Annotated in this window: 167 protein-coding genes, 1 pseudogene and 1 riboswitch (1 of these 169 cut by a window edge); of the genes and pseudogenes, 86 read left to right on the top strand and 82 right to left on the bottom strand. The window is 71.4% G+C overall.

Going from position 1 to position 195,780, the window contains the following annotated elements:
* Positions 1-8 precede the first annotated feature (8 nt).
* The 4 genes and pseudogenes from ASD18_RS21565 to ASD18_RS21070 form a co-directional block, all read left to right on the top strand.
* Positions 9-583: pseudogene (locus ASD18_RS21565) on the top strand (type IV secretory system conjugative DNA transfer family protein); the annotation flags it as partial.
* A gap of 6 nt (positions 584-589) precedes the next feature.
* Positions 590-1,033 carry a TraM recognition domain-containing protein gene (locus ASD18_RS12300; protein WP_056091191.1) on the top strand — a complete coding sequence of 148 codons (444 nt, stop codon included), beginning with the start codon at positions 590-592 and terminating at the stop codon, positions 1,031-1,033.
* Complete coding sequence (locus ASD18_RS12295) at positions 1,030-2,247, top strand: lytic transglycosylase domain-containing protein (RefSeq protein ID WP_056091189.1); 1,218 nt, start codon at positions 1,030-1,032, stop codon at positions 2,245-2,247. The genes ASD18_RS12300 and ASD18_RS12295 overlap by 4 nt, the downstream gene beginning before the upstream one ends.
* Positions 2,244-3,221 (top strand): ArdC-like ssDNA-binding domain-containing protein, encoded by a 978-nt coding sequence (locus ASD18_RS21070; protein WP_156387954.1) that lies wholly within the window; start codon positions 2,244-2,246, stop codon positions 3,219-3,221. The genes ASD18_RS12295 and ASD18_RS21070 overlap by 4 nt, the downstream gene beginning before the upstream one ends.
* Before the next feature lie 97 nt (positions 3,222-3,318).
* Here ASD18_RS21070 and ASD18_RS12285 read toward each other — a convergent pair whose 3' ends face one another.
* The 5 genes from ASD18_RS12285 to ASD18_RS21345 all read right to left on the bottom strand — a co-directional run bounded on the left by ASD18_RS12285 (position 3,319) and on the right by ASD18_RS21345 (position 5,637).
* Complete coding sequence (locus tag ASD18_RS12285) at positions 3,319-3,651, bottom strand: YnfA family protein (protein WP_056091183.1); 333 nt, start codon at positions 3,649-3,651, stop codon at positions 3,319-3,321.
* A 19-nt stretch (positions 3,652-3,670) separates the two neighbouring features.
* On the bottom strand, positions 3,671-4,009 hold the full coding sequence (locus ASD18_RS12280; protein ID WP_056091180.1) for a rhodanese-like domain-containing protein: 339 nt from the start codon (positions 4,007-4,009) through the stop codon (positions 3,671-3,673).
* A gap of 27 nt (positions 4,010-4,036) precedes the next feature.
* On the bottom strand, positions 4,037-4,342 hold the full coding sequence (locus tag ASD18_RS12275) for a hypothetical protein (protein WP_056091177.1): 306 nt from the start codon (positions 4,340-4,342) through the stop codon (positions 4,037-4,039).
* Positions 4,343-4,420: 78 nt separating this feature from the next.
* Complete coding sequence (locus ASD18_RS12270; protein WP_056091174.1) at positions 4,421-5,191, bottom strand: MerR family transcriptional regulator; 771 nt, start codon at positions 5,189-5,191, stop codon at positions 4,421-4,423.
* Between the two features lie 134 nt (positions 5,192-5,325).
* Positions 5,326-5,637: a hypothetical protein gene (locus tag ASD18_RS21345; RefSeq protein ID WP_200938544.1), complete on the bottom strand. Its 312-nt coding sequence runs from the start codon at positions 5,635-5,637 to the stop codon at positions 5,326-5,328.
* Between the two features lie 277 nt (positions 5,638-5,914).
* Between ASD18_RS21345 and ASD18_RS12260 the strand changes: the two genes are divergently transcribed.
* From ASD18_RS12260 to ASD18_RS12220, 9 genes are all read left to right on the top strand, one after another.
* Positions 5,915-6,214, top strand: coding sequence for a hypothetical protein (locus ASD18_RS12260; RefSeq protein ID WP_056091171.1), 300 nt, complete (start codon positions 5,915-5,917; stop codon positions 6,212-6,214).
* Between the two features lie 550 nt (positions 6,215-6,764).
* Complete coding sequence (locus ASD18_RS12255; RefSeq protein ID WP_369817272.1) at positions 6,765-7,058, top strand: ArsR/SmtB family transcription factor; 294 nt, start codon at positions 6,765-6,767, stop codon at positions 7,056-7,058.
* Complete coding sequence (locus ASD18_RS12250) at positions 7,055-7,705, top strand: cation transporter (protein ID WP_056091165.1); 651 nt, start codon at positions 7,055-7,057, stop codon at positions 7,703-7,705. The genes ASD18_RS12255 and ASD18_RS12250 overlap by 4 nt, the downstream gene beginning before the upstream one ends.
* Positions 7,695-8,384, top strand: a complete 690-nt coding sequence (locus ASD18_RS12245) for an isoprenylcysteine carboxylmethyltransferase family protein (protein ID WP_082573835.1) — start codon at positions 7,695-7,697, stop codon at positions 8,382-8,384. The genes ASD18_RS12250 and ASD18_RS12245 overlap by 11 nt, the downstream gene beginning before the upstream one ends.
* Positions 8,384-9,304: a cation diffusion facilitator family transporter gene (locus ASD18_RS12240; protein ID WP_056091162.1), complete on the top strand. Its 921-nt coding sequence runs from the start codon at positions 8,384-8,386 to the stop codon at positions 9,302-9,304. The genes ASD18_RS12245 and ASD18_RS12240 overlap by 1 nt, the downstream gene beginning before the upstream one ends.
* Positions 9,305-9,534: 230 nt before the next feature.
* On the top strand, positions 9,535-10,845 hold the full coding sequence (locus tag ASD18_RS12235) for a M23 family metallopeptidase (RefSeq protein WP_235522346.1): 1,311 nt from the start codon (positions 9,535-9,537) through the stop codon (positions 10,843-10,845).
* Between the two features lie 31 nt (positions 10,846-10,876).
* Positions 10,877-11,536 (top strand): TlpA disulfide reductase family protein, encoded by a 660-nt coding sequence (locus ASD18_RS12230; RefSeq protein ID WP_082573831.1) that lies wholly within the window; start codon positions 10,877-10,879, stop codon positions 11,534-11,536.
* Between the two features lie 47 nt (positions 11,537-11,583).
* Positions 11,584-12,225 carry a DUF3105 domain-containing protein gene (locus tag ASD18_RS12225; protein ID WP_056091159.1) on the top strand — a complete coding sequence of 214 codons (642 nt, stop codon included), beginning with the start codon at positions 11,584-11,586 and terminating at the stop codon, positions 12,223-12,225.
* Positions 12,222-12,908: a DUF305 domain-containing protein gene (locus ASD18_RS12220; protein ID WP_156387953.1), complete on the top strand. Its 687-nt coding sequence runs from the start codon at positions 12,222-12,224 to the stop codon at positions 12,906-12,908. Before ASD18_RS12225 ends, ASD18_RS12220 begins: the two co-directional genes overlap by 4 nt.
* A 55-nt stretch (positions 12,909-12,963) precedes the next feature.
* On the opposite strand, the gene ASD18_RS12215 is transcribed toward ASD18_RS12220, so the two are convergent.
* The 4 genes from ASD18_RS12215 to mobF form a co-directional block, all read right to left on the bottom strand.
* Complete coding sequence (locus ASD18_RS12215; RefSeq protein ID WP_235522386.1) at positions 12,964-13,605, bottom strand: copper resistance CopC family protein; 642 nt, start codon at positions 13,603-13,605, stop codon at positions 12,964-12,966.
* Positions 13,606-13,715: 110 nt separating this feature from the next.
* The gene (locus ASD18_RS12210; protein WP_056091153.1) at positions 13,716-15,278 is read right to left on the bottom strand and encodes a molybdopterin-dependent oxidoreductase; all 1,563 of its coding nucleotides are present in this window, start codon (positions 15,276-15,278) and stop codon (positions 13,716-13,718) included.
* 250 nt (positions 15,279-15,528) lie between these two features.
* Entirely contained in the window at positions 15,529-15,924 is a 396-nt protein-coding gene (locus ASD18_RS12205; RefSeq protein WP_056091151.1) for a hypothetical protein, read from the bottom strand.
* On the bottom strand, positions 15,921-19,478 hold the full coding sequence (gene mobF, locus ASD18_RS12200) for a MobF family relaxase (protein ID WP_082573826.1): 3,558 nt from the start codon (positions 19,476-19,478) through the stop codon (positions 15,921-15,923). The genes ASD18_RS12205 and mobF overlap by 4 nt, the downstream gene beginning before the upstream one ends.
* Positions 19,479-19,805: 327 nt before the next feature.
* Between mobF and ASD18_RS12195 the strand changes: the two genes are divergently transcribed.
* The 4 genes from ASD18_RS12195 to ASD18_RS12170 all read left to right on the top strand — a co-directional run bounded on the left by ASD18_RS12195 (position 19,806) and on the right by ASD18_RS12170 (position 28,442).
* Positions 19,806-20,201, top strand: a complete 396-nt coding sequence (locus ASD18_RS12195; protein WP_056091149.1) for a hypothetical protein — start codon at positions 19,806-19,808, stop codon at positions 20,199-20,201.
* Complete coding sequence (locus ASD18_RS12190; RefSeq protein WP_056091146.1) at positions 20,198-21,568, top strand: hypothetical protein; 1,371 nt, start codon at positions 20,198-20,200, stop codon at positions 21,566-21,568. Before ASD18_RS12195 ends, ASD18_RS12190 begins: the two co-directional genes overlap by 4 nt.
* Positions 21,569-21,820: 252 nt before the next feature.
* The gene (locus ASD18_RS20785) at positions 21,821-22,804 is read left to right on the top strand and encodes a DUF262 domain-containing protein (RefSeq protein ID WP_162251738.1); all 984 of its coding nucleotides are present in this window, start codon (positions 21,821-21,823) and stop codon (positions 22,802-22,804) included.
* Positions 22,805-23,888: 1,084 nt separating this feature from the next.
* On the top strand, positions 23,889-28,442 hold the full coding sequence (locus tag ASD18_RS12170) for a hypothetical protein (protein WP_082573822.1): 4,554 nt from the start codon (positions 23,889-23,891) through the stop codon (positions 28,440-28,442).
* 109 nt (positions 28,443-28,551) lie between these two features.
* On the opposite strand, the gene ASD18_RS12165 is transcribed toward ASD18_RS12170, so the two are convergent.
* Entirely contained in the window at positions 28,552-28,743 is a 192-nt protein-coding gene (locus ASD18_RS12165; protein WP_056091130.1) for a hypothetical protein, read from the bottom strand.
* A gap of 353 nt (positions 28,744-29,096) precedes the next feature.
* Between ASD18_RS12165 and ASD18_RS21065 the strand changes: the two genes are divergently transcribed.
* A complete protein-coding gene (locus ASD18_RS21065) occupies positions 29,097-29,237 on the top strand; it encodes a hypothetical protein (RefSeq protein ID WP_156387952.1) in 141 nt (46 codons plus the stop codon).
* 960 nt (positions 29,238-30,197) lie between these two features.
* On the opposite strand, the gene ASD18_RS12160 is transcribed toward ASD18_RS21065, so the two are convergent.
* The 12 genes from ASD18_RS12160 to ASD18_RS12105 all read right to left on the bottom strand — a co-directional run bounded on the left by ASD18_RS12160 (position 30,198) and on the right by ASD18_RS12105 (position 40,655).
* Positions 30,198-30,440: a hypothetical protein gene (locus ASD18_RS12160; protein WP_056091127.1), complete on the bottom strand. Its 243-nt coding sequence runs from the start codon at positions 30,438-30,440 to the stop codon at positions 30,198-30,200.
* Between the two features lie 61 nt (positions 30,441-30,501).
* Positions 30,502-31,341 carry a hypothetical protein gene (locus tag ASD18_RS12155; RefSeq protein WP_056091125.1) on the bottom strand — a complete coding sequence of 280 codons (840 nt, stop codon included), beginning with the start codon at positions 31,339-31,341 and terminating at the stop codon, positions 30,502-30,504.
* A 524-nt stretch (positions 31,342-31,865) separates the two neighbouring features.
* Entirely contained in the window at positions 31,866-32,162 is a 297-nt protein-coding gene (locus ASD18_RS12150) for a glutaredoxin family protein (protein WP_056091121.1), read from the bottom strand.
* Positions 32,163-32,382: 220 nt separating this feature from the next.
* The gene (locus ASD18_RS12145) at positions 32,383-33,723 is read right to left on the bottom strand and encodes a M23 family metallopeptidase (RefSeq protein ID WP_235522344.1); all 1,341 of its coding nucleotides are present in this window, start codon (positions 33,721-33,723) and stop codon (positions 32,383-32,385) included.
* A gap of 310 nt (positions 33,724-34,033) precedes the next feature.
* The gene (locus tag ASD18_RS12140; protein WP_200938542.1) at positions 34,034-34,738 is read right to left on the bottom strand and encodes a DUF3105 domain-containing protein; all 705 of its coding nucleotides are present in this window, start codon (positions 34,736-34,738) and stop codon (positions 34,034-34,036) included.
* A 283-nt stretch (positions 34,739-35,021) separates the two neighbouring features.
* Positions 35,022-35,486, bottom strand: a complete 465-nt coding sequence (locus ASD18_RS21185) for a M15 family metallopeptidase (RefSeq protein WP_162251737.1) — start codon at positions 35,484-35,486, stop codon at positions 35,022-35,024.
* A 621-nt stretch (positions 35,487-36,107) separates the two neighbouring features.
* Complete coding sequence (locus ASD18_RS21560; protein WP_235522343.1) at positions 36,108-36,440, bottom strand: hypothetical protein; 333 nt, start codon at positions 36,438-36,440, stop codon at positions 36,108-36,110.
* A 109-nt stretch (positions 36,441-36,549) separates the two neighbouring features.
* Positions 36,550-37,311, bottom strand: a complete 762-nt coding sequence (locus ASD18_RS12125; protein ID WP_056091106.1) for a C40 family peptidase — start codon at positions 37,309-37,311, stop codon at positions 36,550-36,552.
* 2 nt (positions 37,312-37,313) lie between these two features.
* Positions 37,314-37,491, bottom strand: a riboswitch (cyclic di-AMP (ydaO/yuaA leader).
* Positions 37,492-37,743: 252 nt separating this feature from the next.
* Positions 37,744-38,553 (bottom strand): F510_1955 family glycosylhydrolase, encoded by an 810-nt coding sequence (locus tag ASD18_RS12120; protein WP_235522342.1) that lies wholly within the window; start codon positions 38,551-38,553, stop codon positions 37,744-37,746.
* A 108-nt stretch (positions 38,554-38,661) separates the two neighbouring features.
* Positions 38,662-39,432 (bottom strand): cytochrome c biogenesis CcdA family protein, encoded by a 771-nt coding sequence (locus tag ASD18_RS12115; RefSeq protein ID WP_056091102.1) that lies wholly within the window; start codon positions 39,430-39,432, stop codon positions 38,662-38,664.
* Positions 39,433-39,683: 251 nt separating this feature from the next.
* On the bottom strand, positions 39,684-39,914 hold the full coding sequence (locus ASD18_RS12110; RefSeq protein ID WP_235522385.1) for an SHOCT domain-containing protein: 231 nt from the start codon (positions 39,912-39,914) through the stop codon (positions 39,684-39,686).
* Positions 39,915-40,067: 153 nt separating this feature from the next.
* On the bottom strand, positions 40,068-40,655 hold the full coding sequence (locus ASD18_RS12105; RefSeq protein WP_235522341.1) for a DUF305 domain-containing protein: 588 nt from the start codon (positions 40,653-40,655) through the stop codon (positions 40,068-40,070).
* Positions 40,656-40,817: 162 nt separating this feature from the next.
* On the opposite strand from ASD18_RS12105, the gene ASD18_RS12100 reads away from it, so the two are divergent.
* A complete protein-coding gene (locus ASD18_RS12100) occupies positions 40,818-41,537 on the top strand; it encodes a response regulator (protein WP_369817285.1) in 720 nt (239 codons plus the stop codon).
* A gap of 62 nt (positions 41,538-41,599) precedes the next feature.
* Positions 41,600-42,652: a cell wall metabolism sensor histidine kinase WalK gene (locus ASD18_RS12095; protein WP_235522340.1), complete on the top strand. Its 1,053-nt coding sequence runs from the start codon at positions 41,600-41,602 to the stop codon at positions 42,650-42,652.
* On the opposite strand, the gene ASD18_RS12090 is transcribed toward ASD18_RS12095, so the two are convergent.
* The gene (locus ASD18_RS12090; protein ID WP_056091089.1) at positions 42,630-45,065 is read right to left on the bottom strand and encodes a cation-translocating P-type ATPase; all 2,436 of its coding nucleotides are present in this window, start codon (positions 45,063-45,065) and stop codon (positions 42,630-42,632) included. The genes ASD18_RS12095 and ASD18_RS12090 overlap by 23 nt on opposite strands.
* 368 nt (positions 45,066-45,433) lie before the next feature.
* Entirely contained in the window at positions 45,434-46,813 is a 1,380-nt protein-coding gene (merA, locus tag ASD18_RS12085) for a mercury(II) reductase (RefSeq protein WP_056092176.1), read from the bottom strand.
* Between the two features lie 54 nt (positions 46,814-46,867).
* On the opposite strand from merA, the gene ASD18_RS12080 reads away from it, so the two are divergent.
* On the top strand, positions 46,868-47,266 hold the full coding sequence (locus tag ASD18_RS12080) for a heavy metal-responsive transcriptional regulator (protein ID WP_056091086.1): 399 nt from the start codon (positions 46,868-46,870) through the stop codon (positions 47,264-47,266).
* A 580-nt stretch (positions 47,267-47,846) separates the two neighbouring features.
* Here the strand turns inward: ASD18_RS12080 and ASD18_RS12075 are convergent.
* Genes ASD18_RS12075 through ASD18_RS12065 form a run of 3 tightly spaced genes read right to left on the bottom strand, consistent with a single transcriptional unit; the run spans position 47,847 to position 49,790 of the window.
* A complete protein-coding gene (locus ASD18_RS12075; protein WP_056091083.1) occupies positions 47,847-48,473 on the bottom strand; it encodes a peroxiredoxin in 627 nt (208 codons plus the stop codon).
* The gene (locus tag ASD18_RS12070; RefSeq protein ID WP_056091080.1) at positions 48,470-49,486 is read right to left on the bottom strand and encodes a cytochrome c biogenesis CcdA family protein; all 1,017 of its coding nucleotides are present in this window, start codon (positions 49,484-49,486) and stop codon (positions 48,470-48,472) included. The genes ASD18_RS12075 and ASD18_RS12070 overlap by 4 nt, the downstream gene beginning before the upstream one ends.
* 1 nt (position 49,487) lies before the next feature.
* On the bottom strand, positions 49,488-49,790 hold the full coding sequence (locus ASD18_RS12065) for a glutaredoxin (protein WP_056091077.1): 303 nt from the start codon (positions 49,788-49,790) through the stop codon (positions 49,488-49,490).
* A 145-nt stretch (positions 49,791-49,935) separates the two neighbouring features.
* On the opposite strand from ASD18_RS12065, the gene ASD18_RS12060 reads away from it, so the two are divergent.
* Together ASD18_RS12060 and ASD18_RS12055 are read left to right on the top strand one after the other, a co-directional pair.
* Complete coding sequence (locus tag ASD18_RS12060; protein ID WP_056091075.1) at positions 49,936-50,661, top strand: response regulator transcription factor; 726 nt, start codon at positions 49,936-49,938, stop codon at positions 50,659-50,661.
* A 41-nt stretch (positions 50,662-50,702) separates the two neighbouring features.
* On the top strand, positions 50,703-51,767 hold the full coding sequence (locus tag ASD18_RS12055; protein WP_235522339.1) for a cell wall metabolism sensor histidine kinase WalK: 1,065 nt from the start codon (positions 50,703-50,705) through the stop codon (positions 51,765-51,767).
* Positions 51,768-51,824: 57 nt separating this feature from the next.
* Here ASD18_RS12055 and ASD18_RS12050 read toward each other — a convergent pair whose 3' ends face one another.
* Both ASD18_RS12050 and ASD18_RS12045 read right to left on the bottom strand, forming a co-directional pair.
* The gene (locus ASD18_RS12050) at positions 51,825-52,067 is read right to left on the bottom strand and encodes a hypothetical protein (protein WP_156387950.1); all 243 of its coding nucleotides are present in this window, start codon (positions 52,065-52,067) and stop codon (positions 51,825-51,827) included.
* A gap of 20 nt (positions 52,068-52,087) precedes the next feature.
* Complete coding sequence (locus ASD18_RS12045) at positions 52,088-52,441, bottom strand: hypothetical protein (RefSeq protein ID WP_235522338.1); 354 nt, start codon at positions 52,439-52,441, stop codon at positions 52,088-52,090.
* Between the two features lie 222 nt (positions 52,442-52,663).
* On the opposite strand from ASD18_RS12045, the gene ASD18_RS12040 reads away from it, so the two are divergent.
* The 4 genes from ASD18_RS12040 to ASD18_RS12025 all read left to right on the top strand — a co-directional run bounded on the left by ASD18_RS12040 (position 52,664) and on the right by ASD18_RS12025 (position 56,712).
* Positions 52,664-53,452 (top strand): prolipoprotein diacylglyceryl transferase, encoded by a 789-nt coding sequence (locus ASD18_RS12040; RefSeq protein WP_235522337.1) that lies wholly within the window; start codon positions 52,664-52,666, stop codon positions 53,450-53,452.
* A 179-nt stretch (positions 53,453-53,631) separates the two neighbouring features.
* A complete protein-coding gene (locus tag ASD18_RS12035) occupies positions 53,632-53,898 on the top strand; it encodes a DUF2933 domain-containing protein (RefSeq protein ID WP_056091061.1) in 267 nt (88 codons plus the stop codon).
* A gap of 120 nt (positions 53,899-54,018) precedes the next feature.
* Positions 54,019-54,243: a heavy-metal-associated domain-containing protein gene (locus ASD18_RS12030; RefSeq protein ID WP_056091059.1), complete on the top strand. Its 225-nt coding sequence runs from the start codon at positions 54,019-54,021 to the stop codon at positions 54,241-54,243.
* Positions 54,244-54,414: 171 nt separating this feature from the next.
* Positions 54,415-56,712: a heavy metal translocating P-type ATPase gene (locus ASD18_RS12025; protein ID WP_369817271.1), complete on the top strand. Its 2,298-nt coding sequence runs from the start codon at positions 54,415-54,417 to the stop codon at positions 56,710-56,712.
* 99 nt (positions 56,713-56,811) lie between these two features.
* On the opposite strand, the gene ASD18_RS12020 is transcribed toward ASD18_RS12025, so the two are convergent.
* Complete coding sequence (locus ASD18_RS12020) at positions 56,812-57,228, bottom strand: hypothetical protein (protein ID WP_056091056.1); 417 nt, start codon at positions 57,226-57,228, stop codon at positions 56,812-56,814.
* Between the two features lie 274 nt (positions 57,229-57,502).
* On the opposite strand from ASD18_RS12020, the gene ASD18_RS12015 reads away from it, so the two are divergent.
* Both ASD18_RS12015 and ASD18_RS12010 read left to right on the top strand, forming a co-directional pair.
* Entirely contained in the window at positions 57,503-58,168 is a 666-nt protein-coding gene (locus tag ASD18_RS12015; RefSeq protein WP_235522336.1) for an ATP-binding cassette domain-containing protein, read from the top strand.
* On the top strand, positions 58,165-59,712 hold the full coding sequence (locus ASD18_RS12010; protein WP_056091050.1) for an ABC transporter permease: 1,548 nt from the start codon (positions 58,165-58,167) through the stop codon (positions 59,710-59,712). The genes ASD18_RS12015 and ASD18_RS12010 overlap by 4 nt, the downstream gene beginning before the upstream one ends.
* Here the strand turns inward: ASD18_RS12010 and ASD18_RS12005 are convergent.
* From ASD18_RS12005 to ASD18_RS11995, 3 genes are read right to left on the bottom strand one after another with little or no spacing between them, the layout of a single operon-like run.
* Positions 59,703-61,109, bottom strand: coding sequence for an FAD-dependent oxidoreductase (locus tag ASD18_RS12005; protein WP_056091046.1), 1,407 nt, complete (start codon positions 61,107-61,109; stop codon positions 59,703-59,705). The two genes, ASD18_RS12010 and ASD18_RS12005, sit on opposite strands and share 10 nt — an antisense overlap.
* 59 nt (positions 61,110-61,168) lie before the next feature.
* On the bottom strand, positions 61,169-62,593 hold the full coding sequence (locus tag ASD18_RS12000) for a 4Fe-4S binding protein (protein ID WP_082573818.1): 1,425 nt from the start codon (positions 62,591-62,593) through the stop codon (positions 61,169-61,171).
* Positions 62,594-62,613: 20 nt separating this feature from the next.
* Positions 62,614-63,105, bottom strand: coding sequence for a hypothetical protein (locus ASD18_RS11995; RefSeq protein ID WP_056091045.1), 492 nt, complete (start codon positions 63,103-63,105; stop codon positions 62,614-62,616).
* A 700-nt stretch (positions 63,106-63,805) separates the two neighbouring features.
* On the opposite strand from ASD18_RS11995, the gene ASD18_RS11990 reads away from it, so the two are divergent.
* Positions 63,806-64,108 (top strand): hypothetical protein, encoded by a 303-nt coding sequence (locus ASD18_RS11990; protein WP_056091042.1) that lies wholly within the window; start codon positions 63,806-63,808, stop codon positions 64,106-64,108.
* A 403-nt stretch (positions 64,109-64,511) separates the two neighbouring features.
* On the opposite strand, the gene ASD18_RS11985 is transcribed toward ASD18_RS11990, so the two are convergent.
* Positions 64,512-65,534: an aldo/keto reductase gene (locus ASD18_RS11985; protein ID WP_056091040.1), complete on the bottom strand. Its 1,023-nt coding sequence runs from the start codon at positions 65,532-65,534 to the stop codon at positions 64,512-64,514.
* 849 nt (positions 65,535-66,383) lie between these two features.
* Between ASD18_RS11985 and deoC the strand changes: the two genes are divergently transcribed.
* Positions 66,384-67,079, top strand: a complete 696-nt coding sequence (gene deoC / locus ASD18_RS11980) for a deoxyribose-phosphate aldolase (RefSeq protein WP_056091036.1) — start codon at positions 66,384-66,386, stop codon at positions 67,077-67,079.
* An 83-nt stretch (positions 67,080-67,162) separates the two neighbouring features.
* On the opposite strand, the gene arsA is transcribed toward deoC, so the two are convergent.
* Entirely contained in the window at positions 67,163-68,962 is a 1,800-nt protein-coding gene (gene arsA, locus ASD18_RS11975) for an arsenical pump-driving ATPase (RefSeq protein WP_304438219.1), read from the bottom strand.
* Complete coding sequence (arsD, locus tag ASD18_RS11970) at positions 68,956-69,336, bottom strand: arsenite efflux transporter metallochaperone ArsD (protein WP_056091033.1); 381 nt, start codon at positions 69,334-69,336, stop codon at positions 68,956-68,958. Before arsD ends, arsA begins: the two co-directional genes overlap by 7 nt.
* A gap of 549 nt (positions 69,337-69,885) precedes the next feature.
* Between arsD and kdpA the strand changes: the two genes are divergently transcribed.
* From kdpA to ASD18_RS11945, 5 genes are read left to right on the top strand one after another with little or no spacing between them, the layout of a single operon-like run.
* On the top strand, positions 69,886-71,550 hold the full coding sequence (gene kdpA / locus ASD18_RS11965; RefSeq protein ID WP_056091029.1) for a potassium-transporting ATPase subunit KdpA: 1,665 nt from the start codon (positions 69,886-69,888) through the stop codon (positions 71,548-71,550).
* Complete coding sequence (gene kdpB / locus ASD18_RS11960) at positions 71,547-73,643, top strand: potassium-transporting ATPase subunit KdpB (protein WP_056091025.1); 2,097 nt, start codon at positions 71,547-71,549, stop codon at positions 73,641-73,643. Before kdpA ends, kdpB begins: the two co-directional genes overlap by 4 nt.
* Entirely contained in the window at positions 73,643-74,287 is a 645-nt protein-coding gene (gene kdpC, locus ASD18_RS11955; protein ID WP_082573814.1) for a potassium-transporting ATPase subunit KdpC, read from the top strand. Before kdpB ends, kdpC begins: the two co-directional genes overlap by 1 nt.
* On the top strand, positions 74,284-76,815 hold the full coding sequence (locus ASD18_RS11950; protein WP_056091020.1) for a sensor histidine kinase KdpD: 2,532 nt from the start codon (positions 74,284-74,286) through the stop codon (positions 76,813-76,815). Before kdpC ends, ASD18_RS11950 begins: the two co-directional genes overlap by 4 nt.
* Complete coding sequence (locus tag ASD18_RS11945) at positions 76,815-77,501, top strand: response regulator (RefSeq protein WP_056091016.1); 687 nt, start codon at positions 76,815-76,817, stop codon at positions 77,499-77,501. The genes ASD18_RS11950 and ASD18_RS11945 overlap by 1 nt, the downstream gene beginning before the upstream one ends.
* A gap of 54 nt (positions 77,502-77,555) precedes the next feature.
* Here ASD18_RS11945 and ASD18_RS11940 read toward each other — a convergent pair whose 3' ends face one another.
* Entirely contained in the window at positions 77,556-80,276 is a 2,721-nt protein-coding gene (locus ASD18_RS11940) for a helix-turn-helix transcriptional regulator (RefSeq protein ID WP_056091012.1), read from the bottom strand.
* Between the two features lie 141 nt (positions 80,277-80,417).
* Here ASD18_RS11940 and ASD18_RS21770 point away from each other — a divergent pair, with 141 nt between their 5' ends.
* A complete protein-coding gene (locus ASD18_RS21770; protein ID WP_156387948.1) occupies positions 80,418-81,791 on the top strand; it encodes an alpha/beta fold hydrolase in 1,374 nt (457 codons plus the stop codon).
* A 38-nt stretch (positions 81,792-81,829) separates the two neighbouring features.
* Positions 81,830-82,225: a hypothetical protein gene (locus ASD18_RS11930; RefSeq protein WP_056091004.1), complete on the top strand. Its 396-nt coding sequence runs from the start codon at positions 81,830-81,832 to the stop codon at positions 82,223-82,225.
* 65 nt (positions 82,226-82,290) lie between these two features.
* Here ASD18_RS11930 and ASD18_RS11925 read toward each other — a convergent pair whose 3' ends face one another.
* The 3 genes from ASD18_RS11925 to ASD18_RS11915 all read right to left on the bottom strand — a co-directional run bounded on the left by ASD18_RS11925 (position 82,291) and on the right by ASD18_RS11915 (position 85,272).
* Positions 82,291-82,800 carry a metallophosphoesterase gene (locus ASD18_RS11925; RefSeq protein WP_056091001.1) on the bottom strand — a complete coding sequence of 170 codons (510 nt, stop codon included), beginning with the start codon at positions 82,798-82,800 and terminating at the stop codon, positions 82,291-82,293.
* 27 nt (positions 82,801-82,827) lie between these two features.
* Complete coding sequence (locus ASD18_RS11920; protein ID WP_156387947.1) at positions 82,828-84,192, bottom strand: M23 family metallopeptidase; 1,365 nt, start codon at positions 84,190-84,192, stop codon at positions 82,828-82,830.
* A 279-nt stretch (positions 84,193-84,471) separates the two neighbouring features.
* Positions 84,472-85,272 carry an isocitrate lyase/phosphoenolpyruvate mutase family protein gene (locus ASD18_RS11915; RefSeq protein WP_056090998.1) on the bottom strand — a complete coding sequence of 267 codons (801 nt, stop codon included), beginning with the start codon at positions 85,270-85,272 and terminating at the stop codon, positions 84,472-84,474.
* A gap of 180 nt (positions 85,273-85,452) precedes the next feature.
* On the opposite strand from ASD18_RS11915, the gene ASD18_RS11910 reads away from it, so the two are divergent.
* From ASD18_RS11910 to ASD18_RS11895, 4 genes are all read left to right on the top strand, one after another.
* Positions 85,453-85,959, top strand: a complete 507-nt coding sequence (locus ASD18_RS11910; protein ID WP_200938540.1) for a hypothetical protein — start codon at positions 85,453-85,455, stop codon at positions 85,957-85,959.
* Positions 85,959-86,816, top strand: coding sequence for an alpha/beta fold hydrolase (locus tag ASD18_RS11905; protein WP_082573812.1), 858 nt, complete (start codon positions 85,959-85,961; stop codon positions 86,814-86,816). Before ASD18_RS11910 ends, ASD18_RS11905 begins: the two co-directional genes overlap by 1 nt.
* Before the next feature lie 27 nt (positions 86,817-86,843).
* A complete protein-coding gene (locus tag ASD18_RS11900; RefSeq protein ID WP_056090989.1) occupies positions 86,844-87,710 on the top strand; it encodes an alpha/beta hydrolase in 867 nt (288 codons plus the stop codon).
* 191 nt (positions 87,711-87,901) lie between these two features.
* Positions 87,902-88,360 (top strand): DUF1579 family protein, encoded by a 459-nt coding sequence (locus tag ASD18_RS11895; protein WP_056090987.1) that lies wholly within the window; start codon positions 87,902-87,904, stop codon positions 88,358-88,360.
* Positions 88,361-88,410: 50 nt separating this feature from the next.
* Here ASD18_RS11895 and ASD18_RS11890 read toward each other — a convergent pair whose 3' ends face one another.
* From ASD18_RS11890 to ASD18_RS11870, 5 genes are all read right to left on the bottom strand, one after another.
* Complete coding sequence (locus ASD18_RS11890) at positions 88,411-89,175, bottom strand: ABC transporter permease (RefSeq protein ID WP_056090983.1); 765 nt, start codon at positions 89,173-89,175, stop codon at positions 88,411-88,413.
* Positions 89,172-89,945: an ABC transporter ATP-binding protein gene (locus ASD18_RS11885; protein ID WP_056090980.1), complete on the bottom strand. Its 774-nt coding sequence runs from the start codon at positions 89,943-89,945 to the stop codon at positions 89,172-89,174. The genes ASD18_RS11890 and ASD18_RS11885 overlap by 4 nt, the downstream gene beginning before the upstream one ends.
* Before the next feature lie 35 nt (positions 89,946-89,980).
* Complete coding sequence (locus ASD18_RS11880; RefSeq protein WP_056090976.1) at positions 89,981-90,832, bottom strand: DUF4097 family beta strand repeat-containing protein; 852 nt, start codon at positions 90,830-90,832, stop codon at positions 89,981-89,983.
* Between the two features lie 78 nt (positions 90,833-90,910).
* Positions 90,911-91,399 (bottom strand): toxin-antitoxin system HicB family antitoxin, encoded by a 489-nt coding sequence (locus ASD18_RS11875; RefSeq protein WP_056090973.1) that lies wholly within the window; start codon positions 91,397-91,399, stop codon positions 90,911-90,913.
* Between the two features lie 57 nt (positions 91,400-91,456).
* On the bottom strand, positions 91,457-92,404 hold the full coding sequence (locus tag ASD18_RS11870) for a carbon-nitrogen hydrolase family protein (RefSeq protein ID WP_056090970.1): 948 nt from the start codon (positions 92,402-92,404) through the stop codon (positions 91,457-91,459).
* Between the two features lie 126 nt (positions 92,405-92,530).
* On the opposite strand from ASD18_RS11870, the gene ASD18_RS11865 reads away from it, so the two are divergent.
* Together ASD18_RS11865 and ASD18_RS11860 are read left to right on the top strand one after the other, a co-directional pair.
* Positions 92,531-93,055 carry a hypothetical protein gene (locus ASD18_RS11865; RefSeq protein WP_056090967.1) on the top strand — a complete coding sequence of 175 codons (525 nt, stop codon included), beginning with the start codon at positions 92,531-92,533 and terminating at the stop codon, positions 93,053-93,055.
* Between the two features lie 54 nt (positions 93,056-93,109).
* Entirely contained in the window at positions 93,110-93,775 is a 666-nt protein-coding gene (locus ASD18_RS11860) for a GntR family transcriptional regulator (RefSeq protein ID WP_056090965.1), read from the top strand.
* Here ASD18_RS11860 and ASD18_RS11855 read toward each other — a convergent pair.
* The 4 genes from ASD18_RS11855 to ASD18_RS11840 all read right to left on the bottom strand — a co-directional run bounded on the left by ASD18_RS11855 (position 93,765) and on the right by ASD18_RS11840 (position 97,995).
* Positions 93,765-94,265, bottom strand: a complete 501-nt coding sequence (locus ASD18_RS11855) for a gluconokinase (RefSeq protein ID WP_235522335.1) — start codon at positions 94,263-94,265, stop codon at positions 93,765-93,767. The genes ASD18_RS11860 and ASD18_RS11855 overlap by 11 nt on opposite strands.
* Positions 94,262-95,488, bottom strand: a complete 1,227-nt coding sequence (manD, locus tag ASD18_RS11850; RefSeq protein ID WP_056090961.1) for a D-mannonate dehydratase ManD — start codon at positions 95,486-95,488, stop codon at positions 94,262-94,264. The genes ASD18_RS11855 and manD overlap by 4 nt, the downstream gene beginning before the upstream one ends.
* The gene (locus ASD18_RS11845; RefSeq protein WP_056090960.1) at positions 95,485-96,882 is read right to left on the bottom strand and encodes a mannitol dehydrogenase family protein; all 1,398 of its coding nucleotides are present in this window, start codon (positions 96,880-96,882) and stop codon (positions 95,485-95,487) included. The genes manD and ASD18_RS11845 overlap by 4 nt, the downstream gene beginning before the upstream one ends.
* A 102-nt stretch (positions 96,883-96,984) precedes the next feature.
* Positions 96,985-97,995, bottom strand: coding sequence for a LacI family DNA-binding transcriptional regulator (locus ASD18_RS11840; RefSeq protein ID WP_056090959.1), 1,011 nt, complete (start codon positions 97,993-97,995; stop codon positions 96,985-96,987).
* Positions 97,996-98,117: 122 nt separating this feature from the next.
* On the opposite strand from ASD18_RS11840, the gene uidA reads away from it, so the two are divergent.
* Genes uidA through uxaC form a run of 3 tightly spaced genes read left to right on the top strand, consistent with a single transcriptional unit; the run spans position 98,118 to position 102,780 of the window.
* Positions 98,118-99,896, top strand: a complete 1,779-nt coding sequence (gene uidA, locus ASD18_RS11835) for a beta-glucuronidase (protein WP_056090958.1) — start codon at positions 98,118-98,120, stop codon at positions 99,894-99,896.
* Between the two features lie 59 nt (positions 99,897-99,955).
* Entirely contained in the window at positions 99,956-101,353 is a 1,398-nt protein-coding gene (uidB, locus tag ASD18_RS11830) for a glucuronide transporter (RefSeq protein ID WP_056090957.1), read from the top strand.
* A gap of 2 nt (positions 101,354-101,355) precedes the next feature.
* Positions 101,356-102,780, top strand: coding sequence for a glucuronate isomerase (gene uxaC, locus ASD18_RS11825; RefSeq protein ID WP_056090955.1), 1,425 nt, complete (start codon positions 101,356-101,358; stop codon positions 102,778-102,780).
* On the opposite strand, the gene ASD18_RS11820 is transcribed toward uxaC, so the two are convergent.
* Genes ASD18_RS11820 through ASD18_RS11805 form a run of 4 tightly spaced genes read right to left on the bottom strand, consistent with a single transcriptional unit; the run spans position 102,777 to position 106,390 of the window.
* Positions 102,777-103,598: an alpha/beta hydrolase gene (locus ASD18_RS11820; protein WP_056090952.1), complete on the bottom strand. Its 822-nt coding sequence runs from the start codon at positions 103,596-103,598 to the stop codon at positions 102,777-102,779. The two genes, uxaC and ASD18_RS11820, sit on opposite strands and share 4 nt — an antisense overlap.
* A 20-nt stretch (positions 103,599-103,618) precedes the next feature.
* Positions 103,619-104,413, bottom strand: coding sequence for an oxidoreductase (locus ASD18_RS11815; RefSeq protein WP_056090950.1), 795 nt, complete (start codon positions 104,411-104,413; stop codon positions 103,619-103,621).
* An 11-nt stretch (positions 104,414-104,424) separates the two neighbouring features.
* On the bottom strand, positions 104,425-105,279 hold the full coding sequence (locus ASD18_RS11810; RefSeq protein ID WP_056090947.1) for a helix-turn-helix domain-containing protein: 855 nt from the start codon (positions 105,277-105,279) through the stop codon (positions 104,425-104,427).
* A 16-nt stretch (positions 105,280-105,295) separates the two neighbouring features.
* Complete coding sequence (locus ASD18_RS11805) at positions 105,296-106,390, bottom strand: NAD(P)/FAD-dependent oxidoreductase (RefSeq protein WP_056090945.1); 1,095 nt, start codon at positions 106,388-106,390, stop codon at positions 105,296-105,298.
* Between the two features lie 71 nt (positions 106,391-106,461).
* Here ASD18_RS11805 and ASD18_RS11800 point away from each other — a divergent pair, with 71 nt between their 5' ends.
* Positions 106,462-107,130, top strand: coding sequence for a TetR family transcriptional regulator (locus ASD18_RS11800; protein ID WP_056090943.1), 669 nt, complete (start codon positions 106,462-106,464; stop codon positions 107,128-107,130).
* Here ASD18_RS11800 and ASD18_RS11795 read toward each other — a convergent pair.
* Complete coding sequence (locus ASD18_RS11795) at positions 107,120-108,415, bottom strand: glycosyltransferase (RefSeq protein ID WP_056090941.1); 1,296 nt, start codon at positions 108,413-108,415, stop codon at positions 107,120-107,122. The two genes, ASD18_RS11800 and ASD18_RS11795, sit on opposite strands and share 11 nt — an antisense overlap.
* Positions 108,412-110,574, bottom strand: a complete 2,163-nt coding sequence (locus ASD18_RS11790; protein ID WP_056092157.1) for a glycosyltransferase — start codon at positions 110,572-110,574, stop codon at positions 108,412-108,414. The genes ASD18_RS11795 and ASD18_RS11790 overlap by 4 nt, the downstream gene beginning before the upstream one ends.
* A 255-nt stretch (positions 110,575-110,829) precedes the next feature.
* On the opposite strand from ASD18_RS11790, the gene ASD18_RS11785 reads away from it, so the two are divergent.
* Together ASD18_RS11785 and ASD18_RS11780 are read left to right on the top strand one after the other, a co-directional pair.
* The gene (locus ASD18_RS11785; protein WP_082573984.1) at positions 110,830-113,328 is read left to right on the top strand and encodes a sodium-translocating pyrophosphatase; all 2,499 of its coding nucleotides are present in this window, start codon (positions 110,830-110,832) and stop codon (positions 113,326-113,328) included.
* The gene (locus ASD18_RS11780; RefSeq protein ID WP_056090939.1) at positions 113,325-114,374 is read left to right on the top strand and encodes a hypothetical protein; all 1,050 of its coding nucleotides are present in this window, start codon (positions 113,325-113,327) and stop codon (positions 114,372-114,374) included. The genes ASD18_RS11785 and ASD18_RS11780 overlap by 4 nt, the downstream gene beginning before the upstream one ends.
* Positions 114,375-114,426: 52 nt before the next feature.
* Here ASD18_RS11780 and ASD18_RS11775 read toward each other — a convergent pair whose 3' ends face one another.
* Complete coding sequence (locus ASD18_RS11775; protein WP_056090936.1) at positions 114,427-115,200, bottom strand: hypothetical protein; 774 nt, start codon at positions 115,198-115,200, stop codon at positions 114,427-114,429.
* A 108-nt stretch (positions 115,201-115,308) separates the two neighbouring features.
* Between ASD18_RS11775 and ASD18_RS11770 the strand changes: the two genes are divergently transcribed.
* Positions 115,309-116,295, top strand: a complete 987-nt coding sequence (locus ASD18_RS11770) for a LacI family DNA-binding transcriptional regulator (protein ID WP_056090933.1) — start codon at positions 115,309-115,311, stop codon at positions 116,293-116,295.
* A gap of 54 nt (positions 116,296-116,349) precedes the next feature.
* On the opposite strand, the gene ASD18_RS11765 is transcribed toward ASD18_RS11770, so the two are convergent.
* The 5 genes from ASD18_RS11765 to ASD18_RS11745 all read right to left on the bottom strand — a co-directional run bounded on the left by ASD18_RS11765 (position 116,350) and on the right by ASD18_RS11745 (position 126,652).
* Positions 116,350-119,709 carry a glycosyl hydrolase gene (locus ASD18_RS11765; protein ID WP_056092153.1) on the bottom strand — a complete coding sequence of 1,120 codons (3,360 nt, stop codon included), beginning with the start codon at positions 119,707-119,709 and terminating at the stop codon, positions 116,350-116,352.
* Positions 119,710-120,141: 432 nt separating this feature from the next.
* Positions 120,142-122,226: a glycosyl hydrolase gene (locus ASD18_RS11760; protein ID WP_235522334.1), complete on the bottom strand. Its 2,085-nt coding sequence runs from the start codon at positions 122,224-122,226 to the stop codon at positions 120,142-120,144.
* 74 nt (positions 122,227-122,300) lie between these two features.
* Complete coding sequence (locus ASD18_RS11755; RefSeq protein ID WP_056090927.1) at positions 122,301-123,032, bottom strand: HlyD family efflux transporter periplasmic adaptor subunit; 732 nt, start codon at positions 123,030-123,032, stop codon at positions 122,301-122,303.
* Positions 123,029-124,729 carry a glycosyltransferase gene (locus ASD18_RS11750; protein ID WP_056090925.1) on the bottom strand — a complete coding sequence of 567 codons (1,701 nt, stop codon included), beginning with the start codon at positions 124,727-124,729 and terminating at the stop codon, positions 123,029-123,031. The genes ASD18_RS11755 and ASD18_RS11750 overlap by 4 nt, the downstream gene beginning before the upstream one ends.
* Before the next feature lie 282 nt (positions 124,730-125,011).
* On the bottom strand, positions 125,012-126,652 hold the full coding sequence (locus ASD18_RS11745; RefSeq protein WP_056092150.1) for an FAD-binding protein: 1,641 nt from the start codon (positions 126,650-126,652) through the stop codon (positions 125,012-125,014).
* A 54-nt stretch (positions 126,653-126,706) separates the two neighbouring features.
* On the opposite strand from ASD18_RS11745, the gene ASD18_RS11740 reads away from it, so the two are divergent.
* From ASD18_RS11740 to ASD18_RS11730, 3 genes are all read left to right on the top strand, one after another.
* On the top strand, positions 126,707-127,273 hold the full coding sequence (locus ASD18_RS11740; RefSeq protein WP_056090923.1) for a TetR/AcrR family transcriptional regulator: 567 nt from the start codon (positions 126,707-126,709) through the stop codon (positions 127,271-127,273).
* Between the two features lie 65 nt (positions 127,274-127,338).
* Complete coding sequence (locus tag ASD18_RS11735; protein ID WP_156387946.1) at positions 127,339-127,833, top strand: CD225/dispanin family protein; 495 nt, start codon at positions 127,339-127,341, stop codon at positions 127,831-127,833.
* A 69-nt stretch (positions 127,834-127,902) separates the two neighbouring features.
* Complete coding sequence (locus ASD18_RS11730; RefSeq protein ID WP_056090918.1) at positions 127,903-128,289, top strand: Rid family detoxifying hydrolase; 387 nt, start codon at positions 127,903-127,905, stop codon at positions 128,287-128,289.
* A gap of 3 nt (positions 128,290-128,292) precedes the next feature.
* On the opposite strand, the gene ASD18_RS11725 is transcribed toward ASD18_RS11730, so the two are convergent.
* From ASD18_RS11725 to ASD18_RS11715, 3 genes are read right to left on the bottom strand one after another with little or no spacing between them, the layout of a single operon-like run.
* Positions 128,293-129,723 (bottom strand): glycoside hydrolase family 130 protein, encoded by a 1,431-nt coding sequence (locus ASD18_RS11725; RefSeq protein ID WP_056090914.1) that lies wholly within the window; start codon positions 129,721-129,723, stop codon positions 128,293-128,295.
* Positions 129,720-130,721, bottom strand: a complete 1,002-nt coding sequence (locus ASD18_RS11720; protein WP_235522333.1) for a glycosyltransferase — start codon at positions 130,719-130,721, stop codon at positions 129,720-129,722. Before ASD18_RS11720 ends, ASD18_RS11725 begins: the two co-directional genes overlap by 4 nt.
* Before the next feature lie 14 nt (positions 130,722-130,735).
* Complete coding sequence (locus ASD18_RS11715) at positions 130,736-131,866, bottom strand: glycosyltransferase (protein ID WP_056090909.1); 1,131 nt, start codon at positions 131,864-131,866, stop codon at positions 130,736-130,738.
* 204 nt (positions 131,867-132,070) lie between these two features.
* Here ASD18_RS11715 and ASD18_RS11710 point away from each other — a divergent pair, with 204 nt between their 5' ends.
* Complete coding sequence (locus tag ASD18_RS11710; protein ID WP_082573808.1) at positions 132,071-133,066, top strand: glycosyltransferase family 4 protein; 996 nt, start codon at positions 132,071-132,073, stop codon at positions 133,064-133,066.
* 54 nt (positions 133,067-133,120) lie between these two features.
* The gene (locus ASD18_RS11705; protein ID WP_056090907.1) at positions 133,121-134,104 is read left to right on the top strand and encodes a magnesium transporter CorA family protein; all 984 of its coding nucleotides are present in this window, start codon (positions 133,121-133,123) and stop codon (positions 134,102-134,104) included.
* A gap of 4 nt (positions 134,105-134,108) precedes the next feature.
* Here the strand turns inward: ASD18_RS11705 and ASD18_RS21765 are convergent, their stop codons facing one another.
* From ASD18_RS21765 to ASD18_RS11685, 4 genes are read right to left on the bottom strand one after another with little or no spacing between them, the layout of a single operon-like run.
* Positions 134,109-136,601 carry a CHAT domain-containing protein gene (locus tag ASD18_RS21765; RefSeq protein ID WP_056090905.1) on the bottom strand — a complete coding sequence of 831 codons (2,493 nt, stop codon included), beginning with the start codon at positions 136,599-136,601 and terminating at the stop codon, positions 134,109-134,111.
* Positions 136,598-137,053: a hypothetical protein gene (locus ASD18_RS11695; RefSeq protein WP_056090903.1), complete on the bottom strand. Its 456-nt coding sequence runs from the start codon at positions 137,051-137,053 to the stop codon at positions 136,598-136,600. The genes ASD18_RS21765 and ASD18_RS11695 overlap by 4 nt, the downstream gene beginning before the upstream one ends.
* The gene (locus ASD18_RS11690; RefSeq protein WP_056090901.1) at positions 137,050-137,655 is read right to left on the bottom strand and encodes an RNA polymerase sigma factor; all 606 of its coding nucleotides are present in this window, start codon (positions 137,653-137,655) and stop codon (positions 137,050-137,052) included. Before ASD18_RS11690 ends, ASD18_RS11695 begins: the two co-directional genes overlap by 4 nt.
* Entirely contained in the window at positions 137,652-139,187 is a 1,536-nt protein-coding gene (locus ASD18_RS11685; RefSeq protein WP_056090899.1) for a S8 family serine peptidase, read from the bottom strand. The genes ASD18_RS11690 and ASD18_RS11685 overlap by 4 nt, the downstream gene beginning before the upstream one ends.
* 192 nt (positions 139,188-139,379) lie before the next feature.
* Here ASD18_RS11685 and ASD18_RS11680 point away from each other — a divergent pair, with 192 nt between their 5' ends.
* The gene (locus ASD18_RS11680) at positions 139,380-141,227 is read left to right on the top strand and encodes a bifunctional UDP-sugar hydrolase/5'-nucleotidase (RefSeq protein WP_056090897.1); all 1,848 of its coding nucleotides are present in this window, start codon (positions 139,380-139,382) and stop codon (positions 141,225-141,227) included.
* A 37-nt stretch (positions 141,228-141,264) separates the two neighbouring features.
* Here ASD18_RS11680 and ASD18_RS11675 read toward each other — a convergent pair whose 3' ends face one another.
* Complete coding sequence (locus ASD18_RS11675) at positions 141,265-141,807, bottom strand: TetR/AcrR family transcriptional regulator (protein WP_056090895.1); 543 nt, start codon at positions 141,805-141,807, stop codon at positions 141,265-141,267.
* Between the two features lie 54 nt (positions 141,808-141,861).
* On the opposite strand from ASD18_RS11675, the gene ASD18_RS11670 reads away from it, so the two are divergent.
* Positions 141,862-142,827 carry an alpha/beta fold hydrolase gene (locus ASD18_RS11670; protein ID WP_082573806.1) on the top strand — a complete coding sequence of 322 codons (966 nt, stop codon included), beginning with the start codon at positions 141,862-141,864 and terminating at the stop codon, positions 142,825-142,827.
* On the opposite strand, the gene ppdK is transcribed toward ASD18_RS11670, so the two are convergent.
* Positions 142,743-145,436: a pyruvate, phosphate dikinase gene (ppdK, locus tag ASD18_RS11665; protein WP_056090893.1), complete on the bottom strand. Its 2,694-nt coding sequence runs from the start codon at positions 145,434-145,436 to the stop codon at positions 142,743-142,745. The two genes, ASD18_RS11670 and ppdK, sit on opposite strands and share 85 nt — an antisense overlap.
* Before the next feature lie 128 nt (positions 145,437-145,564).
* Here ppdK and ASD18_RS11660 point away from each other — a divergent pair, with 128 nt between their 5' ends.
* Entirely contained in the window at positions 145,565-147,073 is a 1,509-nt protein-coding gene (locus tag ASD18_RS11660; protein WP_082573804.1) for a helix-turn-helix transcriptional regulator, read from the top strand.
* An 18-nt stretch (positions 147,074-147,091) separates the two neighbouring features.
* Entirely contained in the window at positions 147,092-147,787 is a 696-nt protein-coding gene (locus ASD18_RS11655) for a response regulator transcription factor (RefSeq protein ID WP_156387945.1), read from the top strand.
* Here ASD18_RS11655 and ASD18_RS11650 read toward each other — a convergent pair.
* Positions 147,747-148,277 (bottom strand): hypothetical protein, encoded by a 531-nt coding sequence (locus tag ASD18_RS11650; protein ID WP_056090880.1) that lies wholly within the window; start codon positions 148,275-148,277, stop codon positions 147,747-147,749. The two genes, ASD18_RS11655 and ASD18_RS11650, sit on opposite strands and share 41 nt — an antisense overlap.
* Before the next feature lie 117 nt (positions 148,278-148,394).
* On the opposite strand from ASD18_RS11650, the gene ASD18_RS11645 reads away from it, so the two are divergent.
* Together ASD18_RS11645 and ASD18_RS11640 are read left to right on the top strand one after the other, a co-directional pair.
* Positions 148,395-149,942, top strand: coding sequence for a GAF domain-containing sensor histidine kinase (locus tag ASD18_RS11645; protein ID WP_056090878.1), 1,548 nt, complete (start codon positions 148,395-148,397; stop codon positions 149,940-149,942).
* Positions 149,943-150,036: 94 nt separating this feature from the next.
* The gene (locus ASD18_RS11640; protein ID WP_056090874.1) at positions 150,037-151,092 is read left to right on the top strand and encodes a zinc-dependent alcohol dehydrogenase family protein; all 1,056 of its coding nucleotides are present in this window, start codon (positions 150,037-150,039) and stop codon (positions 151,090-151,092) included.
* Between the two features lie 63 nt (positions 151,093-151,155).
* On the opposite strand, the gene ASD18_RS11635 is transcribed toward ASD18_RS11640, so the two are convergent.
* Positions 151,156-152,028 carry a universal stress protein gene (locus ASD18_RS11635; protein WP_056090869.1) on the bottom strand — a complete coding sequence of 291 codons (873 nt, stop codon included), beginning with the start codon at positions 152,026-152,028 and terminating at the stop codon, positions 151,156-151,158.
* Positions 152,029-152,265: 237 nt separating this feature from the next.
* Here ASD18_RS11635 and ASD18_RS11630 point away from each other — a divergent pair, with 237 nt between their 5' ends.
* A complete protein-coding gene (locus ASD18_RS11630; protein ID WP_056090868.1) occupies positions 152,266-152,850 on the top strand; it encodes a hypothetical protein in 585 nt (194 codons plus the stop codon).
* Positions 152,851-152,927: 77 nt separating this feature from the next.
* Positions 152,928-153,755: an alpha/beta fold hydrolase gene (locus ASD18_RS11625; protein WP_056090865.1), complete on the top strand. Its 828-nt coding sequence runs from the start codon at positions 152,928-152,930 to the stop codon at positions 153,753-153,755.
* Here ASD18_RS11625 and ASD18_RS11620 read toward each other — a convergent pair.
* The 4 genes from ASD18_RS11620 to ASD18_RS11605 are packed head-to-tail and all read right to left on the bottom strand — an operon-like array spanning position 153,724 to position 159,230.
* Positions 153,724-154,434 (bottom strand): triacylglycerol lipase, encoded by a 711-nt coding sequence (locus ASD18_RS11620; RefSeq protein WP_056090863.1) that lies wholly within the window; start codon positions 154,432-154,434, stop codon positions 153,724-153,726. The two genes, ASD18_RS11625 and ASD18_RS11620, sit on opposite strands and share 32 nt — an antisense overlap.
* Positions 154,435-154,462: 28 nt before the next feature.
* Positions 154,463-156,958, bottom strand: a complete 2,496-nt coding sequence (gene hrpB / locus ASD18_RS11615; RefSeq protein ID WP_200938534.1) for an ATP-dependent helicase HrpB — start codon at positions 156,956-156,958, stop codon at positions 154,463-154,465.
* Positions 156,959-156,975: 17 nt separating this feature from the next.
* Positions 156,976-157,782 carry a YrhK family protein gene (locus ASD18_RS11610; RefSeq protein ID WP_082573802.1) on the bottom strand — a complete coding sequence of 269 codons (807 nt, stop codon included), beginning with the start codon at positions 157,780-157,782 and terminating at the stop codon, positions 156,976-156,978.
* 35 nt (positions 157,783-157,817) lie between these two features.
* Positions 157,818-159,230, bottom strand: coding sequence for a glutamate decarboxylase (locus ASD18_RS11605; RefSeq protein WP_056090861.1), 1,413 nt, complete (start codon positions 159,228-159,230; stop codon positions 157,818-157,820).
* 222 nt (positions 159,231-159,452) lie between these two features.
* On the opposite strand from ASD18_RS11605, the gene ASD18_RS11600 reads away from it, so the two are divergent.
* The 5 genes from ASD18_RS11600 (at position 159,453) to ASD18_RS11580 (ending at position 166,485) form a co-directional block, all read left to right on the top strand.
* Complete coding sequence (locus ASD18_RS11600; protein ID WP_056090858.1) at positions 159,453-160,904, top strand: SDR family oxidoreductase; 1,452 nt, start codon at positions 159,453-159,455, stop codon at positions 160,902-160,904.
* Positions 160,905-160,947: 43 nt separating this feature from the next.
* On the top strand, positions 160,948-161,739 hold the full coding sequence (locus tag ASD18_RS11595; protein ID WP_056090856.1) for a transglutaminase family protein: 792 nt from the start codon (positions 160,948-160,950) through the stop codon (positions 161,737-161,739).
* 22 nt (positions 161,740-161,761) lie between these two features.
* Positions 161,762-162,481 (top strand): potassium channel family protein, encoded by a 720-nt coding sequence (locus tag ASD18_RS11590; protein WP_056090853.1) that lies wholly within the window; start codon positions 161,762-161,764, stop codon positions 162,479-162,481.
* Position 162,482: 1 nt separating this feature from the next.
* A complete protein-coding gene (locus tag ASD18_RS11585; protein WP_235522331.1) occupies positions 162,483-163,835 on the top strand; it encodes a CoA transferase in 1,353 nt (450 codons plus the stop codon).
* A gap of 121 nt (positions 163,836-163,956) precedes the next feature.
* Positions 163,957-166,485 carry a hypothetical protein gene (locus ASD18_RS11580; RefSeq protein ID WP_056090850.1) on the top strand — a complete coding sequence of 843 codons (2,529 nt, stop codon included), beginning with the start codon at positions 163,957-163,959 and terminating at the stop codon, positions 166,483-166,485.
* Between the two features lie 10 nt (positions 166,486-166,495).
* Here the strand turns inward: ASD18_RS11580 and ASD18_RS11575 are convergent, their stop codons facing one another.
* Entirely contained in the window at positions 166,496-167,845 is a 1,350-nt protein-coding gene (locus ASD18_RS11575; RefSeq protein WP_056092133.1) for a DUF6421 family protein, read from the bottom strand.
* A 600-nt stretch (positions 167,846-168,445) separates the two neighbouring features.
* Between ASD18_RS11575 and ASD18_RS11570 the strand changes: the two genes are divergently transcribed.
* Complete coding sequence (locus ASD18_RS11570; RefSeq protein WP_369817270.1) at positions 168,446-169,534, top strand: glutamate--cysteine ligase; 1,089 nt, start codon at positions 168,446-168,448, stop codon at positions 169,532-169,534.
* On the opposite strand, the gene ASD18_RS11565 is transcribed toward ASD18_RS11570, so the two are convergent.
* Complete coding sequence (locus ASD18_RS11565; protein WP_056090847.1) at positions 169,531-170,760, bottom strand: NAD(P)/FAD-dependent oxidoreductase; 1,230 nt, start codon at positions 170,758-170,760, stop codon at positions 169,531-169,533. The two genes, ASD18_RS11570 and ASD18_RS11565, sit on opposite strands and share 4 nt — an antisense overlap.
* A gap of 147 nt (positions 170,761-170,907) precedes the next feature.
* Here ASD18_RS11565 and glgX point away from each other — a divergent pair, with 147 nt between their 5' ends.
* The 3 genes from glgX to treZ are packed head-to-tail and all read left to right on the top strand — an operon-like array spanning position 170,908 to position 177,463.
* Complete coding sequence (glgX, locus tag ASD18_RS11560; RefSeq protein ID WP_056090844.1) at positions 170,908-173,163, top strand: glycogen debranching protein GlgX; 2,256 nt, start codon at positions 170,908-170,910, stop codon at positions 173,161-173,163.
* Entirely contained in the window at positions 173,160-175,670 is a 2,511-nt protein-coding gene (gene treY, locus ASD18_RS11555) for a malto-oligosyltrehalose synthase (protein ID WP_056090841.1), read from the top strand. The genes glgX and treY overlap by 4 nt, the downstream gene beginning before the upstream one ends.
* Before the next feature lie 5 nt (positions 175,671-175,675).
* A complete protein-coding gene (treZ, locus tag ASD18_RS11550) occupies positions 175,676-177,463 on the top strand; it encodes a malto-oligosyltrehalose trehalohydrolase (protein WP_056092128.1) in 1,788 nt (595 codons plus the stop codon).
* Here treZ and zapE read toward each other — a convergent pair.
* The gene (gene zapE, locus ASD18_RS11545) at positions 177,460-178,494 is read right to left on the bottom strand and encodes a cell division protein ZapE (protein WP_056090836.1); all 1,035 of its coding nucleotides are present in this window, start codon (positions 178,492-178,494) and stop codon (positions 177,460-177,462) included. The two genes, treZ and zapE, sit on opposite strands and share 4 nt — an antisense overlap.
* Positions 178,495-178,846: 352 nt before the next feature.
* Between zapE and ASD18_RS11540 the strand changes: the two genes are divergently transcribed.
* Genes ASD18_RS11540 through ASD18_RS11510 form a run of 8 tightly spaced genes read left to right on the top strand, consistent with a single transcriptional unit; the run spans position 178,847 to position 186,164 of the window.
* Complete coding sequence (locus ASD18_RS11540; protein WP_056090832.1) at positions 178,847-180,505, top strand: nitrite/sulfite reductase; 1,659 nt, start codon at positions 178,847-178,849, stop codon at positions 180,503-180,505.
* Complete coding sequence (locus tag ASD18_RS21340) at positions 180,502-180,660, top strand: hypothetical protein (protein ID WP_200938533.1); 159 nt, start codon at positions 180,502-180,504, stop codon at positions 180,658-180,660. The genes ASD18_RS11540 and ASD18_RS21340 overlap by 4 nt, the downstream gene beginning before the upstream one ends.
* Positions 180,657-181,346, top strand: a complete 690-nt coding sequence (locus ASD18_RS11535; RefSeq protein WP_056090829.1) for a phosphoadenylyl-sulfate reductase — start codon at positions 180,657-180,659, stop codon at positions 181,344-181,346. Before ASD18_RS21340 ends, ASD18_RS11535 begins: the two co-directional genes overlap by 4 nt.
* Positions 181,343-182,245, top strand: a complete 903-nt coding sequence (gene cysD / locus ASD18_RS11530) for a sulfate adenylyltransferase subunit CysD (RefSeq protein WP_235522330.1) — start codon at positions 181,343-181,345, stop codon at positions 182,243-182,245. Before ASD18_RS11535 ends, cysD begins: the two co-directional genes overlap by 4 nt.
* Positions 182,245-183,684, top strand: coding sequence for a sulfate adenylyltransferase subunit 1 (locus ASD18_RS11525; RefSeq protein WP_082573794.1), 1,440 nt, complete (start codon positions 182,245-182,247; stop codon positions 183,682-183,684). The genes cysD and ASD18_RS11525 overlap by 1 nt, the downstream gene beginning before the upstream one ends.
* Positions 183,681-184,877 (top strand): uroporphyrinogen-III C-methyltransferase, encoded by a 1,197-nt coding sequence (gene cobA, locus ASD18_RS11520; protein ID WP_056090825.1) that lies wholly within the window; start codon positions 183,681-183,683, stop codon positions 184,875-184,877. Before ASD18_RS11525 ends, cobA begins: the two co-directional genes overlap by 4 nt.
* A gap of 10 nt (positions 184,878-184,887) precedes the next feature.
* Complete coding sequence (locus ASD18_RS11515) at positions 184,888-185,682, top strand: dihydrofolate reductase family protein (protein ID WP_235522329.1); 795 nt, start codon at positions 184,888-184,890, stop codon at positions 185,680-185,682.
* Positions 185,679-186,164, top strand: a complete 486-nt coding sequence (locus tag ASD18_RS11510) for a hypothetical protein (protein ID WP_056090821.1) — start codon at positions 185,679-185,681, stop codon at positions 186,162-186,164. Before ASD18_RS11515 ends, ASD18_RS11510 begins: the two co-directional genes overlap by 4 nt.
* Positions 186,165-186,218: 54 nt before the next feature.
* On the opposite strand, the gene ASD18_RS11505 is transcribed toward ASD18_RS11510, so the two are convergent.
* Together ASD18_RS11505 and gndA are read right to left on the bottom strand one after the other, a co-directional pair.
* Complete coding sequence (locus ASD18_RS11505) at positions 186,219-187,451, bottom strand: hypothetical protein (RefSeq protein ID WP_056092121.1); 1,233 nt, start codon at positions 187,449-187,451, stop codon at positions 186,219-186,221.
* Complete coding sequence (gene gndA, locus ASD18_RS11500; RefSeq protein WP_056090818.1) at positions 187,448-188,902, bottom strand: NADP-dependent phosphogluconate dehydrogenase; 1,455 nt, start codon at positions 188,900-188,902, stop codon at positions 187,448-187,450. The genes ASD18_RS11505 and gndA overlap by 4 nt, the downstream gene beginning before the upstream one ends.
* A 240-nt stretch (positions 188,903-189,142) precedes the next feature.
* On the opposite strand from gndA, the gene ASD18_RS11495 reads away from it, so the two are divergent.
* From ASD18_RS11495 to ASD18_RS11475, 5 genes are all read left to right on the top strand, one after another.
* Complete coding sequence (locus ASD18_RS11495) at positions 189,143-189,727, top strand: DUF3000 domain-containing protein (protein ID WP_056092118.1); 585 nt, start codon at positions 189,143-189,145, stop codon at positions 189,725-189,727.
* A 71-nt stretch (positions 189,728-189,798) separates the two neighbouring features.
* Positions 189,799-190,317, top strand: a complete 519-nt coding sequence (locus ASD18_RS21845) for a LuxR C-terminal-related transcriptional regulator (RefSeq protein ID WP_369817269.1) — start codon at positions 189,799-189,801, stop codon at positions 190,315-190,317.
* A gap of 92 nt (positions 190,318-190,409) precedes the next feature.
* Positions 190,410-191,705: a ribonuclease D gene (locus ASD18_RS11485; protein WP_082573790.1), complete on the top strand. Its 1,296-nt coding sequence runs from the start codon at positions 190,410-190,412 to the stop codon at positions 191,703-191,705.
* 121 nt (positions 191,706-191,826) lie between these two features.
* Positions 191,827-193,071, top strand: a complete 1,245-nt coding sequence (locus tag ASD18_RS11480; protein ID WP_056090814.1) for a thiolase family protein — start codon at positions 191,827-191,829, stop codon at positions 193,069-193,071.
* Entirely contained in the window at positions 193,068-195,188 is a 2,121-nt protein-coding gene (locus ASD18_RS11475; protein WP_056090811.1) for a 3-hydroxyacyl-CoA dehydrogenase NAD-binding domain-containing protein, read from the top strand. The genes ASD18_RS11480 and ASD18_RS11475 overlap by 4 nt, the downstream gene beginning before the upstream one ends.
* A 4-nt stretch (positions 195,189-195,192) precedes the next feature.
* On the opposite strand, the gene pflA is transcribed toward ASD18_RS11475, so the two are convergent.
* Positions 195,193-195,780, bottom strand: partial view of a pyruvate formate-lyase-activating protein gene (gene pflA / locus ASD18_RS11470; protein ID WP_056090808.1) — the 3' portion only. Its footprint extends 282 nt past the window's final position; the window shows 588 of its 870 coding nt (coding positions 283-870); the start codon falls outside the window, past its right edge — the gene reads right to left on this strand; its stop codon occupies positions 195,193-195,195.

The raw sequence follows: 195,780 nt of genomic DNA, 5'->3' as shown, positions 1-195,780 counted from the left end.
CCGCCGCCCTGGACAACCGCCGAGCCGTCGACCTGTACCGCTGGTCCCTGAACCCCGCCCTGGCCGAGGACGCCGTCACCATCCTGAACCGCAGCACCACCGCGGCCGATGGATGGGCCGACGCCCTGGACGCGTCGATCCACTCCGACCCCCGCACCCGCGACTCCATCTGGCTCGGCGTCCGCCAATCCCTGGCCGCCCTGGCCGACCCCGACGTCCTGGCCGCCGTCGAGCCCAAGGCCGGTCATTCCTTCGACCCCGCCGCGTTCCTGCGTGAGTCCGGMACSCTCTACCTGCTGGCCTCCGCCGTCGCCGCCGGGTCATGTGCGCCCCTGGTCGCAGCGTTCGTCGAAGACATCACCGAGACCGCCCGCGCCCTGGCCGCCCGCGCCCCCGGCGCYCGCCTCGACCCGCCCCTGCTGCTCGCCCTGGACGAGATCGCCAACCTCACCCCCCTGCCATCCCTGCCCTCCTTGATGGCCGAAGGTGGCGGCTCCGGGATCACCACGTTGGCCGTCCTGCAATCGTTGGCCCAAGCTCGCGCCCGCTGGGGCGAGCACGCCGCCGACGCCATCTGGGACGCNCCTTGATGGCCGAAGGTGGCGGCTCCGGGATCACCACGTTGGCCGTCCTGCAATCGTTGGCCCAAGCTCGCGCCCGCTGGGGCGAGCACGCCGCCGACGCCATCTGGGACGCAGCCACCGTCAAGATCGTGCTCGGCGGCCTGGCCAAGTACCGGGACCTGGACGACGTCGCCCGCCTCGTCGGCGAGGTCGACGAACTCACCGAAACCCACTCCCGGGGCCGCGCCGGGGACCGCTCTTCGTCCACCTCGGTGCGCACCGTCCCGGTCATGCCCGCCTCCGTACTGCGCACGCTGCCGTTCGGCACCGCAGTCCTGCTGTTACGCCAGACCAAACCCACCATCATCGACCTGGCCGCCTGGACCGCCCGACGCGACGCAGCAGCACTGCAGGCGGACCAGAAGTCCGTCGAGCACGCCACGGCGACCGGCACGGCGGTGCCGACATGATCAAGCTCGCGCTCGGAACTCTTGGGTTCCTGTCCGTGCCGGCCATCGCGATCGTCACCGCCGTCGCCGTCGGCGGCACAGCGAGCGCCTGCATCGCCACCTCCGCCCGCGGACCGCTCGCCGACGACGCCCCCATCCCCGCGATCGCCCGGACCTGGATCGCCGGGACGAAGGCGTCCTGCCCCGACCTGCCGGAGACGTGGATCGCCGCCGTCATGGCCCAAGAGTCCGGCTTTCGACCCGACGCGCACGCCGACGACTCCAACGGCGGCACCTGGGGACTGCTGCAGATGAACGCCTCCATCTGGCGGGCGCACTACGGCCACCCACCGAACACCGACCTCAATCACAACGGCGTCCCGGACATCGAGGACCCCGACATCCACGCCCGCGTCGGCGGCACGTACCTGTGCACCCGCCTGGCCGGCGTGCGACAGATCCGCACCGACCACCCCGACTGGGCCTCCTCGAGCATCCCGATCCTGGACGCCCTGGTCATCGCGCACAACGCCGGCGAATCCCGCCTGCGCACCTACCCGACCTTCCCGGCCATCACCGCCCAATTCATCGCCAATGTGAACGACCGCATGGCCGCGTGGGCTGCGGACGTTGTCTCGGGCGCGGTCCCGGAGGTCGCGAACCCAGCCGACCCCGTTGCAGCCCCACCTCGCGCGGGGTCGGCGGGCGGGTGCACACCTCAACTGGGTGGAGGCGAGGTCGTCGTCCCGGCCGACACCCCGGCCGACGTCGCGACGGCCGCGCGCAACGGGCTGGCCTACGTCGGGGTCACCTCCGGGTGGCGCCAGCTGTGCGACCGGCTCGCCTGCCGCGCCTACGGGTACGTCGGGTCCGGATACACCTCCGCCAAGGCCCACTGGACCGAGATGCTCACCACCGGGCACGCCCACCCCGGCGACGCCTGCCCACCCCTTGGCGCCTTCACGTTCTGGAACACTGGACGACCCTTCGGCCACGCCTCCCTCGTCGTGCAAGCAGACCCCGGCTGCGATCCGACCAAGATCCTGCTCACCGCCAACGAGGTCTTCGACTCCGCCACCGGCAACCACGGCGGGGTCTACCTGATCAGCCTCGGCCGCCTGTCCGCGATGTACCTGCACGGCAACGGATACCTCGGGTGGTCAGACCCGATCTGCAAGGGAGCCTTGCTGCCTGCCGGAACCACCCACCCGGCCCCCTCCGGGCGGGAGCCATGACAGGTCGCACATCGCCGTCCAGCGAGGAACGTCTCGCTGCTCTGCACGAGAAGCTGCTGGCCGCAGTCACCGACCTGGTTCAGTCCGACCGTTGGCGGCAGATGCTCACCACCGCAGCCCGATTCCCGACCTACTCCCCCTCCAACGTGCTGCTCATCGCCGCCCAACGACCCGACGCCACGCGAGTTGCAGGAATCCGCACCTGGAACGACCTGGGTCGCCGCGTGGTCAAGGGCGAGCGCGGCATTGCGATCCTCGCCCCTTGCACCTACCGGCCCACACGGACCGATCCTGAGGTGGCAAGCCGCAACGCAGAGCCAGGTCCGCCGCGCTCCGCAGACGAAGATCCGGTCTCCAGGCGCGAGCTTCGCGGATTCCGTGTCGTTCACGTCTTCGACGTGAACCAGACCGAGGGCCAAGCGCTTCCCGACGTCGAGCCGCAGCTATTGACCGGCGACGCACCGCTGCACCTCTGGGAGCATCTCGCCGCGGTCGTCGACGAGGACGGCTACGTCGTGGAGCGCGGCCCATGCCCACCGGGAGCCAACGGCTATACCGCCTTCCGATTGAGGACCGTGCGCATCCGTGACGACGTCGAGCCGGCGCAGGCGACGAAGACGCTCGCGCACGAGCTCGGGCACATCCGGGCGGACCACGAGCGCAGATTCCCCGACTACGCCGCCAGTGCGCAGTGTCGCGGTCGCGCCGAGGTGGAAGCCGAATCGGTCGCCTTCCTCGTGTCCACTAGCGCCGGGCTCGACACCGCGAGTTACTCGCTGCCGTACATCGCAGGCTGGAGTGAGGGGCAGCCTGGCCTGCTCCGGGAGTCAGCCACGCAGGTGCTGCTGACGGCACGCTCGATCGGTGCCCCCGACAATCGTGGAAACGAACAGGGGTCTCGAACAGCGGATCTGGCTCTCGGCGGCTCATGGGACCTCGCTCCGGCGCTGGCCCGCGGACTCGATCATTCGTAGCCCCCGCCACTTGTCGGGCGCCGCGGCGCGTGTGGGCCAGCCTGCGCGGTTCGCGAAGCCGCGAAAGTCTGCGGCCCGCTCCGCCTGCCCGACTTGCTCAGGTGCGCGGTGCGTACATGATGACGGCGACGCCGAGCAGGCAGACGGCCGCGCCGATGATGTCCCACCGGTCGGGTTGGAACTTGTCGACGGCCATGCCCCAGGCCAGCGAGCCCGCCACGAAGATCCCGCCGTACGCGGCCAGGATCCGGCCGAAGTTCGCGTCGGGCTGCAGCGTCGCGACAAACCCGTAGGCGCCCAGGGCGAGCACACCGGCGCCGATCCAGAGCACGCCGCGGTGCTCGCGCACGCCCTGCCAGATCAGCCACGCACCACCGATCTCGGCGAGGGCCGCGACGGCGAACAGGAGCAGGGAGCGCAGGAGGGTCATGGGAGCAGTCTCCCGCGAGTCAGCTCGCGGCCGCGGTGCGCTCCATCGGCAGGCCGGCCGCGTACCAGTCGGCCTTCCCATCGACGTAGACGCGCACGTCGGTGTAGCCGGCGCGGCTCAGGGCCGCTGCGGTGACCTTGGAGCGGCCGCACCCGGGACCGGAGCAGTAGACGACCACGGGGCGGTGCAGGTCGGGGGCGATGCGGGCTGCGTCCTGGGCGGTGACCTCCCCTGGAACGTTGATCGCCCCCGGCAGATGCTCCGCGGCGTAGTGCGCAGCGGGTAGCGCCTCGATGAGGGTGATGGTGTCCTCGCTCATCGCGCGCACCAGCTCCTCGCGGGTGATGACGGTCGTCATGATCGGCTCCTCGGCTGGTGTCGGCGGTCAGCAGCCGCCGCCGCACCCGCAGCCGGTGCTGCACGCGGTCGCCGCGGCGGCCCGACGTCGCCGGCGCATCCACAGCCCCGTCCCGACCAGCACGCCGACGAGCGCGACCACTCCGAGGGCGATGGCCTCCCCGCCGGCAAGGAACGCACCCACCCCCGCGGCAAGCCCGCCAGCGGCGATCAGAGGCAGCGAGCACGCCAGCGCACAGGCCGCGGCGATCCCGATTCCGGCCAGGACGCCCCTCTTCTTGTTGCTGGTCGTGGGCGTGGTGGTCGCGTGCTCGTGGGTGGTCGGGGTGCTCACAGGGTCTCCTCGTTGGGTTCGGGCAGAGCGGATCGCGGCCGGAACCGTGCGGGTGCCGGTCGAGTCGAGCGTGGGGATCTAGGCAGCGGTGCCGAACATCGCGGCGACGACGTCGGCGGCTTCCGCGGGTGCTTGGACCTCGAGGCGGACCTGGCCGGTGGTCATCGTCAACGTGAAGGTGAAGAAGGTGCAGCAGTCCTGCTCGGCGGCGGCAAGCCGGGCGACCTCCGCGACCAGCTCGGGCGAAGCCACGAACTGCAGGGCCACACCGTCGGTGATCGGCTCACGGCTCACTGCCCGGGCGACGAGCGCCTGCCAGTCGGAGATCCGGTCCGGCACCGAACCAGCGTCCAAGGAGCACGCGATCACGGGGACATCCGGCGCGGCGATGACCGGGCCGCGGGTCAGCGGGACGAAGGTCCGCCGGTCGGCCAGCGGCGCGGGCGCCGCGGTCGCGCACGGGCACCCATCCCCGCAGGCACCCGAGGTGGGTGCGTCAGACAGTCGGGCGGAGACGGTCTGCAGCTGGGCGGCCAGCGCGACGAGCTCCCCGATGCGGGTCTGGGTCTCCGCCAGGCGCACGGCGACCATCTCCACCACGTTGTGGGCGACGGTCGAGCAGTCCTCGACGTCGTACGCCTTCACCAGCTCTGCGACGTCAGTCAGCGGGATGCCGAGGTTCTTGGTCGCGGTGATGAACCGCAGCCGCGCCAGGTCGGCGTCGTTGTAGGACCGGTACCCGTTGCCCCCGCGGGCTGGCTGCTCGACCAGGCCGATGTCCTCGTAGTAGCGCAGCGTCGTGGCAGGGACCCCGACCAGGTCTGCGACTTCAGCGATGCGGTAGCTCATGCAGCGACCGTAAACCTTCGATTCGAGTCGAAGGTCAAGCCCTCTCCTGGATTCAGGGATCTTCGCCCGCATCGCGCTCAGCGTTGATCGACTCCCGGGTGCCGCGGCGGTCGGGGCTGTCGCAGCCGTGGTGGTCATTGCACGTGAAACGCCAAACTCCCTACGGGGCGCCGGAATCGCCGAGCTGGCAGGCGCCCGAATCGCAGGCGGTCAGTGCATCGCGGATGAGTCGGCGGGTTCGCGGCGGCGGTCAGCAGCACAGCGCACGCGATCCAGAGCCCGAGGATGTTGCGCAGCGACCGTCCCTGGGCCCGCATCGAGGCGCTGCTCACCAACGACTCGGGGAAGCTGGACACGAAGATCGCCGGCAGCAACGCCAGGCCCACAGTGCCCTCACCCAGCGAGATGCCCAGAGCCAGGTTTTCCGGCACACCGTCCAACGTCACCGCCGCGAGGAGCGCCAGCCCCCGCGCGTGGACGCGGGGGACGGTGCGTGCTCCTACGCAGCGGCGTTGACGTCGAGCTTCTCGCTGCCCTCCTCAAGCACACCGACCGGTGTCCCGGCACGCGCAACCGCGTCGAGCCGGGCACTGAGCACGGTGAAGACCACCGCACCGGCCGCGAGTCCGGCCGCCGCGCGCCAGATGCCGTCGCGCTCGATGTACGGAGCGGTCCTGCCCGGCAGTGGAGGGTCTTGACCGCCGCCGGTGAGACGATGGCCGGATGGACGTGCTGCTTCGCTACTTCGACGGATGCCCGAACTGGCGGCTGGCAGAGCAACGACTGCGGACGGCGCTGGACGGCACCGGACACGGGGACGTCGCGATCGTCCTCGAGCGTGTGGAGACATCGAGCGACGCAGGGCGTGTCGGCTTCACCGGGTCTCCGACGATCCTTCTCGACGGCGTCGACCCCTTCGGGCACCCGGGCGCGCCGGCCGGGCTCAGCTGCCGGCTCTATCCGACGGCGGACGGGCTGGCAGGGTCGCCCTCCGTGGACCAGTTGGTCGAGGCGCTGTCGTGACTGCACAGCCCGAGTCGCAGCTCGAGACGCTCGACGATCTGTGCTGGTGCTGCGGCGGCACCTTTGCACAGGACGCGCTGTCCCACCTTGGAGCACACCCGGAGGTCGCGGTCTGTGCGGGTTGCGCGAGGTACCTAGACCGGCGAGCGACCGAGGCGGCCGACCGCAGTCGACCGTCGATTCTTGGTCGCGGGCGCGCCGTGGTTCGGCGCGCCCGCGCGTTCGTGGTGGAGGGTGGTTGGCACGAGCGCCGTGTGATCGGACCGGTTCTCAGCTGGATCGACCGATTCCTGCCCTGACGCGCACGCAGGAGGGCTACCGAGCGTCTAGGGGCGCCCGGTAACCCCGAGCCGCATGTCGGCCGGCCACCACGCCGTCCTGTAGTACGTCCGCCAACCGCGTCGGAGCGGCATTCAAATACTTGGCCCTGGTGTAGCATCGTCACATGACGATATTGACGCGATCCGACGATGTTGCTTCAGGACCTGAACAGCGTGCGTTGGCGGCGGCTGCATGCTTGTTCCACGGGTTCAGCGACCCGTCTCGGTTGGTGATCCTGCAGCACCTCTCGCTCGGAGAGCACCGTGTCGTGGACCTGACCGAGCATCTCGGGTTGGCGCAGTCGACGGTCTCGAAGCACCTGGCGTGCTTGCGGGACTGCGGCCTGATCACCTCGCGGGCTGAGGGCCGGGCCTCGATGTTCCGGCTGACCCACCCTGAGGCGCTGATGGACCTCTTCGCCGCCGCGGAGCGGTTGCTCGAGCTGACCGGGGACGCGGTGACCCTGTGCCCGACGTTCGGCACGTCGGGCACCGCCACCCTGGCCGCGCAGGCTCCGGCATGAGCCAGGCCGGTCAGCTCGACACCGTCGAGGTCGAGCGGCTCACCCGTCGTGGGCTGAGGCTCGCTCAGTTCACCGTGGCGTACAACGTGGTCGAGGGCGTTGTGGCGGTCACGTTGGGTCTGATGGCGGGTCTGGTCTCGGTGGTCGGTTTCGGAATCGACTCGGGCATCGAGTCGATCGCGGCGGTCCTGGTCGGCATCCGGCTTGCCAGCCGCCTGCGGCACGGAGCGGCGGACGAACGTAAGGAGCGGCTCACTCTCAAGGCGGTCGCGGCGACGTTCTTCCTGCTGGCTGCCTATGTGACCTTCGAGGGTGTGCGCAGCCTGGTCAGCGGGGAGACGCCGGAGACGTCGACTCCGGTGATCGTGTTGCTGGTCGCCTCACTGGTGGTGATGCCGCTGCTGGCGGCGTTGAAGCGGCAGGTCGGTCTGCGCCTGGACGACAACCTGATCTTGGCTGATGCGGCCGAGACCCGGATCTGCGTCCTGCTGAGCATCTCGACCCTGGCCGGTGTGGTGCTGTTCCAGGTCACCGGCGCCGCGTGGCTCGACCCGGTCGCGGCGTTCATCATCGCCGCGTTCGCGATCCACGAAGGCAAGGAAGCCTGGGAGGGCGAGCTGGTCGAGGGGGACGACGATGACGACTGAGACCGCCGCCACCCTCGGCCTCGCCCTGTACCTGCTGGGTGTGGCGTCGACCTTCGGGCTGCGGACCTGGCTGCATCGGCGCCGCACCGGTCACAGCGGATACCGCGGAATCTCCGGAGCTCCTGGCTCGGCGCAGTGGTGGGGCGGCATCCTGTTCGTCGCCGCGCTGGTCCTGGCCGCAGCGGGCCCGGCCCTCGCTGTGGCAGGTCTGGTGACGGCACCGCCTGACGTGCCAGGCGCTCTTGGCTGGTTCGGGGCGATCGTCATGATCGTGGGGTTCCTCGCTGTGCTGGCCGCCCAGTCGGGGATGGGTACCTCCTGGCGGATCGGCGTGGACCAGAGCGAGGTCACCGGCTTGGTGACGACCGGGATGTTCGCCGTCGTGCGCAATCCCATCTTCACGGCCATGGCCACGACGCTGGTTGGTCTGACGCTCCTGGTTCCCACCGCGATCACGGCTTCGGCCTTGATCTGTCTCGTCCTGGCGGTCGAGCTGCAGGTCCGCGTCGTCGAGGAGCCGTACCTCGCCCGGACGCACGGCGCGGCCTACGCCACCTACGCCCGACGGGTCGGCCGCTTCCTTCCCGGCATGGGTCGGCTGCAACCCGACCGAGACGCCGCGGCCAACCCCATCACGCTTGCCACCAGTCAGACGCAACAGCCGGAGGACGAGCACTGATGGGTCACGACCACGACCACGCCCCCGCTGGCGCCGAGGACCACCGCAAGCGTCTAGCGATCGCCTTCGCCATCACGGCCTCGATCCTGGTCGCCGAGGCGATCGGCGCAATCCTCACAGGCAGCCTCGCGCTGCTCGTCGACACCGCGCACATGCTCACCGACGCCGGCGGACTGCTGCTCGCCCTGTTCGCCGCCACGCTGACCCTGCGCCCAGCCTCACCCCAGCGCACCTGGGGCTACCGGCGCGCGGAGGTCCTCGCCGCCCTCGCCCAGTCGGCCGTGCTCCTCGCGGTGGGCATCTACGTACTGGTCGAGGGCGTGCAGCGCCTGTTCGACCCGCCGGACATCCCCACCACCGAGCTGGTAATTTTCGGTGTCATCGGGCTGGTCGGCAACATCGCGTCCCTGCTCGTACTGTCCTCGAAGCGCTCAGCGAACTTCAACCTGCGAGCAGCGTTCCTCGAGGTGCTCAACGACGCGCTCGGCTCCGTCGCTGTGATCGTGGCGGCCATCGTGATCGCCACGACCGGCTGGCAGCAGGCCGACGCCGTGGCCGGTCTGCTCATCGGGGCGCTGATCGTGCCCCGGGCCCTCAAGCTGCTGCGCGAGACCATCACCGTGCTACTCGAGGCCACCCCACCGGGCCTGGACCTCGACAAGGTCCGCTCGCACCTGCTCGGGGTCGAGCACGTGCGGGAGGTCCACGACCTGCACGCCTCACTGATAGCGACCGGTCTGCCGATCCTCAGCGCGCACGTCGTCGTTGACGAGGGCTGCTTCAACGACGGTCACGCGGGACGGATCCTGGACCAGCTGCAGGAATGCGTCGCCACCCACTTCGACGTACCCGTGGAGCACTCCACGTTCCAGGTCGAACCGGCAGACCACCGCGACCACGAGCACCCGAGCCATGTCTGACCCGCGCGTGCCGCGGCCGAGCGGGCCATTCACAGGAACCGGCCGCGTGTCCAGAGCGATCCATCCAGCGCGCCATGCATAACCTGCCGCTGGCCGCGCCGTCTGCCCTGTCTCCAACCCCGGCCGCTTCGGATATGTCACTGCTGCGCCGCGTTGCTCCTCACGGCCCGAGCCCTGCACCCTCCGGCCGCACCCTCACTGGCCCCGGCCGGCGCCGGACCATCGCTGCGGTGTTCTCCGCCCTGGTCATCCTGGCCGGCTCCGGCGGGGCCAGCTACGCCGACCCGATCGATGATCGCCGGGCCGAGGCCGAGCGCCGCAGCAGCGCGGCGGATCGGCGCGCGGAGGAGCTGCGTGCCTCGATCGAGGGACTGAGCGTCGAGCTGAGCCAGGCCGTGCTCGACCTGCAGGCCACCCAGTCCCGGCTGCCCGCCGCGCAGGCCGAGCTCGACGATGCACGCGCGACTCTCGAGGCGGCGCAGCGGGAGGCGATCATCGTCGCGAACCGGTTGCAGGACGCGACCGAGCAGCGCAGCACCCTGACCGCAACCATCGCAGCAGACCGCGCCAACGCGGGTGAGCTGCAGGCCACCATGGGAGCCATGGCGCGAGAGGCCTACCGCGGCGGCCCCGGCATCTCGGCCCTGGACGTGGTGCTCGACGCGCAGGACGCCACCGAGTTCGTCGACAACGCGCGGCTCGTCGATGCCGCGCTGCGCAGCCAAGCCCGCGTCCTCGACGAGCTTCGTCGAGTCGAAGCCTCCAACCGAAACAGCGAAGCCCGGCTCAGCGCTGTGGCAGATCGCGTCGCTGAGCTGAAGCAGGAGGCGGAAGCCAAGGTCGCCGCCGCCGACGAGGCGCGTCGCGTCGCGCAGGCGCGCGAGGACGAGATCGTGCGGCTGATCTCTGACCAGACCGCACGACAGAACACGATCACGGCCCTGAAGGCCCAGGCGGAGGCCGAACAGGCTGAGATCGACGCCCAGCGTGCGGCGATCGAACGTGAGCTCGCCGCGATCATCGCCGAGCAACGCGCCGCCCGTGAGGCTGCGGAGGCAGCTGCACGCGCCGCCGCGGAGGCAGCTGGGCAGAAACCGCCACCGGTCCAGGTTCCGTCCGGGACGGTGGGCGGCGCGCTGTTCGGCAACCCCACGTCGATCAATCCGATGTACGTGACCTCGGAGTACGGGATGCGGTTGCACCCGATCCTGGGCTACGTGCGCCTGCACGCCGGGATCGACCCGCGCACCGGGTGCAACACCCCCCTGTACGCGCCACGCGACGCCACCGTGGTCTGGTCGCAGTGGCGCAACGGACTCGGCAACCAGGTCATGCTCGATTACGGCACCGCCGACGGAAACTCTTTGATGAGCAGCTCCAACCACCTGACCCGCTCGGTCGTCAGGGCCGGCCAGGGCGTGGCCAAGGGCCAGCTCATCGGCTACTCCGGCAACACCGGCTTGTCCGGTGCCTGCCACCTGCACTTCGAGGTCTACGTGAACGGATCGACCGTGAACCCGCGACCTCTGCTCGGCCGCTGAGCGGCACCCGCGACCCCGGAACAGGATCACGATGACCACCCATCCCGACCGCGCCCTAGCCGCGATCAGAGGACCTCGCGCCACCACCCGCACCGCCGCCGTGGCGGCCCTCTTCGTCGCCCTCGTGAGCGGATGCGCCGCCGAGACCACCAAGTACAGCGGCCAACCGGCCGACGTCACCGACCAGGGCTACGTGTCTGGCGACGGCACGACCCAGACGTGGCCGGTCAACGACCGCGGCGAGGCCGTGACCCTGACCGGCACGGACTACGAAGGTGGGGCCATCGACACGTCCGCCTGGCTCGGGGACGTCATCGTGCTGAACACCTGGTACGCGGCATGCCCCCCGTGCCGGAAGGAAGCCCCAGACCTGGTCGCCCTGGCGAACGACTACGCGGACAAGGGCGTGCGAGTCCTGGGGATCAACCGCACCGACGCCACGGGCACGGCCCAGGCGTTCCAACGTGAGTTCTCCGTGCCCTACCCCTCGATCGAAGACACCGATGGCGCCGCGATCGCCGAGCTGGCCGCCGTTGTTCCGGTCCAAGCCGTGCCGACGACCGTGGTGCTCGACCAGCAGGGCCGCGTCGCGGCACGCATCGTGGGCCTGGCAGAGGCCTCGACGCTGCGCACGATCGTCGACGACGTCCTTGCTGACCCCGAGGCCACACCGACGCCCACAAACTCCTAAGGCACAATGCACACCCACCCGATCCACCCCCGGACGCGAGGAGCGACGTGAGCAGTCGGAAGCAGGCCGAACAGGAACGCGCCGCGAAACTCGCCCTCGTGCGAGCCGAGCAGGCACGCAAGGAACGCCGCCGCAGCATGCTGATCGTCGGCACGGTCACGGTCGTGATCCTGGGCCTGATCGGCACGACCGCAGTCATGCTGGAACGGGAAAGTGCCCGCAAGGAGGCGCTCGAGGCCACGGCGAGTCAGCCGCTCGACGGGGTCGAAGAGTTCGCCGACCTTGGGCGCGACCACGTCGCCGAGCCCGTCGACTATGAGCAGTCCCCCCCGGTCGGCGGCAACCACGCGGGCGTCTGGACGAACTGCGGCGTCTACGAGGACGTTTTGGTCAACGAGGAGTCCGTGCACTCGCTCGAACACGGCGCGGTCTGGATCACGTACACCGATTCCACACCGCAGGACCAGGTCGAGGCCCTGAGGACGCTGGCGCAGCGCAACCCCTACATGCTGCTCAGCCCGTTCGACGGACAGACTGCCCCGATCGTTGCCAGCGCCTGGGGTGTGCAGCTGTCCCTCGACCATGCGGCAGACCCGCGACTCGAGCAGTTCCTCGCCAAGTACCAGCAGGGCGAGCAGACGCCCGAGCCCGGAGCGCCGTGCACCGGGGGCACCGGAACCCCCGCGTGACCGAGGTGGACGACGCCGGTCGGCGGGTCCGGCCGGGCCCGCTGGTCGCGATGTTCTTCCTCATCCTCGTCGCATCGGCCGGCCTCGCATTGTGGATCGGGCTGAGTCTTGGTGGCGTGGGCGTCGCGGCGCCGACGGAGGACTCCGTGGACGCCGGCTTCTCCCGGGACATGCAGGCCCACCATGGCCAGGCAGTTCAGATGTCCACGTCAGTTCTCGAGACGTCAGACGATCCCGATGTTCGGACGCTCGCGCGAGACATCATGCTCACCCAGCAGCAACAAGCCGGGCAGATGCACGGGTGGCTGAAGCAATGGGATCTGCCGCAGACCTCGTCAAGCCCGCCGATGGCCTGGACGTCCACCGACGGTGACGGGATGGACGGCATGGATCACGCCCCAACGCCGTCCGCGAGTGACGATGCCCAGATGCCAGGCATGGCCAGCGCGCAGGAACTAGCCCGCCTGAGCGCGGCAACCGGCACGGAAGCCGATCGGCTCTATCTGCAGATGATGATTCCGCACCACCAGGGCGGCGTTCAGATGGCGGCCGCTGCTGTCGCGACCGCAGCCGATGACGACGTCCGGCGTCTCGCACAAGCGATCGTCGACTCCCAGAGCGCGGAGCTGTCTGTGCTGCGCGCCATGCTCGCTGAGCGTGGAGGCCCGCTACCTAGTTCTTGAGCCGAGGACAGGTGGGGATCTCCTTGGACTCGGTGCCGACGGAAATCCCGAGGGATCAGTCCGCAGGAGGCGCCGGCGGGCTGCGCCGCCAAAGAAGTAGCGCGATGACGACCCCGACGAGCAACAGCCCTCCAGCAATCGCGAGCAGCAAGCCGGCGCTGATCGCACCGCCAGTGCCCTGCTCGTCCGACGCGGCCAAATCGCTGGATGTAGCCGGGACCGGCGAGGGCGGTGCAACGCTGGTCTCCGAGGTGCTCGGTGCCGGCTCCGCGACCGAGGGTGTCTCGGCGCCAGAGGCCGGTGTCGCCGCCGCCACGGCGGTGAACGTGAAGGTGCCTTCGATGGGGTGAGCGTCCTCGGAGGTCACTCGCCACTGCACGGTGTAGAGCCCGGCAGGAAGATCGCCGCTCAGCGGCTGCGTCACACTCACGTCGACCAGCTGGGCGGGCTCGGTGCTCACGACGGCACCGGCCGGATTGGTGATCACGAGCTCGGTACCGAGCGCCATCGCGGCAGCGTCAAAGGTCAACGTGACCTGACTTGGAACGACCGCAACCGTCGAGCCGTCGACCGGATCGGTCGATCGAAGGACGTTGTGCGCGTGCGCCGCCGAGGCGCCGAGCAGGCCAAGCAGACCGCAGAGGACAAAAGTGGCTGTGGCACGCGCACGTCGAGTGGCGAGGCAAGACCTTGGCATGGGGCCAAGGATCCCGTACGTCCACCGCCGATCCTTCATCGAGGAGCGTGATGATCGCCACCAGCCTCTTCGGGGTGATCAGAACGAATACCGCACCCGAACTGGACCTACTACTCCACCGTGACGGAGATGGAGTGCTGGCCGGTTGCTCCGTCGGGCACGGTGTCGACCCGTTCCGCCGTCTGGACCTCTCCGGTGGCGTCCGTCGCGCGGACCGTCAGCTGGTGCAGGCCCGGCGTCGCATCCCAGACGAAGGACCACTGCCGCCAGGTGTCGACGGAGGCCTCCGTCGCGAGTGTCGCCGTAGCCCAGTCACCGTCGTCCACCTGCACCTCGACGGCGGTGATGCCGCGCTGCTGGGCCCACGCGGTGGCCCCGATCGCGACCTGACCGGCGGGGACCCGGGCGAACGGGCCGGGAACTTCGATTCGCGACGCCGTCTTGATCGGTCCCTTCTCCGACCAGCCCCTGTCGGTCCAGTACGCGCGGGCGTCGGCGTACCGGGTCACCTCGAGGTCGACGACCCACTTGGTGGCGGAGACGAACCCGTACAGCCCGGGAACGACCATGCGGACCGGATAGCCGTGGACGGCGGGGAGGGGCTCGTCGTTCATCCCGATCGCCAGCAGAGCGTCGCGATCGTCGGTGAGGGCTGTGAGCGGGGTGGAGGCGGTGAAACCGTCGATGCTCGTGGACAGGACCATGTCGGCATCGGTGGTTGGCCGTGCCCGAGCCAAGAGCTCTCGGATCGGTAGCCCGAGCCACTTGGCATTGCCGGCCAGGTCGCCGCCGACGACGTTGGACACGCACGTGAGCGTCACCCACGACTCAACCAGGTCCGACTCGAGGAGGTCCTGGAAGGAGATCTCGACCTCCTCCTCGACGAGTCCGTGCACCCGCAGCCGCCACGAGTCGGCGTCGACCTGAGGGATCGCCAGTGCCGTGTCGATCCCGTAGAAGCCGTCGTTGGGCGTCACGAATGGCTCGGAGCCCTCGACGGCGGACTCAACACCCGCAGGCAGGGGCTTCGCCGTGCGGAACGGTGCCGGGAGTCGCAGCGCGCGGCGGGCCGCTTCAACGGTCTGCGTGGCGGCGCCGAGCAGCTGGGCACCCACGCCGGCTGCGGCGGCGACCGCCGCGGTGACCAGGGCCGCCGCGAGGAAGGAGCGCCGCCCGAGGCCGGACGCGGGAGCGTCACCCTGCGAGGAGGACGGCGCGCGTCCTCCGGGTATCCGGGAAAGGAGCATCCGCAGGACGAGCAGACCGACGGCGCCGCCGACGAGGCTCGGGACGACGGCAAAAGGGCTGGCGCTCGGTCGCACAGCCGCGGCCACCGCGCCCACCACCGCCAGGACAGCGACGACGCTGGCCCCGAGCGCCCATCTCCGGCGCGCAAGCACCCCGGCGACTGCGGCGACCACGGCGATCACCCCGGACATGCTGACCAGGAGGGCGAGCTTGTCGTTGGTGCCGAAGGTGGCGATCGCGAAGTCCTTCAGCGCTGGCGGCGTGGCGTCGATGAAGGCCCCGCCGACGGCGATGAGCGGTGCTGCCTGCGGCGAGACGACGACCGCGACGAGCTGCGCGACCGCGAGGGTGGTCGCAGCAGCCAGAATCCCCGACAGGGCAGCCAACAGCCCCGAGCCCACACAGGTTCGTCTCACCGCGCTCATCCGCGGCACCCGGGGGCGACGTGATGGCTGGTGGACCGGACGGTGAGCCCGTCAGATGCGACAGGGTCGAACTCGTGATCCGTGCCCAAGAGGACTCCGTTCCGGGCCGGCCGAGCAGGCGCCTCGTGTCGGATTGCTGCTGACACCGTGAGTTCGGAACGCAGGTTCGCCCGGATGGGTCCCGAGGGAGCGGTTCCTCGACCTCGCGCGGTGCGCGGGCGGCATACCCCTCGCCCAGCGACCGTGGCGCCTAGAGAGAACGGTGGGCGTCAGGTCTGCAGCCGGACCTGGAGACCCAGTCACTGATGCGTAGGCGGGCGACGGCGAAGCGTTCGTGCCAGTTCAGCGGCGCGTCAGGAACGGCGCTTATCGAGAACGCGCCCTGCCACGCGAGCTGTAAGGCGGATAGCTCCTCGATCAGTTCTGGATGCTGGGTCCAGCATCCCGGAACCACGCGGTGGTCCAGCCGGTAACGCTCGGCCAGCCAGGTCACCCAGACGTCGAGGTCTTCGAGCAGCAGTTCTTGCTCGGCCGCGGTGAACGCGGACCAGACGATCGGTGTGGGCGGACCTATCGGCGCCAGGAAGGTGCGCTGAGGGAAGAAGTCCTGCTGGGCTGTCGCGGCCTTTCTCCTGATGCGCGTCATCGGACCGACACTCCCCGGGTCGCGACGCTCTCAGGAGAGCCACTTGGCGCCTGGGCCGGCCTGCGCAGCTGCGGTCGTTGTTCGTCCAGATGCGCGACCGTGGCGGTGACCTCCGCGAGCCAGGCGGCTCGTGCACGATGGTCGCGCGGTTCGGGGCCGAGTCGCTCGAGCCAGGCCGGCTGCTCGTCGAGCACGGCGTCGGTTAGCGCGGCGGCCCGTTGGGCGATGAGGTGGTCGATGGTTGCGATCATCGCGAGGCCGTCGTGATCAAGCCCCACACTGCTGCTCGAGCCAAGAACTTCCCGGGGGTTCTCCGCGTGTGCGCGCAGCCATCCGTTCGCCTCGCTGGTCAGTGCCTCGACCGAGGCGTCAACGGTCGCTGCATTGACCAGTTCGGCAACGATGGCGGCCGGATCGGGGACGAGGGTGGCGACCTGATCGAGCCTCGTGAACAGCGTTCCTGCCTCGGGGGCCGTCTGCAGGTCGCGGATGGTCTCAGCGCGAAGCCCTGCTCGGTCCAGCTCCTGGGTCCACCGGTTGCGGGAGGCTTCGGCCAGCAGCGTCCGTCGGATGGGCTGCAGTCGGTGCATCGAGCCGGTGGCGTCCTGCTCGGCGGTGATCTGCGCCGTGGCGGACTGCTCGGCACTGGGCGAACCGATGATCGCGGCGAGCACGTCGTGGCCCGCGCTGCTGGTCGGGGCATCGGGCAGGTCGTCGCATTCAGGGTCAACGGCATCCAGTGCGACGTAGACGTAGTTGGCGTGGCGTCCGCGTGTCATCGCGACGTACAGGTTCTCGCGAGCCATGCCGGGATGGGCCAGCACGTGCGTGTGGTCGACGGTGATGCCCTGCGCTCGGTGGGTGGTGCTGGCGTACCCGAGCTCGACGTCCTGCGCGACGTAGTCGGCAGGGAGCAGCACGGATGCCGCCCCCACGCCGGTGGAGGATCGGGTCCGCGAGGCGGTCAGTGATCCGTCGGGGTTGGTGTGCGTGACGGTCCAGAGGTCCCCGTTGCGCACGTAGGAGTGGGGGCCGGCGCCCGCCGGGTGGAGGGTGCGCTCGTTGCGGCGGGTGACGATCCGGTCCCCCACGCCGATCCGTTCCCCGGATGCCGAGGCAACGCCGTCGCCCGTCACCAGCCCGTCGGCGACCCGGTCGCGGTGGGCTCGGGCGTTCAGCGCGGCGACGGTCCGGGCGTCGGGTGCGATCAGGATCGCGTCGACGCCGTCCTCGACGTCGGTTGCCCACGCCGTGTAGGCGTCCTCGAGCATCGCCTCGGCGGCTCCGGCGTGCACCCGGTCGTGCTCGACGTACTCCTCGACCACCCTGGGATCCCCATCGCGCAGGCCGAGACTGGCCGCGGCTTCCCACGGGTGGCTGAACCGCCACAAGGACGTGAGCCGTGCGGGGCGGGCGCGGTCGGCCAGCAACGCGAAGGCTCCACCGGCGTCGACCGCGGACAGTTGTCCGTGGTCCCCGACCAGCAGCACCTTCGCCCCGGTTGTCCCCGCTTGGGTGACGATGGTGTCCAAGGTGAGCGTCCCAGCCAGGGAGGCTTCGTCGACGATCACGAGCTGGCCCGCCCGCAGGGACCATCGGGCGGCCTCACGAACCTGCGCGACCAATGCCGTGTCGATCGTCCGCAACGCACGCACGTCCCCGTTACGCGCGGCACCATTTCGGGCACCGGTGAGCCGGGTGATCAGGGCGGTGCGCCGTTCGGCGCCCTGGCCGGTGGACTCGAAGGTCCACTTGGCAGTGTTCTCGCACGCGATCCCCAGCGCTCGGGCCAGCTCCGCGGCGGCCGATGACGAGGATGCTAGGCCGATGACCGCGCCGCGCCCGTAGGTGTGTTCCCACGCTCGGCGGACGCCGCGCAGCGTGGTGGTCTTGCCCGAGCCGGCCGGGCCTACCAGCACATCGAGGCGCCGCCCCGAGGTCGCCACCTGCCTCACGACGTCCACCTGATCCGGCGCGAGCCGAGTCTGGCCGTAGAAGGCGGCCACGACCAGCGCGGCCGTCGAGGTTGCGGGGCCGTCATCGGCTGTGGCCGCCGTGAGTAGGCGGGCTTCGGCGTCCAGGATTCGCCGGTCGGTGAACCGCTCCTCGTCCGGTCGGTCGAAGACCGATGTCCCGTCCGGACGCTGATACCGAGGGCCGGACACGAACAGGGGAGGTGCTGCGGTCGAGATTCCGTCGCGCAAAGCCGCGCTGGTCACGGTGTCGAGAAGCTGGAGTCGATCGGTGACGCTGGCCATGGCGAAGCCGCGAGTCACGCGGGCCGCCTCCGCGAGCACGTTCCACCGCGTCCACGTCGAGCGGCGCTCCATCACCCCGGCCAGAACCACCTGCGCCACCCGCTCGACGACCTCCGCCGGCACCGCCGCGGCATCCAGTGGAACGCTCCGCCCTCGCCCAAGGACGGCGTCCGTGAGCTGCGCCGGGGTCCGCCCGGACAATTTGGCCGCGCGCGTGCGCCACGTGGCCAGCAGTTCGCCGAGAGGGCGCACATGCTTGGTCGGTCGCGTGGCGCGGGTGACCTGTTGGCGAAGCCGGGTGATCTCGATCCTGTTCGGCGTGCGCCCGTGAGTGGCGGCGAATCGGGCGACCTCGTCCGTCATCGCCTCATCGATGCGGTTGGAGCGTGTCGAGAACTCCCCCATCAGCGCATCGGCAACACCCTCGACCTCGAGCCGTGGGCTGCGCCGCGCACCGCGCTGTCTCCAACCCCACCCCACAGGCAACCGCCGCGCCAGCTCGTCGGCCATCAGTGCGTCGTACACCTCCGAGATCGCGACCGTCGCGTGATGCAGCGCCCGCGAGTCCAGCGACCGCCAAGCCCCGTCCGGACCCTGCACCTTGTTCGCGACCACCAGGTGGGTGTGCAAGTTCGGGTCCCCCGCACGGGAGTCCCAATGATCGAACGCGACCGCGACCGCGCCGCGCGTCGGCTCCTGCCGACACCCCGCATGCCCGGTCCGCGTGTAGATCGCCCGGTCCTCCAGGAACTTCAGCGCCTGGTCGACCGCCGCGCGGTGCGCCGCCAGTACCGTGGACTGCGTGCGGTCGTCGGCGACCGCCCACAGCGTGGAGACCGACTTCGGTGGCGTGAAGGTCAGATCGAACCCAGCCACGGCCTTCGGTGCACCGCGCGCGAGCTCGACCCGGGTGATTGCGTCGATCGCTCTCCGCCGCGCCCCGGCATCCAGCCCTTCGGGCAGCGCCTTCACCTGTGCCCCGACCCTCTTGGCCACCGGGTCGCCGGTCACATAGGCGCGGCCTAGCGGCACGCCCGTCGCAGGGTCGCACCCCTGACCGAACAGCCGCGCCATGGGTTGCTCGCCCACCACCTCGCCACGCTCGATCCCGATGGCATCCGCTCCCCCAATGCCCTGCAGACCCGACCCGAGCCAGCGGCCGGCCGGGTTCCCGGACTGCATGTAGTAGGCCGTCAAGGACGTCGCACCGGAACGGTCGCAATCCCCGGACGCGGTGTGCCGCAACAGGTACTGGTAGCCGGCCCCGGCCGTCAGCCGGTGCAGCGTCATCACCATGACGGCGCACCGATCGACATCGCAGTCGTGATCTCCATGCCGTGTAGTGCGCCCGATCACGCGTAACCCCCGAGCCCGAGCGCATGTGATCGACCTTTGGTGCCAGAAGTGTCATGGCCCACTTCCTTCCTCGCGCCCTCTTGTCGAGCGCGCCGCTGGTTGACCTCGCGCCTTACGCAGCCGCTGGCGCACCTACTGGTGTGGTCCGGCGTCAGCCACACATCCGGTCGATCGATCACATCGGCTCCGGGCGCGGATCACGGTGGACGAATCGACAAGTGACGGGGGGCGACGGGGATGAGCGCACCATGGGAAGCGCCGGCGCGGGTGCTGATCGAGCACGCCGCTGCCGGTTGGGAAGGGCTCTGGTCACTGCTCTACGCGGCCAGCCACGCGACGCTTAAGCTCAGCCTCGGCGTCCCTCTGGCCACCGGGGTGGACTTGACGTTCGCGGCGATGGACATCCGCGAAGCGCGCGACGAACTCGAGTGGCGCGACGACGGACTTATCGAACGCGGCGCCGCCGTCGATCTGGGTGCGCTTCGGCCGACCGACGACGTCGACAAAGCTCGCCTTGTCATTGATCAGCTCCTCAAAGCAGCGCTGGACCGAGCCGGCCGCCTAGCAGTCGGAGCGGCCGAGGTCGAAGAGTTCGCGTGCCTGACCCGCGTCTCGAACAAGCTCTTCAACGCTCGGACCGCGATCCTCGGGCGCATTCCGTGACCACGTATGGCGAGCTCGTCACGAAGGCCGCGCAGTGCATCCACGAGGGCAGCGCTCGAACCCAGTACCAGCGCTTCGACACGATCGACGATGCGTACCAGGCCCTCATCGGCTTCCACGCGGTCCTCGACGCGGTCGAGCGCCACGTGCGTTCCCTTGCTGACTGGAACCGCATCGGGACGCTCTACGGCGTGCCGCCTGGACTCCGCACCGGCGACCCGGTCGAGTACGCCGCCGTCCAGATGGTCGACACAATCCCGTGGCTAGAGGATAAGGATCGCCGACTTCCCTACGTAGCGGCGACGAACGACCACCCATGGGCACGTGCCGCACAGCTCTTGCGAGCCGGTGCCGAACTCTTGTCTACCCACATCAGCACCGATGGCCTCCCCCGTACACCTGACGCAGCCACGGTGACCGACTTCGCCGCCCGCCGCATCGCGCTGGGTCGAATCGCCGACCTAGCGGACGCACTCCTAGCAGGCGAAATGAGCTTGGCGCTGCGCGCCGGACAAGCCGGCGTCACATGGTGGCGTTTGCGCCGCTGGCTCCCGGATTTAGGCGAAGCGAGAGCCTGGGCTGCGCGAGCGGTCTCAGCTTCGAACCAGCGGAGCGGCAGCGGTCCGCTGGACCGGATCGGGTTGGCTCACGCGCCGATCCGCGATGACGACCCTGTAGCCGAGTTGTCGGGGCTTGTGGGCAGGTTGCGGAACGAGGCCTGGTCGAACATGCGCCACCCTGACCGGTCTGTTGCAACCCTTCGAGACTTCGCCCTCATCGGCCTAGCAGCAAACGCAGCACACGCCAGACTCCATGCTCTCGACGGACACCCGATACCCGAGAACGTGGCGCGCTGGCAGACGCTGGTAGTCGATTTGCGTCACCTGCTCGCTCCCGGGCCGGGGAACCCCGTGGTCCACGCGGCGGTTCCGGCCGCACGCCTCCTTACCGGCCGCGTGTTGACGGTCGTTGAGGCACAAGGTCGTGACGCGGTCGCCGTTCGCTCGACTGGTGCGACACTGCGACAGGCCGCCGATGCCACTGCCGAGATCGCTGCCTGGAACGCGGAGACCTTTCGAGTACTGGCAGTGTCCGGTCAGCTTCACATACGCGGAGGCGAGCTCACGGGCGACCAGGTCACCGACAGCCCCGACCTCGTCCGCGCCAAACTACAAGGCGCTAGCGTGCCGCTTCCGGAAGCTATCCGCGACAAGGTTCTGGATGACTATCGCGCCCTGCGCCGCGAGAACGCGACCCAGACGAGTCTCACTGCGGGCCAGCTTCTGTCTTCCGCCCGGCAGGGCGGCACGCACCAGCTCAAGTCGCGCCGCATCTCAGGCTCGTCCCGTGGAGTCTTCGGTATGTAGACAGACCCGCGACCCCCGGAAGATCGCCACACGGGAACGGTGGCGCGGACGCGACGCCGCCGGATGACCCTCGTCGACGAGCCTGGATTGAGTCGACAGTGCTGGGCTTGGCGCATCTGCCGGCGCCGCGCTTTTCCATCGACGGACCGGATCCCCGCTAGCATCCATGGAGCATCGACAACGACAGCTAGACGGGAGCCCCTCGAGTTGGCTAACGCACGCGAAGAGGATCTTGTTGTCCAGGCTAGCGACATGGCGCTGTTCAACGTCGCCTCTCTCTATTCTGCTGGCTCGCTGGATCTGAGTCCCCGATATCAGCGTCGGAACCGTTGGGACCGCGAGCGACAGAGTCAACTAATTGAATCCTTCCTCCTGAATGTCCCGGTCCCTCCCGTATACCTGGCCGAGGAATCTCGAGGCGTTTATGCCGTGATCGACGGAAAGCAGCGGCTGACGGCCATAGTCCAGTTCATCAATGACGAATTTCCACTGGCAAAACTGCAACTGCGTCGCGACCTTGAAGGTCTGCGCTACCGCGATCTCGGGTCTGAAGACTCTTCCACGTTCGGGATGCGCCCTCTTCGTGCCGTCATAATCCTTCGGCAGACGCCCGATTGGGTGAAGCACGAAGTCTTCGTGAGGCTCAATCGCGGAGGTCAGCCGCTCAACGCCCAGGAAATTCGCAACGTTGCGTACGCCGGACCCCTCAACGATCGAATCATCGAGCTCGCGACCAACAACTTCCTGCATAGTCAACTTAAGATTACCTCCGAGAACTCTGCCGCATACGCCGACATGTCAGATGTCGAGACGGTTGTGCGGTTCTTCGCGCTCGCCCAATATTGGCGGAGTTTTGGAGGTTCTTTGCGAGACGCGCTGGACAGATTCATGCTGGAGAATCATGACGCGGGCCCCAGCAGAATTGCCGAATTAGCCGCGAGATTCACTCGCGCACTCGAATGGTGCGAACGTATTTGGGGTCCGCACGCATTCCAACGCCACGATGGAACCCAATGGCGTGACCAAATGATCGGCGGCGTCTACGACGCACAGATGGTGGCGGTAGACGCGTTGGGCGATTCCCAGCTCCAATCTCTCGATCCCGGAGAGACACGCGAGCGGACACGGCACCTCTTCCGTGACCTCGAGTTCGATACCGCGGTGCGCCTAAGCACAAACACGTCGGCCCGCGTGAGCTATCGAATCGAAAAGACCATTGCACTGCTAGAGAACTAAGATGTCTGCAGTCGATAGGCTCCTAGGGAGACTCGCCCGGCTCGACGAAGTCGTCGACTTCAACGCCGTCGGCAGAGCGCATGTACCACCCGTCGTTATCGATAATGCGCTTCGATCCGTCGCGGTCCAGGGCCTGTCTTCGTTCGAACAGTTTCTACGGGAGCGCGGCGCCGAATGGGCAGATCACCTAACGCGAGCGCGAATCCCGGCCTCGCGCCTGGCGGGAGGTACGGGCCCATACTCGGAACGGATCGTTCACACTCTTCCAAGACGCTTCCGCGATGCATCGGTTGCCATGCGCCCCGGTCTTGTGAACGACCTCGCCGAAACACTTACGTCGTTCTCGTCGGGCAGTCTAGTGGGGCACGATTTGTTCTTTGCGTGGGCGGGCAGCAACGTGCAGACCAGCGACGTTGAGGCAATTGTGCATCTCGTTGGGCTACCCAGAGGCTGGGGGGAACTAACCGGTGTCTGGAAGGTCGTTGATCCCAGATTCCCGGGCAATGTGTCGACAGAGTCTCTAATGAGAAACTTTGCAGATCTCCGGCATACGGCGGCACATTCGGCAGATGCGGTGATTGACGCCGTGGCAATCGGTTCCGTAACGCGAAATGTGAAGATGGTTGCCATGCTGCTGGACATCACCGTCTCGAGTGCCGTTGACGCTGTGTGCCGCGGTGCGGCGGTCTCGGACGGCATCGGTCGTACTTTGCAGGTGCGCCAAGTGAAGCGCGATGGGTCTCGGTGGCCGGAGTTCGGACCTGGTTCGTCGCGCGCGTACAGAAGGCATCCAGACCTCCGGACAGCAGTTGATCAGGCTGGCGCGCGCGCACACGCCAACGGCGAGGTCCTCATCGTCTTGGATCAGACGGAGATTCGGGACTGGCGGACCCCGCTCTAGAAGAGCGGTTGAGCGGTCCGTCCGCGACGGGCCGCGTGGATGGCTGGCTGAGGCGTTGTACCGCAGGCCCTCGGGTTCGCGGGCACCCCCGTCATCCGGGCGCTGCGCGCGACGCACGCACACTGCATGCGCAACCGATCGGCGGCATTGCACATGCGATAGGCACGGTGTCACACTCACCACATGACGTTGACCGCCCTAGAACTCAACATCGTCCGGATGCTGCGGCGATCTGCTCAACCGCTGAGCGGTCGACAGGTGGCCGACATCGCGGGCGTGGCGCCTAACACCGCCAACCGGACGCTGAAGATCCTGCAGGAAAGAGGTCTGGTTCTCTCGGCGAAGGAGGGGCGAGCGACGCGGTGGACCACTACTGCGGATGTCGCCGAGCTCCGGGAGCTCTCGGGGTCGCCGCAAGCCCGCGTCGCACTGGTTGTAACCGCGGTGGAACTAGAGCACACCGAAGTGCGCAACCGGCTTCTCAACACCGAGCGAGCTCGGACGGGGGGCATCTGGCTGGTGCGGGGAGAAGTGCCAGGGGATCACATCAACTGGACGGTCTTCCTGGCTCGTGCGGGGATGGGAAACGCGACGTCCGCGGCACTCGTCGGGCTCGCGGCACGCGAGCTGAATGCGAATGTCGTCGCGTTCGTCGGCACGGCCGCCGGTCTCAAACTCGCTGACCACCGCCATGGGGACGTCGTGGTGGCGAGCAGGATCCACAACCCTTACGCAGGCAAGCAGGTGCCGGCTGAGACCGGATCGCAGTTGCTCGGAAGAGCCAACTCCTACTCCGTGCCCGCACCGCTGCTAGCTGTGGTGAACGCCTGCATAGCCGAAAGCGCGTGGACGTCGTCCTCGCGCAGCCAGCACTACGATGCCAACCACGCGCATGGGTACGTCGCGCCAATCGTGTCAGTCGAGGCCGTCCAGGCGGATCCAGACGGGCCAGTCATGCGCGCGATCCATGAGCGGTATCAGGACGCGGCCGCACTCGATATGGAATCGTTTGGCCTCGCCGCCGGGTCCGACATTCACGACCTGCCGGTACTCGCCGTTCGCGGTCTGTCCGACTTCGTCGGTGACAAGTCCCAACCCGGGAACGACGACCTCCAGCCACTCGCGGCCGGGAACGCGGCGGCCATGCTGCGCGACATCCTGGTATTTGCTCACCCTGACGACTTCAGGCGCAGTGCTCTGCCGGCTGTGGCTCCCGACGACCCACCCGGCGCGAACGCGGACACTCCGGAGCTTCCGCTGCCGGGAGCCATCGAGATGTGGATGACTCGACTTGAACGCCGCTCCCCCGGCCGGGCGGCCGATGCGAAGAACGCGCTAGCCGAAATGCGACGTGCTGGCATCACGGCGGCGACGTGGCTGAGCCGTGCTCTCCACCGTCCGCCGGCATGGCTGCGCGAGGATGACACCGGAGACGGCTGGGCCTTGGTGGGATCTCTGGCGACGCTCGCTGGCTCGAAGATTGCTTGGCGTGCTTTCGAGCAGGCGGCAAACGCCGCCGGGCTCACCGGCGATGTTGACGCCAGCGCGTACTTCATGCTGGCCGCTCGGCTCGAGCGCATCGGGAAGGACCCCGATGATGACGACGAGAGCACCCCCGAATCCAAGGTCCTGGACGGTCTCGATCCCGAGGTAGTCGAGCGGTACGGCACGGTCATTGAGTTCTACCGTGCAGTCCTGGACCAGGACCTCGCCGAATCCAAGGCCCGCGCGGAACTTGCGCTCGCGACGCTAGGCCTGACCGACGAGTCCGGCACACTGCGCCAGCCTTCGGTCCCTTTCAAGATCGTCGCGATCGAGCCAGAGCTAAGGGACCTCATCGCTGCCACCGTGTTGCGGCAACTTGCGCAGATGATGCTTGCGCCGGGCGCGGCCGACCAGCTGGGTATCCGGTCCGGCCTTGCAGCGCGCACCTTGCGCGGAAACCCGGTTACGCGCGATCTGGCCGATGACGGGTTGCGGCTCGCTCAGTGGGCGATGAGCTTGCGGCCAGATGCCGAAGGGACGCGGCTAACGCTTGCTCAGACGATGCTAGGGGTACTGGTCTCGACGGCGGGGCGGACTTCAATTGAAGTTGATGATGCAGTCTCCCGGCGGGCAATGGAAGTGGAGGCCGATGCCCTGCGTGTGCGTGACGTGCTCGCCGACTGGGGCGGCTCGACCGGGAGAGCGCTCGCCGTCGCCGCCCGTGCGCGGGCGATTCAGGGCGACATTCTTGGCTCGTTGCGTCTCCTGTTGCCGACGCCCGATGGAGTCGCTTCGCAGCGCGAGGCTCGCGATCCGGAGGTCATGCGCCTGGCGGCCTACATTGCGCGGATCTCCGGAAGAGATGAGCTTGCCCTCGAGCTCGCAGCGAAGAACCCCGACCGCGTCGAGGGAGAACTAATGCGGGCAGCGGTTCTCGGGAGCCGCCCGCAGATGGCCGCCGAGGCAAAAGAGGCCCTCTTCTCGGCTCTGAAGCAGTCTCGTGGAGAGCATCACAGCGACTTCCAGGCGCTTATGGCCCTCTGTCGCCGGTTCAACTCACTCAGCGACACAGAGCAGGCTGAGGTGACGTCGCACATCGAGAGCCTCGGCCAACTCGACTCCGACCTTGCCGACGTGATGCGCGCCCGGGCTGCCCTCAGCCAGGGCGACCCGGAGAGCGCTTTGCGACTGGTCCGTGGTATCGATCGCAATGAGCTCGCCCTTGAGGTGCACGCCGATGCTCTTGTCGCCAGCGGCCGAGCCGAGGAAGCCGCCCGTCTCGTGTTCAACGAGGGCCTTTCCCGCGGAGACGTCCCACTTGCCACCGAGGCACTCGAGATCGCGACGGACAACGGCCTATCCGAGACCGCTCGCGAGATCGGACTCACTCTTCTGGGCCGTGACGACGTCAAACCAGTTCGCCTTAAGGTGCTCCGGGCCCTACAGAGCGTTGCTCGAAGCAAGAGCAACTGGCAGGAACTAGCGACCCGGACTAGGCAGGTCATCCAAGAGTGGTCCGATAAGCACCTCCCCGTTCCGGAGGTGGAGTACTGGCGCCTCGCCGAGGCGTCGTATTTTCTGGAAAGGTTCGACAAGGCACTGAGCGCGCTACTCGAAGCCCCGGCTCTGAGTTTCAATGAGCGAGGAAAAGCACTTCTCTTCCTTTCCGTTCTTAGCCGCGCCCTCGACGAGCAGCGCGCGCTCGGCGCAATGCGAACTCGCCCGCCTGGCCCTGACCTAGGCGACCCTAGACTGTACGCGATGTTCATGCGCGCGGCGGCCGATTGGGCAGACGACGAGCAGATCGCCGCGGCATCAATGTCGGTCGTGCTGATGGCGCCGGATAAGAACTTCACCGACTCGCAGATCGCTGATTTTCGTGCGTACGCGGAGGGTTATTTCGAGCGGCACGGTGAGAATGCGTCCATCACACAGATTCAGATCGAAGACGACAACCTCGAACCGCTGGTTGAGTTCCTGCGCAGCGGCGACGCTCAACAGCAGGCACTCGAAGAACTCGCAATCGAGGTTCGCGCTGGCAGATTCCCACTCGCCGTACTGACTGAGGCCGCCGGCCGGACATGCACGGAGAGCGTCATCCGACAGGACCTCGGCTACGTCATGGCTGTGGACGACGATGGAGGAGTCGGCGAGGCATCGGCGCGCGCCGCAATTGGTCGCAGGGTCGTCGTGGACACGACTGCGCTCGTCGTCGCCTCGTGGACCGGCCATCGATTCAGAAAGCTCGCCGCGCACTTCGACTCGGTCATGGTTCCGGCCCCTATGCGAGAAGACGTCGCGCGCGCTCGAACCAGCTTGGCCATGAAGTCGACGGCAACACTCGGATGGGACATCCGCCGGCAGCTACCCGTGGTGATCCACACCTCACTCGAGGAAGCGCAAGCGCATGCAGACGCGGTCGAACTGGTCTGGTCTGAAGTCAACGATCTCCGAGTCGCACCCGTCGCGGACGCTACGGAGCGCGACCGATGGCTCAGCCCCATCACCGTCGCGCAGGAACTTGGCCTGCCACTCTGGGCAGACGACAGCGTCATGCGACAGTTCGCGCGCTCGATGGGGGTCCCGGCTTTCGGGTCGCTGGACCTAGTCCGAGTACTCGAGGACGAAGCCGGCGTTGCTGCCGCCGTCGCTTCGCTGCGGCAGCATCGGGTAGTTGATCTGCCGATCGTCGAACCGTGGGACGTTCTGGCGAGCGAGGCAGAGTGGAAGGCCGAGAGTCCATTCGCAATCGCCATCTCGCGACCCGCCGCGTGGAGCAACATCCCGCAGGCCTTCACCGAGTTCAAGTCGATCATCCTGCACCGCCCCCAGGCCATGAGCCCTGAGACGATCGCGTTGTGGGCGTACCTCGCCGCGAACGGCTTGGCGATGGCAACGGTCCCCGCGGCGCGGCCGAGGGTCGTCTCAGCGCTGCTGGCCTGGGTGATCTTCTTCGCCGATCCATTCTTCACGGCCGCCCGCGAGGGAGCAGGCTCCGTGGACGATGCCGACCTTCCCAATGACGCAGGACGTGTTACGGAACTCGTCATCGCTGCTGCGGAAGACCTCCGTGAGCGGCACTACAAGGAGGCGGAATCGCTAGGACCTCTCGTCGACATCTTGTCCCAGGGTCTCCTCGATTCAATGGGACCGGAGGCAACGAGCCGAGTCGTTGCTGCTCTCGTGGACCTTCTTGGCGACGAGATCGGCGGGCGCGTGTTCGCGGCTTACATTCAGTCGGTCGGAAAGTAGGTCACGTTGCGGCCCGCACGTGGCGACCCTTCCCAGAACCCCTACCGCCTGGAGGGGAGCCTGGCTGGCAAGGCCAGCAGCGGCGGCGGCCCGAGTGCCTCGAGGTCCCCTAGAAGTCCACCGGCCAGCGGTCGTTCGCCGGGTCGGTCAGGCAGCCGATCCAGTCGGCGCCCTCGTGCGCGCGCAGCTCCGCACAGTGCTCCGCCAACTGGTCCTCGTCCCAGGCCATGATGCGGTCGTTCGCGACGTAGCTGGCGAGGAGGAGGGCGAGCACGGTGACGAGCACCCACGGAAGCTTCATGGCTCGGGAGCATGACATTTCTAGCCACCGCATGGGCTCGACTCACCCGATCGCGCGCTAGTGATTTGTCGTGCGCGGCGTGCGCCGGCCTAGGAGTGGCTGTCGGGGTGGCGCGTCGAGCGCTTGACGAGGCTCCGTTCGCCGAAGTCTGGACCGTTGGTCCGGAGGCCGACAGGCTCGCCTCATGGCCTTCTTCTCGCGGCGCTCGAAGGCTCCAGAGCCTTAGCCCACACCGATGCTCACGCCCGTGCGGATGGCCGGCCGCATGAGCCGGCTGGCCCAGGGCGTCGCGACGGGGCGGAAGGGAGATGAGGGCTGTGCTCCGGGGGGTCGCTAGCCGTGGTCTGTACCTGGTGGTGCCCGGCACAGTCGAGCGGATGCAGGGCGAGGTGGTCCTGAGGATCTCCGCCCCCTGGCCGACCGAGGTCGCCGGCTGGCTCGCCGCCGGGGCGCGGATCGTGGACGGGGTCGCCGCCACCCCGGGACTTCCCTGAACCCTCGACCGACTCGGCCTCTCGACGAGGAGGGCCGACGTTCGACACTGCTGAACCGAAGCGTGTCGGCGGCGCCAGCAGAGCGGTGGCACATGCCTTCAGCCCGTGGCAGATGCGGCGACTTGGCAAGATACGGCGACGGCGATCGGGACTATCGGGGCAACACTGGCGGCGGTGGGACTGGGCGCCACAGCAGAGCTCCGGACGAACCGCGACCGTAGTGAGCGGCGGACCACAAACGAGCAGCAGCAGGCCCAGCGTGTCGCCGCGTGGATGGAGTTTCGCAAGGGCACGACATTCGTGGTCATCCAGAACGCGAGTGAAGAGCCAATTTGGGACGTCAAGTTCAGCGTCGAGGACGGCGAACCTAGCGCCGACATTGAGTCCCTTCGCGTCGTCGCACCTGGCCGCGCAGAACATGGCCTAATGCAGAAACCTGCCCTCGATGATGCCCCGATACGGCTCTCTTTTCGGGACAACGCAGGTCGAGAGTGGGTTCGCGACGAGCAAGGAATCCTTAAGAGGTGGGGAATTCGGGGGCCGAAGCACTGACGACGCGCGGCGCCGAACTGCCGGCGGCTGACGGTGCACTGTGGCCATGCATCTTCATGCAGTCGACCGTGCCGTCCCAGTGTCGCCGTGGTACCTCGGGCCATGTAGCAACCCGTTTCCGTTCGTTCGTGTCCGCAGACGGTCGCGGACAGTCGCTCGTGCGTCTGGCCAGCGAAGATGGTCATCGGCGATCATCCGCGAACGGCGTTCTCCTGCCTGACACGAAAGTCGTCATGGCATGCAGGCCACTCGCAATCTCGTCGCAGCTGCAGGTCCGCCGCGCGGTGCCCACAGAGTCACGGCCCACTTTCGTCCTCAAGCCCTCCTCGAGCGCGCCGCTGCTCCTGCTCTCGTCGTCCGGAACCTCCTGTGCACGTTCTCGCGTGATCCGGCACACAATCGGCTGCTCTACGCCGCCAGCGACGCCACGCAGAGGCTGAGTCTCGGCGTTCCGCTTGCGATCGGTATCGACCTGACGTTCGAGGCGATGGATGCCGCGGAGCTCGCGGCGAGCTCGAGCGGCCCGACGGCGGACTCGTCGACCGTGGCACCGCGGTCGGCCTCGCCGAGCTTGGGCCAATCGACGGCAGCGAGGCCACACGCATAGTCGTCGATCGACTCCTTGAGGCGGCGCTCGAGCGAACCCGGCATCTCGCGGACGAGCCGACGGAGGTCGAGGAGTTCGCCGGGTTGCGATCGACGAGCGAAGACGCTATCGACGTCCTCGGAACCACGCGGCCAGGACTAGCCCACCCCCGAGGGCACCGGCGACCGCGATGACAAGCACCTCGCGCCCCGGATCCGGGAGTGTCTTCACTTGCCGCCCCGCAGCGACTTCCTTCACCTGCTCGGCATAACGGAGTTCGGCGAGTTCCAGGACCTCACCCTGGCCGACGGTGGCAGGCGGCCAATCTGCGAGGGCGGGCGCGGCCGTTGACGCTCCGAAGCTGACGAACGGCAGGGCGAGGTACGCCAAGCCGACTGCAAGCGCCACGACGCTCGCGCGCAACGCGTAGGCCTTGCTGCGCGCCGCCTCTGTGACGAGCTCCACGAGTACACGAGCGCGATCGACGATGTTGGCAGTGACGTCCTCACCCGGGGGTCCGACCGGGACCTGTGCGTTACCTTCCGGACGTTCGATCTTGGCCCAGGCCAGGTAGTAGGTGGAAAGGACAACTGCTAGACCAAGGAACAGTGGCGTAAGGAGCCCGCGCGCTGGCAACGGGTTGTCTGACACCGAGAACGCCAAGGCCAAGATGCCTGTGTAAAGCGTCGCAACGGCCGTGGCCGCAGTTTGCACAGTGCGGGCTCCGGCCTGACGTCGCTCGAGGATGCCCACGCCTACGGTGCTGTAGTCCTTGGCGAACTGCTGCAGGTTGTCGAGGTCAGCTTCGAAGCGGGCCTTCTGCTCTTGTGAGGCCGCTGCCAGTCGGTCGGCGTCCCGCGCTACACGCATCTCGGCTTTCGCCTTGACGACGGCCTCCTTCTCACCGGCCGTCGTGGCGTCCGGCCACCCGAGTTCGTCGGGGTTGAAGCCCCCCGGCGGAGTCAACGGCCCTCTCCTCGAGCACCTTCGGGTCCACGCTCATACGCATCCGTGGCATGCCCGGCATCCGACGCGTCCCCTGAGGCCCCGCCGTCGCCGGACGCGACGACGACATCTGCATCCAGGCTCGGAAGGACGGGCTCAGGAGGCGGAACTGTTCGCGGCTCTCCGTCCGGCAACTCCACGTACTCGCCGTCGGCGCGCTTCCTGACTCTCTGCGCGTCCGTCGTGTGATCCAAGCTGTGTACTAACCGGGTGCTCGAACTAGTGCCGTCGGGCGACCATACGCGCGCCCACTCGAACTGATCATCCGGGAAGTAGCTCCGCTCAACAATGCAGTACATCGCGCCCCCCGCGTCTACACAATCGAGAATCCCAAGATGCTCGCGTTGTTAGCGACGTGTCTAGGGGCGTGTGCGACCGATCGTCGGTGGCACGTGTGTCGGCGCGCTCGTCCTCTTCGCAGCGGCTGTGCTGGTCAGTGACGGCGATGCGGGACCGCGACGTCTGCGCCGGTCCGTGCCGAGCGCTCAGCCGGCGACGCTTGCGTCGCGAGTGGACAGCACCGTGAGGGTGCGTTCGAGCTTGCGGCGCGGCAGCGGGCCGGCGGAGAAGTAGACATCGTCGACGAGGACGAGTGGTGCGAGCGGTGGACGGTGCCGAGCGACGAGGTATCGCCCGACTTCGGACTGCGCGTCCAGGACATTGACTTCGATCGGGTGGTCCATGGCAAGTTCGGCCAGGACCGCGTTCGCCTGGTCACAGAGTTGGCACGCCGCCTTCTTGACGACTGTGATCCGCACCGGCGGACGAAGTAGAACGGACACGGGCGCTCCCTGGCGTCTGGCTGAGAGGTCAGTGTCACCCACGGTCCTCGAACGGCTGCGTTCCGTTCGATCAAGGTTCGATGAAACTCTTCACGGGTTGGCCGGCGATCGGGATGACCGGCGACATGCTCGCGCCAGCAGGTCTTCAGGGAAGGATCACCCGATTGCTTGGAAGGGCACCCGTCGGCAGGTTGTCGTTCTGTCCGACGGCGACTTCGAGCTAAAGGCCGAGAAGCGGTCGCGGGTTCACGGTCGAGCCGTTGACGTAGACCTCGAAGTGCAGGTGGCAGGCGCCGGACAACCCGGTGTTCCCGGAGTAGCCGACGAGCTGGCCCTTGGCGACGCTCTGTCCGGCTTTGACGACCGAGAGGGTGAGGTGGTTGGAGCTGCTCATCACCGCGTTCCCCTGGACGGTCCCGTAGTCGAGCATCACCTGGTTGCCGAAGCCGTTGCGCCACTGCGACCAGAGCACGGTCCCGGCGCGCGGCGCGTACAGAGCGGTGTTGCACCCGGTCCGCAGGTCAATGCCGGCGTGTAGGCGCACGTACCCAAGAATCGGGTGCAGCCGCATCCCGTACTCCGACGTGACGTACATCGGGTTGATCGCGGTCGGGTTGCCGAACAGAGCTCCAGAGACGGACCCCGACGGCGGTTGCACCGGCGTCGGCGGAGGTGGGAGTGGTGGCTCTCGGCCGGCCGCTTCTGCGGCGGCTCTCGCGGCAGCCTCGGCGGCGGCTCGTGCCGCGGCCTCGGCAGCCTCGCGGGCGGCCCGTTGCTCGGCGATGATCGCGACGAGGTCGCGCTCGATGGCCGCCTGCTGGGCGTCGATCTCCGCCTGCTCGGTCTCGGCCTGGGACTTGAGCGCCGCGATCACGTCCCGCTTGGCGCTCTGGTCCGCGATGAGCTGGGTGATCTCGTCCTCGTGCGCCTGCGCGACGCTCCGTGCCTCGTCGGCGGCGACAACCTTGGCCTCGGCCTGCTGCTTGAGCTCCGCCACGCGGTCGGTGACGGCACTCAGGCGGGCCTCGCTGTTGCGGTTGGTGGCGTCCACCTCGCGCAGCTCGTTCAGGATCCGCGACTGACTAGCCAGGGCCGCGTCGACGAGGCGGGCGTTGTCGAGGAAGTCGGTGGCGTTCTCGGCGTCGAGCATGACGTCCAGGGCGGAGAGACCGGGTCCGCCTCGGTAGGCCTCGCGCGCCATCGCACCCAGGGCGTCACGAAGCTCGGCCTCGTCGGCACGGTCAGCAGCGATGGTGGCCGTCAGGCTGCCTCGAAGGTCGGTCGCGTCCTGCAGTCGGCTGGCGACCATGGCTGCCTCACGCTGGGTGGCCTCCAGGGCGGCGCGGGCAGCTTCCAGTTCAGCCTGTGCCTCGGGAAGGCGTGCTTCGGTGGCCTGGAGGTCGAGGGCCGCCTGACTCAGCTCGCTGCTGAGTCCCTCGATGGACGCCTCCAGCTCCTCGGCGCGTCGCTCGGCGGCGGCACTGCGGCGCTCCGCTTCTGCGCGGCGGTCGTCGATGCCGTCGGCGTAGCTCGCCCCTCCGGTACCCATCAGGGCGATCACGGCGGCGAGGAGAACCGCACCCACCCGCCGCCTGAGGCGACGGGTGGATACGGCGGAAGGGGGCGGCGGCGTACCGCGAAAGCGCGTCGACATGTGCGGGGTGGCCGGGATCGGGAGCAGGGTGTCAGGCGCGGCCGCCCGCAGGCTACGTGCGCGACGTCGCGCCCCGAGGGCGTGACACGCGACAGCGACCTCTGGTTCACCCCGGTCGGCATCCGATCGCTCCCGATCAGGCGGGAGTTGGGTGCTCCTGATCTCGGTCCTGGCCTCTCGCACCTCGGGCGTGGCACGCGCCTCGCCCTTCGTGGCTCTACCCACCGACGCCCTCGCACGAGGCGCCGGGCTCGGGGGCTTGCTCTCCCTGGAGGTAGCGGGTGAGGAACGGCTCCAGTCGCGCGTCGTCGACAGAAGGGAGCTCCAGTCGGACGCCCCAGGCCGTGGCGACCAGCGGTGCCGCCAGTCCATCGTAGGGGCTGACCAGCAGGTAGGGGTTCTCGTCAGCCAGTACGCGCAGTCTCTCCGCTCCGGCGTCGCCGAGGCCTGGCCGGTAGGCGATCCACACCGCGCCGTGCTCGAGGGAGTGCACGGCGTTCTCGTCGCGGATGGGCTCGCTGTAGAACCCGCAAGTCTGCGGGAGCGGATCGTGGTCCCCGCCGACGGGGGGCAGCAGCGTGCCCTGCTCGGCCGGGTCCTCGAGTGCGGGCGTGGGCTCGGCGGTCGGCTGGGTGACGTCCGCGTACTGCACGTCTCCGTCGACGTGCGTGGCCGCCGACACCGGGAGTTCCTGCTCACCCTGGATGGGGGCGCTCGCCGCGGCCTCGACGGCATCATTGCGCCGCTGCTCGTTGGTGAGGATGACGACCGTGGGGATGATCAGTGCGAGCAGCGTTGCGGCCACGATCCCGACGATGAGCACCGTCCGACGGCGCTCGGCGCGCCTCTGGGCGGCTTGGAGCTGCAGCAGGCGTTCCTTGCGGGCTGCTCGGTCGTTCGAACGCTTGCCGTCTGGGCTCACGTGGGCTCCTAGGTGTTGTGCTTCGGGGCCCGCGCCACACGCGTTCGGGTCTCACCGAAACGGCACCCGCGGTCGGGCATGCCCACGATGGGCCATCGGCAAGGCGTTTTCGCTTGCCGAACGACGAAGATTTGCTGAAGACGCGCGTCCCGACGGAACCCCTGCTCGCGCAGGACTGCACGGAGTTGGCGTGCGGCATTCAGGGCGAGCCGAGCGCTCGGGATCCGGGCCGCGCCGGCAACCCGCGTCAAGGGCTCCGGCCGGCGGCGGACGCCTGCCACGCTCAGGAACCGTCGGCCAGTGCCTCGACACCAGGTACGAACTCCCAGTGCCAGGGCTCGTATGGGCCGTCTCCGCCCCGGTGCGCCCAGTCGGGGTTCGCCCACCCGTAGACGGGCCCGACGTCATGTAGCCACTTCCCCCGCTCCGCGGCGTACGCCTCCGGGCACAGGTCGACCGCGAGGCCCCACCCGTGGTTGCTCTGTCCGGCAGGTGCCGCCAGGCCACCCTTCTGGGAACGAAGAGCTGCCTGTTCCTCGATGGTGCGGTACCCGGACGACAGGCAGATCGGCTCCCCGAACCGGGCGGTGTAAGCGGAGTTCAGGTCGGTGATGGTCGCGACCGCGTCTGCACGGTCCCTGTACGGCTTCTGCCACAGGTCGCACAGGTCGGACTTGGCCAGGCGCCCGTTGCTCCCCCGGCCGCTGAAGATCCCGGAGCAGCCCGACAGCTCGGTGCGGTCGGCCATCCGCGACGCGGCGACGCCGCCTTCGCGAGGGTTCTCAGAGCTCAGCAAGGACGCCGGCGGAGTCAGAGCGTCTGGAGCGCTCAGCGCCTGCACGGTCGTGGGTCCCGTGACCACCGGAGCGGACGCTTGGGCAGGACCCGGATCCCCCCACGGTTGCAGTGCAACGAACACAGCCACCATCGTCGCGAGCAATCCGGCCCTCACCAGCGACGCAGGGTTTCGGTTCCGAGCGACCCGCGTGCGAACAGATCTACGGTCTTCGTGGCGCAGAGAGCGCCGCGTGGGGAGCGGCCCTTCCTTGAGCGACGAGCTCACGCGGCCGTCCGTCGGGCCGAAGCGGTGACGTCATCGATCTCCGGCCAGCGCTGCGTGGTCGTCATGGCCCGCCTGTCTCTTCACAGGGATCGGCCGTAGCGGCCGTGCGCGACGGTCGCGCCTCTTCGATCATCGGCGTGGATGACGAACTCCTGCCTGCGACGCCGTCAAGGTTCCATGAAGATGCCCCATCGGAGCCGCTTCTGGGGGTCGGCGAAGCGCTCCCGCGACGGCCTCCGCCTGACGTGTTTCTCGCGGCGCTGGGAAGCGGCCGAGGAGAATCACCAACTGATGCTGGCGGGACGACTAGGGCGACACCTGGCCCGCATGCTCCTTCGACCTGTCGATGACGAGCGGCTCGAGGCTGGCGGGCATGGGCGCGCGTCCAGGTCCGCCCTGGTCGAGCCAGTTCGCCAGCGCGCCGGTCAGCTCATCGCCAGCGACCCGCTCCAGCCACACAGGGCGGCCCGATCGGCGCCGCCCAGATCGCGCAGAACGGGCGACGATGACGTCGCCTCGATTGCACTCGTCGAGGCACTCGGCCAACGTCAGACGCGCGATGCCGAGCGAGTCGAGCTCGCGGAGGCGAGCGAGCTGGCCTCCTGCACGCTCGTCAGAGTCGCCCAGAGTCTCGCCCACGCACAGGGAGCACGCTGTCAGGCCGGGTTTGGACGGCCGAGGCGCAGTGCCACTTCCACTGGGAGGTACAGGCCGCAGTGAAGTGTCAGGATTGCCGGGCAACGGACCGTCAGCCCACTCGGATGAAGATCGGGCTGGACTGCCAGATCTCCCTGATCTGGATCGTCTTGCCGGGGCGGGGGGCGTCGACCTGGAGGCCGTCACCCGCGTAGATCGCGATGTGGCCCGGGGACCAGATCAGATCGCCGGGCTGCGCGTCGGCGCGCGAGACGACGGTGCCGACGTTGCGCTGCGCGGAGGAGGTGCGCGGCAGCGAGATGCCGACCTGCGCGAAGACGTAGGACGTGAAGCCGGAGCAGTCGAAGCCGTCGGGGGTCGAGCCGCCGTAGACGTAGGGCACCCCGACGTAGCGGGCGGCGATCTCGACGATCGCGTTGCCGTTGGCGCTCGCCGGCACGGCGACCGTGGGCTCGGCGGTCACCGTTGCGGCTGGTGCAGCCGTGCGCTCCCGGGATCGAGACGCCACCGCCACCGGCACGGACTCCGGCTCCGGCGCGGGGGCCGGCGCAACGGCGGTCACGGCAGGCGCCTCGAAGGTCCATTCGACGTTCGACGGGGCAACCACCTGCTGCTCGAGAACCGCGCGGGCGTCCTGCGTCAGTCGCGCGGTGTCCACCGAGCCGCTGAGCGCGCCGGCTTCCGAGGTGCGCGCCGCGAAGGCGGGGGTGCCGGACATCGACATGACGAGGCCGGAGGTGATGACGGCGGCCGCTGAGCGTCTCCCGGCTGTCGCCATGCCGTCGGCAGATGCCGCGGCGAGGTCGTCGAGAGCAGTCAGCGGGCGGCGAGCGGCGCGGTGGCGTGCGGGCATGGATGTCCTCTCGGACGCCTGCGAGGTGAGCTGTCGGGTTCGGGAGAGAGTCGCCCGGCCAGTGGTGCTGGCTTCACCCCAAGGACGCTGCTTGAGCGTCCACGATCTTGGTTCCCCCGTCCCTGCCATCGATGATCTGCGGAGCCTTCGGGCGGTGGCAGGGCTCGGCGCCCACCAGAAGACCGTGCCAGGGGTGTCCCGGCTCCGACGATCGTAGGCATCGATCCGGTCCGGTCTGGCCGTAACCTGCCCGACTTCATGAAACCTTCATCCGAAACGGACGAACGGACAGGCGCGAGCGTCACAGGTCATCGGGGGTGAATCTGGTTCCCGCTCGGCGGTTCTCTTCCGCCGGCGCCTGGCGACATGGCCCCATGGCGCTCACCCCTCTGGCGCGTTCGGGGCGACAGCGGTCAGCTCGGCTTGCGAGCGTCAGTCGGCGAATGTAAATCCGTTGTCGACGGATCGTAGGAGGGCGCCCTCGATGACGACGAGAATCTCGAGCTGGCCGTTGCGCTGGGCACGGGCGGCAAGAGCCTGGGGTGCTTGTTCGACGGTCCCGCGCTGGTCCCAGGTCGCTCCGGCGTCGGTGCTGAGGAAGACAATGCCGTCAGGTGCGACCCCGACCACCGTCTGGTCGTCGGAGAAGTACGCGAGCTGCAGTAGCGGCGCTTCCGGGACGACGTCCCATGTGTCGCCGCCGTCGGTGGAACGTGCGGGCCCGGACTGGCTTGTGACGAGCAGGGTCGTGCCGTCCGGCGAGGCCGCGAGGGCGAAGGTGGCAACGGGAGGTTCCAGTGTTGTCCAGGCCTGCCCGTCGGGCGTACTTAGCACTGCGGCTCCGTCGAAGCCGGCGACGCCAACCTCGGACGCGGTGAGGCTGTGAAAGTCGGTCTGACCTTCGCGCGAGAGGGTCGACCAGGTCTCGCCGGCGTCGGTGGACTCGATCAGCCCGACCGGGTTGGCCATGTCCACGCCGGCCCCGGGGTGGCCCGAGGAGTAGAAGTGGTCGGGGCCTGCGGCGGTGAAGCCCATCAGGTCGATCACGGGGCCAACCCGGGCGGGACCGGTGTCGTCATAGCGGAACAGGCCATCGTGGGTGGCCAGGTAGACCTTGTCGTCGGCGGGGTTGAACGCAATACCGTGCACATGGTCGCTGGGTAGACCCCGCCCTCTCGGGACTTGTGCCGTGCCCTCCGTCTGCTCGGTCGCGGGCACCGAGCAACTGGCCAGAACCAGCACGATGGCAGCCGTTGAGAGGGCGCGTCGGCGGGCTTGGTGAGTCGTCCAGGGGGTGGGCATGGCAGTGGTGTCCGTTTCGTTCGGCGGTGATACGGGCCGGGGTTCGGGTCAGATGACTGTGACGAAGCCCCCGATGAGTCCTTGGAGACTCTGGGTCCATGTGGTCCACAGCCCGGTCATCAATGCGAGGCCGATCAGGACCAGCATCGCCCCACCGATCCGCATGATCGCGACGCGGTGCTGGCGTAGGAAAGCCACCGTCGCCGTGGAGCGGTGCGCGCCCATGGCGATAAGGAGGAACGGGATACCGAGGCCCGCGGCGTAGGCCGCGGCCAGCATGGCTCCTCGTAGTGCGCTCGCCTCGTTGAGCGACAAGGACAGGACGGTCGCCAGTGTGGGTCCGATGCAGGGCGCCCACCCGAGGCCGAAGACGATGCCGAGGAGGGGGGCACCGAGCAGTCCTTGGCGGGGGACGAAGTGCATGCGCCTTTCACCTTGCAGGCCGGGGATCCATCCGAGGAAGGACAAGCCCATGAGCACGACCACGGCGCCCATCACGGGCATGATGACAGCGAGCCACGGGCGCACCGCGACGCCCAGGGAGCCGAGGGCGACCCCGAGCAGGACGAACACCACGGAGAAGCCCAGCACGAACAGCCCGACGCCGGTCAGCAGGACCGCCTTGGACCGTTGCCCTGTAGAGGCACCGCTCATCCCGGTGACGAAGGCGAAGTACCCGGGCAACAGCGGTACGACGCAGGGTGACGCGAAGGAGACTATTCCGGCGAGGATCGCGACGGGTACCGCCAGGAGCATTGGCCCGGAGAACGCGGTCTCCTGGAACGCGCTCACCAGGTCCTGCCAGAACCCAGTGCTCATGGAGTCTCCGCGAGGGCGGTGTCGATCGGCTCGCGCAGAGCGGTCGAGTTCGGCCGGCCCATGGTGCGTCCCTTCACCCGCCCCTGCCGGTCCAGCACCACAGTGGCAGGGACGGCAGCTCCTCGCCCCTCAAGGCGACGTCGGCGGTCTGAAACGCGATGGGCGCCCATCGCGCCCATCGCGAACGTCTTCGACTCGGCGGCACGAAGCGGCGGCTCGGCTGTGGTCTTCGCCGCCTCGGGTTCGCTCCGTCATTGATCCCGTGGCTGCCGCGTCCCCGGGCCATGCAGCGCGGCTCGCCGGCTGGTGAACTCGGCCTCGTCGATCTCACCGCGAGCGAACCGGTCCGCAAGCACGCTGTCGGGACTCGGGAGCGTTCGATCAGAGCCCCCCGGAACCTGCTGGGTGCCGGAGGCGCTGCGCACGATCCAGACGACGAGCGCCGCGACCAAGCCCCAGAAGACCAGCATCATCAGCGCCATCGTCACCCAACCACCAGCGCCCCATCCGCCGTGTCCCCACCACATCATGACGAACCACCTCTCGGTCGTGAGGCCAGGCGCGAGCACCGACCTCCTCGTTCCACGCTGCGCCGGCCCGACCTGTCCACGTAGGGGCGAACGTCCCGAGCTCCGTCAGAGACCGGCCAGCAGGTTCTGCATCTCCGTGATCTCCGCTGTCTGGGCGTCGATGATGGTGCCGGCGAGGGCCATCGCGTCGGGGTTCGAGCCCTCGGCCTTCTCCTGCTCGGACATCTCGATGGCGCCGCGGTGGTGCGCCACCATGCGCTCGAGGAATGCTCGGTCAAACTCGGCACCCTCGAGTGCGTCGAGCTCCTCCATGACCTCGGACTGGCTCATGCCATCCATGTCCATCCCGCCCATGTCCATGCCACCCATGTCCGTGTCGTGCCCGGTCTCTTCGCCCCAGCTGGTGAGCCAGCCGGTCATCAGGTCGATCTCGGGGCCCTGTGCGGCCTGGATCCGCTCGGCAAGAGCCTTCACCTCGGGGGTCGAGGCTCGTTCGACGGCGAGGCCAGCCATCTCGATGGCGCCCTGGTGGTGGACGATCATCAGCTGCGCAAACTGGGTGTCGGCGTCGTTGTGGGTCGCCGCCGCGCTCTGCGAGCTCTCTCCCGTGGTCGGGGCGTCGCCCGAGTCCGTGCTGCTGGAGCACGCCGCCAGGGTGATGGCTAGGGCGACGGCTGTGGCGGCGGCGGTCATTCGACGGCGCATCGGGTTCATCGGTCTGGTCTCCCTCGAGCGGTTGCGAAGCGTGTAGGCCATCTACCTTCGCTCGTGACACTGTCGCTAGCGTCGTCGTTGCATCAAGGTTTGATGAAGGTCGACGATCGAGGTGTGCGCTCCGTAACAATGGGCCTGGTGATCAGCCCAGCACCGAGCGTGGCACTACGTCGCGCCGTCGTCGTCGACGACGAAGAGCCGCTCGCCAACGTCATCGCCGGCTACCTGGAGCGCGACGGCTTTGAGGTGCAACAGGTGCACGACGGCGCCGAGGCTGTCCCACTGCTGCGCGAGATCGACCCGGACCTGGTCGTCCTCGACCTCGGTCTCCCGGGCCTGGACGGGGTGGAGGTGTGCCAGCAGCTGCGGACGTTCTCGGACTGCTACGTCATCATGCTGACCGCGCGCGCCAAGGAGGTCGACACGCTGCGAGGGCTCAGGGTCGGGGCGGACGACTACATGACCAAACCGTTCAGCCCCCGCGAGCTCGTGGCGCGAGCGAACACTCTCCTGCGACGGCCACGACGCGCTCCGGCGCCCGTCATCGAGGCGTCCCCAGTCATCGTGATCGGATCGCTCACGGTCGATCCGGAGAGCCGCGAGGTTCGCGTCGGCACTGAGCAGATCCTGTTGACGCGCACGGAGTTCGACGTGCTCGCGGCCCTCGCGCGCCGCCCGAAGACCGTGCTGAGCAGGAGGTCGCTGATCGACGAGGTCTGGGGCCCCGGGTGGGTGGGCGACGAGCACCTGGTCGACGTGCATGTGCTCCACGTCCGCAAGAAGCTGGGCGGCCAGGCGGAGCGACAACGGTTCATCCGCACGGTCCGCGGCGTTGGTTACCGCATCGGTGCGGGCACATGAATCGCGAGGTCCCGCGCCGGGCGGCCCGGTGGAGCCTGGCCACTCGCCTCCAGGTCGGAAGCGTGCTGGTCCTCACGGTCGGTGCGCTCACGGCGGCCACGGTCGTCGCCCTCGTCGGCCCTCCTCTGTTCCACGAGCACCTGATGCACGCCGACCTGCGGGACCAGGACGAAGCGATCCTGCACGCGGAGGAGGCGTTTCGATACGCCAGCGCGATCGCACTCGCCGTCGCCATCGCAGCGGCCGCTCTCGCATCGATCGCGGTCAGTCTGGTCTTCACGCGCCGGATCGGCCGGTCTCTGTCGTCGCTGTCGGACGCGGCGGCACGCGTCGGCTCTGGTCGGTACGACGCCCGAGTCGCACCACCGGAGATGGGGCCGGAGCTCGACGAGGTCGCCGTCTCGTTCAACCACATGGCCGAGCGGCTCCAGGACAGCGATCGACTGCGCGAGCGCCTGTTGGCTGATGTGGCGCACGAGGTACGCACCCCGGTCGCCACGATCACGGCCTACCTCGAGGCGGTGGAGGACGGCGTTCGCCCTCTCGATGCCACGACTATCGAGCTGCTTCGGGAGCAGGCCATGCGTCTGACTCGGATCTCCGAAGACCTGGCCGCGGTCACCCAGGCCGAGAGCGGTGACCTGCATCTCGAGCTCTGCGCCACCGCGCCGGTCGACCTGGTGAGCTCCGCCGTCGGCGCGGGCCGGGAGAGGGCCACCGAGAGCGCGGTCCACCTCGACGGGGACGTCCAGCAGAACCTGCCCGACCTGGAGGTCGACCCGCTGCGCATGGGTCAGGTCCTCGACAATCTTGTCAGCAACGCGATCCGTCACACGCCCGCGGGCGGGCGTGTGACGGTCGCGGCGGGGCGTACGTCGGACGGCGGGGTTCGCTTCACCGTGACCGATACCGGTGACGGGATCGCCGCCGAGCATCTCCCGCATGTCTTCGAGCGCTTCTACCGGGTCGACACGGCCCGCGATCGCGGGCACGGCGGTTCGGGCATCGGGCTGGCCATCTCCCTGGCCCTGACCCATGCCCACGGCGGCACGATCACCGCCGCGAGCCCCGGCCCCGGCAGGGGGAGCGCCTTCACCGTCCTGCTGCCTCGCTGAGGGCTTCCGTCACGATCGTGGGCGTGAGCTCGCGGGTTCCCGGTGCCGCGGGGAGCGGCAGCCGCTTGAGCAGGAGGGCGTTGACGGCCACGATCACCGAGGATCCGGACATCGTGAGAGCGGCGATCTCGGGGCTCAGCGACACGCCGAGCGACGGGTAGAGCACGCCTGCGGCGATGGGGAGCGCGAGGGCGTTGTAGCCGATCGCCCAGCCCAGGTTCTGCCGCATCTTGCGCAACGTGCCCCTCCCGATCCGCAGCGCGATCGCCACGTCGAGCGGGTCGGATCGCATCAGGACGACATCCGCCGTCTCGATCGCGACATCCGTGCCGGCGCCGATCGCGATGCCGAGGTCGGCCTTGGCCAGGGCGGGGGCGTCGTTGACGCCGTCACCCACCATGGCGACCGTGCGTCCATCGGCCTGCAGACGGGCGACCTGGTCGGCCTTGTCGCCCGGCAGCACCTCCGCCACGACGGTGTCGATGCCGAGCTGCCCGGCGATGCGGCGGGCGGTCGCCTCGTTGTCCCCGGTGAGCATGACGACCTCGAGACCGGCCTCGTGCAACGCGGCCACGGCAGCGGCCGCGGTCTCCCGGGCGGCATCGGCCAGTGCGACGACGCCGACCAGCCGGCCGTCGACCGCGACGAGCACGGCCGTCCTGCCCGACTGCGCCAGCTCGTCGCGCCGGGCGGACAGCTCCCCGAGCGCGACGCCCTCGGCGGACATCAGCCGCTGGTTGCCGACCAGGACTCGGTGACCGTCCACCGTGGCGCCGGCACCATGGCCAGGAACGTTGCGGAAGTCCACGGCGACGAGCACGGCAGCGCCGAGCGTGGTGGCGTGCGCGACGACGGCACGCGCCAGCGGGTGCTCGGACTCGCGTTCCACGGCGGCCGCCAGCGCGAGGACCTCCAGCTCGGGCAGGTGATCGACGACCACATCCGTCACCTCCGGCTCGCCCCTGGTGAGGGTGCCGGTCTTGTCCATCACCACGGTGTCGATGCGTGCGGACGTCTCCAGCGCCGTGGCGTTCTTGAACAGGACGCCGCGGCGGGCGCCGAGCCCGGTGCCGACCATGATGGCGGTCGGTGTGGCGAGACCCAGGGCGTCGGGGCAGGTGATCACGACGACGGTGATGGCGAACAGCATCGCGGTGGGCACGCTGGCCCCGGCGAGGGTCCAGGCGAGGAACGTGACGGTCCCCCCGACCAGCGCGACCAGCACGAGCCAGAACGCTGCGCGGTCGGCCAGCCGTTGGCCGGGCGCCTTGGAGTTCTGCGCCTCCTGCACCAGGGCGACGATCTGAGCCAGGGCGGTGTCCGAGCCGACCTTGGCGGCCCGCACCCGCAGCGTCCCGGTGGTGTTGATCGACGCACCGATGACCTGCGACCCGGGAGCCTTCGGCACCGGCAGGCTCTCTCCGGTGACCATCGACTCGTCGACCTCGGACTCCCCCGCCTCGACGACCGCGTCCACCGGGACCTTCGCGCCGGGCCGCACAAGAAGCAGGTCGCCGACGAGGACCTCACCCGTCGGGACCTCGACCTCGACCCCGTCCCGCAGGAGGACCGCCGTGTCGGGAGCGAGCTCGAGCAGCGTCCGGACGGCGTCGTTCGCGCCGCCCCGAGCCCGCATCTCGACCCAGTGCCCCAGCAGGACGAACGTTGTCAGGACCGTGGCGGCCTCGTAGAAGACCTCACCGCCGCCGGTCAGGGTGATCCACAGGCTGTAGAGCCACCCGGTGCCGACGCCGACCGCGACCAGGACCATCATGTCGAGCGTCCGCGCTCGCAGCGCCCGGTAGGCGCCGTCGAAGAAGATCCACGCCGAGTAGAAGATGACCGGCAGCGAGAGCAGCAGGCTGAACACGTCGTCGCGCAGGCCGAGCGGGGTGCCGGCCGAGAACCCGAGAAGCTCGCGACCGATCGGCGACCACAGCAGGATCGGGATCGACAGCAGCAGCGCGACCAGGAAGCGGTTGCGCATGTCGCGGACCATGTCCGCCATCGAGCCGCCACCGTGGTGACCGCCGTGGCCCATCGCGTCCTGAGCCGACATCGGCGCGGGCGCACCGTGGCCTCCGGGGTGCTCGTGCCCGGACCCGGCGTCGTGGGACGGCGTCGCGTGATCAGCGTTGGACGCGGGCGTCCTACTGGCCGGGTCGTCCATCGGCTCGCAGATGTGCTGCGGGACCGAGCGCCCCTCGCAGTGGTAGCCGCACTCGGTCACCCAGCCGACGAGCTGGGCCAGGGAGGTCTCGTCGGCGTCGTAGGTGACGTTCGCTGTCTGGGCCAGCGCGTTGGCCTCCACATTCAGGACGCCGGGGCGCCGGGCTAACGCGCGCTCAACGATCGGCTCGGAGGTCGCCCAGTGCAGGCCCCCCACTTCCAGGACTGTCGTCTCGACCTTCATGACCGCTCCCACATCTCTCGTCGGCTCGCCTGCTTTTGCATACCCCCATGGGGTATCTGCTACCAGTCATAACGCGGGCGCCTGCAGGAATCGTCCCAGCGGACCGTAAAGATCTGATGAAGTCGGCGTCGGTCAGGCGACAGGTTCGTGCTCACCGCCAACCTGTTCCGCAGACGGCGGCTCCGGTCACCCTGCCAACTCGTACCGGCCCAACCCTGACGGCTTGATCTGGCCACATCTGCCCGCGTCCAGCCACGGGCTCGCGAATGCCGTGAAGATCTAGGAGACGGCGCAGCACAGATTGGGACTGCGGCGAATCGCTCGGCGGGCGCCGTCACTCCGTGCTGGTCGGTACTTGCTACTCACGTTCACGCGCAGCAGCTCGTCGGCATGTCACTGCGGAACAGCCCGGCGCAGATCCGCACCGCCTCGCTCATCGTCAGGTACGGGGCCCAGGTATCGGCGAGGTCGTCGACGGTCAGGCCGTACTTGATCGCGTAGGTCGCGGCGAGCATGACATCGCCAGCGCCGTCGAGCGCGGCGTGGACCCCGAGGACTTTGCGGGTGGTGGCGTCGATGACGAGCTTCAGGGCGCCGCGGGTGTCGCGGTTGGCCAGTGCCCTGGGGATGTCCTTGGCGTCGAGGACGCGCACGTCGCAGACGTGCCCGGCGGTCAGTGCCTGCTGCTCTGTGAGTCCCGCGGACGCGAGCTGCGGGGTTGTGAACGTGACCGCGGGCAGGCCGAGGTGGTTCACGACGGTGGGCTGGCCGAGGGCTCCGGCGGCGGCCGCGTGCCCGGTCTGGGCAGCGACGTAGACGTACTGGGGGGCACCGGTGACGTCGCCGGCGGCGAAGATTCGCGGGTTGCTCGTGCGCTGGTGCTCGTCGACGGTGACGAAACCGCGGTCGTCGGTCTGGACCCCGGCCGCGTCAAGCCCGAGGCTGGCGGTGTTCGGGCACCGGCCGGTCGCCACGAGCAGCCGCTGACCGGTCACCTCCGCGCCTCGCTCGGTCCGGACCACCACGGCGCCGCTGGCGGTCGATTCGACCTCGACCGCGCGTTCCTCCACGACGGTGATGCCGTCGTCCGCGAAGACGGCCCGCAGCACATCGGCGACCTCGGGCTCTGCATATGGGGCGAGCCGGCCGACCAGGGTGACCGCGACACCGAGGTGCGACCAGAGCTGGGCCTGCTCCAGCCCGACGTACCCGCCGCCGAGGATCACCATCGAGGATGGCAAGTCCTGCAGCTCCATCGCGGTAGTGCTCGTCAGCGGGTCGACCGCGCCCATGCCCGGCAGGTCCGGGACGCGCACCGCCGAGCCCGTCGCCACGACGTACGCCCAGGCGAAGACCCGCTCACCGTCGACCTCCAGGGTCTGCGTGTCGACGAATCGAGCGTGTCCGTAGCGGACCGGGAAGCCGTGCGCGTCGGCCACGTCGGCGTACTTCGCCTGACGGAGCCGGTCGATCAACTCCTGCTTCTGGGTCATCAATGCTGCGAGGTCCACACCCCCGGCGTCGGTCGGGACGCTCGGGAAAGGGTTCGCCAGCGCCCGGTGCCGGTGTCCGGCGGCCGCGAGCAGGTTCTTGCTCGGGACACATCCCACGTTCAGGCACGTACCGCCCAGCGCTGCGTGCTCGACCAGCAGGACCGACTTCCCACGCGACCTGGCCTCGATCCCAGCTGCCATCGCCGCGCCCCCGCTGCCGATGACGACCAGGTCCCACGTCTCGTCGATGCTCATCGACGGACCGTAGACGTTCCACCGCACGGCAATGTCAAGCCGTAGCCTTGGCGCATGCGGATCGGGGAGCTGGCGGGGCAGGCAGGTATGACGACGAAGACCCTGAGGTTCTACGAGCAAGCGCAGGTACTGCCGCGGCCGGCCCGGACGGCATCGGGATACCGCGACTACGACGAGACCGCGCTCGTCCGGCTTCGCTTCGTCCGCGCCGCGCAGGCAGCCGGGCTGAGCCTGGCCGAGATCCGGACCGTCATCACTGTCCGCGAAAGTCAAGGACCACCGTGCGGGCACGTCACCGCACTGCTCGACCGGCACGCTGCCGCACTCGACGAGCGCATCACGGAACTCCAGGCCACCCGCGCCGAGGTCCGCCGGCTCCGCGACCGCGCCGCCACGCTGAACCCCGCAACCTGCCGTGAAGACGGCGTCTGCGACGTCATCACGACCGACTGACTGTCAGCGGAGGGACGCCCGCCGCCACGCCCACAGCGCACACCGCCGGCAGATGAACACCCCCGGCGCCGACCCCAGCTCGGCCAGACGGCGCCTCTGCTGCCCGCAACATCCACAGATCGGAAGGGGTCGGGACTCGTCCCGGGTGGTCGTCACGCGCACGTCGTCGCGCCTCCTCGCTTGGCTCTGCCCACAACAGCCCGCAGTCCGTTCAGGTTGCCACGGTTCATCGTCGCGGACATCACCGTGCTAGGCGGCGTGAGCTGCCGGCAATGGCCGGCCCGGCCTTGACTGGCAACGACGCCCTGGCGACTTGGCAGGTGAAGCAAGATCAATCCGTCACCGTGGGGCCCGATCCCCTGGCCTAGCCACACCGTGCACTCTCACAGTTGCTCGGCCACCTCCAGCTGGTGATCGCCGGCGCACGTGTGGGCCTCCGGTGCGGGTGCCGTGGCGTGGTCGCGCTCCGCGGACTCAGTGCGACAGCACTGGTCGGCCGTGCCGTTCTCCTTGCAGCAACCGGTCATCGTCACTTCTCCGTTGTCTCATGGGTGGGGTCTGGCCTGGGCTGGTGGGCTGCCTAGAGCCGGCTGGTTGCCTCGTCGAGGAGCTCCTTGGGCTCGAGCCACATGGAGGGGTAGTTCCCGTACCACTGCTGGACACCGTCGGCGTCGACGAGGACGAACCCGTGGCCCGGAAGCCCTTCGTGCATGCCGGTGCCGAGGGTTCCGTAGGCCTTCGAGATCTTGCCGTCGTCCAGTAGGAACGGGGTGGCCACGCCAAGCCGGTCGCGGTCGGCGTTGATCTGCTCGGCGGTGTTCATGACGATCGGCAGCACGGTGATCCCGGCCGCAGCGAAGCCTGGCTCCTTCTCGATCTCGGCCATCTGCTGCAGGCACGCATCGCACCCCGCACCCTCGTTGAAGTAGAGGATCACGGGCTCGCCGAGGAACGACGAGAGCGAGACCGTCTGCCCGTCCGAGGTCGGGAGGGTGAACCCAGGAGCTTGGCGCGTCTCCGCCGAGACGACCGGGCGGGAGCTGAGCAACGCCACAGTGACCAGCGCCGCGACGACCAGGAAGCCTGCGGCCCACGCGGCCAGGCCGAAGCGTCGCCGGCGGCGCTTGGTTCGGGTCTCGTTCTGCCTGAGCTCCTCGAGCCTGTGCTGGTGCTCGGCCTGGCGACGGCTGGCGGTTCCGGAGGTCATCGCGCTGTTCCTTGCTGTGTAGGCGTGGTGATGGGCGTGGAGTGACAGGACGGGACTCCGGCGTCGTTCGCCGCATCGCCCAGCGACGGGTGCCCGTCGACGGGCTCAGGTGGCACCTGGGACGTGGCGCCGTCGGGCGCTCGGCCGGCTCGGCGGCGACGTTCGGAGAGCATCGCCACGACGAACAGGCCGACGAGGGCCAACAGCCCGGCCCCCAGGATGGGTTCCGGGACCGGGCTCACGAACCGCTGCACCGCCAGGAAGACGTCGGTGAGCGTGCTCGCGGCCGTGTCCTGGGCCTGCGTGCCGCCGGTCATGTTCGCGTCGCCGGCCAGGGCGATGATGAACACGCCCATCACGACGAAGCCGACGGCCACCGCGATGTTGAGCGTGTTGGTCACGATGACGCGGCCGGCGATGGGGATGCGCACCAGCCTGGCGCGCAGGAGCTTGCGCTCCCCCAGCCTCGCCTTGTCCCAGATCAGCGCCATCACGAAGAGCGGGAAGACCATGCCGAAGACGTAGGCCAGTCCCAGCGTCAGCCCGCCGATGGCGGAGCCGGACAGCGCGGACAGGGTCATGACACCGGCGAGGACGGGAGCGCAGCAGCTGGAGGCCACGCCGGAGAAGACACCGAGCGCGAAGAAGCTGGCCGAGTCGCCGCGGCTGGTGTCCGGGGCGCGCAGGAAGCTCGGCAGCGACCACATCTTCCCCGACAGCGCGAGCACGGCCAGGGCGATCATGAGCAGCCCACCGGCCCAGTACAGCGGCCCGTGGTATCTCGCGATCGCACCGGAGAGCAGGCTCATCCCGAGCGTGATCGGCACCAGCACCAGGGCCAGGCCCGCGGCGAAGATGAAGGTCAGCGGCAGCAGGCGCCACCGGCGGTTCTTGATCGCACCGGCCAGGTAGCTGGGTGCCAGGAACACGATGCAGCACGGCGCGAACAGAGCCACCCCGCCGGCGAAGAACGCGGCCAGGATGCTCCCCGTGGTCAAGAGCTCGGCGCCCACCTCATGCCCCCACGGATGAGTTGTGCTGGGAGGAACGCCGCTCGAGCACCTTGACCAGCTTCTTGCGCGGCAGCCGCCCGGCGCTGAAGTACGCGCCGTCGACCAGCACGAGCGGGTTCATCGCGGGACGGTGGACAGCCACCAGCGACGCCCCCTCCGCGGACTCCAGCTCGACGACCCGCACCTCGAGGGGCAGCGTCCGGGACAGCTCGGTGAGCGCCTCGACGGCGTCGTCACAGAGGTGGCACGCCTCGGCGTGGACGACGACTACCGGTACCGGTGGCGTCGATGTCTGGTCGTTCACGGAGTCTCCAACGGGTGATGGGCTGCGGTGCTGGCTCCACGGTCTCTGACTCGTGCTGTGCTGCCGTCGCGGTTTCATGAGCGTTTGATGAAGACGTCGAGCCGGGCTCGGTGGTCCCGCGAGACGGCCGACGGCTCCGTCCACAATGGGCTCCATGGCCCAGCAGATGCCGTCCCCCCGACGCGCCCTAGTGATTGACGACGAGAGGGCCCTGGCCGCGCTCGTCGCCGGCTACCTCGAACGGGACGGCTTCGAGGTGCACCTCGCCCACGACGGCCCCGAGGGCCTCACCGCTGCCCGCTCGGTCGATCCGGACGTCGTGGTGCTCGACCTGGGACTTCCCGGGATGGACGGCGTGGAGGTCTGCCGCCAGCTGCGCACGTTCTCCGACTGCTACGTGGTGATGCTCACCGCACGCAGCGAGGAGATCGACACCTTGATCGGGCTGTCGGTCGGCGCCGATGACTACATGACCAAGCCGTTCAGCCCGCGCGAGCTACAGGCACGCATCGCCGCTCTGCTCCGCAGACCGCGACGCGCCGCCGACGGCCCCACAGCAGCGAGCGAGCCGCTGCGCGTCGGCGCCCTCTCGATCGACCTGCCCGGCCGCGAGGTCCTCCTGGACGGCGACCCCGTGCCGCTCACTCGGACAGAGTTCAACGTGCTGGCCGCGCTTGCCGGCAGCCCGCACATCGTCTTCAGCCGCCGCGTCCTGATCGAGGCCGTGTGGGGCGACAACTGGGTCGGTGACGAGCACCTGGTCGACGTCCACGTGCTGCACGTGCGGCAGAAGCTCGGCGACACGGCCGACGCGCAGCGCTACGTCCGCACCGTCCGGGGTGTCGGCTACCGCATCGGAACCGGCGGATGAGGTCGCCTAGATGGGGGCTCGCCGGCAGGCTCCTGGCGGCCATGACCCTCGTCGTCCTGGCCGGTGGCGTCACCGCGTGGATCGTCGCTGGCGCGGTCGGACCCGTGGTCTTCCACCGGCATATGGTCGAGGCGGGCGTCGAGGCAGAACCCATGGCCGTGCTGCACGCCGAAGAGGCCTTCCAGTCAGCCAGCGCACTGGCCCTGGCCATCGCCCTCGCAGCATCCGTGGTCGCATCGCTCGCCGTGAGCGTGTTCCTGACCCGGCGCATCGCGGCCTCCCTCGGCACCCTGTCCGCGGCAGCGACCCGTATCGCGGCGGGACATCTCGACTCCCGCGTTGCCCGCCCGTCGCTCGGTGTCGAGTTCGACCAGCTCGCCGACGCCTTCAACGACATGGCGCGCCAGCTCGAGGACAGCGACGCCCTCCGGAAACGGCTGCTCGCCGACGTCGCACACGAGGTCCGCACCCCCGTCGCGGTCATCGGCGCCTACCTGGAGGGGATCGAGGACGGAGTGGCCACGATGACGCCGCAGACCGTGAGGGTGCTGCGCGACCAGGGCGCTCGACTGGCGCGCCTCGCCGCCGACCTCGCGGCAGTGACGAAGGCGGAGCAGGGGGCACGCAACCTTGTTCTCGCACCAACCTCCGCGGGCGCACTCCTGACCACGGCGTTCGACGCCGCGAGAAGCCGATACGCCACCGCCGGCGTCGAACTCACCCTTGATGTCCAGCCCGGGCTGCCTCCTCTCGCGGTCGACGCCGACCGGATGAGCCAGGTGCTGGGCAACCTGCTAGACAACGCCCTACGACACACACCCCGCGGCGGATCCGTGTGCCTCGGCGCGCACCTGACCGAGACGGGTCTCGTCCGGCTTACGGTCGCCGACACCGGGGAGGGCATCGACCCCAGTCAGCTCAGCCTCGTGTTCGAACGCTTCTACCGGGTGGACACGGCACGCGACCGGGATCGCGGCGGTTCGGGGATCGGCCTCGCGATCGTTCGCGCGATCGTGGTCGCGCACGGCGGAACGGTCGCGGCTCACAGCGCGGGCCTGGGTCACGGATCGTCATTCGACATCGACCTGCCGCCGGCAGCTTCCTGATTGCTGCCTGACGACATCCGGGTAGGCGCAGCCCGACACGCCGAACCCGATCTGGTGTCAGCCGCGCAGACGCCCGTGCGGGTACCGCGGGCCGAAGGTCTTGTGCTCCGGTGTCGTGTTCTCGTGTGCGCCGCTCTCCCGATCCTCAGGGCCATGCTGGCGTTCGTCCGCACGCATCGTGAAGAGCATCACGATCAACATCACCGGGCAGACCAGCACGAACGCCCAGAGGAGCGCCTCCGTCACGCTCACACCGAACAGGAGGAGTCCCACCAGGGCCGCGGCCCCAGCGATGACCATGTACCTCGTGTGACCCTTCATCAGAACCCCTCTTTTCCTGCCAGCGCTGCCACGTCGAGCTCGCCGCTGAGGGATCTGTAGGTCTCCGGCGAGATCTCCCCCGACGCAAGTCGGCTCTCAAGGATCGCCCGAGGATCGCTGGCGACCTGTGCGGGGAACAGGCGGCTCACCGACCACACCGCGAGCCCGACGACGACCAACCAGAACGCGACCATCGACACCCATCCAGCCGCACCCATCTGCGCGCACCACGGAACCATGGCGATCTCCTGCCGTTCGATCGGGCGCCGCTCGGCGCCTAGTGCCCACTCTCGCCAGCCGACATCAAGAACCGAGCGGCAATCGATGAAGAGGTGCTGAAGATCGCAGGCCAAGGCCGTCGCGACATCTCCCCCGACATGTTCCGGTGCCCGGGAGTGCGCGCACCTGCCGCCGCTGTCCGGTCGTCAGTGCTCGAGTGGCTTTCATCGAACGTTGATCGCACGACAGCCGGACCCGAGGACATCAGGGCCCAGCGTGGTCGTCGGGCGCCTCGTCGCGCCATCGGCCGACGGCACGGCCGCCGGGTCCAGAAGAGGGAGACACACGTGCTACCGGTGCTGTTCTCGATCGGCAGTTTCCAAGTGCAGAGCTACGGCGTCAGCAAGGCCGTCGCCGCGATCGTCGCGATCTGGCTTCTCGGCCGGGCATTCGCCCGCCTCGGACTCCCCAAGGATTCCGCCACCTCGCTGGTGCTGTGGGCCACCATCTGGGGATTCGTCGGCGCCAAGGCTTACTACGTCTTGGAGCACCTGTCCGACTTCAGCCTGCACCACCTGGGCGGCATGGGCTTCACCTGGTACGGCGGTCTGATCGGCGGTGTCATCGCGGCACTCGTGGTCATCCGGCGCCACGGGCTACCCACGGCCGAGGTGGCGGGCGCCGCGGCAGCGCCGCTCGCCCTCGCCTACGGCATCGGTCGGATCGGCTGCTTCCTGTCCGGAGACGGCACCTACGGCACACCCACCACGCTGCCGTGGGGCGTCGCCTTCCCGGACGGCGTCGTTCCATCGACCGTTCCAGTGCACCCGACGCAGCTGTACGAGACGCTCGCCGCCGTGCTGATCGCCGTGATCCTCTGGCGCCTCGAGCGCCGCCTGGCACCGATCGGAGTATTCGGGGCCTACCTCGTGCTCTCCGGTATCTCCCGGTTCCTGGTGGAGTTCCTGCGCATCAACTCCCCGGTGCTCGGTGGGCTGACGCAGCCCCAACTCTGGGCGCTAATCGGCATAGCAATCGGGTCTGTCGCAATAGTGCGAGCCGGCCGACGAGCAGAGCAGCACCGGCCCGGAGCGATCGCGCCCGCCGATGCGCTGCACTCGGTAGCCACCTCTTCTTCTCTCTGACCACCGATGGCGCACTCAGAGAAGTTGACCAGAGCGGCTTCTTCAGCGGTTCTTGACGCGGCCTCAGCCGTACATGCGTGCCTCTCGACGCACGCTTTCAGGCAGCGGGTTCTCCCGCAGGCAGCCGGGCTCCATGCGGGACCGACGGCAGACAGCGGACCGGTGTATCGAAGGGTTGGATGACGATGAACCACGGCGGGCTCGCGCATGTGAAGTGGATGGCGCTAATCGCGGCGGGATTGTTTGGTGTCCTGCTGCTCTTCGGGAACTCGGCCGGGGAAGCCCTGCGGTACGCAGTCCTCCTCTCGTGCCCGCTCATGATGGTCGCCATGATGTTGGGCGGTCATTCCGGGCACTCCGGGCACGGCAGCAAGGGCAGCGACGAGGCGTCCGACGCCCCCTACGGCGATAGGGACGAGCCCGTCGGCCACCACCACACCTCCTAGCACCCCCCTTCCCCGCTCGGTGCGGGTCATCCGCGCGGCTCACGATCGACGACAACTGCCGATACCCCCAGGGGGTATCATTGATCCTCGTCAGCACACACCCACTCAGAGGAGAACGCCATGAGCACCACCAACTACGAGGTCGCCGGAATGACCTGCGGACACTGCGTCTCGTCGGTCACAACCGAGATCACCAAGCTCCCCGGCGTGCAGAGCGTCGACATCGCCCTGGTGCACGACGGCACATCCCGCGTCGTCGTCAGCAGCGACGCAGAGCTCTCTCTGGACGATGTCCGCGCTGCCGTGGACGAGGCGGGATACGAGCTCGTCGGCGAATCGGCGTGAACGATGCGGGACGGCTTGCAGGATTCGGGCTCGTTCTGGCGGCGGCCCTCGGCGTCGGACTCGGCGTCGGGGCTGCCATCGGGCCGATCGACATCAACCCGTCACCGTCCTCGGTAGACCAGCCCGCTGACATGCCGGCCGACCACGAGTGACCACCAGAACGGAGGCCCGGTGACCCAGGCCATTGAGCTCGAGATCGGCGGGATGACCTGCTCGTCCTGCGCCGCACGGATCGAGAAGCGGCTCAACCGCATGCCTGGCGTCGAGGCGAGCGTCAACTACGCGACCGAGAAGGCCACGCTCACGCTGCCTGAAGGCACCACGATCGACGAGGCCGTCGCTGTCGTCGAGGCGACGGGCTACAGCGCCCGCCCTCGTGAGACCAGCCGATCCGAGCCGGCTACTGGTCCGGACGCCGAGGTCGAAGACGAGACGGCGGCCCTACGGCACCGGCTCACGCTCTCGGCCGTCCTCACCGCGCCCGTCCTGATTCTCTCGATGGTCGAGCCGCTGCAGTTCGACAACTGGCAGTGGCTGTCGCTGACCCTCGCCGCACCCGTCGTCGTCTGGGGAGCGTGGCCGTTCCACCGCGCCGCCTGGGCGAACGCCCGGCACGCGGCGGCGACCATGGACACCCTCATCAGTGTCGGGGTCCTGGCAGCCTTCGGGTGGTCCCTGTACGCGCTGTTCCTCGGGGCAGCCGGCAGGCCGGGAATGCGCATGGCGTTCGACATCGTGCCGGACCGCGGTGGCGGAGGCCACGAGATCTACCTCGAGGTCGCGGCAGCCGTCACGGTCTTCATCCTCCTCGGGCGCTACTTCGAGGCAGGCGCCAAGAAGCGCTCGGGCGCGGCACTTCGCGCGCTCATGGAGCTCGGAGCCAAAGACGTCGGAGTCGTGCGCGGCGGGACCGAGGTGCGGATAGCCGTGGCTGATCTGGTCGTCGGTGACATCTTCATCGTTCGGCCCGGGGAGAAGGTCGCGACCGACGGCATGGTCGTCGAGGGTGCGTCGGCCGTCGACGCGTCGATGCTCACCGGCGAGCCGGTGCCGGTGGAGGTCGGACCGGGTGACACCGTCGTGGGAGCCACAGTGAACGCCGGTGGCAGGCTCCTCGTCCGCGCAACTCGGGTCGGAGCCGACACCCAGCTCGCCCAGATGGCTCGCCTGGTGGAGGAGGCGCAGACCGGAAAGGCGCCGGTGCAACGTCTCGCGGACAGGATCTCTGCGGTGTTCGTGCCGATCGTGATCGCCCTCGCGGTCGCCACGCTCGGGTTCTGGCTCGGGGCAGGCGCTGGGGCGGAGGCTGCGTTCACCGCCGCCGTGGCCGTGCTCATCATCGCCTGCCCCTGCGCACTCGGCCTGGCCACGCCCACCGCTCTCATGGTGGGTACCGGCCGGGGCGCCCAGCTGGGCATCCTGATCAAGGGACCCGAGGTGCTGGAGTCCACCCGCCAGGTCGACACGATCGTCCTGGACAAGACGGGAACCGTGACGAGCGGGCAGATGCAGCTCGTCGAGGTACGACCCGCCGGCACCTCCACGCGCGACGAGGTGCTGCGCATCGCCGGAGCGCTCGAGGACGCTTCCGAGCACCCGATCGCGCGGGCCATCACAGCAGGGGCGCGAAGCGAAATGAGCATCCTGCCTACCGTGGAACAGTTCGCGAACACCCAAGGTCTGGGCGTCTCCGGGGTCGTCGACGGGCATGCTGTCGCTGCAGGGCGGGTGTCGTGGATGGCGAAGCAGTGGGGCCTCCACCTCGACTCCGAGCTGGGACCGATTCTCGAGGCTGCTGAGTCGGCCGGGCGCACCGTTGTGGCCGTCGGATGGGACGGCGCACTTCGCGGTCTGCTCATCGTGTCGGACACGCTCAAGCCGACGTCCCGTCAGGCGGTCGCCGAGCTCAAGGCGCTCGGCCTGCGACCGGTTCTGCTGACCGGTGACAACTACCGGGCGGCCAGGGCTATCGGCGCCGAGGTCGGGATCGACGAGGTCGTCGCCGAAGTTCTGCCGGAGGACAAGGTCCGCGTAGTGCGCGAGATGCAGGACAGCGGACGGGTCGTCGCGATGGTGGGCGACGGGGTAAATGACGCCGCAGCCCTCGCTCAGTCGGACCTGGGTATCGCGATGGGCACCGGAACGGACGTCGCGATCGAGGCGAGCGACCTGACGCTCGTTCGGGGTGATCTTCGGGCTGCGGTCGACGCCGTGCGTCTGTCGCGCAGGACGCTGTCCACGATCAAGGGCAACCTCTTCTGGGCGTTCGCGTACAACGTGGCCGCGATCCCCCTCGCCATCTCCGGGTTGCTCAACCCGCTGATCGCGGGGGCGGCCATGGCGTTCTCGTCGGTCTTCGTGGTCACCAACAGCTTGCGCCTGCGGAACTTCCAGGCTGTCTCGCTCGAGGAGAACCCCCGGGCCACCAGCATCGTGCCCCAGCGGGTCGCGGCAGTCCCGGTGCGCTGACGGTCACGCTCCCGCCGGCTCTGGGACGTCGCGCGCCGGCATGCGCCTATCCGACGGGAGCATGGCCCGGCGCACCCGACTGATGCCCCTGTCTGAGACTCAGTTGTCCGAGGGCGACTCGTGGTGGCCCGCGTGCTCCGTTGGCGAGACGTCCTGTGGGGGCGAATCGACGCCGCTCAGGCGAGGGCCGACGACGAACGTCGACAGTGCGAACATCCCTGCGAACAGCGCGAGCGCCAGGGCGGGCGCCCACCAGCTCGAGAATCGCCTGTGGAGCCGGATCAGGAATGGCACGGACAACGCCAGCCCCAGCACGCCGAAAACGAGCGTGCCCCCCGCTCCTGCCACCAGCGCTGTGCCCACCAGCGGACCGACGTGGTGCAGGATGTGCGGCGCCACGCCAGAGACGGCACCGAGGGCGCCGTTGAGCGCTGTCCACAGAGTGCGCACACCGGAGGGGTGACCTGTCGCTGAAGCGCTCGGTACGACGAGCGGCTGTTCCTTCACGGAGTCCATAGCCTCAGCATTCGCGAGGCGAGCAGGTGTCTCGTGGAGGAACGATCAACGCTCCATGAAGGTTGTCGGGCGGCGGCACGTGCACACCCAAGGTCAGCCCAGCCGACGGGGATCTCATCTCGGTGATCCCCGGTCGACGGATCCGACGAATCTGCGGTGCCGCGGATCGCACCGGACCTTGACGAGATCTTCATCGCCCCGGCCGCATCCGCTCGCTCGTCCGAGTGCTAGCGTGACTCGCATACCCCCAGGGGGTATGGAAGGAGTCACGGTCATGGACGCTTCGTCGCAGTTGACCGGATCCGGAGGTGTCGTTCTCGCCGCGCACGGCATCGACAAGGCGTACAGGCGCGGCTCGTGGCCCGCGCGGCGAGTCGTCCCCGTCCTCGCGGGCGTCAACTTCTCCATGCACAAGGGAGAAGTCGTGGGTCTCGTCGGTGAGAACGGATCGGGCAAGTCCACGCTGATGAAGATCCTCGTGGGCGCCCTCGCTCCTGACGCCGGCGAGGTCGAGCGCGCGACGCGGCTCGGCTACTGCCCGCAGGTTCCTCAGCTCTACGAGCGGCTGACGTGCGACGAGCACTTTGAGCTCTTCGGCCATGCCTACGGGATCGCCGGCCGGGTGGAACGTGAGTCACGAGCCTCGATCTACGCGGCGCTCGGCTTTGAGCGATACGCACGAGCGCGCGTGAGTCAGCTCTCTGGAGGCACGACCGCCAAGCTCAACCTGGGTCTCGCGCTGCTCGCCGACCCCGAGGTCCTCCTGCTCGACGAGCCTTACGCCGGCTTCGACTGGGATACGTACCTACGCTTCTGGGACCTCGTCGCAGATCGCAGGATCGCCGGGCGAAGCGTCCTCATCATCAGTCACTTCGTCGCCGACGAGGAGCGTTTCGACCGCATCCTGGACCTGAGAGATGGACGGGCGGTGCCACGATGATCCCTGCACTCGTCCGCGGGTTCCTTGCCGACTACGCACGCAACAGGACGAACCTGCTGGTGCTCGTCCTCGTGCCTGTGGCCTTCGTCGTCGCCGCTGCTCCTGCGCTCGCCGACGCGGCTCGCCTCTTGGGTGGGCAGGGGGGCGCGCCCGCCATCGAGACGGTGACCGCGGGATGGGCCTCGGCCTTCATCTCCGCACTCGCCATGTACTTCCAGGTCTCGGCCGGCCGGGACACCGACCGTCGCCTCGTGCTCGCCGGGCTGCCCGGTCGCCGGCTCGCACAGGCACGCGTCCTGTGCGGCCTGATCATCGCGTCGCTCGCGTCCGCGGCCGCACTGCTGGCACTCGTCGCAACGTCAGGCCTGGAGGACCCGGGCCGCGTGGTCGCGGGGACCGTGATGTTCTCAGTGATCTATCTCGGCATCGGCGCGGCGGTCGGGTCCCGGGTGCGCAACCCGGTGAACGGCACGGTGCTGATCCTGTTCATCTGGATCCTGGACGTCTTCTTCGGTCCGACGCTGAGCGGGTCGACGCAACCGATCTCCCGCGCGCTACCGACGCACTTCGTGTCCTTGTGGATGGTCGGCGTCCCGTCCGGGCACGAGGGCCGACTAGGGGATCTCGGGTGGGCACTCGCGTGGACCGCCGCATCCGCGACGGTCGCGCTCGTGGTTCTTCGGCCATCGGGCCAGGCGGCCGCGCGGCGAACGCTCGCCGCCGGCTCCCGGCCGGACCAGCTGCGCGCAGCGCTCGGCACCGGCCTGCGGGAGTGGCGTCGCAACCCGGTGCTGTGGGTGCTTCTCGCGGTCGTGCCGGCGGTGTTCGTCCTGCTCGCCGACGCGATCACACCCTCCGGCTCGACGCCCGTCGTCCTCAACGAGGGCGGCACGCTCGTGACCCGGGCGATGGACCCCGCGCACATGCACGCCGGCACGATGGCACCGATCGCCGTGGCGTCCCTGGCCACTCTGGCGGGACTGTTCCTCGCACTCGACGCCCGCTCCGGCGATCAACGGCTGACCCTTGCCGGCATGCGTTCCAGCACTTTGGCGAGTGCTCGGCTCACGGTGGTCTCGATGGCGGCGACCCTGGCCACGGTGGCCTCGCTCGCCGTGACGGCGCTGGTCTTCGATGCGCACCAGTGGGTGCTCTACGGCTTGGCGAACCTCCTGGTGGCGTTGACCTACGCCTTCCTCGGAGTGATCATCGGGCCCGTTCTGGGCCGCGTGAGCGGTGTCTTCGTCGCGTTCCTGCTGCCTTTCATGGACCTGGGCATTGCTCAGAGCCCGATGCTCCGAGGTGCGCCCCCGGGGTGGGCGGAGGTCCTGCCTGGCTACGGCGGGATCCGAGTCCTGACCGACGCCGCGCTCACGTCGACATTCGACGAGGCCGGATACCTCGTGCTGGGTCTTGGCTGGCTCGCCGTACTGGCGGCGGGAGCCTGGACCGCGCTACGGCGCAGCTCGGCCGTGGTGAAACCACGGACCCGGCGCGCAGCCCGCGACTCAGCCCCCACCGCCCAAGCTCACGCTCACGGCTGACGGCGGCTGACAGCAACCATTTCCTCTCGGGGAACGACCTTGATGCGCTCGCGGCCTTGCGCCGCTCCGAGCGACTGCTCGTAGGCGTCGAGAAGCTGCCAGCCGGACCACTCGATGGGGTCGATGCCGCGTTCGATGAGCAGTGCCGTGACTGCCCGGGGGTCAGGATTCTCGGGTCGCTGCAGGCGGTCGACGTCCGAGACGAGGTGCTTGATGGTCTCGGACGCATCGGACTTCGTGTGCCCGATGAGACCGACCGGTCCGCGCTTGATCCAGCCCGTGGCATAGACGCCCGGGAGATGCTGACCGTCAGCGTCAACGACGCGGCCCTCGAGGTTGGGGATCACGCCGGCGACGTCGTCGAAGGGGATGTCCGCCAGCGGCGAGCCGAAGTACCCGACCGCGCGGTAGACGGCCTGGACGGGCCAATCGTGCAGCTCGCCGGTGCCGGACACGTTGCCGTCCCCGTTCAGGGCGGTGCGCTCGGTGCGCAGCGCGATGACCTTGCCGTCTTCGCCGAGGACCTCGACCGGCTTGTGCAAGAAGTGCAAGTGGATGCGCCGGCTCGCGGTGTTCTCCTCCGGCTCCTTCAGGGTCCAGTCCGTGAGGGTCTTGACCACCTGCTTGGTCTGGTTCGAGGAGTGGATGGCGGCCATCGAGCCCTCGTCGAAGTCGAAGTCCTCGGGGTAGACGATGACGTCGACGTCCGGGACGTGGCCGAGCTCGCGGAGCTCCAGGGGCGAGAACTTCACCTGCGCGGGGCCACGCCGAGCGAACACGTGCACGTCCGTGACGGGCGAAGCCTTCAGCTGGTCGTAGACGTTCGCGGGAATCTCTGTGGGCAGCAGGTCGTCGGCGTGCTTGGCCAGGATGCGGGCCACGTCGAGTGCGACGTTGCCCGCGCCGAGGACGGCGACGTGCTGGGCGTTCAGCGGCCAGGTGCGCGGAACGTCGGGGTGCCCGTCGTACCAGGACACGAAGTCGGCGGCGCCGTAGGCGCCCTCGAGGTCGATGCCCGGGACCGGCAGGGCGGCGTCGCGGATCGAGCCCGTGGAGAAGATGACCGCGTCGTAGAACCGGCGCAGGTCGTCCAAATTCACGTCCGTGCCGTAGTCGACGTTCGCAAGCAGGCGGATGTCGCCGCGGTCGAGGATCTTGTGCAGGGCGACGATGATCTGCTTGATGCGCGGGTGGTCCGGGGCGACGCCGTAGCGGACGAGGCCGAACGGCGCGGGCAGGCGCTCGAAGAGGTCGATGCTGACGTCGAGGCCAGCCTTGGACAGGATGTCGGCGGCATAGATGCCGGCCGGGCCGGCGCCGACGATGGCGACTCGGAGCGCTGTGGGTGTGGATGGGTCCGTGGTCGTCTCGTGTGCCGTCGAGCGGGGCGCGGGCATGGGTCTGCCTCCTGGGGTCGCGGTGGGAGGGTGATGGTCGGGAAGGCGGCGCCCACTGCTCACATGCGATGGGCCATGGGCAGGAGGAACATCCACACGTTGATCGCGCCGAGCAGCGCGATGATCACGACGTAGGGCGTCAGCGTGGAGCGTCGGCGGGCAACGGTGCGGTACCGGCGGTAGGCGATGCGCTTCGCGGTGTAGATGGAGCCGGCGATCCCGAGGGCCAGGAGCGCGAACTGCAGCACCTGGATGGTGCCCGTGCTCATCAGTGCCGGGTCACCGCTGACGCCGGCACCGAACAGGTTGGCGACCGTGTAGTAGACCGAGCCGCCCTCGGCGAGCAGGTGGAACAGGTTGTGCGCGAGGTGCGCGGCCACGTCCAGGGGGATGAGCGCGTACCCGAAGCGAGCGAAGTTCATCTTGGTGTCTTCGAGGTTGCGGCCGGCTGCGATGCGAGATGCGAGGGCAAGCAGGCCGACGGGCACCGACACAGCGACGGCGAACGCCACGGTGAAGATCACGGCGTAGCTGGTGATCCCCGTGAGCGCCTCGATCTGGGCAAGGACGCTGTTCCAGACCTCGAGCATGGTGATGTTCTGGATCAGGACGATCCCCATGATCGCCATGGCGAGCATCGACTGCTCGATCTTGGGCTTGGTGATGAACCACAGCTCGCTGGTGGGCTTGCGCAGCCGGACCTGGATCGCGTCGTTGGGGCAGGACTTGATGCAGTTCGCACAGAGGTTGCAGTTAGCGGAGTCCTCCATCGTGCGGGGGAACGTGAACAGCGGGCAGCCGGCCACCTTGTCGTTGCCGTTGTAGCAGACGGCTTTGGCCTTGCAGGTCTTGCAGATGTCGGAGTCGGCGCGCAGCTCGACCATGCCGGTGCGGGCGTAGTTGCCGGACAGCCCGCCGAGGAAGCACAGGTACCGGCAGAACGTGCGTCGCTGGAACAGGGCGCCGGAGGCGATGACGGCGGTGGTCAGCAGCAGCAGAAGCACGCCGGATCCCCACGGCGACTCGACGACGCCCCAGACGTGGTCGGCCCACGTGATGGCAAGGAACGACGCGTCGATGATCCAGATGCCGTAGTTCTTCAAGAAGTTGGGAACCGGCCGGTTGACGCCGACCCACTTCTGCGCGAAGTCGGAGATCGCCCCGAAGGGGCACACGGCGCACCAGAAGCGGCCGAGCAGCACGAACACGATCGGGATGACCGGCCACCACAGCACCCACATCAGGGCAGTGCCGGCGTTCTCGTGGGCCACGTCGGGGCCGACGAGCAGCTGGTAGGCGACCAGTCCGAAGACGGCCGCCACGGGGATCTGGAAGATCTTCGGGTACCAGCCGGAGCGCAGCGAGCGTGCGATCCACGGGATCGTCATGAGGTTGCGGCCCACCGGCGGCGGGGTCAGGTCCGGGCCGAGCGTGACGTCCTCGTCGACGACGTCAACCTCGGGCGGCGGTGTGAGCGTGGTCATCGTGGTGTCCTTCGCGAGGGTTAGGCAGCGGTCGGGGTGGCGGCCGGGCGGGGCCGGTGGCGTGGCCGGTCGCGGTCACGTCGCCGCAGTACCGCTGCGGCACCCAGCACAACCGCGTTCACGCCGGCGAAGGCCGACAGCACGGCCACGCGCGGGCGGGACGTCGGTGGGGCCGCGTCTGCGTGGCCACCGCCGTCCCCAGTGCTCGGGTTGTGCTCGCTGTGCTCGCCGGCCGGCTCGTCGCCGGTCTCCACGGCGGCGCCGCCGTGGTCCATCCCCTCCATGTCCGGCATGCCCTCCATGTCGTCCACGCCGTCCGCACCCTCCATCTCTTCCATGTCGTGGGTGGAGGACCCTGTCGCAGACTCCTGGGGTTCTGCACCCGCGTCGGAGCCCGAACTGTTGCCCTGCTGCACCGCGTCGGGCGGCGTCGCGAACGCAGCTGCGGGAACGACGGTGAGCGACGCAGCAAGCGCCACGACGGCGGGCAGACGGACAAGGGTGGGGTGCATGTGAGCTCCTCGAAGACGGTTCCGTCAGAACTGTCGACGTCCGCAGGCCCGCACACCTGGGACCTGTAGGTCCTGGGGAGCAACCTCCATCGAAACTTCATCGACGATGTAGCCCAATCGCACCCCGCAAGACGCCGTCGTCCTGGGCGTCCCTCGTGTGCCGCGACTACTCCCTGGCGACCCTCCAACGACTTCCCGAGCGTCGGGTCGGCTGTCCACGCCCACTGCGCTGTCCTCGGCATCGACGACGCGGCGCGGAGAGTCCGGAGATCGCAGACGTCCTGCAGACCGTCTGCGGTCGCGGCACCTCCTCGGGCAGATAGCGCCTCTGGTCTGTTCCCAGAGCAGCATGCGCTCCGCGCCGGAGCTCCAGCGGCGGCCACTGGCGAGGTCTACACCTGTGCCCCGCCCGGGTCGGGGGCCTCAGGCGGGGCACAGGAAGACGAGCGCGGTAGGCACGCCCGCAGGCCTAGGGTCGCCCTACCGCCAGCTGTCCCCCGTTGTCATCGCATCAAGGTTCGTTGAAATCGCCGCTGCGATGCTGCCCGCGTGGCTCCTGTCGACGAAGGGGGCCAGACGCATCCTGGGTCGCAATGGCACGACGGGCAGCCCAGCATCGGTGATCTCGCCTGGCGCCCGGACTGTTGGGGGTCAACGCGTGAGCGGTCCCACCGTCGCCTCACGATGGGACGATGACGCCATGGACGTGGAGCTGCTCTATTTCGACCAGTGCCCGCACTGGCAACTCGCCGGCGAGCGGTTGCAGGCCGCGCTGGCTGCGGTCGGACGTGCAGATCAGCCGATCTCCTACGTGCAGGTGGACACGGCCGAGGGCGCCGCGGTGTCCGGGTTCGCAGGGTCACCGACGATCCTGGCGAACGGTCGCGATCCGTTCCGAGCACCGGGCGCGACGCTCGGCGGTCTGTCGTGCCGCCTCTTCAGCACGCCGGATGGGCTTGCGGGATCGCCCACCGTGGAGCAGCTGTCGTCTGTGCTGCGATGACCCGGCCCGACCTGGCCGGAGCAGACGAGCCCCGCTGTTGGTGCTGCGGCTCCGCGTTTCCCGACGACGAGCTCGTCAGGCTCGGCGACCACCGCGAGGTGACCGTCTGCGGTGCCTGTGCCCGCGATCTGCACCGACGCGCGAGAGACCAGCACCATCGCACGCACCCCACAGCCGCGACACGTGGGCGATCGATCCTGCGACGGGCACGGGAGTTCGCGATCGCAGGCGGGTGGCACGAGCGCCCCGTCGTCGGCCCGGCACTGCGCTGGATCGACCGCTTCCTCCCTTAGCGCGGGGCGTGCCGCGTCGGGGCGTCGGACCGTCGTGCGAGCGCCGTCGGCAGGGCCGGCCTCCCGCACCCGATCACGGTGCGCTCTGCGTCGTGGGCGAGCTGAGTGGATCAGAACCCACCCCGGTGCCGTTGTGCCACGCCTGCGGCGCCGTAGGGGTAGTCGTCGACCCTGGGGGCGCTGACCTCGGTCAGCCGCTTGAGCTCGTCGTCGGTGAGCAGCAGATCGGCGGCGACCAGGTTGTCGCCAAGCTGCTCGCTGGTGCGGGCTCCGATGATGACCGAGGTGACCGCCGGGCGGCCCGCGAGCCATGCCAAGGCGACCTGGGACATGGTCACCTCGCGGGCGTCGGCGACCTCCCGGACGGCGTCGATGACACGCCACGTCCTGTCGTCGGCGTTGCGTGCCTCCCACGCTTCCATGCCTCGGGCGGGATCCTCGCCCAGCCGGGTCGCGCCCTGCGGGCGGACATCCCGCGCGTACTTCCCGGAGAGCCAGCCGCCGGCCAACGGCGACCACGGCAACAGCCCGAGCCCGGCGTCGAGCGCTGCGGGAACGACCTCGTGCTCGATGTCGCGTACCAGCAGGTTGTACTGCGGCTGCAGCGTGACCGGCGCGGACCAGTGGTGCGAACGCGCGATGTGGACAGCCTTCGTGAGCTGCCATCCGAGGTAGTTGGAGAATCCGTAGTACGAGATCTTGCCCGCGACGACGGCCTCGTCGAGGAACCCGAGCGTCTCCTCCACAGGGGTGAGCGCGTCCCAGGCGTGCATCTGGTAGAGGTCGATGTGCTCGACACCGAGACGACGCAGTGACGCGTCGAGCGCCTGGCGAAGATGGCGACGAGACAGGCCGAGGTCGTTGGGCCCGTCTCCCATCGCGAACCGCCCTTTGGTCGCCACGACGAGCTGCTGTGCGTCCGTGGGGTGGGAGGCGAGCCAGCGTCCGAGGATCTCCTCAGAGCCGCCGCGCGAGTACACATCGGCGGTGTCGACGAACGTCCCGCCGCGCTCGACGAAAGTCGTCAAGATCTCGCCGGACGTCCGCTCGTCCGCCTCGGCGCCGAACGTCATGGTGCCAAGGCACTGCGCCGAGACGATCGTTCCGCTGTTGCCGAGCGTGCGGTACTGCATGGTGACACCCTCCTGGCTGCTGACTGCATCGAGGACATCACGAGTGCGCTGTGCCCGCCACCGCGCACTCGCGCACCCCCAGCCATTTCCTGGAAGAGCGATTCGCACTCTGAACGTCAGGTGCCCCGCTGCATCGCGTAAACGTCAGCGAGTCTGGTGATCTCTCCGATGAGGCAATGGGCATTGCCAGCGCGTGACGGCGTTGTTCTGCCGAATCCGCACCTCCGAGACGGCGGCACGACACATGGCCGCCCCGACTTGAGCCGTACGCCAACTGCGTACGCCAACCAGCACGCGTTCGGGGGTGTCCGGCGGCGTCCACCGACTGCACCGTAACGCTCTGACCTGCACGGATGGACGTCAGCGGATGCTCCCGGACCCCCTCCCGATCTCTGACACGGAAGAGGTCACTGGTTCGATCCCAGTATCGCCCACCAGCATTGCCGCAGGTCAGAGGCCGTTTCGGAGAAATCCGGGGCGGTCTTTCTCCTTGCTCTGGAGCGCGATGGAGCAACGGCCTCGTCCCCCGTCGCAGACCGCTGAAGCGCTCCGGCGAGGGGCCCAAAGGCCCACGTCCGACCACGCTTTCTACCCCAGTGTGGGAGTCCGGGTGCTCGGCAGTCGGGCCCTCGCACGGTGGCCGGCATGGATGAGCGCATGACGTGGTCCTCCCGGGCGAAGGCCCCGAGCCAGGGCTGCGTTGGGCGCTCCTTCGCCGCGCTGACCCGTCGACGAGCGCGCGCATCACAGCGAGGCCGGCACGCGCATCCCCGCAGCACGACGAACGCACACGCCTCGTCGACGACGCATTCCGGACGGCACGAGCCGCCGTGATCGACAGGAGACCCCATGACCACGACCACCGCCACCGCCATCGACCCCGCTGCGTTCGCCCAGTACGTCGACCACACGCTGCTCAAGCCCGAGGCCACGGCCGCGGACGTCGCCGCCCTGGTGGCTGAAGGCGCGCGGCTGGGCGTCTACTCCGTGTGTGTCTCTCCGTCGTTCCTGCCGCTGGACCTCACCGAGGCGCCGAACCTGCGGCTCGCTGTGGTGTGCGGCTTCCCCTCCGGCAAGCACCACAGCACGGTCAAGGCTGCCGAGGCGGCTCTGTCGATGCAGCAGGGGGCTGACGAGGTGGACATGGTGATCGACATCGGCGCAGCCAAGGCCGGGGACTTCGCCGCGGTCGAGGCTGACATCGCCGCCGTCCGGGCCGCAGTTCCGGCCCCCGGGGTGCTGAAGGTCATCATCGAGTCCGCGGCGCTCGACGACGCGCAGATCGTCGGCGTCTGTCGAGCGGCTGTGGCCGCGGGTGCCGACTTCGTCAAGACGTCCACGGGGTTCCACCCGGCCGGCGGCGCCACCGTGCACGCCGTCGAGCTGATGCGCGCGACTGTGGGTCCCGCGTTGGGCGTCAAGGCGTCCGGTGGCATCCGCACGGCCGCAGACGCAGTCGCTCTCATCAACGCGGGCGCAACACGCTTGGGCCTGTCCGCGACGGGCCACGTCGTCGCCGGCCTGGACTGCGGCGACGGCTACTGACCGGCGTCTGCGACTCCGACACCCGAGCGCGTCCACACCTGGGGCGCCCGGGCACCCGTGCTCTGCTGCGTGCCCCCAAGATCTCAGACGAACGCTGCAGCAGCTGCCTCTGTCCCCCCGAGTGCATGAAGAGCGTCGACTCCCACCGGCTCGGCTGCCAGGAGCGGGACGATCGCGCACCGGGCTGAACCTTCGACGTGCACGCGGGCGATCTGGTCCGTCTCGGCGGCGGCGCGCCGAAGGAGGAGCGGATCGGCGGTCTGCGCTGCCGCGACCGAGCTGTTGATCACCCAGGCCCAGGGGTGGATGCCCGCGCGGCGGAGGTCCTCGGTGAGCTCTTCGGCCTCGAGGACTGGTGTGGCCTCCGGCAGGGTGACGATGAGGACCTTGGTGTAGTCGGGGTCCTGAAGTCGCATCATCGGGGTGGTGAACGTCGCGGCGGTCGGACCCATCTGCCGCACGATGTCCCGGTGGTAGGACCCGGTGGCGTCGAGCAGCAGGAGGGTGTGTCCGGTGGGTGCGGTGTCGATCACGACGAATCGGCGCCTGCCGTCGTTGACGACCTTGGAGAAGGCCTGGAACACGGCGATCTCCTCGGTGCACGGAGACCGCAGGTCTTCCTCGAGGCTGGCGCGTCCCGCGTCGTCCAGGGAGGCGCCTCGGCGGGTCAGGACCGACTGGCGGTAGCGCTCGGTCTCGACGGCAGGGTCGATCCGTGAGACCTCGAGGTTCGGCACCGAGCCGCCGAGGGTCTGTCCGAGGTGGGCCGCGGGGTCGGTGGTGGTCAGGTGGACGGGCATCCCGCGTTCGGCGAGTGCCACGGCGATGGCGGCGGCGATGGTGGTCTTGCCGACGCCACCCTTGCCCATCGTCATGATCAGGCCGTGCTCCTGGGTGGCGAGCTCGTCAACCAGGGCCGCCAACGACCCGACACCCGCCGTGAAGTGTTCCCGGGCCTCGGGGACGTGGAGGTCGGAGGGGTCGCCCGGCGCGAAGAGGTGCACGAGGGCGTCGAGGCCCACCAGATTCTCGCCCTTGAGGGACAGCACGTCGCGGGGCAGCGCGGCGAGGTCGGGGGGCAGCGCCGCGAGGACGGCCTGCTCGCGCTCGTGGACGGCGGTGGCCAGCGCGTCGCCGGACAGTGGGACGGGCATGACCGCATTGATCACCAGGTACTGGTGGTCCAGTCCGAGTGCGGCCAGTTCGTCGTGTGTGCGCTGGACCTCCGCGACCGCGCCCTGGTGAGCCCGGGTCACCAGGACGAGACGGGTGCGACGCGAGTCGGCGAGCGTGGCGACGGCGGCGGCGTAGACCGTGCGTTGCCGGTCGAGCCCGGCCAGCGGTCCGAGGCAGGAGGCGTCGCCCTTGCCCTCGTCGAGAAAGTCGGTCCAGGATGCCGGCAGCTGCAGGAGCCGGATGGTGTGCCCCGTCGGCGCGGTGTCGAAGATGACGTGATCGAACTCGCCGGCCGCGTCCTCGGTGAGCAGCGCCGTGAACTCGTTGAACGAGGCGATCTCGGTGGTGCACGCGCCCGCCAGCTGCTCCTCGATGAGCGCGACGTCGGCGGCGGGCAGGATGCCACGGACCGGGGCGACGATGCGTTCCCGGTAGGCGGCCGTGGCCTGCTCCGGGTTGATCTCCAGAGCCCAGAGTCCGAGGACCGCAGGCACGGGCGTGATCGTGTTGCCGATGCTCAGCCCGAACACCTGCCCCACGTTGGATGCGGGGTCGGTGCTGACCAGCAGGACGGACCTACCCGTGCGGGCCAGCGCGATCGCGGCGGCGCAGGCGATCGAGGTCTTGCCCACCCCGCCCTTGCCGGTCAGGAACAGGAACCGCGGCGCGCCGACCAGGAAGCGCGGCAGGCTCGGGTCGGTCAGCACGACCCACCGCCGCCGCAGCACCCACCCTCGGAACCCGCCATCGGAAGGGCGGCGCGGGCGGGCACGGCGGCCTTCGGGGCGGCCCAGCGCGCCAGCTCGCCGCGACTGGGGTAGCGCCCTGCCATGGCGATGGTCCCGTCGACCAGAATCAGCGGAAGGCCCTCCGAGCCGGAGACCTGCAGGAAGTCCAGCACGGCAGGCGTGCCGGCGAACTCCCCCGGTTCGCTGGCCAGGTTGAAGCGCGAGACCGCAACACCCTGATCCCGCAGCCAGTCGAGATCAGCCGAGAACGTCACCAGCTCCTGCGGGACATCCGGCCCGCACACGCCGGTGCTGCAGCACAGTGCTGGTTCGAAGACTGCGATGGTGCTCATCCGTCAGGACCTCCCGATTGCATCGACGGGCATCGATATCGACAAGTGTCGATGCCTGCGCGGACCTGGGTAAGGGACCTACGTCCCGTGCGGGCGACGGGCAGGTCTACACGCGTGGCCGTCATCCGGCGGCCACCATCGCTGCGGTGGTCAGCGCGGCTGCCGTGGCCTCGTCCGGGCAGTCCGGGACCCACGGGCGAGGCGACGACGCCGGGACGACAAGGTTGCGCCAAGACCACCCGATTCACCGTCAAGAAGCCATCAAGACCGCCGCTGACGTGCTGACGAAGGCGTAGACCAACGGGTGCGGCCCCGGTGTGGGCCGTCGGGAGACCTCCGCGAGTGGTCCTCCGTCCGTCGTCGAAGGTGCAGTGAGACCCATGGCCGATGTGGCCTTCCTCGCGCTGACCGTGGTGTTCTTCGCCGCCGTCGCGTTGCTCGCACGCCGCGCGGACCGCTCATGAGCGGGTTCGACGTCGCCGGCCTCGTCGTGGCCGGCGCCCTCCTGGTGTACCTGGTCGTCCAGCTGTTGCGTTCGGACAAGGTCCGATGAGCGCGACGTGGATCGCGGTCGGTCAGATCGGGATCGTCGTCCTGGTCCTGGCCGCCGCGCACAGGCCGCTCGGCGACCACATGTTCCGGGTGATGACCTCGACGAGGCACCTCGCCGTCGAACGCGTCGGCTACCGGGTCATGCGGGTGGACCCCGACGCCGAGCAGAAGTGGAGCACGTACCTGCTCTCCCTGCTCGGGTTCTCCCTCGCGTCCGTCCTGCTCCTGTTCGGGCTGGGCCGCCTGCAGGACCGGCTTCCCCTCGACATCGGCATGGCGCCGCTGGACCCGGCCGGCGCCTGGAACACGGCCGTCTCGTTCGTCACGAACACGAACTGGCAGTGGTACTCCGGCGAGGCCGCGATCGGGCACCTCATGCAGATGGCTGGGCTCGCCGTGCAGAACTTCCTGTCAGCAGCGGTCGGCCTCGCCGTCGTCGCAGCACTGGCCCGAGGGTTCGCACGGTCCGGAACCGACGGCCGCGTCGGGAACTTCTGGGCCGACCTGGTGCGGGGAACCGTCCGCATCCTGCTCCCGCTGGCGTTCGTCGCGGCCCTGGTGCTGGTGGCCGGCGGCGTGATCCAGAACCTGCACGCCCCCACCGAGATCACGACGCTCGCGGGCAGCACCCAGGCGGTGCTCGGGGGACCCGTCGCCTCGCAGGAGGCGATCAAGCAGCTGGGCACCAACGGTGGCGGGTTCTTCAACGCCAACTCCGCCCACCCGTTCGAGAACCCCACGCCGTGGACCAACGCGTTCGCCGTCGTCCTCATGCTGCTCATCCCGTTCACGCTGCCGCGCATGTTCGGCCGCATGGTCGGCGACCGCAGGCAGGGCTGGGCGATCCTCGCTGCGATGTCGACCCTGTGGGTCGCCGCCGTCGGCCTGCTCACCTGGGCCGAGATGGCCGGCCCCGGCCTGGCCCCCGCGGCCGCCGGTGGCGCGATGGAAGGCAAGGAGGTCCGCTTCGGCGAGGCGGCCTCTGCCCTGTTCGCCGCGTCGACCACGATGACCTCGACCGGCGCGGTCAACTCGACGCACGACTCCCTGACCGCCCAGGGCGGCGGTGTCGCGCTGCTCGGGATGCTGCTCGGCGAGGTCTCCCCCGGCGGGGTCGGCAGCGGGCTGGTCGGGATGGTCGTGCTGATCATCGTCGCCGTGTTCCTTGCCGGGCTCATGGTGGGGCGCACCCCGGAGTACCTGGGCAAGAAGATCGGCCGCCAGGAGATCACCCTGGTCGCGCTGTACGTGCTGACGATGCCCGCGGTCGTCCTGCTCGGCTCCGCCCTCGCGATCTCGACGCCGGCCGGGCTGGCCGGGCAGCTGCAGGTCGGTCCGCACGGGCTCTCGGAGGTCGTCTATGCGTTCGCCTCCGCCGGGAACAACAACGGGTCCGCGTTCGGTGGTCTGACCAGCGGCACGCCGTTCTACAACACCCTGCTCGGCCTGGCGATGCTCATCGGCCGGTTCGTGCCCATCGCGCTCGTCCTGGCCCTCGCCGGACGGTTCGCGCACCAGAGGACGACCCCGGAAGGCGCCGGCACCCTGCCGACGCACACCCCGCTGTTCGTCGGCCTCCTGGTGACCGTGACGCTCGTGGTGGTCGGTCTCACCTTCGTCCCTGTCCTGTCCCTCGGTCCCGTCGTGGAGTCCCTGTCATGAGCACCACCGTTGTCGAGAAGCCGGCGACCACGCCGCACGTCGTGCCGGCCGCCGCGTCGACGCTGTCCGCGCGGCAGCTCGCCGCCGCGTTGCCGGGTGCCCTCCGGGGGCTGGACCCTCGCCGCCTGTGGGACTCCCCCGTCATGTTCGTCGTCGAGGTCGGCGCCGCGTTCACCACCGTGCTCGCCCTCGCCGAGCCGAGCCCGTTCGCGTGGTCCATCGCGGTCTGGCTCTGGCTCACGGTCGTCTTCGCCACGCTCGCGGAGTCCGTGGCCGAGGGCCGCGGGAAGGCTCAAGCCGCCAGCCTGCGCGCGACACAGCGCGAGACGACGGCCCGCAAGGTCGTCCCCGGCGACGAGACGGTCCAGGTCGCCTCGTCCACGCTCAAGGTCGGAGACGTCGTCATCGTCGTCGCCGGCGAGACGATCCCCGGCGACGGCGACGTCATCGAGGGCGTGGCGAGCGTCGACGAGTCCGCGATCACCGGCGAGTCCGCCCCCGTCATCCGCGAGTCCGGCGGGGACCGGTCCGCGGTCACGGGTGGCACGGTCGTCCTGTCCGACCGGATCGTCGTGCGCATCACCGCGCCCGCGGGTCAGACGTTCGTGGACCGGATGATCGCGCTGGTGGAGGGCTCGGAGCGGCAGAAGACCCCGAACGAGGTGGCCCTGAACGTCCTGCTCACCACCCTGACGATCATCTTCCTGCTCGCCGTGGTCACCCTGCAGCCGTTCGCCGTCTACTCGGGCGCCCGGCAGCCACTCATCGTGCTGGTCGCACTCCTGGTCTGTCTGATCCCGACGACCATCGGGGCGCTGCTGTCCGCGATCGGCATCGCGGGCATGGACCGCCTCGTGCGGCGCAACGTGCTCGCGATGTCCGGTCGCGCGGTCGAGGCCGCCGGCGACGTCGATGTCCTGCTGCTGGACAAGACCGGCACCATCACGCTCGGCAACCGCCAGGCAGCCGATCTTCTGCCCGCCGCCGGCATCGACCCCGCGCTGCTCGCCGACGCGGCGCAGCTGTCCTCGATGGCCGACGAGACCCCCGAGGGGCGCTCGGTCCTGGTCCTGGTCAAGGAGCGCTTCGGGCTGCGCGAGCGACCCGAGGGCGACCTGGTCGGCGCCGAGCTGGTGCCGTTCCAGGCGCGGACCCGGATGAGCGGCGTGGACCTCCCCGCGACCGGGGACCGCCCCGCGCGCCTCGTGCGCAAGGGAGCCGCCGCCGCGGTCGCCCACTGGGTCCGGTCCACGGGTGGGCACGCCGGCGACGACGTCGCTGCCACGGTGGACGCGATCTCCGCCTCGGGCGGTACTCCGCTGGTCGTCGCCGAACAGCTCGGCGACCGTCCGGCACGCGTGCTCGGGGTGATCCACCTCAAGGACGTCGTGAAGGAGGGCATGCGCGAGCGGTTCGACGCCCTGCGTGCCATGGGCATCCGCACCGTCATGGTCACCGGCGACAACCCGCTCACCGCGAGGGCCATCGGTGCCGAGGCCGGCGTCGACGACGTGCTGGCCGAGGCGACGCCCGAGGACAAGCTCGCTCTGATCCGCCGGGAGCAGGAGGGCGGGCGACTGGTCGCGATGGCCGGGGACGGCACCAACGACGCACCCGCGCTCGCCCAGGCCGACGTCGGGGTCGCCATGAACACGGGGACGACCGCGGCCAAGGAGGCCGGGAACATGGTCGACCTCGACTCGAACCCGACCAAGCTGCTCGAGATCGTGGAGATCGGCAAGCAGCTGCTCATCACCCGCGGCGCCCTCACGACGTTCTCGGTGGCCAACGACGTCGCGAAGTACTTCGCGATCCTGCCCGCGATGTTCGTCGTGGCGTTCCCGCAGCTCGGCGTGCTGAACGTCATGCACCTGAGCAGTCCGCAGTCAGCGATCCTGTCGGCCGTCGTCTTCAACGCGCTGATCATCGTGGCGCTGCTGCCGCTGGCGCTGCGCGGGGTCCGATACCGACCTTCGTCGGCGTCCGCGCTGCTGCGCCGCAACCTCCTGGTCTACGGCCTCGGCGGCGTCATCGCCCCGTTCGCCGGGATCAAGCTCATCGACCTGCTCGTCACTGCCCTGGGGATGTCCTGATGACCACCGTCCTGCGCCCGCACCACTCGACGGGCTCCGACACCGTCTCCTTCGCCCGGCAGACCTGGGCCGGGCTGCGGGTGCTGCTCGTGCTCACCGTGGTCCTCGGCCTGGTCTACCCGCTGGCCGTCACCGGGGTCTCCCAGCTGCTGTTCCGCTGGCAGGCCGACGGGTCGTTGGTGTCCGCCTCGGGTGAGCATGCGACCAGCGCGGACGACTCGGTCGGCTCGTTGCTGATCGGCCAGTCGTTCGACGGGCCGCAGTGGTTCCACTCCCGCCCGTCCGCCGCCGGCGACGGGTACGACACCCTGGCCTCGGCCGGGTCCAACCTCGGACCGCTCAACCCGGACCTCGTCGCCACCATCGTCGAACGCCGCGCCGCGGTCGCCACCGAGGAGGGTGTCGACCCGGAGGACGTCCCCGCGGACGCGCTGACCGCATCCGCGTCGGGGCTCGACCCCGACATCTCCCCCGCCTACGCCGACCTGCAGGTGGCCCGGATCGCGCGGGAGCGAGCGATCTCCGACGAGGACCTGCGCACCCTGGTCGCCTCAGCGACGGTGGGTCGCGATCTCGGCGTCCTCGGCGAGCCGCGGGTCAATGTCCTGCGCCTCAACCTCGCCCTGGAGACACTGGGCTCATGATCAGGCCCGACGACGACGGCTCGGGTGCGGACCGCCCGCGTCGGGGTCGGTTGACCGTCTATCTCGGCGCCGCTCCCGGTGTCGGCAAGACGTACGCGATGCTCGACGAGGCCCACCGCCGCCTGTCCCGCGGGACCGACGTGGTGGTGGGCCTCGTCGAGGCGCACGGCAGGCTCGCGACCGCCGCGCTGCTGGAGGGTCTCGAGGTGCTGCCGCGGCGCGTGCTGACGCATCGCGGCAGCGAGTTCACCGAGCTCGACGTCGAGGCTCTCCTCGCACGGGCGCCGCAGGTCGCGATGATCGACGAGCTCGCGCACACCAACGTCCCGGGCAGCCTGCACCTGAAGCGCTGGCAGGACGTGCACGACATCCTCGACGCCGGCATCGACGTGGTCACGACGGTCAACGTGCAGCACCTGGAGTCGCTGAACGATGACGTCGAGGCCATCACCGGCGTGAAGCAGCGCGAGACCGTGCCCGACCACGTCGTGCGGGACGCCGACCAGATCCAGCTCGTCGACCTGCCTCCGGAAGCACTGCGCCGCAGGCTCGCGCACGGCAACGTCTACCGGGCCGAGCAGATCGATGCCTCGCTCACCCAGTACTTCCGGGTGGGCAACCTCACCGCCCTGCGCGAGCTCGCGCTGCTGTGGCTCGCGGACCGCGTCGACGACGCGCTGACCACCTACCGGCGCGAGCACAGGATCGAGTCGCCGTGGCCGGCGCGCGAACGGGTCGTCGTCGCCGTCACCGGCGGCCCCGAGGGCGACACCCTGCTGCGCCGCGGCGCCCGGATCGCCCAACGTGCCGCCGGCTCCGAGCTGCTCGCCGTCCACGTCCTGGCCACCGACGGCCTGCCCAGCGCCCCGCCGGCGCGCATCGCAGAGCAGCGCCGTCTGGTCGAGTCCCTCGGTGGCACGTTCCACACGGTCGTCGGCGAGGACGTGCCCACGGCCGTGGTCGACTTCGCACGCGGGGTCAACGCCACGATGATCGTCGTCGGAGTCTCTCGACGAAGCCGCTGGCGTGAGGCGGTACGGGAGAGCAACGGCACCGAGATCGCTCGCCTCGCCGGGATGATCGACGTCCACCTGGTCACCCACGAGCGCGCCCGCTCCGGCCGCCGCCACCTCGGTCGAACGTCCCCCCTGTCGCGTCCCCGCCGGGTCGGTGGCTGGGTTCTCGCTCTCGTCGGACCCGTGCTGCTCACCATCGCGCTCAGCGCCCTGCAGGACATGGTCAGCCTCCCCACCGACCTGATGCTCTTCCTCGCGCTCACCGTCCTGGTCGCGCTGGTCGGCGGACTGTGGCCGGCCATCGTCAGCGCCGTGGTCGGCTTCGTCCTGCTCAACTGGTTCTTCACGCTGCCGACCGGCCGGCTGACGATCGCCGAACCGGAGAACGCACTCGCCCTCGGCGTGTTCGTGCTGGTGGCAGCGGGGGTCGCCTCAGTCGTGGACATCGCCGCCCGGCGCACGACCGAAGCGTTCCGCGCAAGGGCCGAAGCGTCCGCGCTCGCCGCCGTCTCCCGGTCGGTGCTCTCCGGCGAGGACACCGCGGCCGCCCTGGTGGCGCGCCTGCGGGAGACGTTCACGCTCGAAGCCGTCGCGCTCCTGGCGAAGAACGGATCCCGCTGGGACGTCCTGGCGACCGACGGCACCGATCCCCCTCTCGACCCCGAGACCGCGACAGCCGTCCTGGTCGTCGACGAGGAGCGCGTGCTCACCCTGAGCGGTCGCATCCTGCCCGCGAGCGACCGCCGCGTGCTCGAGGCCTTCGCCTCGCAGGTCGGCATCGTGCTCGAGCAGGAACGGCTGCGTGCCCGGGCCGAGCAGGCACGGATCCTCGGTGAGGCGGACGCCACCCGCACTGCCCTGCTGGCCGCGGTCTCGCACGACCTGCGCACCCCCCTGGCGACCATCCGCGCGTCGGTGGACGGCCTCACCTCGACGGACCTGCACCTCGACGAGGCCGACCGGACCGCCCTCGTCGGCACGCTCGAAGAGTCCACCGCGCGGCTGGAACGACTGATCGACAACCTGCTCGACCTGTCCCGCCTCCAGACCGGCAGCGTCCGTCCCGTGCTGCGGGCCACGAGCCTCGACGAGATCGTGCCGTTCGCGGTCGAGGGCTACTCTCCCGGCGCAGTCGTCCTCGACCTGCCCGACGATCTCCCCCTGGTGCACACCGACCCAGGACTCCTGGAGCGGGTCGTCGCGAACCTCGTCTCGAACGCCGTGCGCCACGCACCTGCCGACAGCGCTGTCGTCGTCAGCGCCTCGACCGTCGGGCGTGGGATCGTCGTGCGTGTCGTCGACAAGGGTCCCGGCATCCCGGACGAGCTCAAGGACCACATGTTCGACGCCTTCCAGCGACTCGGCGACACCACCGGCAACGGACTCGGCCTCGGTCTGGCGGTCGCCGACGGCCTCGCGACCGCCGTCGGCGCCGAGCTGAGCGTCGAGAACACCCCCGGAGGCGGCCTGACCATGCTGGTGACCGTCCCCCTCGACGAGGCAGGTGCGTGATGGCCGGCAACAAGATCCTGGTGGTCGACGACGAACCCGGACTTGCCCACGCCCTGTCGATCACGCTGCGCGCGTCCGGCTGGGACGTGACGACCGCCGGCGACGGGGCGTCAGCCATCTCGAGCGCCGCGTCGCACGCCCCTGACGTGGTGCTCCTCGACCTCGGCCTGCCGGACATGAGCGGGCTGGACGTCATCACCGCCATCCGCGGCTGGAGCCGCGTCCCGATCGTCGTCCTGTCCGCGCGGCAGCACGGCGAGGACAAGGTCGACGCCCTCGACGCCGGCGCCGACGACTACGTCACCAAACCGTTCGCCATGAACGAGCTGCTCGCTCGCCTGCGTGCAGCCGTCCGCCGATCGACGGTACCCGCCGACTCCGACGATGCGGTCGTGGTCGCCGGCGCGCTGACCGTCGACCTCGCCCGCAAGCGCGTCCTGCGCGACGGCGTCGAGGTGCGGCTCAGCCCGACGGAGTGGTCGATGCTCGAGGTCCTGGTCCGCAACCGCGGCCGCCTCGTCGGGCGCCGCCAGCTCCTCCAGGACGTCTGGGGACCCGGATACTCCGATGAGACCAACTACCTGCGCGTCTACTCGGCACTGCTCCGACGCAAGCTCGAGCAGGACCCGGCGCACCCGCGGCACATCATCACGCAGCCAGGGATGGGCTACATCTTCGAGGAGTGACGGCCCTCGCTGTCAGGGCCATGTGGATGGGTGCGTCGATCCCGGTGTCGCCCGTCAGGAGAGGGTCAGCTGCGCGAGCGCTCCCCGCGATGTCACACCGGTCTTCGCGAAGCAGTTGCGCAGGTGGAAGGCGACGGTCCTGGGCGACACCCAGCACTGGGCGGCGACCTCCTTGTTGGACAGTCCCTGACTGACCAGCTGCGCGACCTGCCGCTCCATGGGCGTGAGCGTGACCAGGGTGGAGACGTCACGCTTGCGCGCCGTCTCCCCCGAGGCCCGCAGCTCGTTCGCTGCCCGGGTGCCCAGGGGTCCAGCGCGCAGGTCCTCGAACATCTCCAGCGCCCGACGCAGGTGGGTGCGCGCATCGATGCGCTGCTGGGCGCGTCGCAGGTGCTCCCCGTACGCGAGGTGCGTGCGCGCCAGGTCGAAGGGCCGCCGGGCGTGGGCGTAGTGCCCGATCGAGCGCTCGAAGAGACCCGCTGCGTCGGCATCCTTCGCCACCAGTGCCCTGCCGTGGTCCACGGCCCCGAGCGCCCAGGGCCAACGGGTCGACTGGGCGAACGGGACCAGCTCGTCGACCCAGGCGCGGGCATGATCGATCTCGCCCGCGCGCACCGCAGCGTCGATCCGGTCGATCGCGGCCATCCGAGCGAGCGCGGGGATCTGTATCTGGCTGAGGTGATGGTGGGCGGCGTGGTGCGCGCCGGACTGCGCGGCGCGCGCTCCGTCCGCCCATCGCCGAAGGTCGCTCGTCGGGCCGGCCAGGATCCCGAGAGGGTGGCGATCCACGATGTCGTCCAGCTCGGCGAGCTGGTCGGGATCGACCGCCTCACCGCGCAGCGCGGCCAGGAGCGCGAGCCATGCCAGGGGCGTCGCCGCCAGAGCGGTGTGTCCGGTGCTGCGGCTCAGCGCGTGCGCCTCGTCGGCGAGCCGCAGCACCGTCGACCACTGCCCGAGGAGGAACTGCGGGAACGCGAGCCGGGGCAGCGCGTACAGCACGGTCATCCCGGCACCGTGCTCGCGCGCCCCGTCGAGCATCGCGGCGAAGCAGCGCGCGGCAGCGACGTCGTCGCCGAGGTGGACGGCAGCCTGTCCGAGGTGGGCCAGGACGTCCGGGTCTCCACTGGTGACGCCCTCGTCCAGCGCGGCTCGGAACTCGTTCACGGCGTCGGCCCAGCGCCCCTGCGATGCCGACGTCATGGCGCGCAACAGCGTGTGGAGGGTCCGGTCGCGCGCGCTGACCCCTCCGAGCGGTCGGTCGGCGATCACGTCGGGATCCACGGTGAGACCGCTGTCGCCTCCGTAGGCAGCGAGCCCGGCAGCGGCAACGGCCAGATCGAGTGCGCGACCCGGTGCACGGGTGGCAGCGGCCAGCGCCGCCGTGGCATAGATGCGGTGGGCGGCGGAGCCTGAACCCATGGTGACCTCGATCCGCCCTCGGAGGCGGTCGATGTCGGCGAGGAGGGCCGGGTCCCCCGTCTCACCGCGCGCGGCGGACGCGAGCAGCCGGGTCCGAGACACCTGACCGGCGGCCCAGGCGTTGCGGGCGGCAGCGAACCGCCGCGACGCTCGCAGCTCGGTGTCGGGCGTCAGCTCGGCCGAGCGTTCCCAGAAGTCCGCGGCGGCGACGTACCCGCCCCGCTGTTCGGCGCCGGCGCCGGCGGCGTGCAGCGAAGCGGCGAGCATCGCGTCAGGGCCCTCGGCGGCCGCCCCGGCGTGCCACGCCTGACGGTCGGGCTCGCCGTGGCCCTCGAGTGCTGCAGCGAGTGCGCGGTGCACGGAACGCCGTTCGCTCCCGGTGGCCGCCTGGTGGATCGCCGAACGCACCAGCGGATGGCGGACGCGCAGGGTGTCGCCGTCCGTGTCCACCAGCCCGGAGCTCTCGGCCTGCTCCAGCGCGTCCTCGCCGAGCCCGAGGATCACCGCCGCCCGACGGACCGTGGCGATCCGCCCTGAGTCGTCCGCGGCCACGATCAGGAGGACGCCCTGAGCCGGATCCGGCAGGCGTCGTGCGCGCTCGAGGAAGGCCCGCTCCATGTCCGCGGTGAGGAGCAGACGATCGGGCACGGGTGCGTCGCCGGTGAGCTGCGCAGACGTCAGCGTGCCCGCCAGCTCGCCGAGCGCCAACGGGTTGCCGTCGCTCTGGACCACCAGCAGGTCGAGGACGTCGTGGGCGGCCGGGAGACCCGCCTTCTCGGCGATCAGAGCCCCGGCCGACTCCCTGTCGAGCCGACCGACCACCAGGGACGGGACGCCCTCGTGGCGGAACGAGGTGGCGGCCCCGTCCCGCACCGAGAAGAGCATCACCACGCGGTCGGCCTGCAGCCGGCGCGCGGTGAACAGCAGCGCATCGGCGGAGGCTGCGTCGAGCCAGTGTGCGTCGTCGACGACGACGAGCACCGGCTGGAGCTCCGCGGCCTCGGTCAGCACCGACAGGGTCGCGACCGCCACGAGGAACGGGTCGACCCGGCCCACGTCGCGCCGGCCGAGTGCGGCGCCGAGCGCATCGGCCTGCGGGGCGGGGATCCGCTCGATCAGCGAGAGCACGGGCCGCAGGAGACGGTGGAGGGCGGCGAAGGCGAGAGGGGACTCGGACTCCAGTCCCCCGGTCCGCAGGACCAGCACCCCGCTCGCGGCAGCGGCCACGTCATCGAGCAGCGCGGTCTTGCCGATACCGGGATCACCATGGAGCACCAGGGCACCGGCCCGGCCCGCACACGCCTCGTGGACGAGCGCGAGCAGCGTGGCCCGTTCGACGTCCCGCCCGTGCAGCACGGGTCGACGCTACTCGCGGGTGGCGGCCCGAACCCGGCACTTTGACCGGGGTGAGCGCGGTGCGACGCGACGACGCTGGCGAGGTCGACAGGACCCGTGCCGACCGGTGACTGCCCGCAGCAGCGCGAGGAGCGACACATCATGACCACCACGACCCTTCCCGAGGCTCACCACCAGGCGCCACAGGCAACGAGCTCCGCACCCGGGCGGCTCGGCCGGCTCACGGCACTGTCCTTCGCGATCGGCGCCTCGAGCGCGCTGCTGCTGACGCTCGTGGCTGCGTTCCGCGGGGCTCCCGAGCCGGTGCTCACAGGCTCCGGGCTGATCGGGTTCGCCCTCGGCTGGGCCCTGCTGGCCGTCCTGTCGAGTCGACGCACCGACGAGCCCCAGCGGTGGGCTGCCGTCCCCGCCGCGGTGATGGGCGTGACGGGGATCGTCCTGGCCGCCACCGCACCGGACGACGCCGCACTGACGACGGCCGGCTGGGTGTGGGCGCCTGCGATGCTCGCACTGGCCGCGTGGACCGCAGTCCGAGCCACCCGCTCGCTCCACTCGAAGGCACGCGCGTGGCTGGTGCTGCCCGCCCTCGTGTTGCTCGCACTGGTCTCCCTGGGCGGCCTCGTCGAGACCGTGCGCGTGACGTCAGACTCGGCGTCGATGCCGATGCCGGGCCGCTCCGTGGACATCGGCGGGCGCACCCTGCACCTCCACTGCTCGGGGACCGGGGCGCCGACCGTCGTCCTCGAAGGCGGCCTCGGCGAGATGTCGAGCTCCTGGAGCGGGATCGCCGACGACGTCAGCGTGACGTCCCGTGTCTGCGCGTACGACCGCGCCGGCCAGGGCTGGAGCGACGACACCGACGCCTCGCGCGACGCGCTGGGGATCGCGGCCGACCTCCACGCCCTGCTCGAGAAGTCGGGCGAGCCGGGACCGTACGTCCTCGTGGGGCACTCGTCCGGCGGCCTCTACGCCATGACCTATGCCGCGGAGCACCCCGACGACGTCGCCGGGATGGTCCTGCTCGACGCCACGAACCCGTACCTGCTCGAGGCGAGCCTGGCGGGCAAGGCCGGCGGAGGCAGCGGACCCCTGGCTCTCCTGCCCTCGCTCGCTCGCATGGGGCTGGCGCAGCTCATGCCCTCGTCGGCCGGCACCAACCTCGACGCGCGCGCGGCGGCTGCCTTCCAGGCCTTCGAGTCCACCGCACGGGCCGCGACGAACACCGTCGACGAGGTCTCGGAGTACGCGCGGGTCTTCCCGCAGGCCCGCACCCTGACCACGCTGGGGTCGCGCCCGCTCGTCGTGGTCACCCTCGCCGACAAGGAAGCGACCGACGCGGCCGGCTACGCAGCCCAGCAGCGGTTCAGCCAGCTGTCCACGAACAGCGCGTTGCGGACTGCCGACACCACCCACTCCGGGCTGGTGGACGACCGTCACGGTGCCACGTTCTCCGTGCGGGCGATCGCCGACGTCGTGGAGGCGGTCCGGGCCGGAACCGTGCTGGCCCAGCCGTGAGCACCACCACTCCGGCGCTCCGGGCGGATGATGGAGCCATGGGCGTGCCGAAGGAGACCTCCGCGAGCATCGAGATACCCGTGAACCCGGACCTCGCGTGGCGCGCCCTGACGACCGCCGCCGGTGCGCCGACCGAACCTCCGGTCTGGCACCTGGAACACGCGGCCGTCACGCTCGACACCTTCTCCCCCGCGGAGGCCGCGGGCGGGTACGGGGCGTGGAACGGGGTCGAGTACCGGGTGTCCGCGCACCTGGTTCCCCGCGGTGCCCGCCAGACCTTGGTCGTGCTGACGGCCGAGTCCGACCTTGAGCCGCACGGCATCGCCGGCGCCGCACGGGCAGCGAGATCGCGCCGTCAGGTGCGGCGCGATCTCGAGGCCCTCGCCGCCGCCGTCGGCGAGCAGGTCGCCCGCTGGAGCACGACCGCCGGCTGACGGACGCGGTGCGGCGGGGAGGACGTCCTCCCCGCCGCACCCATCTGCATGGGCCGTGGGGCCGGTCAGGAGCGTTGTGGCCGGTCGACCTGGTGCAGCACGACGTCGACGAGGGCACCGGCTCGGATCTCCGCCGTCATGAACGTCGCGAACGGCTGACGCCGGCGGTCCGTCGGCGATCCGGGGTTCAGCAGGCGCAGCCCCGCCGGGGTGATCGAGTCCCACGGGATGTGGCTGTGTCCGAAGACCAGCACGTCGAGGCGCGGGTACGCGGCGTCGCACCGGCGCTCGCGGCCCGTCGCCGGTCCCGTCTCGTGCACGACGCCGAGCCGGAGGCCGTCCAGGTCGACGCGCGCGACCCTCGGCAGCAGTCGGTGCAGAGTGGGACCGTCGTTGTTGCCGTGGCAGCCGACCAGCCGGCGGGACCGCCGGGCGAGCACGTCGCAGAACTCGTCGGACACCCAGTCGCCGGCGTGCACCACGACGTCCGCCTCGTCCACGGCCTCCCAGGCGACACCGGGGAGGTCACGCGCCCTCCGGGGGACGTGGGTGTCGGCGAGCAGCACCAGGCGCATGCTCCGATCTTGCCGTCCGCCAGCCGCTCAGCGGCCCAGCAGAGGTCGCGGGTTCACGGTCGAGCCGTTCACGTAGACCTCGAAGTGCAGGTGGCACGCACCGGAGAGGCCCGTGTTCCCGGAGTAGCCGATCAGCTCTCCCTTGGAGACGCCCTGTCCTGCCCGGACGATCGAGCGGGTCAGGTGGTTCGAGCTGCTCATGACCGAGTTCCCCCCGACCGTCCCGTAGTCGAGCATGACCTGGTTGCCGAAGCCGTTGCGCCACTGCGACCAGAGCACCGTCGCGTCGCGCGGCGCGTACAAGGGCGTGTTGCACCCGGTGCGCAGGTCGATGCCGGCGTGCAGGCGCACGTAGCCCAGGATCGGGTGCAACCGCATGCCGTACTCCGAGGTCACGTACATGGGGTTGATCGAGGTCGGGTTGGCGAACAGCGCTCCGGACACCGATCCCGACGGGGGCGGCACCGGCGCCGGCGGAGGTGCCGGGGGCGGCGGCTCGCGCCCGGCGGCTTCCGCGGCGGCACGTGCAGCGGCCTCGGCGGCCGCACGGGCAGCAGCCTCGGCGGCTCGTGCCGCGGCCTCGGCAGCCTCGCGGGCGGCCCGTTGCTCGGCGATGATCGCGACGAGCTCGCGCTCGATGGTGGCCCGCTCGGCGTCGATCTCCGCCTGCTCGGCCTCGGCCTGCGCCTTGAGCGAGGCGATCGCGTCCTGCCTGGCGCTCTGGTCGGCGATGAGCTGGTTGATCTCGTCCTCGCGCGTCTGCGCGACCTGTCGGGCTTCGTCGGCGGCGACGACGTTGGCCTCGGCCTGCTCCTTCAGCTCGGCGACGCGATCGCTCACGGCGCCCAGCCGGGCCTCGCTGTTGCGGTTGTTCGCATCGACCTGGCGCAGCTCGTCCAGGACACGCGCCTGGCTGCGCAGCGCCGCATCGACCAGCCGCGCGTTGTCGAGGAAGTCGGTGGCGTCCTTGGCATCGAGCATCACGTCCATCGCGGAGACCCCGGGTGCGCCCCGGTACGCCTCCCGCGCCATCGCTCCCACGGCCGCGCGAAGCTCCTTCTCGTCGGCCCGGTCGGCAGCGATGGTCGCGGTGAGGCTGCCTCGCAGGTCCGTCGCGTCCTGGAGCCGGCTGGCGAGGATGGCTGCCTCGCGCTGGGTCGCCTCCAGGGCCGCGCGAGCGTCCTCGAGCTCGGCCTGTGCCGCGGGCAGGCGCGCCTGGGTGGCCTGCAGGTCGAGCGCGGCTTGGCTCAGCTCGCTGCTGAGACCCTCGATGGACGCTTCCAGCTCCTCGGCGCGCCGGTCGGCTTCGCTGCTGCGCCGTTCGGCCTCGGCACGGCGGTCGTCGATGCCGTCGGCGTAGCTGGCCCCTCCGGTCCCCGTCAGGGCGATCACCGCCGCGAGAAGGACGGCACCCGTCCGACGCCGCAGCCGACGGCTCGGCACGGCAGACGACGCCGTCGGCCGGACCGGTGTCTCGCAAAAGGGCATCGACATGTGTGGGACGGCCGGTGTCGGGGACAGGGAGCTGGCGCGGCCGTGGGCAGGTTAAGCGCGCGTCGTCGCGCGATGTCGTCCTGACACGCGACCTGCGGCTCCTGGATCTCGAGACTCACGCGAAATGTCCGAGATCGAACGCATATCTGCGGACGGCGGGTCCGCGTGCCCGCGCTCTCAGTCGCCGAACAGGGCCTCGACATCGGGGAGGCGCTCGAAGCGCGTGAACGTCCCCTGCTCCGCGATCTCCCTGGCGGCCGCCAGAACTCCGTCCCACGCGGTCCGCGCGAGCGTGCCCCCCACGCTGATACGGCGGACCCCGAGCCGCGCGGCCTCGGCAACCGTGGTGAACGGAGAGTTGATCAGGAGGTTCACCGGCTTCGGTGACACCGCGGCCACGATGGCGGACACGTGCTCCAGGTTGTCGATCCGCGGAGCGTAGAGGCAGTCCGCGCCGGCGTCCGCGTACGCACGGAGCCTTCGGATCGTCTCGTCGATGTCGGGACGGCCGCAGACGAACCCCTCGGAGCGGCCCGTCAGCACGATCCCCGTGCCGCTCTCGTCGATCGCTCGGCGCGCGGCGGCCACCCGCGCCACGGCCAGCTCGAAGTCGAACAGCGGATGGGCCTCATCCCCTGACGAGTCCTCGATCGAGAGTCCGGCGATCCCCGTCGCCGCGGCCAGCTTCACGTTCGCCGCGACTCCGGCGGGGTCCACCGCGTACCCGTCCTTGAAGTCCGCGTTGACCGGCACCGACACGGCCCCGGCGATCTGACGGAGATGCTCGAGCGTCTGATCGCGGGTGACTCGGGCATCCGGGAGGCCGAGCGACCAGGCCAAGCCGGCACTCGTCGTGGCCAACGCCGTGAACCCCAGCGCTTCCAGGAGCCGTGCGCTCCCGACGTCCCACGGGTTCGGCATCACGAAGCACCCCGCACCGTGCAACCGACGGAACTCGGCGACCCGATCCTCGTCCATGTCCGCACCACACCCCGTCAGCGAGCCAGGTCTTCGCACCCTAGCCCGATCCGGTCGACCCGTGGGCAGTCGGTGCCCGCTGAGCCACGACGCGCGCCTCCGGTGACCTTCGGCCCTGTCCCCCGCTGCGAGTGTGGCGAGAGCCTCGAGGTGAGGTCCCCGCACCGGAGGGAGCATCCCGTGAGCACAGTCGGCGAAGCTGCAACGTCCTCGCGCCCACGCCCGCCCCGGTCCGCACGACGGGTCGGCTACCTCATCGGCGCGCTGGTCGACGGCGCGATCCTGTGGCTCGTCAACATCAGCCCGGGCTGGCAGGTCGTACCGTTCCTGACACCCGAGCTCGGCAGCGTGCTGCCGCTGGTCAACCTCTCGATCGCCGTCGGGCTCGTGGCGAACCTGGTCTACGTCCTCGTCGACCCGCCGTGGCTGCGGGCGGCCGGCGACGCCATCGTCCCGGCCGTCGGACTCCTCCCGCTGATCGCGTTGTGGCGGGTGTTCCCGTTCGCCTTCGAGGACCAGTCGTTCGACTGGGAGCTCGTCGTGCGGATCCTGCTCGGCCTCGGGATCGTCGGCAGCCTGATCGGGATCGTCGTGGCGCTGGCCACCCTGCTGCGCCGCCCCTGGAGGCGCAGGGCCGTCGAACCGGGCGTGCAGGGTACCCACGAGCGGGCGGCGTCGGAGGGCTGATGGCCGCGCGGGTACGCGGAAGGCCCGCGGTGGGGTCGACGGTCCGGGAGGGGACGCTGGCCGGAGGCCTGCCGTACCTCGCGATCGGGTCGGGACCCCCGGTCGTCGTGCTGGCCGGACTCGACGGCACGGGCGGCACGACGAACCCGGCCGGTCCCGCGCGGACGTTCGAGCTGCGCCCCTACCGTCGCCTCGCCGCGCACCGGACCGTGCTCGTCGTGCGACGCTCCCCCGGCATCGCGACCGGCTGCACGATGGCACAGCTGGCGTCGCAGCACGCGCAGGCCCTCGCCGGCGAGCTCGCTCTGCCTGTCGACGTCATCGGTGTCTCCACGGGTGCGTCCATCGGGCTGCAGCTGGCGCTCGACCATCCCGGCTGCGTGCGTCGCCTCGTGCTCCTCGCGGGGGCGTGCCGACTGTCGGACCAGGGACGCGCCGTCCAGCGCACGCAAGCAGCGCTCGTGCGCGAGGGCCGCTATCGGCGCGCCATGGCGGCGACCGTCCCGGCTGTCTTCTCGTCCGCCGCGTCGCGCCTGGCGATGCGCACGCTCGTCCCCCTGACGGCCCGACCCCTCACCCGTCAGCAGGCCGACGACCTCGTGCGGACGATCGAGGCCGAGGACGCCTTCGACCTGACCGGATCTCTGGACCGCATCGGTGCACCGACGCTGGTGATCGGAGGGACCGCCGACGGCTACTACGGGCCCGACCTGTTCAGACGCACGGCCTCGGACCTGCCCCGCGGGGCACTCCGTCTGCTGCCGGGCAACAGCCACGCGGCCACGGTCTCCAGCGCGCGCGCCGCCCGCGAGATCCTGGAGTTCCTGCAGGCGCCCGAACCGGCGACGCTCGGATAGGCGCCTCCGCGGAGAGACGATCGGACCATGGCGGAGCGGACGCACGGTCGTCGGGCCCTGCCGCGGGTCGCCGCGGTCGTCGCGGTCGTGCTCCTCGTCGGCATCGGACTGGTTCTCGCGTTCCAGCGCTCGCTCGTCTTCGTCCCGGACCGGAGCTCTCCTCCCGCGGTGGACGACGCGCTGCCGGGAGCCAGGGAGGTCTCCCTGCGGACCACCGACGGGCTGACGCTCACGGCGTGGCACCTGCCGGCACCGGAGGGCTGCACGTCGACGGTTCTCGTGATGCCGGGCAACGGTGGCCATCGCGGTTCCCGCGCTCCGCTCGCTGCGGCGCTCGCCTCCGCGGGCTTCGGGGTCCTCCTGCTGGAGTACCGGGGCTACGGGGGGAACCCGGGATCGCCGTCCGAGGCGGGTCTGACCCGCGACGCCCGGGCCGCCCGCGCGTACCTGCTCGACGCAGGCGTTCCCGAGACGTCTCTGATCTACCTCGGAGAGAGCCTCGGTGCCGCGGTCGCCGCCGGGCTGGCCGCCGAGCACCCGCCCGCCGCGCTCGTCCTGCGGTCCCCGTTCACGACGCTCGCCGACGCCGCGCGGGCCGCCTACCGCGTGCCGGTGGGGGCCCTGCTGCTCGACCGGTTCGACGTCGTCGCCGCCGTGCGCCGCACGACCATGCCCGTCGCAGTCGTGCTCGGGGGCGCGGACACCACCGTCCCGCCCGGTCTGAGCCGGTCCGTCGCGGACGCCGCCCGGGAGGCGCGGCGGGAGGTCGTCGAGGTCGTGGTGCCCGCAGCGGACCACAACGACGCACCGCTGGTCTCCGGTCCGGACTTGGTGGACGCGGTGGTGGACGTCGCGATCCTCGGGTCGGCGCCGCCGTGCCTCCCAGCCCGGTGAAACCGGGTCTGTGGTCCCGGGATCCGCGCGGTCCGGCCCGGCTCCATGGGCCGCATTGTCCTTCCGACCTACAGGGGCCCCCTCGCGGCCAACCGCGGGTGGGCGGACGTCGTCGCGTCGGGTTCTACCTGCTCGGCTCGTGCCGCTCTTCGGGATGCGCCTGCTCGAGACGCGGGTCGGTACCGTCAGGCATGAGCATCGTCGATCACCTCACCCCGCTGTTCGGCACCTGGCAGGGCACGAACCGCCTGCGCCTGATGCCGACCGACGACTACCAGGCCTCCGCGGCGACCGCGACCGTCGGCGTGACGGCGGCGCGCTTCGTGTCGATCGCTCACACCTGGTCCGACGGCGACGCCGCGCAGGACGGCCTCCTGCTGGTCGGTGGAGACGCGTCGGCTGACGGTGCGCAGGCCGTCTGGGTCGACTCCTGGCACACCGGTGGGACGTGGATGACCTTCAGCGGCGGCGTCGACGACACCGGCGGGGTGCGACTGGAGGGTTCCTACCCCGCGGAGTCCGGACCGGACTGGGGCTGGCACATCCACGTCCGGCCGCAGGACGCGACGATCACCATGCACAACGTCGTGCCTGGGCACGAGCCGTACCAGGTGGTCGAGCTCACCCTGCAGCGCGTCGAGCAGTCGTGACGCGATCCTCGTCCGGTCACCGCGGGTGACCGGACGAGGATCGACGCCTCTCAGCTGATCTTGCGCCGGTAGGTGCGCATCGCGAACACGTAGGCGACGACGAGGATCCCGACGCACCACGCCAGGGCGATCCAGATGTCGTTCCCGACCGGCTGCCCGGAGAACAGGTCCTGGATCGTGTTGACGATCGAGGTCACCGGCTGGTTCTCCGCGAACCACCGCACGGGACCCGACATCGTCTCCGTGGGGACGAAGGCCGAGCTGATGAACGGCAGGAAGATCAGCGGGTAGGAGAACCCGGCGGCTCCGTCCACGGACTTCGCCGAGAGGCCGGCGATGACGGCGACCCACGTGAGCGCCAGCGTGAACAGGGTCAGGATCCCGGCGACCGCCAGCCACGCGCCGATCCCCGCCGACGTGCGGAACCCCATGAGCAGGCCCACCAGCACGATGATCACGATCGTGATCCCGTTGGACGCCAGCGAGGTCAGCACGTGCGCCCAGAGCACCGACGGCCGGGAGATGGGCATCGAGTGGAACCGCTCGAAGATCCCGCTCTGCAGGTCGGTGAACAGGCGGACGGCCGTGTAGGCGATCCCGGACGCGATCGCGATCAGGAGGATGCCGGGCAGCAGGTAGTTGACGTAGTTGTCGGTGCCGGACCGGATCGCCCCGCCGAACACGTAGACGAACAGGAGCATGAGCGCGATCGGCGTGACCGCCGTCGTGATGATCGTGTCCACGCTGCGGGTGATGTGCCGCAGGGAGCGGCCGGTCAGGTCCGCGGTGTCTCCGATGAAGTGGGTGGTGGTCATGACACGTCCTTCCCGACGAGGGCCAGGAAGATCTCCTCCAGGCTCGGCTGCTTCTCGACGTACTCGACGGTCGCGGGCGGCAGGAGCTGCTTGAGCTCCCCGAGGGTGCCGTTCGCGATGATGCGGCCCTCGTGGAGGATCGCGATGCGGTCGGCCAGCTGCTCGGCCTCGTCGAGGTACTGGGTGGTGAGCAGGACGGTGGTCCCCCGCGCGGCCAGCTCCTTGATGACCTGCCACACCTCGATGCGCGCCTCGGGGTCCAGCCCCGTGGTCGGCTCGTCGAGGAAGAGCACCTCGGGCCGTCCGACCAGGCTCATGGCGATGTCGAGGCGGCGACGCATGCCTCCGGAGTACATCGCCACCCTGCGGGATCCGGCCTCCGTGAGGCTGAAACGCGCGAGGAGGTCGTCGGCGATCCGGTCGGGCGCCGGAAGGTGTCGCAGCTTGGCCACCAGCACGAGGTTCTCCTTGCCGGAGAGGATCTCGTCGACCGCGGCGAACTGGCCGGTCAGGCTGATGGACTCACGGACCCGCAGCGGGTCCGTCGTGACGTCGAAGCCGTTGACCGTGGCGGTCCCGGCGTCCGGCTTCAGCAGCGTGGACAGGATCCGCACGATCGTCGTCTTGCCGGCTCCGTTGGACCCGAGCAGCGCGAAGATGCTGCCGGGCGCCACGTCGAAGTCGACGCCCCGCAGGACGTGCAGATCGCCGTAGGACTTCTCCAGGCTCTGGAGGCGGATCGCGGGTGCGCGATCCTGGGTGCTGGTCATGGGTGTCGTTCCCTTCTTCTGGTGGTGGTCGGTGCTCAGCGGGCGCGCTGGACGGTGATGTTCCCGGACCGGGTGCGGGCCCGGATCGCGACGGACTGCTCGGACTCCGCGGGTGCGCGGTCGGCCTCGAGGTGGTTGCGCACGTGCCCGTCCTTCGAGGACAGGTCGAGCCAGGCGGGGACGCCCTCGCGGACGCCCACGGTGACCTGCCCGTAGCCGCTCTCGAGCTGGATGGCTCCGGCGGAGACCTCGTCCAGCACGATGGCGCCGTACGCGGTCTTCGCTGTGACCGAGGCGAGCGCGTTCGTGATCTCCAGGTCGCCGTAGGAGAGCTTGGCGTCGAGCTCGCCACCGGACTCCCCGACGCGGACGGAGCCGTGCGACGCCTTGAGGATCGCGTCCCCGGTGACCGTGCCGAGCCGGATCTGACCGTGGTCGGCCGTGATCTCCAGCCCGCCCTGCACGGTGCCCACCGTGACGCCGCCGTGCCCGGCGCGCAGCCACAGGTCACCGGTGGTCTCGACGTCCGCTCCGCCGGACGACGCCTTGATCCGGGTGGCGCCGAGGCGGCCGGTCGTGCGCACGTCGCCGACCGAGATCTCGGCGGTGAGCCGCGACCCGGCCGGCAGCTCGACCACGACGTCGACCGAGTCGAAGGGCCCCGGGCCGATCCAGCTGAGCCGGGGCTTCGGACCGGTGATCGTGAGCCGCTGGCCGTCGAAGTCGACCTTGGTGTCCTCGACGCCCCGGCGGTCGACCGACTTGGCCGGGTTGGTGGCCTTCACGGTGACGACGGTGTCGGTGCGGTCGCCGGCGACGACGACGATCTCGCCGACCGACAGCTTGATGGCGAGGTCGATCGGGGTCGGTGTGCTGAACGTGGGCATGCTGGCGCCTCCCTGGATCTGGGTGTGTTCGTCCGGCCCCGCGGGTCCGCGTGGCTGGTGTATCGGGGGCTGGGCGGGTTAGCGCGCCCAGCCGGCGAAGCTGTCGCCGGTGCGCAGGGTCCGCTGCGCGTTCCGTCGCTGCTTGGGTTGGAGGGCCGCCGCGATCGCGCGGACCAGCCACGTGTTGACGGACAGGCCGTCAGCGATCGCCGCCTCGTCCACCCGGGCCTTGAGGGCGTCGGGCAGGCGCAGCGTCGTGCGCGAGGTGCTCACGTCGTCGAGGTCGACGGGTGCGGCCGGACCGTCGTCGGCCTCGGGCTCGGAGGCGGTGTGGGTCACGACGAACTCGATGTCGCGCCCCCGGAGCCGCAGGTCGACCGAGCCGGGTGCGAGGTCGCGCGTGATCTCGCCGGCAGCCGCCGACAGGACGTCGAGCAGCACGAGCCGAGCGGCGGCATCGAGCCCGGCGACCAGTCGCTCGGCGACGGCACGGGTCTCGTCCGTGCCGTTCTCCGCGGCTTCCACCAGCTGGCGCTGCAGGTCGGTGACGTACTGTCCGAGGTCCATAGCACCATCGTGACACCACCGTGGTGTCACGTCAAGCCCCAGTGGTGTCAGGTGGTGTCAGGGTTGCTCGTCGCCGAGCGTGAAGGCCGGTCGCGGGCGGGTGTCGACGGTGAGCCGGAAGACGTCGGGCCGGTTGTAGTGTCCGGCGGGGTCGAACATCCGGCGCGCGGCGCGGACGTGCGCGAGGTCGATGTCCGCGGTGAGGATCGTCTCCTCGTGGCGGACCGGACCGGCGAGCAGCTCGCCGTTCGGCCCGACGATCACGCTGTTGCCGGGCTCCACCCAGCCGCCGTCCCCGTCCTTGACCGTCCAGACCTGGTCGCGGTGCGGAAAGTCGGCGGGGATCTGGTCGATGTGCGTGCAGGGGTTCGCGCCGATGACGTAGCAGCGACCCTCGCGAGCGATGTGGCGCATGGTCGCGACCCAACCGTCGCCCTGGGCCAGCGTGGGCGCCGTCCAGATGTCGATGCCCTGGGCGTAGAGGTAGAAGCGCGCGAGAGGCATGTAGTTCTCCCAGCACGTCAGCCCGCTGACCCTGCCGTAGGGAGTGTCGACGACGGGCAGCGTCGAGCCGTCGCCCATCCCCCAGACCGTGCGCTCGGAACCCGTGGGCACGAGCTTGCGGTGCTTGGCGACGATGCTGCCGTCGGGGCCGATGTGCAGCGTGGTGTTGTAGATGGTGCTGCCGTGCGGCTCGCGCTCCTCGACGTTGATCACCACGTAGACACCCGCGGTCCGGGCCGCGTCGCCGAGCGTCTCGGTCACCGGGCCGGGCACGACCACGGCCTGGTCGACGAGCATGGCGAACCACTCCTCGTCCCCGTCCCAGATGGGCCTCGAATCCATCCAGATCGGGGTGCCCGGGATGAACGCCTCCGGGAAGACCACCACGCGGGCGCCCGTCGCGGCGGCCTGCTCGATCAGGAGCACCGCCTTGTCGAGGCACGCCTGCCGATCCATGAGCACGGGAGCTGCCTGGATCGCGGCGACCCGGGTGGAAGCCATCCTCCACCGTAGCGATCCCGGTCGACGGTCGACAGGGGGTGCGCGGCCGCCTTGACGGCCTCTCCCGAGGCGCGGACCGTCGAGCTCAGCCGCACCCACGCGGCGCGTCCGGAGTCAGGAGTCGTCATGCGCACAGCACTCACCACCGCCGTCGTCGCCGGTCTCGGCGTCCTCGTCCTCACCGCCGGGTCCGCCGGACCCGCTCCGGCCGACCGGTCGCGGGGCCACGACCGGGTGATCACCTTCGACGTGCAGTTCACCGGGTTCTTCCTTCTCGACTTCAGCGCCACGGGCGTCCGCGAGGTCACCGCCATCGACGACCCCGCGCTCAGCCCCAGCCGTGGCGACCAGATCGTCTTCGAGGACACGCTGCTGCAGGCCGGGGACACCGTCGGGGCCGGCGGTGGGACGTGCACCGTGACGTCGGTCGTGCCGGCCGATCCCCCGATCAACCTCAGCTGCCAGGTGTCCTACCAGCTGCTCGACGGCCAGGTCGTCGCGCAGGGACGGGCCTCCAACGCACCCGTGAAGACCCTCGCCATCGTCGGCGGGACGGGCCGGTACGTGGGCGCGAGCGGCGAGCTGGAGCTGACGGAGCTCGGCAACGCGGAGAACACCGGGACGCTCGTGCTCCGGCTCGACCGGAGGTAGCACCGACCGGCGACGCGCTTGACGTGCGGCACGTCCCCGTGTGCCATATATCGCATGCCGATCCCCCAGCACGTGCCCGCCGTCGACCGGACGCTGCTGCGCGACGACGTCTACCGGCGGCTGCGTGACTCCATCGTCGACGGCACGTTCGCGCCGGGCGAGCAGCTGAAGGACCTGGAGCTGGCCACGTGGCTCGGGGTCAGCCGCACCCCGGTGCGCGAGGCGCTCATGCGGCTCGCGCACGCCGGGCTGGTGGTGGCGTCCCCCGGGCGGTCGACGACCGTGACCCCGCTGGACATGCGCGCGGTGTGGGACGCGCGCGACGTGGTCGCCGCGATGCACGAGCTCGCGGTCCGGGAGGCGGTGCCGAGCCTGACCGAGGCGGACCTGGCACAGATGCGGGACGCGAACCGCCGGTTCGCCCAGGCGATCGACGACGGCGACGCCGACGCGGCCCTGCGCGCCGACGACGCGCTGCACGCCGTGCCGGTGTCCGTCAGCGGCAACCGCTCGCTCGCCTCGGTCCTCGACCAGTTCACGCCGGTCCTGCGCCGTGCCGAGCGGCTCAGGTTCGCCTCACCGGGCGGACACGACTCCGTCGAGCGGCACGAGGAGCTCATCCGCCTCTGCGCGGCGTCCGACGCGGAGGGCGCCGCGGCGGTCGCCTTCGACCTCTACCACAGCCTGTCGGCCGGCCCGGAGGGGGACGTCACGCCCTGAGCAGGTCCGGCGCGGGCCGCACCGCCTCGCGCACCAGCTCCTCCGGATCGAGCGTGCAGTCGAGCTCGATCCCCCGCTCGTCGGGTCCGAGCGGCTCGAGCGTGGCCAGCTGGGTGTCCAGCAGGGACGCCGGCATGAAGTGCCCCTCGCGGGACCGCATGCGCGCCGACAGCTGCGCGTGGGTGCCGGCGAGGTGCACGAAGCGGACGTCCGGCGCGGCCTCGCGGAGCACGTCCCGGTAGGCCCGGCGCAGCGCCGAGCAGGCCACGACCGTGCCGTCGGGGGCCGCCGCCAGCGCCGACCCGACGAGCCGGAGCCAGGGCCACCGGTCGGCGTCGTCGAGCGGCGTGCCACCGGCCATCTTCGCGAGGTTGGCGGGTGGGTGCAGGCTGTCGGCGTCGAGGAACGGGACGCCGAGCCGGTCCGCGAGCAGCGACCCGACCGTGGACTTCCCGCAGCCGGACACCCCCATGACGACGACATGGCTCACCAGTCGTGGACCGTTCCGTCGGCCAGCCGGTTGTACGGCAGGTAGGCGGTCTCGTACGGGTACTTGCCGGCCTCGTCGACGTCGAGCTCGACCCCGAGCCCGGGGTTGTCGCCCGGGTGCAGGTAGCCGTCGGTGAAGGTGAACGACTGCTGGAACACCGCGTTGGTCTTGGCCCCGTGCTGCATGTACTCCTGGATGCCGAAGTTGTGGATGGCCAGCCCCACGTGCATCTGGGCGGCCAGGCCGACCGGCGAGATGTCCGTCGGCCCGTGGAACCCGGACTTCACCTGGTACTGCGCGGCGTAGTCCATCACCTTCTTCAGCGGGCTGATGCCGCCGAAGTGGGTGGAGGCGGCCCGCACGTAGTCGATGAGCTGCTCCTTGATGAGCGCCTGGAAGTCCCACACCGTGTTGAAGATCTCGCCGATGGCCAGCGGGGTCGTGGTGTGCTGGCGGACCAGCCGCAGGGCCTCCTGGTTCTCCGCCGGCGTGCAGTCCTCCAGCCAGAACAGGTCGTACGGCTCCAGGGACTTGCCCAGCTTCGCGGCCTGGATCGGGGTCATCCGGTGGTGCCCGTCGTGCAGCAGCGGCAGGTCCGGTCCGAACTCGTGGCGCACGGCCTCGAACACGGTCGGCAGGTGCCGCAGGTACGCGCGGGTGTCCCAGTCCTCCTCGGCGGGGTACGCGCCACGCTGGGCGGGCTCGTGGTCGTACCGCTCCTCCCCCGTGGACTGGGCGGCGATGCCGTAGATGGCCTTCAGCCCGGGGACCCCGGTCTGCACGCGGATCGAGCGGTAGCCCTGCTCCTGGTGCTCGCGGATCGAGTCGAAGAGCGACGGCAGGTCGATGCCCGACGCGTGCCCGTAGGCCATCAGGCCGTTCCGGCTGGCGCCTCCGAGCAGCTGGTAGACCGGCATGCCGGCGGCCTTGCCCTTGATGTCCCACAGGGCCATGTCCACCGCGGCGATCGCGGCCATGGTCACCGGGCCGCGGCGCCAGTACCCGCTGCGGTACAGGAACTGCCAGGTGTCCTCGATCCGGCCCGCGTCACGGCCGATCAGCAGCGGGACGACGTGGTCCCGCAGGTAGCTGACGACGGCGAGCTCGCGTCCGTTCAGGGTGGCGTCGCCCAGACCGGTCAGCCCGTCGTCGGTGGTGATCTTCAGGGTGACGAAGTTGCGGTTCGGGCTGGTGACGATGACGTCGGCGGTGACGATCTTCATGGTCGGGCTCCTGCGAGGGTGGGATGGGCGGGACGGTGGACGGCGAGCTGCTCGGACACGTGCCGGGCGAAGACGTCCTTGCGGGCGAGCCGGGGAGCGAGGAGCTCGAGGGCCAGCACAGCGCGGGCCGAGCTGCCCTGGTCACGCAGCCGGGCGGCGAGGTCGGCGGCGCCGGGGTCCGACGAGGACGCGTCGACGGTCTCGAGGTGGTGGATCCACGCGGCGACGACCCCCGCCTCCGCGCGTCCGACGGGGAGGCCCGCGACGGCCCGCTCCTGCGCGACGGCCATGACCCGGACGGGGAGCTTCACCGACCCGTCCTTCGCGATCTGCGCGAGGCGGTGCTCGATGCGGGCGTTGGCGAACCGGGTCCGCAGCGCCGCCGTGGCGTCGTCGACCGGCAGGCTCAGCACGTCGGCCGCCTCGGACCACAGCTGCTCGAGGTCGGCACGGCAGCGGTCGTCGGCGAACGCGTCCGCGACGGTGGCGAGTCCGCGCGCGAGGCCCTCGTAGGCGAGCAGGGAGTGGCCGGCGTTGAGCAGCCAGAGCTTGCGGCGCTCGTACGGCTCGAGGTCGTCGACCAGCTGCGCGCCGGCGAGCTCCCACCGCGGGCGACCCGCCGGGAACTCGCCGTCGAGGACCCACTCGCTGAACGGCTCGGTGACGACCGGGGACCGGTCCTCCCGGCCGGTGAGCTTCCGCACGATCGCGCGGTCGGCGCCGGTGGTGGCGGGCGTGATCCGGTCGACCATCGTGGAGACGAACGCCACCTGCTCCTCGATCCAGCGGGCGAGGGACTCGTCCACCGCGGCGGCCAGGTCCAGCGTGACCCGGCGAGCCACGCGGCCGTTGTCGGGGAGGTTGTCGCAGCTCACGACGGCGATCGGACCGCTGCCCGCCGCGCGGCGGGCCCGCAGGCCGTCGACGAGCCGGCCCGGCGCGGTCACGGCCGGCGACCCGGCGCGGAGCCGCTCGATGTCGGACGCGACGTCGGGATCGTGGCGGTCGAGCTCGCCCGTGGACGTGCGTCGGTAGCCGGCCTCGGTCACGGTCAGGGTGACGACACCGACCTCACGTCGACGGAAGTACTCGCGCCAGGCGTCGGCGTCGGCACCGTCGTGGACCGCCACCAGGGCGTCGATCGTCGTCGGTGCGTCGCCCTCGGATGAGCGGACGAGCAGGGTGTACCGGCCGTCCTGCCGTGCGAGCGCCTCGGCCGCGGCGGCGGACCTGCCAGTGAAGGCGGCGACACCCCACTGCTCGGCACCGCTCAGCTCGTTGGCCCCCTGGGTGTACCAGAGGAGATGTGCGCGGGCGAAGGCTCCGAGCCCGAGGTGCACGATCCGCACCGGTGCGGGGGGCTCGGTGCGCTCCCAGCCTGTTCCGTCGTGCACGGCTCACCTCCTGGTCGTCGGACCCTCGTCGGTCCTCCACCATTGAGCGCCACCGGTCCCGGCGATGGCAATCGGTTGCCATGACTTGTCCTGCCGGGCTGGTCAGGACCGCCGTCGGCGCGCCCGCCGCGCCGTCGAGTCCCGGACCACGAGCTCGGCCGGCAGCAGCGCGGGACGGACCTGGGGCGGCGTGCGGGACGACATCCCGGCCAGCAGCGTCTGCACCGCGTACTTGCCGAGGGCCGCCAGCGGCGCAGCCACGGTGGTCAGGGCGGGCGAGCAGATCTCGGCACCGAAGATGTTGTCGAAGCCCACCACGCTGACATCCCGCGGCACGCGCACGTCGAGTGCCGCGAGCCCGCGCATCAGCCCGATCGCGACGAGGTCGTTGTACGCCACCACCGCGGTGACGTTCGAGGCGGCGATGACCGGCGCAGCCTCCCCGCCCCCCGTGAGCGTCGGCGCGAACGGGCCGAACCTCTGGACCCGGAGGTCCAGCATCTCCGCCGCCTCGCGCATCGCCCGCCAGCGCATGCCGTCCGCCCAGGACGCCTCCGGCCCGGCGAGGTACCCGATGTTCCGGTGCTCGAGCGACGCGAGGTGCTCCACCGCGCGCCGCGCACCCCGGGCGTTGTCGGTGATGACGCTCGGGATCCCGGTGAGCACCCGGTTGAGGACGACGGTCGGGCGCTGCTGGGCCATCACGCGGATCGCCGAGTCCGACATGCGGGAGGTCCCGAGCACGACACCCTCGACCAGCGGCAGCGCGCGCTCGAGCGCCTTGCGCTCGGCGGTCGCCGACTCGTGCACGTCCGCGACCAGGAGCGTGTAGTCCGCCTCGGTCGCGGCCTGCTCCGCGCCGCGGATGATCTCGAAGTAGAACGGGTTGGTCACGTCGGAGACCACGAGCGCCAGCAGCGACGTCTTGCCGGTGGGCAGCGCCCGCGCCAGCGGGTTAGCCCGGTAGCCCATCTCCTCGGCCACCTGTCGGATCCGCGCCGCGGTCTCCGCATTGACCCTCCCGGGCCGGGAGAACGCCCGGGAGACGGTGGACGGTGCGACGCCACACGCCGCGGCCACGTCGTAGATCGTCGGCACCTTGCGCTCGTCCACCCGGTGAACGCTAGGCACCGCGACAAGTCATGGCAACCGCTTGTCGTCCCGTGATCACGGGTCCTCAATGAGAACACCGGCCGACGCGCAGATGCATCGCCGGCGATGAGAGGAGAGCACCGATGCTTCGTCCCCAGGACACCGCGAGCCGCGAGCGCAAGTCCCTGAACGGCTTGTGGGACTTCCGCCTCGACGCCACGGGCGCCGGCCGTCAGCAGAGCTGGCACCAGGGTCCGCTGGCCGAGGCCCGGTCCATGCCCGTCCCGGCGAGCTACAACGACGTGCTCGTCGGGACGACCGGGCGCGACCACGTGGGCGACGCCTGGTACCAGACCACCGTGCGGGTCCCCCGCGGCTGGACGGGTCAGCGCGTCGCGCTCCGGTTCGACTCGGCGACGCACGCCGCGGTCGTCTGGGTCGGCGACACCGAGGTGGCCCGTCACGAGGGCGGCTACACGCCGTTCGAGGCGGACATCACCGCGCTGGTCTCCCCCGGCGACGAGGTCCGCGTGACGATCGTCGTGAACAACGAGCTGACCTTCCAGACGATCCCCCCGGGCATCGTGCACGACACCCCGCAGGGCCGCCGCCAGCAGTACTTCCACGACTTCTTCAACTACGCCGGCCTGCACCGCTCGGTATGGCTGTACGCGACGCCGACCACCTACGTCGACGACGTCGTGGTCACCACCGACCGCCGCGACACCACCGGTGTCGTCTCCTACGCGGTGACCGTGGCCGGCGACGCCGACGTGCGGGTGACGCTGCGGGACGCGGACGGGGTGACCGTCGCGACCGCCGAGGGTTCGCGCGGTGAGCTCGAGGTCCCCGACGCCCACCTGTGGGCCCCCGGCGACGGCTACCTGTACGACGCCGAGGTCGAGCTGGTTGACGCGTCGGGCGACTCGCTCGACAGCTACCACCAGAGCGTCGGGATCCGCACCGTCGAGGTGCGCGGGACGCAGTTCCTCATCAACGGCGAACCGTTCTACTTCCAGGGCTTCGGCAAGCACGAGGACTCCGCCGTGCGCGGCAAGGGGCACGACGACGCGTTCCTGGTGCACGACTTCGAGCTGCTCGACTGGATCGGGGCCAACTCGTTCCGCACGGCGCACTACCCGTACGCCGAGGAGGTCTACGACTACGCGGACCGCACGGGCATCGTCGTCATCGACGAGGTCGCCGCGGTCGGGCAGAACATGGGCCTGGCGGGCGGGATCTTCGGCGGCCAGAACTACACGACCTTCTCCCCCGAGACCGTCAACGACGTGAGCCAGGAGGCGCACAAGCAGGCGATCCGGGAGCTGATCACGCGGGACAAGAACCACCCGAGCGTCGTGCTCTGGTCGATCGCGAACGAGCCCGAGTCGGACACCGACGCCGCCCGCGCGTACTTCGAGCCGCTCTTCGCCCTGACCCGTGAGCTGGACACCAGCCGCCCGGTCGGCTTCGTCAACGTGATGCTCGCGCCGCACGGCACGTGCCAGGTGTCCGAGCTGGGCGACGTGCTCATGCTCAACCGCTACTACGGCTGGTACGTCAACACCGGCGACCTCGTCGCCGCGGAGGCCGCATGGCTGTCCGAGCTCCAGCAGTGGGCCACCGAGGGCAAGCCGATCATCATCACCGAGTACGGCGCCGACACCGTCGCCGGCGTGCACTCCCTGACCCCGCAGCCGTGGTCCGAGGAGTACCAGGTCGAGTACCTGGACATGAACCACCGCGTGTTCGACGCGGTCGACGCCGTCGTCGGCGAGCAGGTGTGGAACTTCGCCGACTTCGCCACGTCCTCCACCTCCGTGTTCCGGGTGGACGGCAACAAGAAGGGCGTGTTCACCCGTGACCGCCGCCCGAAGGCCGCCGCGCACGTGCTGCGCCGCCGCTGGACCACGAAGCCATGACCAGCCCCATCCCCCACCCCAGCACGCCCGCCGCCCCGCGGCCCGACCGAGGAGTCGACATGACCAGCACCGTCGCTGTCTCCGACCCGATCACCACCCCCAGCACCACCGCGCCGACCAAGCTCCGGTTCCGCACGTACCTCGGCTACGCCGCCGGCGACGCGGGCAACAACCTGGCGTACTCCATGACGTCGATGTTCCTGCTGCTCTACTACACCGACGTGGTCGGCATCTCGGCCGCCGCCGCGGGGACGCTGTTCCTCGTCGTGCGGGTGTGGGACGCGTTCGCCGACATCTGGGCCGGCCGCCAGGTCGACAAGACCATGACCCGGTGGGGCAAGTTCCGGCCGTTCTTCCTGTTCGGCTCGCTGCCCCTGCTGCTGCTCTCCGTGGCGACGTTCACGGTCCCCGGCGGGCTGGGCGGCACGGGCAAGCTCATCTACGCCTACGCCACCTACGCGCTGCTCGGCCTCGCCTACAGCCTGGTGAACATCCCCTACGGCTCGCTGGCCTCCGCCATGACGCAGGAGCCTGTGGAGCGCGCCCGGCTGGCCAGCTTCCGCTCGATGGGCACCGCCGCGACGATCATCGCGCTCGCGTTCATCGTCGCCCCGCAGATCAAGAACTCCGACAACCTCCAGCAGTCCCTGACCCTGACCACCCTGCTGTTCGTCGTCATCGGGTTCGGCCTCTACATGCTGCTGTTCTCCACCTCGAAGGAGCGTGTCGCCCGCGACGTCGCCCACGTGACCCTCAAGCAGAGCCTGGGCACCCTCAAGGGCAACCGGCCGCTGCTCATGCTCTGCCTGAGCGCGCTGTCGTTCCTGGTCGGCATGTTCACGCTCCAGACGGTCCAGGCCTACTACGCCCGCGACGTGCTGGGTGACGCCAACTACTTCATCATCCTCACCGTCGTGAGCACCGGCGTGATGTTCGTCGTCGCCGGCTTCATCCCCCGGATCGTGCGCGCCGTCGGCAAGAAGCCGGCGTACATCTCCGCCAGCATCATCGCGATCGTCGCGGCGCTCGGCATCGCCCTCACCCCGTCCGACCACCCCGGCCTGGCGATCGCGTTCTTCGGCCTGTACGGAGTCGGCATGGCCGCCGTGAACACCCTGATGTGGGCGCTGGAGGCCGACACCGTCGAGTACGGCGAGTGGCGGACCGGCGTGCGGACCGAGGGCACCACCTACGCGGTCTTCTCGTTCACCCGCAAGGTCGGCCAGGCGGTCGGTGGCGCAGCTGCCGCGTACGGCCTGGGCTTCGTCGGGTACATCGCGCAGCAGGAGGTGCAGAGCCAGGCGACCCAGGACGGCATCCGCTTCATCGCGGGCTTCGTCCCCGCCGCGTTCATCCTGGTCGGCGTCCTGATCATGGTCTTCTACCCGCTGACCGAGACGCGCTTCAAGTCGATGGTCGCCGAGGTCGCCGCCCGTCGCGCCGCGCGGGAGGACTGACCGTGTCGATCGCCACCGCCGAGGCCCTGCGCCTCCACCCCGACCGGCTGCTGCCGACCGCCCCCGAGGTCCGCTCCATCGCGCGACGCCTCTACGACGAGGTGCGCGACCTGCCGATCCTCTCCCCGCACGGGCACGTCGAGGCCCGGCTGCTCCTGGAGAACCAGCCGTTCACGGACCCGACGTCGTTGCTGGTCACCCCCGACCACTACGTCACCCGGCTGCTGCACGCGTCGGGCGTCCCGCTCGACGCGCTCGGGGTCGGGCAGGGTCCCCTGTCGCCCGACGCGGCTCGCGAGGCCTGGCGCCTGCTCTGCCAGAACTGGACCGTGTACCGCGGGACCCCCGTCAAGTACTGGCTGGAGGCCGCGCTGGTCGACGTGTTCGGCCTGGACGTGCGGCCGAGCGCCGAGACCGCCGACGAGCTCTACGACGGGATCGCCGGCCAGCTCGCGCAGCCGACGTTCCGTCCGCGGGCGCTGTTCGACCGGTTCCGTATCGAGGTGCTGGCCACCACCGACGACCCGGTGGACGACCTCGCCGCGCACGCCGCACTGCGGGACGACCCGTCCTTCACCGGCCGGGTGGTGCCGACGTTCCGGCCCGACAAGTACCTCGAGGCCGGCCGCCCCGAGTGGGCTCGGGACGTGCTCCACCTCGGCGCGGTCGCCGGGGTGGACACCGGGTCCTACGCGGGGTGGGTCGCCGCGATGGAGGACCGGCGCGAGCACTTCCGGCGCCACGGCGGCGTGTCCACCGACCACAGCCACGAGGACGTCGGCACCGAGCCGCTCGACGCGGCGGAGGCCGAGCGGATCTACCGCGCGGCGCTGGCCGGCCAGGCGCCGGAGCTCCAGACGATCGCCCTGCGCCGGCACATGCTGCTGGAGATGGCCCGGATGGCGACGGAGGACGGTCTGACCATGACCCTCCACCCGGGTGTACGCCGAGGTCACCACCGGCCGACAGGTGCACGGTTCGGTCCCGACACCGGCCACGACCTGCCCCTGCCGGGCGCGTTCACGGACGCCCTGCGCCCGCTCCTGGACCGGTACGGCACCCACCCGAACCTCACGCTGGTGCTCTTCACGCTCGACGAGTCGGTGTTCTCCCGCGAGCTCGCGCCGCTGGCCGGCTTCTACCCGTCGGTGTACGTGGGGGCGCCCTGGTGGTTCCTCGACGCGCCCGACGCGATCCGGCGCTGGCGGTCCGCGGTCTCCGAGACCGCCGGGCTGTCCCGGACCAGCGGGTTCATCGACGACACGAGGGCCATCTGCTCGATCCCCGCCCGGCACGACATGGCGCGCCGCCTCGACGCCGGCTACCTCGCCGGCCTCGTCGCGGACCACCGGCTCGACGAGGACGAGGCAGCCGACGCCGTCGTGGACCTGGTCCGCGGCCGGCCCACGGAGGTCTTCGGGCTCTAGGCGCCCTCGGTGACCGGGGCGCCCAGGCGCTGGGTCGCGAGCCAGTCGAGGGCGACGTCCGCGACGTCCCGCCACCCGGCGTCGATGGTCAGGGAGTGCCCGCGCCCGTCGAACTCGTGGTACTCGGTGACCGAGTCGGGGCTGTCCTGGTACATCTTCAGCACCTCGAGGGTCACCGACTTCGGCACCGTGTGGTCCTCGCTGCCGGACGTGAGGAGCAGCGGACCGCGGACGGCGCGGTGGGTGTCGACCTTCGCGGGCGAGCTCCGGGAGAAGTTGGCGGTGGCGTCCTCGAACAGCGGACGGCCCGGGCCGGGGATCGTCCAGGCCTCGAACAGGGCGTCGGACTCCTCCTGGGTCAGGGTGTTGCCGAAGCTGTACCGGAACTGCTTGGCCGTGAGCGAGACGGTCCGCTTCTTGTTCGCGGGGTTGCCGAGCACCGGGAACCCGGAGCGCAGCTGCGCGAACGGCACGGTCTTGACCCCCTTGATGGGCGCCGGGTCGATGGCCACGGCGGCGACGGCGAGGTCGTTGGCCAGGAGCTCCTGCGCGATGAGACCGCCGAACGAGTGCCCGATGACGATCGGCTTCGCGCCGAGCGTGTCGATGTGGTCGGCGTAGTGGTGGCAGATCTGCTCGATCCCGACGTCGTCCAGCGCAGCGGCGGCAGCCCGGGTCTCGGCGACCGTGTCCGCGTCACCGGGCCAGCCCGGGGCGCTGGGGTCGTAGCCGCGCGAGGCGAAGAGCTCCAGCCACGGCGCCCAGGCCGACGAGTGGATCCAGAGACCGTGGATGAAGACGACCGGGGTTCTCGACATGGTGCTCCTTCGGGGTGTGGTCAGAGCTGCTTGGCAAAGCCGCCGTCGATGAGCACATCGGATCCCGTGATGTTGCCGGCGCGGTCGCTGGCCAGCAGCAGGACGAGGTCGGCGACCTCCTCCGGCTCGGTGAAGCGGCCGGTCGAGAAGCCGCCCGCGCTGTCGATGATCCGCGTCCGGGCCTCCTCGAACGAGATGCCCATGCTCGCCGCCACCGTGGCCGCGACACCGGTCTCACCGAGCCAGAGGGGCGTCGACACGGGTCCCGGCGAGACGGTGTTGAAGCGCAGGCCGCGCGGCCCGAACTCCTTGGACAGCGACTTGGAGAGGTTCCAGACCGCCGCCTTGGTCGCCGAGTAGTCGATCACCCCAGGGTCGGGCAGGTAGGCGTTCACGGAGCAGATCGTCACCACGGTGCCCGCGCCCCGCTCGAGCAGCAGCGGGATGGCGGCACGCGTCGTCCGGACGGCGGCCATGAGGGTGAGGTTGAGCGTGCTGTGCCAGTCGTCGTCGCTGACGTCGAGGAACCCGGTGGTGCGCGGAGTGACCGCGCCGACGTTGTTCACCAGGATGTCCAGCCCGCCGAAGTGGGCCGACCGGGCGACGAGCTCGGCCGGGGTGTCGGCGTCGGCGAGGTCGACGGCGACGGCGAGGACCTGCCCCGTGTCGGACAGTGCGACGAGCTCGTCCGTGATCGTGCGGGCGCCCGCGACCACGTTGACACCCTCGGCGACCAGCGCGCGCGTGACGGCGAGCCCGATGCCCTTGCTCGCACCCGTGACGACTGCGACCTTTCGCGCCAGATGCAGGTCCATACCGGGGCACGCTAGACCTCCGGAATGTCCGGTTCCTGGCCCTGCTGGTCCCACCCAGCGCCCGCCAGCCGCTGCATCGCTGCGGCGCTGGGCGAGCCGGGCTCCGCGAAGTAGAGGAACAGCGACTGCCCGGCGGTGCCGACGACGGACAGCCGGAGATAGCTCAGGACGAGCGTCCCCACCAGCGGATGCCGGAGGGCGTGCACACCGTCGCCGGCACGATGGACGTCCTGTCGGTCCCACAGCTCCCGGAACTCCGCGCTGCCGGCGGCGCCGTCGGCGACGAGGGCCTCCAGCCGGGCGTCCCGCGCCCCGGTCTGCGCAGCGCTCCGCAGCAGGGCGACCGAACGTGCCGCCAGACCGTCCCAGTCTGCGTGGAACACCCGCTCCGACGGGTCCGTGAACAACGAGAGGACGCTGTTGACGCCGACGCGGAAGTTCGGGTTCAGCCGCCGCGCCAGGGCGTTCGACGCCAGCACGTCGACGTGCCGACTGTGCACGACCGCGGCGGTGAGCGGCCACGAGTCGATCAGCCACCGCGTCGCGTCCCGGACGACGTCATCTCCGACGGCTGCGTCGGGGCGCTCCGCCGGTCGCGCGAGCGCGTGCAGGTAGTCGGTGGCGACCGTGTCCAGGCACAGCGCCCGCGCCAGGGCGTCCAGCACCTGGGTGGACGGGTTGGCGTCGCGCCCCTGTTCGAGGCGGAGGTAGTAGTCCGTGCTGACGCCGGCCAGGATGGCGACCTCTTCGCGCCTGAGCCCGGGTACCCGGCGCAGCCCGGCGCCGACGGCCAGGCCGACGTCCTGCGGCTGCAACCGTTCGCGCCGCGCTCGGAGGAACTCACCCAGCCGGCCCGCCTCGGTCATACGCGCACGCTAGCGGCTACGCCGACACCGGCACCGTCGTCTCGTTCGCGACGCGGTCCGCCAGGTGGTCGGCGACGAAGGCCGCGTCCGCGCCGACACCGTGGATCATCGACGACGCCAGGGCGTACTGGAACACCAGCCCGAGGAAGTAGAGCCCCGGCTCCGAGGTGACCCCCCGGTCGTGCGTCAGGGCGCCCGCGTCGTCGCGCACGGGCAGGTCGATCCAGCTGTGGTCGGGGTCGAAGCCGGTGCACCACACGATCGTCGAGACGTCCAGGGTCCGGCCGTCGTCGAGCATGGGCAGTCCGTCACTGACGCCGGTGGTCCGGGGCACGCGCTGGACGCCCGCGGCGGCGAGATCCCGGGACTTGACCCTGATCAGGGGACCGCTGTGGGCGAGCACGTCGGCGCGGGCTCGTCGACCGATCGGGGTGCCCGTCGTCAGCACGTGGCGGAAGGCCCAGAACGCGAGCCGGTTCAGTGGCCGCGCCAGGGGCTGCTCGATCCGCCACGGGATCTGGCCGGGGTGACGACCGGACAGGAAGGTGCGGTGCGTCGCCGCCAGCTCGAGGGCGATGTCCGCGCCGGAGTTGCCGGCCCCGACCACCAGGACGTCGCCCGGCCCCGCCTGATCCGGTGCCCGGTAGCTGCCCGCGTCGAGCTGCACGACGTCCGGTCGCACGTCGGCCGCGAAGGCTGGGACCCGAGGCACGCGGTCGAACCCGGTGGCGACCACGACGTTCTGGGCGTGCCACGCACCCTCGTCGGCCTCGACGAGGAAGCCGTCGCCCGACCGGGTCACGCCGCGCACACGGACGCCCCTCCGCACCGGCACCGCCAGGTCGGCGGCGTAGGACTCGAGGTAGTCGGCGAGCTGGTCCTTGGTGGGCAGGGACCACGGGTCGCCCGGGAACGGACGGCCGGGGAGCCCGTCGTAACGGGCCGGGGTGAACAGCCGCAGGGAGTCCCACCGGTGACGCCAGGAGTCGCCGACCCGCGCCCCTCCCTCGAGGACCACGTGGGGCAGGCCGCGCGCCGACAGCTCGTGGCTGGCCGCCAGACCGGCCTGGCCGCCACCGATGACCACGGTCTGCACGTTCTCGACGTTCATGCCGCTCCCTCTGCCACCCTGATAGCCTTCGTCCGAACTACCTTCGGACGAATTCTTGGAGGGTATGGCGGATGCCTCGCGACGTCAACGCTCGGCCCTACCGCTCGCCCAAGCGGGCGGAGCAGGCCGCGGCCACCCGCTCGGCCGTCCTGCGCTCGGCACGCGACCTGTTCCTGAGCGAGGGGTACGCGGCCACGACCGTCGGCGCCGTCGCCGCCCGTGCGCAGGTCGCGGTCGACACCGTCTACGCGACCGTCGGTCGCAAGCCGGAGCTCCTGCGCGAGGTCGTGGAGGCGTCCCTGTCCGGCACGGACCACGCGGTGCCCGCCCAGCAGCGCGAGTACGTGCGCCGCGTCCGCGAGGCCCCCACGGCGCGGGAGAAGGTCGCGATCTACGCCCACGCCGTGGCGCAGATCCAGGACCGGCTCGGGCCGGTCTACCTTGCCCTGCGCGAGGCCGCTGTGACGGATGCAGACTGCCGCGCGCTCTGGCAGACCATCTCCTCGCGGCGCGCCGCGAACATGCGGGACTTCGTCGCGGACCTGCGCGAGACGGGCGAGCTGCGCACCGACCTGGCCGACGACGAGATGGCGGACCTGGTCTGGAGCATGAACGGTCCGGAGTACTGGGCGCTGCTGGTGCACGAGCGCGGGTGGTCGGCCGAGCGCTTCGGGGACCGGCTGGCGGACACGTGGACGCGCGCCCTCCTCGCCGGGGATCCCCGAGACGTCACCGCGTGACGGCCCGGTACGCCCGGACGGGACCTGGCTGCGCCTCGAGCGCGCGCGCCGCCGAGTGCAGCACCTGAGCGCCCGCCCCCGACAAGGACAGCAGGCGTTCGAGGGCGGAGCGGATCTCCGCCACCGAGGCCGTGTTCGGGTCGAGCACCTCGCCGATCCCGGCACGCTCGACGGCCGCCGCACCGGCGAACTGGTCGGTCGAGAACGGCAGGACGAGCAGCGGCGTCGCCGTGGCGACCGCCTCGGTGACCGAGTTGTTGCCGCCGTGCGTCACGGTGGCGGCCGCGGCGCGGAGCAACCGCACCTGCGGCAGGTACTCGCGCACCAGCCATCCCGCGGGCACCTCGCCCAGCTGCGCGACCGGCGTGGACCCGCTGGCGATCGCGGCGCGCACTCCCGCACCCCGCAGCGCCGCGGCCACCCGCGCCAGCACGTCCCCGCGGACCGACAAGAAGCTCCCGAAGCTCACGTACACGAAGGGCTCGTCCGAGCTCAGCCAGGCGTCGACCTCGGCGTCCGCGGGCTCGGCGCGCAGCGAGCCGCCGAGGTACTCGTGGGGTGGGAGCGCAGCTGCCCGGTCGGGGTCCGCGAGCTCCTCGGGGTAGTGGTACAGGACCAGCGGACCGTGCTGAGCGAAGGCGTCCGGCACGGCGGGAAGACCCCGGTCCAGTGCTCCGGCCGCGCTGTTCCACTCGACCGTGAACCCCGCAGCGACCCGGCGGCACAGCAGCTCGAGCTCGGTCATCTCGCCGGGGTCGGGCGCGAACGCACGCGGCCAGGCGCGCGGGAGCCCGTACACCTCGTCCCCCACGGGCAAGGCGGTCGGGTGGCCGAGCACCACGTCGGCGTGGGGCACGTCCGCCGCCCAGAGTGCCAGGCGCGCGCTGTACGCGAGGTGGTCGACCAGGATGGCGTCGGGACGCACCGCCTCGACCACGCCGAGCGTCGCCCGGGCCTTCTCGACGGGCTGCCACATGAGGTCGACCAGGCGTTCGCGCGCCTGGTAGGTCAGTGTCGGCACCATCCCCTGCCGGGTGGCGTCGAAGAAGCCACGGAGCGAGTCCGCCTCGTCGTCGGGCTGCTTCTCGGCGCGGATCACCCCGGGGTTGGAGCCGCGACCGAGCTGCAGGGGGACGCGCTCGTAGCCGAAGGCCTGGACGGTGCCGGCCGTGGCCGGTCCGGACGCCACGACCACCCGCTCCCCCGCGTCCCGCCAGGGCGCGGCCAGCGCGGCGAGCGGGAGGAGGTGGGAGGCGTAGTCCGGGCTGATGACGAGCAGGGTCATCCGGCGCCGACCAGTGACGAGCGGGCGGCACGCTCGTCGGCCACGACCCACGCGTAGACGTCGTCGAGCATCCCGGCCATGCGCTGGATGGTGAAGCTCGTCTCGACGGTGGCGCGCGACCGCTCGGCGCGCCCGGCGTCGGTCTCGGCCACGGCGGCGTCGAGCGCCGCGGCGATCGACTCCGCGAGCCGCTCGGCGTGCCAGGTGGCGGCGAGGAACCCCGTGTCGCCCTCGACGACATAGGTCGCGGGGCCGCCGCCGTCCGGCGCGACGACGAGCAGTCCCGACGCCATCGCCTCGAGCAGGGCGATCCCGAACTCCTCCTTGAGGCTGGCGCAGACGTAGACACCCCGCGGTGCGCTCAGCCCGGGCAGACCGGTGCGCGCGGCCGCCACCCAGCGCGCGACGACGTCGTTCGGTCGGTGGCCGGGCAGCAGGAGGCCGGCGGCAGCCCGCCTACCTGCCGGGACGACCGCGTCGATGAGGTCCAGCTGCTCGCGCTCGTCCGCCGACGGGTGGTCGAGGTCCCCCCCGATGACCAGCAGGTTCGCGCGGTCCCGGAGCGCGCCGCCGGCCCACGCCTGGACCAGCGTGGCCATCCCCTTCACGCGGTGCAGCCGGCCGACGCTCACGATCAGCGGGAGACCGCGACGAGCGACGGGCAGCGACTCGACGATGCCGCGCAGCTCCACCAGCGCGTCCGACGGCGTGCCGCCCTCGACGTGGGCCTGCGCCTCGTCGACCGCCCGGTCGATCACCTGCAGGTCGACGCCCTCCGGCACCACGGTGTGCCGTTCGGGGTGCGCGGTGAGGTCGATGCCGACGAGCTCGCGCATGTCCCGCTCGAGCGTCGGTCGCGGGAACAGCACGGTGTGCGACGCGTTGGCCGCCAGACGCTGCACGAGGCGGACCCGGAACCAGAAGTGCTCGGCCTCGTCCACCAGCCCGAAGTTCTCCCGGGTGAGACGCCCGGCCAGGTCCAGCGACCGGATGACGGCGTGCGGGTCGGGCGCGACCGTGAAGACGACCGGGATGTCGAGCTCGCGGGCGACGTCGGCCGCCGCGAGGCTGCCGACGTCGGCCATGCGCAGGTGGAGCAGGTCGACGCCACCCGCGGCGCGCAGGAGCCGGCGGATGCCGCGGCGGGCGGAGACCCGCAACGACCAGGCAGTCGCCGAGGGCGACGCGTCCTGCTGGAGCGGCACCCGCCCGTACAGGTGGCCGGAGTCGTGGAGCGCGCCGAGGTCCGCCGCCGCCTGGGTCACCGACCCGCGCGACATGGTCAGGACGCGCGTCACCGGCGTCGGCCCGTCGGTCCCCGGCGCGACGAGGGCGTCCCCGAGGCGCACCAGCAGGGTGGCGATGCCTCCGTTGTCCCCCATGCCGGCCGCGCTGAGCCCGGCGTCGATGTCGGCGTGCAGGAACAGCTGGGCCACCGTGAGACCGTCACGAACGTCCCGGTGGTCCGGTGCGGCCTGGGCGGCGATGTCGACGAGCGCGAGGCGCGCCACGTCGGCGAGGTGTCCCGTCCCAGCGGCGAGGTCGTCGAGCAGGCCGAGCACGTCGTGGTCCCCCGGGCGTCGACCCAGCGCGGCCACGGCGGCGGCGCGCACCTGCTCGTCCTGTCCGCCGTCGCCCGCCAGCGCGAGCAGCGGCCGGACCGCGATCACGTGCTGGACCAGACCGAGCGTCTCGACCACGCGGGCGCGTGCGGCGGGCTCGGGAACACCGAGCAGCGCCGTCTCGAGGCCGACCGCGACGGGCTCGGGCGCTCCGGTGGACCACTGCTCGAGCGTCCGCTGCGCGAGCATCCCGCCGAATCCCCCGTCGGCGGTCATCCCGATCAGCCGGGCGATCGCCTCGGACCGGGGCAGTCCGGAGCCGAGCACCCAGGCTGCGTGCTCCCGGACGAAGAGGCGCTCGCTGGAGAGCTGTCGGACCAGCGCGCGGGAGGCCTCGTCGTCCGCGATCGTGCCCAGGGCGTGCACCGCGGCGATCGCGACGAGCTGGTCGGCGTCGTCGAGGGCGCCCGTGAGCACGCGGATGGTGCGCACACCGGGGTCCCTGCTGCTCTCGAACGCGAGCTCGTCGGCGAGCCGCATCGCGTCGACGATCTGGTCGGCCGCGCGGAGCGCGTCGAGCGAGGTCTGGATGCCCACGGAGTCCTCCACATTCCTGGCGCCAGGGGGACGACGAGGCCGATGGCGGCACGGCCGATGCTAGGTCGGCTCGCGCCGACCAGCCCGTCGAGAGGGGGTGACATGCCTGGACGCCGGTCCCCGACTCTCCTTCCCCCCACGCAGCAGGACGGATGCACGCGGGACCGAGACTTAGGTCACATTCGGCGGCGAAACGCGGCCCTAGCCTGCAAGAAAAGGCCGCAGCTCGTCACGAACGGGGATCCCGTGCTCACCATGACCGCCCTCTGGACGTCTCTCTCGTCAACGGCGGAACCGCCGGGTGCCGGGGGTGAGGCGAGCCTCGTGCTCCCCGACCTGAGCACCGTCACCGTGATGGGCGGCGTGTCGGGCCGCCTGCTGCTCGGTCTCGGCCTGATCGTGTGCGTGCTCGGCCTCGGCTTCGGCACGCTGGCGTTCGTCCAGCTGCGCCGGCTGCCCGTGCACGCGTCGATGCTCGAGATCTCCGAGCTCATCTACTCGACGTGCAAGGCGTACCTGGTCAAGCAGGGCAAGTTCCTGCTCATGCTCTGGGTGTTCATCGCGGCGGTCATCGTCGTGTACTACCGCTTCCTCATCGACTTCCCGTGGGGCAAGGTCGCGATCGTCATCGGGTTCAGCCTGCTCGGGATGGCCGGCTCGTACGCCGTCGCCTGGTTCGGCATCCGCGTGAACACGTTCGCCAACTCACGCACCTCGTTCGCCGCCCTGCGCGGTACGCCGCTGCAGGTGCACCGGATCCCGCTGAAGTCGGGCATGTCGATCGGCATGGTGCTCATCAGCCTCGAGCTGCTGATGATGCTGGTGATCCTGCTGTTCCTCCCCCGCGAGATCGCCGGCGCCTGCTTCATCGGGTTCGCGATCGGCGAGTCGCTCGGTGCGGCAGCGCTGCGCATCGCCGGTGGCATCTTCACCAAGATCGCGGACATCGGCGCCGACCTCATGAAGATCGCGTTCAAGATCAAGGAGGACGACGCCCGCAACCCGGGTGTCATCGCCGACTGCACGGGCGACAACGCGGGCGACTCCGTCGGGCCGAGCGCGGACGGGTTCGAGACCTACGGCGTCACCGGCGTCGCGCTGATCACCTTCGTGCTGCTGGGCGTCCACGACCCGGCGGTCCAGGCCACGCTCCTGGTGTGGATGTTCGTCGTGCGCGCCGTGATGATCATCGCGTCGGCGCTCTCCTACCTGGTGAACGACGCCTGGGTCCGGCACCAGTACCGGGACGCGAAGCGGATGAACTTCGAGACCCCGCTCTCCTCCCTCGTCTGGGTGACGTCGGGCATCTGCGTCGCCGCCACCTACGTGACGACCTACCTGGTCCTCGGGCAGGGCAAGACTGCGTCGCTGTGGTGGGTGTTCGCGACCATCGTGGCCGTCGGCACGCTCGCCGGCGCCGTGATCCCCGAGCTGGTCAAGGCGTTCACGTCGACCGGCAGCCGCCACGTCCGCGAGATCGTCATGAGCTCGCGCGAGGGTGGCCCGTCGCTGAACATCCTGTCCGGCCTCGTCGCCGGCAACTTCTCCGCCTACTGGCTCGGCACCACGATCGTCGGCCTCATGGGCGGCGCCTTCCTGCTCTCGCAGCTGGGCCTGGACACGCTGATGCTGGCGCCCGCCGTGTTCGCGTTCGGGCTGCTCGCCTTCGGGTTCCTGGGCATGGGGCCGGTCACCATCGCGGTCGACTCCTACGGCCCTGTCACGGACAACGCCCAGAGCGTCTACGAGCTCTCGATGATCGAGGAGATCGACGACATCGAGGCCGAGCTGGTCCGGGACCACGGGTTTGAGCCGCAGTGGGAGACCGCCAAGACCATGCTCGAGGAGAACGACGGCGCCGGGAACACGTTCAAGGCGACCGCCAAGCCGGTGCTGATCGGGACGGCCGTCGTCGGCGCCACGACGATGATCTTCTCGATCATCATGGGCCTGACCGAGGGTCTGACCACGGGCCTCGAGAACCTCTCGCTGCTGCACCCGCCGTTCCTGCTCGGCCTGGTCATGGGTGGCGCCGTGATCTTCTGGTTCACGGGCGCGTCCATCCAGGCGGTGACCACGGGCGCCTACCGGGCGGTCGAGTTCATCCGGACCACGATCCGCCTCGACGGCGCGACGAGGGCGAGCGAGGCCGACTCCCGTCGCGTCGTGGAGATCTGCACGCAGTACGCGCAGCAGGGGATGCTCACGATGTTCCTCGGGGTGTTCTTCTCGACCCTGGCCTTCGCGTTCGTCGAGCCGTTCTTCTTCATCGGCTACCTGATCTCCATCGCCGTGTTCGGCCTCTACCAGGCGTTCTTCATGGCCAACGCCGGCGGCGCGTGGGACAACGCGAAGAAGATCGTCGAGATCGACCTGCACGCCAAGGGCACCGCGCTGCACGAGGCCACGATCATCGGTGACACGGTCGGCGACCCCTACAAGGACACGTCGTCGGTGGCGCTCAACCCGGTCATCAAGTTCACGACGCTGTTCGGGCTGCTGGCTGTCGAGCTCTCGGTCAGCCTCACGGCGGACGGCCTGCACACCCTGGTGCTCGGGCTCGCGGCGGTGTTCTTCCTCGCCTCCGCCTTCTTCGTGTACCGCTCGTTCTACGGCATGCGGATCCGGTCGACGCTCTCCGACGAGGCCCCGCCCGTCGGCCACGGGGACGGCGGGGACGCGACGTCCGGCTCCGCCCCGGAGACCTCCGGCACCGACCGTGCCCTGGTCGACGCGAAGGCGGGCGACCGATGAGGATCGCGGTCCGCAACCCCGACGTCCTCGTCGACACGGACGGGCACGTCGCCGGCCACGACGCCGGCGCCACCCTGGTGCGACGCCTGCTTCGCATCTTCCCCGGGTCGATCCTGGTCGGACCCGGCCCCCGGCGCGGGGCCGACTTCGACCTGCTGCCGCTCGAGTTCGTCGACCCCGACGACACGATCGTCATCAACATGGCCCCGGCCGACTCGGTCGCGGTCTGGCGCACCCTTGCGGCTTCCGGCGGCGAGCCGCACGTCATGAACTTCGTGTGGCTGGGCACGTCCCGGTTCCACCACCCGGTCGAACGGGCGGCGGTCGCCCTCTCGTGCGCCCTGTTCCCGACGTTCGCCAACTCGGAGCGCACGGCGGGCGAGGTCCGCGAGATGGTCGAGCGGTGGACGATCCCGTCGCTGGCGGAGAAGGCCGAGGTCGCCTGGGTGAACCTCGGCATCCGGCTCGACCACGTGCTCCCCCGGCGCGACCCGGAGGTGCCCGTCGTCCTCTACCCCGCGATCTACCTGTCGGACCGCAAGCAGCCGCAGCTGTTCCTGGACATCGTCGAGCGGGTGGCCAAGCGCACGCCCCTGCGGGTGGAGGCACGGCTGCACGAGTCGCACCTGGCCACGGAGCAGGCGATGCGGCTCTCGCTGCACGACTGGGCGTGGGTGGGCCCGCTGACGGCCACGCGCGAGGGTTACTGGTCGGCGCTGGCGCGCACGACCGCGTTCCTCGCCACGGCGACCGACGAGTCGTACGGGCTGGAGTACATCGAGGCGCTGGTCGCCGGCGCGGTCGGCGTGCTGCCCGACCGTCCCTGGGCGCGGGCGATCCTGCCGGCCGACTACCCGTTCCTGTACCGCACGCCCGCCGAGGCCGAGCAGATGCTGCTGCGGGCGGTCACGGACACCGACGCGTGCCGCAAGGAAGCCGACGCCTCGGCCGGAGGCAGCTTCGCGGAGTGGCTGCGCGCCAAGCACGACGACGACCGGTTCGATGCCGCGATCGTCCAGCAGGTGGGTCGCTGGTTCGGTCAGTGACGTGAGGTGACGTCGGAGGGGTGGCCGGGTTCGCCGGGCCACCCCTCCGGCGTCACGCCAGGTCGTCGGCCGTGATCGGGGCGAGTGCCGCGAGGGCGGTCGGCAGGTTCGCGGCCGTGTCCCGGTCGTGGCGGCGCTGGAACGCGGCCACGTCGTTCATGTCCTTCATCGGACGGGTGTTGCCGAGGACGCCCGCGAGGTGCCGCGCACGGTCCGTCTCGGCGGGCAGCGCCGCGACGAGCTTGTTGGTGTCCGGCACGGCCAGGCACCGCAGGGTCTGCTCCGGGTACCGCCCGAACAGCGACCACGTCCACCCCAGGTCGGCGTAGCGGCCGTCGCGCAGGGCGTGCGACCACACGCGGGCACGCTCCTGCCACTCCTGCGCGCCCAACCGCGGGCTGTCGACCGCGACGTAGGCGTACTCGTCGATGCCGTCGATCGCGAGGACGGCATCGCGGAGCTCGCACCGCTCGGCGTGGACGATCCCGAGCAGGGCGTCGTCCCGGTCGGGGTGGCCCAGGATCGTGACCGTCACCGCGAGGTCCGCCTGCCCGTACCGGGCGCGGTCGTCGCGGATGGCAGCCACGGTCTCGACGGCGACCTGCCGGGAGAGCGCACCCAGCGCCGACGCGGGCGCGGTGGCCTCGACCAGGCCGGGGAGGCCGAGACGGACGCGGTCGATGTGGTGGGCGACCCGGGCGGCGAGGGCCTCGTGGAACAGGCGGTCGGCGACGTCAAGGAGGACGGGCTTCAGTGCGGCCGGCAGGGCGAGCGGGTCGGCGGCCCGGCCCGTCAGCAGCAGACCACCGGGGACGTGGAGGCTCATGCCACCATCGTGCCGGGAGCCCGGCGCCACACCCTGGGACTACCGACCCACACCGACGCGCGCGGCTAGGGTTGGCGCAGATCTGCCGAGGGTCGTGAGGGAGGGTCCGTGCCGCGGTTGACGAGTGCCGACGTGGCGCGGGAGAGCGGCGTGTCCCGCACCACGGTCAGCTACGTGCTGAACGGCAAGAACGACGTCGCCATCCCCGAGGCCACCCGCCAGCGCGTCCGGGACGCCGCCGCGCGCCTCGGCTACACCCCCTCGGCAGCGGCCCGGACGCTGCGTTCCGGCCGGAGCGACCTCGTGCTCTGCGTCCTGCCCAACTGGACCATCGGACCGGTCATCGACACCCTGATGGACCACCTCACCACGGAGCTGGCGGCCCGGGGGCTGTCCGTCCTCGTGCACCACGACCGCGGTCCCCGCCCGCTCGCCGAGCTGTGGCGGGCGGTGACGCCGCGGGCGGTGCTCGGGCTCGCCCCGTTCGCCGAGGAGGACGAGCGCGCGATGCGCCAGGCGGGCATCCAGGTGGTTGGCAGCGCCCTCGACGAGGACGACCACCCGGGCACCTTCTCGGTCCCGCAGACCCGGATCGGGCGGCTGCAGGTCGAGCACCTCGCCGGTCGGGGTCACCGCGTGGTGGCCTACGCCGCACCGAGCGACGACCGTCTGGCCGCGTTCGCGGACCGCCGGCTGGCCGGGGTGGTGCAGGAGTGCGAGCAGCTCGGCCTGCCCGCGCCGAGGGTCCAGGTCGTCGACCTCGACGTGGCATCCGCCGCCGCGGCCGTCCGGAGCTGGCGCGCGGGTCCGGACCCCGTCACGGCGGTCGCCGCCTACAACGACGAGGTCGCGCTCGCCGTGCTCGCCGGGCTGCGGGCCGAGGGACTGCGCACACCGCAGGACGTGGCCGTCATCGGGGTCGACGACATCCCCGCGGCGCGGCTCGCCGCCCCCGCCCTGACGACCGTCTGGCAGGCCATCGACGCGCAGGCGACATACCTGGCCGCCGCGGTGATCGCCGCGCTCGACGACGCCGTCGACCCCCCTGCGCAGCCGAGCGACGTCTTCCACGTCATCGCCCGCGACTCCACCTGACACGCCGACGGCCCGGCGACGCGTGAGCGCCTCCGGGCCGTCGACGACCACGCGCTAGCTGAACGTGAACCAGTTGACGTTGACGAAGTCGGCCGGCTGCCCGGAGTCGAACGTCAGGTAGACGGTGTGGGTGCCCGTCGTGCCCTGGATGTTCGCCGGGACCGTCTGCCAGACCTGCCAGCCGCCCGTGCTCCCGATCGCGAAGCTGCCGATCGACGGACCCGTGAGGCTGTCGAGCCGCACGTTGACCAGCCCGCTGACGCCACCGGCGGCGCCCGACGCGACCCTCGCCCGGAACGTCGACCTCGGCGTGCTGCCGAAGTTGACGTTGTCGAACCGGACGTGGTCGCCGTTGCCGATCCAGGCGATGTTCTCGCCGCCGTCGGTGTCCTGCGTCGCCTCCTTGGCGACGCCCGCCATGCCGTTGTACGCCTCGGCCTGGATGCGCGACGTGGCGTCGATCCCTGTCGAGGTGCCCGTGGTCGTGACGGACACGGACGTGCTCACGCCGGACCGGTTGCCCGCCGCGTCGTACGCCCGCACGGTGAACGCGTACCCGGTCGAGGGCGACAGTCCCGTGACCGTGTAGCTCCGGTTCGCCGTCGAGGCGATGACGGAGCCGTTGCGCAGCACGTCGTAGCCGGTGACCCCGACGTTGTCGGTGGACGCCGACCACGCGAGCGTCGTCGCCGACGAGGTGGTGCCGGACGCCGTCAGCCCGGTGGGTGTCGACGGTGCGACGGTGTCGGACCCGCCGGACGTGGTGACGCTCACCGTGCTGCTGCTCGCCGACCGGTTGCCTGCGCCGTCGAGCGCGCGGACGGTGAACTGGTAGACCGTCGAGGCCGCGAGGCCCGTCGCGGTGAAGGTGGTCCCCGTCGCGGTGCCGACGACGGTCCCGTTGCGGAGCACCTCGTAGCCCGAGACCCCGCTTCCGCCGGCGTTGTCGGTCGACGCCGACCACGACAGGTTCGTCGAGGACGACGTCGTGCCGGAGGCGGAGAGCCCGGCCGGGACGGAGGGCGCGGTCGTGTCCGTCGGGACGCTCACGTTCGAGCTGGCGACGGACCGGGCCGGCACGGCGAGCGTGACGCCGTTGGAGAAGGTGACGGTGATCGCCGACCCGCTCATGTTCGCCGCCTGGTACGTCCGGACGCCGTTCTTGACGAAGACCGCGTGCAGCGGGGTGTTCGCCGTGACCGACCGGTCGACGGTGCCGAGCCCGGACAGGCTCTTCAGCCAGTAGAACGTGTGCGCCCGCGACTCCCCCTCCTCGATGGCGTAGCTGTTCGCCTCGGCGCGGAACTGCGAGAGCGCCGTGGGGGCGTCCGCCAGCGCCTGGAACTCCCAGATGATGTCCTTCCACACCGTCGCCGGCCCGCCGTTGTTGCGTTCGAGCTCGGCGATGTTGCGGGTGACGTACGACGGGTTGTACCCGAGGTACAGGTGCCCGGCGGTGCTGGGCAGCAGGTTGATGCCCTGGATCATCTCCGGCTCGGCGCTGAACCACGTCGAGTACGAGCCGCCGTCGCCCCAGACCATGCCGACCGTGGAGTGCCCGAACGCTGCCGGGAACGCCTCGTCGTCGGTGTCGAACCAGTAGTTCTCGATGGCCGACGCCTGCGTCGTGTACAGGTAGATGCCCAGGTCACGGACGGTGGTGTTGCCGGTCGCCTGGCCCCACTGGATCAGGCCGCTGGCGAAGTTCATGCCCTCGGACGACGACTCCTGGTTGTTGCCGGCCCCGAACGCGCCGTGCCCGGCGGCCCAGTCGTGGCCCGCGTAGATGTCGAAGTCGCGCAGGAACGGGAAGCGGGTGTCCGTGCGGTCCCAGTTCGCCGCGTCCTTGATGACCGTGTTGACCATGCCGCCGTATGCGGAGGTCGCGGCCCAGGCCGGGTCGAACTGCGCCACGGTGGCCGCTCCGACCACGTAGTAGCCGTAGTGGAAGTGGTGGTCGTTGAGGTCGGTGTCCGAGCCGTAGGAGGCCGGGTAGCCGATCAGCGTGCCCCAGGACGGGTTGTACCAGAACGAGCGGGTGGTCTCCCCGGGTGAGGCCGTCATCCAGTCGGTCAGCCGTGTCCTCATGGAGCTGACGAGGCTGTCGCGGGCGGCGGTGTTGCCGGTGAGGTTGGCCATGTGGGCGACCTGCGAGATCCGCCCGAACGCCTTGCCCGTCCAGTAGGTGTCGTCGCCGAACCCGGCGAACGGGTCGCCGGACGCGACCTGCGAGATGTAGCCGTTGAGCTGGCTCGCGTCGGCGGACCCCGCGGCGAACCCGGTGTTGGCCAGCTGCGGGAGCACGCCGTTGAACGTCGAGACCGTCTGGAACTGCGAGCTGCCGATCACGACCCGCATGGGGCCGCGCGGGGAGATGTACGAGTACGGGCTGAGCGTCGCGCCCGTGAGGTTGTCGCGCTGGTGCGGGTAGAGCGCGTAGACCGTGCCGGTGCCGGAGCCCTGACGCGCGGTCGTGGTGAACGCGTAGGTCGCGGTCATCCGGGACGTCGACTCGTTGTAGGACCACGACACCTTGGTCCCGGTCACGTGGTTGTGCGCGTAGGGCGCGTAGGCGTTCAGGGCCGCGACGCGGTCGGCGTTGCTGCTGCTCGGCTGCGTGGGCAGGACGGCGACCGAGAAGAACGTGCCGCCGTTCAGCGACGAGCTGATCGTGTTCCCGGAGACGGTCCACGTGGAGCCGGTCGGTCCGAAGGCGGCGTAGTCGTGGCCGTTGATGGTGTACCCGATCGCACCGTTCCCGGTGGTCCACACCGTCGGGGCCGCGGTGCCGGCCAGCGAGGCGTTGCCGCCGGTCTTGGTGGCGTACACGAACGGCAGGCCGTGCCCGAACGTGGTCCGCAGGCTGCTGCTGCCGTTGGTCCACAGCTCGCTCACGGTCCAGTCGGAGTAGCCGTCGACCTTGCCGTCGGCGTCGAGGCCGGCGATCCCGAGCCGGAAGTCCTCGGCGTAGTTGTAGTGGTACTCCCCCACGCCCGTCGCGGTGCCGGAGATGCTCGCCGTGGTGGGGTAGCTCACCCCGAGCCCGTTGGTGTACGCGTGGAACGACAGCGGGTGCGCCATGAGGTTCTCGGAGATCGAGGCGCAGTTGAACTTGCGCCACAGCAGCGAGGTCCACCAGTCGTTGGTCGGGATGGCGCCGGCGGGGAAGTTCGCCGTGACGTGCGCCCGCGGGTTGGTGACCGGCGTGCCGTTGCACTCGGTGGGCACGGCACCGCCGGTCGGGGTGCCCTCGGCGTAGCTGCCCGAGCCGACGGTCACCGCCTCCGCGCGCGAGACCGGCAGGACGATCGCCTGCACCAGGTACGCCAGCATGGCGCCGACGGCCACCATGGCCACGAGCCGGCGGCGGTCCAGGGTGCGATGGGAGGGGGTCGGTCGTGCGTGAGCTGACATCCTGCGGTCTCCGATCAGGTGCGGCACGCCCGCCGACGAGGGTCGGCACAGCGGGCCCGGGGGGCGCGGTGACGCAGCCGTCCGGCGACAGCCGCGGTGAGCGAGCGGGCCGGCAGGACGAGCGCAACGCTGCGCTCGGCCGGGTCGGCCCCGGCTGACTCTCGCCAGCCTGTTCGGTGCGTGATCCGAGTGCGGGAAACGGGGTCCGCCGCCGGATGCATCGGCACGAGACCCTCGCGGAGGGACGTCCTCGCCGGTGAGGTTCCTCCTGAGTGACTCGTGTCACTACTGTGTGACCCCAGAGTCGGACCCCGCGGCAACAAAGTCAAGCGCTCGTTCGACTGACACCTGTCACTCTCCCGACGGAACGGGCACGGACACGGCACGACGCCCGCCCCCGTGAACGGGAACGGGCGTCGTGGGAGGTGGCCGTCAGCCTCCGGAGCCGGCCTGCGCGGACGCGATGAACGCCAGCATGGCTGATCGCGAGCTCCCGTCGTCGACCCCCACGTCCGGCAGGCTCACCGCCTCCTGCCAGGCCGCCGCCGCGTCGTCCGCGCCGGCGAGCGCCCGGTACATCAGCAGGTAGCCGCCGAACTGCACGCCGTACCCGCCCGGTGTCGCCTCCTCGACCGAGGCCCGGATCTGCTCCGGTGTCACCCCCTCGGCCATGCCGGACTGCACCGGGCCCATCGGGATGAGCTGGATGCCGAGGATGGCGCTGGGCTCAGGGCTGAACCACGTCGCGTAGTCCCGCTTGCCGCCCCAGTTCAGGGACACCATCGTGTGCTCGAAGCCCTCGAACTGCTCGAGGTCCGGCGCCGTCCAGTACGTCCGGGCGGTCAGCGCCTCGGTCGACGCCAGCCAGGTGGCCTCCGTGGCGAGCTCCGGCTGGTCCGACGCCTGCGCCCACAGGCCCAGGCCGTTCCACGCGGTGACCGCCTCGGACGACGACTCCTGGTTGTTCCCGTCGGCGAACGGGGAGGTGCCCGACGCCCACGAGTGGCCGGCGTACGGGTCGAACGACCGCAGCTGCGGCAGCTCGTCCGACGGGAGTGCCGCCGCGATGTCCTGCGCGAGCAGGTTCATCACCGGCGCCAGCCGGGCCGCCAGTGCCGGGTCGTCCTGCGCGAGCAGACCCGCCGCCGCGAGGATGTAGCCGTAGTGGAAGTGGTGGTCGTTGAGCTCGTCCGACCCGAAGGACGGGGTGAGCCCGATCGCCGAGCGCGCGGTCTCGTCGTACACGACGCACCGAGCGTCACGGCGGGTGCACCCGTCCGGCTCGGCCCACTCCGTCAGCGCGTCGACCGTCGTGGACCTCAGCTCCGCCACGACGTCGGGCACCCCCAGCTGCTCCCCGAGCACGACGAGCGACGCCGCACGGTTGAGCGCCTTGCCGCCGAAGTACGTGTCCGACGGGAAGGCCGGGGTGCCCGCGACGTCCGTCGCCAGCGCGTCGACGATCGCCGCGCGCTGGTCGTCGGAGATGCCGTCCAGGTCGAGCTCGCGCGCCGCGGGAACGGCCGGCGCGAACGACGACAGCTGCGACCCGGCGCACAGCTCCAGGTCCCCGTAGACGCTCGGGTAGGCGCCGAGCCCGCAGTCCGTGCGCTCCGGCTGGTCGCCGACGCGGTGGTGGGGCATGAGCACGTACGCGGTCGGCGATCCCCCGGCGGTGCGGTAGGTGAGGGTGGTCCGGGCGACGGTGTCGTCCACGCCGTAGGTCACGTCGACGCCCGTGACCGGGTCGGCCGCGGCGGTCCGCAGCGCGGTGGCGGCCTCCGGAGTGGCGTCCGGCGGCAGCGCGTACCAGGACGCGCTCTCTCCGGCGCCCAGGGTGGTCGACCCGCCGTCGGTCGTGCCGCCGACCAGCCCCCACTGCGACGTGCCCGCGTCCGCGGTAGCGGCGCCGTCGTCACCGGGCGCGAACGTGCCGCCGGCCACCGTGGAGCCCAGTGTCACGTCCTGCGCCGCGGTGAAGCTGACGAACGGCGAGCCCGCCGCCAGCACGACCTTGCCGAGCACCGCGCCCGACGCGTCCAGCAGGTCGATCGTCACGCTCACCGGGTCCGCAGCGCTGACCTGCGCGGAGGTAGCCCCGGCGTCCACGGTCACGGCCGGGACGTGCGGCGCGATGATCACCTTCGCGTCCACCGTCGGTGCGGGCAGACCGAGCGTGAAGCCCGAGTCGGTGAGCCCGAACGACAGCGGCTCGGCGAACACCGGCTGCGGCTGGTCGCCGAACACCAGGCCGCTGTACCAGCGGTTGCTGGGCGGCACCACGCCGGGGGCGAGTCGCACGGGATCGATCTTGGCCACCGCCTCGGCGGGGACCGCGGCGACGAGCGCTGCGGAGTCCACCTCGGGCGGGGTCGCGTCCGGCGGGCCGCTCACGTCGGAGACCGGGGCCGACCCGGGTCCGGCAGCACCGTCACCGTCCGCGGTCTCGTCGTCGTCCGCCCAGGGCGCGACCACGACGAGCACCGCGGCCAACGTGACCACGACGGCTGCGGCCACGCCGATCACCCACCACCGCCGGCGCGACGTGGGCGGGGGGCGTACCTCGGTCAGGGGTCCTGTCGTTCGAGTCGTCATCCGAAGAGTCCTCCCACGTAGGTCTTCACGGCGGCCGCGGTCCGCGTCACCAGCCCGTCGTTCTCCAGGTGCAGCTCGGCGGTGACCGGCGTGCCCGCGGACACGAGCCCGTTCTGGGCCCCGTCCTCGAGGGAGTCGCCGGACAGGATCAGCACCGCCTGGGCGGCGCCCGCGACGGTCTCGACCTTGACCTCCGAGACGTGCACCGTGATGGCGCTCTGGTTGGGCAGCACGACCGAGACGGTGGCGTCGTCCGCCACCCGTGCGTACTCCTTCGGGGTGAGGGTGTACTCGGCCTGCACGTACAGCGTGTCCGCTCTCTGCACGGTGGCCAGCTGGGTGGCCGACTGGACGAAGGTGCCGCGCTCGGAGGCGATCTCCGTGACGACCCCGTCGCCCGTGGCCAGGACCACGAGGCGTCCGTCGGCGTCGATCTGCGTCGCCTCGGTCGACGTGCGCGCGAAGCCGTTCTTCACGTCGTACTGCAGCGTGGCCGAGTCGATCACGAAGAGCGGGTCGCCGGTGCTCACGGCGTCACCGACGTCGACGAGCTGGTCGACGACGAGTCCCGCGTACGGCGTCCCGACGCCGTAGGACTTGGCGAGGATCTGTGCGGAGTCGCTGACGGCGACCCCGCGCGTCTGGTTCAGCTGGTAGGTGGCGAGGGCGCAGAGGACGAGCACGAGGATCATCCCCGCGAACAGTCGGATGCGGCTGGTCCAGGTCATGCGGCACCTCCGGGGAGTGCGGTGGCGAGGACGGGTGCGTCGGCGTGGCGCGGCGTGCGCTGCGCCCTGACGGCCGCGCGAGCGTGGTGCCCTTCCCTCCAGGCGGTGACGACGAAGCCTCCGAGGATCAGGGTGTTGGTGGCGTTCCACGCGACGGCGAGGCTCGGGTACCCGTTGCCGAGGTCCTTCCACACCCCGACCACCGTGGTGATCAGCAGGAACTGGAAGAACAGGACCTGCGGCACCATGAACGCGAACGGCGACCGGTAGGCGCCCTTCTGGCCGGTCACGTGCCACTTCTGGTCCCTGCGCAGCACCGCGTTGACGAGCGCGCGGGTGTAGATCGGGAACGACACGGCGGCGAGCAGGAGCACCTGCCACCGGAACGACCCGAGCGTGTAGAACGCCACGAGGATCTGCATCACGTAGAAGCCCGCGTAGTAGAGCAGCCACGTGAGCGGCGTGATGGTCAGGTTCATCGGCGTCAGGTTGAAGTAGATCTGCAGCGGCGGCACGAGGATCAGCAGCAGCGGCGCGATGCCCGTGAGGTAGTGGGTCGACGTCACCAGGTACTGCAGCCGCTGGTCCATGGTCAGGTTCCGCTTCGGGGACAGCGGGTTGTGGGTGAGCATGATCTCGAAGCCGCCCGTCGCCCAGCGCAGCTGCTGCTTGGTGTACGCCTCGACGGTCTCCGGGGTGTCCCCCACGGCCAGCTCGGTCGGGATGTAGACCGTCCGCCAGCCGTTCTCGTGGAGCATGAGCGACGTCCAGACGTCCTCCGACTTGGAGTCGGAGTAGATGCCACCGATCGAGTCCGCGGCCGCGCGCCGGTAGATGACGTTGGTCCCCACGGAGAACGCGGCGTTGAACCGGTTCCGGCCCGGCTGGATGAACTTGTAGAACACCGACTGCATGTAGCCGGCGCCCTTCGAGATGACGGTGTCGAGGTTGCCGTACACCTGTGGCGTCTGCACGAAGGCGACGTCGTCGGTGGCGAAGAACGGCACGGTCTCGTGCAGGAACTGCGGCAGCGGCACGAAGTCGGCGTCGAAGATGACGAAGAAGTCACCCTTGGCGATCGACAGGGCGTGGTTGATGTTCCCCGCCTTGGCGCCGTTGCTCGACAGCCGTCGGACGTAGCGCGCCCCGAGCTGGGCCGCGAGGTCGCGGACCGCGTCGGACCGGCCGTCGTCCAGGATCCAGGTGTCGTGCCGGCCCTGCATCGCCACCGCGGCGGAGACCGTCCGTCGGATGGTGGCGAGATCCTCGCCGTACGTCGTGATGAAGACGTCGACGCTGATCGGCCACTCCTGCAGGTACATCCGCCATGCCTGCGGCTGCTTCTCCGTGCCGTCGCGGATGATCTCCGCCAGGTCGTAGAGGCGATCCTGGGCGTGGTGGAAGGCGAAGCCGCGGGGGTTGTGGCCGCTGGACAGCACGGTCCACATCGCCAGCAGGGCGTGCGCCACGAGCACGGACTCGGCCACCATCACCAGCGTGTACGGCAGCCAGTCGCCCCGGTTGGCCGGGTTGAGCAGGAAGACCGCGTAGATGATCACGCCGGCGCAGGCGAGCAGGACGAGCAGCATGAGGGACGGGCTCTGGGCCGACTCGTTCTCGGCGGTCCGGGTGGGTTTGATCGTCAGCTGCTCGGTGCGTCGAGGTTCCAGCAGGAGCTTGTCGAACGTCGTTGCCATGGGGTCGCACCCTTCGGTCGTCCGGTCGGACGGCCGGGTGGACTCACGGGTCCACCTGACCGGTGTGACGGCGACGCTGGCGCCAGGAGCACGGAAGGCGACGGCCGTCGGGACTCCGGTGTGACCGGATCTCGACTGGCGCCGCCGCCTCTGTGTTGTGCAGGACGCTACGTACTGTGCGTAGGTCTGTCCACAAATGGCACCGTGCAGGATGTCACAGGGTGAGATCTGGTCCCACGAGATGACATGGACGCCTGTCCTGTGCGACAGGCGCGGGGGTCCTCAGCTGCGGTCGCGGCCCAGGTGGCGGGCGGCGCGCAGACCGAACACCGTGGCCGGTCCGATGGTCGACCCAGGGCCCGGGTAGGTCCGACCCATGACCGAGGCGGAGTTGTTGCCGGCCGAGTACAGCCCCTCGATGACCGAGCCGTCCTCGCGCAGCACGCGGGCGTCCGCGTCGGTGACCACGCCGCCCTTGGTCCCCAGGTCGCCCACGACCACCTGGAACGCCGTGAACGGCCCCTTCTCCAGCGGGCCCAGGCACGGGTTCGGGTGCACGGTCGGGTCGCCGTAGTAGCGGTCGTACGCCGAGTTGCCGCGGCCGAAGTCGGCGTCGACGCCGGACCGGGCGAAGCCGTTGAACCGCTCGAACGTCGCCCGCAGCCGCTCGGCGTCGATCCCCATCTTCCTGGCCAGCTCTCCCGGGGTCGCCGCCTTGACCATCGTCCCCGCCTCCGCCATGGCCTTGGTGGCGCGCGGGTCCATCGCATAGCTGCGCAGGTACCGGCGGGCGTGGCGCGTGTCGGCGACGATCCAGTAGGTGCCGTCCCTGTCGTGCTCGAGCATGTGGTGGCCGAGGTCGACGTACGACTCGGACTCGTTGGCGAACCGGTCCCCCTCGGAGTCCACCAGGATCGAGTAGGGCATCGAACGCTCACCGACGAGGAACCCCGGGCTCTCACCCGGCGCGGGGGCCACCGAGGCGCCCCACCACGCGTCGTCCATGAGCTCGACCGCGGCACCGAGCTCCTGGGCGAGGTCGAGCGTCGCCCCGAGGTTGCCCGGGTTGCCGGACGGGTGGCCGTCGATCCCCTGGTACTTCTGCCGCAGGACGGTGTTGTGGTCGAACCCGCCCGCGGCGAGGACCACGCCGCGGTTCGCACGGATCGACACGGTCTTGCCGCCCTGCGTGGTGCGGACGCCGACCACGCGTCCGTCCTCGACGACGAGTTCCTCGAGCGGGGCGTTCAGCCAGAGAGGCGTGCGCTGCTTCTGCACCACGATGTCGAGGAACGAGCACGCCAGCGCCGCGCCCGTGCCGACGAGCTTCTTGCCGCGCACCGCACCGCCGAGGGTGCGGAAGACGAACTGGGCACCGCGCACGAACCCCGAGGGTGTGGACCAGGAGCGGCCGAGGAGCCAGACGTCGTCCGTCTTGAGCGGCAGCGGCATCATCGCCCGGGTGGTCCGCCACCACGCGCCGATCTTCCGGGCGTCGAACGGCTCGACCTCGACGGCTCGGCCGATCTTCCCGCCGGGCAGCTCGGGGTAGTAGTCCGGGTAGTCGGCGGCGCGGGCGAAGCGCATGCCGTACTTCTCGGCGGTGGTGACGAAGTCCGCGACGCCGTCGACGAACGCCTCCTTGCGCTCCCGCGAGGTGGCCAGGTAGTCGTCGCCGACGGTCGCCTCCAGGTAGGTCAGCGCCTCCTCGCGCGAGTCGCCCGCGCCGGCGCGCTGCATGACCGGGCTGTTCGGCAACCACAGGCCACCGCCCGACATCGCGGTGCTCCCGCCCCACTTGTCGGTGGACTCGATCATGAGCACGCTCAGCCCCTCGTCGGCAGCGCCCATGGCTGCGGCGAACCCCGCGCCGCCGGAGCCCACGACGACGACGTCGTAGGTGTGGTCGAAGAGATCCGGCATCGAGTGCTCCTTCGGGTAACCGGACAGCATTGTCCGGATGTCTAGGATGCCATCATGCCCACGCCGCCGCGCACAAGCAACCGAGGTCCGGCCGCCGCGCCGGAGAACCGGCGCGCCATCCTGGACGCCGCCCGCCGGGTGTTCGCCGACCGCGGCTACCACGCCCCGTTGAGCGCCATCGCGCAGAGCGCCGGGGTCGGCCAGGGCGTGCTGTACCGGCACTTCCCGACCCGGCTCGACCTGGCGTTCGCGGTGTTCGAGGAGCACCTGGCCGAGCTCGAGGCGATCGCCGCGCTCCCCGACGACGACGCGTTCGTGCGCCTGTGGTCACGGCTCGTGGAGCTCACCGTCGAGGAGTCCGCCTTCGTGGAGATGTTCCTGGACGCCCGCCGCAACCTGCCGGAGACCGACATCGGCGAACGCCTGCCGGCCTTCGTCGCCGCGACACTGCCGCGTGCGCAGGCCGCGGGGCTGGTCAGTCCCCGGCTGAGCGTGGCGGACGTCCTCCTCGCGCAGCGCATGGTCTACGGGGTGGTGGCGACGTCCCTGGGGGCCGCGCAGGCGAAGGAGTCGGTGGACCAGGCGCTCGTCCTGCTGCGACCCCTGCTGCTGCCCGGATAGACACAGCCACGTCCCAGGCGACGGTCCTACGGTGGAGTGCACAGTCGCGTCGCACGGGAGGAATCATGACCACCGAGCCGAGTCCCAGCGCCACCCCCGACCCGCTCGCAGGCGGCCCGGCCACCAGACCGATCCCGGCCCCCGCTCCCCCGCCCCCTCCCGCGCAGTACGTCCCCGGGCCGCCCGCCCCTCCCCAGCGCCCGGAGCCGTCCGCACCCGTCGGGTGGGTGATCGCGGGCATGATCCTGTTCTGGCCGACGGGCATCCCCGCCCTCCTGGCCTCGCACCGCGCCGCCCGCGCGTTCGGCGCCGCCGACACCGAGGTCGCCCAGCGGGAGTCGGCCAACGCCCGCAGGTGGGGGATCATCAGCGTCTGCGTCGGAGCGGCCCTGATCGCCGCGTCAGTGCTCCTCTCGATCCTCTGGGCGGTGGTGGCCGCGGTGGCCATCCGCGAGGCGGTCGACGACGGTGGGTGGCAGCGCGGCCCCGACTGGACGTTCGAGATGCCCGACGACTCGACCCACCCGGGGATGCCCGAGCGCGGTGGCCCCGACCGGTAGCACCCCTCCCGCGTCGGGCACGGGCGGAGGACGATGGCGAGCGTTCCTCCCACCAGCCCAGGAGACGCCATGACCCGACAGAGCGTGCACACCGACGCAGCGCCCGCAGCACTCGGTCCCTACAGCCAGGCGATCGTCGCGGGCGGGTTCGTCTTCTGCTCGGGCACGGCCGGGATCGACCCGGTCACCGGCGAGATCCCCGACGGCATCGAGGCGCAGACCGACCTCGCCCTGCGCAACCTCGCGGCGACGCTCGAGGCTGCAGGCTCGTCGATGGACGACCTGGTCAAGACCACGATCTTCTACGCCGACGTGGCCGACTTCGGCGCCCTCAACGCGGTGTACGCGCGGCACATGCCCACCCCGCCGCCGGCGCGGTCGGCGCCCGCCAACGTGATCCTGCCGCGCGGCCTGCTCGTCTCCATCGAGGCGGTCGCCACGGTGTCAGGCGCGTAGACCTCAGCCCGCGAGGATCTGCGTGAGCAGCTGCGGCACGTCCACCAGTGCGACCCGGATGGCCGCGTCGCTGCAGCCGTACGGCAGGACGAGCGTGTCCCCGTGCAGCAGCGCCCCGCACGTGTAGACGACGTTCGGCACGTACCCGTCGCGCTCGTCCGCCGTCGGCGTCAGCAGCGGCGACCGGAGGCTGCCCCGCACGCGTCGGGGGTCGTCGAGGTCGAGGAGCATCGCGCCGATCCCGTACTGGCGCATCGGGCCGACGCCGTGCGTGAGCACGAGCCAGCCCTCGGGCGTCTCGATCGGTGACCCGCAGTTCCCGACCTGGATGATCTCCCAGGCCCACACCGGCGCACTGAGGGTGCCCAGGTCCTCCCAGTGCAGCAGATCGGTGGACGCCGCCAGCGAGTTGCTCTCGCGGTCCCATCGCGACAGGGCGAGGTACTGCCCTCCGACGCGGCGCGGGAAGAGGGCCATGCCCTTGTTCTTCGCGCCGGGCCCGGACAGCCGGCGCATCCGGAACGTGGTGAAGTCGTCGGTGGCGACCAGGTGCGGCGCCACCGACTCGCCGTCGAACGCGGTGTAGGTGCCCAGGTAGCCGCGCTGGCCCTCGGTGTGCTCCACCTCGACCAGCCGGAGGTCCTCGATGCCGTTGCGCTCGGCCGGGCTGCCCGGCAGGAGCACCCGGGAGTCGACCGAGCTCGCGGTCTCGAAGGTCGCGTCGTACGAGCAGGACGCGAGCCACGCGAGGCGCGGGCTGCCCTCGACCGCGGCCGCCGTGAACGACGCCGGCAGGGCGCGGAGCCGGGCGGCGGCGTCGGCAGGATCCCCGGCGAGCTCCTCGTTCTGCCGCAGCAGCTCGTCCCGGGCGTGCTCGATGCCGTGGCGGACCGCCACCGACGTCGTGGGCCCGGGGGCGTCGAACGTGACCACGTCCGCGGCGTCGACCACACCGGTGCGCAGCTCCACGCAGGAGACGTGCCCCTCGCCCACGCCGCGCACGCTCATGACGAACCGCGTCGAGCCCGCCGGCAGACCGCTCTGGTCGGGGTGCGCCACCATCGACGGGTTGAACAGGGCGGCCGACTCGATCGCGTACTCCTGGCTCATGCAGGCACCGATGAGCCGGCGCCGCTCGAGCGAGAGGCCGTCCGCGCCCTCGACGTGCCCGGCCACCAGCGCGAACCGCTCGTCCAGGAGCTCGACCAGGTCGTCGTGACGGGCGCTGAACGAGGTCAAGACGTCGATCAGCGCGGCGTCCACCTCGTCGTCGGGGAGCGCCAGGAGGCGCGCCAGGACGACCGCGCGACGCGACAGGCCGGCGCCGTGGATCTCCTCGCCCGGGAGGAAGGGGGTGCTCACCACGCGCGAGGGGTCGGGGCGCAGCACGTGCGGCGTCCGCTGCAGGAGGGGACGCGCGTCGACGAGCGTCATGCGACCGCCTGCACGAGGGAGAGCCGGCCGAGCTGGAGGGTGGACAGGGCGGCGAGGGTCGACTCCGCCCCCTGGTTCTGGTTCACGCCGTCCGCGTGGAGCCCGTCGAACCCGCCGCCCGACAGCGCGTCGTAGAGCGTCGCGCCACTGTCGTTCTCGCCCAGGAACCACCCCACGCAGCGGCCCAGGTACGCCAGCCAGACCTCCTGGCGCGTCGCCCGGAACGCCCGCCAGCACGCCTCCGCCAACGCAGCGACCTCGATGGGCTGCTGGTCGAAGCCGGGACGCTCGTCACCGTCCTGCCAGCCGCCCGCAGGCGTGAGGGACAGGTGGTCGTCGTGCGTCTCCTGCGCGACGAGCCAGTGCAGGAGGTCGAGCCCGCGCTGGAGGGTGGCGTCGTCGTCCAGCGCCGCGCCGAGGGCGATCAGGGCCTCGGGGAGCACGGCGTTGGCGTAGCTGAGCCGCTCGTCCGGCCACGGCCACGCCGGGTCGGTGGCGGGTCGGGCGAGCATGGTCCGCGCATCGGCCAGCAGCACGCGGGCGGCTGGCTCCCCCGGCGCGACCGCGAGCACCTCGGCGGCGCCGAGCGCCGCGTAGGCCATGGCGTGCCACCAGGGCGAACGCTGGCGCATGCCGACCACGGCTGCGTCGAGCGCGGCCCGCCGCACGCGGGGGTCGCGCGTCGCGCCGGCCGCCGTGCCCAGCGCCCACAGGGCACGCCCCCAGTGGTCCTCGACGGTCGCGGCGTCGGTCCAGCGCCCGGACAGGTCCCGGCGGTTGTGGAACCGCCCCAGGCCGTCCTGGGCGAACAGGGTGAACCGCAGGTAGGTCGCCGCGAGCTGGTCCACCTGGGGCGACGGACGCAGCTGGCGGGAGGTCACCACGAGACCCCGGGCGACGTCGTCGAGGCAGTAGCCGTGCTCCGGGCGCGGCTCCGTGAGCAGGGCGTGCTCGAACAGGCCGATCGGCGTGCTGAGGTGGGCCAGGTGATCGAACACCGGTGCCGGGTACATCAGGCGGCCGACCGGGTGCGCGCGTGCAGCAGCTCGGCACCGAGCCCGAGGTACTGGCCTGCGACCGCGGTCCACGACAGACCGGGCGCCAGACCCCGGGAGGCGGCCGACATCGAGCCGGCCAGCCCGGGCTCGGTCAGCACGCGGCGGAGCCCGGCCCCGATCGCGGCCGGGTCCCGACGAGGGACGAGGATGCCCGCGCCGCCGGACAGCAGCTCGACCGCGTGGGGGAACGCCGTCGACACCACTGGCTTGCCGGCGACGACCGCCTCGGTCAGGACGCCGGAGGTGACCTGGTCGGGCGAGTCGTAGGGCAGCAGCACGACGTCGGCAGCCGCCACGATCCGCTGCAGGGTCGGGACGTCCAGGTAGCGGTCGTCGAACTGCACCACGGCGCCGAGGCCGAGCCGGTCGACCAGCCGCTCCAGGCGGTGGCGGTAGGCCTCACCGCTGCGCTCGAGCACCTTGGGGTGGGTCTGGCCGACGATCCGGTAGGTGGGACGCGGTCGCAGGTCGGACAGGCCCGCCAGCGCCTCGAGCGCCCACTCGATCCCCTTGCCCTCGCCGAGCAGCCCCCACGTCAGCACCGTGGGAGCCGTCCGCGGCGCGGTGACGGACTCGTCCTGGACACGGTTGTCCCGGGCGCCGTGGGCGATGACCGTCACGGACTCGGGGTCGACGCCCCAGCCGGCGATGAGCCGCTGGCGGCCCGCCTCGGTCATCGTCACGGTGACGGACGACGCGGCGACCACCCGCGCCAGCACCTCGTGCTGGTGCGCGGTCGGGTCGGCCAGCACGGTGTGCAGCACCGTGATCACCGGCACGCGGACACGCGCGAGCACGTCGAGCACGTCCGCGCCGTCCGGTCCCCCGAAGATCCCGTACTCGTGCTGGACGAGGGCCACGTCGCAGGCGTTGAGCGCCGCAGCCGCGTCCCGTGCCTCGTCGGGCTTCCCGGTCACCAGCTGGTGCGAGACGAGCGGCACCGGCGGCTGCAGGGAGTCGACCACGCGCACCACCGACACGTCGGCACCGGCCCCGACCAGGTGGGTGGCGAGCGCGGACGAGAAGGTGGCGAGGCCGCACTGCGTGGGAGGGAAGGTGGACAGGACGCCGAACCTGATGGCCATGGAGGCCCTTCGCACTGATGGTGCAATGCAGCGGAGTGCGCTACCGACCTCGGGCGGGGCCTGATCGACATCCCCGGGCGTCCTGGCCGGCCGGTCGTGCTCACAGCCGGGCCTGGCACCGCCTCGCTAGGATACCAGCCGTGGTCAGGCGGCCCCCGTGACCTCCGACCTCCCCAGCCGTGGAGGCACCCCGTCAAGATCGCCGTGCTCGCCTCGATCGCGCACCGCACGCCACCCCGCTCCTACGGGCCGTGGGAGCAGGTGGCCTCGACCCTCGCCGAGGGGTTGGTGGCCCGCGGTCACGACGTCACCCTGTTCGCCACCGCCGACTCGCTCACCCGTGCCCGGCTGCATGCCGAGGCGCCGGCCGGGTACGAGGAGGACCCGTCCATCGACGTCAAGGTGTGCGAGGCGCTGCACATCGCCGCGGTGTTCGAGCGGGGTGCCGAGTTCGACGTCATCTCGAACCAGTTCGACTTCCTGCCGCTCAGCTACAGCCGACTCGTCGACACCCCGGTGGTGACCACCATCCACGGCTTCTCGTCGGACCGGATCCTGCCGGTCTACCGCGCCTACGACGACATCGCGCACTACGTCTCCATCAGCGACGCGAACCGGCACCCGGACCTCACCTACGACGCGACGATCCACCACGGCGTGGACCTCGCACAGTTCACGCCCGGTCCCGGCGACGGCGGCTACCTGCTGTTCCTCGGTCGCATCCATCCCGACAAGGGCACCCACGTCGCGGTCGAGGTCGCCCGCCGGTCCGGCATGCCGCTCGTCATCGCCGGCGTGGTGCACGACGAGACCTACTTCCGGACCTTCGTCGAACCGTTCGTCGACGGGTCCCGGGTGCGCTTCGTGGGATCCGTCGGGCCTGCGGAGCGGGACCGCCTGCTCGGCGGTGCCGCCGCCCTCCTGCACCTGATCGACTTCGAGGAGCCGTTCGGTCTGTCCGTGGTCGAGGCCCTCGCGGCCGGCACACCGGTCGTCGCGACACCGCGGGGGTCGCTGCCGGAGCTGGTCCGCGACGGAGTGACCGGCTTCCTCGTCGTCGACGCCGACCAGGCGGTCGCTGCGGTGGGCCGCCTGCCCTCGATCGATCGGCACCGGTGCCGACGCGAGGCCGAGAGCCGGTTCAGCGCGGCGCGCATGGTCGACGACTACGAGCGGCTGTTCCGGGCCGTCGCGGGCTGAGGGCGCGACACCCGTCGGACCGCAGCATGATGGCGGGAGGACGGGAGGCCGACCGTGGACGTGCACCACCTCACCGACGACGGCGTACGCGAGTGCTCGGTCGACGAGCTGCCGGCACTGCTCGCGGGACGCGTCGGGCTGGTCTGGGTCGACATCCCCACCTGGGACGCGGAGGCGGAGGACGTGCTGACCCGGGTGTTCGGGCTGCACCCCCTCGCCGTGCACGACTGCGAGGTCCGCAACCGGCTGCCCAAGGTGCACGCCTACCCCGACTCGCTGTTCTTCGTGCTGCACGCACCCGAGCGCGGCGAGGGCGGGCACGTGCACCACGTCGAGCTCGACCGCCTGATCGGCCCGCGCTACCTGGTCACGGTGCACGGTCCGGTCAACCCGGCCGTCCCGCTGGACGTCGCCCTGCGGGACACCCGCGAGGTCCTGGACCGGATCCGTGCCGGACGGCTGCGGCCCCGGACGTCGTTCGACATCTCGCACGCGATCGTCTCGACGCTCACCCGGCGGATGGAGAAGTTCGTCGAGGAGCTCACCGCCGACGTGTGGGAGCTCGAGCGGCGGGTGACGGCCGGTGCCTACGACGACCCGGAGAAGTTCCTCGACGAGATGTTCCGCACCCGCCACGGTCTGCTGGCCGTCCGCACGATCGCCGCGCAGACCGCCGAGATCTACCGACGGGTGGCCGGCCTGCAGCGCGCGGTGCCGGAGGAGAGTCGCCACCTCGTCGGGGACCTCGTCGACCAGTTCGACCGGATCGCGGGTCTCGCCGTCGAGGAGAAGGACTACCTGCAGGGGGTCATCGAGTTCTACCGCGCCCGCACCGAGACGAAGATGACGATCGCCGCCGAGCGGCTCGCCGTCATCGCCGTGGTCACCCTGCCGATCACGGCCCTGGCCTCGGTGCTCGGGATGAACCTCATCGTCAACCAGCACACGACGGTCGTGCCGCTCGTCGGCGCTCTCGCCGTGATGATCGCGATGTCGGGCAGTCTGCTGTGGTGGGCCAAGCGGCAGGGCTGGTGGTAGCGCCTCAGCCTGATCCGAAGCACACGAAGCCGGTCACGTCCGCGGCCCCCGCGGCGGCCAGTGCGGCCGCCGGGCGAGCTCCCGCGAGCAGGCGGGCGTGCAGGTCGACCATGAGGGGCAGCGCCGCGTCGTCGGTCTCGCGCGTCACGCTGGCGATCACCGTGCGCGAGCCGGAGGCGAGCAGGGCGCTCGCGGTGCCGAGCGACTCGTCGCCCGGACGTGTGTCGTGCAGGCCCAGGTCGCAGCACGAGAGCACGACCAGCTCCGGCGGGTGCGGCAGCCGGAGCAGGTCGTAGCCCATCAGCGGACCGTCGGCCAGCTCCAGGCTCGAGAAGAGCGGGTTGTCCGCCTCGTGGCGGCCGTGCGCGGCGGCGTGCACCACCCCCGCGCCGGGGAGCGCGGCCCGGGTCGCGTCCACCGTCGCCCGCTCGCCGACGAGCCGGCTCGTCGGTCGCCGCGCCGCACTGAACAGGTCCGAGATCGCCACCACCTCGGCCTCGCCGCGGGACGTTCCGGGCCCGGAGACCAGCACGCTCGGTCGATCGGGCGACCGTGCGGCGGAACGGTCGAGCCAGCTGCTCGCCGAGACGGCGACGGTCACGGGTCGCCCGTGCGTCGCCGGCAGGGCCGACCACGGGACGGTGAGCAGCCCACCCGTCGGGACGACGACGAGGTCACGGTCCCCCACCAGCGCGAGGAGCGGGTCGAGGACCCGTCCGCTGAGCGCGGCGGCGTCCCCCGTACCGGCCGCCCGCACGCCGGAGCGCAGGTCCGCGGGCAGCCCGCCGGCCAGGACGTCGAGGTCCGCCCGCAGCCGCGCGGTCGCCTCCTGCGCCTCGGCCAGCGGCCCGAGCGTCACGAGGCGCGCCCGGGACCGGGTGGCGACCAGGGCCCTGAGCACCCCTGCGCTCTCCACGTAGACGACCAACGCCGCACCGTCCAGGGCCGCCTGCACGCGCGACAGGGACGCGACGCGCTGCGCCACGCCCGTGCCCGGGGCCGCCCACGTCCGGCGGCGGAGCTCGCCGCCGAGGCGCGCCCGGCGCTGCCGGAGCTCGGCCGTGGGGCGACCGTCGAGCTCCGCGCGGGCCAGGGCGACGCCGAGGGCACGCAGGTCGCGCCACGCACCCTCGTCCTCGTCGCCGAGGACCGCCGGCCGGGTGAGCATCGCCTGCGCGCGCGCCAGCTCCGCCCAGCCGAAGACCTCGGCCGGTCTCCCCGTCGCGAGAGCATCCGCGAGCCCCGCTCCCGCCAGCTCCCTGCCGAGCAGCGCCGCCCCGCCCTGCAGGTCCAGCGCACCCAGCCGGGAGCGCCAGCGGTGCAGGGTGGCCAGACCGCGGCGGCGCTCGCGTGCGGCCACGCGCGGCAGTCCCTCGGCGGCTGCCGCGTCAGCACGCGCCGCACGCTGGAGGAGCCGCGCCTCGAGACCGGCTCCCCGGATGCTCGTGGCAGCGAGCAGCCGTCGCGACTCGTCCGGACGCCCTGCCGCGGCGTGCACTCGAGCCGCCACCAGCGCGGCAGCCCGCGCGTCCTCGCGCATCCCGAGCGCCGCCAGGGTCTGGTGCAGCTGCTCGGCCCGGTCGGCCGTGCCGTGCCGACGACGCTCCTCCGCTGCCGCGCCCCGCAGGTCCATGAGCTCGGCCCGCGCGGCCCACCGCACGTTCCCGCGACGCAGGAACACCGTGCGCGCACCCCTCGCGAGGCGGCGGGCGTCCCCCGGCCGTCCGCCGAGCAGTGCCGCCGCGGCGCGCGCGAGCTCACCCTCCGCAGCGTCCTGGAGCGATCCCTGCGCGCGCAGGGACTCGACCGCGGTCGCGAGCTCGCGCTCGGCCTCGGTGACCAGGCCGGCGGCGACCAGCACCCGGCCGCGGTCGAGTCCGAGCATCGCCAGGATCCCGGGCAGGAGTCCCTCGTACAGCCGCTCCGCCTCCACGTAGTGGTGCAGCGCGGACGGCAGGTCGCCAGAGAGATAGTCGAGGAAGCCGAGGTCGTGCACGGCCTTCGCGACGAGCACCTCCGCGCCCTCCCGCCGGGCCAGCGCCAGGCACTGGTCGAGATCCGCTCGCGCCGGTCCGAGCCGCGCGGCGCCCATGTGCACCACCGCGCGGTTGACCAGCACCTTCGCGACGAGCACGGGCTGGGCCTGTACGTCGAGGCTGGCCAGTGCGACGCCGTACTCGGCGAGGGACTCGTCGTCGCGCCCGGCCCGGCGCAGCAGGATGGCCCGCTGCGCGTGCGCGATCGCGCGCTCCTGCGGAGGCAGCAGGCCGGTCGCCGCGGCCAGGAGCTCCAGGCCGGCCCCGAGATGCCCGGCCTCGGCCTCCGCCATCGCCAGGCTCACGCTGACCCGGCCGCGCAGGTTCTGCTCGCCGTCGCGGTCCTGCGCGGGGTCGCCGAGGGCGCGCAGCGCGGCCCGCAGCAGCCGAGCGCCCGCAGCCGGGCGCATGTCCTCGTTGGCGGCGACGCCCGCCGCGTACAGGTCGGCGGCGCGGCTCACAGCTCGACGGCGGACGTCACCACGACCCCGTCCGGTGTTCGCACCACCAGCCGCACGGCGCCTGCCGGGACCTCCTCGAGCACGAACCGACCGGAGGCGTCGGCACCCACCACCAAGGCCCCTTCCGGCAGCTGCAGCTCGACCTCGGCCGCCCGGCCGGGCAGCAGCCAGCCGTCGACCCGGCGCGCTCCGCTCGGTCCCTCCGCCACGCTCAGCAGGACGGTGAGCGCCTCGGCCTCGAACCGGAGGGTGCGGACGCGGCTCGACGCCCGGGCGCCCGGCGCCACCGTCGCGTCCTCGACCAACCGGGCCACCTCGGCGTCCAGCTGCGAGGCACCGAGCGCGAGGACCACGAGCTGGTCGAGCACGGGCGGCGGCGGGTCTGTCTCGTCGAACCCGGCGCGCAGACCGGCGAGGATCCGCTCGTCCAGGACGTCCGGCCACTCGTTCATAGCGCCTCCCACAGCGGGTCGGCCAGGAGGAGCTCGCGCAGCTTGGTCAGGCACCGCCCCCGCGTGGGGCCGATGCTGCCGTGCGGCATGCCCATGGCCTCCGAGATCGCGGTGTAGTCCGGACGGTCCACCTGGGCCACGACCCGCAGAAGCTGCTGGCACCGCTCGGAGAGCTGAGCGAAGGACCGCCAGAGGCTCCGCGCCCGCTCGTGGGCCACGAGGTCGTCGACGACGTCGGGACCGGGGTCGTCCGGGAGCTCGACCGTGTCCGTCGGGATCAGCTGGCGGGACCGTCGGTGCACCTTCATCGCCTCGTTGCGCGCGACCGTCGTCAGCCATCCGGCGAGCGCCTCGGGCACACGGATCTCGTGGAGGCGGCGGACGAGCTCCAGCCACGTCGTCTGCACCACGTCCGCGGCGGTCGACGCGTCGAGCCCCTGCGACCGGGCGACGTGCCACAGGAGCGGGTTCAGGTCGTGCACCATCTCCTCGATGGCGGCGGAGTCGCCCGCTCGCGCCCGGACGAGACAGGCGGCGAGCCTCTCCCGGCGGCTCGCGCGGGCGTCGACGGGGGCAGCCGGTGGTTGCAGGTCCTGTGTCATCGCGTCCCCAGCACGGTCTCCCGGGCGCGGGCCACCCGGGCGAGCACCGCGTCCCGGTGCACCGAGGCGCTGTCCGCGTCCTGCGCGACGGCCTGCGCGAACCTGCCCGCGACGATCGCCGCCGCGAAGGAGGTGCCACCCCAGCGCGCCGTGCCGGTGGCCATGTCGTCCGGGTCGAACGCCCAGGGCTGCCCGGTCGCGCCGGAGAGCTGCTCCGCACCGAGCACCCGTCCGAACGACGCCGGCATCGCACTCACGACCGCGGACCCCCGCTCGTAGTGCTGGACCCACGGCCCATAGCTGCTGAACGCCGCGAGCGAGCCGTCCGGGTTGGTGGCACCCACGCTGACGAGTGGCACCGCGGGCAACGACTCCGGCGTCGCCAGGGCGGTGAGTGCGGCGGGGAAGACCGGCACGCGGTCGGACCTGTTCCCCGCCGCGGCGACCACCTGCACGCCCAGCTCGCCCAGCTCGCCGAGCAACCGACGGACCTGCACGGGGTGCTGGTCTTCGGGATCGTCGTCCTGGTAGCCCCAGGCCAGGCACACCACGTCGACGAACGCGGCCGGCTCCTCGGTCGCCCGCCGCACCCGGTCGAGCAGCCACGTGAGCGCGGACACCGACCGGCCCGGCGGGAAGAACCCGTCCGCGTCCATCGCCTGCAGCGAGAGGAGCCGCGCCGACGGGCCGTACTGCCGCACGAGCCCGGCGACGAACGTGCCGTGCCCGGCCGCGTCGTCCAGAGCGCCGTCCTGGTCCACGTTGCCCACCCGCGGCCCGGGCAGCTCCTCGGCCGGGGACCAGCCGAGGTCGAGCGCGTCGGTGACGAGCGGACCGTCCGGCCCCGTGAACCAGGCATGCGCGGCGATCCCCCCGTCCACGACCGCCACCACCGGCGGGCGTGCCGGCCGGACGGTGTCGGGCGGCGGCACGAGCGGGCCCACGTCGACGGCCTCGCGGACGGCGCCGGCGAACGGGCTGCGCACCGCGAACGGGCTCCGGACCGCCAACGGCCGGCGGGAGTCGACGAGGCTCCGCAGCGCGAAAGGGCTCCGGACCGCGAACGGGCTGCGCACCGCGAAGGGGCTCCGGACGGCGAAGGGACTCCGCACGGCCGCGAAGGGACTCCGCACCGCGGTGGCTTCCTCGAGCAGCCCGGTGCGGTCGTCACGCTCGGTGACGGGCCGCAGCGACGCCAGGGCGCGGGCGAGCGCGCTGTCGATGCCCGCCGGGTCGTCGCCGTACGCCGGCAGGTGCGCCTGCAGCGCCACGCCCGCCTCGGCGGCCGGCATGCCGGAGACCCGGAGGGTCCGACGTCCCGCCACGACGGTCTCCGCGGCGAGCGAGGCGGCGAACGGCAGCAGGAGCTCGTTGAGCCGGGCGAGGACCTCGTCCGTGAGCGCGGCGGCCTCGGCGGTGAGCAGCGCCTCGCTCGGCCGGACCCCGTCGCCGACTGGTCCGGGATCGGCGTGGGTCACCCCCGCCGCAGGCTCGGCCGGTCGGTACCACCGCGTGTCGTCGTTCCCGGTCATGAGTCGGCCTCCGTCGGACGATCCACCCTCGTCTCAGGTTAGGGTCGCGCCCCAGCGCCGGGATACCCCCGCGGGCGGCCCGACGTCGCCGCCCCCGCAGCGCGCCCGACGTGTCCCCCGTCACCCGGACGGGCTACGGTGCCCGAGGCACCGCAACCCGGTGCAGAACCGACAGCACGGGAGGACTCCGGCATGGGAATCACCATCCTGCAACGGGCCAGCGTGAGGGCGGGTGCGGTGGCGACAGCCGCGGTCCTCGCCGTGGGCCTCGCCACACCGGCCGCGGCCGGCAACGGGCACGGCGGCGGCGGCGGTAGCGGCTCGACGGACTACCAGCTCACCGTCATGGGCACCACGGACCTGCACGGCAACGCACTGAACTGGGACTACTTCAAGAACGCGGAGTACGACGACAGCGCCCACAACGACGTGGGCCTGGCCAAGGTCTCGGCCCTGGTCAACCAGGTGCGCGCGGACCGGGGAGACCGCAACACCCTGCTCATCGACGCGGGCGACACCATCCAGGGCACCTCGCTGGCGTACTACTACGCCAAGATCCAGCCGATCTCGAGGACCGTCGAGCACCCGATGGCCACCGCCATGAACGCGATCGGCTACGACGCCGCGGCGCTCGGCAACCACGAGTTCAACTACGGCATCCCGTACCTGCGCACGTTCGAGAAGCAGGTCGACTTCCCGCTCCTCGCCGCGAACGCCACCTTCGACAAGAACGGCAGGGCCGCCTTCACGCCCTACGTCATCAAGACCGTCCGGCCGCCGCACGGCAAGCCGATCAAGGTCGGCATCCTCGGCCTGACCAACCCGGGCATCGCGATCTGGGACAAGGCGAACGTCGAGGGCCAGATGAGCTTCGGCGGGCTCGTCGAGCAGGCGACCAAGTACGTGCCGGAGATGAAGCGCAAGGGTGCCGACGTCGTCGTCGTCGCGGCGCACTCCGGGGCGGACACGTCGTCCTCCTACGGCGACGCCCTGCCGTTCCCGGAGAACGCGGCGACGCTCGTGGCCGAGCAGGTGCCCGGCATCGACGCGATCCTCGTCGGTCACGCCCACCAGGAGATCGCCGAGCGCGTCGTCACCAACACCGCGACCGGCAAGCCCGTCGTCCTCTCGGAGCCGCTCAAGTGGGGTGAGCGCCTGTCGGTCTTCGACATCGACCTCTCGTTCAGCCGTGGCCGCTGGAGCGTGCAGTCGGTGGACGCCTCCGTGCTCAACTCGAACACCGTCCCCGAGGACCCTGCGATCGTCAGCCTGCTCCAGGCGAACCACCAGACGGTCGTCGACTACGTCAACGGCGTGATCGGCACCTCGACCGAGGCCATGTCCGCGGCGACCGCACGGTACGAGGACACCGCGGCGCTGGACTTCATCAACTACGTCCAGGCCGGGGCGGTCAAGGCGGAGCTCACGGGGGCGGACGCCGCCCTGCCGGTGCTCTCGATCGCGGCGCCCTTCAACAAGGACGCGGCGATCCCCCAGGGCGACGTGTCCGTGCGGGACATCGCCGGCCTGTACATCTACGACAACACGCTCCTGGGCATCAAGCTCACGGGCGCGCAGGTCAAGGCGTACCTGGAGAAGTCCGCGGAGTACTTCAAGGCCGCGCCCGCTCCCGGCACGTACCCGGCCGCCAGCCTCACCAACGCGGTGACGCCGACGGCTCCGAACGGCACCCCGGACTACAACTACGACGTCATGGGCGGGCTCGACCAGCCGCTCACCTACGACATCGACCTGGCGCAGCCCGTCGGCAGCCGCATCACCGGGCTGGCCTACGGCGGCGTGCCCGTGACCGACACGCAGGAGTTCGTCGTCGCGATCAACAACTACCGGCAGTCCGGCGGGGGCAACTTCCCGGGCGTGACGACGGCGCCCGTCGTCTACAACCGGCAGGTGGAGATCCGGCAGCTGCTCATCGACTGGGTGATAGCCAACGAGGTGGTGGACCCGAGCGTCTTCTCGGCCACCAACCCCGACTGGCAGCTGACGTCCGGCGGCACGCCGCTGACCGTCACGCCGTAGCACTGACGCGGGCGCCGGCACCACCCCGGCGCCCGCGTCATGCCAGCGCGGCCCGCATCACGAGCGCGAGCGCGGGACGCGGGTCCGTCTCGTCGCCCCGCGCGATGCGGTGCAGGATCAGGCCCTCGGCGCACGCCATCACGGCGGCCGCGCCCGTCACGGGGTCCGACGACCCCAGGCGAGCGAGCGCCGCCACTGCGTCGGCCTCGAGCGCGTGCCTGCGCGCCGACAGGGACTCACGCAGCGTCGGGTCGTGGCTCGCCTCCATGAACAGGACGAGGCGGGCTGTGGTCAGGGTGCGCTGGACCGTGGTCGTGTACGCGACCAGCGCGCTGAGCGCCTCGATCAGCGCCTCCGCCGAGGCCGGCGCAAGAGACTCCCCGACCTGCGGGGTCTCGCGCTCGGAGATCCGCTCCACCACGCCGCCGAGCAGGGCTGCGCGGGTGCGGAAGTAGTTCGACGTCGACCCCCGGGGGATCCCCGCCCGGTCGTCGACGCGGACGTGGGTGAGAGCCCGCAGGCCCTCGGTGCCGAGCAGGTCGATGGCGGCGTCGAGCGCACGGCTCCGCGGTGACGTCATGCTCGCACTATAGATGTAGTAGACGGCGCACTACGTCCGTAGTACCGTCGACGGATGGACGCCCTCCCGGCTCTCGACGGGGTCACCCACCGGTTCGTGGACCTTCCCGGCCTGCGCATGCACGTCGCCGACGCAGGCAGCGGCCCACCGGTGCTGCTGCTGCACGGCTTCCCGCAGCACTGGTGGGAGTGGCGCACGGTCCTCCCGGAGCTCGCCCGGGACCACCGCGTGATCTGCCCCGACCTGCGCGGCGCCGGCTGGACCGACGCTCCCCCCGGCGGCTACGTCCGCGAGCAGCTCCTGGCGGACGTCGTCGGGCTCCTGGACGCGCTCGGGCTGGAGAAGGTCGACCTCGTCGCGCACGACTACGGCGCGATCCTCGGGTACGGCCTCTGCCTCAAGCACCCCGACCGCGTCGGCGCCTTCCTCACGTTCGGCAGCGGGCACCCGTTCGTCCGGATGCACCCGCGGATGCTCACCGTGGTGTGGCGGCTGTGGTTCCAGTGGGTCATCGCGACGCCCGGTCTCGGACCGTGGGCGCTGCGGTCCGGACGGCAACGGCTGGTGCGGTACCTGCTGCGCGACTTCCGGACCGGGCCGGACGCGTTGCCCGAGAGCGACGTCGAGCTGTTCGCCGCACCCCTGCGAGACCCTGCCCGGGCCCGCGCGGGCTCAGCGCTCTACCGGAACGCCATCCTCGGAGAGATCGGCCGGATCGCCCGCGGTGCCTACCGGGACGCGCGGCTGACCACGCCCACCGTCGTGCTGTACGGGGCCGACGACCCGGCGGGCCTGCCGCTGGAGCTGCTGGGCGGGTACGAGGAGCACGCGGACGACCTCTCGCAGGAGCTCGTCGACCGCGCCGGTCACTTCATCGCGGACGAACGCCCGGACGCGCTCGTGGAGCACGCCCGGGCGCTGTTCCGACGCACTGCTCAGGCGGCGCCTCCCCGTGCCACGGCCGCCCTGCCGGCCTCGAGCCGGGCGATCGGTACCCGGAACGGCGAGCAGGACACGTAGTCCAGCCCCACCTCGTGGAAGAAGTGGATCGACTCCGGGTCTCCCCCGTGCTCGCCGCAGACGCCGATGTGCAGGCCCGGCTTCGTCGCCCGACCGCCCTCGACGCCGGACCGCACCAGCGACCCCACACCGTCGGCGTCGAGCGTCTCGAACGGGGAGATCGTCAGCACGCCGTTCTGCAGGTAGTCGGCGAAGAACGCGCGCTCCACGTCGTCGCGCGAGAAGCCCCACGTGGTCTGCGTGAGGTCGTTGGTGCCGAACGAGAAGAAGTCGGCCTCCTCGGCGATCCGGTGCGCGGTCAGGGCCGCGCGGGGCAGCTCGATCATGCAGCCGATCGGCACGTCGAGCGGAACACCGGACGACGCACTGACCTCCGCCAGGACGCGCTCGGCCTCCTCGCGCACCAGCTGCAGCTCCCGCACCGATCCCACCAGCGGGACCATGATCTCCGGCCGCGGGTCGAGGCCCGCCTGCCGCAGCTGCACGGTCGCCTCGGCGATCGCGCGCACCTGCAGGGCGAACAGGCCCGGCAGCGTCAGGCCGAGCCGCACGCCGCGCAGCCCCAGCATCGGGTTCTGCTCGTGCATCCGCTCGACCGCCGCCAGGAGCGCGACGTCCGTCGGGTCCGGCTCCTCGGCCACCGCGACCTTGACCGCCAGCTCCGTGAGGTCCGGAAGGAACTCGTGCAGCGGGGGGTCGATGAGCCGGATGGTCGTCGGGAGCCCGTCCATGGCCTCCAGCAGGCCGGCGAAGTCCTCGCGCTGGAGCGGGAGGAGCGCGTCGAGGGCGACCTTGCGGTCCTCGTCGTTGTCGGCCAGGACGAGACGCTCGATGTGCTGGCGCCGCTCCCCCAGGAACTGGTGCTCGGTCCGGCAGAGCCCCACGCCCTCCGCCCCCCGCGCTCGGGCACGGTGCGCGTCCTCGGCGGTGTCCGCGTTGGTGCGTACCTGCATCCGGCGGACGAAGTCGGCGTGCCGCAGCACGCGGTCGACCGCCGAGACCAGCGCGCGGGCCTCGTCGTCGCCGGCCGCGGCCAGACCGGCGTCCAGCCCCTCGGCCACGTAGACCATGACGGGCGAGTCGACCACCGGCACCGAGCCGCGGAACACCTCCCCCGTGGACCCGTCGATGGCGATGATGTCTCCCGCGTGGAGCACCTGGTCGCGCACACGCACCTCGCCGCGGGCGGCGTCGACCTCGACCTCCTCGGCGCCGACCACCGCGCAGGTGCCCATGCCCCGGGCCACGACGGCGGCGTGCGACGTCTTTCCACCGCGCGCGGTCAGGATGCCGTCGGCAACGATCATCCCCTGCAGGTCGTCCGGGTTGGTCTCGCGCCGGACGAGGATCACGTGCGCCCCGGCCTCCGTGCGCTCGAGCGCCTGGGCGTTGTCGAGGACGATCTCACCGACCGCGGCCCCCGGAGACGCAGCCATCGCCCGGGTGAGCAGCTGGCGCTTCGCACTCGCGTCGAACTGCGGGAACAGCAGCTGGTTGAGCCGGTCGCCCGGGCAGCGCGTGATCGCCTCGTCCATCGTGATGAGGCTCTCGTCCACCAGCTCCGTCGCGATCCGGAACGCGGCCGCCGCCGTGCGCTTGCCCACCCGGGTCTGCAGCAGCCAGAGCTTGCCGCGCTCGATGGTGAACTCGATGTCGCACAGGTCGCGGTAGTGGGTCTCGAGGCGTCGCATCGCGTGCCGCAGCGCGTCGTAGGAGACGGGGTCGAGCAGCTCGAGCTCGGAGAGCGGCAGCGTGTTGCGGATCCCCGCCACCACGTCCTCGCCCTGCGCGTTCGGCAGGTAGTCGCCGTAGACCCCGGTCTCCCCCGTGGACGGGTCGCGCGTGAAGCACACCCCGGTGCCGGACGTCTCGCCCAGGTTGCCGAACACCATGCTCACCACGTTGACGGCGGTCCCCAGGTCGTTCGGGATGCGCTCGCGGCGTCGGTAGAGCCGGGCGCGGTCCGTGTTCCACGAGTCGAGGACGGCCTCGATGGCCATGTCGAGCTGCTCGCGCGGGTGCTGCGGGAACTCCCGGCCCGTCTGCTCGACGACGATCTCCTTGAACTCGTGCACGAGCACGTGCAGGTCCTGCGCGGACAGGTCCACGTCGGTGGCGGCGCCGACGGCGGTCTTGCGCTCGTCCAGGGCCGCCGCGAACAGCTCCCCGTCGATCCCCAGCACCGTCTTGCCGAACATCTGGATGAGCCGGCGGTAGGAGTCCCAGGCGAACCGCTCGTCCCCGGAGAACTCGGTGAGCCCCTTCACGGACGCGTCGTTGAGCCCGATGTTCAGGACCGTCTCCATCATCCCCGGCATCGAGAACTTCGCCCCGGAGCGCACGGACACCAGCAGCGGCTCGTGGAAGTCACCCAGGCGCCGGCCGATCGTGTCCTCGATCTCGCGCACCGCCAGGGTCACCTCGACCCGCAGCTCGGGCGGGACGTGCCCGTCGCGCATGTACGCCCGGCACGCCTCGGTGGTGATCGTGAAACCCGGTGGCACGGGCAGGTCCAGCTTGGTCATCTCTGCCAGGTTGGCTCCCTTGCCGCCCAGCAGGTCCTTCTTGTCCTTGTCGCCATCGACGAACCGGGAGACGTACCTGGTCATGAAAGGCTCCTGTCCACAGGCCTGGACGAGGGGAATACTCGCCGGCTTCGAGCGTCCAGGCTGCTCGGGCACGGCTTCAATGGACTCACACCGTCAAGAACAGCGCTTCTTGCTCTAGCGTCAACGACATGTCGACGGACTCAGCCCGGCCGGTCATCGACCTCCCCACCGAACCCCGCGGGTCGACGACGCCGGGTTCGCAGCTGCTCATGCTCGGACGGCGCATCCGGCACGCACGGACCGAGCGCGGGCTCACGCTCGACGAGCTCGGACGCCTCGCCGGCAGCACTGCCAGCCAGCTGTCCCTCGTCGAGAACGGTCGGCGCGAGCCCCGGCTCAGCCTCCTGCAGGCCCTGGCGACGGCGCTGGGCACCACGACGACGGACCTGCTCGACGCCGCGCCCCCGTCCCGGCGGGCGGCCCTCGAGATCGAGCTGGACCGCGCCCAGGGCACCGTGGCGTACGCCGCACTCGGTCTGCCGAGCGTGCGCCCCGCCCGGAACCTGTCCACCGAGGCGCTCGAGGCGCTGGTCGGCCTGCACCACGAGCTGGCCAGGCGTGACGACGCCGCGATCGCGACACCCGAGGAGGCGCGCCGCGCCACGACCGCCCTGCGCCTGTGGATGACGGAGCGCAACAACCACCTGCCCGAGATCGAGGAGGTCGCCGAGGACCTCGTGCGGCGCGCGGGCTACACGACCGGCGCCCTGACCCACAGTGCCGTCGCCCAGATGGCCGCCGACCTCGGCTTCGCCCTCCTGCACGTGGACGACCTGCCCCACTCGACGCGCACCGTCACCGACCTGGCCAACGGCCGCATCTACCTGCCACCCGCGTCGATCCCCGGCGGGCACGGCCTGCGCTCGCTGGCGCTCCAGGCGATCGCGCACCGCGTGCTCGGGCACTCGACCCCCCGCAGCTACGCCGACTTCCTGCGACAGCGCGTCGAGATCACCTACTTCGCGGCCGCCTGCCTGATGCCGCGCACGGCCGCCGTGGCGCACCTGAGCGCGGCCAAGCGCCGCAAGGAGCTGGCGGTCGAGGACTTCCGCGACGCCTTCGGGGTCACCCACGAGGCCGCCGCCCAGCGGCTGACCAACCTGCTCACCGAGCACCTCGACATCCGGCTGCACTTCCTGCGGGTGGGCGACGACGGCACCCTGTTCAAGGGGTACAGCAACGACGCCGTCCGCTTCCCCGCCGACGGGACCGGAGCCATCGAGGGCCAGGTCGTGTGCCGGCAGTGGGCCGCCCGGTCGGCGTTCACGCGGCGGAACCGCGCCACGGAGTACTTCCAGTACACCGACACCCCCGAGGGCACGTTCTGGTGCAGCACCCAGACAGGCTCGACGTCCGCCGGCGGGTTCTCGATCACCGTGGGGGTCCCGTTCGGCGCCGCCAAGTGGTTCCGCGGACGGGACACCTCGACACGCCGTGAGTCCCGCTGCCCGGACCCGTCGTGCTGCCGGCAGCCCGACCCCGGCCTCGCAACCCGCTGGGCGCGCCACGCGTGGCCCAGCGCCGCCGTGCACGCCCACGTGCTCTCGCCGCTGCCGACCGGGTCGTTCCCGGGCGTCGAGGTGGCCGAGGTGTACGCGTTCCTCGATCGACACGCAGGCGGCCACGGGGAGGCCTGAATGGTGCACAGTGGCGTCATGGCCCAGATCCGGGTGTTCGTGCTCGACGACCACGAGGTGGTCCGCCAGGGTCTCCTGCGCCTCATCGAGGCCGACCCGGAGATGACGGTGGTCGGCGAGGCCGCGACCGCAGCGGAGGCGCTCGTGCGCGTCCCTCGCGTGGACGCGGACGTCGCGCTCCTCGACGTGCGGCTCCCCGACGGCAGCGGCGTCGAGGTCTGCCGGGAGCTCGCCACGCTGGCCCCCGGCGTCCGGTGTCTCATGCTCACGTCGTACGAGGACGACGAGGCGCTGCTGGCCTCGATCACGGCCGGTGCCGCCGGGTACGTGCTCAAGGAGATCCGCGGACCCCAGCTGCTCGACTCGATCCGGCTCGTCGCCGGCGGCCGGTCCCTGCTCGACCCGGCGACCACCGGTCGGGTGCTCGACCGCCTCCGGGAGTCGCAGCGGCACGACGCCCGGCTGGACCTGCTGACCGCCCAGGAGAGCGCCGTGCTGGACCTCATCGGCGAAGGGTTGACCAACCGGCAGATCGCCGACCGGATGTTCCTCGCGGAGAAGACCGTGAAGAACTACATCTCCAGCCTGCTGGCCAAGATCGAGGTGCGAGGACGGACGCAGGCCGCTCTGTTCATCGCGGAACAGCATCGTCTGCACCCTGACCCGACCGGGGTCACCGGGCCGGAGTCCCGAGGCCCAGCAGCAGGCCGGTGAGGCCGACGCCCCACGCGCGTGCCCGTTCCAGCTCGCCGTCGCGCAGCGGTCCCTTGATCCCCATCACCCAGAAGCTCTCGGCCTCGGCCGCCACCTGGAACCCGGCACGACGCAGCACGCGCCACGCGCCGACCGCGGCCGACCCGGGGACGTGCGGGCTGTGGATCCGGGTGTCGAACGTGGCCGCGTGGACGGTGCGCTCCGGCGGGTCGAGCTCGCGGAGCCACTCGCGCACCCCGACGGACACACCGTCCGGCTCGGTGCCCGCCTGCTTCTCCGCGTCCGCGCGCGTCGCCGGCCGGCTCATGCCGAACGCCTGGGTCGGCGCACCGACCACCAGGAGCTCGAGGTCAGGCGGGAGCCTGCGCGGGGCCGACGTGACATCCAGGAGAGCGACGTCCTGCATCCGGCTGAACATGCCCTCCCAGACCGCCTTCGCGATCTGGCCAGTGTTCCCGAACGACGACTCGTACACCACCAGTGCCCGCATCGCCCTCACCTCCTCGTGTGTCGACCTGGGTCCAGGATTCGCCGGTCGACCCCGCCACCCCAGGGCCTAAGGGCCCTGTTCGTCTCGGCGGCGACCCGCCACACCTATGCTCCGAGCATGCGAGGCGACGAGGCCGGGACGGAACGCGACGAACGGCTCGAGGCGCTGATGGGCGCGGTCGTGTCCATGTCGGCCGAGCTCGACATCGCGACCGTCCTGGAGCGGCTGGTCTCCGCCGGGTGCACGCTCACGGGAGCGCGCTACGGCGCCCTCGGGGTGCTGGGCGACCACGGCGGGCTCCAGGAGTTCGTGTACCGGGGCATCGACGACGAGACCGCCCGCAGGATCGGTCACCTCCCCGAGGGCAAGGGAGTGCTGGGCCACCTGGTGTCGAGCCCCCACCCGCTGCGGTTGCACGACCTCGCCGACCACCCCTCGTCGGTGGGTTTCCCGCAGAACCATCCGCCGATGCACACGTTCCTCGGCGTCCCCGTCCTCGCGCGCGGTGCCGTCTTCGGCAACCTCTACCTCACGGACAAGGAGGGGCATGCCGACTTCACCGCGCGGGACGAGCAGGTCGCCGTCGCGCTCGCCGCGGCCGCGGGGGTCGCGCTCGGCCACGCACGGGCCTACCGGCAGGCCCGCCAGCACGAGCTCTGGCTCGAGACCGCCGCGGCGTGCTCGTCGACCCTGACCAGCGGCCTGCCGCGCGACGACGCCGTGACGTCGGTGCTCGCCCGGGTCAGGCAGAGCTCCGGCGCGCACACCTCGCGGCTGTACGGCCTCACCGACGACCTCCCGCCGGAGATCGAGCCTGATCTCGCGGGCCGGTGGCCGGTGCTGCGCAAGGTCGCGGACGGCGCGGACGTCGGCGAGGACGGCACCGCCTGGGTGCTGGCGGTCCCGCTGCGCAGCGCCGAGCGCTGGATCGGCGCGCTCGCGCTGGCCTGGCCGGCGGGCGACACCACCACGGCGCCCGAGCCGGACCTGCCGAGCATCGCGGGCTTCGCCGAGCAGCTCGCCCTCGCGTTCGACGTGGCGGACGCACAGTCCGACCGGGCACGCCTCGCGGTGCTCGAAGAGCGCGAGAGGATCGCGCGCGACCTGCACGACATGGTCATCCAGCGTCTGTTCGCCATCGGGCTCGACGTGCAGGGAGCCGCGCAGGAGGTGGTGCACCCCGACGTGGCACGCCGGCTCGAGGGCGCGGTCGACGACCTGGACGAGACCATCAAGGACGTGCGCACGACGATCTTCCGGCTCAGCGCCCGTGGCGGGGCGACGGGGTCCGGGCTGCGGAACCGCATCGACGCCGAGGTGGTGAACGCGCGGCACGGCCTCGGGTTCATGCCCCGGCTGCGTACCGACGGCGTCACGGCCACCGTGCCGGAGGACATCGCCGAGGACGCGGTCGCGGTGGTGCGGGAGGCGCTGTCCAACATCGCGCGGCACGCCCACGCGCACGAGGTGGTGGTCCGGGTCGTCGTCGGGCTCGACCTGCTGATCGAGGTCCAGGACGACGGGATCGGGGTCCCGGCCGAGGTGGCCATGCGCAGCGGGCTGGCCAACCTGGAGTACCGGGCGGTCCGCCGTGGAGGCGCCCTCGTCGTGACGGCCCTGCCCGAGGGCGGCACCCACCTGCAGTGGTCGGTCCCCCTGCCCTGACGGGACCATCGACCCTGCCCAGCCTGCGCGCGGCGGATCCACGCTGGAGGTGCGCGGGCGACCGTGCCCGACGCGGTCGAGGTGAGGAGTCACCATGAAGGCGCTCGTGTTCCACGGTCCAGGGACCATCACGTGGGAAGAGGTCCGGGACGCTGCCTTGGTCGAACCGACCGACGCGGTCGTCCGGATGGACACCACCACGATCTGCGGCACCGATCTCCACATCCTGCACGGTGACGTGCCGACCGTCGCGGACGGTCGCATCCTCGGTCACGAGGGCGTCGGCACCGTGGTCGAGGTGGGCGACGGCGTCCGCAACCACGCACCCGGCGACCGGGTGATCATCGCGTGCATCAGCGGCTGCGGCGTGTGCACGTACTGCCGCGCGCAGTTCCCGTCGCACTGCCTGGCGCCCGAGGGCACCTCCGGCATCGGCTGGGTGCTGGGGCACCTCATCGACGGCACGCAGGCCGAGCTGGTGCGCATCCCGTTCGCGGACAGCTCGCTGCACCGTCTGCCGGCCACCGTCCCCGACGAGCTGGCCGTGCTGCTCTCCGACATCCTGCCCACGGGCTTCGAGATCGGGGTGCGGTACGGGCAGGTGCAGCCGGGCGACACCGTCGCGGTCGTCGGTGCCGGACCTGTCGGGCTGGCTGCCATCGCGACCGCCGGCCTGTACGGCGCCGCGCAGATCATCGCGATCGACCGGGACGGCCACCGGCTCGACGTGGCCAAGCGCCTGGGCGCCACGCTCACCGTCGACTCCTCGGTCCCCGAGTGGAAGGCCCAGGTCATGGCGGCGACGGGCGACGCCGGGGTGGACGTGGCCATCGAGGCCGTCGGCATCCCCGAGACGTTCACGATGTGCACCGAGATGGTGCGCCCGGGGGGTCACGTGGCGAACGTCGGCGTGCACGGCCGGCCCGTCGAGCTGGCGCTGCAGGACCTGTGGATCCAGAACGTCACGATCACGACGGGTCTGGTGAACACGACGACGCTGCCGATGCTGCTGCGCCTGGTCGAGGCCGGGAAGCTGCCGGTCGAGGCGTTCGTCACGCACCGGTTCGCCATGGCGGACATCCTCGACGCCTACCGGACGTTCGGGAACGCCGCACAGACGCAGGCGCTCAAGGTCGTGATGACCCGGTGAGCGCAGGCGCGCAGAAGGGCCCGGCTCCCCTCGGAGCCGGGCCCTTCTGCAGCGGACCGCGCGTCAGCTGTCGTGCACCACGAGCACGGGGCAGGTGGCCTCGCGCACCACGGCGCTGCTCACCGAGCCGAGCAGCATGCCGCGGAAGCCGCCGAGGCCTCGCGAGCCGACGACCAGCAGGGCCGCTCCCCGCGACAACCCCGCGAGCGCGTCCGTCGGGTCGTCGTCCACGAGCGCGAGGTCGACCACGAGGCCGGCGTTCTCCGCGCGCAGAGACTCGGCCACCACCCGGGCCGCCTTGTGCGTCGGGTCGTCCTCGTCGTCGGTGGCCAGCGGCGGCACGCTCCCGCGGCCGAACGGGTCGGGGATCGTCGGGCGCGCGTGCACGACGGTCAGCGGCCGTCCGCGCATCCACGCCTCGTGCGCAGCGACGTGCGCCGCGGACAGCGACGAGGCCGAGCCGTCCACGCCGACCACGACCTGCGCCTCGGGCGTCGTCGGGTGGGCGGGGTCCGTGCGGACCACCGCGACGGGGCAGCGGGCGTGCGCGGCGACGTGCGCGCCGGTCGACCCCGTCCGCGCCCGACCGCTGCGGGGCCGCGCACCGACCACCAGGAGCTGGGCGTCGCCGCTCAGCTCGCGCAGGCACGGCACGACCTGCCCGTGCAGCACGCGGAACTTCACGACCACCCCGGGGTGGCGCTCCAGCAGCCGCGTCTGCAGGTCGGCCAGGTACTGCACGGCCTCGGCGTCGACGTCGCTGCCGCCGACGATCGGGTACCAGCTCCAGGCGGTGACCTGCCACGCGTCGTCGACCGTACGGACCAGCAGGACCTCGGCCTGCCGCCGTACCGCCTCCGCCACGCCCCACTCGAGGGTGTGCGCGCTGTTCGATGTGCCGTCGAGTGCGACGACGACGGGTCCGTCGGTACGCATGAGGTGCCTCCTCGCTCCTCGCGCGTGGCCCACTCCGGCCGTCCGCCGGCCTCAGCCGCGCTACCTCCAGGCTCCCCTCGCACCTGCCCCGGCGTCCCGGGACCTGAGTCCCTGTTCAGCCGGTACTACGCGGGACCTTCGGCCCTGGGGCGTCGAGACCCGCGGAGACCACCGTGGACATATCGGAGATCCACACCCCGGTCCCGAACGCGGGACCCAGCACGGAGGGAAATCGCCATGGCCACCATCCATCCCGAGGCGCGGACCTCGACCCACCCCGCAGTCCTGGTCGAGGACGACGTCGTCACGTCCGCGACGGGCCGTCGTTGGCTCGCCGTCACCCGGCTCGCCACGGGGTTCATCTTCCTCTGGGCGTTCCTCGACAAGACGTTCGGGCTGCACTACAGCACGGCCGCCGCGGTGGCCGAGGGCGACCCGAGCCTCTCGTGGCTCGACGGCGGGACGCCGAGCCAGGGGTTCATGCAGTTCGCCACCATCGGCCCGTTCAAGGACGCCTTCGCCTCGATGGCGAGCCCCGTGACGGACTGGCTGTTCATGCTCTGCCTGCTCGGTGTCGGCGTCGCCGTGATGCTCGGCATCGGTCTACGGATCTCGGCCGTCGCCGGTTCGCTGCTCATGGTCCTCATGTGGGCGGCCGAGTGGCCGTTCATCCAGGGCTCGAACAACCCGCTGGTCGACTACCACATCATCTACGCGCTCGTCCTGATCGTGTGCGCGACGCTCCTCGCCGGAGACACCTGGGGCCTCGGCCGCCGGTGGGCGCGGATCCCGCTCGTGCAGCGGTTCAGCTGGCTGCGGTGACAGCACTCACCCAGCTGGCGCAACGGCACCCCGATCTCGGGGTGCCGTTGGTGTGTGCGCTCTGACACGATCGGGCTGTGAGCGTCGACGACGGCGGATGGACAGAGAGCACCCTCGAGGTGCACGGGCACCAGGTGTTCTACCGCATCAGCGCGGACGTCCCCGGTGCGCTACCGATCGTGCACGTGCACGGCTTCGCGATCTCGGGCACCTACCTGATGCCCACCGCCCGGCTGCTGGCGGCCCGTGCGACGAACGTGGTACCCGACCTGCCGGGCTACGGCCGGAGCGAGGACTGGGACTACACGCTCGGCATCCCCGCGCTCGCGGTCGCCGTCCTCGACATCCTCGACGCCTTCGGCTTCGAGAAGGTCGTCCTCGTCGGCAACTCCATGGGCTGCCCGGTCAGCCTCGAGGTGGCGCACGCGGCGCCCGAGCGCGTCGACCGCATCGTGCTCGTCTCCCCCGCCGGCGGGGTGCACAACCAGGGGCTCGGCCGGGCCGTCCGGCAGCTGGCGATCGACGGCGCGCGCGAGAACCGGCGGATGGCGCGGGTGGCGGTGCCGGACTACCTGCGGTTCGGTCCGGTCAACACGTTCCACCTCTTCAGCGAGCTCACCCGGTTCCCGTCGCTCGAGCGGCTGCTCAAGGTTCAGGTGCCGACGCTGGCGGTGATCGGCAGCAGGGACCCTCTGATGGCTCCGCCGGCCCGGGTGCGCGAGGTCGGACGGCTCGCGGGCGACCACACCACCGTGGCCCTCATCGAGGGGGCCGCGCACGCGGTGAACTTCAGCCACCCGGGCGAGCTCGCGCACGTGATCTCGTCGTGGCTGGACGGCGTCGAGATCGTCGACGACCCCGACCAGCCGGGGTTCACGCGGGTGCTGCAGCTGCCCCGGGAGTGAGCAGCCGCTCCAGCAGCAGCGCGTGCAGACGGGGGTCGGCCAGCGGCCGGAAATGACCCGGGGTGTCCAGCACGATCTCGTGCGCTCCCTCGAGCGCGCTGCCCCCCGGGATGTGCGGATCCCAGTGGCTGTAGACGGACGTGATCCGGGCGTTCACGTCGCGCTCGGCCGCGAGCGCCACGATCGTCGCGTCGGTCGGCCGGAACGCGCGCACGGACGGGGCGAGGAACCACCGGGCGAGGACGGACCCCGCGAACGGGGTGTTGACCGCGATCATGGAGTCGACCCGGCCGTCGGGGTCCTCGCGCAGCATCGCGAGCTTGCCGATCAGCCCGCCCTTGCTGTGGGCCACGAGCACGACGTCGCGCAGGTCACGGTCTGTCAGGTAGCGCCCGAGGACGCTCGCACCGAACGGGACGGGCCGGCGGTTGTTGCCCAGGTCGGGCAGCACGTGCACCCGGACGCCGTGCTCGTGCAGGAGCGTGGCCAGCGGGAGCAGGAAGTGCCACGACTCGTAGACGCCAGGGACCAGGACGACCGGCGGCCCCACCGGGTGCTCCGGCCGGCGCAGGTCGTCGGGGTCGGTGCGGGACACGATCCCGGCCGCCTGCCAGCCGAGCACGGCGGCGTAGTCGCGCACGCGCCACCACGTCTGGCGGGCGATCGTGGACGGCGGCATGGGCCCATCGTCGCGCACGCGCCCGGACCTACCGGCGCACGCCGCGCACCGGGGCGGCGGCCAGCGGGTCGTCCGGCCACGCATGCTTCGGGTACCTGCCCCGCAGCTCGGCCCGGACCTGCGGGTAGCCCGTGCGCCAGAACGACTCCAGGTCCGCGGTCACGGCGGCCGGACGGCCGGCGGGCGACAGGAGGTGCAGGAGCACGGGGACGCGTCCGTCGGCCAGCCGCGGGGTCGCGCGCCACCCGAACGTCTCCTGCAGGCGGACCGGGAGGACCGGCTGGTCGCCGGTGTAGTCGACGCGCACCTGCGACCCGCTGGGCACGGCCAGCCGCTCCGGGGCGAGCGCGTCGAGCCGGCTCGCGTCGGGCCACGGCAGCAGCCGCCGGAGCGCCTGCAGGACGTCGACGCGGCCCAGGTCCCGAGCGCCCCGGACTCGGGCGAGATCGGGACCGAGCCACTCCTCCAGGTGCGCGAGCAGCGCGGCGTCCGACACGTCCGGCCACGGGGCGCCCAGGGCGCGGTGCAGGAACGCCATCCGGTGCCGCAGGGTCGTCGCCGCCTCCGACCAGCGCAGCAGGGCGAGACCGTCGCGGGACAGGCCGTCGCGCAGCGCATCGACGACGAGGGCCGGCGACGGGCTCGGCAAGGGGACGGACGTCAGCTCGATCGCGCCGAGCCGCCGCACGCGCCGGGCGACGACGGTGCCGTTCGACCAGGACACGTCGTCCTCCTCCCGCAGCAGGGCCGGGGCCGCCTCCAGCGCGAGGCCCTGGTCGATCGGGGCCGCGGACCGGATCGTCGCGTCCCGGCGTGCGGCCCCGCGGTCGGCGTCCGCGATCGCGAGCCACGGCTGGCCCACCAGAGCGGACCCCGGCGGGAGCGACGCACCCGTCCCCGAGGTCATCAGGTACGTCGACCCACCGGGTCGGAGGCGGGCGAGGCGGTCCGGGTGGGCGAGAGCGACGAGCAGCCCCACCGCGAGGTCGTCCGTGAGGTGCTCGGTGCGCGCGGTCCCCGGGACCGAAGCCTGCAGGCGACCCACCTGGGTGCGCCACGCCCCCGACTGCGGGCCTCCTCGGCGCAGCGCGCGCAGGGCCGCCGCGAGGTCACCACCGGGCGCACGCACGTCGTCGGCGAGCAGGGCGACGACCTCCGCGGCGCGTCGGGCGCCGACGAGCGCTGCTCCGTCGAGGAGCGCCCGGCCGAGCCGCGGGTCGACCGGGATCGCCGAGACCGCCCTCCCGCGCGCGGTGGGGTGCCCGTCTGCGTCGACGACGCCGAGCCCGACGAGGGTCGTGTGCGCCACCGTCATCGCCGCGGCCGGTGGCGGGTCGAGCAGGGCGAGGCCGTCGCCGTACGGGCTCCCCCAGCACGCCAGCTCCAGTGCGAACGCGGTGAGGTCCGCCGTGAGGATCTCGGGCTGCGGGTGCGCGACCAGCCGGGCGTGGTCGTGGGCGGACCAGCACCGGTACACGGCCCCGGGACCTTCGCGCCCTGCGCGGCCGGCGCGCTGCTCGGCGGACGCGCGGCTGACTGACACGGTGACCAGTCCGGCGAGCCCGCGCGCGTGGTCGGTGCGCGGCTCGCGCGACAGGCCGGCGTCGACCACCAGCCGGACGCCCGGCACGGTGAGCGAGGACTCGGCGACGGCGGTCGACACCACGACCCGTCGACGGGTACCCGGCGTGAGTGCTCGATCCTGCTCGGCGGCCGGCAGGCGACCGTGCAGCGGGCGCACGTCGGCGTCGAGACCGCCGAGCCGCCGTGCGACGCCGTCGACCTCACCCGCGCCGGGCACGAAGACCAGGACGTCCCCGGTGCGCTCGTCCAGGGCGCGTCGCACCGTCGAGGCGACATGGTCGAGGAACGCGGGCGTCACCCCGCGGTCGTCCGTCCGGGCGGTGCGCGCGGGTGCCGGGCACCAGAGGGTCTCGACCGGGAACAGCACCCTGGGGACGGCCACCACCGGCGCCGGCTCGGCACCACCGAGGAGGGCGGCCGTCCGCTCGGCCTCGACCGTGGCCGACATGGCGACCACCACGAGGTCCTCGCGCAGGTTCGCCCGCACGTCGACCAGCAGCGCCAGCGCGAGGTCGTCGACCAGGTGCCGCTCGTGCACCTCGTCGAGGACGACCGCGGCGACGCCGGGCAGCTCCGGGTCCCGCTGGAGACGGCGCAGCAGCACCCCGGTGGTGACCACCTCGACGCGGGTCGCCGCGCTGCTCCGGCTCTCCCCCCGGACGGAGAAGCCGACGGTCCGCCCGAGCGGTTCGCCCAGCAGCTGCGCGAGGCGGCGCGCGGCCGCGCGGGCGGCGATCCGGCGTGGCTGGGTCACGACGACGCGGCCCCGCACCGCCGCGGCGACCGCGGGCGGGACGAGCGTGGTCTTGCCCGTCCCCGGCGGCGCCTGCACCACGACGACGCCGCGGGCACGGATCGCGGCGACCACGTCGGCCAGCCCGTGGCGCACGGGCAGGTCGGGCGGGTCGGCCAGCAGCCGGCCGATCGGGTCGTCGTCCACGGATGGAGTCTGAGGGGTCAGGACGGCGAACGCTCCCTCGCCGACTCCACGGGCAGCAGGACGGCGCCGATCAGGAAGCACACCGCGCCGAGGAGCGTGCCGAGGTTGACCAGCGGGAGGTTGGCCAGCTCGCCGGTGGAGCGCAGGTACCGGGCGGCGACGGCAGCCACCCCGAACGCGACCGACCCGGCGAGGTTGAGCGCCGCGATGCTCCACCCCACCGACCGGTCGGACCGCGGCAGGATCCCGCGGTTGACCTCGGCGTACGCGAGCCAGCTGGCCACGAGGAAGCAGATCGAGCCGCCGACGTCCGGCGCCCAGACGAGGTGCCGCTCCTGCGCGAGCGTCAGGTCCGACCGCGTCGCGGCGAACGTGCTGAGGTTGAAGAACACCGTCCCCACGAGCTGGACCAGCACCGCCCAGAAGTCGATCCGTCGCGGCTGCCAGCCCACCAGCGACGCCAGCCGGCCGGGACGGGGTGAGTCGGCGAGCACTCCTGCGGGCGCCCGCAGGGTCTCGTGGAGCTGGAGGTAGGCGGCCGACGTGAAGAAGATCGACCCGACGAAGAACGTCCAGCCCACGACGGCCGGGTCGACCTGGTCGAAGAACAGCGGCAGCGACCCGAGCGCGAAGCAGAGCGACCCGATCGCGAACAGACCGCCGATCCACCAGCTCAGGGCGCTCGCCGCACCACCGTGAGGAGCGTCTCCCCGCAGGCCGAGGCCCTTGCGGTGCCGCCGCGAGCTCCACTCCACCTCGCTGCCGTCCGGCCGCGCCAGCACGGCGTGCGTGACGAATCCGAGCGGCCCGCGCCGACGAACCACCCGCCAACCCGCCGGGAGGTCAGGGAACGCAGAGGTCACTTCGCGAGACCGGTGCGCGCCTTGCTCCGGGCGGCCGCGTGCGCCGGGGACGTCCACAGGTCCGGCTTGGCGCTCGGGCGCTGGACCGGCTGCTCGGCGGCGAGGTCGTCCCACGCCTTCATCAGGTCGCGCAGCAGCTGCTCGACCATGAGGCGGCTCAGGTCGAGCCGGACCACCACGCGCAGCAGGTGCACGGCGTCGGCGTCCGGCGGCAGGCTGTACGCCGGGACGATCCAGCCGTCCTCCCGCAGCCGCGCCGACAGGTGGTAGACGTCGAACCCCGGGTCGCCCTTGAGGGTGAACGTGACGACCGGTTCCGCCAGCCCCGGGTTGAGGATCTCGAACCGCCCGCTGGCCTCGAGGCTCTCGTTGAGGAACCGCGCGTTGGCCAGCATCGTCTCCACGATCGAGGTGTAGCCGCTGCGACCCAGCCGCAGGAAGTTGTAGAGCTGCGCCTGGATCATGGCCGAGCCGCGGGAGAAGTTGAACGTGTACGTCGGCTGCGCACCGCCCAGGTAGTTGACGCTGAACACCAGGTCCTCCGGCAGCCGCGTCGCGTCGCGGAAGATCAGCCAACCGACCCCCGGGTAGACCAGGCCGTACTTGTGGCCGGACGCGTTGATCGACGCCACCTGCTTGAGCCGGAAGTCCCAGCGCAGGTCGGGCTCGGCGAACGGGGCGATGAACGCACCGCTGGCCCCGTCCACGTGCAGCGGGACGTCCCAGCCCTTCTCCGCCTTGATCCGCACCAGCAGGTCGTTGATCTCCTCGATCGGGTCCGCCTCGCCGATGTGCGTGGTGCCCAGCACCGCGCCGACCGCGATCGTGTTCTCGTCGACGTGCGCCTCCACGTCGTCGGCGCTGAGCACGAACCGGTCCGGCTGCATCGGGATCTTGCGCATCTCCACGTCGAAGTAGTTGGCGAACTTGTCCCAGACCACGTGGGTCTCCGCGCCGAACACCACGTTGGGCCGGTCCGTCGGCAGGCCCGCGGCCCTGCGGCGGTCCCGCCACGCGCGCTTGTGGGCGAGCAGGCCGAGCATGATCGCCTCGGAGGACCCGATCGTCGCCACGCCGACCACCGTGGACGGGTCGGGGGCGTGGAAGAGGTCGCCGAGCATGTGCACGCAGGCCTCCTCGATCAGCGACGCCGCCGGGTACTCCTCGTGGTCGATGTGATTCTTGCGCAGCGCGTCGTGGATCAGCTTCTCGGCCTGCGGCTCCATCCACGTGGTGACGAAGGACGCCAGGTTGAGGGTCTCCCGGCCGTCGAGCATCAGGCCCGTGTGCAGGAGCTCGTAGGCCTCGTCCGGATCGAGCCCACCTGCGGGGAACGTGCTGCGGTCGACGTGCTCCCGGAAGCTGGGTCGACCGTGGATCGGGCCATGGGGATCGGACGTCTCGCTCACCTGTGCTCCTCCAGTTCCTGCCGGAGCTCAGGCTGGACTGCCGTCCCCCGGCGCGCACCCACGAGTCCGAACGTAGACCCGCGGCAGCCGTTCTGTCCCGGTTCGTCCGGCGTCCCGGGGGCGCCACGGGCCGCCGGGTAGAATCGACCGATCCCCGCCTGCCCGGCTCTCGTGCTCCCCTGCCCGTCGGCCACCCCCTGTCGACCAGCTAGGAACCGCACGATGACTGCCGTGAGCACAGCCCCCGAGACCGTGGACGGCGTCGACGCCGCCGAGCTCGACGTCTTCCTGCGCGTCGCGGACCAGATCAGCAGGCTGCCGTCCGACCACCCGCACCTCGCTCTGGCGCGGCGGGCGACCTCCGCCCTGTTCAAGGCCGCCAAGAAGCAGCGCCGCGCCGAGAAGCGAGACGCCATCAGCGCGGCCGACCGCGCGGTCGTCCACGCGACGGCCACCGGCAGCCCGGGCCGCATCGACGATGAGACCCAGGGCATCCCGCTCGTCTCCAGCGTGCAGGGCGCCACCGCCGGCACGCTGCTCAAGGCGCGGCCCTGCTACATCTGCAAGGAGCCGTACGTCGAGGTCGACGCGTTCTACCACCAGCTGTGCCCCGCGTGCGCGCGGCTCAACCACGCCAAGCGCGACGCCCGGACCGACCTGACCGGCAAGCGCGCGCTGCTCACGGGCGGCCGCGCCAAGATCGGCATGTACATCGCGCTGCGGCTCCTGCGGGACGGCGCGACGACGACCATCACCACCCGGTTCCCCCGCGACGCCGCGCGCCGGTTCGCCGCGATGCCCGACAGCGCGGACTGGCTGGACCGCCTGAGCATCGTCGGCATCGACCTGCGCGACCCGGCCCAGGTGGTCGCGCTCGCAGACTCCGTGGCCGCGCAGGGGCCGCTCGACATCCTCATCAACAACGCCGCGCAGACCGTCCGCCGCTCCCCCGGCGCGTACACGCACCTGGCCGACGCGGAGCTGGAGCCGCTGCCCGACCGCCCGCTGCCGCAGATCACGACGTTCGGCCGCACCAGCAGCGCCCACCCCGTGGCGCTCGCCGGGTCCGTCACCGAGCTCACGAGCATCTCGGCCGGTGCCGTCGCGACGTTGGCACTGACCGCCGAGCACGCCTCGCTCGAGCGGCTCGTGGCCGGCACCGCGATCGACGCGGGTGGCCTGGTGCCCGACACGGCGGAGACCAACAGCTGGGTCCACACGGTGGACCAGGTGGACCCGATGGAGCTGCTCGAGGTCCAGCTGTGCAACCAGACGGCGCCGTTCATCCTGGTCAGCCGCCTGCGCAGCGCGATGCGTGTGCCGGGACGCGCCTACGTGGTCAACGTGTCCGCCATGGAGGGCGTCTTCTCCCGCGGCTACAAGGGCCCCGGACACCCGCACACCAACATGGCCAAGGCCGCGCTCAACATGCTGACCCGCACCAGCGCCACCGAGCTGGCCACCGACGGCATCCTCATGACCAGCGTCGACACCGGCTGGATCACCGACGAGCGCCCGCACCCGACCAAGGTCCGGCTGGCCGAGGAGGGTTTCCACGCCCCCCTCGACCTCGTCGACGGAGCCGCTCGCGTGTACGACCCGATCGTGCGCGGCGAGGCCGGCGAGGACCTGTTCGGCTGCTTCCTCAAGGACTACGTGCGCTCCGCCTGGTAGCCACCGGGAGGCGGGCGGCGCCCGGGTGCACCACCATGAGCGCGTGCATCGCGACATGAGCGCCCACCTGTCCCTCGACGTCACCTCCCCCGCCACCCTCGCGTTCGAGCTGGCCGTGTCCACCCAGGTCGCCGCCCGCGAGTCGCTGAGGATCACCCTCGACGGGACACCGATCGAGGCGAAAGAGGTCCCCGACCACCACGGGACGCGGCTGCACGTCGTCCGGGCGGAGGTCGGCCGGCTCGTCCTGGACTACTCCGCGTCGATCGACGGCCGCGCCGTACCGGTCACCTCCGACGAGGCGGACCTGCTGCGGTACCTGCGCCCGAGCCGGTACTGCGAGTCCGACACGCTCGGACCGACCGCCTACGCCGAGTTCGCCGGCCTGCACGGGTTCGACCTGCTCGCCGCGGTGAGCTCCTGGGTGGGCTCGCGCCTCTCGTACGTGCCGGGATCGAGCCTGCCGACCGACGGCGCCGTGCAGACGCTCCTGGCGCGCAAGGGCGTGTGCCGCGACTACGCGCACCTCGTGATCACCCTCCTGCGCGCGCTGGACGTCCCCGCGCGGCTCGTGTCGGTGTACGCCCCGGGACTGTCCCCCATGGACTTCCACGCCGTCGCCGAGGCGAACCTGGACGGCCAGTGGTACGTCGTCGACGCGACCACGCTGGCCCCCCGCTCGACCCTGGTCCGCATCGCGACGGGCCGCGACGCCTCCGACACCGCCTTCCTCAACGTGCACCACGGCTACGCCAACCTCACGGAGCTCGAGGTGACCGCGGTCGCGGACGTGCTGCCGAACGACGACGTGCGGGATCTCGTGACGATCGGCTGACCCGACCGCTAGCCTCCGGAAGGTGACAGGACCGGACGAACCCGGCACGGCGCCACCTCCCCGGCGCCGGTCCTTCCTCGCCCGTCGGACCGGGACGGACGACTTCGGCATCGTCCTGAGCCTCCTGGTCACCGCGTACGTCGCCTTCGCGCTGAGCTCGGACCAGTGGGTCGAGATCCTCGTCCTCGTCCTCTACCTGTTCACGCTCGGCCTCGCGGTCCGGACGTCCCAGCCGATGCCGCACCAGCGGCGGTTCGTGCGCATCGTTCTCGTCGTCTCCGCGCTCGTCGCGCTCGTCGCGCTCACCGTCCTCCCGCAGCCGACCGCGGACGGGGTCCTCGACGGCGTGGTCTGCGTGATCCTCATGACCGCGCTGGTGGTCATCCTCGACCGGATCCTGCGCCGGACCGCCGTGACCGTGCAGTCGCTGGCGGGCGCCCTGAGCGCGTACCTCATCATCGGGATGTTCTTCGCGAGCCTCTTCGGCGTGATCGACGTGCTGACGCCCGGCCCGTTCTTCGCGTCCGGAGAGGCGGCGAACGCGCGCTCGTTCCAGTACTTCTCCTACACGACCCTGACCACGCTGGGGTACGGCGACTACACGGCCGCCCTGTTCCCGGGGCGCAGCATCGCCACGTTCGAGGCGCTCGTCGGTCAGGTGTTCCTGGCCGTCCTGGTCGCGCGCCTGGTCGCCGCGTTCCACGGCCGCGCGGAAGCCGTCCTGCCCGAGCACACCGAGTGACGTGGACGCCGCCACCGCGCAGGCCTGGGGCGCCCTGGGCGGACCTCCCGACCTCGCCGGGAACGTGGAGCTGGTCGGTACCCCCGGCCTGAGGTCCGCACTGCCGGTGAGCGAGCTCGCGCGTGCCACCGTGGCCGTCTGCTCGCTCGCCGCGGCCGAGCTCCACCGGCTGCGCACCGGCGGCGACCTCCCGGCGGTGCGGGTCGACGAGGGGGCGGTGGCGGTCGCGTTCACCAGCGAGCGCCACCTGCGGGTCGACGGCCGGCCGATCCCCCTGTTCGCGCCGCTGTCCGGGTTCTGGCGGTCCGCCGACGGATGGGTCCGCACGCACGCCAACTACCCGCACCACCGCGCGCGCCTGCTGGCCTCGCTGGGGATCCCCGACGCCGGCGACGACGCCGACCTCGTCCGTCGACTCACGTCCGTGCTTGCGGAGCGTCCGGCGCTCGACGTGCAGGAGGACGTCTACGCGGCCGGCGGCCTGGCCGTGGCGGTCGCCCCGCCGCGGACGAGCGACGAACCCCTCCTCGAGACGCGCACCGCGGGCACCACCGACCCACGCCCGCTGCGACCCAGCACGCTGCCCGCCGCCGGTCTCCGGGTCCTCGACCTGACGCGTGTGCTCGCCGGCCCGGTGGCCACCCGCACGCTCGGGCTGCTCGGTGCAGACGTCCTGCGCGTCGACGCCCCGTGGCTGCGCGAGGACGACGGCACCCACATCGACACCGGGTTCGGCAAGCGCTCCACGCGGCTCGCGCTCGAGGACCCCGCCGACCGCGCGACGTTCGAGGAGCTCCTCAGGGCCGCGGACGTGCTCGTCCTCGGCTACCGTCCGGGCGCGCTGGACCGGTACGGCCTCGACGACGACGCGCTGCGGGAACGACGGCCCGGCCTGGTCGTCGCCCGGCTCTGCGCCTGGGGGTGGCAGGGTCCGTGGGCCGGCCGGCGGGGGTTCGACAGCCTGGTGCAGGCCGGCACCGGCATCGCGGTGGCCGAGCAGGACGCCGACGGCCGACCGGGGACCCTGCCCGCCCAGGCGCTGGACCACGGGACGGGCTACCTGATCGCCGCGGCCGTCCTGCGGGCGCTCACCGAGCGTGCGACGACGGGGGCGACGCACCACGTCCGGCTGTCGCTGGCGGGCACCGCGGCCTGGCTGCTCGGCGGGGTGGTGTCCCAGCCCCGGACCTCGGCGGCACCGGACCCGCCCGATCGCTGGCTGGCCGAGACGCCGTCGCCGTACGGGGACCTCCGGCACGCGCGCTCGCCCGTCGCGGTCGCCGGTGTGCCCGACGACTGGGACCGTCCCCCGAGCCGCTGGGGCACCGACAGCCCTCGGTGGACCGGCGGCTGAGCCTGCCCGCCCACCGGGCCGTCGTATCTGTTCGGCTGTCCAGCACTCTTCTCCTCAGGGACGACGTCCCTCTCGTCGGTGGATCGGTGGGCACGCACGGTGCCCCCAGCTGGAGGCAGCCATGGCGCTCGATCAGGGGTCCGCCGGCCTGGTGCCGGGACCGGTCGCACTCGACGGGCTGACCGAGATCCGGGTGCACGGCGTCGGCGGCACCAGCCCGGAGTCGCTGCTCGGCGACCTGGAGCCGACCCGCGTCGCCGGTGACCGCGTGGCGGGGTTCTTCCGCACCCGGGACGCGCGCGGGCGCCACCGCGAGGCGTACTCCTGGGGCGGCCTCACCTCCCGGAGCCGCACGCGCGCCCTCTGGGCCCTGCTGCTGCCGTCGATGTTCGCGAACATGGCGGGCTGGATGGCACGCCGCTGGGTCATGTCCGGCGACCAGGAGGACGACGAGCCCGCCACGATCTGGGTGTTCCGCTGGTTCGCGCGCCTGGCCGCCCTCGCGCTCACGCTGAGCACCGCGGTGATGGTCACCATGCTGTTCACCGACATCGTCGCGTACCAGTGCGGCGGGATGGAGAGCTGCCGGCGCGAGAGCTGGTGGACCGACACCGCCGACCGCTGGCTGCCCGTCGACGATCCCGGGCAGCGGATCGCCGTCGGCGCGGCCGCGGCCACTCTGGTCGCCCTCGTGTTCGCCCTGCTCGCCCGGCACACCCGTTCCGCGTACGAGCGCGTCGAGCCGCCGACCCCGATCAGCGGCGACCAGGGCGCGCTCGGCTCGCCCGTGCTCGACTTCGACCCGCAGCCGTCCCGCCGGTGCGCGGCCGCCCAGGAGGGCGGGCTGCGGCACCCCGAGTTCTGGTCGGGCCTGCGCTGGCACATCTTCCTGTCGCGCCTGCACCTGTCCGCCTGCCTCGGCGTCGTCGCCCTGCTGCTCGGGTCGTCGGTGTCCGCGCTGGGCGACGGCTCGACCGCCCGGATCGGCACGGTCGCTGCGGTCGCGGCCGGCGCCGGGCTCGTCGCCGTCATGGGGCTCCTGGCGTTCGACGACGCCCAGCCCGCTCTCGCCACCGCGGTCCTGGTGCTCACGCTCGGCGCCCTCGTCCTGGCCGTCGGCGGCGCCCTGTCGCTCCCGGCCGTCGCCGGACCGGAGGGCATGCTGCCCGGGTCGCGCTGGGCAGTGAACGTCGTCTGGGGTGCCAGCCTCGCTCTCCTGCTGCCGCTGGCCGGCCAGCAGGTCGGCGCCTGGGTCTTCCGGATGGTCAAGGCCCGGCAGCTCCGCGCGCAGGAGCTGACGATCCCGCGGATCAGCCTGTTCCCGTGGGCGGCCCCGTTCGTCATGAACGCCGTCGCCCTGATCGTCGCGAACACCGTCCTGCTGTCCGCGATCGTGTACGTCGGTCGCGTCCTGGGCACGGTCATCTGGGGGTTCGGACCGGAACCGGGCCAGGAACCCGTCCGGGGTGCCATCTACATCCCCGAGGCGGTCGGGTCGCTGGCGTCGATGCTGTCGCTGGGCCTGATCACGCTCTTCGTCGTCTTCGGGATCGGCTTCTGGGTCGCGATGAACCGGACGCGCACCCGGACGGCCCCGGCGGTGGAGGAGCGGCTGCGGCAGCAGTACGCCGATGCGGGGATCCCCCCGCAGGCGCCGGACGCATCCGTCCGCACCGAGGCGGGCTGGTGGCGGTCGGCGTTCGACCCGCCCCTGTTCGGCAAGGGCGGCTCCGAGCCCGGTGGCCGGCCCACCCGCTGGGTCCGCAAGGTCGCGCTCATGCGGTTCGTCGGCGACCACTCCCGCGCCGTCGCCATCCCGCTGGTGATCGCGACGGCGGGCGGGGTGCTCGGCCTGATCTTCTTCCTCACGTGCGTGTGGGTGCTGCGCAGCGGGACGCCCATGTTCCTCGTCGACGTCGGGACGACCGTCGCGGTGGCCTTCCCGCCGCTCTACGTGCTGATCCTGGCGAGCGCCTGGCGCAACGAGCGGTGGCGTCGCGTGCTGGGCACGCTCTTCGACGTCGGCAGCTTCTTCCCCCGCGCGTTCCACCCGTTCGCGCCGCCCGCGTACGCCGAGCGCGCGGTCCCCGAGCTGACCCGCCGGATCTGGCGCCTGCACGACAGCGGCGGCCGTGTCGTCCTCACCGCCCACTCCCAGGGGAGCGTCATCGCCGCCGCCGTGGTCGGACGCCGGTCGCCGGAGCGCGGGGCGGACGAGCCGACCATCGGCGTGGTCACCCTGGGCTCACCGCTCGGCAAGCTCTACCGCTGGGCGTTCCCGGCCCTGTTCAGCGACGGGTTCCTCGCGGGCATCGCGGACGGCCGTGCCGGGATCGGGCCGGTCCTCTGGACGAACGTGTTCTACGCGACCGACTACATCGGCGGCGCGGTGCGCACCGGCGACTCCACGCTGCCGGACACGGTCGACCTCGAGCTGGTCGACCCCCCGACGCACCGGTACATCGCCGACCAGCCGCTGCCGCGCGTCCTCAGCCACACCGGTTACTGGCACGACCCGGCGTTCTGGGGCCAGGTCGACGCGATGTGCGACCGGACGACGGCCGCCGGCCCACCGCGCGTCACCGGCAACGGCTCCGCGCACCAGGACACGATCGCCCCGGACCCCCGCACCCCGGTGAACTACCTCTGAGCAGCCCCGCTCAGGCGGTGATCCCGCTGGTGGAGGCCACGACGTCGCCGATCTTGCGGGACAGCGCCTCGTAGAACATCGACAGCGGGAACTCGTCGTCCAGCACCGCGTCGGTGAACCCCTTCGGCGGACCGTCCAGCGGCAGGTCGCCGCGCGCCCACACCGAGGCCGGGTGCGGGGTCACCGTGCCGGACACCAGCGCGTACGCGGCGAGCCAGTGCGCGGTCTTGGGCCGGTCGATCGAGCGCCAGTACAGCTGCTCGATCTGCTCGGCCAACGCGATCACGGCGTCGGGCACCTGCGGCCAGTCGATGGTGAGGCGCGAGTCGGTCCAGTGCAGGACGTGGTGCTGGTGCAGCCAGGCGAACAGCAGCTGACCGCCCAGCCCGTCGTAGTTGCGCACCCGGGACCCGGTCACGGGGAACCGGAACAGGCGGTCGAACAGGATCGCGTACTGCACGTACCGCGCGTGCGGGACGCCCTCGCCCTCGAGCCGCACCGCCGCCCGGAAGGCGGTCAGGTCGCACCGCAGCTCCTCCAGCGAGTAGAGGAAGTACGGCATCCGCTGCTTGATCATGAAGGGGTCGAACGGCAGGTCACCGCGCATGTGGGTGCGGTCGTGCACCAGGTCCCACAGGACGAACGTCTCCTCGGCGAGCCGCTGGTCGTCCAGCAGGCGGGCGGCGTCGGGCGGGAGCGCGAGGCGCGTCGTCTCCGCGGCGGCGCGGACCACCCGGCGGAACCGTGCGGCCTCCCGGTCCGCGAAGATCGCACCCCACGTGAACGTCGGCACCTCGCGGACCGCCACGGTCTCGGGGAACAGCACCGCCGAGTTGGTGTCGTACCCCGGCGTGAAGTCGAGGAACGTGACGGGGACGAAGAGCGCGTTGCTGAACTGCTCGGCCTCGAGACGCGCCACCAGCTCCGGCCAGCGGACCTGGAGCAGCACGGCCTCGACGCGCCGGTCGGTGCTGCCGTTCTGCGTGTACATGGGGAAGAGCACCAGGTGGGGCAGCCCGTCGACGCGCTGCCGCTGTGGCTGGAAGGCCAGGAGCGAGTCGAGGAAGTCCGGGACGGCGAACCCGGCGTCCGCCCATCGCGTGAGGTCCTTGCCCACCGCGGTCAGGTAGTCCTCGTCGTGCGGCAGCTCGGCCGCGAGGTCGCGCACGGACGCGCTGACCGTGTGCACGAGCTCCCGTGCGCGCGCATGGTGCGCCGCGTCGGGGATCGAGCCGTCCTTCACCTGCAGGGTCTGCAGCTCGGTGACGTCCTGCTTCAGGCGCGTCCAGGAGGGGTGCGCCGCGAGGTCCGACCGTCGCGTCGTGTCCGCCTCGAGGGCCGACGGTCGGGCGGCCCACACCAGCGCGTTGAGCAGGACCTCGGGCGACGGGTCGACACCCAGCACCAGGAACGCGCCGTCCGCGTCGCGGTTCCCCGCGGCGACGACGCTGCCCAGAGCCTGGCTCCCGGTCGCCGACCGCAGCACGGGCTGGGCGGACCCGCCGAGGTCGAGGGTCGCCCGCACCGGCAGCTCGACGTCGGTGGTCCAGGCCAGGAGGTCGTCCGCGGTGAGGTCCGCGGGGACGAGCCCGGTCGGCTGCGTGGCAGCCGCGGCGCGCACCACGACGCCGCGGGACGCCAGCACCTCGGTGACCTCCGGCGCCTCGGCACCGGTGGCCAGCGCGACGAGGTTCGCTCCACCGGACGCGCCGGCCGTCGAGGTCCCCGGCAGCAGGAGGACCACGTCAGGATCGTCGTCGGCCCCCACGAACGTCAGCCCGTGGCGCTCGAGGTGGGCTCGGTGCGGGGTCGGGAGGTCACCGGTCGCGTGGACGGTCGGGAACAGCCTCATGCGTCATCTCACCATTCGGACGGCAGCGTTACTGCACGGTACGTTCCGCGCGTCACGCGGTCAACGGTCGAGCAGGCGCGCCACCGCTGTCTCCCCCACACTGATCCGGTGCGAACCCTGGGCGTCGAGGAGGAGTTCCTGCTGGTCACGCCCGAGGGCAGACCGCAGCCGGTCGCCGCGGCAGTCCTGCGCCACGCGTCGTCCGCGGACCACCCGTCCTCGGACGAGCCCGGCGGCGACCTCGAGAAGGAGTTCAAGCTCGAGCAGATCGAGACCTCGACGCCCCCGCGGGCCCTCCTGACCGAGCTGGCGGCCGAGATCCGCGCCGGCCGGGCGCGGACGGACGAGATGGCCCGGCGCGCCGGAGCGCGGATCGCGGCCCTCGCCGCGGCCCCGCAGGTGGTGGAGTCGACGGTCCTTCCCGACCGGCGCGCGTTCGCCATCCGCGCCGAGTTCGGCCAGACCGCGCGGGACCAGCTCACGTGCGGGTGCCACGTCCACGTCTCGATCGACGACGACGAGGAGGGCGTCCGCATCCTCGACCACCTGCGGCCGTGGAACGCGGTGCTGCTCGCGCTGTCCGGCAACAGCCCGTCCTGGCAGGGCAGCGCCACGGGGTACGCGTCGTACCGCTCGCAGGTGTGGGGCCGGTGGCCGACGGCCGGCCCGACCGCGCCGTTCGGCGACGCAGCCGGGTACCGCGCCGTCATCGAGGACCTCCTGCGGACGGGGGCGATCCTCGACGAGGGGATGGTCTACTTCGACGCCCGCCTGTCGTCGCGCTACCCGACGGTCGAGGTGCGCGTCGCGGACGTGTGCCTCGACGCCGACGACGCGGCCCTGCAGGCGGCGCTCGTCCGCGGGCTCGCGGAGGCGGCCATGGGCGACCCGATGCCTCAACCGCGCACCGAGCTGCTGCGGGCCGCGACGTGGCGGGCCGCCCGCTCGGGGCTCACGGGCGACCTCGTGAGCCCGCTGACGGGCGAGCCGATGCCGGCCGCCGAGGTCGTCGGCCAGCTCGTCGAGCACGTCCGCCCCGCGCTCGCCGCCGCCGGGGACCTCGACTGGGTGGAACGCCACGTCTCCACCGTGCTGCGTCGCGGCAACGGCGCGATCCAGCAGCTCGGCTGGCGCGCCGAGGGCGCCGACGACGACGAGGTGGTCCGCCGCGCCGTCGACCGGACGCTGACCAGCTAGACCAGGTCGGCGAGCGGCACGTCCGGGTCCGCGAGGCGGTCGTGGTCGACCACCGCGCGGGACCGGATCAGCGCCTGCACGTCGTCGACCACGTCCCACACGTTGACGTTCATCCCGGCGAGCACCCGGCCGTCGCGCCGCCAGAACGCCACCAGCTCCCGGTTCTGCAGGTCACCGCGGACGACCACCTCGTCGTACCCGTGCGAGCCCACGTACCCGACGTACTCCATGCCCAGGTCGAACTGGTCGGTGAAGAAGTACGGCAGCCGGTCGTAGGGCTCGTCGGCGCCCACGACCGTCGCCGCGGCCGTGGACGGCTGGTTCAGCGCGTTCGCCCAGTGCTCGACGCGCACGTGCGTGCCCAGGAACGGGTGCTGCGCGCGGGCGATGTCCCCGACCGCGAGGACGTGCGGGTGCGACGAGCGCAGGTGGGCGTCGACGACCACGCCGTCCTCCACGTGCAGCCCCACGGACCTGGCCAGGTCGACCCGGGGTGCGGCGCCGATGCCGACGACCACCAGGTCGGCGTCGATCAGGGTGCCGTCCGCCAGCTCGACCGCACCGACACGCGTCCCGTCGCCGGCCGCGACGATCTCGGAGACCTCCGTCCGGGTCCGCAGGTCGACTCCGTTCTCGCGGTGGAGGTCCGCGAACATGGCCGCCAGCTCCGGGCCCAGCGCGCGCAGCAGCGGCTGGGGGTCGCGGACGAGCACGCTGACCGTGCACCCGGCGGCGCGCGCCGCTGCGGCGACCTCGAGACCGATCCACCCCCCGCCGATCACGACCACGCGTGGCGACGCGCTCAGCTGGGCGCGCAACCGGTCGCTGTCGTCGAGGGTGCGCAGGTGCACCACCCCCGTGAGCCCCGCACCGGGCACGTCCAGGCGCCGCGGCTCCGAGCCGGTCGCGAGCACGAGGTGGTCCCAGCCCGTCCGGGTGCGCGATCCGTCGAGGACGTCGTGGGCGGCGAGGTCGATCGCGGTGACCGTCGCGCCCAGTCGCAGGTCGACGTCGTGGTCCGCGTACCACCCGGCGGCGTGCACGAACGCGCTGTCGCGCTCGTCGCCGCCCTGCAGGTACCCCTTCGACAGCGGCGGCCGCTCGTACGGGCGCTCGGTCTCCGCACCGAACAGGACGACCCGCCCGTCGTACCCGCGCTCCCGCAGCCCCTCGACCGTCTTGGCGCCCGCCAGCCCGCCTCCCACGACCACGACCTGACCGTTCACGGCTGTCTCCGCTCTCGTCGGCCCACCCCGGATCGCCAGCGCACCAGGTCGTCGGCCGGAGCGCAACGCCTGGCGGTGTGTCGAACTCCACGCCCGATCGTCCTCGCCCCCCGCGCCAGATGGACGCCCGCCTGGCACCCTGGGCCCATGCTGATGTGGCCGGGACGCCCCTACCCCCTGGGCGCCACCTACGACGGGAGCGGGACGAACTTCGCCCTGTTCTCGGAGGTGGCCGAACGAGTCGAGCTCTGCCTGATCGCCGAGGACGGCACCGAGACCCGGTTGAACCTGACCGAGATCGACGCGTTCGTGTGGCACGGGTACCTGCCGGCGATCACCCCCGGGCAGCGCTACGGCTACCGCGTGCACGGTCCGAACGACCCGGCGCAGGGAGACCGTTGCAACCCGAACAAGCTGCTGCTCGACCCCTACGCCAAGGCGATCGACGGCCAGATCGACGGTGACCCGTCGCTGTACTCGTACCAGTTCGACGCACCCGAGACGCGCAACGACGACGACTCCGCCGCCCACACGATGACCTCCGTCGTCATCAACCCCTACTTCGACTGGGGCCACGACCGCCCGCCGCAGCACGAGTACCACGAGTCGGTCGTCTACGAGACGCACGTGCGCGGCCTCACCATGCAGCACCCCGCCGTGCCCGAGGAGCTGCGCGGCACCTACGCCGGACTGGCGCACCCCGCGGTCATCGAGCACCTCACGTCGCTCGGTGTGACAGCGGTCGAGCTGATGCCCGTGCACCAGTTCGTCAACGACCCGTCGCTCGTCGAGAAGGGGCTCTCGAACTACTGGGGCTACAACACCATCGGGTTCTTCGCGCCGCACAACGGCTACGCCGCGTTCCAGAACGCCGGCCAGCAGGTGCAGGAGTTCAAGGCGATGGTCAAGGAGCTGCACGCCGCGGACATCGAGGTCATCCTCGACGTGGTCTACAACCACACCGCCGAGGGCAACCACATGGGCCCGACGCTGAGCTTCCGCGGCATCGACAACGCCAACTACTACCGGCTCGTCGACGACGACCAGGCGCACTACTTCGACACCACGGGCACGGGCAACTCGCTGCTCATGCGCTCGCCGCACGTCCTCCAGCTGATCATGGACTCGCTGCGCTACTGGGTCACCGAGATGCACGTCGACGGCTTCCGGTTCGACCTGGCCGCCACGCTGGCCCGCCAGTTCCACGAGGTCGACCGCCTGTCGGCGTTCTTCGACCTGGTGCACCAGGACCCGATCGTCTCGCAGGTCAAGCTCATCGCCGAGCCCTGGGACGTCGGCGACGGCGGCTACCAGGTGGGTGGCTTCCCCCCGCTGTGGTCGGAGTGGAACGGCAAGTACCGCGACACGGTCCGCGACTTCTGGCGCGGCGAGCCGTCGACGCTCGGGGAGTTCGCCAGCAGGCTGACCGGCTCGTCCGACCTGTACGAGCACACCGGCCGGCGCCCGATCGCGAGCGTCAACTTCTTCACCGCCCACGACGGCTTCACGCTCAACGACCTCGTCTCGTACAACGAGAAGCACAACGAGGCGAACGGCGAGGGCAACAACGACGGCGAGAGCCACAACAGGTCCTGGAACTGCGGCGCCGAGGGCCCGACGGACGACACCTCGATCAACGCGCTGCGCGCGCGTCAGCGCCGGAACTTCCTCACCACCCTGCTGCTCTCGCAGGGCGTCCCGATGATCGCGCACGGCGACGAGCTGGGCCGGACCCAGCAGGGGAACAACAACGTCTACTGCCAGGACAGCCCGATCTCCTGGGTCGACTGGGACCTCGACCAGGAGAAGACCGACCTGCTCGAGTTCACGCGTCGGCTCGTGCGCCTGCGCCAGGACCACCCCGTGTTCCGGCGGCGCCGCTTCTTCGCCGGCGAGCCCGACCTGTCGGACGAGTCCGACCTGCTCGACCTGGCCTGGCTCGCGCCGGACGGTCACCACATGCGGGAAGAGGCCTGGGCCGCCGACCACGCGCGCGCCGTCATGGTGTTCCTCAACGGCGACGCGATCGCGGAGCCCGACCTGCGCGGGCAGGAGATCGTGGACGACAGCTTCCTCGTCCTGTTCAACGGGCAGCCCGACGCCGCCAGGTTCACGCTCCCGCAGAGCCGGTTCGGGGACGTGTGGACCGCGGTCGTGGACACCGACTCGCAGATCGAGGCCGGGACCAGGGTCGCGGCGGGCACCAGTCTCGAGCTTCGCGAGAAGTCGATCATCGTGTTCACCCGCCCCTCGATCGCTCCGTCGCCGACGTCGTCGGGCATCGGTGCGGTCGCGACGGCGGCGAGCGAGGCGGCCAAGCAGACCAGGGGCCGTCGCAAGCACGCGGAGCCCGCGGACGAGAAGCCGAAGCGCCGGACCACCCGCCCGCGCCCCAGCGCATGAGCGAACCCCGCCCGACGCCCACCCGCCGGCTGCCGACGGCGGGCAGGCCCGTGCCGGTCTCGACCTACCGGGTGCAGCTGGGCACGGACCTGACGCTCGACGACGTCGCGGCGCGGGTGCCGTACCTGGCCACGCTCGGGGTCACGCACGTCTACCTGTCGCCGATCCTGCGCGCCGCGCCGGGCTCGACGCACGGGTACGACGTCGTCGACCACGACGAGATCGCCCCCGAGCTCGGCGGCCTGCCGGCCCTGCGCCGGCTGGCCACGACCGCGCACGACGCCGGGCTGGGCCTCGTGCTCGACATCGTGCCCAACCACATGGCGGTCCCCACGCCGGTGTGGCACAACCGGGCGCTGTGGTCCGTGCTCGCCGAGGGTCCGGACTCCCCCTACGCCGACTGGTTCGACGTCGACTGGTCCGCGGGCGACGGTGCGGTGCTCATGCCCGTGCTCGGCGACCGCATCGGAGCCGTCCTCGGACGCGACGAGCTGGCGCTGGACGAGGTCGAGATCCCCGGCGAGGGGACGCGCACCGTCCTGCGCTACTACGACCACGTCTTCCCGGTCCGGCCCGGCACGGAGTCGCTGTCGCTCGCGGAGCTGGTCGAGCGCCAGCACTACCGCCTGGCGTACTGGCGGGTGGCCGACGAGGAGCTCAACTACCGGCGGTTCTTCGACGTCGGGACCCTCCTGGCGGTCCGCGTCGAGGACCCGGCGGTGTTCGACGCCACCCACGCGCTCGTCCTGTCACTGCTCGAGGACGGAACGATCGACGGCCTGCGCATCGACCACCCGGACGGTTTGGCCGACCCGGCCGGCTACCTGGCACGGCTGCGCGAGGCGAGCGGTGGCGCCTGGGTGGTCGTCGAGAAGATCCTCGAGGGCGCCGAGACGCTCCCACCCGACTGGGAGACCGCCGGCAGCACCGGCTACGAGGCGCTCTGGCGCATCCAGGAGACGTTCGTCGACCCCGGTGGTGCGGCGGTCCTCGGCGCCGTCATGCACCGCCTCACCGACGACACGTCCGACGCCTTCCCGGCGATCGCCGAGCAGGCCAAGCGCGAGATCGTCGACGGTCCCCTGTACGCCGAGGTGCACCGGCTGACCTCGCTGGCCGCGGACATCTGCCGCGACGACCTGCGCCTGCGCGACCACACGTGGCGCGCCCTCGAGGACTGCCTGATCGAGCTGCTCGTCGCGTTCGACCGGTACCGCGCGTACGTCGTCCCGGGCGAGCCGGTGCACCCGGAGTCGCTCGAGGTCATGCTCGCGGCGGCCGCGCACGCGCGGGGCCGGCTGTCCCCGGAACGCAGCGAGACCATGGACGTCGTCGTCGACCTCCTGCTCGGCCGCGAGGTCGGCAGCGCGGGGCGGACACGCGGCGCCCGGCGCGACGAGCTCATCGTGCGGTTCCAGCAGACGTGCGGCGCCGTGATGGCCAAGGGCGTCGAGGACACGGCGTTCTACCGCTGGACCCACCTGACCGGCCTGTGCGAGGTCGGCGGCGCACCGGAGCAGTTCGCCCTCACCCCCACCGACCTGTCCGCGTGGGCCGCCGAGCAGCAGGTCTCCGCACCCCTCGGCATGACGACGCTGTCCACCCACGACACCAAGCGCGGCGAGGACACCCGGTCGCGGCTCGGGGTCCTCAGCGAGCTGCCGCGCGAGTGGTCCGTGCTCGTCGACGGACTGCGCGCCGCCTCCGCGCCCTACCGGAGCGCCCTGCTCGACGGTCGCGCGGAGTACCTGCTCTGGCAGACGCTCGCGGGCACGTGGACCGACGACGGCCCGATCACCGAGGACCGGCTGGTCGAGTACCTGACCAAGGCGATCCGCGAGGCGAAGAGCCGGACCACGTGGACCGCGCCCGACGAGGCGTACGAGCGCGCGGTGCTCGACGCCGCACGGCAGGCCCTGCTCGACCCGACGGTCGCCGAGCTGCTCGGCGGCTGGGAGGTCCGGACCCGCCCGGCCGTCCGCGCGGCGACCCTGGGCACGAAGCTGGTCCAGCTGACCCTGCCGGGCATCGCCGACGTCTACCAGGGCACCGAGGTGCCGAACCCGGTGCTCGTGGACCCGGACAACCGCCGGTTCGTCGAGGTCGGTCCCCTCGCCGCCCGCCTCGCGCGCCTCGACGACGGCGCCGGTCCCCGGGACCTCGCCGACGAGAAGCTGCTGGTCACGTCCCGCGCGCTGCGTGTGCGCCGCTCGCTGCCCGAGGCGTTCGTCGGCCCGGACAGCGGGTTCCTGCCCCTGGCCCACTCGTCCGGGCACACGCTCACGTACGCCCGGACCGTGGCGGGCGACGCTCGCGTCGCGGTCGTCGCCACCCGGCTCGCGGCCGCGGTGGACCGCCTCGGCGGCTGGTCCGACCACACGGTCGCCCTGCCCGACGGCGACTGGCACGACGTGCTCACCGACCGACCCGTCGCCGGCGGCGTGGTGGACGTCGGCCCGGTGCTCGACCGCCTGCCCGTCGCCCTGCTCGTGCGGGCGGAGAGGTGACCCCGGTGCGGGCACGGGTCTGGGCACCCTCGGCCGAGCGCGTCGACCTCGTCGTGGGATCGTCGCGCACGTCGCTCTCCGCCGAGGACGGCTGGTGGTCCGACGACCGCGACCTGCCGCACGGCACCGACTACGCGTTCTCGGTCGACGGGAGCGATCCCCGTCCCGATCCGCGCAGCGCCTGGCAGCCGTCCGGGGTGCACGGCCCCAGCCGCGTGTTCGACGCGTCCGCCTTCCGGTGGAGCGACGACGGGTGGGCCGGCGTCGACGCCCGCGGGCACGTGACGTACGAGCTGCACGTCGGCACGTTCACCGCCGAGGGCACGTTGACCTCCGCGGTCGACCATCTCGACGAGCTCGTCTCCTTGGGGGTCGACCTGGTCGAGCTGCTGCCGGTCGCCCCGTTCAGCGGGGTCCACGGGTGGGGCTACGACGGCGTCGGCACGTTCGCGGTGCACGAGCCGTACGGCGGCCCGGCAGCGCTCCAGGCCTTCGTCGACGCCGCGCACGCTCGTGGCCTGGGCGTCTGCCTGGACGTCGTGCACAACCACATGGGCCCGTCCGGCAACTACCTGGGCGAGTTCGGTCCGTACTTCACCGACGCGCACCAGACCCCGTGGGGATCGGCGATCAACCTGGACGGGCCGGGGTCCGACGAGGTGCGCCGCTGGGTGTGCGACAGCGCGCTGCGCTGGTTCCGCGACTTCCATGTGGACGCCCTGCGACTGGACGCCGTGCACGCGCTCATCGACTTCTCGGACCGGCACCTGCTGTCCCAGCTGGCCGACGAGGTCGCCGCCCTCTCCGCCGACCTGGGCCGCCCCCTCTCCCTGATCGCCGAGTCCGACCTCAACGACCCGGTCTCGGTCACGCCGACCGCCGAGGGCGGCTGGGGCATGACGGCGCAGTGGGACGACGACGTGCACCACGCGATCCACGCGCTGGTCACCGGCGAACGGCACGGCTACTACGGCGACTTCGGCACCCCCGAGGTGCTGCACAAGGTCATGACCAGCGTGTTCCTGCACGACGGCGGCCTGTCCACGTTCCGCGGCCGCGACTGGGGCCGTCCTGTCCCGCCCGGCACCGACGGGCACCGGTTCGTCGTCGCGGCGTCGACCCACGACCAGGTGGGCAACCGTGCCCTCGGCGACCGCCCGTCGGCGCGCCTCGACCCCGGCCGCCTCGCGGTGGAGGCCGCCCTGGTCCTGCTGTCCCCGTTCAGCCCGATGCTGTTCATGGGCGAGGAGTGGGGCACCCGCACCCCGTGGCAGTTCTTCACCGACCACCCCGAGCCGGAGCTCGCCGCCGCCGTGCGGGACGGCCGCCGGCGCGAGTTCGGCGGCCACGGCTGGGACGTCCTGTACGGCGGCGACATCGAGGTGCCGGACCCGCAGGCGCCCTCCCCGTTCCGCGGCAGCATCCTCACGCGTGACGAGCTCGACGACCCGGCGCACCCCGAGCACCGCCGCCTGCTCGACTGGTACCGGACGCTGATCTCCGTGCGCCGGACCGTCCCGGACATCGCGGCCGGTGACCTCGCGGCGACCGACCTGGTCTGGGGCGGTGCGACCGAGGGCGGGCCGCAGGACGTGCCGTGGGACGGCTGGATGGTGCTGCACCGCGGCTCGGCGCGCGTCGTGATCAACCTGTCGGGCGAGGAGGTCGCGATCCCCGTGCACACGGACGGCCCGGTCGACGTGGTGGCAGCCTGGGACCCGGCGACGGTGGAACCGACTCCCGGCGGCGCGCTCGTTCTCGCCTGCCCGCGGTCCGTCGTCGTCCTCGCCTAACCGACGAGCGCCGCGCCGTCGGCGGCGAGCGAGCCCAGGCGCGACAGCGCGCGGTAGTACTTCTTGCGGTAGCCGCCGGCGAGCATCTCGGGCGAGAACAGGTCCTTCTCTCCCGCCCCGCCCAGCAGCACGGGCACGTCGCGGTCGTACAGCCGGTCCACGAGCACCACCAGCCGCAGCGCGACGTCCTGCGTGGGCACCGCGTGGACGCCCGTGAGCGCCACGAGCCCGACCCCGTCGAGCAGCGCGCCGTACCGGCTCGGGTGCACGGTCGCCAGGTGCTCGAGCAGGTCGCCGAAGTCGTCCAGGGTCGCGTCGTCCCGGCCGTCCGCGGCAGCCCGTACCGCGTCGTCGGAGAGCCCCTCGGCGTCCGTGACGACCGCGCGGTGCCGGTAGTCGTCTCCGTCGATGCGCAGGACCTCGAACCGGTCGGAGAGCGCCTGGATCTCCCGCAGGAAGTCGTCGGCGGCGAACCGGCCCTCCCCGAGCGAGCCGGGGAGGGTGTTCGACGTGGCGGCGAGGGCGACCCCGCGGTCGGCGAGCTCGCGCAGGAGGCGGGACATCAGGACGGTGTCGCCGGGGTCGTCGAGCTCGAACTCGTCGATGCAGACGAGGCGACGGGTGGCCAGCGCCTCCACGGTCGGCAGGAAGCCGAGGGCGCCGACGAGGTTGGTGTACTCGACGAACGTGCCGTAGGCGGCGTCCGCGACCCCCACGGCGTGCGCGAGCGACGCGAGCAGGTGGGTCTTGCCCACCCCGAACCCGCCGTCGAGGTAGATCGCGACCGGTGCGGACTTCGCGCGCTTCAGCCACGAGCGCGACGGTCCCCGCCGGATCTCCTCGGCGGCGGCCGAGAGCCGCTGCACGGCGGCGCGCTGCGAGGGGTGCGCGGGGTCCGGTCGGTAGGTGGCGAAGGACTCGTCGGCGAAGTGGCGCGGCGGGACGAGCTCGGCCAGCAGGCGGTCCGGCGGGACGACGGGCCGGCGCTCGGTCAGGCTGGGGGCGCCGCTCGGGGCGTCCGGGGAGGTCACGATCGAGCAGCCTACGTCGCGGTCGCGACGACCCCGAATCGCTACTGGATCGGTCTACTTATCGCTTTCTGGACGCGCGTCCCACATTTCGGCCGCACAATCTCATGATCCGGACGCCCTCTCCCGCGTTCCCCGTGCGCGTGACAACCTCGTCGGGTGATCGCCCCCGGGTTCCGCCTCTCGTGTCGGTGCATGTGCACCGTCGCCGCGGACCTGTGCGTGTGCTGCTGTCCGCGGAGCAACTGACCCCGCCCCTCGTCCCCCTCGGGCGCGCGGTCTGCGTCCGGAGTACCGCTTCCCCTGAGCGGTGGGTGCAGGCGCACGTCCACGTTCTCCCGGAGATAACGCCCCTATGGCGCACACCAGGATCGCCCCGCCCGCTGCTCGTGCCGAGGGCCAGTGGGCCTTCGACCAGCGCGAACCCCTCAACGGGAACGAGCAGTTCAAGCAGGACGACGACGGCCTGAACGTCCGCCACCGCATCGAGACGGTCTACTCGCGCGAGGGTTTCGCGAGCATCGCGCCGGAGGACCTGCGCGGGCGGATGCGCTGGTGGGGCCTCTACACCCAGCGCAAGCCCGGCATCGACGGCGGCAAGACCGCCACCCTCGAGCCGCACGAGCTCGACGACGAGTACTTCATGCTCCGCGTCCGCTGCGACGGCGGCGCCCTGAGCCTCGAGCAGCTGCGCGTCATCTCCGAGGTCTCGGTGGAGTTCGGTCGCGGCACCGCGGACATCACCGACCGGCAGAACATCCAGCTGCACTGGATCCGCGTCGAGGACGTCCCGGAGATCTGGCGTCGGCTCGAGGCCACCGGCCTGAGCACGCAGGAGGCGTGCGGCGACACGCCCCGCGTCATCCTCGGCTCCCCCGTCGCCGGGGTCGCGGCCGACGAGATCATCGACGGCACGCCCGCAATCCGCGAGATCGCGGAGCGCTACATCGGCGACCCGGCGTTCTCCAACCTGCCGCGCAAGTTCAAGACCGCGATCAGCGGATCGCCGCACCACGACGTCGCGCACGAGATCAACGACGTCGCGTTCGTCGGCGTGGTGCACCCGGAGCTCGGACCCGGCTTCGACGTCTGGGTGGGCGGCGCGCTGTCGACCAACCCCAAGCTCGGCGTCCGGCTGGGCGCGTTCGTCACCCTCGAGCAGATCCCCGAGGTCTGGACCGGCGTGGTGGGGATCTTCCGCGACTACGGCTACCGCCGGCTGCGCACCCGCGCACGCCTGAAGTTCCTCGTGGCCGACTGGGGTGCCGAGCTGTTCCGGCAGGTGCTCGAGGCCGAGTACCTGGGCTGGACCCTGACGGACGGCCCCGCGCCTCCCCCGCCGCCCACCGGCCGCCGCGACCACGTCGGCGTGCACCCGCAGAAGGACGGCAACTTCTACGTCGGCGTCGCCCCGACCGTCGGACGCATCTCCGGGGAGCTGCTCGGGCAGGTCGCCGACCTGGTCGAGGCGGCCGGCTCCGCCCGGATCCGGCTGACCGTCGAGCAGAAGCTCGTCATCCTCGACGTCGCGCCGGACAAGGTCGACGCCCTGGTCGACGGGCTCGAGGCCGCCGGGCTGCACGTCCGGACGGCGAGCACGTTCCGCCGCGGCACCATGGCGTGCACCGGCATCGAGTTCTGCAAGCTGGCCATCGTCGAGACCAAGGCACGCGCGACGCACCTGATCGGCGAGCTGGAGAACCGGCTGCCCACGTTCGACCAGCCGATCACCATCAACCTCAACGGCTGCCCCAACTCGTGCGCCCGGATCCAGACCGCCGACATCGGCCTCAAGGGCGCGCTGGCGAACGGCGAGGACGGCTACCAGGTGCACCTCGGCGGCGGGCTCGGGCTGACCAGCGGGCTGGGCAAGACGCTGCGCGGCCTGCGCGTGCCGGCCGAGGAGCTGCCCGACTACATCGAGCGCGTCACGCGCAAGTTCGACGAGCAGCGCACCGAGGGCGAGCTGTTCGCGCACTGGGCGCACCGGGCGGACGAGGAGGACCTGCGATGAGCACCAGCGGCTCCGAGCGAGCGGTCCCCTACTACTGCCCCTTCTGCGCCAGCGAGGACCTGTGGCCGGCCGGCGAGAAGCACGGGGAGTGGGAGTGCCGCGCGTGCACCCGCGCGTTCGGGCTGCGGTTCGTCGGGCTGGTGACGCGCTCATGATCACCGCCGACCTCCAGCAGCTCGCCGAGCAGGCGGGCCGTGACCTCGAGGGCGCGCACCCCTCGGACATCCTGCGGTGGGCCGCGCAGACGTTCGGCACCGACCTGGTGCTGGCGTCCTCGATGGGCGACGAGGTGCTCGTGCACCTCGCCGCCGCGGCGGTGCCCGGCATCGACGTGATCTTCCTCGACACCGGCTACCACTTCGCCGAGACCCTCGGCACGCGCGACTACTACGCCGACTTCACGAACATCCAGCTCCGCACGATCCTGCCGCTGCGCACGGTCGCCGAGCAGGACGCGGAGCACGGCGAGAAGCTGCACGACCGCGACCCGAACCTGTGCTGCGCCCTGCGCAAGGTCGAGCCGCTGGAGCGCGGCCTGGAGCCGTACACCGCGTGGATCACCGGCATGCGCCGCGAGGACGCCCCGACCCGCACCGACATCACGGTCGTCGGCTGGGACGCCAAGCGCGGCAAGGTCAAGCTCAACCCCCTGGCCGCGTGGACGCAGGACGACGTGGACGCCTACGTCGAGGAGCACCACGTGGTGCTGAACCCGCTGCGCCAGGCCGGCTACGCGTCCATCGGCTGCGCCCCCTGCACGCGCGCCGTCGCCCCCGGCGAGGACCCGCGAGCGGGTCGCTGGTCCGGTACCTCCAAGATCGAATGCGGGTTGCACACATGAGCGTCGTCACCCTCACCCAGCTGGACGCCTTGGAGTCCGAGGGCATCCACGTCATGCGCGAGGTGGCCGGCGAGTTCGAGCGTCCGGTCCTGCTGTTCAGCGGCGGCAAGGACTCCATCGTCATGCTGCACCTGGCGCGCAAGGCGTTCTGGCCGGCCCCCGTGCCGTTCGCGCTCATGCACGTGGACACCGGGCACAACTTCCCCGAGGTCATCGAGTACCGCGACCGCGTGGTGGCCGAGCACGGGCTGCGGCTCGTCGTCGCGAGCGTGCAGGACGCCATCGACGACGGCCGCGTGAGCGAGCGGGCCGACGGCTCGCGCAACGCGCTGCAGACGGTCCCCCTGCTCGACGGCATCACGGCGCACAAGTTCGACGCGGTGTTCGGCGGCGGGCGTCGCGACGAGGAGAAGGCCCGCGCCAAGGAGCGGGTGTTCTCGCTGCGGGACGAGTTCGGCCAGTGGGACCCGCGCCGGCAGCGACCCGAGCTGTGGGACCTGTACAACGGCCGCCACAGGCTCGGGGAGCACGTCCGCGTCTTCCCCCTGTCCAACTGGACCGAGCTCGACGTGTGGCGCTACATCGAGCGTGAGCAGATCGAGCTCCCAGCCATCTACTACTCGCACCAGCGTGAGGTCTTCCTGCGCGACGGCATGTGGCTGGCACCCGGCGGGTGGGGCGGCCCGCGCACCGGCGAGACGCTCGAGGTGCGCACCGTCCGGTACCGCACGGTCGGGGACATGAGCTGCACCGGCGCCGTGGAGTCGACCGCGTCGACGGTCCCCGAGGTCATCGTCGAGGTGGGTGCCAGTCGCCTCACCGAGCGGGGCGCCACCCGCGCCGACGACCGCGCCTCGGAGGCCGCGATGGAGGACCGCAAGCGCGAGGGGTACTTCTGATGGGCGCCCCCACCGTCCAGCTGGAACCGACCGAGGAGACGCAGCACGTGACCGAGCACGCGACGCGGGACCTCCTGCGCCTGGCCACGGCCGGATCCGTCGACGACGGCAAGAGCACCCTGATCGGGAGACTGCTGTACGACACCAAGTCGGTCCTGGCCGACCAGCTGAGCGCGGTCGAGGCGGCGACGCTGGCCCGCGGCGGCGGCGACGTCGACCTGGCCCTGCTGACCGACGGCCTGCGCGCCGAGCGCGAGCAGGGCATCACGATCGACGTGGCGTACCGGTACTTCTCGACGGCCACCCGCGCGTTCGTGCTCGCCGACACCCCGGGGCACGTGCAGTACACGCGCAACATGGTCACCGGCGCGTCCACGGCCGAGCTGGCGATCGTGCTGGTGGACGCCCGCAAGGGCGTGCTGGAGCAGACCCGCCGGCACGCGACGATCACGGCCCTCCTGCGGGTGCCGCACGTGGTGCTCGCCGTGAACAAGATGGACCTGGTCGACTTCGACGAGGCCACCTTCCGCGCCATCGCGGACGAGTTCACCGCCTACGCCGTCAGCCTCGGCATCCCGGACGTGACCGCCGTCCCGCTCTCGGCGCTCGCCGGCGACAACGTCGTGGACCGCTCGACGCGGACGCCCTGGTACGACGGACCGACGCTGCTGGAGCACCTCGAGTCCGTCGAGGTGGGCCGCGACGCCCTGTCCGAGCCGTTCCGGTTCCCCGTGCAGGTGGTCATCCGGCCGCGCACCGCGGAGCACCCCGACTACCGCGGCTACGCGGGCCGGGTGGCGTCCGGCGTCGTGACCGTGGGTGACGAGGTGACCGTCCTCCCCTCGGGCAAGCGGAGCACGGTCGTCGGCATCGACACGTTCGACGGACCGCTCACCGAGGCGCACGCGCCGCAGTCGGTCACGCTCCGGCTGGCCGACGACGTCGACGTGGCCCGCGGCGACGTCCTCGTGCCCACGGCCGCGACGGTCACCGTCGGGTCCGACCTGGAGGGCACCGTCTGCTGGCTGGCCGAGAAGCGCAGCGTCCTGGGCGCCCGCCTCCTGGTCCGCGTCGGCACCCGCACGGTCCGGGCGCTGCTGCGCGAGGTGAACGCGCGCCTGGACGTGGACACGCTCACCGTCGAGGCCTGGGACGGCGTGGACACCCTGCACGCGGTCGACGCCACCGACACCTCCTCGGACATCCCGCCGCGCGCCCTGACGCTCAACGCGATCGGGCGGGTCAAGATCCGGCTGGCGGAGCCGATCGTGCTCGACGAGTACGCCACACACCGGCGCACCGGCGGGTTCCTGCTGGTCGACCCCGCGGACGGCACCACGCTCGCCGCCGGCATGATCGGCGCCACGCTGCTGGACCGGCTCGCACCGACCTCGGCCGCGCAGGACGACGACGACTGGTTCGCGGGGGCCGGCATATGAGCACCCCCCAGCACCCGCTGCTGCTCGACGTCCACGGTCGGCGCGTCGTCGTCGTGGGCGGCGGCCCCGTCGCCGCCCGCCGCGCGGCACGGCTGGTCGACGACGGCGCGGACGTCGTCGTCGTCGCACCGGCGCTGTGCGAGGACCTCGCGGAGCTGGCGTCCGCCGGACGCGTGACCTGGCGAGCACGCGACTACCTCGCCACCGACCTCGACGCCGCCTGGCTCGTGCACACCGCGACGGGCGACCGCGCGGTCGACGACGCGGTCGCGGCCGACGCCGAGGCCTCCCGCCTGTGGTGCGTCCGCGCGGACGACGCGAGCGCGTCCAGCGCCTGGACGCCGGCGGTCGCGCGGTCCGGCGACGTGACCGTCGCCATCGGCACCGGCGGCGACCCACGTCGGGCGGTCGCGCTGCGCAACGCGATCGCGCTCCTGCTGGACACCGGCGGGCTCCCCCTGCGCCACCACCGCCCGACGACCGGCCGCGTGACCCTCGTCGGTGGCGGCCCCGGCGACCCCGGCCTCATCACCACCCGGGGACGACGCGCGCTGGCCGAGGCCGACGTCGTGGTCGTCGACCGCCTGGCGCCGCGCGCACTGCTGGCGGAGCTGGACCCGGCGGTCGAGGTCATCGAGGCCGGCAAGTCCCCGCACGCGCACACCCTGACGCAGACCGAGATCAACGCGGTCCTCGTGGAGCGCGCCCGGGCCGGCCACCGCGTGGTGCGCCTCAAGGGCGGCGACTCGTTCGTGCTCGGCCGCGGCGGCGAGGAGGTGCTGGCGTGCCTCACCGCGGGCGTCCCCGTCGAGGTCGTCCCGGGCGTGACGAGCGCGCTCGCCGTGCCGGCGGCCGCGGGGATCCCCGTGACGCACCGCGGGATGGCCCGCCAGGTGACCATCCTGTCCGCGCACGACACCGCCCCCGACTGGGCCACCCTGGCGCGCCTGGACGGCACGCTCGTCCTGCTCATGGGCGTCGCACAGCTGCCCTCGCACACGCGTGCCCTCCTGGCGCACGGCAAGGACCCCGGCACCCCGGTCGCCATCATCGAGAACGGCACCCTGCCCGCACAGCGGACGACGGTCGGGACGCTGGCCGACATCGCGGACCGGGCCCGGGAGCGTGGCGTCGGCAACCCGGCCGTCGTCGTGATCGGGGACGTGGCGGCGCTGGCGGACGTCCTGGCCTAGGTTGGCGAGCGTGCCCGACCTTCCTGCGCTCGACGTGCTGCTGCCGCTCGACGCCCCCGTGCGGCACCTCGCACCCCGCGGTGACGAGGCCGAGCTGGTCGCCATGTTCGCGGACGGGCCGGGCACCGGTGCGCACGTGCGCGCCAACATGGTGAGCACCGTCGACGGCGCCGCGACCGGCGCCAACCGCGTGAGCGGGTCGATCAACGGCCCCGCCGACCTCCGGGTGTTCCGCGTGCTGCGTGCCCTGGCGGACGTCGTCCTGGTGGGTGCCGGCACCGCCCGCGCGGAGCGCTACCCGCCGCTGGACGTGCCCCCGGAGCTGAGAGCCGCCCGGAGGACGCTCGGCCGGCCGGACGCCCTGGAGCTCGCGATCGTCACGGCCGGCGGCGAGCTCCCCGACTCGCTGCTCGACACCGACCGCCCCCCGCTCGTGCTCACCACCGGCTCTGCCCCGTCGCTGGGGGGCCTGCGCGCGCGGATCGGGGCCGATCGGGTGATCGTCGCGGACGGCGGGGTGCCCGGCGCCGTCGATCCCCGCGCCGTCGTCGCCGCCCTCGCCGAGCGCGGACTGACGCACATCCTGGCCGAGGGCGGCCCGACGCTCCTGGCCCAGCTGGTGGACGCGGACCTGGTCGACGAGCTCTGCCTCACGTGGAGCCCGCAGCTGGTCGGCGGCCCCGCCGGGCGCGTGACGCACCTGCCCACGTGGCTCGAGCCGGCACGCGCGCTCACCCTCCGGCACCTGCTGCACGCGGACGGCGTGCTGCTGGGTCGCTGGCAGGTGGCTAGGCTCGGCGCGTGACCGACACGATCATCGTCCTCACGGAGGACACCCTGGCCAGCGCCGACGTGGCGAACCTGCTCGCCCTGCACGAGGGCGAGACGTACGCGTACCGCGTGCTCGTCCCGGCGGACACCGACCGCCCTCTCGTCTCGACGATCATCGACAACCTCAGCCTCGGCGAGCTCAAGGAAGCCTGGCACCGCGCGATCGGCAAGGAGCCGTCCCATCACGAGGCCAAGGCCACGGCGGACGAGCAGCTGGCCGGGAGCATCGCGGCGTTCGCCGCGGCCGGCCGGGAGGCCACCGGCACGGTGGTCGACGACGACCCGCTGCCCGCCCTCAAGGCCGCGGTCGCGGACGGTGACGTCGCCGAGGTCGCCGTGGTGACCTACCCGCACGCCGTCGAGGACACGTTCCACCGCGACTGGGCGTCCCGCGCCCGCGAGGAGCTCCAGGTCCCGGTGCTGCACCTGTACGCGGGCACCAGCGAGCTCGGCTGAGCCAGGACGCACCAGAGGCCGGCACCCCGCTGGGTGCCGGCCTCTCGCGCGTCCTCAGAACCCGGTCGACGTGACCGCCGGGTAGTACCGGCGGAACTTGCGGACCTGGTTGACCAGCGCCATCCAGACGTACAGGCGTCGACGCGGCGACAGGTCCCCGCGGTACGCCAACGGGTGCGCGACCGCGTTCGCCTTGATCAGCCGGCGGACCCGCGCGGCCAGCTCAGGATCGCGCACGTAGCGCAGCAGCAGCCGGTGCGGGACGACCGAGTAGAGGATCTCCTTGTCGACCACGACCGGCGGCACCGAGCGACCCTCGACGGCGTCCTCGACCACGAACCGCATCGGGTTGGCCCCCGCCGCGGTCACGTAGTAGTTGTTCCGGCCGATCCGCGGGTTGACCTCGAAGAACCGGAACACACCGGTGCGCGGATCCACCTTGACGTCGAAGTTGGCGAACCCCCGGTACCCCGTCGACGCGAGGAACGTCCGCGCCTGCTCGAGCATCGCATCGTCCCGGCTGGTGATCATCGCGGCCGGGTTGCCCAGGCCGGACGGCGTGTGCTCCTCCAGGAGCACGTGCGCCGAGCACAGCAGCGTGATCTCGCCGTGCGTGTCCACGTACGCAGTGATGGACCGCATCTGCGTGTCGTCGCCGGGCACCAGCTCCTGCACGACGAACCGGCCGCGGAAGCCCGCACCGCGCAGCGCGCCCCAGAGCCACGCGAGCTCGTCGGCGGTGGCGATCTCGAAGACCTTCTTCTTGCCCTCGAACTCGACGTCCTGGTAGTCCGCGCTGCTGGCCGCCTTCGCGATCAGCGGGTACTCCAGGTCGACGGGTGCGGCTTCCCACGGCTCCGAGCCGAACTCCTGCACGATCGTCCGCGGCACGGAGATCCCGAGGTCGTCGCAGATCTCCGCGAAGGTGGCCTTGTCGGAGATCCGGTCGAGCAGGTGCTCCGACAGGAACGGCACCACGTAGTACTGCTCGAGCAGCGCGCGGTGCTGCACGACCACGCGGACCAGCCAGTCCGAGTTGGCCATGAGCAGCAGCCGGCTGTCGGGGTTGGCCTTCGCGACCTCGACCAGACGGTCCACCAGCTGGCGGGGGTCGTGACCGTCCGCGACGATCTCGTGCCGGACGATGCGCGAGTGCGCGACCGGACCGAGCGCCGCGCCGGCCACGACCACGGAGGTGACGCCGTAGGCCTCGTGGAACGAGCGGGCCAGGGCGTACACGCCGATGTCGGCGCCGAGGATGACGGGCTGCAGCGTGGTCCCGCTCACGCGGTCTGCTCGGTGCGGTCGCCCGACCACTCGGTGTGGAACGTGCCGTCCTTGTCGGTGCGGCGGTAGGTGTGCGCGCCGAAGAAGTCGCGCTGCGCCTGGATCAGCGCGGCCGGCAGCCGCTCGGCACGCACGCCGTCGTAGTAGCTCAGCGAGGACGCGAACGCCGGGGTCGGCACCCCGTGCAGCGCGGCGCCGGCCACGATGCGGCGCCAGGCAGCCACGCCGTTGCCGACCGCGCCGGTGAAGTACTCGTCGGCGAGGAGCAGCGGCAGGTTCGCGTCGCGCTCGTACGCCTCGGTGATCCGGTTGAGGAACCGGGCGCGGATGATGCAGCCGCCGCGCCAGATGCGGGCCATGGCGCCGCGGTCGATGTCCCAGCCGAACTCGGCGCTCGCCGCGGCGATCTGGTCGAAGCCCTGCGAGTACGCGACGACCTTGGACGCGTACAGGGCGAGGCGCACGTCCTCGATGAACGCGTCCCGGTCGGTGACGTCCCACTCGGTGGTGTGCGCCTGCAGGACGCCGACCGCTGCGGACCGCTGCGGCACGGAGCCGGACAGCGCACGGGCGAAGGTGGCCTCCGCGATCCCGGTGATCGGCACGCCCAGGTCCAGACCGTTCTGGACGGTCCAGCGCCCGGTGCCCTTCTGCTCCGCCTGGTCGAGCACGATGTCGACGAACGCCGACCCCGTCTCGGCGTCCACGTGCTGCAGGACGTCCGCGGTGATCTCGATGAGGAACGACTCCAGGTCGCCTGTGTTCCACTCGGCGAAGATCTGCCCGATCTCCGCGGCCGAGGCACCCAGCCCCTGGCGCAGCAGGTCGTAGGCCTCGGCGATGAGCTGCATGTCGGCGTACTCGATGCCGTTGTGCACCATCTTCACGAAGTGCCCGGCGCCGTCGGGGCCGACGTAGGTGCAGCACGGCACGCCGTCGACCTTGGCGGAGATCTTCTCCAGGATCGGACCGAGCGACTCGTAGGACTCCTTGGTGCCCCCGGGCATGATCGACGGGCCGAGCAGCGCGCCCTCCTCGCCGCCGGACACGCCGGAGCCGACGAAGTGGAGCCCCTTCTCCCGCAGGGCGGCCTCGCGGCGGATCGTGTCCGGGAAGTGCGCGTTGCCGGCGTCGACGACGATGTCGCCCTCCTCCAGGAACGGCACCAGCTCGTCGATGACCGCGTCCGTGGGGCCGCCGGCCTTGACCATCACGACGACCTTGCGCGGCCGGGCCAGCGACGCGACGAAGTCCTCGACCGACTCCGACGGCACGAACGCGCCCTCGTCGCCGTGGTCCGCCACGAGCGAGGCGGTCTTGGCGTACGAGCGGTTGTGGATCGCCACCGTGTAGCCGTTGCGCGCGAAGTTCCGGGCCAGGTTGCGGCCCATCACCGCCAACCCGGTGACGCCGATCTGCGCGGTTCCGGTGGCGGTTCCTGAGGCGACCATGCGGGGCGTGCTCCTTCGATCGACGGCCGGCACGGGCCGCGTCCGCGAGGGCGGCGAGCAGGTGCTGGGCACGTGCAGGCGCAGGTCGGGTGCGGCGACGTCCGAGGGTGCTGGGTGCGCGAGCCAGCCTAGTCCGGCATGCCCGGGTCGGGATCGGCGTGCCGGACAACGAGACGACCGCCCGGCGGCGGCGGCGTGCCGGACACCCGTTCGGGTCACGTCGCCCGTACGCTCCACCACGTGACACCCGCTGGTCCGGAGGACGTCCCCGTCGAGTTCGTCAGCGCGCTGCGTTCGTTGCGCCGGGTGACCGTCCGCCCCGAGGTGATCCTCGACGAGGTGCCCGGCCCGGCACGCATCGCGCCCTTCTCCGCCGCGCTCACCGCCGAGGTGCGCACCGCCCGCCGGTCCGTCGCCGCCTCCGAGCTGGCGTCCGGGCGGTTCGTCGTCCTCTACGACCCGGCCGGCCAGGAGGCCTGGGACGGGCACTTCCGCCTGGTCACGCTCGTCCGGGCGACGCTCGAGGCCGAGGTCGGCGCCGACCCGATGCTCGCCGAGGTGGCCTGGACCTGGTTCACGGACGCGCTCGAGGAGTCCGGCCTCGACGCGCACGCCGCCGGGGGAACCGTCACGCGGGTGCTGTCACAGAGCTTCGGCGCGCTGGAGCGCCGGTCCGAGCAGACCGAGCTGGAGATCCGCGCCTCGTGGACCGCCGCCGACGAGGATCTCGGCCCGCACCTGCAGGCCTGGGGCACCCTCCTGTGCACCGCAGCCGGACTCGAACCCCTGCCCGACGGCGTCGTCGCCTTCGGGCCGAGGCGCTGAACACGAGCCCGGGGGGGCACGCGCAACGCAACCGACTCAAGTCGTCAGGTCATGGTGCCGATGACTCGCCTGTGACCATCGAGCCTCTGCGACGAGACCTGGCCCCGGCGCGACGTCCGGAGCTGCGGCCCGGCGTGCCCGGCTCCCGCACCGTGCCACCCGCCTCCACGCAGCAGATGTGCGTGGTCGTCACCGAGGTGGCCGACGGCGACGGGGCGCCCCTCGTCCGCAACCTCCGCCGCCGGGGAGCTCCGCGGGTCGTGGTGCTCACCCGCCGCGCCAGCCGTCCCGAGCTGGGCATCCTGCTGCAGGGCGGCCTGCGCGGGGTCGTCGCCGGCACCACCACGCCGAGCCTGCCGCGCGCAGCCGCCGTGACCGCTCCGCCGCCGCCGCTGCCCGACCTGACCGCACGCGAGGTCAGCGTGCTCAAGCTCGTCGCGGACGGTCGCACCAACCGCCTCATCGGCGAGGACCTCGGCCTCTCGGCTCTCACCGTGAAGAGCCACCTGGCCCGCATCTCCCGCAAGCTGGGCACGGGCGACCGTGCCGAGCTGGTGGCGATCTCCATCCGCGGCGGCGTGCTGTCCTGACCCCCGCGTGTACGGATGCCGCACCCGCGGTCGTACGCGCCGCCCGCGCGGCCTGCGCAGATGCGTCCCCGTCGTCGCTTACCGTTGACCTCATGCGACCTGAGGCGATCCCCGGCGCCCCTGCTGGGGCATCCGAGCCTCCGGAGAACCCCGACGACTCCTCCGCGGTCGACCCCGGTCCCGAGATCGTCATGCTGACCGAGCCCGCCGAGGGCATCCCGCCCGTCGTCGAGACGCCCGAGGCCCTGGCTGCCGTCGTCGCCGCGTTCGAGGCCGGCACCGGGCCGGTGGCCGTGGACGCGGAACGCGCGTCGGGGTACCGCTACGGCCAGCGCACCTACCTGGTCCAGCTGCGGCGCGAGGGCGCCGGCACCGCCCTGATCGACCCGATCGCGGTGCCCGACCTGTCCTCGCTCTCGGACGCCCTGGTGGGCGTCGAGTGGGTGCTGCACGCCGCCTCGCAGGACCTCCCTGGTCTCGCCGAGCAGGGCCTGCGACCGAGCCGGGTGTTCGACACCGAGCTCGGTGCCCGCCTGCTCGGTCTCGACCGGGTGGGGCTGGCCGCCGTCGTGGCGGACGCCCTCGGTCTGGGCCTCGCCAAGGAGCACTCGGCGGTCGACTGGTCCACCCGGCCGCTGCCGGCCGAGTGGCTGCGCTATGCCGCGCTCGACGTCGAGGTGCTCGTGGAGCTCCGCGAGGTGCTGGCCGAGCGCCTGGCGGTCGCGGGCAAGGCCGAGTGGGCGGCGCAGGAGTTCGAGGCCGTCCGCACCGCGCCTCTGCCGCCGCCCCGCGTCGAGCCGTGGCGCCGCGTGTCCGGCCTGCACGCGATCCGCGACGCCCGCCGGCTCGCCGTCGTCCGGGAGCTGTGGCAGACGCGCGACCAGAACGCGCGCACCCGCGACATCTCACCGGGCCGGGTCCTGCCCGACCACGCGATCGTCGCCGCGGCGCAGGCGCTGCCCGGTTCCGTCGCCGCGCTCACCGCCCTCCCGGCGTTCGCCGGAAAGGGAACCCGCCGGCGCGCGGTCCTGTGGCAGCAGGCCATCGACCGCGGCCTCGCGACGCCCGAGGCCGAGCTCCCGTCGGTCCGCGGCCCGAAGAGCGACGCACCGCCGCCGCCCCGGGCATGGGCCGAGAAGGACCCGCAGGCGGCCGCACGCCTCGTCGCCGCGCGCGAGGTGGTCGCCACGCTCTCGACCGCCCACGAGGTGCCGGCCGAGAACCTGCTGCAGCCCGACCTGCTCCGCCGGCTGTGCTGGACGCCGCCCGCGCGCCTCGATGCCGACTCGATCGCCGCGTTCCTGCAGGCGGGCGGTGCGCGGCCGTGGCAGATCGGCCTCGTCGCGGACCGGCTGGCCGAGGCGTTCGCGACCCTCCCCCAGGACTAACGTCCCTGTTACTCTTGAGTAACTTATGGCTGGCAACGCCCGGGCCGCCCGGGTAGCGTCGGCCGTCACGGGCCCGCTCTCGCGTGCTCGTCGGACACCGCCGTCCCGCCCTGGAGGCTCGATGCCCACCACATCTCCGCGACCCGCAGCCCTCGTCCGCCGCGTCGTGTTCGTCGACGGGGTCCGCACCCCGTTCGGCCGCGCGCGCAAGGACGGGCTGTACGCCCACACCCGCGCCGACGACCTCTCGGTCAAGACCGTCCGCGAGCTGCTGCGCCGCCACCCCCAGCTCCCGCCGGAGCGCATCGACGAGGTCGCCATCGCCGCCACCACGCAGCAGGGCGACCAGGGCCTGACCCTGGGCCGCACGGTCGGCGTCCTCGCCGGGCTCCCCCGGTCCGTCCCCGGCTACGCGATCGACCGCATGTGCGCCGGCGCGATGACCGCGGTGACCAACACGGCCGCCGCCATCGGGTTCGGGGCGCAGGACGTCGCGCTGGCGGGAGGTGTCGAGCACATGGGGAACCACCCGATGGGCTTCGACGCCGACCCCAACCCGCGCTTCCTGTCCGAGCGCCTCGTGGCCAACGACGCCCTCAACATGGGCGTGACCGCGGAGAACCTGCACGACAAGTTCCCCGCCCTGACGCGTGAGCGGGCCGACGCGTACGGCGCCGCCAGCCAGGCCAAGTACGCCGCGGCGCTGGCCGCCGGGAAGATCGACCCCGACCTCGTCCCGGTCGCGCTGCGCGACCCGGAGAACGGCTGGGGCCTGGCCACCGCCGACGAGCCGCCGCGCCCCGGCACCACGGTCGAGGCGATCCTGAAGCTGCCCACCCCGTTCCGTGCGGGTGGCCGGGTCACCGCCGGGACCGCCGCGCCCCTCACCGACGGCGCCGCGTCCTGCCTGCTCGCCGCCGAGGAGACCGCCGCCGAGCTGGGACTGCCCACGCGCATGCGGATGGTGTCCTTCGCGTACGCCGGGGTCGAGCCCGAGATCATGGGCATCGGCCCGGTGCCGGCCACCGTCAAGGCGCTCGACCGGGCAGGCCTGTCCATCGAGGACATCGGCCTGTTCGAGATCAACGAGGCGTTCGCCGTCCAGGTGCTCTCCTTCCTCGACGCGTTCGGCATCGCCGACGACGACCCGCGCGTCAACCAGTACGGCGGCGCGATCGCCGTCGGCCACCCGCTGGCCTCGTCGGGCGTGCGCCTGATGACCCAGCTGGCCCGCCAGTTCGAGGAGAACCCGGACGTCCGCTACGGCCTGACCACGATGTGCGTCGGCCTGGGCCAGGGCGGCACCGTCATCTGGGAGAACCCGCACCACGCCGACTACGACGCACTCGAGGGGGCCACCAAGTGAGCACCGAGACCACCGCGCGCCCCGAGCGCGTCTCCCACGCGCTCGCCCGCGACGTCGCGCTGCCCGGCGGCGCCGGCACGCTGGCGCTCGTCACCATCGACAACGGCCTCGACCACACCAAGCCGACGACGCTCGGCCCGCTCGGCATGGCCGAGCTGACCGCGACCCTGACGGCTCAGCAGGCGCGTGCCGCGGCGGGCGAGATCGTGGCTGTCGCCGTCACCGGCAAGCCGTACTACCTGGCCGCCGGAGCCGACCTCACCCAGATCGGCTCCGTGCCCGGCCGCGAGGGCGCCCTGCAGCTCGGCCAGAACGGGCACCGCGCGTACGAGCTGCTGCACACCATGGGCGTGCCGACCTTCGCGTTCGTCAACGGCGTCGCGCTCGGCGGCGGCATGGAGCTGGCGCTCAACTGCGACTACCGCACGGTGGCCTCCGACGTCCGCGCCCTCGCGCTCCCGGAGACCGGCCTGGGCCTGGTACCCGGCTGGGGCGGCGCCTACATCGTCCCGCGCCTGGTCGGGGTGGAGAAGGCGCTCGACGTCATCCTCACGCGTCCTGCGGCCAACAAGCCGTTCGCGGCGGTCGAGGCCACCACGCTCGGCCTCATGGACGTCGTGCTCGACCCGGCCGACTTCCTCGAGGAGTCGATCCGGTGGGCCGCCCGCGTGGTGTCCGGCGAGGTCGTCGTCGAGCGCCGCGAGCTGGACTCCGCCGAGGTGTGGGACGGCGTCGTCGCGGCCGCCCGCCAGCGCCTCGACGCGGTCATCAACCGCTCGCGTCCGGCCCCGTACCGCGCGCTCGACCTGGTGGCAGCTGCTCGCACCGCCTCACGCGAGGAGGCGTTCGCGGCCGAGGACGAGGCGCTCGCCGACCTCATCATGAGCGACGAGATGCGCGCGTCGGTGTACGCGTTCGGGCTCGTGTCCGGTGGCAAGAAGCCGGTCGGCGCCCCCGACCGCTCGCTCGCGCAGCCGGTCACCCGTGTCGGCATCGTCGGCGCCGGGCTCATGGCCGCGCAGATCGCGATGCTGTTCGCTCAGCGCCTCGGCGTCCCGGTCGTCATGCGCGACCTGGACCAGGAGCGGGTCGACAAGGGCCTCGCCGCGGTGCGGTCCTCCGTGGACCGGCTCACGTCGACCGGTCGGATGAGCGAGTCGGCCGCCAGCCGCCTGCTCGGCTCGATCCAGGGCACGACCGACCTCGCCGAGTTCGCGACCTGCGACCTCGTCATCGAGGCCGTCACCGAGATCCTCGACCTGAAGAAGCGGGTCTTCGCCGAGCTGGAGACCGTCATCTCCCCGACGGCCATCCTGGCGACCAACACCTCGGCGCTGTCGGTCTCCGCGATGGCAGCCGACCTGCAGCACCCCGAGCGCGTCGTCGGGCTGCACTTCTTCAACCCCGTGGCCGCGATGCCGCTGGTGGAGGTGGTCCAGGCCGAGCACACGTCGCTCGAGGCGCTCGCCACGGGGTTCGCCGTGGCCGCCAAGCTGCGCAAGACGGCCGTCCTGGTGGCGGACCGTCCCGGCTTCGTCGTCAACCGGCTGCTGGTCCTGCTCCTCGGCGTGATCGTCGACGCCGTCGAGAAGGGCACGCCGGTCGAGGTCGCGGACCGCGCCCTACGGCCCCTCGGCCTGCCGATGCCCCCGTTCGAGCTGTTCGACCTGGTCGGACCGGCCGTCGGCCTCCACGTGCTGACCTCGCTGCGCGAGGAGCTCGGCGACCGATTCCCCCGGTCCCCCGGCCTCGAGAAGCTCGTCGCGGAGGGTACGACCGTCGTGCTCCCGGCGAGGGCCAAGGGGCTGCCGAAGCCGGTCGACCCCGCCATCCAGGCGGTCTTCGACAGCTCGCGCGAGACGACCGGCACCCCGCTCGACGAGGCGGGCGTGCTGGACAGCGTGCTCACCGCGCTCACCGTCGAGGTCGGGCACATGCTCGAGGAGGGCGTCGTCGCCACCCCGCAGCAGATCGACCTCTGCATGATCCTCGGCGCCGGCTGGGGCTTCCACCTCGGTGGGCTCACGCCGTACCTGGACCGCACGGGCTACTCCGAGCGCGTCCTGGGCAGGCGGATCCTGCCGGACGGCGTCGCGAACGTGCCCGCCGCCGGCTGACGGATCAGTAGACCGAGAGCCCTCGGTCCCGGAACGTCGCGCGCACGCGCTCGACGAGCTCCGGGGCCGGGGGCTGCGTCTCGGCCAGCTCGTACCGCATCCCCAGCTCGTCCCACTTGTCGCGGCCCATCTGGTGGAAGGGCAGCACCTCGACCCGCTCGACGACGGGCCCGAGCTTGACGACGTGGTCGGCGACCGCCTCGACGTTCTCCGGGGCGTCGGTCAGCCCGGGGACGAGCACGAACCGCACCCAGGTGCGCTTGCCCGCGTCCCGCAGCCGCGCACCGAAGTCCAGCGTGGGCTGCAGCGCACGCCCGGTCGCCTTGCGGTACGTGTCCGGCAGACCGGACTTGATGTCGAGGAGCACCAGGTCGATGTCCTCGAGCATCGCGTCCGTGCACTGGCTGCCCAGGAACCCGGACGTGTCGACCGTGGTGTGCACGTCCATCGCCTTGGCGCCGCGCAGGAGCCTGGCCAGGAACGCCGGCTGCATCAGGGGCTCACCGCCCGAGATCGTCAGGCCGCCGCCCGTCGCCTTGAACACCGGGCGGTAGCGGGCGACCCGCGCAAGGATCTCGTCGGCCGTCACGTC

This window comes from Cellulomonas sp. Root137 (genome assembly GCF_001426725.1).
In the GTDB taxonomy this organism is placed as follows: domain Bacteria; phylum Actinomycetota; class Actinomycetes; order Actinomycetales; family Cellulomonadaceae; genus Cellulomonas.
This window is presented reverse-complemented; position numbering and strand designations above follow the sequence as displayed.

Excerpts from the sequence above, each read along its gene's own strand:
- ASD18_RS12300 (WP_056091191.1), top strand. The coding sequence starts at position 590 with ATGGCCGAAGGTGGCGGCTCCGGGATCACCACGTTGGCCGTCCTGCAA.
- ASD18_RS12295 (WP_056091189.1), top strand. The coding sequence starts at position 1,030 with ATGATCAAGCTCGCGCTCGGAACTCTTGGGTTCCTGTCCGTGCCGGCC.
- ASD18_RS21070 (WP_156387954.1), top strand. The coding sequence starts at position 2,244 with ATGACAGGTCGCACATCGCCGTCCAGCGAGGAACGTCTCGCTGCTCTG.
- ASD18_RS12285 (WP_056091183.1), bottom strand. The coding sequence starts at position 3,651 with ATGACCCTCCTGCGCTCCCTGCTCCTGTTCGCCGTCGCGGCCCTCGCC.
- ASD18_RS12280 (WP_056091180.1), bottom strand. The coding sequence starts at position 4,009 with ATGACGACCGTCATCACCCGCGAGGAGCTGGTGCGCGCGATGAGCGAG.
- ASD18_RS12270 (WP_056091174.1), bottom strand. The coding sequence starts at position 5,191 with ATGAGCTACCGCATCGCTGAAGTCGCAGACCTGGTCGGGGTCCCTGCC.
- ASD18_RS12260 (WP_056091171.1), top strand. The coding sequence starts at position 5,915 with ATGGACGTGCTGCTTCGCTACTTCGACGGATGCCCGAACTGGCGGCTG.
- ASD18_RS12250 (WP_056091165.1), top strand. The coding sequence starts at position 7,055 with ATGAGCCAGGCCGGTCAGCTCGACACCGTCGAGGTCGAGCGGCTCACC.
- ASD18_RS12245 (WP_082573835.1), top strand. The coding sequence starts at position 7,695 with ATGACGACTGAGACCGCCGCCACCCTCGGCCTCGCCCTGTACCTGCTG.
- ASD18_RS12240 (WP_056091162.1), top strand. The coding sequence starts at position 8,384 with ATGGGTCACGACCACGACCACGCCCCCGCTGGCGCCGAGGACCACCGC.
- ASD18_RS12230 (WP_082573831.1), top strand. The coding sequence starts at position 10,877 with ATGACCACCCATCCCGACCGCGCCCTAGCCGCGATCAGAGGACCTCGC.
- ASD18_RS12215 (WP_235522386.1), bottom strand. The coding sequence starts at position 13,605 with ATGCCAAGGTCTTGCCTCGCCACTCGACGTGCGCGTGCCACAGCCACT.
- ASD18_RS12210 (WP_056091153.1), bottom strand. The coding sequence starts at position 15,278 with ATGAGCGCGGTGAGACGAACCTGTGTGGGCTCGGGGCTGTTGGCTGCC.
- ASD18_RS12205 (WP_056091151.1), bottom strand. The coding sequence starts at position 15,924 with ATGACGCGCATCAGGAGAAAGGCCGCGACAGCCCAGCAGGACTTCTTC.
- mobF (WP_082573826.1), bottom strand. The coding sequence starts at position 19,478 with ATGGTGATGACGCTGCACCGGCTGACGGCCGGGGCCGGCTACCAGTAC.
- ASD18_RS20785 (WP_162251738.1), top strand. The coding sequence starts at position 21,821 with ATGGCGCTGTTCAACGTCGCCTCTCTCTATTCTGCTGGCTCGCTGGAT.
- ASD18_RS12170 (WP_082573822.1), top strand. The coding sequence starts at position 23,889 with ATGACGTTGACCGCCCTAGAACTCAACATCGTCCGGATGCTGCGGCGA.
- ASD18_RS12165 (WP_056091130.1), bottom strand. The coding sequence starts at position 28,743 with ATGAAGCTTCCGTGGGTGCTCGTCACCGTGCTCGCCCTCCTCCTCGCC.
- ASD18_RS12160 (WP_056091127.1), bottom strand. The coding sequence starts at position 30,440 with ATGCCGGGTTCGCTCGAGCGCCGCCTCAAGGAGTCGATCGACGACTAT.
- ASD18_RS21185 (WP_162251737.1), bottom strand. The coding sequence starts at position 35,486 with ATGGCCGACCGCACCGAGCTGTCGGGCTGCTCCGGGATCTTCAGCGGC.
- ASD18_RS12125 (WP_056091106.1), bottom strand. The coding sequence starts at position 37,311 with ATGCCCGCACGCCACCGCGCCGCTCGCCGCCCGCTGACTGCTCTCGAC.
- ASD18_RS12115 (WP_056091102.1), bottom strand. The coding sequence starts at position 39,432 with ATGAGCACTGGGTTCTGGCAGGACCTGGTGAGCGCGTTCCAGGAGACC.
- ASD18_RS12110 (WP_235522385.1), bottom strand. The coding sequence starts at position 39,914 with ATGGCGCTGATGATGCTGGTCTTCTGGGGCTTGGTCGCGGCGCTCGTC.
- ASD18_RS12105 (WP_235522341.1), bottom strand. The coding sequence starts at position 40,655 with ATGACCGCCGCCGCCACAGCCGTCGCCCTAGCCATCACCCTGGCGGCG.
- ASD18_RS12090 (WP_056091089.1), bottom strand. The coding sequence starts at position 45,065 with ATGAAGGTCGAGACGACAGTCCTGGAAGTGGGGGGCCTGCACTGGGCG.
- merA (WP_056092176.1), bottom strand. The coding sequence starts at position 46,813 with ATGAGCATCGACGAGACGTGGGACCTGGTCGTCATCGGCAGCGGGGGC.
- ASD18_RS12080 (WP_056091086.1), top strand. The coding sequence starts at position 46,868 with ATGCGGATCGGGGAGCTGGCGGGGCAGGCAGGTATGACGACGAAGACC.
- ASD18_RS12075 (WP_056091083.1), bottom strand. The coding sequence starts at position 48,473 with ATGACCTCCGGAACCGCCAGCCGTCGCCAGGCCGAGCACCAGCACAGG.
- ASD18_RS12060 (WP_056091075.1), top strand. The coding sequence starts at position 49,936 with ATGGGCTCCATGGCCCAGCAGATGCCGTCCCCCCGACGCGCCCTAGTG.
- ASD18_RS12055 (WP_235522339.1), top strand. The coding sequence starts at position 50,703 with ATGACCCTCGTCGTCCTGGCCGGTGGCGTCACCGCGTGGATCGTCGCT.
- ASD18_RS12050 (WP_156387950.1), bottom strand. The coding sequence starts at position 52,067 with ATGGTCATCGCTGGGGCCGCGGCCCTGGTGGGACTCCTCCTGTTCGGT.
- ASD18_RS12035 (WP_056091061.1), top strand. The coding sequence starts at position 53,632 with ATGACGATGAACCACGGCGGGCTCGCGCATGTGAAGTGGATGGCGCTA.
- ASD18_RS12030 (WP_056091059.1), top strand. The coding sequence starts at position 54,019 with ATGAGCACCACCAACTACGAGGTCGCCGGAATGACCTGCGGACACTGC.
- ASD18_RS12020 (WP_056091056.1), bottom strand. The coding sequence starts at position 57,228 with ATGGACTCCGTGAAGGAACAGCCGCTCGTCGTACCGAGCGCTTCAGCG.
- ASD18_RS12015 (WP_235522336.1), top strand. The coding sequence starts at position 57,503 with ATGGACGCTTCGTCGCAGTTGACCGGATCCGGAGGTGTCGTTCTCGCC.
- ASD18_RS12010 (WP_056091050.1), top strand. The coding sequence starts at position 58,165 with ATGATCCCTGCACTCGTCCGCGGGTTCCTTGCCGACTACGCACGCAAC.
- ASD18_RS12005 (WP_056091046.1), bottom strand. The coding sequence starts at position 61,109 with ATGCCCGCGCCCCGCTCGACGGCACACGAGACGACCACGGACCCATCC.
- ASD18_RS12000 (WP_082573818.1), bottom strand. The coding sequence starts at position 62,593 with ATGACCACGCTCACACCGCCGCCCGAGGTTGACGTCGTCGACGAGGAC.
- ASD18_RS11995 (WP_056091045.1), bottom strand. The coding sequence starts at position 63,105 with ATGCACCCCACCCTTGTCCGTCTGCCCGCCGTCGTGGCGCTTGCTGCG.
- ASD18_RS11990 (WP_056091042.1), top strand. The coding sequence starts at position 63,806 with ATGGACGTGGAGCTGCTCTATTTCGACCAGTGCCCGCACTGGCAACTC.
- ASD18_RS11985 (WP_056091040.1), bottom strand. The coding sequence starts at position 65,534 with ATGCAGTACCGCACGCTCGGCAACAGCGGAACGATCGTCTCGGCGCAG.
- deoC (WP_056091036.1), top strand. The coding sequence starts at position 66,384 with ATGACCACGACCACCGCCACCGCCATCGACCCCGCTGCGTTCGCCCAG.
- arsD (WP_056091033.1), bottom strand. The coding sequence starts at position 69,336 with ATGAGCACCATCGCAGTCTTCGAACCAGCACTGTGCTGCAGCACCGGC.
- kdpA (WP_056091029.1), top strand. The coding sequence starts at position 69,886 with ATGAGCGCGACGTGGATCGCGGTCGGTCAGATCGGGATCGTCGTCCTG.
- kdpB (WP_056091025.1), top strand. The coding sequence starts at position 71,547 with ATGAGCACCACCGTTGTCGAGAAGCCGGCGACCACGCCGCACGTCGTG.
- kdpC (WP_082573814.1), top strand. The coding sequence starts at position 73,643 with ATGACCACCGTCCTGCGCCCGCACCACTCGACGGGCTCCGACACCGTC.
- ASD18_RS11950 (WP_056091020.1), top strand. The coding sequence starts at position 74,284 with ATGATCAGGCCCGACGACGACGGCTCGGGTGCGGACCGCCCGCGTCGG.
- ASD18_RS11945 (WP_056091016.1), top strand. The coding sequence starts at position 76,815 with ATGGCCGGCAACAAGATCCTGGTGGTCGACGACGAACCCGGACTTGCC.
- ASD18_RS21770 (WP_156387948.1), top strand. The coding sequence starts at position 80,418 with ATGACCACCACGACCCTTCCCGAGGCTCACCACCAGGCGCCACAGGCA.
- ASD18_RS11930 (WP_056091004.1), top strand. The coding sequence starts at position 81,830 with ATGGGCGTGCCGAAGGAGACCTCCGCGAGCATCGAGATACCCGTGAAC.
- ASD18_RS11925 (WP_056091001.1), bottom strand. The coding sequence starts at position 82,800 with ATGCGCCTGGTGCTGCTCGCCGACACCCACGTCCCCCGGAGGGCGCGT.
- ASD18_RS11915 (WP_056090998.1), bottom strand. The coding sequence starts at position 85,272 with ATGGACGAGGATCGGGTCGCCGAGTTCCGTCGGTTGCACGGTGCGGGG.
- ASD18_RS11905 (WP_082573812.1), top strand. The coding sequence starts at position 85,959 with ATGGCCGCGCGGGTACGCGGAAGGCCCGCGGTGGGGTCGACGGTCCGG.
- ASD18_RS11900 (WP_056090989.1), top strand. The coding sequence starts at position 86,844 with ATGGCGGAGCGGACGCACGGTCGTCGGGCCCTGCCGCGGGTCGCCGCG.
- ASD18_RS11895 (WP_056090987.1), top strand. The coding sequence starts at position 87,902 with ATGAGCATCGTCGATCACCTCACCCCGCTGTTCGGCACCTGGCAGGGC.
- ASD18_RS11890 (WP_056090983.1), bottom strand. The coding sequence starts at position 89,175 with ATGACCACCACCCACTTCATCGGAGACACCGCGGACCTGACCGGCCGC.
- ASD18_RS11885 (WP_056090980.1), bottom strand. The coding sequence starts at position 89,945 with ATGACCAGCACCCAGGATCGCGCACCCGCGATCCGCCTCCAGAGCCTG.
- ASD18_RS11880 (WP_056090976.1), bottom strand. The coding sequence starts at position 90,832 with ATGCCCACGTTCAGCACACCGACCCCGATCGACCTCGCCATCAAGCTG.
- ASD18_RS11875 (WP_056090973.1), bottom strand. The coding sequence starts at position 91,399 with ATGGACCTCGGACAGTACGTCACCGACCTGCAGCGCCAGCTGGTGGAA.
- ASD18_RS11870 (WP_056090970.1), bottom strand. The coding sequence starts at position 92,404 with ATGGCTTCCACCCGGGTCGCCGCGATCCAGGCAGCTCCCGTGCTCATG.
- ASD18_RS11865 (WP_056090967.1), top strand. The coding sequence starts at position 92,531 with ATGCGCACAGCACTCACCACCGCCGTCGTCGCCGGTCTCGGCGTCCTC.
- ASD18_RS11860 (WP_056090965.1), top strand. The coding sequence starts at position 93,110 with ATGCCGATCCCCCAGCACGTGCCCGCCGTCGACCGGACGCTGCTGCGC.
- manD (WP_056090961.1), bottom strand. The coding sequence starts at position 95,488 with ATGAAGATCGTCACCGCCGACGTCATCGTCACCAGCCCGAACCGCAAC.
- uidA (WP_056090958.1), top strand. The coding sequence starts at position 98,118 with ATGCTTCGTCCCCAGGACACCGCGAGCCGCGAGCGCAAGTCCCTGAAC.
- uidB (WP_056090957.1), top strand. The coding sequence starts at position 99,956 with ATGACCAGCACCGTCGCTGTCTCCGACCCGATCACCACCCCCAGCACC.
- ASD18_RS11820 (WP_056090952.1), bottom strand. The coding sequence starts at position 103,598 with ATGTCGAGAACCCCGGTCGTCTTCATCCACGGTCTCTGGATCCACTCG.
- ASD18_RS11815 (WP_056090950.1), bottom strand. The coding sequence starts at position 104,413 with ATGGACCTGCATCTGGCGCGAAAGGTCGCAGTCGTCACGGGTGCGAGC.
- ASD18_RS11810 (WP_056090947.1), bottom strand. The coding sequence starts at position 105,279 with ATGACCGAGGCGGGCCGGCTGGGTGAGTTCCTCCGAGCGCGGCGCGAA.
- ASD18_RS11805 (WP_056090945.1), bottom strand. The coding sequence starts at position 106,390 with ATGAACGTCGAGAACGTGCAGACCGTGGTCATCGGTGGCGGCCAGGCC.
- ASD18_RS11800 (WP_056090943.1), top strand. The coding sequence starts at position 106,462 with ATGCCTCGCGACGTCAACGCTCGGCCCTACCGCTCGCCCAAGCGGGCG.
- ASD18_RS11795 (WP_056090941.1), bottom strand. The coding sequence starts at position 108,415 with ATGACCCTGCTCGTCATCAGCCCGGACTACGCCTCCCACCTCCTCCCG.
- ASD18_RS11785 (WP_082573984.1), top strand. The coding sequence starts at position 110,830 with ATGACCGCCCTCTGGACGTCTCTCTCGTCAACGGCGGAACCGCCGGGT.
- ASD18_RS11780 (WP_056090939.1), top strand. The coding sequence starts at position 113,325 with ATGAGGATCGCGGTCCGCAACCCCGACGTCCTCGTCGACACGGACGGG.
- ASD18_RS11775 (WP_056090936.1), bottom strand. The coding sequence starts at position 115,200 with ATGAGCCTCCACGTCCCCGGTGGTCTGCTGCTGACGGGCCGGGCCGCC.
- ASD18_RS11765 (WP_056092153.1), bottom strand. The coding sequence starts at position 119,709 with ATGTCAGCTCACGCACGACCGACCCCCTCCCATCGCACCCTGGACCGC.
- ASD18_RS11755 (WP_056090927.1), bottom strand. The coding sequence starts at position 123,032 with ATGACCTGGACCAGCCGCATCCGACTGTTCGCGGGGATGATCCTCGTG.
- ASD18_RS11750 (WP_056090925.1), bottom strand. The coding sequence starts at position 124,729 with ATGGCAACGACGTTCGACAAGCTCCTGCTGGAACCTCGACGCACCGAG.
- ASD18_RS11745 (WP_056092150.1), bottom strand. The coding sequence starts at position 126,652 with ATGCCGGATCTCTTCGACCACACCTACGACGTCGTCGTCGTGGGCTCC.
- ASD18_RS11740 (WP_056090923.1), top strand. The coding sequence starts at position 126,707 with ATGCCCACGCCGCCGCGCACAAGCAACCGAGGTCCGGCCGCCGCGCCG.
- ASD18_RS11735 (WP_156387946.1), top strand. The coding sequence starts at position 127,339 with ATGACCACCGAGCCGAGTCCCAGCGCCACCCCCGACCCGCTCGCAGGC.
- ASD18_RS11730 (WP_056090918.1), top strand. The coding sequence starts at position 127,903 with ATGACCCGACAGAGCGTGCACACCGACGCAGCGCCCGCAGCACTCGGT.
- ASD18_RS11725 (WP_056090914.1), bottom strand. The coding sequence starts at position 129,723 with ATGACGCTCGTCGACGCGCGTCCCCTCCTGCAGCGGACGCCGCACGTG.
- ASD18_RS11715 (WP_056090909.1), bottom strand. The coding sequence starts at position 131,866 with ATGGCCATCAGGTTCGGCGTCCTGTCCACCTTCCCTCCCACGCAGTGC.
- ASD18_RS11695 (WP_056090903.1), bottom strand. The coding sequence starts at position 137,053 with ATGAACGAGTGGCCGGACGTCCTGGACGAGCGGATCCTCGCCGGTCTG.
- ASD18_RS11690 (WP_056090901.1), bottom strand. The coding sequence starts at position 137,655 with ATGACACAGGACCTGCAACCACCGGCTGCCCCCGTCGACGCCCGCGCG.
- ASD18_RS11685 (WP_056090899.1), bottom strand. The coding sequence starts at position 139,187 with ATGACCGGGAACGACGACACGCGGTGGTACCGACCGGCCGAGCCTGCG.
- ASD18_RS11680 (WP_056090897.1), top strand. The coding sequence starts at position 139,380 with ATGGGAATCACCATCCTGCAACGGGCCAGCGTGAGGGCGGGTGCGGTG.
- ASD18_RS11675 (WP_056090895.1), bottom strand. The coding sequence starts at position 141,807 with ATGACGTCACCGCGGAGCCGTGCGCTCGACGCCGCCATCGACCTGCTC.
- ASD18_RS11670 (WP_082573806.1), top strand. The coding sequence starts at position 141,862 with ATGGACGCCCTCCCGGCTCTCGACGGGGTCACCCACCGGTTCGTGGAC.
- ppdK (WP_056090893.1), bottom strand. The coding sequence starts at position 145,436 with ATGACCAGGTACGTCTCCCGGTTCGTCGATGGCGACAAGGACAAGAAG.
- ASD18_RS11660 (WP_082573804.1), top strand. The coding sequence starts at position 145,565 with ATGTCGACGGACTCAGCCCGGCCGGTCATCGACCTCCCCACCGAACCC.
- ASD18_RS11655 (WP_156387945.1), top strand. The coding sequence starts at position 147,092 with ATGGCCCAGATCCGGGTGTTCGTGCTCGACGACCACGAGGTGGTCCGC.
- ASD18_RS11650 (WP_056090880.1), bottom strand. The coding sequence starts at position 148,277 with ATGCGGGCACTGGTGGTGTACGAGTCGTCGTTCGGGAACACTGGCCAG.
- ASD18_RS11645 (WP_056090878.1), top strand. The coding sequence starts at position 148,395 with ATGCGAGGCGACGAGGCCGGGACGGAACGCGACGAACGGCTCGAGGCG.
- ASD18_RS11640 (WP_056090874.1), top strand. The coding sequence starts at position 150,037 with ATGAAGGCGCTCGTGTTCCACGGTCCAGGGACCATCACGTGGGAAGAG.
- ASD18_RS11635 (WP_056090869.1), bottom strand. The coding sequence starts at position 152,028 with ATGCGTACCGACGGACCCGTCGTCGTCGCACTCGACGGCACATCGAAC.
- ASD18_RS11630 (WP_056090868.1), top strand. The coding sequence starts at position 152,266 with ATGGCCACCATCCATCCCGAGGCGCGGACCTCGACCCACCCCGCAGTC.
- ASD18_RS11620 (WP_056090863.1), bottom strand. The coding sequence starts at position 154,434 with ATGCCGCCGTCCACGATCGCCCGCCAGACGTGGTGGCGCGTGCGCGAC.
- ASD18_RS11600 (WP_056090858.1), top strand. The coding sequence starts at position 159,453 with ATGACTGCCGTGAGCACAGCCCCCGAGACCGTGGACGGCGTCGACGCC.
- ASD18_RS11580 (WP_056090850.1), top strand. The coding sequence starts at position 163,957 with ATGGCGCTCGATCAGGGGTCCGCCGGCCTGGTGCCGGGACCGGTCGCA.
- glgX (WP_056090844.1), top strand. The coding sequence starts at position 170,908 with ATGCTGATGTGGCCGGGACGCCCCTACCCCCTGGGCGCCACCTACGAC.
- treY (WP_056090841.1), top strand. The coding sequence starts at position 173,160 with ATGAGCGAACCCCGCCCGACGCCCACCCGCCGGCTGCCGACGGCGGGC.
- ASD18_RS11540 (WP_056090832.1), top strand. The coding sequence starts at position 178,847 with ATGGCGCACACCAGGATCGCCCCGCCCGCTGCTCGTGCCGAGGGCCAG.
- ASD18_RS21340 (WP_200938533.1), top strand. The coding sequence starts at position 180,502 with ATGAGCACCAGCGGCTCCGAGCGAGCGGTCCCCTACTACTGCCCCTTC.
- ASD18_RS11535 (WP_056090829.1), top strand. The coding sequence starts at position 180,657 with ATGATCACCGCCGACCTCCAGCAGCTCGCCGAGCAGGCGGGCCGTGAC.
- cysD (WP_235522330.1), top strand. The coding sequence starts at position 181,343 with ATGAGCGTCGTCACCCTCACCCAGCTGGACGCCTTGGAGTCCGAGGGC.
- ASD18_RS11525 (WP_082573794.1), top strand. The coding sequence starts at position 182,245 with ATGGGCGCCCCCACCGTCCAGCTGGAACCGACCGAGGAGACGCAGCAC.
- cobA (WP_056090825.1), top strand. The coding sequence starts at position 183,681 with ATGAGCACCCCCCAGCACCCGCTGCTGCTCGACGTCCACGGTCGGCGC.
- gndA (WP_056090818.1), bottom strand. The coding sequence starts at position 188,902 with ATGGTCGCCTCAGGAACCGCCACCGGAACCGCGCAGATCGGCGTCACC.
- ASD18_RS11485 (WP_082573790.1), top strand. The coding sequence starts at position 190,410 with ATGCGACCTGAGGCGATCCCCGGCGCCCCTGCTGGGGCATCCGAGCCT.
- ASD18_RS11480 (WP_056090814.1), top strand. The coding sequence starts at position 191,827 with ATGCCCACCACATCTCCGCGACCCGCAGCCCTCGTCCGCCGCGTCGTG.